We start from the raw sequence: 222,815 nt of genomic DNA on the forward strand, positions 1-222,815 counted from the left end.
CCCGCTGGCGCTCGCGCCCGGCGTCTTCGACCCGTGGATGCCCCTCGTGACCGGCGTCGCGGCCGCGGCGCTCCTCGTCGGCTTCGCTCGGGACTGGGGCTACGTCTCGGGGCGATTCGGGGGTGTCGCCGACGCCGACGCCGACACCCGGGACGGAAGCGGCGGCAACGACGGACGGAGCCGAGGTGACGGGAACGCGTCAGCGCCCGAGTAATCAGTCGAGTTCGGCCAGCACGTCGAGGTTGTGAGCGATGTACGCGAGTTCGTCGCCCGCGAGGGCATCGTGTCGGGCGCGGAGCCACCCGTCGAGCGTCTCGCGGTCGACCGCGTCCGCCTCGCCGACGGACGCCTCGACGAAGCCGAGGATTCGGTCGAGGAAGACTCGCGCCTCCGTGTCGTGCGGCGGGTGGACGACCCAGTCGGAGCCGCCGGCCGCGACGACGGACGCGCCGAGGTCGGGGAGGACGGAAAGCAGGTCGGAGCCGGTGTCCGGGCCCGCGCGGTCGTCGCCGCGCATCGTCTCGTGGTACGCGCCGAGGACGTCGTCGTCGTGGGGGTGGCTCGGGCGGAACGCGGTTCGGCCGTCGAACGTGACGGGCGCGTAAAAGAGGCCGTCGTCGGTCAGCCGCGAGAGGAGCGCGGCGACCGCGCGGCGAAGCGGGAGCACGTCGAGGACCGCGTGGGCGACCACGAGGTCGATGGCCTTCGGGAGGACCGTCATCGCCTCGAAGATGTCGCTCGTCACGTAGGTGAGAGAGACGGAGCGGCCGTGGCGGTCGATGCGGAAGCCGTTCGACGTCGGCTCGGCGGTCCAGCCGGCGGCGCGAGCCCACTCGGCGAACGCCGCGGCCGCGTTGTCCGCCATCCCGCGCGTTCGGTCGACGAGGACGTACTTTATCTCGTCGTGCGCGTCGAAGACGCCCCACGAGAGGAGTCGCCGGCACATCGCGCCCGTTCCAGCCCCGACCGAGACGACGCGAAGCGGCTCTCCCGAACGCGACTCGGCGCGCGCCTCCAGCCGGTCTTCGAGGCTCGCCAGCGTCGGTCGGTGGAGCGCGCGGTCGTCCACGGACTCCTTCGCGCGGAGGTAGTGGACGAACCGGTCGTCGTGGCTGGTCACGACCGACTCGTCTCGGCGGACTCGTATAACCGTTCTCCCGGCCGGGCCGACGGACGCGAGCGAATCTGTCACGACGGACGCGCTGAAGTGTGAACTGAGCTAAACGTTCACTCGGTTCGCCCGGAAAGTATTTGATTCGGTTCCGGTGATGTAACGCCAAATGGATAGCGAGATTATCGACGCGGTGACCGGGTGGGACTCCGCGCCCGCCGAACGAGGCCACGGTGGCCTCCGGTCGCTCGCGGACGACGGCTTCACAGGAGCCGTCGTCGCTGGCATGACGTGGGGATTCATGCTCAACGGCCGTCTCCTCGGGGTTTTCGACGGGACGGTCGATGATTTCGAGGGTGAATCGTTCGAGGCGTATCGCGCACCGGACTCGGCGCTGCCGCTCCTGTACGCGATGCGGGAGACCGGCGGCGACGTCCGCGCGCAGTACTACACGGAGGAGACGCCGCTGCAGGACGCCGACGGAACGCTCTCGGCGGGCGGCTTCACCGGCTACGTCGAACTGTCGGAGAACGTGCTCTCGGGCGACTACTACGTCGTCTACCACGGGGGGAAGTCGATGAGCGCCGCCTTCGTCGGCAACAGCAGGCGACTCATCACCGGCGACGAGGCGTTCGAGCGCGCGAGCGACGAGGTTGGCATCTACAAGGTCTACGACGTGGACATCGACCTCGTCGACATTCCCGGGGGCGACCCCGACGAGGAGGCCGACGAGACGGCGGGAGTCGCCGCGGGCGGCGTCGCTCCGGCGGGTGACGAAGAGGTCGAGGACGACGCCGAGGGCGCAGACGACCCCGCGGCCGCCGACGAACCGGCCGCGTTCGAGACCGCCGACGCTGACGACGACACCGACAAGGGCGAACCAGTCGATGACGGGTCGGCGGACGAAGAGCCGACCCCTGCCGTCTCGGCCGACGCGGCCGCGGACGACGCCGAGCCGTCCGACTCGTCGACTCCCGACGACGGGGAGACCGAGGCGACTCCCGACCCGTCTGCCCCGCCGAGCGGGCCGCAGTCGCCGGCGCAAGCCGAGCCGACCACGCCGCCCGCGAAGCGGCCTGCGCCCGAGGAGTCCGAGTCGCGGTCCCCGACGGCCGAGGGGTCGGTCGTCGTCGACACCCCGCAGAAGAACGGCGAGCAGGCGTCTCCGGAGCCGCCCGCGGGGGACGACGCGACCGGCGACGACGTGTTCTCCGCCGAGGCGCAGTGGCGAAACGCCCGGTCGATTCCCTCGCTCGACCCCCGCGACGCCGAGGGCGAGTCCGTCGACGGCCGCCCCGGGACGCCACGGAGCCACCAGCGGAACACGAAGCAGGCGACGCATCACCGCCCGTCGCGGGGCGGCGCGGGCGGCGGCTCCCGTCCGTCACCGGAAGACCAGCCGACCCAGCAGCAGTCTCAGCCGGCCGAACAGACGCCGGAAGAGCCCGCCGTCGACCCGGCGGAAGCCGAGTCGCTGAAACAGCGAGTCGAGGCGCTGGCGTCCGAGCGCGACCGGCTCGAATCCGAGCGCGACGCCCTCCGCGAGGAGCGGGACGAACACCGCTCGCGCGCCGAGGAGCTGGAAGACCGCGTCGCCGAACTCGAATCCGAGGTCGAGCGGCTTCGGGGACAGCTCGACGAGGCGGGCATCCGGTCGACCGACCGCTCGATGTCGGCCGACGAGGCGCTCCGCGGGACGAACCTGTTCGTCCGCTACGCCCGGAAGGGCGAGGCGACGCTGGAGAAGGCCCACGACGGGCAGGCCTCCCGCGAGGAGGTCGTCGAGAACCTCCGGCTGGAACACCACACCACGTTCGACACGGAGGGGCTCGGCATCGACGGCCAGCCCTACGAGGAGTTCCTCCACGAGACGCCCGAGTACGGCTTCGCCAAGTGGGTCGTCACCGACCTGCTCTACGAAATCGGCGAGACGGGCAATCGGTCGAGCCTCGCCGGCGTCTTCGACTCGATTCCGAAGGCCGACCGAATCGAGCTGTACGGGAGCGTCTCGATACCCCTCGGCGACGGCGAATCCGAGTCGCGGCAGTTCGACATCATCGTCCGCGACCAGATGGGCGAGCCGCTGTTCGTGGCGAACCTGAACGACTCGCGGGACCCGGCGACTCGGCCGATGGTCACCCAGCTCATCAAGGACTCGAAGAGCGTCGCCAACGCGAAAGAGACGCTCGGCTCGGCGTTCGTGGTCACGAAGAGCTTCTTCGAGCCGGGCGCGCTCGAAGCCGCCACCGAGGAGACCGGCGGCGGTCTCCTGAGCCGGTCGAAGCGCAAGAGCTTCGTGAAGCTCTCGCGGAAGCAGGGCTACCACCTCTGTCTGGTGGAGGCCCGCGGCGGCGAGTTCCACCTGAACGTTCCCGACCTCTGAGTCGGCGACCCCCTCGGCGTCGCTGTTCTGTTTTGCGTTCGGTCTTCTGTGACGGCCGCGCGGAGAGCCCCGCGGCTGTCAACGTTACTGAACGATAGTAAGACGACCGCGGTGCCCGAGAGCGATTCGTGCCCGGGGGCGACCGCGGCGAGTGTCCGTGGTGTCGCGTCGGTACAGCCGGCACCGTCCGCGTCGAAGCGTCGCTAACGCGGCCGGTCCGATGTCGTGCCCGGAGAGACTCGTCGGACGAAACAGGATAGAACGACCGCGTGCGCCTGAAGTGTGGTTAGTTCTCGATTTCGGCCGCTTCCTCGATCTTCATCGATTCGAGCTTGCCGACGATTTCGTCGAGCTTGTCGTCGAGTTCGTCGACGAACTCCTGGGTGCGCTCGGTGGTGATTGCGCCCTGGCTGGAGGGTTCGATGAGGTTCTCTTCTTCGAGGACGCGGAGGGAGTAGCGGACCTTGTGGTGCGGGTAGCCCGTCTCGTTGGACATCTTCACGATGCCGATTGGCTCACTCTCGATGACCATCTTCAGGACCTGGAGATGGCGCTCCAACATATCGACTTCCTTCTCAAGTCGGTCTATCATGCCATTTGTTAACTCTTCTTGGGAGGCTTTAAGCCTTGCCCTCTGAGTCGGAGAAAAATCCGGTAACCCGACCTTACTGAGGACACTAATTAACCGTTGTGTTATCCGTCGCCACGTCAATGCGTGTTCATGGCGTATTTTTCGGTGACTGAGATTGAATTATGCACGCCTGTGCATTGCTCGTCGGCCGCGACCGTAATCTGTTTAGTCCGGCGCGGGGAACGGCCGACGTATGACTGTTACCATCGTCGGTTCGCAACTCGGCGACGAGGGCAAAGGCGCGCTCGTCGACCTGTGGGGCGGCGACGCTGACATCGTCGTCCGCTATCAGGGCGGCGACAACGCCGGCCACACCGTCGTCGAAGACGGCGAGGAGTACAAGCTTTCGCTCGTCCCGAGCGGGGCCGTCCGCGACAAGGTCGGCGTCCTCGGAAACGGCTGCGTCATCAACCCGCGGACGCTGTTCTCCGAAATCGACGACCTCCGCGAGCGCGGCCTCGACCCCGACGTGCGCCTCGCCAAGCGCGCGCACGTCATCATGCCGTACCACCGCCGCCTCGACAACATCGAAGAGGAGGCGAAGGCCGACTCGGACCTCACCGTCGGCACGACCGGCCGCGGCATCGGCCCCACCTACGAGGACAAGGCCGGCCGCCGCGGCATCCGCGTCGGCGACCTGCTCGACCCCGACGTGCTCCGCCAGCGACTGGAGTACGTGGTCCCCCAGAAGCAGGCGCTCATCGAGGACGTGTACGGTCTCGAAGCCGGCGAGGAGTGCGACGTGGAAGCGCTCGTCGAGGAGTACACCGAAATCGGCCGCCGCCTCCGCGAGGACGACATGGCCGTCAACTGCGGCGACTTCCTCGCCGAGCGCCGCGAGGCGGGCGACAACGTGATGTTCGAGGGCGCGCAGGGCACGCTCATCGACATCGACCACGGGAGCTACCCGTACGTGACCTCCTCGAACCCGACCGCCGGCGGCGCGGCCACCGGCACCGGCGTCGGCCCGACCGTCGTCGGACAGGGCGAGGTCGTCGGCATCGTCAAATCCTACCTCTCCCGCGTCGGCGAGGGACCGATGCCGACCGAGCTGAAAGACGACGACCGCGACGAAGAGCTCGCGGACTTCATCCGCGAGAAGGGCGGCGAGTTCGGCACCGTCACCGGCCGCCCGCGCCGTATCGGCTGGCTCGACATGCCGATGCTCCGCCACGCCGCCCGCGTCAGCGGCTTCACCGGCATCGCCGTCAACCACCTCGACGTGCTCGCCGGCCTCGACGAGGTCAAGGTCGGCCACGCCTACGAACTGGAGGGCGACGAACGCCTGACGATGCCCGCGACGACCGAGCGCTGGGGCGAGTGCGAACCCGTCCTCAAGGAGTTCGACACGTGGCCGGAAGTGGACTGGGCGGCCGTCGCCGAGGAGGGCTACGACGCCATCCCCGACGCCGCACAGGACTACCTCGAATATCTCTCGGACGAACTCGACGTGCCGATTTACGCCGTCGGCGTCGGCCCCGGCCGCGAGCAGACGGTCCACATCGAGAACCCGTTCGACAACTGAGCGCCGCGCTGTCGCCCGCCTCGTGGCGGCGCGTCTCCGTCCGCCGACCACCGCCGCGACGGCGGCGAACCCGTACGCTTTTACTTCGCGCAATCCACCGTCACGACGATGAAAGAATCCCTGATGGACATCCTCTGTGACCCCCTCGACAAGAGCGAACTCGAGCTGGAAGTCGACGAGCGCGACGGCGACGAAATCATCGAGGGGCGGCTCATCGGCACGGTCACCGGCGAGGTGTACCCCATCGAGGACGGCATCCCGAACCTCCTGCCGCCGGACATGCGCGACGACTGAGGAACGACACCTCATCGGACCTGAACGTTTTTCTATTCTCGTCTCGACGGTGAAGCCGTGTCGAACGCGCCGCTCACCGTCACGCTGAACGACGAGCGCCCTCACGACCTCTCGGTAGCGCCGTCGTTCTCGACGAACGGGCCGTTCTCGGTCGAACTCGCGAACGAGGGGCAGGCGGTGCACGTCTACCTCCACATCGACGACGAACTCTCGCGCGCGGCGAGCCTGTCCGAAGGGAACCACTTCGTCGACGGCGGCCAGACCAAGACCGTCGAGGTGTTCGTCACCTCGCCGCCCGAACCGGTGTCGGGGAAGCTCAAAATCGTCTCCGGCCACGGCTCGGAGACGAGATACGTCGACGTGACCGTCGAACCCGGCTCCGGTGGCAAACCGCCGGTCGACGTGGACGAGACGCTCTCAAAACCCAAGCAACCCGAGCCCGAACCGAGCGTCACCGAAAGCATCGCCGACGTGTTCCCGAGCGTCGACCCGCGTGCGGCCCCGGTGTTCGGCCTCGCGCTCCTCGCGCTCGTCCTCGCGGTGGCCCTCGCCTCGCTGTTCGAGAGCTTCGCGATCACCCTCGGTGCCGGCGTCGTCGTCGGCGTCGTCCTCGCGGCGCTGGTGCTGACGATGCGGTGACGGTATCGCGGCCCCCGAAAACGAACCGCAGAGCGCTCGCGGCGCGGCCTACTCGTCGTCGGGCGCGTCGGTCGGGACGCCGCCGAGGTTCCCCTCGTCGTCGAACAGTTTCGCGCGCAGGAACCGCGCCCGGTAGCGGTTCGCGCCCTCGTACACGTCGGCCTCGCGGATGTCGTCGGTGCGGCCGTCCGCGACGGCGTCGATGATGTCCTCGACCTGTTTTTTCTCCGAGGGCGTGAGTTCGAACTCGTACGTTTGGGTCTCCTCGCCCTCCAGCCGCGTCCACTTTCGGGACGCCGCGATGACGACGGAACACGGCTCACGGCACGGGAACGCGCCGTCGCCGCCGTCGACGTCGAGGTCGGTGCCGTCGTCGTACTGCCACTCGCGGCGCTTGACGCACTGGCTGTCGTCACAGCAGGCCTCCGCGACCCAGTCGACGTGCTCGTGGCCGTCGCCGCGGTTCCACGTCTTCACGACGCTGTACATCCCGGTCTGGCGGCCGACGGCGTCCTCCCAGTGTGCCACGTCGAGTTCGCCCCGGCGCTCGCGGTACCAGTTCGGCACCGACGCGGGGTAGAACGTCTCGACGGTCTCCACGAGGTCGCGGCCGTCGAGGTCGGGGAACACCCAGCCGCCGGCGAGGTTGTTGCCGGACTTCAGCGGGCGGTACCGACCCTTCTCGTCGTAGGTCGCCAACTGCCGGGCCGCGAGCGGTTCGCGGTAGGCGTCGAGGGCGTCGCGGTCGGCGTCGGCCTCGTCGGCGTGGCGGAGTTCGTAGGACCGCTCGCCGCGGTCGTCGACGGTGGCCGTGACGAGCAGTTGGCCCCACTCGCGGCTGACACCGTCTCGGAGGGCGTCGTAGCGCTCGGGGACGGAAGCGGCGTCGGCGTCGGCGTCGGCGTCGTTATCGCCGCCGTCTCCATCGCCGTCGCCGTCGCCGCCCGCATCGACCGGCGCGCCCTCGACCCAGCGGAGGAACGCCCGCCGCTGGGGGCTGGACTCGTCGACCACCTCGGACCAGAAGTACCAGTTCGTCGCGTAGTCGTCGCAGTCGGCGAGGGCCTCGCGGAGACCGCCCTCCGTGAGCCCCGAGAGCGTCGAGTCGGGCGTTTCGAGCCGGTAGCCGTCGTCGCCGTGGGTGACGACGAGACCGTCGAGCGAGACGCCGTCGCCGGTCGCCGCGGCGTCGACGAGGGCGTCGAGGTGGTGTCCCATCAGTTCGCCTCCTGCGGCGTCTTCCGGGTGCGTTCGCGCACGACTTCGAGGCTGTTACCGATGTCGGCACCCGCGTCGGCGGCGCGTTCGAGCACCACGTCGGCCATGAGGCCCTCGGTCCCGACCGCGCCCGCGTACCAGATGCGGTGGCCGTCGACCTCCGCGGGCACGTCGTAGCCCGCGCGGTAGTCGTCGGTGAGGCCCATGTCCTCCGGGATGTCCTCTTGGGTGTGGAAGCCGTCGGCGATGAACAGCGGGACGACCACCACGTCCTCGGAGTCGAAGTAGTCGGTCACGTCGTCCACTTCTGGCTCCTCGTCCATGTAGAGCGCCTGTACCTCGTCGAAGCGGTCCATCTCGCGGATGCGGTCGGCGTGGTACTCGATGGCCTTCGCGGAGTTCTCGTTGCGCTCGGTCCCGTGGCCGACGACGGCGAGGCCGAAGCCGTCGCCGACGTTCGGGTCGCCGGTGACCGTCTCGGCGCGGCGGACTAACACGTCGGTCATCGCCGCGTGCGTCCCGACCGGCCCGCAGTAGTGAATCGTCTTCTCGGGCACGTCGCTCGCGGTGAGGGTGACGTGCGACGCCGACAGACCGTCGGAGTCCCAGTCGGCCACGTCCCACCCGTCGAGGCGGAGTTCCCGCGGGATGACCTGCTCCGTGAAGTAGCCCTCGCTGATGAAAAGCGGGACGACGTACACCTCGTCGGCCTCCACGGTCCGGAGCACCTCGCGGATCGACGGCTCTTCCTTCCAGAAGCCGGTCCGCACCTCGTCGAACGCGCCCACCTCGCGGACCGTGTCCGCGTGGTCGTAGGTGGGGGCGCTCGAATCCGGGTTCAGGTGCGACCCGTGCGCCACGATGACCAGAGCTTGCATGTCCGGGGGTTACGAGGGGAGTGTCTTATGGACTTCGCATCGGAGAAAGGAATCTTCGGGTTCGGACAACTCGCGTTCGCCACTCGTTCAGCCGACGCGTCGCGGTGCGCCGCGGTGCCGGTCCCGTCGGCGACCCGGACGGCGGCCGACGAGCGGCGGTTTTTTGCGCACGCCCGACCACCACGGAGCCATGTCCCTCGCCGCCGACGCGCGCGACGCAGTCCGCGAACGACCGTATCTCCTCGCCGCGCTCCGCGCGGGCGTCGTCAACTACGCCGCCGCCGCGGCCGAACTCGACCTCGGCGACGACGAGGCGGTCGCGGCCGCGCTCCGCCGGTTCGCCGACGACCTCCCGCCCCTCGAAGCCGACCCCCGAGACGCCGCCGTGACGATGCGAAGCGGCGTCGGCCTCGTCGGCGAAGACGTCGAGGAGGCCGACGACGACCCCGTGCTCTCGGTCGCCGGCGTCGACCTCGCGAGCGGCGGCCCGCTCACGGCTATCATCGCCGAGGGCGACGTGGACCCGACCGTCCTCACCGCCGTCCTCTCCCGACTGGACGCCGAGTCCGTCGTCGTCGACGCCGCGGGCGTCGCGGGCGACGCGCTCGCCGTGGTCGTCCCGCGCCGACAGGGTGCCGCCGCCCTCCGCGTCGTCGAGTCCGCCGTCAGCGATTTATACGTCTGATTCGAGGCTATCAACCGTGATATCCGGCGGCCGGCGCTTATTACGTCGGAGTCGCTGAATTCGTCAATGGTTTCGCCCAGCCCACGCGACGACGACGGCAACATCTCGCTTTCATCCACGGAACTCCTCGCCGAGCTCGACCTCGACGCCGACGAGTTGGGCTGGCGGCAGTCGTTCGTCGGCTTCGACGACGAGGACGCCGCGCGCCTCGCCGACCTCCGGGGCGTCGTCGAGGCCCGCGACGAGGCGCTCGTCGACGGATTCGTCGAGCCGATTCTCGCCAACGAGCGGACGGTGGACGTGGTCGACCGCTCGGAGAGCGACCTCGACGGGCTCCGGGCGGTCGTCTCCGGCTACTACCGCTCGTTCACCGACGGGAACTACGACCGGAACCACTACGCGGCGCGCACGCAAATCGGCCTGCTCCACGACAAACTCGACATGCCGCTGCACTACTTCGGCGGGATGTTCGCCAACGTCACCGGCATCTTCGCGGACGAACTCCGCGGGCGCGCCGTCGCCGACGCCACCGAGTCGCTGTCGGGCGAGGACGCCGACCGCGTCGAAGCCGCCGTCGACGAGGCGTTCGCGGACATGATGGCCGTCGTCCGCGGGCTCAACCTCGACCGACAGGTCGTCAACGCGACCTACCTCTACTCGTACTCGCTGGACGTCCGCGAGGAGGTCAGACGGGCCAGAGAGAGCCGCGGGGACCTCGAATCGGTCGCATCCCAGCTCCACGAGGAGACCGCCGGGACGAGCGAGAGCATCGCCGAAATCGAGGAGCTGGCGGCTCGGCAGGCCGACATGACCGAGGAAATCGCCGCCGAGCTGTCGAACCTCAGCGCGACCGTCGAGGAGGTCGCGGCCACCGCCGACGACGTCTCCTCGCGGAGCGACGAGGCCACCACGCGGGCCGAGGAGGGCCGCGCCGAGGCCGGCGAGGCGATCGACGCGATGCGGCAGGTCGGCGACGACCGCGACGAGATAACCGTGAACGTCGAGGCGCTCGTGGCCGCCATCGACGAGATTCAGGACATCGTCGAGGTCATCGACGAGGTGGCCGACCGGACGAACCTGCTCGCGCTCAACGCCTCCATCGAGGCCGCCCGCGCCGGCGAGGCCGGTTCCGGCTTCGCCGTCGTCGCCGACGAGGTGAAGTCGCTCGCCAACGAGTCGAAGTCGCAGGCCGAGCGCATCGGCCAGATGATAGAGGACGTGACAGACCACATCGAGGACACCGCCGAGGCGCTGTCGTCGGCCGACGAGAACATCGACCACGGTATCGAGCGGGTCGAGTCGACCGTCGAGAGCCTCGACGAGATAACGGACTCGGTCGCCGACGTGACCGACGGCATCGACGAGGTGGCGCGGGCGACCGACGAGCAGGCGACGCTCACCTCCGACATCGCCACCTTCGTCGACGACGCGGCGACGCAGGTCGACGAGGTGACCGCCGAGATAGACCGCATCTCCGAGAGCGTCTCCGAGCAGGCCGAACAGGCCGCCGACCTCGACACGGCCGTCGAGGACTTGGACCGCGAGGCCGACCTCGAATCGTTCCGCCGGCGCGCGGAGACGACGACCGACGGCGGCGTCGCCACCAGAGGCGGGCACTACGCGCTCGCGTCGGCGGCGAACGCCGACCGCGCGGGCGGGAGCGAGACAGAATCCGCGACCGCGCCAGCGACCGGCGGCGACCCGGCCGACGGCGACCCGACCGACCGGATTCCGGCGTTCGTCAAGCGACTGCTCTCGGAGGAGACGCTGGCGAAGATTCGCCGCGGCGAGGCCGACCGCCCGGAGTGGACGAAGTAGCCGCCGCGAGGAGGTGACGACGGCGCGGCGGTCGCCTCGTCGGGCCGACCGCGTATCGACGCCGAACCGACCGCGGTTCCGACGGGTTGAAAGTGGTGCCGAGAGTAGCCGAGTGCGATGACCCTGTCCGTGACCAACACCCTGACGGGAGAGCGCGAGGAGTTCGAGTCGCACGGCGACGAAGTGTTGCTCTACGTCTGCGGACTGACGGTCTCGGACGACGCCCACCTCGGCCACGCCCGCCTGTGGATGCACGCCGACCTGATGCACCGCTGGCTGGCCTACGAGGGCTACGACGTGCGCCACGTCGAGAACTTCACCGACGTGAACGAGAAGATAGCCGCCCGCATCGGCGAGGGCGACCTCGGCGACGACGAGGCCAGCGTCGCCGAGCACTTCGTCGGCGACGTGATTCGCGACATGCGCGGGCTGAACCTGAAGCGCGCCGAGGTCTACCCGCGCGTCTCCGAGCACATCCCCGAGATTATCGACCTCATTCGGACGCTCGTCGACCGCGGCCACGCCTACGAGTCCAACGGCTCGGTCTACTTCGACGTCTCCACGTTCGACGACTACGGGAAGCTCTCGAACCAGAAGCTCGAAGAGCTGGAGTCGCGGGCGACGAGAGACGAGCGCTCAGAGAAGCGAAACCCGACCGACTTCGCGCTCTGGAAGGCCGGCGCGGTCGACCCCAAGACGGCCGCCGAACACCGCGACCCGGAACTCGAACCGCTCCACGACCCGTGCGGTCAGACGTGGGAGTCGCCGTGGGGCGAGGGCCGCCCCGGCTGGCACATCGAGTGTTCGGCGATGTCGATGACGCACCTCGGCGACACCCTCGACATCCACGTCGGCGGCCGCGACCTCGTGTTCCCGCACCACGAGAACGAAATCGCCCAGTCGGAGGCGGCGACCGGCCAGCAGTTCGCCCGCTACTGGCTCCACGTCGGCCTGCTCCAGACCGAGGGCGACAAGATGAGTTCGAGCCTCGGCAACTTCTTCACCGTCGGCGACGCCCTCGACGAGTTCGGCGCGGACGTGATTCGGACGTTCTACCTCTCGACGGCCTACAGCTCCGAACAGACGTACTCCGAGGAGACCATCGCCGAGGCCGAAGAGCGCTGGGAGCGCCTCGAACGCGCCTACGAGGCCGCCGTCGACGCCGCCGACAGCCCCGACGCCCGGACGAAAGTCGAGGCCGCGGCCCTCCGCGAGGCGGTGACCGAAACGCGCGAGAACTTCCGCGAGGCGATGAACGACGACTTCAACGTCCGCGAGGCGATGGCCGAACTGCTCGGCCTCGCCGGCGCGGTCAACCGCCACGTCGCCGACGCCGACGAGTACGACTACCGCGCGCTCCGGCGGGCAATCGAGGCGTTCGAGGACCTCGGCGGCGAGGTGTTCGGCCTCTCGTTCGGCGGCGCGGGCGAGGGCGGCGACGTGTCCGTCGCGGAAGACCTCGTCCAACTCGTCTTGGACGTGCGCGAGGCCGAGCGCGAGGCCGGCAACTACGAGCGCGCCGACGACCTGCGCGACGACCTGACGGCGCTCGGCGTCGACGTCGAAGACGGTCCCGACGGCGCGACGTTCCGGTTCGAGTAGTCAGTCGAACCGAAACAGCACGACCGCGAGGTCGTCCCGCGCCGCCTCGTCACCGGCGACGCGACTCCCGCCGTCCTCCGAGATTCCGAGTTCGCGAGCCAACAGGCCGTGCGCCGCGGCGTAGCGGTCGAGCAGGTCCGCGGCGAACTCGCCCGTGACGACCTCGCCGGTCGCCTCGCGCCGCCGGCCGCGGTACCACAGGCGGCACGCCATCGGCCGGCGGAAGTTCTTCCACCAGTTGCTCTCCGCCTCGGGCGTGACGGCGACGATACCGCCGCCCGCGACGGCGTAGGCGACGGGGAACGTGTACCGTCGGCCGCTCTTGGGGCCGACGTAGGAGACGAGCACGAACCAGCGACTGGCGAGTCGATGGAGCGGCGAGCGGAGCACGCGACGCAGAAACGGGTTGGCGAACCGCTGTTCGAGCGTTCGCTGGGCGTCCGAAACGCGAGCGACGGCGGGAGCGACGGCGGCAGTGGCGGCGACGACGGCGGTTGGGGACATCTGTTCGCGTGTCGTACGCGCCCGTCGGAGAAAAATCGGTCACACGGCGAACAGGTGCGACGCCGGTCACATCGTAAACAGGTGCGAGCCGTCGGGCACGTCGAACAGCCCCATCCTGACGCCCGCGTCGAGCCAGCCGTAACCGTATGAAAACGACGCCAGCGCGTTCACCCAGTCGTCTGCCTCCTTGAAGTGGCGGCCGTCGTCGAGGTAGGACTCGGCCATCTCCAGGCAGTCGGCGGCGGCCTCGCCGAGGTGCGTCTCGTCGGGGACGGCCTGCACCGCCTCGTCGAGCGCGTCGGCGAGCATCCCCTCGTAGCGGTTCGTCTTCTCCTGTAGGTCGGCGGCCATGCGGAGTGATGCGTCGGCGACGGATACCGGTCTTTCGCTCCGCGGGCCGCGAGCGCCGTGGCATGCGTTGTCGTGCCGGTGGTGTAGCGCTCCTCGCAATACAGCGAAACCTTAAGACGCCGGTGTAGCGAACTATCGGCTATGACAGAGGACGCCGATTCGTTCGTGGAACACAGGAAACTCATCATCGCCGGCTCGGGCATCTCCGGGCTCTCGTCGGCCATCTACGCGGCCCGCTCCAACAACGAGCCGCTGGTGCTGGAGGGCGACGAGCCGGGCGGACAGCTCACGCTCACGACCGAGGTCGACAACTACCCCGGCTTCCCCGAGGGCATCTCCGGGCCGGAGCTCATCAACAACATGAAAGAGCAGGCCGAGCGCTTCGGCACGGAGATCCGCCACGGCATCATCGAGGACGTGGACGCCTCCGAACGCCCCTTCACGGTCACGCTCAAGAACGGCGACGTGTACACCGCCGACGCCCTCATCGCGGCGTCGGGCGCGTCGGCCCGCACCCTCGGCATCCCCGGCGAGGAGAACCTGATGGGCTACGGCCTGTCGACGTGTGCGACCTGCGACGGCGCGTTCTTCCGCGGCGAGAAGATCATGGTCATCGGCGGGGGGGACGCCGCCGTCGAGGAGGCCAACTTCCTCACCAAGTTCGCCTCGACGGTGTATCTCGTCCACCGCCGCGAGGAGTTCCGCGCCGAGGACTACTGGGTCGACCGCCTGATGGAGAAGGTCGACGAGGGCGAAATCGAACTCATGCTCAACACCGAAGCGACGGAGCTTCACGGCTCGCCCGAGGAGGGCGTCGACCACGTGACGCTCGTCCGCAACCCCGAGGGTCACCCGAGCGACAAGCTCGACGACCCCGAGACCGAGGAGTTCGACTTCGACGTGGGCGCGGTGTTCTACGCCATCGGCCACACGCCGAACGCCGACTACCTCGACGGCACGGGCGTCCAGCGCGACGAGGACGGCTACATCATCGCCAAGGGCGGCTCCGGCGGCGGTCAGACCGCGACCGACGTGCCCGGCATCTTCGCCGCGGGCGACGTGGTCGACTACCACTACCAGCAGGCCGCGACGGCCGGCGGCATGGGCGTGAAGGCCGCCCTCGACGCCGACGACTACCTCGAAGAGCTCGAACGCGAGGAGAAGCGGGCGGCGGCGGGCGCGGCCGAGTAAGCGAGCGTCGGCGGCATCGCGCCCTCGCTGGCGCTCGGCGCTCCGCTCAGGTTTTCTCTCGGATTTTTCTTCGGCTCTCCTTACGTCAGCGACCGCAGCAGCCACGCGAGAACGAAGCTAATCGCCACGAAGATGAGGTAGACGCCCGCCGAGAACCGCACGTCCACGACGCCGGCCGCGTCCGCGACTGCCACGGCGAAGAGGACGAGACCGACGCCGACGAGACCGTTCCCGAGGATGTTCGGAACTCCCCGTTTGGTTTCCATACCCGCGGTTGGTGTCGCCGAAAAATAAGCGTACGGAGCGTTCCCAGCGGGTGAAAGGGTGCGTGGTCGGTCCGTAGTCTCAGTCGGCCGCGCCCGGACTCGCGTCGGCACCCGCACCGCGCTCTTCTGGCGTCAGGTAACACTGCGGGTCGGGACCGAACAGCTCGCCCGTCGCCGCGAGCGACCGAAGCCGAGAGGAGCCGCGACAGACGTCCTGATACTGACAGGTCGCGCACTTGCCGGTGAGGTGGCGTTCGCGCTCGCGGAGCTTGGCGAGAAGCGGGTTCGACTCGTCGTCCCAGATGTCGCCGAACGGGCGGTCCCGGACGTTGCCGAGGCTGTACCCCTGCCAGAACTGCGTGAGGTGGACGTCGCCGCGGTAGTCCACGTCGGCGACGCGCTCGCCGGTCGGGTCGCCGCCGTTGACGCGGAGGTAGCGGTGAATCCGGTCGGCGTGGTCGGCGTCGAGTTCGTCGCGGGCGTACTCGACCACGTAGGCGGAGTCGGCGTAGTTGCCGACCAGAAGCGTCTCTATCTCCTCGCCCTCGGCGTGGTACTCGCGGGTCATGTCGAACAGCCGGCGGACGGCGCGGCGCTGGGCCTCGTCGTCGAGGTCGGCGTCGGCGATGTCGCCGCCGCGGCCGCCGTAGTCGAGGTGGTAGAAACAGAAGCGGTCGACGCCCACGTCGTACAGCAGGTCGACCACGTCCTCCATGTCGGCGGCGTTGTGCTCGGTGATGGTGTACCGGAGGCCGGTCTTGAGGCCCACCGAGAGGCAGTTTTCGATGCCGCGGACGGCGGCGTCGAACGCGCCGTCTTTCCCGCGGAAGCGGTCGTTGCGCTCCTCCAAGCCGTCGACGGAGACGCCGGCGTAGGAGAGCCCGGCGTCGCGGAGCGCGCGCGCTTTCTCCTCGGTGATGAGCGTCCCGTTGGTCGAAAGCACCGCCCGGATGCCGGCGTCGGTGGCGTAGTCGACGAGTTCGACGAGGTCCTCGCGGACGAGCGGTTCGCCGCCCGAGAACAGCAGGACCGGCACGTCGTAGGCCGCGAGGTCGTCGATGAGACCCTTCGCCTCGGCGGTCGAGAGTTCGCCCTGCGCGGGGTCGAGGTCGGCCCCGGCGTAGCAGTGTTCGCAGTAGAGGTTACAGCGCCGCGTCGTGTTCCAGACCACGACCGGGCGCTTCTGTTTCTCCTCGCGTATCTGTTCGATGTCGGCGTCGGGGTCGTCGTAGCGGAGACCGTCGCCCTCGGCTCCCTGTCCGCACAGGAGCTTGCTGATGGAAATCACTCGGCCGACACCCCGTTTTCGGCACCACGGGCGTCTCCCGCGCCGTCGTCGTGCTCCATCCCGCCGTTCGACCCCTCGCCCTTCGCCGCGAGGTCGTTGCCACCGAGTCGGAGGAACTCGTCGGCCGGCGCGAGCCAGAGGTCAGCGTCGCCGTCGCCGAACAGCGTCCGCGCCTGCTCGGTCGCGAGGTCCTCGGCGGGCGCGGTGACGCTCCCGACGTGGCGCATCGGCTCGGTCGGCACGTCGCGGTAGAACACTTCCCACTGGCGGCTGCCGTCGATTCGCGGTCGTCGCCTCGGGTCGTCGTCGTCCATGTCGTCGCCTTCGGGCGGGACGGCCACGCTCGTTTCGCCCGTTTTCAGCGCGTGGGAATCGAAGCTTTCGACTTGTTCGGCCACTCACTAGCGCCAGCTAATGACGAAACGGTTCTCCCGACGGTCGTTCCTCCACGCAACGGCGGCGTCGACAGGTATCGCGCTCCTGGCGGGCTGTTCGAGTTCGTCCGGCGGCGGCTCCGGCGGCGCGGGCGACGGAGACGGCGACTCGTCCGACGAAGAAGACACCCCCGAACACGAGATGCGGGACTTCGGCGGCTGGTTCGACCGGACGGGTAACTACGACGGCGTCCACGACCTGACGGGACAGGACAGCGTCACGGTCGCGGTCGGCGCGGCCGGCAACGGCGGCGGCTACGCGTTCGCTCCCGCCGCGGTGCGGGTCTCGCCGGGGACGACGGTCGTCTGGGAGTGGACCGGAAACGGCGGGACGCACAACGTCGTCAACCGCGAAGACGGCCTGTTCGAGTCGGAGCTCACCGTCTCCGAGGGTCACACCTTCGAGTACACGTTCGAAGAGTCCGGCGAGTACAAATACGTCTGCGTCCCCCACGAGACGCTCGGCATGGTCGGCGTCGTCGTCGTCGAGTAAGCGTGAGCGGTCGCGGCGTCGGCACTATCCTCGCGTCGTTCCGGACGAGCGACCTCTCAGTCCGCGGGCAGGTCGCCCGGCGGCGTCGTCACGCGGACTTCGGGGCGTCGTTCAGCGGCGCGGTACAGAGGACGCAGCCGGTCTCCCGGAGCGTCCGCATCATCGGCTCGTTGACCCGGTAGCGCTCGCCGCACTCGGGACAGGTCACGTCGAACTCGCGCATCGTTGCTCACCGACTAGTGGTACGCCGCGGGGACCCGAGGGGGCGCACCCTGCATTCGCGGGGGACTGATACCCCGTCGATACGTCTCATCTCGTCACTCCTGCAGGATGGCACCCATGAGTTTCTTCTGGGCCATGGCGAGGTGCTCGGAGAACGTCGAGGTCGTGATTCCGAGTTCGGCCGCGACCTCGCCTTTGTTCGCGCGCCGCGGGTGGTCGAAGTAGCCCATCTCGTGGGCCGTCTCCAGCACCTCGCGCTGGCGGTCGGTGAGCTGGCCGCGCTCGACCAACACGAGGTCCCGCGACTCGTCGGTCGACGACTGGAGCAGTCGGCGCACGTCCACCGACCCCGACGACTCCCGGAGGGACGCGACCACGTCGCGGAGCGTCTCCACGTCGGGCGCGTGGAACGTCAGAAACAGCGCGCCGTCGCGCGTCTGTACGTCCACGACCGGACAGTCGAACGCCTCGACGCGCTCGCAGGGACAGCCGATGCCGCCCTCGCGGTCGAACCGGTAGACGCTGCCGTCGCCGTACTCGAACAGCCGTTCCATCTCCTCGGGAACCCCGTCGTCGTCGTCGAAGACGAACTCCTCGACGACCGACCCGCGCTCGTTGGGAGCCATGCTCCGCGAGAGCGCGTAACCCGAGGTGTCCCCCTCGGAGACCGTTGCGACGGGACACCCGTCCGGCCCCGTCACCTTCAACTCCGCTCTGATACCCGCTGCGCTCGTCATAAGAGTACGAAGTCGCCCCAGCCCCTGATATAAACACCCCCGATACACCGGGCCTTTATATCGTGGTCCGTTTCCAGTCGCCGCCCGCCGTTGAGCGGACCGCGGCCGGTCACGGAGCTATAAAGCGCCCCCTATATTCTGGGTGCCCTTCGACGGGCGACGCGGGCGAATCTACGGATGAGCATGCAGACCGGCCTCAGACGCAAGCCGACCGGACCAACGCCCGCCGAACTGGAGGCGGAACAGGTGCTGGAAGCGCTCTCGGACCACGCGTGCCGGCGAATCCTCACCACCCTTCAGGGTGCGGCCGAGCCGATGACCGCGCAGGACCTCTCCGAGGCGTGCGACGTGCCGCTGTCGACGACCTACCGGAAGGTCGAACAGCTCTCGGAGGCGGGCCTGCTCGAAGAGACCCTGCAACTGCGGGCGAACGGGACCCACACGCACCAGTATCGGTCGAGCGTCGAGTCGGTCACGGTGTCGCTGAACGACGACCGGGGGCTCGAAGTCGCCCTCGGAGGAGACCGCTGATGGGGTCGGAGCCGGTGCACCCGCCGGACTCGGGGCGCGAACACCCCGAACGGCCGCGGCTCGCGTCGCGGTTGACCACCCATCCCGACGGGCGCGAGGAGTGTACGATTTACCCGGCTGACGCGACGCCCGAAGACCAACTGACGCAGTGGCTATCGGCGTTCGAGGGGAGCTACGTCGACCTCGACTCGATGGCGTAGGTGTCGGGGCGAGAGCGACGGCGGAGTCACAGTCGGTCGGCGTCGACGCCGTCGTCGCCCCTGCTCCACGGGCGCGGGCTGTCGAGCGCCATGAGGTACTCCTCTAAGAGGGTCGGGAACGCCCGGCCGCGGAGGTTCCGCAGGCCGAAGTCGGCGGCCCAACTGATGATGCCCGTGTCTTCGGTGACGACGCCGGCGTTCAGTTCGCGCGCGAGGATGAGGAGGTCGAAGTCCTCGCGGGAGTCGAGGACGCCCTGTCTGAGCGCGCCGCGGTAGTCCTCGCGGAGGTCGGAGATGACCTTGTCCACGTCGGAGAGCTTCGACCCGCCGTTGGAGCGCCGTTTCGACTCCTCGGCCTTGCGGACGGCCTTCTCGGAGACGCGGAGGCCGCGGTTGACCCGGTCGGACATCTCGTCGATGAAGCGGTAGACGACCTCCGCGGGGATGTACACCTCGTAGCGGTCGGGGTGTTTCTTGATGACCCACGTGTCGAGTTTGCCGAGCACGTCCTCCGAGACGCCGCGGTCGCGCAGGATGTGTTCCAACTCCGCGGCGATAGACGGCGGCATGTAACACGAGATGTTCAGGTCCAGTCGCGCGGCGGCGATGGTGTCGAGGAGCCGTTCGATTCCCTCCTCGAACGTCTCGTCGTCGTCTCGAATCTCCTCGGAGAGAAACAGCGAGGTGTCGAGCACGAAGCGTTGTTTCAGCGGGTACTCGGCCATCGTTCGCCAATTGGTACCGCGTCACTATGACCCTTCCCCGTGGACGAAGGAGAGAGGAACGAAAAAAGCTCAGAACAGCGGTTCGATGCGGTCGTCGCCGGTCGAGATGAGGTCGTCGAGCGACGCCGCGCTCGACTCGCGCTTGGCGAGCATGTCGCGTTGGGTCTCGATGGCGACCGCCTGCAGTTCTTTCACCCGCGGCACGTCGTAGACGCCCGACAGGAGCACGACCGCGGCGACGAAGTTCGACCCCACGGGGTAGTCGCCGCCGCGAATCTCCATCGTCCCGGTCTCGTCTTCGAGCCACGTCCGCGCGCGCTCGATACCGCGGCGCGAGAGCACGTCCGGCGGGCCGGCGACGACGACGAGGCCGCGCTCCGCGCCGGAAATCTCGCACGGCAGCGTGAGTCGGCCGAGCGTGGCGCGGCGCACGAGGCTGGTGATTCGGTTCGTCGAGTCGCCGCCGTCAGCGGCGTCGACGGCGTCGGCCGCCCCACCGGAGAGCCGGGAGAGAAGCCCGCGCTTCGGGCGGTCGAGTTCGACGGAGGCGTAGCCGATAGTCGAGATGCCGCCGCTGGCGAGCGTGTTGATTATCTCGGAGGCGTCCACGACGGACTCCGCCACCGCGCCGGAGCCGTCGCCCTCGCCGGCGCTGAACAGCACGCCGAGGCGGCGGGCGAGTTCGGCGTTGATACTGCCGTAGCCCGCTTCGAGCGACTCACCGGTCTTCCGCCAGGCGTCGTTGTCGAAGACGATGAGGTTGTCGACCTCGCGGACGAACGTCTGGAAGGAGCGCGCGGCGTTGAGCGTGTAGATACCGCCTTCGTCCCGCGCGGGGAGGACGCCGAGCCCGTAGACCGGCTCGGTGTAGATGTGCTTCAGTTCGCGCGCGACGACGGGCGCACCGCCGGAGCCGGTGCCGCCGCCGAGGCCGGCGACGACGAGGAAGGCGTCTATCTCGTGGACCGGGAGGTCGTCGACCATCGAGAGCACCTCGCCGACGTCTTCTGCGGTCACCTCCGCGCCGAGTTCGTTGTCCGCGCCGACGCCGTGGCCCTTGACGCGGGTCAGGCCGACGAGCACCTGCCGCGACTCGGGGATGTTTCGGAGCCCCCGGAGGTCCGAGCGGGCCGTGTTGACGGCGATTGCGTCGACGACGAACCCCGTGTTCGTCCGTCGCTCGTAGTCGACGATGGCGTCGACTACCTTGCCGCCAGCCTGTCCGATACCGATGAGTGCGAGTTTCATGGCCGTGTTCCTCTCAGAAATCGTACTACTAGACGCGCGCTCAGGGCTTGAATATACTGCCCGTAGCACCGCGCAACGACAGCTTAACTGGAAAATAAGTCCGACGCTCGGCCGTCGGTGACAGTGTCGGAGTCGGTCGATTCGCGGTCGGTGGAGTCGGTGGAGTCGGTGGAGTCGGCGCTCGCGGGCGTCTCGCGGTCCTCGGGGCCGGTTGCACCGTCGTCGGAACCGCCTTCACCGTCGTCGGAGTCGGTGGGTCCGCCGTCGCGCTCCCGGAACGAGTCGCAGGCGAGTTCGCCGACGACAGACAGGAGGTCGCCCGGTTCGACGACTCGGCCGCGCTCCCGCAGGCGCTCGTAGACCGCGAAGCCGTCGTCGCCGGCGTAGTTCCGCTCCGAGAACGGTCGCTGTTCGACGAGGACGAGGCGGTCGGCCCCGGCCGCGGCTTCGAGGTTGGCGAGGTTGCCGCCGCCGACCTCCACGTCGGCGACGACGGTCACGTCGGCGGCTTCGACCCGCGACTCGACCGCGGCCCGCGCGGCGTCGTCGACCGGCGAGTACGGCGGCACGGTCACGAGGTCCGCGCCGACCCCGCGGGCGGCCTCGGCGTCTGTGTCGCCCTCGTTGAGCGCGCCGGCGGACAGCGCGTAGCCGGCCGCCGACAGCAGGTGGAGCGCCCGCGCGCCGGTGCCGCCCCCGCCGACGACGTGGACCCGGCCGTTGGCGTCGTCCGAAGGCGGTGGGAGGGCGGTCACGTACACCGAACCGGTGACGGGGTGCCGCGAGACGACCGCCTCGGCGTCGAACGCCTCGCGGAGGTTCTCCTCGGAGAGCACCGCCGCGGGGTCGCCCGCCGAGAGGACGCGCCCGCCCGACAGGAGGACCAGCGCGTCGCAGTAGTGGGCCGCGAGGTTGAGGTCGTGGATGGCGGCGACCGCGGTCGTCCCGTCGGCGACGAGGTCGGAGACGAGTTCGAGCGTGCGGACCTGGTGGTTGATGTCGAGGCTGGCGGTCGGTTCGTCGAGGAGCAGGACGGGCGTCTCCTGTGCCAGCGCGCGGGCGATGAGGACGCGCTGGCGCTCGCCGCCGCTGACTTCCGTGACGGGGCGGTCGGAAAGCGATTCGACGGCGGTCCGGCGCATGGCGGCGTCGACGGCGGCCTCGTCGCGCTCGCGCCAGCCCTCGAAGCGCCCGCGGTGGGGTGTGCGGCCCATCTCGACGACGTCGCGGACGGGGAAGTCGAAGGTGACGCTCGTGGTCTGGGGGACCGTCGCCACCAGCCTGCTCGCCGCCTTCGACGACAGGGCGTGGACGTCCTCGCCGACGACGCGGACCGACCCCTCGTCGGGCGCGAGCCCCCCGTTGAGCGTCCGGAGGAGCGTCGTCTTCCCCGCGCCGTTGGGGCCGATGAGCCCGACGAAGGTCCCTTCGCCCACGTCGACCGAGACGGCGTCGAGGATTCGCTGGCCGCCGAGGGAGACCGACACGTCGTCGAGCCGAATCGCCGGGTCGGCGTCGCCGAAGGGGTCAGGGTCCGGTGAATCCCCGTCGTCGGGGAGCGTGTGGTCGCTCACGGCGAGCGCACCTCACGCGTGCGGAGCAGGTAGAGGAAGAAGGGCGCGCCCACGGCGGCGGTGACGACGCCGACCGGAATCTCCGCGCCGCCGGAGCGCGCGACGGTGTCGGTGGCGACGAGGAACGACGCGCCCGCCAGCGCCGACGCCGGGAGCAACACCCGGTGGTCGGGGCCGACGACGAGCCGGAGCATGTGGGGGACGACGAGGCCGACGAAGCCGATGACGCCGGAGACCGAGACGGCCGCGGCGGTGACGACGCTCGCGGTGGCGAGGAGGAGCTGTTTCGTCCGCTCGACTTCGATGCCGAGGGCGTGGGCGTCCTCCTCGCCGAGGAGCAGGACGTTCAGGTCGCGGGCGTGAACCACGAGAAGGAAGAAGGGAAGCGGCAGGACGAGGGCGAGCATGCCGACCTCGCTCCACGTCGCGCCCGCGAGGTGGCCCATGAGCCAGAAGACGACCTGCCGGAGGCTCTCGCCGCTCTGGAGGAGGAGAAACGAGATGACCGCGCCGAGGAACGTCTGGACGGCGACGCCCGCGAGAAGCAGGGTCGCCACCGGCGTCCGACCGCTCTCGGTGGCGATGAGGTAGACGACGAAGGCGGTGACGACGGCGCTGACGAACGCCGCGCCCTCCAGCCCGAACGGAATCGAAAGCGACAGCACGATGGTCGCAACCGCGCCGACGGCGGCCCCGGAGGAGACGCCGACGATGGAGGGGTCGGCCATCGGGTTGCGGAAGAAGCCCTGCATCACGGTTCCCGCGGTGGCGAGCGCGAAGCCGACGAGCGCCGCGAGGAGGATGCGGGGCAGGCGGACCGAGAGCACGATGATGCGGGCGGGTCTGGGGACGGCGAACTCGAACGGCGAAGCGAACTCCAGCGTCGGCGTCGGAACCGGCCCGACGACGGGGAGGGCCGTCGCGCCGCCGAGAGAGACGCCGACGGGGACGGGCAACGCGTCCGCGAGGATGGCGGCGACGGTCCGCGGCGGGATGGTCACGGCCCCGATTCCGGCGCTCGCGACGACGACCAAAAGCAGGAGCCCGGAGAGACCGAGCGACCACGTGGTCGCCCGCGTTCGAACGCTCATTGAGCACAACCGCGCTTTCAGTAGGTAAATATTTATTGAACAGCCGCTGAGGCCACTACCGTGAACCGACAACTCGTCGTCGCCCTGCTCGCGTTCGCGACCGTGTTCGCCGGGGTTCCGGCACCGGCCGCGGCCGCGGTAGGGCAAGCGGCACCGCACCAGACCGCGACGTGTACGTTCCCGGTGACGGTCACCGACGCCACGGGGACCGACGTCACCATCGCCGAGGACCCCGAGCGGGTCGTCACGACCAACCCGAGCGCCGCCCAGACCATGTGGGAACTCGGCGCGCGCGACGAGGTCGTCGGCGTCTCGCAGTACGCCACGTACCTCGACGGCGCGGCCGAAAAGGGGAACGTCTCCGGCTCCGGCGGGCTCAACGTCGAGGCGGTCATCGGTCTCGAACCCGACCTCGTGTTGGTCCCGAACTCCTCGTACAACGCCGAGCCCGACCGCATCGAACAGCTTCGCTCGGCGGACATCTCGGTCGTCGTCTTCGAGTCCGGGAAGTCGCTCGACGCCGTCGCCGACAAGGTCGAACGCGTCGGCCGCATGACCGGCAACTGCGAGGCCGGCGTCGAGCGCGCGAGCGAGATGCGCGAGTCGATGCAGCACATGGAACAAGCCCTCGACGGCGCGGAGCGCCCGGTCGGCCTCAACTCCTTTTTCGGCTACAGCTCCGGGTTGGGCACGTTCATCTCCGACATCATGACGACCGCCGGCCTGCGCAACGGCGCGGCGGAGGCGAACCTCACCGGCTTCGTCCAGATTAACGAGGAACGCGTCGTCGAGATGAACCCCGAGTACATCGTCGTCCCCGACCACGCGCCCGTCCCGAGCAGTCCGGCGTACAACAGCACGACGGCGATACAGGAGGGTAACGTCATCGTCATCGAGGCGCACAAGCTCCAACAGCCCGCCCCGCGGGCAATCGAGGCGAGCGAGGCGATTCTCGAAGCGGTCCACCCCGACGCCTACGAGCGCTACCGGCAACTCGAAACCGAATCGGCGACGGAGTCCCCGGAATCCGCGACCGAGGACGCAACTGAGACGACCACGGCCGCGGACGCGACTGCAACCGACGCGACCGAAACCGACGCGGCCGAATCGACCGCGACGACCGGGTCGTCTGAATCGACCACCGAGAGCGACGCGCCCGGGTTCGGCGTCGTCGCCGGCCTCGCCGCCGTCGGCGCGGTGGTCCTGCTCGCGCGCCGCCGATAACCGCGCCGAGACCCACGCCGTCTCCGTTTCTCCACCCCGTGCTCCCGGCTCCGTGAGACCACAACCGTATTACCGTCGGGTGGCGGACACACGGGTATGGTCGAGAACGTCATCTACCCCGCCTACCTCGACGCCTCTCTCTCGCGCAGCGAGGGCCGGCGGGTCGCCCAGTCCGCGGCGGTCGAAGAACCGACCGTCGACGAGATTGCGAAGGCCGTCCAGCAGGTCGGCTACGACGCCGTCATCGAACGGGACAAGCGATACTCCCGCGAGTTCGACACCCGCGGGCGCGTCCTCGTGAACAACGCCGACGACGCCACGAAAAACGACATCGTGCAGGCGGTCGCCGCCTACGTCGGAATCCTCCGCGACTGATGCGACGAATCGGCACGGTCTCCCGAACGGCGCAGGGACTCGCCATCGTCCGCCTCGACGACGACGACCACCCGGACATCGGTACGATGGTCCTCGACGAATCGCTGTCGACCGTCGGCCGGGTCGTCGACGTGTTCGGCCCGGTCGACCGACCCTACGTCGCCGTCACCGCGGACGACGGCTCGCCCGCCCGCCTCGTCGGCAGCAAGCTCTACGCTCGCTGACGACGCCAGAGCGCAACCCCCATACCCCTCGGGTGGGAACGCCCCTGCATGTCACGCCGCGCCTATCGGGGGGTCGCCCTCGCCGCCCTCATCTTCCTCGTCGTGCAACTGGGGGCGCTCGCCCTCGTGCCGACGTTCTTCGAACAGGGGTACCAGACGGTCGAAGACCCCTCCGACCCGACGAACAGCCTCCTCTACATCGGCGCGATTATCGTCATGACCGCGTTCATGCTCGCGGCGTTCAAGTACGACCTCGACCAGCTCATCCGCCTCGTCATCGTCTTCACGAGCGGCCTGCTCGCGTGGTACGTCTTCGCCGCGCTCATTCCCAGCGCGCTCGTCGCCGTCGGCCTCTCGGCGGCCGTGGCGCTCGCGCTGCTCGTCTACCCCGAGTGGTACGTCATCGACGCCGCCGGGGTGCTCATGGGCGCGGGCGCGGCCGCCCTGTTCGGCATCAGCTTCGGCCTGTTGCCCGCTATCGTGCTCCTCTCGGTCCTCGCGGTCTACGACGCCATCAGCGTCTACAAGACCAAGCACATGCTCGACCTCGCGGAGGGCGTGATGGACCTCCGCATCCCGGTCGTGCTCGTCATCCCGACGACGCTGTCGTACTCGCTTCTCGACAGCGACTTCGACCGCGACGCCAACGAGGTCGGCGACGGCGAGAACGCGACCGACGGCGGCGAACCGGCAGAGGTGGCCGACGCGGAGACGGCTGACACCACTGCCGACACCGACGCCGAGTCGGATTCCGGCGAACGCGACGCCTTCTTCATCGGCCTCGGCGACGCGGTCATGCCGACCGTGATGGTCGCTTCGGGCGCGTTCTTCTCCGAAGCGCCGTCGCTCGGCGTCGGCGCGCTCCCGGCGCTGAACCTCCCGGCGCTCCTCGCCATGGTCGGGACGTTCGCCGGGTTCTCCGGGCTGATGTGGGCCGTGATGAAGGGGCGGGCGCACGCCGGCCTGCCGCTTCTTAACGGCGGCGCAATCGGCGGCTACCTCGTCGGCTCGGTCGTCGCGGGCGTCCCGCTCGTCTCGGCGCTCGGACTCGCGCCGTACCTCTGAAAACCGGTGCCGTCGAAGTTCTCTGCCGGTGATTGTTTGTTGCGGCTGTGCTGGATAGAGCGCGAATCGGTCATGGTAACTTGCCGGGCTTCGGTCGTCCGAGTCGGCAGATGGAGAGCTATTCTTCAATCGTGAGTGTATAGCTCCACTCAAACGCTTCCCATGTCGTGTCCGCTCTAACTTTCGGCACAAATGATTCGGTAAAGCGGTGTTCCCCTGCGGGAAGACAACCCATATCTTCGGGTCGGTTACTCACCCACTTGTCCATCGTGGCCTCCAATATTTCCCGCTCCGGGTAATGCAGTACAGTGTATTCGGTCTGAATGCACTCTCCCGCATCGAGTGACTGCCATCTAAGCACGTCAGGAAGAACGAAGTGAACAAGATTCGTCTGCCAGCACCCCTCGACCGAGCGGTCCGGGATAATCTTGTTCCGAAGGCGTGTCTCTGTACCTGACGGTCACTCGGAATGAGAACAAGCCATCCTTGGCCTTCACTCCAGATACTGGAGTACGGCTGGATTGCGCCGAAGCCAACCGTTTGCTCTTCGGAGGAACGATTCTCAAATGAACCCCGAATCTGAGCAGGTGCATCGGATGAGAAATCGCGTAGCTTCTCCATACTGAGCTGGAAGGGTTTCTTGCTGGGTTGAGGGCCTTCAGTAACCGTGATACGAGGGTAGCGCCCAGAAGCCATAGAAAATCACGACTCCCCAACCAAGTAACATTATTGAACCGATTTGGGCGAAATCAGTACGCTAAGACGGTAGTTGATACGGACCCCAACTGAACGAGAGGTTTAGAATGTGGTCTGTGGGTAGAGCCTCTTTGTCGTGCTGAACTCACCCTCTACGTCTCGCACCCCATCTCTCCCACCTCTCTAGAATCCCAACAGCGGCGTAACGCCCGAAATCCCCCGACTTCACCTCACTCCTCGTCCGCGCCCTCGCGCACGCGAACCGCCATCCCCGCCTCGAAGTCGAGCATCGCGTCGGCGGAGAGTTCCGCGCGACCGACGCCCAAGAGATCGCCGTCGGGGCCGACGACGCACACCTCGTCGCCCGAGCGAACCGCCGGGTCGGCGTCGGTGACGAACTTGGCGAAGGCGTTCTTGCCGTCGCTGACGAACGGCACCGACTCGTCGCCGACGCGGACGACGTAGGCGTCGGCGTCGAGGGCGTCGTAGAGGCGGCGGCCGCCGGCGACGCCGAGCGTGAACCGGCCGTCGGTGCCGTAGGAGGTGACGCGGTCGCCCTCGACGTACACCTGTCGCGGGCGGCCGCTCCGCGAGCGCGAGAGTTCGATGTCGGCGTCGACCGGGAACAGCGCGTCGCCCGCGCCGGCCCCGAACTGGTAGTCGGCGACGACCCGGAGGTCGTCCAAATCGGTCGCGTGGCCTTCGGTCATACCCCGCCGTTCGCCCCGCCGGCTAAAGTGGGTCGCGGTCCCGTCCGGCCGCGTGCACCGGGTTAGCACGCACGTTCGAGACGGAAAGCCCTAAGTACGGGACAGACCGCCCTCGGAGTATGTCCGTGGACGTTCGACTCGCCGCCGTGGGGACCGCGCTGCTGCTCGCGAGCAGTATGCTTCTCACGCGGACGGCGCTCGACTGGCGGCTCCCGACGGTGCTGGCCGCCATCGCGGCGGTCGGCGCGGTCGCCACCGTCGCTCGGCTGGCGACGCCGACGGCCTGAGCCGTCGCTCGCGCGGGGCCGGGGCCGCCGCGGCTCCGGCCCGTCGCCGGTTCGACCCACCCGTTTTACGTATCGTCGCATCGACAGGTCGAGGTATGGCCGCGATAGAATCCCTCCAGACCGCCCTCCGGGGCATCCGGTCGAACCCGGTGTTGTTCCTCGGCAGTCTCGCCTTGGGCCTCGTCACGCTCCCGCAACTCGCCACGCAGTTGGCGCAGATACCGTTCGTTCCGACCATTCTCATGGCGGCGACGTTCTTCGTCACGCCGTTCATCGCCGCCGGTCTCTACGGCATGGCCGACGAGGCGGTCGACCGCGGTGGCGGTGGCTCGACCTCGCTGTCGACGCTCACGGCCGTCGGCCGCGAGAAGTACGTCTCGGTGCTCCTGGCGAACTTCGTCCAACTCGGCATCGTCCTCGCCTTCGGCATCGTGTTCGTCATCATCGTGGTCGCCGTGGCCGTCTCGCTCGGTCTCGGCGGCCTCGCAGCCAGCGGTGGCGACGTCTCCAATCTCGCCCTCGGCGGCGGCTTCCTGGTCGGCATCGCCGTCCTGGGCCTCCTCGGACTGGTGTACCTCGTCGTCAGCTTCTTCATCCAGTTCTACCCGGTCGCGGTCGTCGTCGGCGACAAGGACCCCATCGAATCGTTCGGCGAGAGCTATCGGCTCGTCCGGCACAACGTCGTCCCCACGCTCGGCTACTCCGTCATCCGGTTCGTTGTCGGCCTCGTCGTCAGCATCCCCGCCACGGGCGTCATCCTCTTTGTGTCGTTCCAGAGCGTCCAGCAGGTCCAGGAGGCGGCGAACCCGGCGGCGGCGCAGGCCGGGGTCGGCTTCGCGCCGATGGAAATCGCCGCTATCGCCGTCCTCTCGATAGTGACACAGACGGTTCTCGCGACGTTCCAGTACGCCTACGCGGTCGCCTTCTTCGAGGCCCACGACGCGGGGACCGACGGGCCGAGCGAGACGGCCGGCCCCGACATCGACGGCGACTCGGCGATTCCGCAGTTCGAATAGCCGGCGACTACAGCAGGAACGTCTCTTTTCGCTCCGAGAGGTCGATGAACGTGTCCGCCGCCGCGACGAGTTCCTCGGCGGTGGACTCCCTGAACGCCATCACCTCGACGCGGACGCCCTCGTGGCGGAGGTGGGTACAGAGCCGCTCGAAGTCGCCGTCGCCCGAACAGAGGACGACCGTGTCCACGTGGTCGGCGAGGCTGACCGCGTCGAGCGCGATGCCGAGGTCCCAGTCGGCCTTCTTCGAGCCGTCGCCGAACGTCTTGATGTCCTTTATCTTCGTCTCGAAACCGATGTCGACGAGTGCATCGAAAAAACTCCCCTCGTCGGGCGAGTCCGCCCGGATGACGTAGGCGATGGCGCGGGTGAGCGCGCGGCCCGCCGTCCCCTTCTGGAGAAGCGACGAGTAGTCGATGTTCCGTGAGTACAGGCTCTGTGCCGTGTGGTAGAGGTTCTGCGCGTCGGCGAGGATGGCGACGCGTTGGTTGGGGTGAATCTCTGTCATTCGTACGACGGTTGGGTGGCGCGGGCTAATAACCATCCGGGGAAACGGGGGTGGCCCGGACGGGCGTCCACCTCGCCGACCGAGAACCGGACGGAAGGCGTCCCGAGACACCTCTCAGTCCGCCCACTCGCTCCGGCAGGACCTGCAGACGGCGCAAGTTATATTACGTTTCCGGCACCTGCATCCGGTGTGAACGACGCGACGCGGCTCTCGCAGGTCACCACACCCTCGACAGCGTCGCGTGCCGCTTTCTTTTCGAAAAAACGTGCGTACTGAATCGCTCGTTGCGGGAGTAGCGACCCCGTCTCGGGCGGCCTTCGGCTGACGCACGTTCCGGTCACACGACCGATATCAACGCTTCCACGACCGTCACCACACCATCCAACCACAATGACATCATTCGACTTCCGCGGCGTCTATCCCGCGATGACCACGCCGTTCCACGAGGACGGCAGTATCGACTTCGAACAGTTCCAAGCCGACGTGCAACGCCTCGAAGCGGCCGGCGTCGACGGCGTCGTCCCCGTCGGCTCGACCGGCGAGTCCGCGACGCTCTCCCACGACGAACACGTCGAGGTCGTCGAGGCGGCCGTCGAGGCCGTCGAGGACGTGCCCGTCATCGCCGGGTCCGGGTCGAACTCGACCCGCGAGGCGCTCGAACTCTCCCGGCGCTCGGCCGACGCCGGAGCCGACGCGCTGCTTCTCATCTCGCCGTACTACAACAAGCCCGAGCAGGCCGGCCTCGTCGAGCACTACCGGACCATCGCCGACGAAATCGACCTGCCGCAAATCGTCTACAACGTCCCCGGCCGCACCGGGAGCAACATCCTCCCCGAGACGGCCGCGACGCTCGCCGAGCACCCGAACATCACCGCCTACAAGGCCGCCAGCGGCGACCTCGGGCAGATTTCGGAGGTCGTCGAGCGGACCCGCGACGAGCAGTTCGCGGTGCTGTCGGGCGACGACGCGCTCACGCTCCCGATTCTCTCGGTCGGCGGCGTCGGGGCCATCTCGGTCACGGCGAACGTCGAACCCGCGCGCGTCGGCGCGATGGTCCACTCGGCCCTGCAGGGCGACTACGAGCGCACCCGCGACATTCACCACGACCTCGCCCCGCTGAACCGCCACCTGTTCTCCGAGACGAACCCCATCCCGGTCAAGGAGGCCATGGAGATTCGGGGCTACGGCCCGGCGCGCCTGCGCCCGCCGCTCACCCGCCTCACCGAGGAGAACACCGAGGAACTGCGCCGCCTGCTGTCCGACCTCGAAGCGGAGCAGGCGATTCCGGACGGGGGTGCCGGCGAGTGACGGTCTCCATCGGCGTCACCGGCGCGACCGGCCGCATGGGCGGGGAAGTCCTCGCCGCGGCCGCCGACCGCGACGACCTCTCCGTCGCCTTCGCGGTCAGCCGCTCGCCCGGCGACGAGGTCGAGGGCGTCGCCGTCGAAGACGCGGCCGACTTCGCCGACCTGCTCGCCTCGAACCAGCCAGACGCCGTGGTTGACTTCACCGGCCCGGCGTCCTGCATCGAGTACGCGTCGGCCTGCGCGGCGGCGGGCGTCGCCTTCGTCACCGGCACGACCGGCCTGAGCGAGGGCGGCTTCGACGCGCTCCGCGAGGCCGCATCGGAAGTCCCGGTGCTGTACGCCTCGAACTTCTCGCGGGGCATCGCGGCGCTCCGCCGGGCCGTCCGCGAGGCGGTCCCGGCCCTCGACGGCTACGACATCGAACTCACGGAGACGCACCACAACGCCAAGCGCGACGCCCCGAGCGGGACGGCGCTGACCCTCCTCGACGACATCGACGAAGCACGTTCGTCGGTCCGTCAGACGCAGTCTGACGACATCGACGAAGTACGCGGCGACTCCGAGCGCGTCCACGGCCGCGAGGGCGAAGCGTCCCGGTCCGAGGGCGAGGTCGGCGTCCACGCTCGCCGGGCGGGGGATATTGCCGGTGAGCACGAGGTATTACTGGCTGGAAATCACGAGTCTCTTTCACTGACGCACCGCGCGGGGTCGCGGGGGGTCTTCGCCGCCGGCGCGCTCGACGCCGCGGCGTGGCTCGCCGACCGCGACGCCGGGTGGTACGACTTCACCGAGGTACTCGAATGAATCTGGAATCCGACGTACGAGACCTGTGGCAGCGATACGACGACGGCGACGTCGACGCCGAATCGGCGACCGTCGACGAGCTCGACACGCTCGACGCGTTCCTCGACGCCCTCGAAGCGGGCGAGGTGCGCGCCGCCGAGAAGACCGGCTCCGACGTGACCTCGTGGGAGGCAAACGAGTGGGTCAAGCGGGGCATCCTGCTCAACTTCGGCCTGCGCGAGACGCTCGCCCGCGAGTACGGCGACGTCCGCTATCACGACGTGCTCCCGCTGCGCGACACCGAGGACCTCGGCGACCGCGGCACGCGCAACACCCCCGACGGCACCGCCATCCGCCGCGGCGCGTACCTCGGCTCCGACTGCATCATGATGAGCCCCTCGTTCGTGAACGTCGGCGCGCACGTCGGCGACGGCACGCTCGTGGACTCCTGTGACACCGTCGGCTCCTGCGCGCAGATCGGCGCGAACGTCAAGCTCGGCGCGAACACGCTCATCGGCGGCGTGCTCGAACCCGTCGAGGACGCCCCGGTCGTCGTCGAAGACGGCGCGGCGCTCGGCGCGGGCTGTCGGGTCACCTCCGGCTTCGTCGTCGGCGAGAACTCCATCGTCGGAGAGAACACGCTTCTCACGCCCCGCATCCCCGTCTACGACCTCGTGGACGAGGAGATTTACTACGGCCACCTGCCCGCGAACCGCCGCGCGTTCACGCGGTTCGTGGAGTCGTCGCTCGGCGACCTCGACCTGTTCGCCGGCGGCGCGTACAAGCCCGCGGTCGTCGCCCTCGACATCGAGGACGACACCCTCGACGCGACCCGTCGGGAGGAGGCGCTGCGCGAATGAGCGGCGGCGGGCCGGCCGTCCGGCGGCTTGCCGACTGGGACCGCGAGCGCCTGCTGTCGCTCGCCGACGAGTTCGGCTCGCCGCTGTACGTGACCGACCTCCGTCGCGTCCGCGAGAACTGCGTCCGACTCCGCGAGGCGTTCCCCGAGGCGCACGTCAGCTACGCCGTCAAGGCCCACGCCGGGCGAGCGGTGCTCGAAGCCGTCCGCGAGGCCGGCGTCGACGCCGAGTGCGCCTCCGCGGGCGAGGTCGAGCGCGCCCTCGACGCGGGCTTCCCCGGCGAGCGCGTCCGCTACACGGCGGTCAACCCGCCGGACGCCGACCTCGACCACGTCGTCTCGCGCTGGGAGTCGAACCCCGAGATGACCGTCACGGTCGGCGCGGCGGACACTATCGACCGCCTGCGCGAGCGCGGCTTCGACGGGCGGCTCTGCCTCCGGGCGAACCCCGGCGTCGGCGCGGGTCACCACGAGAAGGTCACGACCGGCGGGCACGCGAAGTTCGGCATCCCCATCGACCGCGTCCCCGACCTCGCCACCGACGTGCGCGAGGAGTTCGACCTCGTCGGCGTCCACGCCCACGCCGGAAGCGGCATCTCCGGCGACGACCTCTCGGCGCACCGCGAGTTGGTCCGCCGGATGGGCGACCTCGCCCGCGAGGTCGGCGACCTCGAATTCGTCGACGTCGGCGGCGGCTTCGGCGTCCCCTACCGCGAGGACGAACCGCCGCTCGACCTCGCCGCCGTCGCCGACGCGACCCGCGAGGCGCTCGGCGAAGTCGACGCGCGACTCGCAGTCGAACCCGGCCGCTACGTCGTCGCCGACGCGGGCGTCCTCCTCTCGGAAGTCAACACGGTGAAAGAGACCCCCGAGACGACCGTCGTCGGCATCGACGCTGGTATGACGACTCTGCTCCGACCGGCGATGTACGACGCGTACCACGCGATTTCCAATCTCTCTCGGCCCGACGCCGACCCGGTTTCGACCATCGTCGCGGGCCCCGTCTGCGAGACGAGCGACGTGTTCGCCGACGGCCGCGACCTCCCCGAACCCGAGCGCGGCGACTGTCTCGCGCTCGGCAACGCGGGGGCGTACGGCTACGAGATGGTAAGCACCTACAACTCTCGACCGCGCCCCCCGGAAGTCGTCCTCGACGCCGACGGTCCCCGAGTGGCCCGCCGGCGCGAGACCCTCGACGACGTCACCGCACTCGAACGAACCGCACCCGAGCACATCCCCAACTGACCAAGCACCCACACAGAACCATGAGCGTACTCAACACCGTTCCCTTCGAAAAGTTCCACGGTACTGGAAACGACTTCTTCGTCGTCGACGCAGACGACCCCGTCCCGGACCGCCCCGCCTTCGCGCGCACCCACTGCGACCGCGAGGCCGGAATCACCATGAGCGAAAGCGAGCGACGCGGCGCCGACGGCGTCCTGTTTCTCGCGCTCGAATCGCGTTACGACCCGCCGCGGGTCGTCATGACGCTCGTCCAACCCGACGGCTCGGTCGCCGCCATGTGCGGCAACGGCGCTCGCGTCGCGGCCGCGTGGGCCGCCGAGCGAACCGGCACGGACGAAGTCATGATAGACACGCCCGCCGGCACCCGCCGCGCGAACCTCGACGGCACCGACGTGACCGTCGAGATGGGCGCGCCCTCCTTTTCGCCCCGCGACGTGCCGCTTTCGGCCGACGACGAACTCGTCGAGACCGAGGTCGAGGGCCTGACGGTCACGGCCGTCAACACGGGCGTTCCCCACGCCGTCGCGTTCGTCGACGACGTGGACGACGTTGACCTCGAATCGGTCGCACCCGTGGTCCGCCACGCCCCGGTGTTCCCCGAGGGCGCGAACGTCACGCTCGCCTCCCCCGACGGCGAGGGCGGCTTCCGCCAGCGCACCTTCGAGCGCGGCGTCGAGGGCGAGACGCAGTCCTGCGGCACCGGCGCGGTCGCCGTCGTCGCGGCCGCGAAGCGACTCGGGCGCGTCTCCGGCGACGACCCCGTGACCGTCTCCCCGCCGGGCGGCGCGCTCTCCGTGACCGTCCCCGACGAGGGGTCGGCGCTCCTCGGCGGCCCCGCCGTCCACGAGGGCGACGGCGAAGCCGACATCGTCTTCCGCGAGCGATGAGCGGCGACGCCGACGGGTTCGACCCCGTCGCGTTCCTCGAACGGGCCGTCCCCGTCGCGTCGAACGACGACGTGAGCGAGATGCGCGACCTGCTGGTCGAGACGCTCGAAGCCGCAGGCGTCGACCCGACCGTGGACGACGCCGGCAACACCGTCGCCTCGAAGGGAGCGGCGGAGCCGGCGACGCACCTCGTCCTCAACACGCACATCGACACCGTCTCGCCGCACGTCCCGTACGAACGCGACGACGGCGTTATCCGTGGTCGCGGCTCCTGCGACGCGAAGGGACCGCTCGCGGCCCTGCTGTCGGCCTTTTTCGCCGCCGACCCCGGCCCCGACAGCCGAGTCACGCTGGCCATCACGCCCGACGAGGAACTCCTCTCGACGGGCGCGGCCGCCCTCGACCTCGACGGCGACATGTACATCGTCGGCGAGCCGACCGGCCTCGACGTGTGTACGGCCGCGAAGGGCCGGTTCGAGGGGACGGTATCCCTGTCGGGCGTCGCCGCGCACGCCGCGGAACCCCAGTCCGGGAGCAACGCCGTGGACGCGCTCGCGCCGGTGCTCGACGCTCTCCGGTCGTTCGACGACGGCCGCGAGGCCCACCCCGACCTCGGGCCGGCGACGCTGACGCCGACGATGGTCGACGGCGGCGCGAACTCGAATCAGGTGCCAGCCGACTGCCGACTCGTAGTCGACCGCCGGAGCGTCCCGCCGGAGACGGCAGACGGCTTCCGCGAAGAACTCCGGTCGACGCTCCGGGCCGCGGTGTCGGACGGCGTGTCCGACGACGTGGGCGTCGATTTCGCGCTCACGGAACGGCCGACGCCGTTCCTCGAAGCGTTCGCGACCGACCCCGACCACGAACTCGTGACGACGCTCGCCGCGGCCTCCCGAGACGCCGAGGGGCGGGCGGACGTCCGCCCTTTCACCGCCGCGACCGAGGCCTCCTACTTCTCTCCCGCGCCCGTCGTCGTCTTCGGCCCCGGCCACCTCGCCGACGACGAGGGTGCGGTCGCGCACGCCGACAGGGAGTACGTGCGCACCGACGACGTGCGGACCGCGGCCGCCGCGCTCCGAGCCGCGGTCGCCGCGCTCGTCGCCTAAGTGTTGATTAATCAAAACGTACTTGTTGCCCGGACGATACGTTCCGGACGATGCGCCCTCCCCACCTCATCGTCGCCCTCGTCGTCGTGGTCGCGCTGCCGTTGTCCGGCGTCGCCGCGGCCGACGGCACCGCCATCGACCACGCGGGCGACGAACTCACGCTCGACGCGGTCGACGGCGAGCACGTCCACGGGACGACCCCGTACGCGCCCGGGACGCTCATCGGCGTCCGCGTGAAGTCCGTCGGCGACACCCATCCGTTCCTCGTCTCGAAGGCCGTCCGCGTCGACGAAAACGGCAGCTTCGACGTGACGTTCGACCTCTCGGAACTGTCGCGGCTCCGCGGCGGTCCGGTCCAGGTCTCGGTTCGCCGCGACCAACAGACCATCTACGAGGAGAACGCCACGCTCGTGACGTACGACATGCCCGAGAGCTCGACGCTCACGCCCGACGTCGAAGACGCCGACGCGACGGCCGAAACGACGTCCTCGCCGGCCGCGACGACGGCCGATCCGTCGTCAGGAATCGACGTCCCCGGCTTCGGCGCGGGCGTCGGCGTCACCGCGATCCTCGTCGCGTCGCTCGTCGTCTCCCGCGGCATCTGAGCGTACGGTCCAGCGTTCGCCCGTTCGCTCGCCACGCCGCCACGCCGCCCCACCGCCACGCCGCCCCGGAACGCAACGCCCTTTTCCCACCCGTTCCTGAGTCGGCGTATGTACGAGGCGGTCTACGCACACCCCGACGGCGAGAGCACGGTCAGTCGCGTCGCCGTCGCCGCCGGGCGGTACGACTACGACGGCGTCGTCGTCCGCGCGCTCGACGCCCGCCCCGACTACGACCGCCTCCGCGAGGCGCTCGACGCGGATCTCGTCGACGCCGTCGAAATCGACGCCTCGAACCCGGAGCAGGCCAGCGGCGCGGTCGGCAACTACCGGCCACAGCGCGAACTGCTCGTCCTCCGCGGGGGGACGAACGCGCTCAACCGATTCGCCGTCGAACAGCCGCGGGTGGACGTGCTCTCCCGGCCGATGGCGGGCGAGGGCAACTTCAACCACGTCCTCGCCAAGGCCGCCCGCGACAACGGCGTCCGCGTCGAATTCGACTTCGGGCCGGTGCTCCGAAGCGACGGCGGAAGCCGCGTGCAGGCCATCTCGGCGCTCCGAAAACTCCGCGAACTCGTCGAGTACTACGACGCGCCCTACGTGGTCTCCGCGACCCCGTCGTCGCACCTCCAACTGCGGGCTCCCCGCGAGTTGGCCGCGGTGGGCGAGGTCGTCGGCTTCGACCGCGAGCAGGTGCTCGACGGCCTCCGCGAGTGGGGCCGCCTCGCGGCGCGCAACCGCGAGCGCACGTCCGAGTCGTTCATAGCCCCCGGCGTCAAACGGGGACGGTATGAAGAAGACGATTGAGGAACACGCCGCCCGCTTTTCACACATCGCCGCGGAGTACGACGACTCCCAAGACAGCGACGAGTACCGCGCGTGCGTCTCGCTCGTCGTCCACTACGCCGACCCCTCCCCCGAGGACGTGGTGCTCGACCTCGGAACCGGCACGGGCGCTATCGCCCTCGCGCTCGCCCCCGACGCGAAGCGCGTCGTCGGCCGCGACATCAGCGAGGGGATGCTCGAACAGGCCCGAACCAAAGCCGCCGAGGTCGGCATCGAGAACGTCGAGTTCGGCGAAGGTCGGTTCCGGGAACCGAACGCGGGGGACGAACAGGTGGACATCGTGGTCACGAACTTCGCCATGCACCACCTCTCGGACGAGGAGAAACGCGAGGCCATCGGCGTCATCGCCGACCTCGAACCGCGCCGGTTCGTCCTCGGCGACGTGATGTTCTTCGGGACGCCCGACCCCGACGAGCCGTTTTACTCGCCCGAGGTGGACGACCCTGCGACCGTCGGTTTCCTCGCCGACGCGCTCACCGACGCCGGGTTCGTCCTCACGGCCGTCGAATCGGTCCACGAGCAGGTGGGCGTCCTCGTCGCCGAGCGAGCGCCGACCGCCGACGAGTGAGCGACGGATGAAACACCTGCCCAAACACCTCCGGCCGCGGCGGCGCTACCTCGCCGTCGAAGTCGAGACGTGGCCCGACGCCGACCTCGCCCGCGGGCCGTTCCAGCGCGAACTCTGGTACGCCGCCCAGAACCTCTACGGCGACGCCGGGAGCGCCGACGCCGACCTGACCGTCCTCGGGTTCGAGTACGCCGACGGCGTCGCCGAGACCGTCGTCCGCGCCCGGCGCGGGCACGTCGAAGACGCCCGGGCAGCACTCGCCTGTATCGACGCCGTCGGCGGTGACCCGGTCGGGGTGAGAGTGCGAGGCGTCTCGGGGACAGTGCGTGCCTGTTCGGAAAGGTATTTACACGGCCGGGCCGGAATTTCCGAGGAGAGAACCGTCGTGTTCGAGAACGAATCCCGAACCGCCGTCGTCCGCGACTCACTCTTGGACGTCGGCGGTCCGGACGGGTTCACGGGCGCGACGCAACTCGATTTCGAGTGATATTCCATGCAGGGACAAGCGCAACAACAGGCGTACGACCGCGGGATTACGATCTTCTCGCCGGATGGTCGACTCTATCAGGTCGAATACGCTCGTGAGGCCGTCAAGCGCGGCACCGCGAGCATCGGCGTGCGAACGCCCGAGGGCGTCGTCCTCGCGGCGGACAAGCGCTCTCGCTCGCCACTGATGGAACCGACGAGCGTCGAGAAGATTCACAAGGCGGACGACCACATCGGCATCGCGAGCGCCGGCCACGTCGCCGACGCCCGCCAGCTCATCGACTTCGCCCGCCGCCAGTCGCAGGTCAACCGCCTCCGCTACGGCGAACCCATCGGCATCGAGACGCTGACCAAGGAAGTCACCGACCACATCCAGCAGTACACGCAGGTCGGCGGCGCGCGCCCGTTCGGCGTCGCGCTCCTCATCGGCGGCGTCGAAAACGGCACGCCCCGCCTCTACGAGACGGACCCCTCGGGGACCCCCTACGAGTGGAAGGCCGTCTCCATCGGGGCCGACCGCGGCGACCACCAGGAGCACCTCGAAGAGAACTTCCGCGACGACCTGACCCTCGACGAGGGCATCGAACTCGCGCTCGAAGCCATCGCCTCGACCAGCGACGAGGGCACCGCGCCCGACGGCGTCGACGTGGCGACCGTCTCCGCGGAGTCCGAGCGCTTCGTCGAACTGTCGAACGACGAAATCGAGAGCTACCTCGAAGCCAACGACCTGCTGGCGACCGAGGACGACGACGAGCAGTCCGAAGAGTAAGCCGCGTCCCGCGGTTCTCGGTTCTCGGTTCCCGTTCTCGCGCATTCCGCCGCGACTCTCACGCCGCGAGCGACCGCGTCGTCGCCCCGGATTCGACGGGCGAACGAGTCGCGTCGCTCACGGTCGGCGAGGAGTGCGACGACTCGCGGGAACGGGACACGGCTCGGGGGAACGCGACGAAGCCGAGACGAAACGGAAACACGGAAAAAACGGAAACAGAACCGGATAGCGGTCGTCTCTCTGGTTCTCAACCCGACCGCGGGGACTCAGTACTCCTCGTAGGCGAGGTTCATGAGCCACTGCGAGAAGGCGTTGCTGTTGGCGTTGATCTCCTCTTCGCCGATGAGCGGCGAGAGCATGTCGCCCGCCATCAGCATCGAGAAGTCGAGGTCGCGCGCGGCGGGTTCGAGGTAGTAGGTGGTGTGGCCGTTGTAGACGGTCTCGGTCCGCTTGATGAGACCGAGCGACTCCAGCACCTCGGCGATGCGGCTCCCCTTCCGGGAGGAGATGTCGAGTTCTTTCCAGAAGTCGCTCTGGTGGATGCCGCCCGACTCGCGGATGAGTTCCAGTCCCGCGTGCTCGTCGGAAGAAAGGTCTTGCTCGGCTTCGCTCGCGCTCATACCACCTACACGTCGTGCGAGCGGTTTAATCCTGACGTTCGACCGGTTCGAAGGCGGTCTGACACGGCGGGCCGTCGGCGAATTCGTACGCGAATCCCGCCTCGCCGAGCGTGATGACCGACGACGAGCGCGTGCCGAACCGACCCTCCGGGTCGTGGACGCAGACGCCGAAGTCGTGGTCGCCCAGCGCCGCCTTCGCCCGCTCTCGCCACGCCGTCACCGACTCGCTCGGCTCGGGCTGAAGCGCCTCCTCCAGTCGCCGGGCGTTGTCGGCCTGCGTCTCGCCCACCTCGGGCCGTCGCTCGGGGACGAACCACGAGTCGGGCGTGCCGACGTTGACGACGACGCGGACGCCGGGGTCGAAGTTCCGAACCGACAGACTGCCGTCCCACTCGAAGAACAGCGCGGCGTTCTCGTCGGCGACGACGAGATTGAAGCCGTCGTAGACGTGGTCGTCGACCGCGCGCTCGACGAACCGCGCCGCGTCCTCGGCGGTCTCGCGGCGGAGCGCGTCGCGGACGAGGTGACCGCGAGAGCGCTCGCCGCCGCCGTCGACCTCGACCCAGCGGTTGGTGCTGCCGACGAAGACGCCCGCGTCGTTGTAACCGACCCACGTGCCGCCAGCCTCGGCATCTCGCGGAGCGACGACTGCGGGGCCGTCGCCGTTTTCCCACCGCCGGGGCGGTTCGGCGGGCCTGCCGAGGAGTTCGTCGCGGTTGGCGGCGACGACGACCGGCGCGGCTTCGAACACCTGCCACGCGAGGATGAGTGTGCACACGAGGTGGGGGTAGGCACTCGGCGCAGAAAAACATCGGTCTCACCCCGACGTCCGGCGCGTCGGGTCTCAGTCTTCGCGTTCCGCGCTGGCTTCGAACCGGCTCGGGTCCCGCGAGGCGAGCGCGACGTTCACGGCCGCGACGTTCTCCGGCACGTCGTGGACGCGGACGATGTCGGCCCCGCGGTCGGCGGCGATGGCCGTGCCCGCGACGGTCGCCGCGAGGTTGTCGCCCGGCCTCTCGCCGACGAGCGAGAACATCGACTTGTGGGAGTGGCCGACGAGAATCGGACAGCCGAGCGCGGCGAACTCGTCGGTGCGCCCGAGGAGTTCGAAGTTCTCGGCCTTCGACTTCCCGAAGCCGAGGCCGGGGTCGACGATGATGTTCCGCCGCGGGATGCCCGCCTTCTCGGCGAGCAACACCAGTTCGGTCAGTTCGTCGATGACGTCCTCGACCACGTCGTCGTAGTCCACCTCGCGGGTCGGGTCGACCGGCGCGTCGATGCTGTGCATCACGATGACCGGCGCGTCGCGGTCGGCCGCGAGGAAGCGCATCTCGGGGTCTTCGAGGCCGGTCACGTCGTTGAGGATGTCCGCGCCGGCGTCGAGGGCGGCCTCGCCGACGGCCGCCTTTCGGGTGTCCACGGAGACGAGCACGTCGAGGTCGGAAATAGCCTCGATGACCGGCGCGACGCGGCGAATCTCCTCGTCGACGGGGACTTCGTCCGCGCCGGGACGAGTGCTCTCGCCGCCCACGTCGATGATGTCCGCGCCGGCGTCGACCATCGCCCGCGCCTGTTCGACGGCGTCGTCGATGTCGTAGAACTCCCCGCCGTCGTGGAAGCTGTTCGGCGTCACGTTCAGGATGCCCATGACGGCCGTGCCGTCGTCCCACGGGTAGTCGCTGGCTTCGTCGTGGCCGGCGTCGCCAGCGTCGCCCTCGTCGGCGGCGGCGTCAGCCGAACCGAATTCGAGCGTCTCGCGAATCTCCGCTGCGACCCCCGCGAGGGCGTACGGCCTGTCTTCGAGGGCTGCCGTCAATCGCTCGAACTGGTCGAGCGTCCCCGTCAGGACCACGTCGACGAGTTCGCCGCCGAACTCGTGGCCCGAGACGGCGCAGTCGCCCCCGACCGACAGCAGTTCCTCGCGGAGCACCCGGGCCTGTCGGCGCTGGACGCGGGTGTGGACCGTTCGGTTGACCGCCCGCTTCGCGCGGTCGCGTCGCTCTGCGGCGTCGGCGACGTTCGCGCGTTCGAGGGTCCGGCGGGCGTCGTCGAGCGTCCGGTGGGCCTTCGGGACGACCGCCCGCGTCCACGTCGTGCGGGCCTCGGCGACGACGTACAGCGACCCGACGACGAGCACGCAGTCGTCGGGGTCGGCGCGGGCGCGCGCCAGGTCGAGCGCCGAGGCGACCGCGCCGCCGGTCTCGACGTCGGGGCCGTCGAGTCGCTCGAAGACGGACGACAGTATCTCGGGGTCTTCGCCCCGCGAGATGTCCGCCTTGCAGGTGACGACCGACGCGACCTCCGGGAGCGCCCCGACCATCTCGCCGTGGTCCTTGTCGTGCATCGCGCCGTAGACGAGGTGGAGGTCGTCGTAGTCGAACTCGTCGAGAACGGTGGCGACCTGCGCGCAGGCGTCGGGGTTGTGCGCGCCGTCGAGGACGACCGTCGGCTCCGTGCCCATGACCTCGAACCGACCCGGCCAGTGGGCGTTTCGGAGGCCGCGGTGAATCGCCTCCGCGCCGATGTCGGGGCGGACCTGCCGGGCGAGCGACACGGCGATACCGGCGTTTCGCGCCTGATACGCGCCCAAAAGCGGGATGCGAACGTCGAGCGTCTCGGCGTCGGTCTCGACGGTGACGGCGGCCTCCTGATGGTTGACGCGGCCGCCGTAGGTGGCGCGAACGTCGGCGTCTGAGTCGGCGTCGCCGACGGTCAGCACGTCGCCGGCCTCCTCGCGGATGACCGACAGCGCCTCGCCGGTCGCCCCGGTCACGAGCGGCGCGTCGGCGGGCGCGACGGCGGCTTTCGTCTTCGCGATTTCCGCAACCGTGTCGCCGAGGACGGCGGTGTGTTCGAGCGAGACGTTGGTGACGGCGCTGGCGACCGGGTCGACGGCGCTCGTCGCGTCGAGTTCGCCGCCCATGCCGACTTCGAGCACCGCCACGTCGACGCCCGCGCGGTCGAAGTACCACAGCGCGAGGGCGGTCACGGTCTCGAAGAAGGTCAGCGGCTCGCCGTCGGCGGCCCGCTCGACGAGGTACGGCTTGGCTTCGGCCACGAACGCCGACAGCGCGGACTTCGGAACCTTCCGGCCGTCGACGCGGATTCGCTCCCGCACGTCGTCGAAGTGCGGCGAGGTGTAGAGGCCGACGTGCGCGCCCGACTCGCGCAGCATCGCGTCGGCCATCCGGGCGGTGCTTCCTTTGCCGTTCGACCCCGCGACCTGCACGAACGACACGTCTTCGTGGGGGTTGCCGAGGTGAGAGAGCAACCGCCGAATCGACTCGGTCCCCGGCTTGACCTGAAACCGCCGGAGGTCGAAAAGGAAGTTCACCGCCTCGTGGTACTCCATACGCGTGAGAAACCGGACGGTGGGCTTAGGCCTAACGCTCGACGTCACTCCTGCGACACGACGCCGGCCTCCGGCGTGCTTCGACCGCGGCGGGTCGCGACGACGCGCCGCGGGCGCGCCGACGCGTCAAACTCAGTCGATGTGGACGACGAGCACGGGACGCTTGGCGTTCTCGATGACGCGCTCGGTGACGCTCCCGAGCGACGTGAGTTTGTCGCGGCCGGTCCGCCCGTGAGTCCCCATCACGACCACGTCGACGCCGTGTTCGTCGGCGTAGTCGAGGATGACGCGGTGGGGGACGCCGTCTCGAATCGCGGTCTTCGTCGGCGCTTTCCCCTCGCACTTCTCGGCGCATATCTCGACCGCCTCGACCGCGTCGTCGCGGAGCGACTGGATGACCGCGTCCTGTTGGTCGCCGCCGGCGGCGAGGTACACCCGCTGGTCGACGACCGACAGCACGTGAATCGTCGACTCCGCCCCGGCGAGTTCGAGCGCGTGCTCGATGGCCTGCATCGTCCCCTCGCTCCCGTCGGTCGGCACTAGGATGTGTTCGTACATACCTCTGTGTTCGCCTCGCCGACACTTGAAGGGACACCGTCGGTGTTAGGTCGTGGGAACGGGTCGTGAGGCGTCTATAAGTGAGTTGCAGACGCTCAGTCGTGGCGGAAGCACCGTGTCCGTCACTAATCGTGACGGAAACACCGAAGCACTCCCTCCGGTCGTGCTTCGAGCTTTAGGCTCTCTTTCGCTTCGCTCAGTCGTGCCTAAAGCACCGCTGACCGGTGAAGACCATCGCAATCCCGCGCTCGTCGCAGGCCTCGATGACCTCCTCGTCGTTCACCGAGCCGCCGGGCTGGATGACCGCCTCGATGCCCGCGTCGGCCGCCTTCTCCACGCCGTCCGGGAACGGGAAGAACGCGTCGGAGGCCATGACGGCTCCCTGCGCGTTCTTGCCCTCGGCGTGTTCCTCGGCCTTCATCGCCGCGAGTTCGACCGCGTCGACGCGGGAGACCTGCCCCATGCCGACGCCGACCGTCTCGGTGCCCTTGGCGAAGAGGATGCCGTTGGACTTCACGTGCTTCAGGACCTTCCACGCGAACAGCATCGTCTCCAACTGCTCGTCGGTCGGCTCCGTCTCGGTGACGACTTCGAGGTCGTCGAGCGTCGGCGTCCAGAGGTCGCGCTCCTGAACGAGTCGGCCGCCGACGAGCGCCTTCTCGGTGTAGGTCTCGGTCCGGTCGCCGAGTTCGCCAACATCGAGGACGCGCAGATTTTTCTTCTCCGTCAACACGTCGAGCGCGTCGTCGGTGTAGCCGGGCGCGACGACGACTTCCTTGAACGAGTCGATGATGAGTTCCGCCGTCTCGGTGTCGCACTCGCGGTTGAGCGCGACGATGCCGCCGAAGGCGCTCATCGGGTCCGTGGCGAGGGCGTCGGCGTAGGCCTCCGCGAGGGTGTCGGCGGTGGCGCAGCCGGCGGGGTTCGTGTGCTTGATGACCGCCGCGGCGGGCTCGTCGAACTCCTTGATGATGTTCAGCGCGCCGTCAGCGTCGTTGTAGTTGTTGTACGAAAGCCCCTTCGCGCCCTCGTTGAGCTGGGGCGCGCCGACGACCGACGCCTCGTCGCACGTCTCGTCCACGTAGACGGCGGCGTCCTGATGGGGGTTCTCGCCGTAGCGGAGTTCGTCGTAGCGGTCCTCCGAGGTGACGCGGCGCTCGGGGAGGCCGGCGTCCACGTCGCCCTCGACGGTGACCGAATCGTCTTCGACCGTCACGCGGTCCTCGGCGAACCAGCGGACCGCGCGGGGGTAGGCCTTGAACTCGGCGTCGTAGAGGACGCGCGATTTGAGGTCGCCCGCGTCGTCGTCGGTGTACACCGGGACGGCTTCCTGCGTGACGATGGGGCCGGCGTCGACCTCCTCGCTGACGACATGGACCGTACAGCCGGTGGTCTTGACGCCGGCGTCGAGGACCTGCTCGTGGGCGTCCATGCCGGGGAACGCGGGGAGCAGCGACGGGTGGACGTTGAGCGTCGTCGGCGCGGCGTCGAGGAACGTCGAGGTGAGCACGCGCATGTAGCCGTCGAGGCAGACGAGGTCGAAGTCGTAGTCCGCGAGGGCGTCGAGGATGCGCTCCTCGTGGGACTCGCGGGACTCGTCGTCGCCGCGTTCGACGACCTCGCTGGGGATGCCGTGTTCGTCCGCCCAGTCGACGACGGGCGCGTCGGCGCTGTTCGAGACGACGACGCCGAGTTCCGCCCCGCCGGGGGCGCGGTCGGCGATGTTGCGAAGGTTTCGTCCGCGGTTGCTCGCGAGACCGGCGATGGTGTCCATGTGAGGATGGCGACTCGCGGCCCTCAAAGTGGTTGCGGTCCGCGTCGCCGACATATACTCAATTGTGTATATATAGAACCGACCGGGGCCGGAGATGGGCGTTGAGTACGCATACTCGTGCGTAATTCCCGGCATCGCGGCGGCGACGAACCCCCGGCGTTTAACGTCCCCCATCGTGACGACTCAGACATGACCGACGCCGACCGGCACGACCCGCTGTACGCGGTGTCCCCGCTCGACGGGCGATACGCCTCTCGAACCGCACCTCTCGCGCCGCACGTGAGCGAGGCCGCGCTCATGCGCGCCCGCGTGGAAGTCGAAGTAGAGTACCTCCTCGCGCTCGCCGACCTCGACGCGACGCCGCTTTCGTTCTCCGAGGCCGAGCGCGCCGACCTCCGGGCGCTCTACGAGGAGTTCGACGCCGACGACGCCGACCTCGTGAAGCGGCTCGAAGTCGAGGGCGCGGCGGGATTCTCGGCGACGAACCACGACGTGAAGGCCGTCGAGTACTTCATCCGCACCGAGACCGACGAGTCGGTCCACCCGTGGATTCACTTCGGGCTCACCTCCGAGGACGTGAACAACCTCGCCCAGCGCCTCATGGTGAAAGGCGCGGTCGAGGAGGTGCTCGTACCCGAACTCCGCGACACGCGGGACGAACTCGTCTCGCTCGCGCGGGAGTTCCGCGGCGTTCCCATGCTCGCGCGCACCCACGGTCAGCCCGCGACGCCGACGACGTTCGGCAAGGAGATGGCCGTCTACGCCGCCCGCCTCGGCCGGACGCTCGCCCGCGTCGAGGCCGCGACCGACGACCTCGCCGGCAAGCTCGCGGGCGCGTCGGGCGTCTACGCCGCCCACGTCGCCGCCTACCCCGACGTGGACTGGCGGGCGTTCTCCCGGGAGTTCGTCGGGTCGCTCGGCCTCGACCACACCGCGCTCGCCACGCAGGTCAACCCCTGCGACGACCTCGCGGCGCTGTTCGACGCCGTCCGCGGCGTCAACAACGTCCTCGTCGACCTCGACCGCGACGCGTGGCTGTACGTCTCCGACCGCTATCTGGGACAGGAGGCCGTCGAGGGCGAAACCGGCTCGTCGACGATGCCGCACAAGGTCAACCCCATCGACTTCGAGAACTCCGAGGGCAACCTCTCGAAGGCCAACGCCGACCTGACGTTCCTCGCCGACTACGTGACGACCTCGCGCCTCCAGCGGGACCTCTCCGACTCCACGGTCAAGCGAAACATCGGCGCGGCGTTCGCCCACTGCCTCATCGGCTACAAGAAGACCCAGACCGGCCTCGGCAAGGTCGTCCCGAACGAGCAGGTCATGCGCGACGAACTCGACGACACGCCGGCCATCATCGGCGAGGCCGTCCAGACGATTCTCCGCCGCGAGGGCGACACGCAGGCCTACGAGCGGGTGAAGGAGCTCACCCGCGGCCGCGAGGTGACGCTCGACGACTTCCACGACCTGTTTGCGGACCTCGACGTGGACGAGGAGACCCGCGAGGAACTGCTCGCGCTCACGCCCGCGACGTACGTCGGCCTCGCGGACGAACTCGTCGACGACATCGACAACTGAGGGGTCGGCCGGGCCGCCGGGGCGTCCTTCCGCCGAATCCCGCCGAATCGACACGCGCTCTTTTCCGAGTCGGACGAACGCGTCGCTGAGCCGAGCGAACGTCAGGAGAAAACCAAAACCGCCGCAGAGGCCGACAGGCACGGGGTATCGGCCTCAGCACGGTTCGGGCACGGGTTCGGCGAGCGCCGGCACGGATGGGCTGGACAGGCTGGGCCGCGCGGTGCGGTTCGTCATGGGCTGGTGTGACGACGCTGGGCGCTCACCGTGGATGAATTATTTACTCATCATAGAATAAGTCTTTTGGTGGGGTGGTACGTTGGTGGGTGTATGAAAGCAATCGCCGTCGAGCGCGGGGAAGACAAACCGGTCGTCATCGAGAAGCCGCGACCGGAACCCGACGCCGGGGAGGCGCTCGTCCGGACGCTTCGGGTCGGCGTGGACGGGACGGACCACGAGGTCATCGCCGGCGGCCACGGCGGGTTCCCCGAGGGCGAAGACCACCTCGTGCTCGGCCACGAGGCGGTCGGCGTCGTCGTCGACCCGAACGACACCGAACTGGAGGAAGGCGACGTCGTCGTGCCGACGGTCCGCCGCCCGCCGGCCTCGGGGACAAACGAGTACTTCGAGAAAGACCAACCCGACATGGCCCCCGACGGGATGTACGCCGAACGCGGCATCGTCGGCGCGCACGGCTTCATGTCCGAGTACTTCACCAGCCCCTCGAACTACCTCGTTCGCATCCCGCGCTCGCAGGCCGACCTCGGCTTCCTCATCGAACCCATCTCCATCACCGAGAAGGCGCGCGAGCACGCCTACGCGAGTCGGTCCGCGTTCGACTGGAACCCCTCGTCGGCGCTCGTCCTCGGCAACGGGAGCCTCGGGCTCCTGACGCTCGCCATGCTGAAGGCCGACGACAAGGGCTACGAGAGCCTCTACTGCCTCGGTCGGCGCGACCGTCCCGACCCGACTATCGACATCATGGAGAGACTCGGCGCGACGTACGTCGACTCCCGCGAGACCCCGGTCGAGGAGATTCCGAGCGCACACGAGGGCATGGACTTCATCTACGAGGCGACCGGCTTCCCCAAACACGCCATCCAGTCGGTGCAGGCGCTCGCGCCCAACGGCGTGGCCGCGCTCCTCGGCGTCCCGAGCGACTGGGAGTTCGAGGTCGACGCCGGGGCGTTCCACCGCGAGATGGTGCTCCACAACAAGGCGCTCGTCGGCAGCGTCAACTCCCACGTCAAGCACTTCGAGGCCGCGACCGTGACGTTCACCAAGCTCCCGCGGTGGTTCCTCCGCGATTTGGTCACCGGCGTCTACCCGCTTTCGGAGTTCGAAGCAGCATTCGAAGACGACGACACCACTATAAAAACCGCCATCGAATTCGGTACTGTATGAAGAACGTCGACGACCTCATCGCCAGCGCGGCTGAGCTCGCGGACCGCGGCCTCTCGAAAGGCGAGATTGCCGACGAGTTGAACGTCTCCCGCGAGACCGCCAGCTGGCTTGTCGAACGAAGCGGTGCGGCGACCGAACCCGAACCAAAGGCGGAACCCGAAGGCCCCGACGACATCCACGTCGACTGGAACGCCATCGGGAGCGGCGGCAAGCGCCTCACCTACGTCGGGCGCGCGCTCGCCGACCTGCTCATGGAGACGAACGGCGAGGCCGACGTGACCGTCGGCATCGAGAAGGCGGGCGTCCCCCTCGCTACCTCCGTCTCGCGCGAACTCGAAACGACGCTCGGCGCGTACTCGCCCGCGAAACACCAGTGGGACGAAGGCGACCTCGAAGACCTCGGCGGCGGCTTCTCCCGGAACTTCTCGCCCGTCGAGGGCCGCAAGTGCTTCATCGTCGACGACACGGTGACGAGCGGCACGACGCTCCGCGAGACCATCGACGCCATCCGCTCCGAGGGCGGCGAACCGCTCGCGTGCGTGGTCATCGTCGACAAGCAGGGCGTCGAAGAGATAGACGGCGTCCCCGTCCACTCGCTCATCAACGTCGTCCGCGTCGGCGAGCAGTAAGTCGGGGGCTCGGTCGGTACGGGCGGTACCCGTTTGACCGCGACGCAACTCCTTTGTCCGCCCGGCCGTTATCTGGGTGCATGACGTTCCAACCGGAGAGCTTGGACCCGGAGGAAGTACAGACCCGCGTCGACGAGGCGGTCGGGAACAACCACGTCGTTCTGTTCATGAAGGGCAACCGCCTGATGCCGCAGTGCGGCTACTCGGCGAAGGCGGTCGACCTCATCTCCCAGTACGTCGACGAGTTCGAGACCGTCGACGTACTGCCCGCGCTCCCGCACTACCGCGAGGCGCTCAAGGAGAAAAGCGACTGGGAGACCATCCCCCAGACGTTCGTCGACGGCGAGTTCGTCGGCGGCAGCGACATCCTCGAAGAACTCGACGAGCGCGGCGACCTCGAAGCGACCCTGACCGGCGCGAACTAACCGCCCGAAGCGACCCCGACAGACCGCCGGACTGCGGCCCGACGCCGGCCTCTTATCTCTCGCCTACCGCGAAGGGGAGGCCATATAAGCCTCGAACTCGTACACGAACACAGGTATCGCCATCCGGGTGCGCCCGCACCGTGGCTCTCGTCGATACCGAAGCCAACAATGTCAGGCCGCGTATATCGACTCCATTCGACGTTGGAACTGCCACTCGAAGACGTGATGGACTACTTCGAAAACGACCCAGAACTCCCACCTGAGGTCGAGAACGTAGACATCACCCGCCGAAACAACACACTCATCATCAAAGCCGTCTCCGCCGACGACAACCTCAGCAAGTACACGCCGACGGCTCAGTTGAAAGCGAGCGTGACGGAAAACCGCGTCTACGAAGAAGAGCCGCCCCGCGCCGGCGCGCCCAACTGGGGAGATGAAGAAGAAGAGGAGATTCCCTCCGAACTCGTCGAGTTCGCCTGCTTCAAAGGCGACCTCGAAACCGTGCTCCAGAACACGGCGCTCCAGTACCCGATGTTCCTCGTGCTCCGCGAGATTGCGATGCTCTCGGAGAAGGGGACGCTGACCGCCATCACCGAGGAGGGCGACGAACTGCAGGCGACGCGCATCGTCGAGGGCGAGGTGCGTGCCGCCTCAGTCGAAGTCGTCGAGAACCCGCAGCAGAACGGCTCCTCGGACAGCGGAATCAACTGGCGCGACAACAAGTTCATCTCCTAAACGCGTCGTATCTTCCCATCCCGTCACCGCCGACCCACGTGAGCCAGCGGCCCAAATCGTGTTCGGTGGTATCGCGCCCCACACGACTTCTCGGGCAAAAAGCATTTACACGTCCTAATTAGATGTAATTACACACCATGTCGGAAGCCGAAGCCTTCCCGGACTACCTCGACGTCGACTACACCGACGGTGAGGGAGAGACGCCGGAGGACTACCCGAGTATCGAGGACAAAATCGAGAAGGCCATCGAGGTCACGAAGCGGGGGCTCGAACAGTACGAGAACCCCGCCGTGATGTGGACCGGTGGCAAGGACTCGACGCTCACGCTCTACTTCATCAAGGAGGTCGCAGAGCGCTACGACCTCGAAGTCCCGCCGGCGGTCTTCATCGACCACTACCAGCACTTCGACGAGATCATGGACTTCGTCGAGCACTGGGCCGACGAGTGGGACCTCGACGTCATCTGGGCGCGTAACGAGGACGTCGGCGCGTACGTCGACGAGAACGGTCTGGAACCCGGCGACGACATCCCCGTGTCCGAACTCTCCGAGCACAACCAGCACCACGTCCGTGAAATCCTCGAATACGAGGAGGACACGTTCCCCTTCCTGCTCGACACCTACGTCGGCAACCACCTGCTGAAGACCGTCGCGCTCAACGACACCCTCGAAGAACACGACATCGACGGCGTCATCTCCGGCGTCCGCTGGGACGAACAGGAGGCCCGCGCCGACGAGACGTTCTTCAGCCCCCGTCACGACCCCGACATCTACCCCCCGCACGACCGCATTCAACCCATCCTCCAGTTCGAAGAGAGCGCCGTCTGGGACGCCTTCTGGTACTTCGCGGTCCCCGACACCGTCGAGAACTACCCCGAGGACGGCTACGTCCCGACGAGCGACACCGACCTCCCCGAGGGCGTCACGCAGGAGGACGTGCCCGTCTCGCCGAAGTACTTCGCCGGCTTCCGGAGTCTCGGCAGCGAGGTCTCGACCGACAAGTCCGCCGAGGAACCGGCGTGGCTGCAGGACATGGAGAACACGACCGAGCGCGCGGGCCGCGCCCAGGACAAAGAGGACCTGATGGAGCGCCTGCGCGACCTCGGCTACATGTGACGACGGCCGACGCCTGACGCGAACGCCGCGTCGCGGCCACTTTTTCGCGGCCCCGCTTCGAGAGCGACTGCGACCGTCCCACAGCGGAAACAGCGATATTCTCTGCGAGCGATTCCTGTTGTATGGTTCACACGTTCCCCGACTACCTCGACGTCGACTACGACGACGGCCGCGAGGAGACCGCCGCGGACTACCCGACGCTGGCGGACAAACTCGAAAAGGCGGCCGCGGTGACCGCGACCGCCCTCGAACAGTACGAGTGCCCGGCCGTCATGTGGACCGGCGGGAAGGACTCCACGCTCGTCCTCTACGTCGTCCGCGAGGTCGCCGCCGACATGGGCGTCCCCGTGCCGCCCGTCGTCTTCATCGACCACTTCGAGCACTTCGACGAGACCGAGGCGTTCGTCCGCGAGTGGGCCGACCGCTGGGGCCTCGACCTCGTCGTCGCCCGCAACGAGGAGTTCGCGCGCCTCGGCGCGTCGCCCGGCGACGAGATTCCCCTCTCGGCCCTCGGCGACGACACCCGCCGCGAACTCGCCCGCCTCGGCTACGAGGGCGAGACCGTCGTCCTCGACGCCGACTCCTTCGAGGGCAACCACCTGTTGAAGACCGTCGCGCTCAACGACGCCATCGAGAACCGCGGCTTCGACGGCGTCTTCTCCGGCGTCCGCTGGGACGAACAGGAGTCTCGCGCCGACGAGACGTTCTTCAGCCCCCGTCACGACTCCGAGAAGTACCCGCCGCACGACCGCGTCCACTCGATCCTCCAGTTCGAGGAGGCCGACGTGTGGGCGGCGTTCTGGAACTACATCGTCCCCGACTCGGTCGAGGGTTATCCCGCGGGCCACGTCCCCGAGACGTCCGACGACCTCCCCGACGGCGTCGAACCCGGTGACCTCCCCGTCTCGCCGAAGTACTTCGAGGGCTACCGCTCGCTCGGCACCGAGTCCGGCTCCGCGAAGTCCGACGACCGCCCCGCGTGGGTGCAGGACCTCGGCGCGAGCGCGGAACGCGAGGGGCGCGCGCAGGACAAGGAGGACCTGATGGGTCGGCTCCGGGATTTGGGCTACATGTGATGCGAGCCGCGCGAAACGCGCCCGCGACGCCCACACCGTAGCGCCTATCTCCCCCAACGCGCTATCGCCTCTAATGACAGCCGAGTGGGTCAGTCTCTTTTCCGGCGGAAAGGACTCCTCGTGGGCGCTCTATCGCGCGCTCGAAGAGGGGTTGAACGTCACCCGCCTCCTGACCGTCCACCCCAGCGACGACTCGTATATGTACCACGTCCCGGCGACCGACCTCGCCGCGCTCGCCGCCGAGAGCACCGGCATCGAACTCGTGGAGGTCCACCCCGGCGACCTCGAAGCGACCGACGCCGACGACTCCGGCGCGCAGGGCGACGCCGAGCTCGAACCGCTCGAAGCGGCGCTGTCGGAACTCCAGTCCGACATCGACCTCGCGGGCGTCACCGCCGGGGCCATCGAAAGCGAGTTCCAGACCGACCGGATTCAGGCGATGTGCGACCGCCTCGGAATCGACCTGTTCGCCCCGCTGTGGCAGGAAGACCCCCGCGAACTCGGCGACGCCATGCTCTCGGCGGGCTTCGAAATCACGATCATTCAGGTCGCGGCCCACGGCCTCGACGAGTCGTGGCTCGGCCGGACGCTCGACGCCGACGCGCTCGACGAACTGGAGGCGCTCAACGAGCGGTACGGCGTCCACATCCTCGGCGAGGGCGGCGAGTTCGAGACGCTCGTCACCGACGGTCCGCACATGGACCGACCCATCGAACTGGAGTACGAGACGGAGTGGGAGGGGACCCACGGCCGGCTCCGCATCACCGACGCGTACCTCGGCTGAGAAACAAGAACCCGCGTCCGCGGCTCGAACCGCGGGTCGGCGTTACTGCTCGTTCGTCAACCGCGAGTGCGCCCCGATGAGGGCGTTCGAGAGGTCGAGGCTATCGATGTGGGTCTCCTCGTCGACGATGGAGTTCTTGAGCTCCGCGTTTCGGATGACCGCGCCGGGGAAGACCACGGACTCTTCGAGAACGGAGTCCTCGATGACCGCGTCGGCCATGACGTGGACGTTGGTGCCGACCTCCGTGTTCGTGAGCGTCGCCGACTCGTGGATGTAGTTCTCGCCGCCGAGATACCACGCCACGGCGTCGAGGTAGCTCTGGGGCGTGCCGATGTCGAACCACGCCTCGTCGAACGTGTAGGCGAACAGGTCGCCGTTCTGCTGGAGCCACTGCATGAACCAGCCGGGCTCGTCGGGGTTGTTGTCGCCGGAGAGATACTCGTCGAACTTGGGGAGGTCGCCCGCCGGGATGGCGTAGCAGGCGATGGAGACGAGCGTGCTCTTCGGGTCTTCGGGCTTTTCTTGGAAGTTGATGACGCGGTCGCCGTCGAGTTCGACGAGGCCGTAGGCCTTCGCGAGCTCTTTGTCGCCCACGTCGTAGGCGGCGAGACACGGCGCGTTCTTCTCGTAGAAGAAGTCCACGAAGTCGCCCACGTCGAAGCTGATGAGGTTGTCGCCCGCGATGACGACGAGGTCCTCGTCGACCTCCTCGCGGTCGATGAGTTGGGCGAGCGCGCCCACGACGCCGAACTTCTCGTCTTCTTCGCTCGTGTCTTCGACCGACAGCGTCGGCTTTTCGAACGGCGACTCGTCGATGTACTCCTCGAACGCGCCGGCGAAGCGCTCGTTCGTGCTCACGAACACCTCCGAGACCCGGTCGTCGGCCTCCAGGTCTTCAAAGATGGTGTCGATGACCGTCTGGTCACCGACGGGTAAGAACATCTTGGGTCGGTGTTTGGTAATCGGCCACAGACGCGTCGCGTACCCACCGGCAAGGACGACTGCCTTCATATCCCCAAATCCCGCCACGTGGACAAGGCCTTTTTGCATCCTCTCTATCTTGCTGACATTTCTCGGCGGGAGACGGCGCAAGGGATTTTCCCTTCGACTCCCAACCCAGCGATATGACTGCCCGGGAGTCCGACACGACGGCCCGCCAGCGCATCGCCGACGCCCTCCGCGACGACCCCGCGACGGCCTCCGAACTCTCGGCGAGCGTCGGCGTCTCGGTGTCGTCGGTGTACGGCCACCTCCAACACGTCGCCCGAACGGTCCACGGGGAGGACGGCGAGCAGTTCCTCGTCGCGCCGCCGGAGTGCAACCACTGCGGCTTCACCGCCTTCGACGACCCCGTGAACTACCCCTCGCGGTGTCCGGAGTGCCGAAGCGAAAGCATCGAAGAGGCCGTGTTCAAAATCGAGTAGCGAGCGCGGTCAAAACGACGCGATGGTTCGGTTGTGGTAGTCGAGAAACGCGGAACCGAGGTCGTGGTCCTCGCGGACAGAGAGCGAAGCGCCGTCTAACTCGCGCTCGTAGGCGTGAGAGATAGCGCGCGTCTCGGGGTCGACCGCTATCATGCCGTAGTCGAAATCCGCGTGGTGGTCGGGACAGAGGACGAGGAGGTTCGCCTCGACGTCCGGGCCGTCGTGGGGCCGACCGAGCGGTCTGAGGTGATGCGCCTCGGCGTATCCGTCGTGAACACCCCGGCGACGGCGCTCTCCACAGACCTGGCACGTGTGGGAGTACCGCGCCTTCAACTCGGTTGCGAGCGCCGTGTTCCGAATGATTCGGCTCCGCGTCGTCTCGGTGCGTTCCGCGGGCGCGAGGTCCGCGGCGGCTTCCTCGTCGTCGACTCGGTCCCGCGTTTCGTGACGGCGGCGAAGCACGAATCGATAGACGTCCCTGTCGTCGCCTTCGAACGGTCCGCACGCGTAATCGACGACTTCGACTTGACCTTGGTACTCCCAGTCGGCCTCCCCCGATTCCCGATGGAAGAAGAATATCGGTAACGTGTGGCGTTTCGCCCGCGCCAGAAACTTGTTTCCGCCGGTGAGCGTCTGGTCACCGGTCCGTCCCTCTCCGATGTACGTGAACTCGCCGCCGGTCACGTCGTCACCGTACGGTCCGGTGTCGCTCGAAAAGAGACGGAGATACCGCTGGTCGTCGTCGTCGTAACAGATTTCGATGCCTCGTCCCGTCATTCCGGGTTCGAGCGAGAGCGCTGCGAGTTCCACAGCAGTTCCGACGACCGACCGACGAAAAAACGTTCTCCCGCGACGGGTGGTGCCGCCCGGACGGAACCGACTAGTTCGCGTCTAACTCGTCCAACAGCGTCTGGGCCGCCGCGGCCGACGAGCCGGGGCCGCGCGCGGTGATGAGGTCGCCGTCGACGGTGACGCTCGTGTCGCTGTCGAGTTCGGCGTCCCAGACGCCGCCGGCGGCCTTCACCTCGTCTTCGACCCAGTAGGGAAGCTTCCGACCGTCGGGCATCAGGTCGTCGTCGTCGACGATGCCCTCCTCCCACTCGTTGGGGAAGCCGGTGACCTCGCGCCCCTCGACGAGGAACGAGCCGTCGGCCTCGCGGGTGAACCCGAGGATGCCGACGGCGTGGCAGACGACGAGCGCCTTCGAGCCGTCGCCGGCGACAGCCTGCAGGAGCGCCTGCCGGGCGTGTCGGTCCTGATTGACGTCCCACGCGGTCCCGTGGCCGCCGGGGAACACCACGGCGTCGTACTCGTCGGCGTCGACCCGCGCGATCGGCTCCGGGTTCTGGAGTCGCTCGTCGTTCTCGTGGACCTCGACGACGCGCTCGGCGAGTTCCTCGCCGACCTCGTCGGGGTCGACAGAGCGCTCGTCGACGACCGGCACGCCGCCCGTCGGCGTCGCAACGGTCACGTCCACGCCGGCGTCGGTCAAGCTCGTAAGCGGCTCGATGCACTCTTCGCCCCAGTAGCCGTCTTCGCTGACGATGAAAAGCGCCGATGTCATCGCTCCCCGGTACGGCCCGGTCACAAAAAGGCCCCGCGGAGGCGGAAATCCGCGGGCGAACGCGACGCGGCGATGACGCCGCGGCCGCGTCGGTGTCGGGTCAGTCGTCGCCGTGCTCGTCGACGATGACGACTTCGCCGTCTTCGACGGTCACGTTGATGAGCGTCTTGACGTGGTGTTCCGAGTCGTCGAGCTCGTTCGGGCCGGCCTTCTTGATGATGGCGACGGTGTCGACGACGTCCGCGCCGATGTGGTCGAGGGCGTCGAGGACGGCCTTCATCGTGCCGCCGGTCGAGAGCACGTCGTCGAGGACGAGCACGCGGTCGCCCTCGTTGACGTCGTTGATGAACATGTCGCCCTCGGAGTAGCCCGTCTGCTGGTGGAGCGACACCTCGCCGTCGAGGCCGTACTCGCGCTTGCGGATGACGACGAGCGGGATGTCCGTCATCAGCGAGACGGCCGTCGAGATGTGGATGCCCATCGCCGCCGGCGTGACGATTTTGTCGACGTTTTCGAGGTTCGCCTTGCGGATGATCTTGATGACGATCTCGCGGAGGAGCCCCGGCTTCAGCATCGGAACGCCGTCGCTGATGGGATGAACGAAGTACTCGTAGTCTCCTTTTTCGATGATCGGCGCGTCGAGAAGGGACTGCCGCAACTGGTCCATGGCGCTCGTTTCCCCGGTTAGGCATAAAATGTGGCGGTTCGAAGGCTCTCGGACACGCCGACCCACGCCGTACGGTATCTCCTCTCGTGGAGGAGACGCCGACGAGCGCGGCCGCTCTCGGCCCGGCCTGATTCTCGGTCCGGAGCGCGGCGCTCCGGAGAGTCGGTTACATCCCGCCGAGAAGCTGTGACGCGGTCTTCACGAGCGGCTCGACGCTCTCGTCGGGGTCGACGAAAAGCAGCATGCCGCGACCGCCGCAGTAGACCTGCAACACGCCGTAGCCGTCGCGTTCCTCGAAGCGGTACTCGACGCTGTTCTGTACCGGACTCAGCCCGGAAAACAGCCCGCGTTCCATGAACTCGCGCCGAGTCTCCTCGGCGAGCGAACTCAGATGCGCCACGAGTTCCTCGCGGCTTTTGAAGTCCTCACGGACCGTTTCACCGACGTGAAACAGGTCGAACGCCGTCGCACCGTAGACGGCGACCAGCGAGACTGCCCCCTTCGCAGTCCCCCGGAGCGCGTCCATCGCGACCTCGCTGTCGGGTCCCGGTCCGTTGACGGATGCCATCCGTGACGGGTCGATTATCATTCGTTTCCCCCCCTGCCCTGACGCTGCGCGTCTCCCTGCCCGGAGCGCGCGCCTGGACGTATCATGAATCTCAGATTGTCAGTTGTTGCTATAAATGTAGAGGTGTAGTTTCTCTCGCTGAAAAACCGGCCTCAGGACGGGTAGGACGCCGTTTGACACCCGATTCGGAGAACGAGACACGACAGCGAAGCGGGGATCGACGGGCTGCGAAGGACGTGACAGGGACGGGCGCAGACGCCGGCGGACGGTCGGCCGTCAGTCGGCTCCGGGCTCGGTTCGCTCGCTCGATAACGTGGGAGTCAAGCGGACCTCGGCCCGGAACCCCTCGACCGAAAGCGAGACGACCGTCTCGTCGAAGTCGCAGTCGTAGCGGCGGCGGTGCGTGCCGTCGTCGCGGACCTCGGTCGTCGAACTGACGAGACCGCACTCGCACAGCCGGTCGAGCCGTCGGTACACGGTCGGAAGCGAGAGGTCGAGCGTCTCACCGAGCTCCTTGGCGGTGCGGGGCTCGCGGCGGAGCGCCACGAGCAGTGCCCGGGACTCGGTGTCTCCGAGTATATCCAAGAGTTCGTCGCTCGATGCACGTCCGTCCATCTCTGATGAAAGCCTCCGAATGCGCGTATAAAGTAGTTGCGCCCCCGAGACGGTGACCGCTTTCAGGGCGGACCAGCGGGGTGAGAGAGGGCCGAACCGGGGACTCCAGAAACTATGACAAGTATCTCTGATTGGACACCTCGCGTGCGGACGAAGACGGCTGACAGCGCGACCGCCTCCCTCACGGACGACGCGGTGGAGTCGCGTGCGCTCGTCGGTGAGACGGGCGACGCGACGCGTGAGCACAGCGCCGATCGGGCCGCGCGGACGAATCCCGCCGGCGCGACGAATATTCTCGAAGGGGTGACTGTGCTCTAAGACGTACTATCGTCGTCCGAGAATATAAATTTCGCCCTCAGTAGAAAATCATGAAGTTGAGAAATCAGCGAATAAACCGACCGGGCGTCCCGTTTCGATGCCGGACAACCAACGGGTTTGACAACACCTAAGTCGGCGCTTCCCGCAATTTCCCCCGTGCAACCCACACCGGAAGTCGTCCTCGCGGTCGTCTTCTTGCCGTTTCTCGCCGCGGCGTTCACCCCGGTAGTCTACCGGCTCTTGGGTGAGCGCACGGCGTACTTCGCGGCCGCCGTCGCGCTGGTCACGCTCGGCCTCGTGACGGACCAGTATCTCGCGGGGGCGCACGGAACCGTGCCGTTCGACTGGATTCCCTCGCTCGGAATCTCGCTGGCGTTTCACGTAGACGGGTTGGCGCTTCTCATCGCCTTCCTCGCCAGCGGGGTCGGCGTGCTCATCCTCACGTACTCCGGAGGATACATGCACGGCGAGCCGGGCCAGGCGAAATACTACGCGACCCTGTTGGCGTTCATGGGCTCGATGCTCGGCGTCGCCCTCGCGGGCGACCTCGTCGCCCTGTTCGTCTTCTGGGAGCTGACGAGCCTCTCGTCGTTCATCCTCATCGGCCACTACACCGGCGAGGAAGCCTCCCAGTACGCCGCCCGGAAGTCGATGCTCATCACCGTCTCCGGCGGCCTGTTCATGCTGGTCGGCTTCCTGCTTCTCGTCTGGGCGTCCGGCCAGACGACGGCCATCGAGGGGACGACCTACAGCATCCCGCTTTTGGTCGAACACGCGGACGCGATTCGCGAGGTCCTGACGGCCTCCGGTCTGCTCGTCCCCGTGCTCGTCCTCGTCGGCCTCGGCGCGGCGACGAAGTCCGCGCAGGTCCCGTTCCACGTGTGGCTTCCCAACGCGATGGAGGCTCCGACGCCGGTCTCGGCGTTCCTCCACTCCGCGACGATGGTCAAAGCCGGCGTCTACCTCGTCGGCCGATTCCGCCCGCTTTTCCTCCCCGAGGACGCGGCGGTGCTCGGCGAGTGGACGCTCGTCTTCGCCGTGCTCGGCCTGCTGACGATGACCGTCGCGGCCATGCTCGCGGTGAGCGCGACCGACATCAAGGAGCTGCTCGCGTACTCGACGGCCTCGCACCTCGGCCTCATCATCGCCGGCTTCGGCTTCGCCAACAGCTACGGCGCGGAGGCCGGCGCGTTCCACATCCTGAACCACGCGAGCTTCAAGGCCGCGCTGTTCATGGTCGCGGGCATCATCGCCCACGAGGCCGGCACGCGGAACATAGAGCGCCTCGGCGGACTCCGGAAACACCTGCCCGTGACGGCCGTCATTGCAGTCGTCGCGTCGCTGTCGATGGCCGGGTTCCCGCCGTTCAACGGCTTCTACTCGAAGGAACTGCTGTTCGAGTCGACGTACTACGCCGCCGAGCACATGGGCGGCATCGCGTGGGTCTTCCCGGTCGTCGCGGTGTTCGGGAGCGTCTTCACGTTCCTCTACTCCATCAAGTTCGCCTCGCTGTTCTTCGGCGACGAACCCGACGGACTGGGCCACGTCCACCGCCCGCCGGTGGCGATGCTCGTCCCGCCGGCGATTCTCGGCGCGCTCGTCCTCGCCATCTCCGCCCAGCCGAACCTCTTCATCGAGGGGCTCATCGGCGACGTGTACGGGAGCGTCGTCCCCGGCGAGGCGCACTCCTTTTCGGTCCACTTCCCGACCGAACTCACTCCGTACGTGATCATGAGCATCGTCACCATCGTCGTCGGTGCGGCCGCCTTCCCGTTCTACGACCGCATCCACGACGCCATCAACGCGGCGCTGCGCGGCCCCGTCCGCGCGAACTGGTGGTACGACAACTTCGTCGAGGGACTGACGACGACGAGCGTCGCCGTCACGCCGAAGATTCAGACCGGCCTCCTGCGCACCTACGCGACGTGGGGCCTCTTCGGCTTCGTCGCGCTCGCGCTCGGCGGCTACGCGGCCGCGGGCGTCGCCCTGCCCGGGTTCAGCGAACTCAGCGTCTCGATTCCCATCGTGCTCGTGCTCCTCGTCGCGCTCGTCGCCGCCTTTGCGGTCGACGTCGCGCCGTCGCACGTGGCGGGCGTCCTGACGCTGTCTATCGTCGGCTTCATGGTCGCAATCTTCTACATCCTCGCGGACGCGCCCGACCTCGCGTTGACCCAACTGGTCGTCGAGACGCTCGTGTTGGTCATCTTCCTGCTCGTCTTGGACCGCCTGCCGGCGTTCTACGGCGACGCGCCGGACCGACTCGTCTCCGTCCGCGACGGCCTGCTGTCGCTCGCCGTCGGCGGGACGGTGTTCCTCACCGTCCTGCTCTCGACGGACGCCTCCCCAGACCCGCTGCTACAGGAGTTCTTCGTGTCTCGGGCCGGCGTCCCGGCGGAACACGGGCCGTTCTTCGCGGACTACGGCGGCGGGTCGAACATCGTCAACGTCATCCTCGTCGACTTCCGCGGATTCGACACCATGGGCGAGATTTCGGTCGTCGTGATGGCGTCGCTCGCCATCCTGACGCTGATTCGCATGCGGACGCGGGGTGAGGGCCAGTGAACGGCTCGTCCGGTCGGACGACCGTCATCTCGCGGACCGTCGCGCGCATCGTCGTCCCCATCATCCTCGTGACGGCTATCGCGCTGTTGTTCCGCGGGCACAACCTCCCCGGCGGCGGCTTCATCGGGGCCGTCCTCGCGGCGGCCGCGTTCGCGCTCGTCTACATCATCTTCGGGCTGGAGTTCATCCAGCGGGAGGTGCTCGCCATCAAACCCGACGGCTCGGAGCGACACCGACTCGTCGAGACCTACCGCTGGATGGCCTCGCTCGGCCTCGCAATCGCCGTGGCGTCCAGCCTCGCCCCGCTCGCGTTCGGCGCGCCGTTCCTGACGCAGGGCGTGCTCTTCTTGGAGCACCTGCCCATCTACGGCGAACTCGAAGTCGCGAGCGCGTTCGCCTTCGACCTCGGCGTCTTCTTCGCCGTCGTCGGCGGACTGCTCACCATCGTCGCGGAGGTCGGTAACGAATGACCCAGTTCTTCCTCGCCGCCACGCTCGGCGTCCTGTTCAGTATCGGCACGTACCTCGTGCTCCGACGCGACGTGGTTCGCGTCGTCTGGGGTATCAGCATCATCAGCCAATCGGCCAACGTCTACCTCGTCACCATGGGCGGATTCGACGGGCTCGCACCCATCCTCTCGGGACACGGCGCGAGCGGTCCGGCACCCTCGGACCCCATCGTGCAGGCGCTCGTCCTCACCGCCATCGTCATCGGCTTCGGGACGACGGCGCTCGCGCTCGTCTTGACCTACCGGGTGTACGAGGAACACGGAACAATCGACATGTACGAACTCGGAGGGAGCAGATGAGCACGGTCGTCATCGCACCGCTCCTCGTGGCGCTCGTGACGGCGATTCTGACGCTGCTCACGCGCCCGAGCGACATACTCCAACGGACGGTCAGCCTGCTCGGCGGCGTCGCCTACCTCGTCGCCGTCGCCGCCCTGTTCGACGCCGTGGTCCTGCCGCTCGGCGGCGAGTCGACCACGCTCGTCTATCAGGTCTCGAACTGGGCTGCGCCGTTCGGCATCACGCTCGTCGCCGACGCCCTGTCGGTGTTCATGCTGGCGCTCACCGGCTTCGTGTCGCTCCTGGCGCTCGGTTACTCCGTCGCGTCGGTCGGCTCGTTCGGCCAGCGCCTCAGCTACCACACGCTGTTCCACTTCATGGTGGTCGGCGTCACCGGCTCGTTCCTCACCGGCGACGTGTTCAACCTGTTCGTCTGGTTCGAGGTGATGCTCATGTCGAGCTACATCCTCGTGCTGTTTTACTCCGGCCGCGAGCACACCCGCGCGGCGCTCAACTACGTCGTGCTCAACCTCATCGGGAGCGCGGTGATGCTCGTCGCCATCGGCGGTCTCTACAGCACGACCGGGACGCTCAACATGGCCGACATCGCCCGGCGACTGGCCGAACCGGCCGCCTACGACATCGAACTCCTGCCGACGCTCGGCCTGTCGGCGGTGCTGTTCTCGGTGTTCGCGCTAAAGGCCGGCCTCGCGCCCTTCCAGTTCTGGGTGCCCGCGGCCTACCGCGCCGCGCCGTCGCCGGTGACCGCGATGCTCGCCGGCGTCGTGAAGAAGGTCGGCGTCTACGCCATCGTCCGGCTCTACTTCACCGTCTTCGCCGCGGCGTCCATCGACCTCAACTTCCTCGGCATCACCGGGGAGTCGTTCCTCGGCTTCTTCGGCCCGGTCATGTTCGCAATGGCCGCGGTCAGCATCGTCCTCGGCGGCATCGGCGCGGTCGGCCGCGACGACGTGGACGGCATCCTCGCGTACTCCTCTATCAGTCAGGTTGGCTTCATCGTCCTCCCGCTGGCGGTGGCCGCGACCGCGCCGTCCGAGGCGGTTCGGGCGCTCGGCGTGACCGCCGCGCTGGTCTACGCGTTCAACCACGGTATCGCCAAGAGCCTGCTGTTCCTCGCGAGCGGCACGCTCAAGGACGTCGTCGGCAGCGACCGCCTCTCCGACCTCGGCGGTCTCGCCGACAGAGCGCCGGTGCTCGCCGCCGGCTTCCTCCTCGGCGCGCTGACGCTCATCGGCGTCCCGCCGCTGTCGGGCTTCTTCGGGAAGTACCTCGTCTTCCAAGCGGCCGCGGAGGCGTTCGCCGCGGGCGCGGCCAACGCGGGACCGACGGCGGTGACGACGCCCTCGAACGGCTCGAACTCACCGCGCAGGTGACCGTCGTCGTCGCGCTCGCCGTCGCCGCCATCGGCTTCGGTATCGGCTTCGAGGCGCTGTTCGGTGCCGCGGACGCCGCGGCCCACGCCGCCCTCGACACGAACGGCTACGTCGACGCCGTGATGCACGGTCCGGGAGTCGGCTTCGAATCCGGCGGAGGTGGCCACTGATGAGCCGCCGCTGGCCGGTTTCGGGGGTCATCATGGCCGTCCTCTGGCTGTTCGTTCGCGGCGTCGAACTGACGCCCCAGCGCCTGCTGGAGGAGTTCATCATCGGCCTCGGCGTCGGGATGGGCATCGCCTTCTTCTTCCGGCGGTTCTACGGCGACGAAGCGCCCGTCGCGCGGAGCCTCCGCGTCGCGCCCTACGCGGCGCTGTACCTCGCGACGTTCCTCTGGGAACTCCTCACGGCCAACGTCGACGTGGCGGTGCGGACGCTGTCGCCGTCGATGCCCATCGACCCCGCCGTGGTCGAGGTGCCGCTCCGCGTGCGGACGCCGCTCGCCATCACGACTATCGCGAACAGTATCACCCTCACTCCGGGGACGCTGACCATGGATTACGACGACGAAACCAACTCGCTGTACGTGCACAGCATCGACGGGAGCGACCCCGACGGCACCCTCGAACCCATCCGCCGCTGGGAGGACTACGCGCTCGTCATCTTCGACGAGGAACTGAAACCGGGCGACCCCGCGCCGCAGGCCGGGGTTCGCCCCGCGGACGGCGGCGACGCGCCCGCCGCCGCGCCGGGAGGTGAGCAACATGGCTGAGCCCGCGTACCTCGCGTGGATGGACGCCGTCCTCTTCGCCGGCCTCGCGCTCGCCGCGGGGCTGACGCTCCTCGTGAGCTACCGCGTCATCCGCGGGCCGACGGTGCCCGACCGGGTCGTCGCGCTCGACACCATCGGGACGAACGTCGTCGCCATCGCGGCGCTGTACGCCATCTGGAGCCAACAGGGCTACTTCGTCGGCGTGAGCCTCGTGCTCGCCATCATCGGCTTCATCAGCACGATTACCGTGGCTCGGTACGTCACGGAGGGGGACATCATCGAATGACCGCCGCAGAGACCGCGGCCGCCGCGACGGCCGGTCCCGTTCGCGCGGCGCTCGTCATCCTCCTGACGGTCGTGGGGAGCTTCTTCCTCCTCGTCGGGACCATCGGCCTGCTCCGGTTCCCCAACGTCTACAACCGGATGCACGCCACCTCGAAGGCGACCACGCTGGGGGCGGCCTCCATCGCGCTCGCCGCGACGGTGTACTACCTGCCCAACGGCGACGGACTGATGGCGCTCGTCACGGTGTTGTTCCTGTTCCTCACCGCGCCGACGGGCGCGCACATGATTTCGCAGGCCGCCCAGCGCATGGGCGTCCCGTTCCTCGACGGGGTCACGTGGCCCAGACAGGACGCCGCGCCGGGCGACGCCGACGGTGCGGACGCCGCGAACGCCGCGAACGGCGACGACTGACGACCCACCGGGGGCCTATTTTTCGAACTCGTTCGCCAACTCCGCAGCGACGCGAGCGCCGAGTCCGTCTTTCGACCCGACGTACTCGCTCGCCTCGTCGGCGCGGACGACGAGCGCGCGGGTCTCGTCGGCACCCATCACGGAGGCGTCGTTGGCGACGACGAACGCGAGGCCGACGCGGTCCATGATGCGGCGGGCCTCGCCGACCATCGCCTCGTCGTCACCGGTCGTCTCGGCCTTGAAGCCGACGATGGTGAGGTCGGGGTGCGACTCGCGGACGGCGTCGATGAGCTTCGGCGCGGGTTCGAGGTCGAGCGTGCGCGCCTCGCCGGAGCGAATCTTCTCGTCGGCCGCCTCGACGGTGAAATCGGAGATGGCGGCCGCCGAGACGAGCGCGTCGGCGTCGGCGTCGACCGCGGCCTCGACGGCCTCCAGCATCTCGGCGGCCGACTCGACGGCGAGCGCGTCGGCGTAGTGCACGTCGTCGCCGTCGTGGACGAGCGTCACGTCCGCGCGGGCGACGGCGCGGCCCGTGCGGCCGGACGCGCGGTTCGAGAGGGTGCGGATGGGGTCGATGGACTCGGTCGTCGCGCCGGCGGTGACGACGACGGATTTCCCGGCGAGGGTCTGTTCGGTCGTCGCCTTCGCCACGCCGGTGACGATGGCCTCCTCGGTCGCGATTTTCGCCTTCCCCTCCTCGATTCGCGGGTCGACGAACTCGACGCCCCACGACCGCACCCGCTCGATGGCGTCGAGGACGCCGGGGTGGTCGTACATGGGCTCGTGCATCGCGGGCGCGATGACGACCGGGACGCCCGCGCCGAGGGCGGTGGTCGCGGTGGTCGTCACGGGGGAGTCGTCGATGGCGGCGGCTATCTTGCCGACCGTGTTGGCGGTCGCGGGCGCGACGAGGAACACGTCGGCCCAGCCGTCGCGGCCGCAGAGCTCGACGTGTTCGACGCGGCCGGTAATCTCGGTCACCACGTCGTCGTCGGTGGCGAACTCGACCGCCCACGGGTGGATGATTCCAGTCGACGCGTCGGTCATCACCGCGCGGACCGACGCCCCCCGGCGGCGGAGTTCGTGCGCCAACTCGACGACTTTCACGGCCGCGATACTTCCCGTCACCCCGAGCGCGACGTTCACACCTTCGAGCATTCACTCGTCTCTGCGCCCGCTACCCGCTAAAAGGATTCGCGTCCGCGGGCGAACGCGGGACCGGCGGTCGGCCCGCCCGCGGCGTGGCTGGTTCGGTTACTCGTCGAGTCGCCCGAGTTCGTCGTCGACGAGGCTCGGGTGGGTGCGCTGGGGTTCGTCGTGCGGCTCGGCGAAGAACTCGCGCATGACCTCGCGGGACTCGCTCTCGCGGCGGTCGCGCTCGTCGGCGTCTATCTCCTCGCAGGCCGGCGGGACCTCGCGGCCGCGGTCGGTGAAGTAGCCGGTCGGCGCGACCCAGTCGTTGTAGAACGCCGTCCCCGAGTCGTGGACGAGCGTGATGGCCGTCTCCGCGGCGTCGCCGGCGGCGACGACCGCCTGGTGGTAAATCTCGGTCAGTCGCCCCGCGGCGTAGATGCCGGGGACCGCCGTCCGCCCGAGGTCGTCCACGCCGACGTAGGTCTTCGAGCCGGCGGCCCGGAGGTCGACGCCCGTGTCTTCGAGGTACGACGCGTCGGACCACGACGCGGCGACGACCCGCGACGCCTCGACGGTCTCTTCGCCGTCGTCGGTCTCGACCGTCGCGCGGAACAGCGGGTCGTCGTCGTCGCCGAGCACGTCGAGGTCGGTCACGCGGCCCGCCAGTCGGGCCGCACCGCTGCGGTCGGCCTGTTCGGAGAGGAGGTCGGTAAAGAGCCGGCTGTTGACGCCCGCCGGGAAGCCGGGGACGTTTTCGAGGTGGGCGTTCCGGCGAACGATCGGCTCGTCGTCGTTGACGACGAGGGTGTCGAGGTCGGCGCGCGCGAGGAACGTCGCGGCGGTGAGGCCGGCGACGCCGCCGCCGACGACGAGCGCGTCTCGTGGAGCGGTCTCGGTCATGTCGTGCGATAGCTCATCGGTGAGTAAAACCGTACGGATGTCGCCGAAGTCTGCCGAATCTCGCGGCGTGCGGGTGCGGCGGGACGGAGCGGGACGGGACGGGACGGGACGGGGCGGGCTACGCTACCGTTCCAGCGACGCGCCCGTGTCGTTGAGCCAGCGGTTCTCGACCGCCTCGACGCTGACGAGGCCCGCGGAGCCGGGGTCTCGCCCCCCGTCGCCTTTCGGCGACATGCGGAGCCGGAGCCGCCAGCGGCCGTCCGAGAGCGCCTCGCCGTCGAGAAAGCGCACGGCTCGCTCCGGCGTCCGGCGGAGGAGAGCCACGGCGATCGGAAGCGTCGGAATCCGGCCGGTGCGCTCCGCGAGCGCGTAGTCGCCGAAGGTGAGTTCCCACGTCCGAGCGCTGTCGTCCCCGTCGGTCCGGGCGTCCGTTCGGGTGTCGGCCCGAGCGTCGGGTCCGGCGTCGACATCGCGCGCGCCGTCCGCCTCGGCGTCGGGAATCGGCCGCACCGAGTAGCCCTCGACGAAGCCGACGGCTTCGAGGTGTCGAAGCGTCGCGTCCACGGGGTTCGGCGTCGCGGTCGGAGAAAACAGGTCCGCGGCCGCCTCGACGGCCGCCCGCCGCTCGGCCGCCGAGAGGCGAACGTCCAGTTCGCTCATCAGACTCCACACCAGCGTCAGACAGAAGTCGTCGTGGTCGTCGACGACCTCGGCCAGCGTGAGGTACGTCTCCATCGCGGCGGTCTCGGCCTCTCTGTAACCGAGTTCCGACAGCGCCTCGAACAGCGCGCCAGCGGTGTCGTGGCAAAAGGCGCTGTAGCGGGCGTACTCGTCCGCCGACGCCTCGGTGACCGCCCGAGGGAGCCCCTCCGACACCTCGTAGACGAGCGGGTCGTCGTACGGGATGTTCGGGTCGTATCGCCGGAGCGCCGCCCGGTAGTCCCGCGTCAGTTCCGCGGCCTCCCCGGCGGCGCGCCGGTCCGGAAACCGCCGGCCCGTTGCGGCCGCAGGCTCAGACCCCGTGCGGCCGCACACGACTGCGTAGTCGCCGTCGGAACGCGCCAGAGACCGAATCTCGGCTCTGATGTCCCGAAGCGTCCCCCCCACCATTCGGCTCTATGTCGGCCCACCGACCGATTATAGGTTGCGATTGCGATGCCGGGCAGGGGCCACGGGCGGGCCCAACGCGGCCCACAAGGCTTTGGTCCCGCCGACCCCATTCGACGCCCGTGGACGAGATAGCCGTCAGCACCGTCGTCTACCTGCCGCCCGAGGAGATATACGAGTTCCTCGTCGACTTCCCGCGGTACGCCGACTACTCGAAGCACCTGCGGGACGTGCGGCAGTCGGGCGACGGGTCGCCGGGGACGCGGTACGGCCTGTCGTTTTCGTGGTGGAAACTCAGCTACACCGCCGAGTCGAAGGTGACCGACGTCACCCCGCCGACGCGAATCGACTGGACCATCACCAAGGACGTACACGCCGTCGGCCGCTGGCGAGTCGAGGAACTCGACGACCTGCCGGCCGAGGCCCCGTCGGACGCCGACGCCGCCTGCCGCGTCTTCTTCGAGGTCGAGTACGACCCCGACAGCGTCTCCGCCGGCGATATCGACCTGCCGCGGTTCGTCTCGCTGGGGTGGGTCATCGACAAGCTCCGGCCGGTGCTCCAGAAGGAGGCGGAGCGAATCGTCGAGCGCATCGTCGCCGACATCGAGGGGCGACCGCGGCGCGTGGAACTGACGGTACACTCGAAACCGGGGCCGTGAGCGGCGGTGTACGGGCGATTCGTGAAGGGAAATGCACATACGCGCCCGCGGACCAACACAGGGGTATGACAGGGGCTGGTCTCTGGTGCGCGTGATAATCATCGGTGCCGGACAGGTCGGGTCGTCCATCGCGGCCGACCTCGACGAGACCCACGAGGTCGTCGTCATCGACTGCGACCCGGAGCGCGTCGACGAACTGAACTACTCGCTCGACGTGCTCGCGCTCCACGGCGACGGCACGTCCGTGGACACGCTCGAAGAGGCCGACGTGGAGCGCGCCGACATGGTCATCGCCTCGACCGACGACGACGAGACGAACATCGTCGCCTGCGCGACCGCCAAGGCCATCTCGGACGCCTTCACCATCGCCCGCGTCAAGAACACGGAGTACCTCCGGACGTGGCAGCGCTCCGAGAAGGCGTTCGGCATCGACTTCATGGTCTGTACGAACCTGCTCGCCGCGGAGTCCATCGTCCGCGTCGTCGGCCTCCCCGCCGCGCGCGACGTCGACCCCTTCGCGGGCGGGCAGGTCCAGATGGCGGAGTTCGAAGTCGACGAGGAGAGCCCCGTCGCCAACCAGACCGTGAGCGAGGCCGACCGCTTCGACTCGCTGACGTTCGCGGCCATCCTCCGCGACGGCGAGGTGACGATTCCCCGCGGCGACTCCGTCATCGGCCCCGGCGACCGCGTCGTCGTCATCGGCAGCCCCAAGAGCGTCCAGGGGTTCGCAAGCTCCGTCTCGCCGGACGAACCGCCGGGGACCGCGGAGGAGGTCGTCATCGTCGGCGGCAGCGAAATCGGCTACCACGTCGCCCGCCTGCTCGAAGAGCGCGGCTTCAAGCCCAGACTCATCGAGCACGACGCGGAGCGCGCCCGCGACCTCGCGGAGATGCTCCCCGGAACCATCGTCATGGAGAGCGACGCGACCGACGTGGACTTCCTCGAACGCGAGTACATCGGCGACGCCGACCTGCTCGTGTCGGCGCTCGACTCCGACGAGAAGAATCTGCTCGTGTCGCTTCTCGCCGCCCGACTCGGCGTCGAACGCACCGTCGCCGTCATCGACACGACGCCGTACGTGGAGCTGTTCGAGGCCGTCGGCGTCGACGTGGGCGTCAGCCCCCGCGAGGTCGTCGCGGAAGAGATAACCCGCTTCACCCGCGAGGGCGGCGCGGAGAACGTCGCGCTCATCGAATCGAACAAGGCCGAGGTGCTGGAAATCGAGGTCGACGCCGAGAGCGTCCTCGCGGGCAAGCCGATTCGGGAGTCGGTCGCCACGCTCCCCGAGGGCGTCGTCATCGGCGCGATAACCCGCCGCCGGGAGTTCATCACCCCCCGCGGCGACACCGTCATCGAACCCGGCGACCACGTCGTCGTCTTCGTCGATAGCTGCGTCATCGACGACGTGGCCCCGAATCTGTGAGTCGGCCCGTCGCCGGACGGTCGTCCTAACGACCCCGCCGCGGTACGACGCCGCATCCGGTGCGAACCCGAACACGGAAGAACCCGGCGCTCGGTACGTTAGTCCACGGATGAAATTGCGGGTCGATTACAGAGCCAGCCTGCGTCTCGTGGGGACCGTCCTGAAGTATCTCGCGGTCCCTCTTTGTTTCCCGCTCGTGGTCGCGCTGTACTACGGCGAGTCGGTGCTCCCGTTCGTCGTCACGATGGCCGTCACGGTCCTCGTCGGCGCGGGGCTCGAACGGCTCGCCGACGAGCCGGACATCGGTGCCCGCGAGGGGTTCCTGATGGTCGCGGTGACGTGGTTGGCGGTCACGATAGTCGGCGCGATACCGTTTCTCATCGAGGCCCACGGCATCCCCTTCCTCGCGTCGCCCGTTCACCCCGAATCGACCCTCGGTAACCCGGCGAACGCGCTGTTCGAGACGATGAGCGGCTTCACGACGACCGGGGCGACGGTGCTCGGCGACATCTCGTTCGACTCCCACACCCGCGGCATCATGATGTGGCGACAGCTCACCCAGTGGCTCGGCGGGATGGGTATCGTCGTTCTCGCGGTCGCCATCCTCCCAGAACTCTCCGTCGGGGGCGCACAGCTGATGGACGCGGAAGCGCCCGGCCCCGGCATCGAGAAGCTCACCCCGCGCATCGCCGAGACGGCCCGCGCGCTCTGGGGCGCGTACCTCGGTCTCACCGTCCTCGAAATCGTCCTCCTCTACGGACTCAACGTCACCGGCCACGCCCCGAACATGGGCGTGTACAACGCCATCGCCCACGGGCTGACGACGATGCCGACCGGCGGGTTCTCGCCGGAGGCCCGGAGCATCGAGGCGTTTTCGGCGGCCGCGCAGTGGGTCATCGTCCCCTTCATGGTCGCCGCCGGGACCAACTTCGCGCTGTTTTGGCACGTCCTCACTGGCGACCCGAAGCGGCTGTTCCGCGACACCGAGTTCAAGTCCTACCTCGGCGTCATCGGCGTCATCTCTGCCATCCTCGCGGGGGTTCTGTTCCTCGGCGACGGGCTCATGTCCGTCGCGCCCGCGGGCGAGACGTACGACCAACTCTACCTCGAAGGCATCCGAACGGCCATCATCGGCAACGTCGAGCCCGCGGTCCGGCAGTCGGTGTTTCAGGTCGTCTCCATCGTCACGACGACGGGCTACGCCAGCATCGACTTCAACGCGTGGAGCGCGCCGGCGCAGTACGTCCTGCTGTTCGCGATGTTCATCGGCGGCTCCGGCGGGTCGACCGGCGGCGCGGTCAAAATCGTCCGCTGGTACGTCATCGTGAAGTCGCTCCGCCGGGAGCTGTTTACGACGGCCCACCCCGAGGCGGTCCGCCCCGTCAGGCTCGCGGGCCGCGCGGTCGACGAGCGCGCCATCCGCGGCATCTACGCCTTCACGCTCCTGTATCTCGTGCTGTTTTTCGTCTCGACCGGCCTGCTCCACCTCGACGCCGCGCGCATCGGCTTCGACGTGAGCATCCTCGAAACCATGAGCGCCGTCGCCGCGACCCTCGGGAACGTCGGGCCGGGCTTCGGCGTCGCCGGCCCGATGGGGAGCTACCTCGGCTTCTCCAACGGCTCGAAGCTGTACATGGTGCTTCTCATGTGGGTGGGCCGGCTGGAGATACTGCCCGTGTTAGTCATCTTCACGCCGGAGTACTGGCGGCGATAGCGTCGGAAAAACAGGAATCAGTGCCCGCTTTTCATCAGGGGTTCAGCCCGTAGATGACCGAGCGAGCGAACACCAACACCGGGATGATTTCGAGGCGGCCGACCCACATGTTAAACAGGAACATCGCCTCGGCCCACGGGTTCATCCACGGCCCGGTGATGCCCGTCGAGATGCCGACGTTCCCCTGTGCGGACGCGACTTCGAACAGCGCGTCGGCGTAGGTGAACTCCGGCCCGGCGAGGTTCGCGAGGAGGACGCTCGACCCGACGAGGAGGAGCACCCAGAGCATCGAGACGATGGCCGCCTCGGAGAACTCGCGGTCCATCTCGGTCCGCGAGAGCCGGCGGCCGTTCATCTCGATGTTGACGATGGCGCTCTCGGGGAGGAAGACGCGGGAGAACTGCCAGCGGATGCCGCGGGAGATGGTGTAGCCGCGGATGATTTTGATGCCGCCGACGGTCGACCCGGCGGCCCCGCCGAGCGTCATCGCCCCCGACAGGAGGATTTTCCCGCCGTCTGACCACTCGCCGAGCGGCGCGGCCTGAAAGCCGGTGCAGGTGAGCGCGCTCACCCAGTGGAACGCGGCGTCGCGGACGGCGTCCGACCCCGGTCCGCCGAGAACGCCCGAGAGTCCGAAGTAGTCGGCGGTCTCGACGAACGCCGACCCCGCGGTCGCCGGGAGGCTGACGAGGTTCTGGACGGCGAGCGCGACCCCGCCGACCGCGAAGAGAACGAGGAGCCAGCGCGTCTGGAGGTCGCCCCAGAGGCGGTCGATATCGCGGTTTTTCAGAATGGCGTAGTGGACGGGGAAGGCGATTGCGCCCAGCGCCATGACGGGGAGCAGCACCGTCTCGATGAGCGGCGAGTCGTACGTGCCGATAGAGCCGTCGGTGACGGCGAACCCGCCGGTCGAAAGCCCCGTCATCGCGTGGTTGAGCGCCTGCCACGCGACCTCCCACAGCGGGAGCGTCGCCCCGTAGTCGCTGGCGCGGATGGCGAAAAAGAGGACGGCCACCGACAGGAGCGTGTAGCCGACGAAAATCTTCCAGACCGTGCGGACCGTCGAGACGACGCTCGGGTGAATCTTCTCCTCTCTGGCCTCGCCGCGGTACAGGGCGTAGCTCCCGCTCCCGGGTCGCGAGAGGATGGAGACGGTGAGGACGATGACGCCCACGCCGCCGACCCACTGGATGAGCGAGCGCCACCACTGAATCGTCCGCGGGAGCGACGGCTCGTGGACGCCCATCGTCAGCCCGCTTCCGGTCCAGCCGCTCATGCTCTCGAAGAGGGCGTGCAGCGGGTCGCGGAAGTAGACGAGGCTCGACTGGGCGTAGTCGACGCCGGCGGGGACGAGCGCCGAGAAGACGCTCTGCGGGGCGAACTGCGCCGTGAGGAAGAAGGGAAGCGACCCGAACGCGGCGGTGGCGAACCAGCCCGCGGCGGCGATTATCATCCCGTGTTTCATGCGGGGGTTGGGTGCGCCCTCGAAGGCCTTCCGCGCGCCCAGTCCGACGAACGCCGTCGCGCCCCCAGCGGTGAGGAACGCGAGCGCGGCGTACCACTCGCGGAAGCCGACCGCGACGAGGACCGTGGCGGTCATCAGGGCGGCCTCCATGACGAGAAGCGACCCCACGTCGCGTCCGATGACCGCGAGGTCGGCGGGCCACCCCGAGACGGTTCGTCCGCGGCGGGGCATCAGTGGTCCTCGTAGTGGCCGAACACGTCAGTCACCTCTGGCGTCGCTCCCTTCGCGGAGTAGACCGTCAGGAGGTCGCCGGACCCGATAGTGGTGTTCCCGCGGGGCGTCACGGGGTCGTCGTCGCCCTCGCGCTCGACGGCGACGATGAGGGTGTCGCCGTCGAGGAGGTTCTCCTGTGCGGCCTCCTGAATCGTCATTCCCGTAATCGGCGCGCCCTCGTCGACGCGGATTTCGAACACCTCGGCGTGCTCGCCGATGCGCATGTAGTCGACGATAGAGGGGCGTTTGACCGCCCGGTAGAGGTACTCCGCGATGAGTCGCTGGGGGTTCTCCATCGTGTTGACGCCGATTTGACGGTAGAGGTTCATGTGCTCGGGGTTGTGGACGACCGAGACGATGTCGGGGATATCGAGCTCCTTCGCCAACAGACAGACCATGATGTTGGTCGCGTCCTTGTCGGTCGTCGTGATGATGGCGTCGGCGCGGTCCGCGCCGGCCTCGTCGAGCGTCTGTTTGACCGTGGCGTCGTCGTTGAGGACGAGGCAGTCGAACGTCGCGGCGGCCGCCTCGGCTTTCGCCCCGTCGCGTTCGACGACGACGACCTCGTTGCCGCCCTCGGTGGCGATTTCGATGAGCGGCGTGCCGATGTTTCCCGCGCCGACGACGATGATGTACATGACGTTCCGGCGTGCGCGTCGGGTCGTGGAAAAACTATCGGCATGGCGTTCCGTCGCCCGAAAACGGACTGCAGGAGAGATAGCCTACTGCTTCGGAACCAAGCGCCCGAGAAACCCCCGCGACCGACTCAGTTCTCGACCGCGGACGCGGCGCGGACGATGGTCTCCTCGCCGAACTTGGGGCCGATGAGTTGGAGGCCGACCGGGAGGCCGTCGGTCTCGCCGGCCGGAACCGAGATGGCGGGGAGGTTCGCGAGGTTCACCGGCACGGTGTTGGCGTCGGCGAGGTACATCTGCAGCGGGTCGTCGAGGCTCTCGCCGAGTTCGAACGGCGGGACGGGCATCGTCGGCGACGCGACCACGTCCACGTCCTCGAACGCCTCGTCGAAGTCCTGTTTGACCCACGCGCGGGCGTCCTGCGCCTTCGCGTAGTACTTGTCGTGGTAGCCCGCGGAGAGGGCGTACGTGCCGAGGAGGACGCGGCGTTTGACCTCGGAACCGAATCCCTCCTCGCGGGCGCGGGCGAACGCCTCGTTCCAGTTGCCGTCGTAGCCGCCGGACTTGCCGTAGCGGACGCCGTCGAAGCGAGCGAGGTTCGACGACGCCTCGGACATGGCGATGACGTAGTAGGCGGCGACGGCCTTCTCGACGGAGGGCATGCTGACCTCGCGGTACTCCGCGCCCTGCGCTTCGAGTTCGTCGAGCGCGGCCCAGAACGCCGCCTCGACGCCGTCGTCCGCGCCCTCGACGAACTCGGTCGGGACGCCGATGGTGAGGCCCTCGACGTCGCCGTCGGCGGCCGCGGCGTAGTTCGAGTCCGCGCCGGCGTCGCGGGTCGTGCCGTCGCGGTCGTCGGGGCCGGCGATGACGTCGAGGAGCGCGGCGGCGTCCTCGACGGTCGGCGCGATGGGGCCGATCTGTTCGAGGGAGTTCGCGTAGGCGACGAGGCCGTAGCGCGAGACGAGGCCGTAGGTCGGCTTGATGCCGACGACGCCGCAGAACGCGGCGGGACAGCGGATGGAGCCGCCGGTGTCGGTTCCGAGCGCGAGGTCGGCCTCGCCGGCGGCGACGGCGGCCGCGGAACCGCCGGAGGAACCGCCGGGAACGCGGGACTCGTCGACGGGGTTCTTCGTCGGGCCGAACGCCGAGGTCTCGGTCGTCGTCCCCATGCCGAACTCGTCCATGTTGGCCTTGCCGACGATGGTCGCGCCGGCGTCCTTCAGGAGTTCGACGACGGTCGCGTCGTACGGCGGGACGTAGTCTTCGAGCATCGCGGAGCCGCAGGTCGTCCGCAGCCCCTCCGTGGAGATGTTGTCCTTGACGGCGACCGTCTTGCCCGAAAGCGGGCCGTCGTCGGAGCCGTCGAGCGTCTCTTTCGTGATGAAGGCGTTCAGCGACATTACGACACCCGCGGTCCCTTGAAGAAGCCGTCTTCGGTCTCTGCGGCGTTCGACAGCGCCTCCTCCTGGGTGAGTCCGTCGCGGACCTCGTCGGGGCGCATCACGTTCACCAGTTCGTCCTCGCGGTCGACTTCGGGGACCTCGTCGAGGGCGTCGAAGTAGCCGAGGATGTCCGCGAACTGCGCCGCGAACTCCTCGACCTCGTCCTCGTCGAGGTCGACCCGCGCCAACTCGGCGACGTGTCGAACCTCGTCGGCGTCGACGGGCGTATCGCTCATGTATCGGAGGAATGGGAGACCGGGAGTAAGGGTTTCGGTGTGGGTCGTTTCGTCCGGTCACCGGCGCGAGCCCGCCCGGTCGAGACCACCGGCGAGGCGGCCGGGACCGACCGCGCGAACCCGCGTCATTCCGTCCTCCCGTCGCCGTCAGATATAAGTAACGAGGGTCAATACGAATAGACGGAGAACGACCGTTCCCAGTTGCTTCTCTCGCACACAAATGACAGAAAGTGTCCGACGTTTCACGACCGGTAACGCGCGCGTGCGCAAAGAGAATACTAAAGATACCGAGCAGACCGACACCGAGCGGGAGCAGACGCCCACGTGTCCCGAGTGCGGCTCGGAGAGCCTCGTCTCCGACACCGAACACGGCGAGACGGTCTGCGACGACTGTGGCCTCGTCGTAGAGGAAGACGAAATCGACCACGGCCCCGAGTGGCGCGCGTTCAACTCCTCGGAGAAAGACCAGAAGTCCCGCGTCGGCGCGCCCACGACGAACATGATGCACGACAAGGGGCTGTCGACCAACATCGGGTGGCAGAACAAAGACGCCTACGGGCGCTCGCTGTCGTCCCGCCAGCGCGAGAAGATGCAGCGGCTTCGCACGTGGAACGAGCGGTTCCGCACCCGAGACTCGAAAGAGCGCAATCTCAAGCAGGCGCTCGGCGAAATCGACCGCATGGCCTCCGCGCTCGGCCTCCCGGACAACGTCCGCGAGACCGCCTCGGTCATCTATCGCCGCGCGCTCGACGACGACCTGCTTCCGGGTCGTTCCATCGAGGGCGTCGCCACCTCGGCGCTGTACGCCGCCGCCCGGATGGCCGGCACCCCGCGCTCGCTCGACGAAATCACGAGCGTCTCGCGCGTCGAGAAGGACGAAATCGCCCGCACCTATCGGTACGTCGTCCGCGAGCTGAAGCTCGAAATCAAGCCCGCCGACCCCGAGCAGTACGTCCCGCGGTTCGCCAGCGAACTCGGTCTCTCCGACGAGTCCGAGCGGCGCGCCCGACAGCTCTTGAAGAACGCCAAAGAACAGGGCGTCCACTCCGGGAAGTCGCCGGTCGGCCTCGCCGCCGCCGCCGTCTACGCGGCCTCGCTCCTCACCAACGAGAAGGTGACGCAGAACGAGGTCTCCGAGGTCGCCAACATCTCGGAAGTCACCATCCGCAACCGCTACCATGAACTGCTCGAAGCCGAAGAGCAGGTCCAACTGCCCTAACTCGGCCGGTCCGTTCGTTTCGCGCCGTCTCGGCTCGCCTCGTTCCGTCCCGCTTCGTTCCGCAACAGCCATGCCGCTCGCTCCGGAGCCACAACCATGGAGACGACCCGACATTTCACCTCGACCGTGTACATCGTCAACGACGGCGCGGTGGCCCTCCACCGACACGAGCGCCTCGGCATCCGCATCCCGCCGGGCGGTCACGTCGACCGCGACGAACTCCCCCACGAGGCCGGTCTGCGCGAGGTCCGCGAGGAGACGGGTCTCGACCCGGAACTCGTCGATGACACGGCATCCGTCCCCGCACCCGCCGGCCGGGCGCTCCCCCAGCCTCGCCAGCAGATGCTCTACGACATCAACGTCCACGGCGACGGCTCGGTCGGCCACCAGCACATCGACCACGTCTTCTACGCCCGCGTGGACTCCCGCGACATCGACCCCGCGCCGGGCGAGGCGGGGACCGAAGCGTGGGGCTGGTACGACCCCGAAGACCTCCGCGAGAGCGACCTCGACCCCGACACGGTGCAGTTCGCGCTGGAGGCCATCGAAGTCGTCGGCGGCGACGAGCGGGAGAACTGAGCTGAACCGGTCCGACGGACCGACCTACTCCACGAGCGATTCGACGTACCGCTGAACGTGGTTCTCCATCCGACGTTTGAACCCCGCCTGTCGGGCGAGTCTGTCGAGTTCGCGCGAAGCGTAGGTCCCGTACTGGACCGCCTTCTTGTCCGCCTCGGCGACCGACTCGGGGAGCACGCCGCTCGCCGCTTCTCTGAGCGCGACCTTCCGCCGGTCGCCGTCCACGAGTAACGCGCCGGGAAGCGGGAGCGCCGCTTCAACCACGCGGTCGTGGAGGAGCGGCGCGACGGGTTCGACCCCGGCGGCGCGGAGGACGAGCAGGTCGCGTTCGAGCTGGTCAGGGAGCGTGAGAATCATCTCGCGGGCCGCCCCGCGGACGGTCTCGGCCTCGACGCGGGGGTCGTCGGGCGCTTTCTGGACTTTGGCGTAGCCGCCGAACAGTTCGTCAGCGCCCTGGCCGACCGCGAGGCGGTCGCAGCCGTCGGCGGCGACCCGCTCGGCGAGCAAGTAGAGAGGCAGGACGATTTGCACGTCCATCGGATTCGTCCGGCCGAGCGCGGCGACGATTTCGGGGACGGCGCGTTCGAGCGCCTCGTGGGTGAGTTCGACCACGGTCAAGTTGCGGTCCATCGCGGCGGCGGCCTCGCGGGCGGCGGCGACGTCGTGGGAGCCCTCGAAGCCGGCGACGTAACAGGGGGCGTCGGGGACGCCCGACGCGACGACCGCGGAGTCGACGCCGCCGGAGAAGGCCACGGCGAGACCGTCGTCGTCGACCGACCGAACCGACTCGAAGACCGCGTCGCGGACGCGGTCGAGCGCGGCGTCGCGGTCGGTCGCGGCCGGCGGGTCGGGAAGCGACCAGATCGGCTCGTCGTCGCCGGCGTCCCCGCCGGTCGTCTCGCGGGCGTGGCCCGCGGGGACGGCGACCGGGTCGTCGAGGTCGCGGTGGTCGTACGACCACGTCGCGGGGTCCCCGCACTCGGAGAAGAGCGGTTGGCGACCGAGCACGTCGCGGACGAGTCGGCCGTCGAGTTCGCCCGCGAAGCCCGCGGTTCCGGGAAGCGGGTCGCGCTCGGAGACGGCGCGCCGGACGAGGTCTGGGGACGCGCCGCGCATCAAAACAGGTCCGCCAGGGCGTGTTTCAGGCGTCGGGTCGCGCCGCCCGCGGCCTGCCGGAACGAGATGCGCCACGGGGTCTTGTTGCCGACGACGCTGGTTCGCCCGTCGGCGACGGCCGAGAGGATGGCGTCGACACTTCGGGTGTCGGTGCCGACCTCGGTGACGGCCTGCCCGACCATCTCCGCGATGTGGGCGTCGCTCCCGGCGGTCATCGGGAGGTTCCGGCGCTTGGCGAACCGCTCGGCGCGCTGATTGGCGATGCCGGTGAGGAGCCGCGAGTTGTAGATTTCGATGGCGTCGGCGCTGGCGAGTTGCGCGCTGGAGATGTGCGGCGCGACGCCGTGACGCGACTTCTGGAACGGGTGCGGGATGACCGCGATGCCGCCGGCGTCGTGGATGCGGTCGAGCGTCTCGTCGTACGACAGCCCAGCCGGAATCAGTTCCTCGACGCCGAGCGCGAGGACGTGGCCCGCGGCGCAGGTGACCTCCATCCCGGGGATGCCGACCAGCCCGTAGTCGCCCGCGCGCTCCGCGGCTTCGAGGCTGGCGTCTATCTCGTCGTGGTCGGTCACGGCGAGGGCGTCCAAGCCGACCGCGACCGCCTGTTCGAGGAGGTACTCGATTGGGTCTCGCCCGTCGTAGGACAGAGACGAGTGCGAGTGCAACTCGACCGATAACACACCGTCTCCTAACGATGGAGGCTAAAAAAGCGCCCCGGTCCCGGTGTGATTGGCGTGTGGTCCTCACGCACGGTGGTCGGCGGCCCGGCGAATCGGAGCGCCGAGTCGCCGCCGTACACGCCCGCGCGAGTCGGATGGCGGCGACGACGGCGACCGCGACCATATTTTGCGCACGTTCGTGCATATAGAAAGGGTTTACAATGTGCGTTCTGACCATACCAGTGAATGACGCTTTCCGACGCGGACCGCGACCTCGTCGTCGCCGAGCTCGGTCGAGACCCGACGCCGGCCGAGGAGATACTCTTCGAAAACCTCTGGAGCGAACACTGCGCCTATCGGTCGTCTCGCCCGCTTCTGTCGGCGTTCGACTCGGAGGGCGACCAGGTCGTCATCGGCCCCGGTGACGACGCGGCGGTCGTCGCTCTGGACGACGACACCTACATCACGCTCGGTATCGAGAGCCACAACCACCCCTCCTACGTCGACCCCTACGACGGCGCGGCCACGGGCGTCGGCGGCATCGTCCGCGACACCCTCTCGATGGGCGCGTACCCCATCGCGCTCGCCGACTGCCTCTACTTCGGCGACTTCGACCGCGAGCACTCGCGGTACCTCCTCGACGGCGTCGTCGAGGGCATCGCCGACTACGGCAACGCCATCGGCGTCCCCACCGTGACCGGCTCGACCTCGTTCCACGAGAACTACGAGGGCAACCCCCTCGTCAACGTCGCCTGCGTCGGCCTCCTGTCGGCCGACCGCCTCGTCACGGCCGAGGCGCAGGAGGCGGGCAACAAACTCGTCCTCGTCGGCAGTTCGACCGGCCGCGACGGCCTCGGCGGCGCGTCGTTCGCCAGCGAGGACCTCGCGGAGGACGCCGAGACCGAAGACCGGCCCGCGGTGCAGGTCGGCGACCCCTACACGGAGAAACTGCTCATCGAGTGCAACGAGGCGCTCATCGACGAGGACCTCGTCGAGTCCGCCCGCGACCTCGGGGCCGCCGGCCTCGGCGGCGCGTCCTCCGAACTCGTCGCCAAGGGCGGCTTCGGCGCGGAAATCGACCTCGAAAACGTCCACCAGCGCGAGCCGAACATGAACGCCTTCGAGATTCTCCTCTCGGAGTCCCAAGAGCGCATGTGCTACGAGGTGACCCCCGAGAACGTCGAGCGCGTGCGGGAACTCGCCGCGCGCTTCGACCTCGGGAGCGCCGTCATCGGCGAGGTCGCCGAGGGCAACTACGTGTGTACCTTCGACGGCGAACCCGTCGTCGACGTGCCCCCGGAGTTCCTCGCGGAGGGCGCGCCGATGAACGACCTCGACGCGGTCGAACCCGAAGTCGCGGAGCGCGACCTGCCCGCGTTCGACCTCGAAGACGCGTTCGAGGCGGTCGTCGCCGACCCCAACACGGCGTCGAAGCGCTGGGTCTACCGCCAGTACGACCACGAGGTCGGCCTGCGGACGGCCCGCCGTCCCGGCGACGACGCGGCGCTCCTCGACGTGCCCGAGGCCGACGCGAAACTCGCGTTCACCGGCGGCGCGGACCCCAACTGGACGACCGCCGCGCCCTACGACGGGGCGCGCGCAGTCGCCTTCGAGAACGCGACAAACCTCGCCGCGAAGGGCGCGTCGCCCCTCGCGACCGTCGACTGTCTCAACGGCGGCAACCCCGAGAAGCCCGACGTGTACGGCGGCTTCAAGGGCATCGTCGACGGCCTCGCGGACATGTGCCGGGCGCTTTCGGTCCCGGTCGTCGGCGGCAACGTCTCGCTGTACAACGACTCCGTCTCCGGCCCGATTCCGCCGACGCCGACGCTGGCGATGGTGGGTAAGGCCGACGGTTCCTCGCCCGGCCTCTCGCTTTCGGGCGAGGGCGACCTGTTCCTCGTCGGCTTCGACGGCGGGGCGCTCGGCGGCTCGACGGTCCTCGAACACCTCGGCGGCTCCGACGCCTTCCCGGCGCTCCCGGAGGACGCCGACGCCGCGACCGCGGTCGAGACGATTCGGGCCGTCGCGGCCGACGAGTCCACGGTCGCCGTCCACGACGTGAGCCACGGCGGCCTCGCGGTCGCGCTGGCCGAGATGGTCACCGACGACGTCGGCGCGGACGTGTCCGTCTCCGACGCCGTCTCGCTGTTCGAGGAAACGCCCGGTCGCGTCGTCGTCGAGACGACCGACGAGGCCGCACTGCGCGACCTCGCGGGCGACGTGCCCGTCGTCGGACTCGGAACGACGACCGACGACGCGACGCTCTCGCTCGCCGTCGACGGCGACGAGGTCGCCTACGGCGCGGACGACATCGCCGACCTGCGCGACGTGCTCGCCCGCGAACTCGACTGAACAGACTGCACTAAAAAACGCGGTCCCGCGTCACGTCGCTTCCGCTACGGTTCGAGGACGACTTTCCCGCTGCTCTTTCTGGCTTCGATGTACTCGTGGGCCGCCGCGGCGTCTTCGAGGTCGAACGTCTCGCCGACGACCACGTCGAGTTCGCCCGCGGCGAGCAGTTCGGACAGCTCCGGCACCGACCCGAGAATCGACTCGGGGCGCTGCTGCATCGCGCTCCCGAGGTGGAAGCCGATGACGGACTTGTTCTCGAACAGCAGGCGCGTCGGGTCCGCCGCGGCCGCGTCGCCGGAGGCCGCGCCGTAGGTGACGAGTCGGCCGAAGTCGGCGAGGGCGTCGAGACTGCGCTCGAAGGTCTCGCCGCCGACGCCGTCGAGGACGAGGTCGACGCCCGCGCCGTCGGTCTCGTCGGCGACGACCTCGCGGAAGTCCTCCTCGGTGTACTGGATACCGTGGTCGAGTCCGAGGTCGGCCGCGAGGTCGAGTTTCTCCTCGGTGCTGGCCGTGCCGAACGTCTCGACGCCGGCGTGGGAGGCGAGTTGGACCGCCGCGGTGCCGACGCCGCCGGCGGCCGCCTGAATCAGCACGCGCTCGTCGTCGTCGAGGCCGCCCCACTCGTGGAGGCAGTTGTACGCGGTGAGGAACTGGACGGGGAAGCCGGCGGCCTCGGCGAACGACATCGACTCGGGCACGTCGAACAGCGTCGGGGCCGGCGTGGTGACGTACTCGGCGTACGCCCCGCCGCCGGTCATTGCGACGACGCGCTCGCCGACCTCGCGGTCGACGCCCTCGCCCACCGCGTCGATGGTTCCCGCGGCCTCCATACCCGGCGTGTACGTCGGTTCCGGACCGTCTCGGTAGGTCCCGCGCCGCTGCATGATGTCGGCGAAGTTGATGCCGGCGGCCTCGACGGCGATGCGGACCTCGCCCGGCGCCGGCTCCGGCGTCTCGGTCTCCCGCAGTTCGAGGGCGTCGGAACTTCCGTACTCGGTGACGACTATCGATTTCACGGCGGGTCGTAGCCGCGGCGGCCTGAAAAGGGGAGAGAACGCGGAAGTTCGTGCGGATTGCCGGTTCTACGCGGAGGCGCTCGCGTCCGTGTTCAGGCCAGCACCAGCGGGATGCCGAACGTGACGGCGAGGCCGACGACGAAGACGAGGACGCCGGTCGTGACCTGACTCATCGAGAAGTCCTGCATCGGAGAGGTGACGCGCCCTTCTTGTTCGCCTTCGTGGTGGTCGTCGTGTCCGTGGTCGTGGTCGTCGCTCATAGGCGGGGCGACGGGCTCGCAGTACAAAAACGCACCTAACCGTCGCCCGCGAGCCCCACGACTGCATCGCCGGCGGCCGGTCTCGCGGGCGAGCGTCGCTCCGGCGGTTCAGGACCGATACAGGTACAGCGCGACCAGAAACACGAGCGCGAGCGGCAAGAACGGGAGCGCGGCGTCGAGCGGGACCAAAAGCGCCACTATCGCGGCCATCACCACGAACTCGACGACCACGAGCAGACTGAGGAGTTCGGCTGAATCCGTCATCGTTCGAATCGGAACCCACGCCGGGGTTCTCGCCGACGAGTCATCAAACCACCCGCTGGACGAGGGGCCGAAATCGGCATCCTCGTCGCCGGGACTCGCCGAGGTGTTCGGATTTCGGCCAGCACCTGCCGTAGTCGAAACGGTGAAACGGCTCTTTCGCAAACGTTTCGGTAGCGAATGCTCACGAAGCGAATCATCCCCTGTATCGACGTCGACCTCGACGAGGACGGGAACCCGGCCGTCTACACCGGCGTCAACTTCGAGGACCTGAAGTACACGGGCGACCCGGTCGAGATGGCCAAACTGTACAACGAGGCGGGCGCGGACGAGTTCGTCTTCCTCGACATCACCGCCTCCGCCGAGGGCCGGGCGACGATGCTCGACACCGTCTCGAAGGTCGCAGACGAGGTGTTCATCCCCCTGACCGTCGGCGGCGGTATCCGCACCCGCGACGACATCAAAGAGACGCTCCGCGCCGGCGCGGACAAGGTCTCTATCAACACCGCGGCGCTCCAGAACCCCGACCTCATCGAGGAGGGCGCGCGCTCCTTCGGGAGCCAGTGCATCGTCATCTCGGTGGACGCCCGCCGGCGCTTCGACGAGGAGGGCGAGCACTACGCCGAGGTCGACGGCGAGTCCTGCTGGTTCGAGTGCACCGTCAAGGGCGGCCGCGAGGGAACCGGCGTCGACGTGGTCGAGTGGGCCAACGAGGCCGAATCGCGCGGCGCGGGGGAGCTGTTTATCAACTCCATCGACGCCGACGGCACGAAAGACGGCTACGACATCCCGCTGACGAAGGCCGTCTGCGACAGCGTCTCGACGCCCGTCATCGCCTCCTCCGGCTGCGGCGGCCCCGAGGACATGTACGAAGTCTTCACCGAGGCCGGCGCGGACGCCGGTCTCGCCGCCTCCATCTTCCACTTCGACGAGTACACGATTCGAGACGTCAAGGAGTACCTCGACGAGCGCGGCGTGCCGGTTCGCCTGTAAGCACAGCGCTCCACGGCCGCGTTCTGCTCCGTCTCTCTCCGACTCTCTTCGTCTCTCTCCGTCCCGCTTTTCGCCCCCAGTCACCGACCCCGCCGACCGGTCGTGCGCCTCCCGCGCAGTCGGAACCAATCTTAACCCGCCGGCGCGTCGTATCTCGCTCCGAGATGACAGACGACGCGTGGCTCGACGCCCTCCGCACGCACCGCGAACAGAAGGACCGCTATCTCGCCGCGGACCGCAACTCACCGATTCCGCCGGACCAACGGGACTTTTTCGACGGTCTCGACTACTTCGACCCCGACCCCGACCTCCGATTCGAACTCGACCTCCGCGAGTACGACGACCCCGAGCGCATCACCATCGGCACCTCGACGGACGGCGAGCGCGAGTACCTCGCGTGGGGTCGCTTCGAGTTCGAGGTCGACGGCGAGTCGTACGCGCTCGACGCCTACCGCGCCGACCCCGACGAGGACCTCCTGTGGGTGCCGTTCCGCGACGAGACGAACACCGAGGAGACGTACGGCGCGGGCCGCTACCTCGACCTCGAAGCCGCGGACCGGACCGACGACGGACGCTGGGTGGTCGACTTCAACTACGCCTACAACCCGTTTTGCGCCTACTCGCCGCGGTACGAGTGCCCGCTGGTCCCGATGGAGAACTGGCTCGAAGTCCGCATCGAGGCCGGCGAGAAGGACTACGAGGGACCGGGCGGCGCGGACGCGTAACGGAGAGACGCACCGCTCGCGGGGGAGCGAAAACGAGAGAGAACCCGCAGATTACGCGTCGATGCCGGCGCGGTAGGCGTCGGTGAAGTCGTCGGCGGTGCGCTGGACGCCGCGGGCGGCCTCCGCGAGCGCGTCGAGGGGGTCGACGCCGGGCTCCGTCTTGATAGAGAGGACGGGGTCCGTCTGTCCGCCGGACTGCTCGGGGTTCACGTCGTAGGTCGCGGCCGTGACGGTGTCGGTCTGGAGGAGTTCGCCCTTCAGGACGTTCATGAAGGTGTGGTCCTCGCCGCCGATTTCGATGCGGAGTTCCTCGTCGGTCTTGTCGATGACCCGCAGTTCCATGGCTCTCCGTTCCCTCCAGCGGCGTTTTAACGTTTCGTCTCGGGAACCGCGACCAGTTCGTCGAAGTCCGGGTCCGCGTCGAGGAGTTCGTATCGCCCCTCGTCGTCCGGGGGCGCGACGATGCCCTCGGCGACGAGGTGGTCGAGGTGGGCGAACGCCTCGCCGGGACCGTGGAGGATGTGGATGCCCGAGAGGTCGCCGAACAGGTGCGCGCTCACGGTCCACGCGTCCGTGGGGCCGCGTTCGTCGAGGACCGAGACGACGCGCTCGGTGCGCTCGCGGTGGTGCTCCGCGATGACGCGCGCCCGCCCGGCGGGGTCGGAGATGGGGTCGCGGTGGCCGGGCCACGCCCGCTTGAAGTCGAGGTCGGCGAGGCGAGCGAGGCTGTCGAGATAGGTTTCGAGCGGGCGGTCGACCCGGAGGTCCGCGCCGCCGACGTTCGGGGTGTACTTCGGGAGGATGACGTCGCCGACGTACGCCTCGCGGCCCGCCCCGCGCTCGCCGTCGAACGCGAGAGCGCTCAGTCCGGCGGCGTGGCCGGGGAGGTGGACGACTTCGAGTTCGCCGTCGCCGGCGGCGATGCGGTCGCCGTCCTCGACGGGCGTCACGTCGACGCGACCGCCGCGGAGGTCCTCGTGACCGTCGAGGTATTCGGTCACTTCGGCGCGTGGTTCGCCGGGGATGCGCCACTCGTCGAAGCGGCGCTCGCGAATCGAGCGCTCGGCCGAGACCGCGTCGGGGTCGCCCGCGACGATGCCCGCGTCGTCGGCGTGGACGTAGACCGGCGCGCCGCTTTCGGCCTGCAGTTCGGCCGCGAGTCCGGCGTGGTCGGCGTGCCAGTGAGTGAGGACGATGGCTTCGAGGTCGGCGACCTCGTTGCCGGCCGCCGCGAGTCCCTCGCGGAGGTCCCGCCGGACCGAGTCGGTCGCCACGCCGGCGTCGACGAGCGTCGGCCGGTCGCCGGGGAGGAGATAGGCGTTGTTCCGCCCCTCGAAGACGGTGTTCCCGAGCCGTATTCGTTCCATGCGACCACCTGGCCGTCGAGGTGCATGATTATTCCGACTCCACGGGCGGCGGCGTCCCGCGGGGCGGCCGAGGGTCGCCCGACCATCGGCGAGTCGGCGGCCCGCACGCCGGCCTAACGCCCGACACATTCAAAAGCCGGCCGCGCATCGAATCGCACGTCGAATGCCGGTGGACTTCTACGAACTCCTCGGGGTCGAACGCGACGCCGAGACGGCGGAGATAAAACAGGCCTTTCGTCAGCGGGCGCGGGAGTACCATCCCGACGTCAACGACGACGAGCGAGCGACCGCGCAGTTCACCGTCGTCCGGAAGGCCTACGAAGTCCTCACAGACGACGCCGAGCGCGCCGACTACGACCGGATGGGTCACGGCCCGTACGTCGAGAGACGCCTCGACGGCCTGACGAAGTTCAAGTACCCCGGAAAGGCCGGCAAGGACGGCGGACGCGGCGAGTCTGACACCGGCGGTCGGTCGGCTTCGGGGCGGTCGTCGGCCGGGCGGTCGTCGGCCGGGCGGTCGGCTTCGTCGTCGTCCACAACGTCGTCTTCGTCGTCGTCCTCTCGGCGGTCGTCGTCCGCGTCGAGTTCGTCGCGGGCGAGTCGGTCGCGAGCCTCCGGGTCGTCCTCGTCGTCGCGGGCCACGGGCGCATCGCAGTCGTCGGCCGCGGGCGGGTCGTCGCGCGGCCGCACCCGAACCTCGGAGTCCGGTCGCTCTGGTCGGACCGGGACGACCGGCCGGTTCGAACGCGGACGCGACGGTTCCGAGTCGTCGGCCACGACCGCGCCCGCGTCGGGCGCGACGAACCCGCTTTGGTACGGCTGGAGCGTCTCGCTCGTCGCGCTGGTCGCGTATCTCGGCGGCTTCGCGTGGCATCTCGCGGGCGACGGCGCGGGGTTCGCGGCCGCGCTCGCGTCGCTGGACACCGCCGCGCCCGCCGCGGGACTCCTCGCGTCGTCGCCGCTGTCGCTCCCGTCTCTCGCTGCTCTGCAGGCCGCGGCGACGCCGGCGGCGCTCGCCCTCCCGGTCGCGGCGGCGCTCCTCGCCGTCTCGCTCGCGGGGGTCATCGCCCGGTTCGGCCACGCGTGGACCACGTGGGCCTACGCGCTCGCGGCGGCCGTCCCGCTGGTGCTCGTGGCGGCCGGCGCGCTCGGCGTCGGACGACCCGTCGCGGTCGACCTCCTCGGCTTCGTCGTCTGCCCGCTCCTCGGGGCGGGCGGTTTCGTCGTCGACGCCGGGTGGTATCTCTTCACCTCGCGGTAGCCGACGCGACGCGCGCTTCGCCGTCGCCCACGATTTTTGTCGCCCGCGTCCGTCGAACCGGTATGACCATTCCGACCGACTCGGTCCGACGGTTCCGACTCCGCGGCGTGAACGCGTACCTCGTCTCCGACGGCTCGGAGACGGCGCTCGTCGACGCCGGGACGCCGTGGGACCGCGACCGACTCCTCGGCGGTCTCGCCCGCGTGGACCTCGACCCCGGCGCAATCGACCGGGTGCTCGTGACGCATTTCGACCTCGACCACGTCGGGACGCTCGCCTCGCTCAGCCTCCGCGACGACGTGCCGATTCACCTCGCCGAGCCGGACGCCTCGCACCTGACCGGCGCGTCGAAGCCGTCGCTCCGCTCGCTGAAAGGCGCCGCACAGCGCGCGCTCGGGTCGTTCGTCGAGCGGCCGACGAACCCCGTGGAGGTCGTCCGCGACGGCGACGAACTCGGCGGCTTCGTCGCCTACCGAACGCCGGGACACACCCCCGGCCACACCGCGTTCGTCCACGAGGACCACGGGGTCGCGTTCGTCGGTGACCTGGTCCGCGAGTCGAACGGGCGGCTCGGTACGTTGCCGGCGTTCATGGCGACCGACGCCGCGGAGAACAGGCGGAGCGTCCGCGAGTTCGCGGCGCGCTGCCCGCCGGTCGACGTCGTCGCGGTGGGCCACGGCGAACCGGTCACGGAGTACGGATACGGCGCGCTCAAGCGACTCGCCGACAGGCTCTGAGCGGAAGCGACGCCGCTCTCTGTTCGGAGGGACGGGAGGCGAGACACCGAGCTATCGCTCGCGTCTGAGTTAAGAGCGGGGACCGCGGCCGAGCGCAGGTCCCCGGACTGACCAAGCCACTGTGAGGAGCACCAGTCTCACAGCTGCCTGACGCGCCCGGCGGAAGTGAATCGAACCACGCGCGTCAACACCACGTTGGACACTAGTTGTAAAAAGTCCTTTGTTATCGCCAATTAGGACCACGGCCTCCAGAACGACTGGATAAATATGCTCTTATGTGAGTCATTTGGCCGCTTCAACTGTACACATGGTAACCATCATGGTTGTTACTGGACGAACGGCCGGTAGAATCGTGAAGAATCTATCGAATCCGCGGACGACGGTCGAATACGGCCGAAAACGGGTTATCTGACCAGATACGGGTCCGCTCCGGGCATGAAGCGGCCGAGGTCTGACTCGCGGCGGAAGTCGGTCGACTGGAGCTCCAGCAGGCCGGCGACGAGTTCGTCGTGGTCGCCGTCGTCCCACTCGGCGGGGTCCTTGATGGGCAACACGAGGAAGCCGCTCCCGCGGAGTTCTTTCCCGTGGAGCGTCTCCATGTCCACGTCGGTCTTCCAGCCGACGGACGTGTAGTTGTTCAGGACGTGCTTCGTCGCCACCGCGCCGACCGGCAGGAGGACGTGCGCGGCGATAGCGCGGAGCTCCGCGTCGAAAAACCGCTCCATGTCGGTGTAGTCGGCCGCCGACGGCGTCCCGTCCGGCACGCACATGTGGAGATACGAGAGGAACGTGCTGTTGACGGTCGGTTCGTCGCCCGCCTCGGCCAGCAGTTCACCGTCTTCGAGCGCCGGGAACAGCCTCGCGCCCGCCTCCCCCGAAAAGGGGATGCCGGTCTCGACGCCCCCGTGGACGCCGGGGTGGTCGCCGATGACGTGGAAGTCGGCGTTGGCGTCGCCGTAGCCGGGGACGTACCGGTCACACGACGGTCGCATGTCGAACGGGTTTCTCGTGCGGTCGGTTACGTTTCTCACGGTACACTCTGTGGGAGCGGTCGGTAAAGAAGACGTGGTTCCGCCCGATATCGTACACGAACGAGCGTGAGGAACGCGTCGAGAGAGTGAGAGAGCGTCGTCCGCGCCGTCGGCTCGGCGAGCGCCCTCAGAGCTCGACGCCCGAGGGGATGAGACTCTGGCTCCGCAGGAGCGTCCCGTCGCCGTCGTAGACGAGGAACGTCGATTTCTCGAAGGTCTCGAAGTGGTCGCCCTCGATGGCCACGTCGACGCGGTAGCGCCCCTCGTCGTCGCCCGCGACGCGCCCGTACTCGCGGGCCGCGCGGATGAAGTCCAGTACGTCCTCCGCCCGAGCGTTGAGTTCGAGGACGTAGTCGCCGGTGAGTCGGTCCGTCACGCTCACGACGCCGCGGGCGTCGTCGTCGTCGACGGAGTCTTGCAACCGAAAGGAGACGTCCAGTTCCTCCGCGGCGACCACGTCGCCGCCGGTCGAGAGGAACCGAGACCGAAGCTCCTCGGCCGGGCCGTAGAAGTCGATAGATACTGTCGGTTGGCGGGGGTCGCCGTCGTCCTCGTACCAATCGACGTCGCGGACATCGAGTTCGAAGTAGTCACGCCGCATTCCGTACTGTTGGTTGTACTGCGCGGCCTATTAACGTGACGCCCCCCGAACGTGGTTCCGGGGTCGAAACCGGCCGAATGCGCCGGTTCGACACGGGAACGCCGCTCTCGTCGGTTCCGGCCGCCGCCGGAGTCGGGACGCGCCGAGCGAACGCCGGCCGCCCCCGCGTCGGTCACAACCGTTATCGGTCGCCGCCGCGAGCGAACCGCGTATGGAACCCGTCAACCTCGACGAGAGCTTCGCGTCGTTCGACGAGACGTGGGCCCCGAGAATCGCCGCGGAGCTGAACGACTACGCGGTGAAGGTCGCGAAGCTCGACGGCGAGTTCGTCTGGCACGCCCACGACGAGACAGACGAGCTGTTTCTCGTCCGCGACGGGCGGCTCCGAATCGAGTTCCGCGACCGCGACGACGCGGACCTCGGGCCGGGCGACCTCCTCGTGGTCCCCCGCGGCGTCGAACACCGGCCCGTGGCACTCGAACCGACCGAGGTGCTCCTCGTCGAGCCGACCGAGACGCTCAACACCGGCGACGCCGCGGAGAGCGACCTGACTCACGACCCCGAACGACTCTCCTGAGGAGTCGACCGGACCGGGGACCGCCTGCGACCGCGCCGCCCCGCCGACGTGCCCGCGCCGTCGGTAGTTTTTACCTGTCAGACCGTGCGATTGTCCTATGGTCTGGGTCCGCTCCGAACACGCGGGTGCGCTGGCCGTCGTCTCGACGTGGCTCTGCGCGCTCGTCCCGTGGAACGTCACGTACACGCAGAACCTCTCGGGCGTGAGCCTGCTTTATATCCGGTTCCCCTTCGCCGAGATTCAGTTCTCGTGGGGACTCTCCACTCCCGTCGTGGTCAGGTCCCCGCTTGCTTCGCTTTCAGTCCAGTCGGGACAGACCGTCGCCGTCGCCTATCAGGCGTGGGTCGTCGGCGCGGCCGTCCTCGCGCTCGCGGTGCTGTTCTCCCTCGTCTACTACCTGCGCGACGAGCGGGTCGAAGCCGGGCCGGTCGACCCCGTTCGGGTCCTCGGCGGACTCCTCGGCGTCGTCGGCGTCGTCTTCGCCGCGGCGACGTATCTGCTCGCGACGCGCGGGCTCCCGGGGGTTCCGCTCCCGGTCGGCGTCGTCATCGCGCTCGTCCTCGCCGGCGTTCTCCTGACCGTCGACCGGACCTGAACGCGCGCCGCGGGCCGGTCGTTCACCCCGAGTGACAGTCTCCCGCGCGGACCTTTTAAGTGCTGACCCGCCATACCTCCCGACCAACTGACCGGGTGACGATGGCACGAGATACGACGAGCGAGACGACGGTGACGCGCGACCCGCGGGCCGACCGAGGGGTGCTGAGACTCCTCGCCGACGGGGAGTTCGACGCCGCGGCCGCCGAGGCCGAACGGCTCCTGCGCCGAACCGCGGAGATGCTGCGGGGGTCTGACCTCGACGTGCGCCCGCTTTCGCCCGACGACACGCCGCTCGGGACGTACGAGGTCCCCGAGGGCCACGAGGAGGTCGAGCGCTACTGGGTGAACGCCCCCTTCGCCTACGTCGTCGTCACCTACGACGGTGACGCGACCGCCCACCGGTACCACACCGTCGAACCCGACCTCGACGCGTTCGAGGCGTCGCTGCTCGAACGCGTCCGCACCGACGTCCGCGACCCGCTTTTGTACCGCCGCGAGGCGGACCCGCGGACCGAGACGGCGCTCGTCGAGGAACTCCAGTCGATTCTCGAACAGTACGGGCTGGAACTCGACATGAACACCTTCTACACGCTTCTGTACTACCTCCGGCGCGACTTCCACGGCTACGGACCGCTGGACCCGCTGATGAAGGACCCGCACATCGAGGACATCTCGTGTGACGGCTACGACCTGCCGCTTTTCGTCTACCACGACGAGTACACCGACATCGCCACCAACGTCTCGTTCGAGGCCGAGGAGCTCGACAACTACGTCATCCGACTCGCCCAGCGCTCGGGTCAGCACATCAGCGTCGGCGACCCCGTCCTCGGGACGACGCTTCCGAACGGCGCGCGCGCAGAGCTAGCACTCGGCGAGGAGGTCACGCCGCGGGGGTCGGCGTTCACCATCCGCCTGTACGCCGAAGAGCCGTTCACGCCCATCGACCTCGTGCGCTACGGCACGTTCTCCATCGAGCAGATGGCCTACCTGTGGCTCTGTATCGAACACAACAAGAGCCTCATCTTCGCGGGCGGCACCGCCTCGGGCAAGACCACCTCGATGAACGCGGTGTCGATGTTCGTCCCGCCGCGGTCGAAGGTGCTGTCCATCGAGGACACCCGCGAACTCGCGCTCTACCACGACAACTGGCTGTCGTCCGTCACCCGCGAGCGACTCCACGAGGGGACCGACATCTCGATGTACGACCTGCTTCGCTCCGCGCTCCGGCACCGCCCCGAGTACATCATCGTCGGCGAGGTGCGCGGCGACGAGGCCGTGACGCTGTTTCAGGCGATGAACACCGGCCACACGACGTTCTCGACGATGCACGCCGACAGCATCGAGACGGTCATCAACCGCCTCGAAAACGAGCCCATCAACGTCCCCCGCGCGATGGTGCAGTCGCTGGACCTGCTGTGCGTCCAGACGCTCACCCGCCACGACGGCGAGCGCGTCCGCCGCTCGCAGACCATCGGCGAAATCGGCGACATCGACCAGCGGACCGGCGAACTCGACTACTCGTCTGCGTTCGCGTGGGAGCCCGAGACCGACACGTTCAGCCAGAACGACAGCTCGCTTCTCACCGAAATTCAGCGCGAGAACGGCTGGTCGCGGACCGAACTCCGGCGCGAACTCCGGCGACGCGAGACGTTCCTCCGGTACCTCCTCGATAAGGGCGTCACCGACTACCGGCGCTTTACGGCGCTCATCAACGAGTACTACGCGGACTCCGAAGACGTGATGCGGCGCGTCGAGGCCGACGAGAACATCGTCGACGCCGGCTCGGAGGCCTGAGATGCCCGCCGCGCAGTTCCTGTCTCTGCTCCCCCTCGTCCTCGCCGTCCTCCTCGTCCTCCCCGTCGTCCTGTCGCCGGTGAGCCGCGCCGCCGACCTCCTCGTCTCGCGGGTCGCGCTCTCCGTCTTCGGGTTCTACGTCGCCAACGAGAACCCCCGGCGCAGGGGACAGCGAAACCAACTGCGGGCGGCGCACGTGAGCGTCACACACCGGGTGTACGCCTCGCGGACGCTCCTCATGGCGGGCGTCTTCGGCGTCGCCGGGAGCGTCTTCGGCGTCTACCTCGCCGCCGCGGCGCTCGACACCCTCGCCGTCCAGTCCGAGACGATTCGGGAGGTCCTCCCCGCTCCGCTCGGCTTCCTCGGCGGCCTCACGAGCATTCGGGCGCTCTCGCTCCACGACCTGTTTCTCGCGCTTCTGCTTTCGAGCGCGACGCTCGGGACGCTCCTCGCGCTCGGCGTCTACTGGGGCCGGTGGTACGTCCTCACCGAGCGGGCGCGGACCCGCTCGTCGGAAATCGAGGCGACGCTCCCGCGGACGGTCGCGTTCGTCTTCGCGCTGTCGCGGTCGGGGATGCCGTTCCCGAAGGTGCTGGAGACGCTGGCCCGAAACGAGGCCATCTACGGCGAGGCGGCGCGCGAGGTCGGCATCGTCGTCCGCGACATGGACGCCTTCGGCACCGACGTGCTCACCGCCCTCCAGTCGATGGCCACGCGGACGCCGAGTCCGAGCCTCGAAGAGTTCGCCGAGAACCTCGCCAGCGTCCTCGGGAGCGGCCGCAACCTCTCGTCGTTCCTCCAAGAGCAGTACGAGCGGTTTCAGGCGGAGGCGGAGGCCCAACAACAGCAGTACCTCGACCTGCTTTCGACGTTCGCGGAGGTGTACGTCACCGTCCTCGTCGCCGGCCCGCTGTTTTTCATCACCGTCCTCGTCGTCATCGGCCTCGTCCTCGCGGACACGCTGACGCTCATCCGGGTCGTCGGCTACGTCGGCATCCCGCTGGCGAGTTTCGGCTTCGTCGTCTACATCGACAGCATCACCGAGTCGCTCCGGGGCGCGACGGTCGCGGACGACGGCGCGGACACCGCGAGCGACTCGGTTCGCCGTATCGGCACATCCGCCGACGGCGGCGGGCCGCCCGCGACGTCCGAGGCGACCCGTGGGGCGCGAACCGCGAGCGACTCGCCGCCTTCGACCGCTTCCGCGCGGTTCGCGACTGGTTCGAGCGCCCGCTCGACACCCTCGGACGCAAGCCGCTCGCCGCGCTCGCGCTCACCGTCCCGCTGGGGCTGGTCTGGGTCGCGCTCCGGACCACGCTCCCCGCGGACCCGACGATACTCGGCGTCGCCGACGCGGCGGACCAACACGTCGTCGAGGCCGCAATCGGCGCGCTCGTCGTCGTCTCGGCGTTCCACGAGCTTCGGAAGCGTCGAATCCGCGCCATCGAGCGGAGCATGCCCGACTTCCTCGACCGCCTCGCCAGCGTCAACGAGGCCGGCCTGACGGTCGTCCAGAGCCTCCGCCGGGTGTCGGCGTCGGACCTCGGGCCGCTCGGCGACGAGGTCACCCGCGTCGTCCGCGACATCGACTGGGGGGCCGACGCCCAGACCGCCCTCCGGCGGATGGACCGCCGGACGGCGAGTCCGATGGTGTCGCGGTCGGTGACCCTCATCGCCAACGCGATGAGCGCCAGCGGTGACCTCGCGCCCGTGCTCCGCATCGCGGCCAACGAGGCCCAAGACAGCCGCCGCCTCGCCCGCGAGCGGAACCAAGAGATGGTCACCTACCTCCTCGTCATCTACATCTCGTTTCTCGTCTTCCTCGGTATCATCGCCGCGCTGACGGTGTCGTTCATCCCGGCGGTCGAGCAGGCCAGCGCCGGTGCCGTCGGCTCCGGCGAGGTCGCGGGCGTCAGTTCGGGCACGTTCTCGGGCCTGCGCGACGTGAACACGGCCTCGTACACGCTGTTGTTCTTCCACGTCACGGCGATTCAGGGGCTCTGCTCGGGGCTCATCGCCGGACAGCTCGGTGAGGGACAGGTCGCCGACGGCGTCAAACACGCGGCCATCCTGCTCGTCATCACCTACGTGACGTTCATGTTCATCTGACCGCGCGTGGCCCGCCCGCCGACCGCCTGCTCCCGCCGACCGCGACGCGACCCGTGCGGTCTTTGTCCCGCCGCCGCGACCGACCGGCATGGACGGAGACGAACCCCGAGACGGGGTCCGCGAGACGTACGACCGCATCGCGTCGCACTTCGCGTCGACCCGCGAGTACCCGTGGCCCGAAGTCGAGTCGTTCGTCGACGACGCGACCGAGTCGGGGGCGGCCGAACGCGCGCTCGACCTCGGCTGTGGAAACGGTCGGCACGTCGAACTCCTCTCTGCACACGCCGACGAGGTCGTCGGCCTCGACGTGAGCCGCGGCCTGCTCGACGAGGCGGTCGCGCGGGCGGCCGAGCGCGGCTTCGACGCCGGACTCGTGCAGGGCGACGCCTCGCGGCTCCCATTCGCCGCCGACGCCTTCGACCTCGCGGTGTACGTGGCGACGATTCACCACCTCGCGCCGCGGGCGGCGCGCGTGGCGAGCCTGAACGAACTCGCGCGCGTGCTCGACGCCGACGGCCGCGCGGTCGTCAGCGCGTGGAGCACGGCCCACGACACCTTCGACCGCGAGGACGGCTTCGACACGACGGTCGACTGGACGCTCCCCGGCGGCGAGACGGTCCCCCGATTTTACCACATCTACGCGCCCGACGAGTTCGACGCCGACCTCGACGCGAGCGACCTCGCGGTCGTCGAATCGACGGTGTCCAGCGGGAACTGCTACGCCGTCGTCGCCGGGCGCTGAGCGTCGCGGTCGCTGTGAGCGCGGTCGGCTTCGGGCGTCGCGGTTGGCGTGCGGGTTGCTAACTCGTCTCGGGTGGATGCCGGCCGCGCACAGGTGATGTGGGCTTAAGAGCGCCGCGACGAATTCCCGTGTATGACCGAGACCGACGAACCACGGGAGTACGAGGTTGTCGTCGTGGGCGGCGGCCCCGCGGGCCTCCAGACCGCGCTCTACACGACGCGACTGGGCCACGACACCGCGCTCGTGGACCGCGGCGGCGGCCGCGCGGCCATGATGCTCGACACGCACAACGTCATCGGCGTCACCGAGGACGTCTCCGGCAACGAGTTCCTCGAAACCGCGCGCGGGCAACTCGAAGAGTACGGGACCGACATCCACCGCGACTTCGTGACCGACGCGGAGCAGTTGGACGACGGCAGGTTCCGCCTCGTCGCCAACGAGGGCGAGTTCGTCGCCGAGCGCGTCGTCCTCGGCGTCGGCTTCAACGACGAGCGCCCCGACCCGCCGCTTCCCCGCACCGGAAAGGGCCTGCACTACTGCCTGCACTGCGACGCCTACATGTTCGTCGACGAGTCGGTGTACGTGATGGGCCACTCCGACTCGGCGGCCTACGTCGCCATGATTATGCTCAACTTCACCGACGAGGTGGACCTGCTGCTCCGGGGCGACGAGCCGACGTGGTCCGACGAGACGGACGAACTCGTCCGCGCGCACCCCGTCGACATCGTCGAGGAGGAGATTTCGGGCATGACGAAGCGCGACGACGGCTGGCTGGAGAGCTTCGAGTTCGAAGACGGCACCGTCCGCGAGTACAAAGGCGGCTTCGCCATGTACGGCTCGAACTACAACACGACGCTGTTCGAGGCGCTCGACGTGGACCTCGACGACGACGGGACGGTCCCCGTGGACGACCACGGCCGGACCAGCGTCGACGGCGTGTTCGCCGTCGGCGACATCACCCCCGGCCACAACCAGATTCCGGTGGCGATGGGCAAGGGCGCGAAGGCAGGCATCGCCATCCACATGGAACTCCGCGAGTTCCCCAAGAGCCTCGACGAGATTCGCGCCGAGGGCGCGGTGAGCGTCGACGACGTGCCCGGCATCTCGCCCGGCCTGCTCGACAAGGCAAAACGGTTCAACGAGTCGCACGCGGACGACTGAGGCGGTAATTCGGCGAAAATCGGTGAAAACCGAGGTCTACGAACACCCTTCTAAAGTTCCCGCGGCCAGTACGGTCTCCCACGATGAAACGTACTGGACTTGCGACTGTCCTGCTCGCGCTCATGGTCGTACTGGCCGGCTGTGCGGGCGGGGCCGGCACGACGACCGAGACGCAGACTGACGGGAGCGCCGACGCGACGACGACCGCGTCGTCCGACGGCGGCGACGCGGCCCGGACCGGGACCGTGAACTTCTACGTGAGCGACGAGCAGAACGCCATCGCGGACTTCGAACGTCTCAACGTCACCATCGAGCGCGTGACGCTCGTCCGCGCGGACGGTGACGCGGAGGCCGAGAGCGAAACCGAAGCCGAAGCCGACGCCGACGCGGAAAACGAGACCGACACCGAGACTGAGACCGACGCCGACGCGGAGGCGAACGCGAGCGTCGAGGTGGAAATCGAAGCCGACGCGACGGCGAACGCGACGAACACGTCCGCCTCGACCAACGGGTCGGTCGACGCCGACGCCGACGCCGACGCTGATGCCGACGCCGATGCAGACATCGAATCGGCCGACGCGAACGACACCGACGCGGCCGAAGGCGAGTCGAGCGTCACCTACGAGGTCGACAACGCGACCGTCGACCTGACCGAACTGCAGGGCGAGAACGCGAGTCTCGTGGGCGAATACGACGTACCGGAAGGCAACTACACGAAGGTCTTTGTGCACGTGAGCGACGTGAACGGGACGCTGAAGACCGGCGAACAGGTCAACGTGAAGCTCCCCAGTAACAAGCTTCAGCTCAACACGGACTTCGAGGTCGGCAACGGCGAGTCCGTGGACTTCGTCTTCGACATCACCGCGTTCGAGGCGGGGGGCAGCGGGAAGTACATCCTCAAGCCCGTCGTGAGCGAGTCGGGGACGGACGTCCCGATTACGAAGGTCGGCGCGGAGGAGACGGCCGAGGCGGAGGCAGAGGCTGACGCGAACGCCGAGGTCGAAGCGGCCGAAAACGAGACTGACGACGCAGAGCGCGCCGAAACCGACGCCGAGGGCAACCTCAGCGTGAGCTTCGACGGGGACGTCTCCGCCGGTGAGAACGCGACGGTCGTCGTCACGCGGAACGGGACGCCCGTGGAGAACGCGACGGTGACGATAAACGGCGAGACCGCCGGCACGACCGACGCCGACGGCGAGTTAGGCGTCGCCATCCCCGACGAGCGGGACGTGACGGTCGTCGTCGTCGACGGGGAGGCGGAAGCCGAGACGGAGTTCGGGTTCGAAGTGGTCGGGAGCGCCCCCGACAACCCCGCCGAGGGCGGCGAATCGACCTCCCTCGCCGCCTGACCGAAAAGGTAACATCCTTATTGGGGCGTCGAGAATGAAGGGATAGACGCGACGTTCGCGCGCACCGGTGTCTCGGCCGAGCGAAGCGAGGCCGAGGCTCGGTGCGAGCGAGTGAAGCGAGCGAGCACCGGTGTTGAGACGGACGGAGTCCGTCGATGCACGGTGCGAATGAAATGAGCACCGGTGGTCTAATGGTAAGACATTGGCCTTCCAAGCCAATTATCTGGGTTCGATTCCCAGCCGGTGCATCTTCTCCGGACCGCTACTCGCCGCGGAGAGCGCTCAGCGACTCTCGGCCTCGTCGGAATCGGCGGCTATCCTTAACTATTATTCCGTCGATATTCGTGTGAGGTGTATTACAGATGAGTCTGCTCGACGGCCACGTTGCGGTCGTCACCGGCGGTAGCTCGGGAATCGGACGGGGAATCGCGCTGGCCTACGCCGAGGAGGGCGCGGACGTGGTGGTCTGCGACATCCGCGAAGACCCGAAGGAGGGCGGCGCGCCCACCCACGAGAAAATCGAGGCCGACACCGACTCGTCGTCGACGTACGTCGAACTCGACGTGACCGACCCGGCCGCGTTCGAGGCGGCGATGGACGCCGCCGAGGCGTTCGGCGGCGTGGACGTGATGGTGAACAACGCCGGCATCTGGCGGCCCGAGGAGTTCCTCGACGTCACGGAAGACGAGTTCCAAGGGATGATGGACATCAACCTGAAGGGCGTGTACTTCGGGGCGCAGGCGGCCGCAAGGCGGATGGTCGAATCGGGCGGCGGGAGCATTATCAACGTCTCCAGCGTCAACGGCATCTTCGGCAACGGCAACTACCCGTCGTACAGCGCGTCGAAGGGGGCCGTCCGGACGCTCTCGTACTCGCTCGCCCACGGCCTCGGCGGGGACGGCGTACGGGTGAACGCGATTCACCCCGGCGCTATCAAGACCAAAATCGGCCCGGAAGGGGCCGCGGAGACCAGCGAGGAACAGATGGCGCAGTTGACCGCGATGATTCCGCTCGGTCGGCAGGGCGAACCGGACGACGTGGCCGGCGTCGCGGTGTTCCTCGCCAGCGACCTCTCGAAGTACGTCACCGGCGAGTCCATCGTCGTCGACGGCGGCTGGACCAGTTGGCGGTAACCCGGGATGAACCAGTTGGCGATGACGCGAGAGTAACGCGGGGCGGCGCGAGGTGAGAGGTGAGACCGGGCCGACGCGGGTCCGATGCGTCGGCCGCGGCGCTCGTACCGTACTGTGGTGCGTGACCGCCGAGATATCGCAGAAACACGCGGACTGCGGCGAGTTCGGGTCTCAATCCCGGACCGTCTCTCTTATCTTCCTCCCGAACGTAACCGAACGTAATGCTGGATTCCATTCCGCTGTTCCCCGGACTGCCGGGCGGCCCAGAACTGCTCATCGTCCTGCTCATCATCGTCCTCCTGTTCGGCGCGAACAAACTCCCCCAACTGGCCCGGTCGTCGGGGCAGGCGATGGGCGAGTTCCGCCGCGGCCGCGAGGAAATCGAAGAGGAACTGAAGAAGGGCGCAGAGGGCGAGAGCGACGACGATGACGACGAAGCCGAGGCCGAGGCAGACGAGGCCGACGCGACCGAGACGGAACCCGAGAACAAACAGTAAGCGTCTCTCCGGGGAAACAGACCCCTTGTGCGGTATCTCAGGTTCGCCGAGTGCCGACAGTCGGCGCTCGGCAGTCGTGCGGGGCGGAGAACGACCGGCACGCGAGTCCCGAGGCGCGGCGTATGACTCCCGACCGAGAGACCGGCCGGTCGGCGAGTAACTGAATGAGGTATGAATGGGTGGACAGCGAGGTTGCCCGGCGTTCCGACGTGGGGAATCCCGGTTGCCTCCTCCACCCCGCGATCCCTCGAGCGACGCACGTCCGATGGTCCGCTGCTCGCTTCCGCGCCTGGCGGGGTACCACCGATGAACCGCGCGAACCCTTCCCTGCGGAAGGGGTACGCGGAACCGCTGTCCCCGAAGGACGAGGTTTCTACGTTGGCTTCCGGGGCCCGCGCCGGTCTGACCGGACGCGCCCGTGTTCGGTCCCCGCTGAAGACCTATTTCGCGGGTGGAGAGCAGGGCCTAACTGCCCGACCTAGTCCACTCCCTCATTGTCCACCGACTGTTAAGGGCCTTTCGACTCGGAGGCGGGAAAATCGGGGGACACCGTCGGGGTGGTTCGACGCGACGCGCCCGCGAGAAGTCGGCGTTCGTTCCGTGGGTCGGTTTACAACACGCCGCGTGCGTACCACGCGCCGCCGACGAAGGTGACGAACGCGGCGGCCACGACGGACCAACGGTGGTAGGTGAGCCACGAGTACTGCTGGTCGAAGCTAAACAGGAGCGTCGGGTCGATGGAGAACGACCACAGCGCGGCGACGCCGAGCATCGAAAGCGAGAGCACGAAGGCGAGTCCGGCGGCCGTCGCCGGGTCGGTCCGTCCCTGTCTGCCCGAGAGGAAGACGATGGTTTCGAGCAGTGCGAGCATCCCGACGAACGAGATGCCGACCGGGCCCGCGGCGTAGTAGGCGGCCACCTGTCCGTCCCCGGCCTCGACGGTGACGGCGGGAATCGCGATGGCGAGTGCGAGCAGCAGCGCGCCGACGATTCCGACCGTCGGCGCGAGGCGTTCGGCGTCCATGGCCGGTCGTTCGGGCGACCGACTGATAAACGGTTTGAGACGTGCCGGCGAGGGATTGCCCGGTTTTAAATCGCGCTGCGACGACGTGCGCGTATGGACCGCGTAGCGATTATCGGTGCATCGATGACCCAGTTCGGGCAGCGGGACGCGTGGATTCGCGAACTGCTCGCGGAGGCGGGGCAGGCCGCGCTCGCGGACGCCGACGTCTCGCCCGACGAAATCGAGCACCTCTACGTCTCGAACATGGCGAGCGGCGAGTTCGAGGGCCAGACGGGCGTGCCGAACGCCCTCGCCCACGACCTCGCGGCGATGCCCGCCTACACCGCCCGAATCGACCAGACCTCCTCGTCCGGCGGCGCGGGCGTCTACGCCGCGTGGCAGTCGGTCGCCTCCGGCGCGTCCGACATGACGATGCTCGTCGGCGGCGAGAAGATGACCCACCGCTCGACGGCCGAGGCGACCGACGTCATCGCCTCGCTGACCCACCCGGTGGAGTACAAACACGGCGTGACGCTCCCCTCCTTCGCGGGGCTGACCGCCCGCCTCTACCTCGACACCTACGACGCCCCGCGGGAGTCGCTCGGAAAGGTCGCCGTTAAGAACCACAAAAACGGCGTCGACAACCCACACGCCCAGTTCCGCAAGGAGGTCGACCTCGACACCGTCCTCGACTCGCCGGTCGTCGCCGACCCGCTTCGCCTCTACGACTTCTGTCCCATCACCGACGGCTCGGCGGCGCTGGTCTTCTGTCCCGAGTCGGTCGCCCGCGAGTACACCGACGACTACGCCGTCATCTCCGGTATCGGCGGCGCGACCGACACCCACGTCGTCCACGAGCGCGCCGACCCGACGACGATGGGCGGCGTCGTCAACTCCTCGGAGATCGCCTACGAGATGGCCGACCTCGAACCCGACGACGTCGACGTGGCCGAACTCCACGACATGTTCACCATCCTCGAATTCCTCCAGTCGGAGGACCTCGGCTTCTTCGAGAAGGGCGAGGGCTGGAAGGCCGTCGACGAGGGCGTCACCGACCGCGACGGCGACCTCCCAATCAACACGTCCGGCGGCCTGAAATCGAAGGGCCATCCCCTCGGGGCCTCGGGCGTCGCGCAGGTGTACGAGATTTACAAACAGCTCATCGGTGACGCAGGCAAGCGGCAGGTCGACGCCGACGTGGGCCTCGCGTGCAACGTCGGCGGCTTCGGCAACTGCGTGACCACGACCATCATGGAGTCCCGATAATGTCCGACGACGAACCCGCGATGGAGGCGTACCGCTACCCCGACGGGAGCATCACCTACCCCGGCCACCCGGTCGGTCCCGGCGGCGAGGAGCCGGTCGGCACGGTCGACCTCAGCGACTACACGGCGACGGTGCTGACGTGGACGAAATCGACGGCGACGCCGCCGGGCGTCCGCCAGCCCAACACGCTCGCCATCGTCGAGTTCGACGTGGAGGGCGAGCCCGTCCGCGCCGTCGGGCAGGTCACCGGCGAGGACGAAGTCGACATCGGCGACGAGGTGCGACCGGTCTACTGCGAGGAACTCCGCGAACCCGGCGCGGGCATCCGCGAACCCGCGAGTCAGGAGTGGGACGGCTACCGCTTCGAACCGCTCTGAGCGGGCGAGTGTTGATATAACTACACCTTCTATCTCGGGTATGAACCGCACTAGCGGCGTCTCCTTCGCGCGCGACGCGGCGGTCGCCACGGCGGTACTGGCCGGGCTGTACGCTCTCGGCTACGGCGTCCAGTTCCAACCGTTCCAACTCCCGACGTACCTGCTCATCGTCGGCTTCGACGCCCTCGAAGTCGCGTTCGGGTCCGCGGGTGCGGGCTACGACGTGCTGTTCGCCGCCTATCTCGTCGGCCTCGGCGTCGTCGGTGCCGCGATTGCGCGGACCGTCCGCCAGACATCGAGGGCGACCCACCTCGCGTGGTGGCGACTCGGGGCGGCGTCAGCGCTGGCGCTCGTGGGCGTCATCTCCCTTCTGTTCGCGCTGTCGGTCCTCGTCAACGGCGTGCAGTTCACGCCCGTCCTCGTGGCCGGCGGCGCGGGCGTCGCGCTCCTCGCGCTTTCGGCGTGGGTCGGCGACGTGGTCCGCGTGGCCGTGCGACCGACGCGCTGAGTCGAACGCAGAACTCGGGGGGTGCCGCGCTTAGCGGTCGCTCGGTTCGTCGCCCGCGTCCGTGCCGGTCTCGTCGTCTTCGTCGTCGCCTTTCACTTCGCGCTTAATCGACTCCAGTTCGGCGTCGACGTCGACGGTCGGCTCGTCGCTCCCGCCGTCGTCGCCGTCCGGGTCGGCCTCCTCGGTCACGTCGATTCGGACCGGCCCCGTGCCGACCGGTTCGGGGTCGCGGGAGGGCGTTTCGTCGCGGGAGCGCCGGCTCTCGTCGCGCCGTTGCCACTCGGATTCGAACGTGCGCTCGTCCTCGCGCCAGCGGCGCTCGCGGGAGGTCCGCTCGCGTTCGGCCTCGGTGATTCGCGCGTCGAGTTCGTCGGCCAGCGAGCGGGCGCGGTCCATCACGTCCCGAGCCTCGGGGTTCGAGGGCAAGTCGGCCTCCGAGAGCGCGTTTCTGAGTTCGTCGAGGGCGCGGTCGACGCCGGAGACGGCGCTCTTCGGGACGTTTCGCATCCGGGACTCCGTCTCGCCTCGGGCGTCTTCCATCGCGCGGCCGGGGTCGGAAAGCCGCATGAGGCGGCGGAGCAGTTCGAGAGAGGCGATAGTCGCTTCGAGGACGGCGATGACCGTCGGGATGGTGTACGACTCGGTGAACCGCAGGACCTCGCCGAACGTCGGCGGACGCGGGGGCCGAAACCGGTCGTCACCGGTGACGCGTCGGTCGCGGCCGCGGCCCCGATTGCGGTCGCGCTCCTCGCGGAGTTCCGCGCCGAGTTCGTCGAGCGTGTCCCCGAGTTCGTCGAGTAAGTCGAGGATGTCGTCGTCGCGTCGTCGGTCGCTCATGGGCCACGGTTGGGCCGCCGCGGGGATAAGCGTTCGAGGGGCGAAGCGTGGAGGGCGTTTCGAGAGTCGCTCGCTTACCGCCGCGGGACGGCGCGCTGGTACTGCGGCGGCCACTCCGCGTCTGCGTCGAGTTCGTCTGCGGCGTGGAGCCCGAAGTACGGGTCGTAGAGATGCTCGCGGCCGACGATGGCGAGGTCGGCCCGGCCGTTTCGAACGACCTCGTCCGCGTGGCGCGCGGTTCGGATGCCGCCGACCGCGCCGACCATCGCGTCGGTCTCCTCGCGGACGACCTCCGCGAAGGGAATCTGATAGCCGGGGCCGGTGTTCGGAATCCGCTGGTCGGGGTGGATGCCGCCGGAACTCACGTCGACGAGGTCGACGCCGAGGTCGTCGAGGTCGGCCGCGAGGCGGGCCGACTGCTCGACGTCCCACGACTCGCGGTCGTCCAGCCAGTCGGTCGCCGAGATGCGGACGAAGACGGGCTTGTCGTCGGGCCAGACCTCGCGGACCGCTTCCGTGACCTCGCGGACGAGTCGCGTCCGGTTCTCGAACGAGCCGCCGTACTCGTCGTCGCGGCGGTTCGTGACCGGCGAGAGGAACTCGTGGAGGAGGTAGCCGTGGGCCGCGTGAATCTCGGCGATTTCGAAGCCGGCGTCGAGGGCGCGCTCGGCCGCCGCGCGGAAGTCGTCGACGACGCCCGCGATACCGTCGGTCGATAGCTTTCGGGTCGGCGGGGCCTCGCCCTCGTAGGGCCACGGCAGGTCGCTGGGTGCGACGGTGGTCCACCCGCCGTCTTCGGGCGCGACCGGCTCGCTTCCCTCCCACGGCCGCGTCTTGCTCGCCTTCCGGCCCGCGTGGGCGAGTTGGATGGCCGGCGTGCTCCCCATCGACGAGACGAACGAGGTTATCTGCCGGAGCTTCTCGACGTGGTCGTCCGACCAGATTCCGAGGTCGTTCGGCGTGATGCGCCCCTCGGGGGAGACGGCCGTCGCCTCGGACATCACGATGCCCGCGCCGCCGACGGCGCGGCTGCCGAGGTGGACGAGATGCCAGTCGTCGGCGAAGCCGTCGGTCGAGGAGTACTGGCACATCGGCGAGACCATGATTCGGTTTCGGACCTCCGTCTCGCGGAGCGTAAGCGGCGTAAAGAGCGTGTCCGTCATCGCCCTCGATTGGGCGGGGTCGGAAAAACCCCCCTCGGTTCCGGTGATGCAGTCCGGTTTCGGCTACTCGACCGAGCCGACGAACGCGCGCTGTTCGGCGAGCAGGTCGCGGTCGAGCGTCCAGACGAGGTCGCGCTCGCCGCGGTTCAGCGCCGCCGCGACGACGCCGTCGGGCCGAACGACGAGCGAGCGACCCGCGTACTCCGTGCCCGCGGTCCCCGAAATCGACCCGCTTCCCGTCCGGTTCGCGCCGACGAGCCACCGGACCCCGTCGAGGGCGCGGGCGCGACAGAGCAGTCGCCAGTTCGTCGAGTGGGCGGCGGGCCACGCGCCGACGACGAACAGGGCGTCGACTCGCTCGTCGGTCAGCGCGGCGCTGTCGCCGACGAAGTTCAGGTCGTAGCAGGTGAGGAGTCCCGTCCGGCCGGCGGGCGTGTCCGCGACGACGAGTTCGTCGCCCGGCGTGACGACCGCGGACTCGCCGCCCCAGAGGTGTCGCTTGCGGTAGACGGTCGCCGAGCCGTCGGGCCGGACGTAGGCGGCCGCGTTGTAGAGCGTCTCGCCGTCGCGTTCGAGGTAGCCCGCGAGCAGGTCGAACTCGTTTTCCGCGGCGACGGAGGCGAGGAAGTCGGTCGCGCGCTCCCGCGAGATTGCACCGCTGAAGGCGCGGTTGTCGGCGACGAAGCCCGTGAGCGCGTACTCGGAGAACAGCGCGATGTCGACCGACTCGGGGAGGTCAGCGGCGCGGGCGCGCACGTCTGCCTCGTTTCGCGCCGGGTCGAGGTCGAACGCGGCGCGCTGCGGGACGGCGATGGTTGGACCGGTCACGCTCGGAGGGACGGACGGGCCGCGAAAAAGTGACCCGGATGGAATCGACGGTCGGTCCCGGTCCGAGACGCGAAGCGAAGGGAAACGCTCTTTTCACAGTCGAACGGACTTCCGGCATATGAGTGACGGGGACGACGACACGACAGAACTCTCGCCCGAGAGCTTCGACGAGCGCCTGACCGAGGCCGAGGAGGCTCTGGAGGCGGCCGAGACCGAAGCCGACCTCGACGAGGTCGAGGCCACGCTCGACGACATCGAGGCCGACGTGGAGGCCGCGGACCTGCCCGAACCGGACGACGAAGACGAAGAGGACCCCGCCGAGGAAATCGAATCGCGCCTGTCCGACCTGCGCGACGACCTCGAATCCCAGCGCGGTCCCTACGCCGAAGACGCCGTCGAGACGCTCGACGAAGCCAAGTCCACGATTACGGACACCCGGTGGACCGAGCAGGGCGAAGGCGAAATCGTCGCCGCGGTCGAGACGTTCGCCGACGAGTTCAACGGCGTGCTCGACGCGAGCGTCTCGGTCGACGGCGACGGCGAGGAGGCGCTCACCGCCGCCGTCGACGACGCCATCTCGGCTATCGAAGCGGCCGACCTCGACGCCGACGAGGACGCAGAGACCATCGCGGACCTCATCGAGGTCGCCGACGGCCTCGCGGACGGCCTCGACGACGCTCAGGAGTGGGACGACCTCGAAACGCGCGAGCAACTTCAGGTCCAGGGCTTCTACGACGTGCTCGGCCACTACAAGGACTACCCGCCGGAGCTGTCGGCGCTGAAGGAACACGAGAAGCGCGGCAACGTCGAGATGATTGCCCTCGCCTTCGAGAGCTTCCAGTCCGACTTCATGCAGGAGTACTGCATCGAGGCGTTCACGCGGATGAACGACGACCGCGCCTACGAGACCATCGAGGGGCAGGCCAAGCGCCGCGACAAGGGCGTCATCAAGGCCATCGGCAAGATGGCCGCCGAGGAGGGCGTCGAGATGCTCGTCGACTACGTCGACACCGACAGCGACCCCGCGCTCCAGAAGGTCGTGTTCAAGGCGCTCGGCGAAATCGGCTCCGAGGAGGCGACCCAGCCCATCGCGAACAAGCTCGTCACCGAGAACGACAACGTCCGCTCGGCCGCCGCGCGCGCGCTCGGCCTCATCGGCGACACCCGTGCCGTCGAACCGCTCTCGGACGTCGTCGCCGACGACGACGTCGACTCCGTCCGCGCCAGCGCCGCGTGGGCGCTCCGGCAGATCGGCACCGAGGACGCGCTCGAAGCGGCCGCCGGCTACGCAGACGACCGCTCGTTCCTCGTCCAGCGCGAGGCCGAGCTCGCCACCGAGTTCCTCGGCGACGACGTCGAGGCCGAAGCGACCGTCTGAGGCCGCACGACCGACGCGGCACCCCGGCGGTTCTGCGGTCTCCCTTAGTTCTATTTCTCCCGCAGTCACCCGCGCTGAGTCCCCGGTCGCGAACGTTTTTGTAGGCGAACGCGACCATCGCGGGGTGTGTCTCGCCGGCCACTCACCGCCGCGTTCGCCGCCTCGCTCGTCGTCCTGCTCGCGGCCGCGGCCGTCGTCCCCGCGCCGATAGCGGCCGCGCCGGGGTCGGAGAACGCGACCGAATCGGCCACCGCCACCACCGCCGCCACCGCCGCCACCGCCGACCTATCGGCATCGGGCGACCCGCGAATCGTCTCCGCGCTCCCCGACCCGGCGACGCCCGACGACCGCGGCGAGTTCGTCGCCGTCGCCGCGCCCGCGGGAACCGGACTCGCGCTGTCCGACGGCGAAGACACCGTCTCGTTCGTCGCGCCCGGCGGGGCGGTCGCCGTCGCCACCGACCCCGACGCGGCGGCGAACCTGACCGGCCGCCCCGTCGTCGCGCCCGGTCTCGACCTCGCGAACGGCGGCGAGACGGTCACGCTCCGGGTCGTCAGTGGCGACGGCAACGAGGGCGGAAACGGCGTCGTCGCCGACCGCCTCAGCTACGACCGGAGCCGCGAGGGCGCGCTCCTCGAACGACGAGACGGCGGGTGGTCGTGGTGGCCGCGGGCGCTTCCCCGACGGAGCGTCACGACCCACGGCCCCGCGAACGCGACGCTGTTCGTGCTCCCCGACTCGCCGGACCGGCCGATTTCGACGCTCAAGTCAGCCGACGAGCGGGTTCTGCTCGCCGGCTACGTCGTCTCCTCCGCGCGCATCGCGGACGAACTCGTCGCCGCCCGAGAGCGCGGCGTTGCCGTCTCGGTACTGGTCGAAGACAGTCCGGTCGGCGGCTTTCCACGGCGGTCGGCGCGCATCCTCGACCGCCTCGTCGACGCCGGCGTCTCGGTCCGCGTCGTCGGCGACCCCCACTCGTTTCACCACCCGAAGTACGCCGTCGTCGACGACGCGGCGCTCGTGATGACCGAAAACTGGAAGCCCGCGGGGACGGGGGGGCGAAAGAGCCGCGGTTGGGGGGTCGTCGCGCGCTCGCCGGCCGTCGCGTCCGACCTCGCGGCCACGTTCGAAGACGACGCGAGTCTCCCCGAGACCGCCCCGTGGGAGACGTACCGCGTCGGCCGGTCGTTCGTCCGCACCGAATCGGCGAACGGTTCGTATCCCTCGCGCATCGCGCCCGAGTCGGTCCGGGTCGACCGCGTCGCCGTCATCCGCGCGCCCGACAACGCCGAGTCCGCGGTCGTCTCTCGACTCGACGCCGCCGAGAGCCGAATCGACGTGCTACAGCCGACCGTCGAGGCCGACGGCCCGTTCGTCCGCGCACTCAAGCGCGCCGCCGGCCGCGGCGTCCGCGTCCGACTCCTCCTCGGGAGCGCGTGGTACGACGAGGAGGAAAACCGCGCACTCGCCGACCGGCTGAACGAGTGGGCCGACGAGACTGGAAATCCGCTCTCGGTTCGGCTCTCGCGACCCGGCGGGCGGTACGGCGCGATTCACGCGAAGGGCGTCGTCGCCGACGACACCGCGCTCGTCGGCAGTCTCAACTGGAACCGGCACTCGGCCCGCGAGAACCGCGAAGTCGTGCTCGCGCTGTCTGACCCGGCCGCCGCGGCGTACTTCCGCGAGGCGTTCGCGGCGGACTGGCGGGCCAGCGGCCGCGGGGCCGAGTCGAACCCGGGACTCGTCGCCGCGGCCGCCCTCGCGGTCGTCGTCGGACTCGCGGCGCTCAGGCGACTGGAGTTCGAAAAATGAGCGGCCGCAGTCCGTGCGTCGAACGCCGGCTTACGCCGTCGTCGACAGCTCTTCGTCGATGTCGGCTTCGGCCATCTTCTCGACGAGGCTGTCGATGACCTCCCCGCGCATGCCGCTGACGAACTTGATGGAGCCGACGACGAGGTGGCCGCCGCCGGAGACGCCGCCGCCGACGACCTCCTCGTTCAGTTCGGCGACCATCCGCGGGATGTCGAGGCGGACGCCGTCGGAGCGGAGGACGGCGAAGTCGGGACCGTAGCCGATGGTGATGACCGGCTCGCCCGTCTCCTGGACCTTGCGGTCGTGGAGCTTGCCCGTGGTCTTGCCCGGCGCGGGGTAGGTAAAGCGGTGGGCCCACTTGTCGAGGTCGATGCGGTAGAGGTTGGCCCCGCTGTCGAGGCGCTCGTGTTCGAGGTGCGGCTCGGCCGCTTCGAGCTGGCGCTCGACGTCGCGCTCGGCGCGCGTCGAGAGGAACTCGACGAGTTCGCGGTGTCGCTCCTCGTCGTCGCAGCCGACGTTGAGCACGTCGTTGACGATGGACGCGCCGTCGTTGTAGCGAAGCCAGTGGGCGGCGTAGTCGAGCGCCTCGCCCACGTCGAGGAGCTGTTCGCGGTCGTAGCCCTCGTCTTCGGCGAGCGCGATGTAGTTGTCCATGACCTCCGCCTTCGAGCGGTCAGACAGCCCGGCGACGGCGGGGACGTGACGCAGTTCGTCGGTCACGTCGGGGTGGATCATCCGCGCGAGCTCGACGCACATCATGCCGGTCGTGATGCGGTAGTCCTCGTCGTGGAGGTACGGGTTGACGTGCGCGTCGAGGAGGTGGTTGACCGCCTCGGGGTCGGGGTGGTGGTGGTCGACGACCGCGATGGGCACGTCGTAGTGCGCGAGGTTCTCGTAGGCGGGCACGTCCTCCTCGGTCGACCCGTTGTCGAGCATGAGCAGGAAGGGGAGCCGCTGGCCGTGGCGGGCGCGCCCTTCGAGCGCGAAGTTCAGGTCGCGGGTCACGTCCTCCATCTCGTAGAACGGGGCCTTGCTCGGCAGGCGCTTGAACAGGTGTCGCGGCGCGTCGGGGTCGTCGTGGACCTCGGTGATGAGCCGTTCGAGGGCCAGTTGGACCGGGACGGACGCGCACATGCCGTCGCCGTCGGCGTGGTGGCGGACGCGAATCGGGCGGCCTTCGAGGACCGTCCGGCGCAGCAGGCGCGCCACGTCTTCGAGGTCGTCGCGGAGCTTCTCGAACGCCGCCCACTCCACGAGCGGCTCGACCGGCTCCGGCTCGGCGCGCTCGTCGAGCGCGGCGTCGATGCGCTGGCGGGCGTCGGCCGCGGTCTCGTCGTCGAGGACGGTGAGGCCGTCGACTTCGAGCTGACGGGTGCCCTCGTGGTCTTCGACGGTGCCGGCCATGCGGACCACGTCGTCGAGGTCGACTTCGGGGAACGCGCGGACGCCGGCCTCCTCGAAGGCGGCGGCGGCGACGATGCCGGAGTCGTCGGCGATGCGGAAGACGGTCGGTCCGCCGGTCTGCTTGATCTGCGTGACGACGCCCTCGACGGTGACCGACTCGCCGACCGAGAGACTGGAGATGGGCGTGATGGTCGGCTCGTGGTCGACGGTCAGGGTTCGGTAGTCGTCCGGCGTGTCCTCGGCGAACGCGATGTCGCCGTTCTCGCGGACGGATTCGAGGCGGACGACCAGTCGGTCGCCGACCTCGTAGTCGGCCGAGAGGTTGGACTCGTGGATGAGTCCGGAGACGGAGTCGGAGATGTCAACGAAGATGCCGTACTCGACGACGCCGTTGACGACGGCGTGGTAGTAGGCGTCGGTCTCGACGTCGTCGGTGGTACAGTTCGGTGCGAGATCGTAGACGATAGGTCGCGCGTCCGAATTCGGACGCGAGTCGTCGCCGGAATCCCCGGCGTGCTCGTCGCTCATAGTCCCGCTAGGTCAGGGGGTAGTGTTAAGCTTTACAAAAGCATCTCGCGTGCGCGGCCGGTTCGCACGACCCGTGGTGACCCGAAACCTTGGGGGCTCGGGGCGTCAGTAGCCCAGTTCGTCCAGCGCGGCTTCGACCGGCGGGACGTAGTCGGCCCCGAAGACGCGGACGTGTTCGAGGAGCGGGAACAGCGCGTAGACGGGCGACCGCGCCCCGAAGAAGCCGTCGGCGATGGGTCGGCGCTCGTCGTAGGCGTCGAAGAAGGCGTCGCCCGCGGCGTCGAACCAGTCGATGTAGGCCAGTTCGACCTCGGGGTGGCCGTAGTAACACGCCGGGTCGAGGAAGGCGACGACGCGGTCGTCGCGGACGCGGAGGTTCGCGCCCCACACGTCGCCGTGGACGAGTCGCGGGGCCGCCGGCTCGACGAGGAGGCTGTCGAGGTCGGCCGCGACCGACTCGATTCGCTCGGCGGTCGCGGCCGGTAAGCCGGCGTCGCGCGCCGCGTCGGCCCACGGCAGGAGGCGCTGGTCGCGGAAGAACGCGACCCACGAGTCGGTCCACGGGTTCGGCTGTCGGTACGGTCCCGAGAGCGTGTCGTAGGGGAAGCCGAACGCCGGCGCGGTCGTCTCGTGGAGCGCGGCGAGGCGGGCGGCGAGGTCGCGCTCGGCGGCGGGGGTCAGGTCGGACGTGCCTTCGACGTAGTCGAGGACGAGCAGGTCGGCGTCGGCGTGGTGGACCGCGGGGACCGGAAGGCCGGCCGCGGCGAGCGAGTCGAGCATCGCCGCCTCCACGTCGAGCGGCGTGTCGCCCACCTTGGCGACGACGGGGTCGCGCCCGTCGAAATCGAGGCGGTAGACGCGGCCGACGTGCCCGCCGTCGAGTTCGGTCGTCGCGGTCGGCGGCGCGTCGGCGGCGAGCGCGTCCGTCACGCGGGCGACGAGGTCGGAATCGAGCGTCACACCCGAGTTCGGGCGACCGCCGACCTCAGTATGACGGTTCCGTTCCGGCGACCGACTCGGCGTTCCGGAACCCTTAGATGGAGCGCCCGCGGACGGTTCGGTATGCGACTCTTCCGGTCGCGGGAGGTCGTCGGCATCGCCGCCGACGCCCTCGACGTCGCGCTCGAAGCCTCTGCGGAGACGCATCCGAACGAGTACATGGGCCTCCTCCGCGGCGAGGAGGCCCGCCGGGTCGGCGTCGACCGCGACGGCTACGTCGTGACGGACGTGCTCATCATCCCGGGGACCGTGTCGGACCCCGTCAGCGCGACCGTCAGGAACGACCTCGTGCCGAACGACTTCCGCGCCGTCGGGTCGATTCACTCGCACCCCAACGGCGTCCTCCGCCCGAGCGACGCCGACCTCGACACCTTCGGAAGCGGCCGGGTCCACATCATCATCGGCAAGCCCTACGGCCCCGACGACTGGGAGGCGTTCGACCAGTCCGGCGAGGTCCGCGACCTCGACGTGCTCGACGTCGACCTCCCCGACCCCGAATCGTTCTTCGACTTCACGCAGGACGACATCGACGCGGAGTTGGACCGATGAGGCGGGTCATCGCGCAGGGAACCTTCGACATCCTCCACCCGGGCCACGTCCACTACCTCTCGGACGCCGCGTCGCTCCGCGACGAACTCCACGTCATCATCGCCCGCGGCGAGAACGTGACGCACAAGCCGAAGCCGATTCTCGACGACCGCCAGCGCCGCGACATGGTCGCCGCGCTCGACGTGGTCGACGAGGCGCATCTCGGCCACCCGGAGGACATCTTCGTCCCCATCGAGAACATCGACCCCGACGTCATCGTCCTCGGCTACGACCAACACCACGACGAGGAGGGAATCAAAGCCGCTCTCGACGCCCGCGGCATCGACTGCGAGGTCACGCGCGCGACGCCGCGAGAGCAACGTCACGACGACGAACTGCTCTCGACGGGTCGCATCATCGACCGCATCGTCGAGCGGCGCTGCTGAGCGCTCGCCCCGGAAGACGACTCGGACCGCCGACTGGTTTGATTTTCCGACGGCCGACCGCGACGAGCGCGAGCGTCGTCACTCGGCGGCGAGCGTCGAAAGAGAAGGGATGCGTTACTGCGTGGAATTCGTCGCGGTGGAATTCGTTGCAGTGGAGTTCGTCGTGGTGGAGTTCGTTGCAGTGGAATTCGTCGCGGTGGAATTCGTCGCGGTGGAATTCGTTGCAGTGGAGTTCGTCGTGGTGGAGTTCGCCGCGGTGGAATTCGTCGCAGTGGAGTTCGCCGCGGTGGAGTTCGTCGCGGTAGAATTCGTCGCGGTCGAGTTCGAGGACGAAGACGACGACTCGCTGTTGGCCGACTGCTGTTCGTCGAGCCAGTTCTGGTACTCTTCCTGCGAGACGACTTCGACGGTGAAGTACATCTGGGAGTGAGCGACGCCGCAGTACTCAGTACAGTAGCCCTGGTAGGTGCCTTCCTCGTAGGCGACGGTCTTGATGGTGTTCGTCGAACCCGGCATCGCGTCCTGCTTGAGCGCGAGTTCGGGGACGTGGAATCCATGTATCACGTCCGCTGAGGTGACCTGGAAGTAGACGGGGCGGTCCGCGGGGATGACGATCTCGTTGCCCGACGAGAAGTTACCTTCCTCGGGGTAGTACATGTTCCAGCCCCACTGGTAGGCCTCCGCCGTGACGACGACCGGGTCGTCGTCCATGGCGATATCGTTGCCCTGGTGCGTGACGTTCTCGTCGGCCAGCACGCCGTAGGAGGCGACGCCGACGAAAAGCAGGATAATCGCTGTCGCGATGGTCCACGTGATTTCGAGCCGGCGGTTCTCCTTGGTCGGCAGTGCGCGCTCGCTGTTGCGGAACTTGATGACGGTGTAGAGGAGGATGACCTCCACCAGCACGGTGATCGGGATAGCGACGTACAGCAGCTCCCCGTTCAGCTGGTTGATGAGTTCCGACGTGGCAGACGCCTGCGCGGCGGCGGGGGTGGCAACGAGCGCCATCACGGCCGTCGCGAGCAGGGACGCGAGCGCGAAACGCGTCTTTCTCATGCTGAGCGAGAGTTAGGAACAACCGCATAAATGCGTACCGACTCTCGGCCCGCCGTTTATCAACCCCTCCCCGCCATATCGCGGGGAGCGGCGCTCGAACGCGGGGCCGAAAAGCGCGGGTCCTAAATACGGGACGGTCCAACACGTCCGTAGGTGAACTTCGTGGCCACGACGCGCGATTCGAACACGTTCCACGGCCTGCTCGCCGCGACCGCGATGGGCGTCTATCTCCTGCTCATCGTCGGCGCGACGACCGCGCTCACGGACGCGACCGCCGCGTGCAGCGCGTGGCCCGCGTGCGGCGACGGCCTTTCGCTCCCCGCGACGCTCGACGGCTGGGTCGCCCTCGGCCACCGCGTCGCGGCCGTGCTCGTCGGCCTCCTCACGGCCGCCACGCTCGTCTCGGCGTGGCGGACTGACACGTCTCGCCGGGTGAGAGCGACCGTCACCGCGTCGGCGGTGCTCTATCCCGCACAGGCCGGTCTCGGCGCGGTCGTCGCCACCGTCGGCGTCGGAGCCGTGCTGTCGACGCTCCACTTGGTCCTCGGAATGGTCATCTTCGGCGGCCTCGTCGTCGCGCTCGCGTGGACGCTCGAAGCGGCCACCGGCGACCCCGACGACGCGCCGGTCGGCACCCCGTCGATGAGCCCCCCGGCCGACGACGGCGAACGACCGCCCGTCCCGACCGAGCCGGTCGCCCGCGCGAAAGCGACGGTCAACGCGTACTTCCGGCTCATGAAGCCGCGGCTGATGTGGCTCCTCTGTCTCGTCGCGTCGGCGGCGATGGCGCTCGCCGGCACCGTCTCGCCCGGCCTCACCCCAGAGGTCATCGCGGCGACCCTCGGCGGCGGCGTCCTCTCTATCGGCGCGTCCGGCACGTTCAATCACGTCCTCGAACGCGACGTGGACCGCCGGATGCAACGGACGAGCGACCGGCCGCTCGCGGTCGACCTCGTCCCCGTCCGAAACGCAATCGCGTTCGGCCTGCTCCTGACGGTCGCGTCGGTGGCGCTGTTCGCGTCCGTCAACTGGCTCGCGGCCGTTCTCGGCGTCGTCGCCATCGCCTTCTACAGCGTGGTCTACACGCTCATCCTGAAGCCCAACACGGTCCAGAACACCGTCATCGGCGGCGCGGCCGGCGCGCTCCCGGCGCTCATCGGCTGGGTCGCCGTCACCGGCGACGTCGGCCTCGGCGGTGTCGTCCTCGCCGTGGTCATCTTCCTGTGGACGCCCGCGCACTTCTACAACCTCGCGCTGGCCTACAAGGACGACTACGCCCGCGGCGGCTTCCCGATGATGCCCGTCGTCCGCGGCGAGACCGAGACGCGAAAGCACATCCTCTGGTGGCTCGGCGCGACGCTCGTCGCCGCCGCCGGCCTCGCGGTCATGGACGCCCTCGGGGTCGTCTACCTCGTGACGAGCATCCTCTTCGGCGGGGCGTTCCTCTACTTCGTCGTGCGCCTGCACTACGAGCGCGACGACACCGCCGCGTTCCGGGCGTTCCACGCCTCGAACGCCTATCTCGGGATGCTGCTCCTCGCCATCGTCGTCGACACGCTCGCCATCTGAGAACCGACTGCGACACCACCCAAACACATGGCAACCGCATCCGCACTCCCCCGCCCCTCGCGGGCCAGTCTGCTCCGCGCCGCCTTCGCCGTGAACACGACGCTGATTCTGGCGTTCGTCTACCTACTTTTCACCGACGCGAGCGTCGGCGCGCCGCGCTACGCCGTTTACGGCGTCGCGTGGGTCATCGTCGGCCTCTGGGTCATGTTCGACACCGACGTCGCGCCCGCCTCGCCCGCGACGAAGCGCAAGGCGGCCGCCGTCGCGGTCGGCTACTTCGCGCTCCTCGCGGTCGCCGGCGGGCTCGTCACCTCGCCCGTGCCGGGGGGCACGAGCGGCGTCCGCGTCGCCTTCCTCCCGCCGGGGTGGGGGCCGGCGCTCGTCTACGGCGGCGACCTGTTCAACCTCGTCCTCATGCCGGCGCGCGTGGTCGGCTACGCGGCGCTCGCGTTCCTCGTCTACGACACGGTCGTCGAGGCGGCGGGCGCGGCCGTCTCCGGCGTCGTCGGCCTCTTTTCCTGCGTCTCGTGTTCGTGGCCCGTCCTCGCGTCGGTCGCCACGACCGTCTTCGGCGGCGGAACCGCGGTCGCGGCGACCGTGACGACGCTCTCGTACGACCTCTCGACGCTGGTGTTCCTCGTCACCGTCGTCCTGCTCCGGTGGCGGCCCGGCTTCGGGAAGTAATCACGGTTTGCTCCCGCGGGCGCGTTCACCACCCTCCCTCTCGCTTTTACCCGCTCGGCGTGAACGTCCGACCATGACCGAGGTCGAAATCGAGTACTGCGTCCCCTGCGGCTTCCTCGACCGCGCCGAACAGCTCCAGCACGCGCTCCTCGAACAGTTCGGCGAGCGACTCGACCGCGTGGCGCTCGTCACGGGCGACCACGGCGTCCTCACCGTCACCGTCGACGGCGAGCGCGTCTGGGACAAGTCGGAAGACGAGTTCGACCCGGACCTCGTGCTCCGGCGGGTCCGCCCGCACGTCGACTGACCGAGGCGAGCCGTGAAGTCACTCGAACACGCCGTCGTCGGCGCGGTCGCTGGGACAGTCGCCGCGCTCGCGCTAGAGCCACCGGGGAGTCTGCCGCTTCTCGTCGCCGGCGCGGTCCTCGTGAGCGTCTTCGTCGACCTCGACCACTTCGTCATCGCCCGCGTCCAGCGCGGCGACTGGGCGAACCTGCGGCTCGCGGTGACGAATCCGCGGGTCGGCCTCCTCGACCAAGAGCGAGTGTTCGAGGAGTTCGACACCGAGTTCGACCGCAAGCGACTCCTGAGCCACCACCTCGTCGGCGGCGTCGCGGTCGGCGCGCTCGCGCTCTCGGGACTCGGGTCGCTCGCGGCGTTCCTCGCGGTCGTGCTCTACGTCCACGTCGTCTGCGACTTCCTGCGAGACCTCGGCATCGCGTGAAAAAGGCCGGAATCGTCCGGGTCGGCGGTTGCGCGCGTTTCTGACGGCCGTTCAGTGGCCCCAGCGCTTGCCGTCTTCGTCGTACCGGGCGTTCGTGATGCGCTCCCACTGGTCGGTCGAGATGTCCACGTCGGCCGCGCCGACGTTCTCGTCGAGTTGGTCGGTCGTCCGCGCGCCGACGATGGGGACGACCGTCGCCTCGGGGTAGTCCATCAGCCAGCGGAGCGCGACCTGCGCGGGGCTGGCGTCGACCTCGTCGGCGACGGCGCGAATCTCGTCGAGCACCTTCCAGCCGCGCTCGGAGACGTAGAACCGGTCGAAGCGCTCGTCGAACGACCCGCGCGCGCCGTCGGGCGCGACGTACTCGGTGGGGTCGTCGGGGTCGGCGCGCTCGTACTTGCCCGTGAGGAAGCCGCCCGCGAGCGGCGAGTACGGACAAATCGCGATGTCCTGGTCGCCGCAGACGTCGAGGTAGTCCTTCACGTCCTCGTAGTAGCCCGCGTGGAACAGCGGCTGGGTCACGTCGAAGCGGGCGTAGTCGTTGACGTCGGACTTCCACAGCGCCTTCGTGAGTTGCCACGACGCCATCGTGGACGCGCCGAGGTAGTTGACCTTCCCCTCCTCGACGAGGCCGTTGAGCGCCTGCAGCGTCTCCTCGATGGGCGTCTCCTCGTCCCAGCGGTGGATGTAGTAGAGGTCGAGATAGTCGGTGTCGAGGCGGTCGAGCGTGCCCTCGATCTGGTTGCGGATGTGGGTCCGCGAGAGCCCGCGCCCGTTGGGGTTGTCCTCGTCGAACGGGAAGTACACCTTCGAGGCGAGCACGTAGTCCTCGCGGTCGCGCTCGGCCAGCCAGTTGCCGATGTACTCCTCCGAGGTCCCGTTCGGATTCCCGTAGACGTTGGCGGTGTCGATGAAGTTCCCGCCGCGCGCTTCGAACGCGTCGAGGAGTTCGTGGGCCTCCTCCTCGTCGGTCTCCAGGACGCCGCTGCTCTTCCGACCGAATCGCCACGTACCGAAGCACAGTTCCGAGACGCGGGTGCCGGTCGACCCGAGTCGTCGATAGTCGAGACTCATGGTCGAAGCCACGACGGCCGGCGACTAAAGGGTGCGAGTAGCGGCGAGGGATTCAGCTTTGTTCGTCGGCGTCGGGCGATTCGGCGGGGGCCGTGTCCGCCTCGAACAGGTCGCGCGCGACCGGCCCGCCGCCGAGCGCGAGCGCGAGGAGGAGCACCGCGAACCCAACAGTGACGAACCCCTGCGACGGATTCTCGGCGAGCGACGTGGCGTGGAGCGCCGCACCAACTAACGCGAGTACGACGGCGAACCGCTGGAGGACTGCGTCGTCCATGGCCGACTCACGCCTGCATCCCGGTAATTCCTTGCGACTCGCCCGCACGCTTTTGCGGCTTCCGCGCGACTGATACGGCATGTTCAGAGTCGCAGGTATCGGCCTCGGAAGCCTCGGCGCGCTGGAGTGCCGCCTCCTCAACGAACTTGAGGGGGTCCGCGTCATCGCCGGCGTCGACCCCGCCGACGAGGTGCGCGAGCGGTTCGCAGACGAGTTCGACGTTCCGACCTACGAGACGACCGAGGAACTGCTGGACGCCGAGTTCCTCGACGCGGTGACCATCGCCTCGCCGCACACGAAGCACTTCGACCAGGCGCTCGCGGCGCTCAACGCCGACCTCCACGTCCACCTCGAAAAGCCGATGGTGACGGACCTCGGTGGCGCGCGGGCGCTCATCGACCGCGCCGAGGAGCGCGGGCTCACCCTCGCGGTCGGCTACCAGCGCCACTTCGACCCGCGGTTTCACGAACTGCGGCGCGTCGTCGACAGCGGCCGCATCGGCGACCCGCACATGGTGGTCTGCCACCTCGAACAGGAGTGGATTCGCTGGACGAAAGACGAGTGGCGCGGCGACCCCGCGCTTTCGGGCGGCGGCCAACTGTACGACTCGGGGTCGCACCTCCTCGACGCGATGCTCTGGGTGACGCGCTCGAAGCCGGTGACGGTCGCCGCGGCGGTCGACCACCGCGGTCACGACGTGGACGTGAACTCGGCGCTCGCGGTCGTCCTCGACCGCGACGGCGACCGCCTCACCGCGAGCGTCGGCGTCTCCGGCGACGGACAGAGCGTCCCGGACCCCGGCGAGTCGCTCCGGGTCATCGGCACCGAGGGGATGGTCGCCTTCGACGGCGAGACCATCGAAGTGACGGAGGGCGGGACGACCTACACGGCCACGCCGTCGACCCCCGACTTCGAGGACCTAACCCGGAAGAAGCTCCGGAACTTCGTGGACGCCGCCCGCGACGAGGCCGACCTCGCCATCCCGGCCGAGGACGCCCTCCGAGTGACCGCGCTGACCGAGGCGGCCTACGAGTCGGCGACGACGGGCAGGCGGGTCAACGTCGACGGCGACGCCTGACGCCCCGGTTCCGAGTGAAGCGCGGGGCGACGCTCACACCGGGGTCAGCCGGTTCAGCGCGCCCGACGAGCCGGTCACAACCCCCCGGTCGCTGGTGCAGACGTACAGTTCACCGTCGGGGGCGCGGCCGAACGCGAGGACGTTCGTCCCGCCGTCGTCGCGGTCAGCCACGGGGATCTCCGCGATGTCCCACGGCCGCGACTCGCTCGGGCGGGCGGCGAACAGCCGACCGCCGGACTGCCAGTCGGCGAAGACGTACGCGCCCGACAGCGCCGGAATCGCCTCGCCGCGGTAGACGTGGCCGCCGATGACGGCCACCCCGGACGGCCCGTCCCCGCTGTGGGGGTACTCCAGCACGGGGTCGATGAGCGGCGCGCCGTCGGGCGTCTCGGTCGGGCAGTCGCCCGCGCGGAAGCAGTGTGCGCCCTCGCGGACGTTCCAGCCGTAGTTGCCGCCGCGCTCCAAGAGGTTCACCTCCTCCCACGCGCCCTGCCCCACGTCGGCGACGTAGCAGTCCTCGCCGTCGAACGAGAGCCGCCACGGATTTCTGAGCCCCCACGCGTACTGCTCGTCGCGGCCGTCGGAGCCGACGAGCGGGTTGTCCTCCGGAACCCCGTAGGGCCGGTCGTCGTCGCCCGAGACGCCGCCGGTCGAGTCCACGTCGATGCGGAGGACGCTCCCGAGGAGGTTCTCGGTCACGTCCTGCCCGTTGCCGCCCGAAACGGCGTCGTACCAGTCGTCGACGTGGCCGCGGCCCTCGTCGTTCGCGCCGCCCCCGTCGCCCGTGGCGACGTAGAGATAGCCGTCCGGGCCGAACGCGACGGCTCCGGCGTTGTGGTTCGACTGGGGTTCGGGGAGTTCGAGCAGCGTCCGCTCGGAGTCGGCCGAGACCGTCGTCGCCCCGGGGTCGACCGTCAGTTCGCTCAGGACGAACGTGTGGCTGTAGTTCGAGGGCGTCCCCGACCGTTTCGGAGCGCTGTACCGGAGGTAGAGCCGCCCGTTGTCGGCGAACTCGGAGTGGAAGGCGACGCCGAGGAAGCCGCGCTCGTCGTAGCCGCCGACGTCGACGACACGGTCGGTGATGTCGAGATAGGGTTCGTTTCGCAGTCCCGCGTCGTCGTGGAGCCACATCCGACCGGGCTGGTCGACGACGAACCGTCGGCTCCCGCCGAACGCCTCGGGGATGGCCACGTCGACCGGCGAGGCGAATCCGGTCGCCACCGTCTCGTAGGCGACTTCGAGGCCCGCGAGCGAGCCGTCGCCCCCGGTGTCCGCGGTCACAGTCGAGCCGTCGGTCTCGTCGGTCGTCGCGTCGCCAGTCGTTCCGCCGGCGTCGTCGTCGGTCGGGGTGCTCGCACAACCCGCGAGGCCGCCGAGGAGGGCCGCGCCGGTCGCGGCGAGAAAGTCGCGTCGGGAACCGTTCATGTCAACCAAGTGCGGCGCAAGCGGAGTAAGGCTTGCTACGGTTGAGCGGGCTATGCGTTCTCGCGCTCCCGCCCGCTCCGCGACTCGAACCGAGCGGCGATTCCGAATCCCTTACCACCCGATAGTGACGACGGGTACGACATGGACGAGGTACTCGCCGCCGACGGCCTCAGGAAGTCCTACGGCGACGTGGAGGCGCTCTCGGGCGTCTCCCTGTCGGTCGCCGAGGGGGAGGTCTTCGGCCTCATCGGTCCGAACGGCGCGGGGAAGACGACGCTGGTTCGCGCCCTCACGGGCACGACCGCGGTGGACTCGGGGTCGGCGGCCATCCTCGGGCGCGACCCGACCGAGGTGGACCGCCAGCGCCTCGGCGTCCTCCCGCAGGAGTTCCGGCCCGCGGGTCGGCTCACCGCCCGCGAGCTCGTGGCCTACTACGCCGGGCTCTACGACGACGCCCGCGACCCCGGCGCGGTGCTCGACGAGGTCGGTCTCGCCGACGCCGCCGACACGTGGTACGAGAACCTCTCGGGCGGCCAACAGCGCCGGGCCTGCATCGCGCTGACGCTCGTCAACGACCCCGACGTGCTGTTCCTGGACGAACCGACCACCGGCATCGACCCGGCCGGCCGCCGGTCGCTGTGGGGGCTCGTCGAGGACCTCGCGGCCGGCGGGACGACGGTGTTTCTCACCAGCCACTCGATGGAAGAGATAGAGCGCCTCGCCGACCGCGTGGGACTGCTCAACGCGGGCGAACTCGTCACGGTCGGCCGGCCGGACGACCTCGTGTCCGAGTACGGCGGCGACAGTCGTCTCGTCGTCCGGACCGACGGCGACGTCGACGCCGAGGCGACCCTCCGGTCGGTGTCGCTGCCGCCCGCGCTCGACGCGACGGTGACGGGTGACGGCATCGCGGTCCACGGCGTCGGCCCGCGCGACATCGGCGACGTGGTCGCCGCCTTCGACGACGCGGGCGTCGTCTACGAGTCGCTCGTCTGGAAGCAGCCCGGTCTCGAAGAGGTCTACCTCTCTCTGACCGGCGAGCAGTTCGAGGCCGCACGCCCCGCCGCGGCCGCCGCGGTCGGAGGTGACAGATGAGCCTCGCCGCCCGCGTCCGCTCGGAGTTCGTCGCCTCGTGGCACTCGTTCCTCCGGCGGCGGACGGCGGTCTTCTTCACCTTCTTCTTCCCCGCCATCATCGTCGTCATCTTCGGGGCGCTCGTGCAGACCCAGCCGACCGGCGGCGGCCTGTTCGCCGAGCCGAAGGAGTACTACATCGCCGGCTATCTCGCGGTCGTCGTGCTGTTCACGCCGCTGTCGCGGGTCGGGAGCACCATCGCCCGCCACCGCGAGGGAAGCCGCTTCGAGAAGCTGGCGACGACGCCGCTGTCGCGCGCCGAGTGGCTCCTCGCGCACTCGCTCGTCAACGTCGTCGTCATCGGCCTCGCGGCGCTGTTGCTCCTCGCGCTGTCGGCGCTCGTGACCGGCGCGTCGGTTCCGCTGACGCCCGCGACGCTCGCCATCGTCCCCTTCGTCGCGCTCGGCGTGACGCTCTTCTGCGGCCTCGGGGCCGTCATCGGGAGCGTCGCCGATTCGCAGGACGGCGTCATCGCCGCGAGCAACGCCATCGCGCTCCCCCTGTTGTTCCTCTCGGAGACGTTCGTGACGCCCGACCTGCTTCCCGCGTGGTTCGTCCCGGCGCTGAACCTCTCGCCGCTCACGTACTTCGCCCGCGGCGTCCGGGCGCTCACCTACGGCGGCGGCGACTGGCTCACGAACCTCGCGGTGCTCGCGGCGCTCGCGGTCGCCTTCTTCGCGGCCGGAACGCTGGCGATTCCGCGGACCGACTGAGGGGACGCACCGCTCCCGCCCGCGACGTTCGAGGCGTCCCGAGGGCCCCCGACGCGCCCGCAAACTCAAGCCTTAACCCGCGGCCGACCCCACGTGGTGGCATGGTCGAAACTGAGACGTACACCATCGAGGGACCGGACGGAGACACCGAAGCGCTGGAACTCCCCGCGGGCCTCGTCGACATCTTCTCGGAGCAGGGCGAAGAGCCGACCGACGTCGTCGCCGACGTCGTCGTACAGGCGTTCGCACAGCAGGCCCACGTCGTCGCCCACCACAGCGAAGGCGGCGCGCCGGCCGACATCGCCGAAATCAACGAGAAGATGGAGGAACTGTTCGAAGAGCGCTTCGGCGTCCCGCTGTCGGACGCGCTCGGCCACTCGCACTAAGCGGCAGTCGCACCCGAATTTTCTCGAATTACGACAGGTAGCCGCGCCTGTCGAGGGAGAGCCCAGCCACGACGACGACGAGCACGATGCCCAGCGCCACGGGCATGAAGTACGGACTAGATATCGTCCCTCGCGTGAGTTGCCACGAGCAGAGAACCCCGAGAACTCCGCCGAGCGTGACGAGCGCCCAGAGGAACCCTAACTCGGAGAGAACCCGCGTCAGCACGGACATCGTTCGCTCACCGGGACGCGTGGCGGTTCACTCGGTCCCGACATCACGACGAGCGCGGGGAAACGCCGTTCGAATCCGGTCATCACGGCTGTTCTGACAACCCGCAGAACCATATGTGTCTCAGCGGGCGCGCTCAGATGAACGCCAGCGGCACCATGATGGCGAAGCCGGCGACGAGGCCGGCGACGAGTTCGACCCGGCCGCCGCGCGGGAGGCGCTCGCCGAGTTCGAGCGCCTCGGGGATGAACTCCGTGAGGACGAGAAAGACCATCGCGCCGGCGGCGAAGCCGAAGCCAAAGGGGAGGAACTCCCGGGCGATGCGGACGAAATAGAAGGCGATGACCGCGCCGATGGGCTGGGGCAGACTGGAGAAGATGGCCCACCAGACGAGCTTCCAGTTCGAGACCTCCATCGACCGGAGCGGGATGGAGATTGCCAGCCCCTCGGGGACGTTGTGAATCGAGATGGCGATAGTCATGAACACCGCGAGCAGCGGGACGACGAAGCCGAACAGCTGGAAGCCGCCGTCGAGGCCGAGGTCGGCGAAGGAGACGCCGACGGCGACGCCCTCGGGGAAGCTGTGGACGGTGAGGATGCCGAGAATCAAAAGCAGTTTGCGGAAGTCGGCCTCCTCGTACTGCTTCGGGTCGACGTCCGCGCCCTCGATGACGTAGTGGGCGACGAGGACGAGCGCGACGCCCGCGAGCATCCCGATACCGAGTTGCAGCGGCGTCCCGTTGGCGAGCCCCTCGAAGACGAGTCCGAACAGCGACGCCGACACCATGATGCCCGAGGCGATACCCCACAGCGCCACGTTCCAGCGGTCGCTCACGTCCGAGACGAAGAAGAACGGAATCGCGCCGAGACCCGTCGCGATGGCCGTGACGAGCCCGGCGAGAAAGACGAACGTGAGAGCGGCAAACTGGTCCATACCGAGGGTAGTCACTCGGTGCCGATAAGTATTATCATATCCCAGATAATTTTGGCAAGCCTAAAGTATTGTGTGGGAGATAGAGGCGACCTACCAGTTTAGACGGGCCGAAAAGTCGAACTGAACCGTATACTATGTATTCTGATAATTCTCCTCGTGAAAGCGGTCACTCGCCGAGGATAGTCGGTGAAGAAAGGGACCCGGTTTCGCGGTGTGCGCACCCGGAACGGAGCGGTCTCAGTCGTCGGCCGCCGACGCGCCCTCGGGTGAGTCGCCGTCGCCGCCCATCGGGGAGACGGGGGTGGCCGCGACGGAGCGGGCCGACCCCATCCAGCGCTCGACGTTGGCCGAGACGTAGTCGCGCGCGCCGAAGGCGACCGCGCCGCCGACGCCGATGGCGAGGGCCGCGGCGATGCCCCACGCGAACGCCTGGGCGATGGTGAACAGGATGGCCACGTCGATGCCCATCGTGCTCAGGCCGATGACGACCGCGGTGAAGTAGAGGAACATCCGGGTGCCGACCGCGAAGACGCTCGTGTACGGCGTCTCGGTCGCCGCGCGGGTCCGGGTGATTGCGTCACCGATGAAGTCGGCGACGACGAACCCGAGGACGATGACGAGCAGGCCGGCCACGAACGACGGTGCGTACGACGCCGCGGTCGAGACCCATTCGGAGAACAGGTCGACCGCGAGCACGTCGGCGGCCGCCAGTACGGCGATGGCGTAGACGAACCACTTGCCGAGCGTCCCGAACGCGCCCGAGACAGCCCGTTCGGTCCCGCCGAGAATCTTCCCGACGGGCGTCGCCAACACCGCCTTGTCGACCTCGACGCGGTCGGCGAGTCGCGTGATGAGGCGAGCCGTGATACTCCCGATGAACCAGCCGACGATGAGAATCAACAGCGCGCCCGCGAGCCGCGGGACGAACGCGAGCACGGCGTTGGTCAACTCTGCGACGGACTCGGTCAACGTGACTTGTAACGGATACATTGTTCCGAGTCGAACATGGCGCTCCCGACAGTTAGTTAATAGTAGGAGAACCGTTGCTGAAATTATCTCGTAATCGGTACCCTCAGATTTCGCCGATACTCGGCGAGAACGGACGAACAGTCGGTTCTCGCTGCGAATCTTCGGATTCTTTCCCTGCCGGCCCGCGGGCGGGACCGTCTCGGATTCGGGCGCGTCGGCCGCGATTTAATCCCGGCTTGATTCGTCGCCGCGGTCGTTGGAGCCGGCGCGCTCGTCGGCGAGACGGCCGAGCTGTGTCGCGATTTCCTCCACGGCGACGACGAGTCTGGCGGCGTACCAGAGGACGACGGCGATGACGAGGAGGAACACCCACGCGAGGAGTTGCCGGGCGATGAGGAGTGCGTAGACGAGCGTCAGCGCGAGAAACACCGTGACGGCGACTTTCACGCCCGCGGTCCGGTGGAGGGGCGTGCCGTCTGCTGATGGGGACATAACCCGTCGTTTTCGGGGGATGGCATTATGTGTTTGGCCGCCGAAGGCCGGCGGCGACCTCATCCCAACTGACGAGCGAAATCCGCCCAATTCCGCGGTATAAATCGCGAACAATCCCGATTAATTGCGCTACTGTAGCGTGCCACCAAAGGCCGTGAGACGGCCCACACCACCGAGTTTATCAGTCAATGACCGGAATCAACAGGTAATGGGAGAGCTATCCGAATTGTTCGCGCCGAACCGAATCGCGGTGGTCGGTGCGACCGAGCGCGAAGGAGCAGTCGGGCGGGCAATCATGGACAACCTCATCGACGAGTTCGACGGTGAGGTCGTTCCGGTCAACCCCAAGTACGACGAACTGTTCGGCCTGCGGTGCTACGGCGACGTCGGCGAGACGGACGCCGACCTCGCGGTCATCGTCGTCCCGCCGAAGGTCGTCCTGCCGGCGATGAAGTCCGCCGGGGAGGCGGGTATCCAGAACGTGGTCGTCATCACCGCCGGCTTCGGCGAGACGGGCAGCGAGGGGGCCGCCCGCGAGCAGGAGCTCCGCGACATCGCCGAGGAGTACGACCTCAACGTCGTCGGCCCGAACAGTCTGGGCATCATGAACACGGACGTCGGCATGAACGCGACGTTCGGCCCCGACATGGCCCTCGACGGCAACATGTCGTTTATGAGCCAGTCGGGCGCGTTCATCACGGCCGTCATCGACTGGGCCAACGACGAGGACATCGGCTTCAAGGACATCGTCTCGTTGGGTAACAAGGCCGTCCTCGACGAGGCCGACTTCATCGAGACGTGGAACGACGACCCCGACACCGAGGTCATCATCGGCTACCTCGAAGGCATCTCGGCGGGCCGCGAGTTCATCGACTCCGCCCGCGAGGTGACGAAGGACACGCCCATCGTCCTCGTCAAGTCCGGCAAGACCGACGCCGGCGCGCAGGCCGCCTCCTCGCACACCGGCACCATCGCCGGCTCCGACGCCGCCTACGAGGCCGGCCTCGAACAGGCGGGCGTCATCCGCGCGGAGTCCGTCCAGCACCTGTTCGACACCGCCCGCGTGCTGGGCGACCAGCCGGTCCCCGAGAACAAGGACGTGGCCGTCATCACGAACGCCGGCGGCCCCGGCGTCATGACGACCGACGCCATCGGCGAGTCGGAGCTGAAGATGGCGGACTTCACCGACGAGACGCTCGAAACCTTCTCCGAGTCGCTGCCCGCCGAGGGGAACATCTACAACCCGGTCGACATCGTCGGCGACGCCGACAACGCCCGGTTCAAGGAGGCCCTCGACGTGGCGCTCGCCGACGACAACGTCGGCATGGCGCTCGTCCTGACCTGTCCGACGGCCGTCCTCGACTACAACCAGCTCGCCGCCGACACCGTCGAACTGCAGGGGAAACACGACAAGCCCATCGCCGCCTGTTTCATGGGCGGCGAGCGCGTCGACGCCGCGTCCGACGTGATGAAAGACGCCGGCATCCCGAACTACTTCGACCCCTCGCGCGCCGTCGACGGCCTCGAAGCGCTCTCGAAGTACGCCGACATCCGCCAGCGCGAGTACGACGCGCCCACCGAGTTCGACGTGGACCGCGAGCGCGCCCGCGAAATCCTCGAAACCGTCGAGGACCGCGACGAGACCCGACTCGGCGTCGAGGCGATGGAACTGCTCGACGCCTACGGCATCGAGACGCCGACCGGCGACATCGTCGACGACCCCGCCGACGCGCTCGAAGTCGCAGAGCGCATCGACGGCGACGTGGTGATGAAAATCGTCAGCCCGGACATCCTCCACAAGTCCGACATCGGCGGCGTCAAGGTCGGGGTCGCAAACGAGGACGTCTACGACGCCTACGAGGACCTCGTCACCCGCGCGAAGAACTACCAGCCCGACGCCAACATCCTCGGCGTGCAGGTCCAGGAGATGGTGAACCTCGACGACGGCGTCGAGACCATCGTCGGCATGAACCGCGACCCGCAGTTCGGCCCGCTCATGATGTTCGGCCTCGGCGGCATTTTCGTGGAAATCCTCGAAGACACGACGTTCCGCGTCGCGCCCGTCTCCGAGACGGAGGCCGAGGACATGACGAAGGAGATCGACGCCGCGCCGATGCTCCGCGGTGCCCGCGGTAACGACCCGGTCGACATCGGCGGCATCACGGAGACCATCCAGCGGCTCTCCCAGCTCGTCACCGACTTCCCGGCCATCCTCGAACTCGACATCAACCCGCTCGTCGCCCTGCCGGACGGCGTGAAGGCCGTCGACGTTCGACTCACCGTCGACCCGGACGAACTTTAAACACTTCACCACCCTATCACTCAACAATGAACACGGTACTCGTCACCTCGACCGGAGAAAGCACCGGGAAGACCGCAATCACGCTCGCACTCGGCGTCCTCGCCAAGGAGCGCGGACTGGACGTGGGCTACATGAAGCCCAAGGGCACCCGCCTGCAGTCCAGCACCGGCAAGACCCTCGACGAGGACCCGATGCTCGCCCGCGAACTGCTCGACATCGACGCGGAGATGCACCAACTGGAACCCGTCGTCTACTCCCCGACGTTCATCCAGGGAGCCGTCCGCGGCAAGGAGAACGCCGAGGAGCTCTCGGAGGTCATCTCCCACCACTTCGAGGACATCTCGGCCGGCAAGGACCTGATGCTCGTCGAGGGCGGCGGCTCCTACCGCACCGGCGGCATCGTCGACCTCACCGACGGCGACGTGGCGGACCTCCTCGACGCCGAGGTCGTCCTCGTCGCCGACTACCAGCACCCGAGCGACCTCGACGACGTGGTCGCGGCGGTCGAAGACATCGGCCCCGACCGCCTCGCCGGCGTCGTGTTCAACCGCGTGAGCGACGCCGCCTACGACGAACTCGAAACCGAGGTCGCGCCGTTCCTCGAAGCCCGCGGCGTCCCCGTCCTCGGCGTCGTCCCGACCGAGAAGGACCTCGCGGGCGTCACCGTCGAGGAACTCGCGAACGAACTCGGCGCGAACTTCGCCACCGACGCGCCGACCGACGCCTTCGTCGAGCGCTTCCTCGTCGGCGCGATGGGCGGCGACGCGGCGCTCCGCTACTTCCGCCGCACGAAGAACGCCGCGGTCATCACCGGCGGCGACCGCGCGAACATCCAGCGCGCCGCGCTCGAAGCCCCGGGCGTCAAATGTATCATCCTCACCGGCGGCCACCGACCCGTCGGAGCCGTCATCGGCAAGGCCGAAGAGAAGGGCGTCCCGGTGCTCCTCGTCAACGGCGACACGCTCTCGGTGACCGACCGCGCCGAGGACATCGTCAGCACGGGCCGCACCCGCGACGAGCGCACGGTCAACCGGATGCGCGACCTGCTGTACGAACACGCCGACATCGACGCAATCATCGGCGACATCGAACCGTCCGGTGACGACGCTGTCGACGGCGACGACGAGTAACGGCCGACGCGTCGGCATCGACCGCTTTTTTCGGGATTCGGACTCAGACCCCGTTCTGTCCACCCTCGCGGCTATCGAGGTAGTCGTTGAGGAGCGACGGCGCACCGACGCCGACCGCGAGGAGCGCGAAAAACGAGAGGACGAACTGTCCGGTGACTAGCTCCACGAGATAGGCGGTGGGGAGGGCGGCGAGGACGAATCCGGTGACGACGAGTGTCTGTCGGGAGACCATACGCCCGCTACGAACGTCAGTGGGTTAAACGGTTCCCGGTCAGCAGCGCCAGCCGCGGTCGGTGTCGTTCAGGAGTTCCGCGCCGTCGTCGGTGACGACGACGAGGTCCTCGATTCTGACGCCGAACTCGTCGGGGAGGTAGATTCCCGGTTCGACGCTGAAGACGTTCCCGACTTCGAGTTCGCGGTCGCTCCCGGCGACGATGTAGGGTTCCTCGTGCACGTCGAGGCCGACGCCGTGGCCGGTCCGGTGGATGAAGCGGTCGCCGTAGCCCGCCTCCTCGATGACCTCGCGGGCCGCGCGGTCGACGTCGCCGGCGGCGACGCCCGGTTCGACGGTCTCGACGGCGGCGGTCCGGGCGGCCTGTACGACGCCGTGGACCTCGGCGAACTCGGCGGGCGGCTCGCCGGCGAAGACGACGGTCCGGGTCTGGTCGCTCGGGTAGTGGTCGACGACGGTCCCGAAGTCGAGGACGACCGGGTCGCCAGACTCGATGACGCGGTCGCCGTGGCCGTGGTGCGGCATCGCCCCGTTCGGGCCGGAACCGACGAGCGGGCCGAAGGGAATCCCCTCGCCGCCCTCGTCGGCGAGGAGGCGCTCGATTTCCGCCGCGAGCTCGTTCTCGGTCATGCCGACGGCGTCAGCGCCCATGTCGCGGACGCGCTCGACCGCGCGGTCGACGGTCGCGCCGGCGCGGCGGAGCGCGTCGAGTTCGGCGTCGTCCTTCCGCGCGCGGAGCGGGGCGACGACCTCGCTGGCGAGGCCGAAGTCGGCGGCGGGGAGCGCCGCCCAGAGGTCCTGCGAGAAGCGCGCCCACATCGTGTCGTCGACGAGAATGCGCCCGCCGGCGAGGTCGAGGTCCGAGACGACGTCCGCGAGGGCGTCCCGCGGGTCGTCGTCGTCGCTCCACGTGCGCACGTCGGCGACCCACGACTCGGCGCGGACCTGCGTCTCGTAGAGGTCGGGGACGAGGAACACCGGGTCGCCCTCGCGGGGGACGAAAAGCAGCAGGTGGCGCTCAGCGGGTTCCTCGTCGAAGCCCGAGAGGTACAGCAGGTTTCGGCTGGGGAACAGCGCGGTCGCGTCGGCGTCCGCGTCGGCCAGTCGGTCCTGACACGCGCGGGTCCGTCGTTCGAAGGGCGTCATGCGAGTCGATACGGGCGGCGGGGGAAAAGCGTGGGCGGTCCGCGAGCGCGTCGGGTCGCCACCCGCGAGCGTCCTACGCCCCGAGGTCGAGCGGGTCGTAGAGCTGGCCGGTGATTGACTCGAAGGCGTCGGAGGCGGTCACGAGGCCGACCACGGAGCCGCTTTCGGGGTCGCGGACCATCGCGAGTTCCTGATTCTCCTCCTGGAAGCGGTCGATGAGGTCGCTGACCGAGAGGTCCGCGGGGACCGAAAGCGGGGGTGCGGCGATGTCGTCGAGGCGGCGGTCGCCCGACTGGAGGCGGTCGATGTTCGAGAGGACCGTCGGCGCGTAGACGACGCCGCGCACGTCGTCGAGCGAGTCGCCGACGAGCGGGAACCGCGAGTGCTGGGGGTTCGACCGGACGCGTTCGAGGCTCTCGTCCGTGGTCGCGTCGGCCGAGAGCGCGACGACGTGGTCCGCGGGGACCATCACGTCGCGGACGGGTAGCTCGCCGATTCGCAGCGCGTTGAGCACCTCCTCGCGGCGGTCCTCGGGCAGCGACCCCTGTGCGAGGATATTACCCATCTGGCTGCGAACCTCGCCGCGACTGAGTCGGGTGCCACCGCTCCCGGAGCCGTCGCCGTCCTCGTCGTCGAGTTCGGCCTCCTGCCACGACCGGGTTATCTCGACGCCGCCGAGCGACAGCAGGCGCTTCGCCAGCCAGTCGGCGACGACGATGACCGGGTACATCAGCTTCGTCCAGCCGTACAGGACGGGCGCGGTGTACTTCGCCACCGCGCGGGAGCGCTCGACGCCGAGGTACGTCGGCACCTGCTCGCCGAGGACGACGTGCGAGAGGTTGATGACGACGAGCGCCAGCCCGACCGACAGCGACGTGTGGGAACCCGCCGCCCCGCCGCCGCCGAGAATCGCGTCGAAGGTGGCCGCGACGGCCGGTTCGGCGACGACGCCGAGGCCGACGCTGGCGATGGTAATCCCGACCTGACAGCCCGAGAGGTACACCTCCAGTCGCTCGGTCATCTCCCACGCGAGTTCGAGGCCGCGAGAGCCCTCGAAGGCGGATTCCTCGAACTGGGGGACGCGCGTCATCGCGAACTCCGAGACGACGAAGAAGGCGTTCGCGAGCAACAACACGAGGCCGCCGCCGAGACGAAGCGCGGTTTCGACACCTACCATGTGAGCCGAGCGTTCGAACCGGACTCCCCTGAGCGTGTCGGCTCCGGTACGACGTTGTGGTTTTTCGAAGTGTTATTTTAAATCTCTAAATGTGCCGTAACAACTATGTCTCCGACGCCCGGGTCGTTTGGTATGCGTCAGCAACACAGGCGAGCCTTCCTGAAGCTGAGCGGTTCCCTCCTCGGCGGCGTCGCCGCCGGGTCGACCGTCGTCGCCGCCGAGCGGACGGACCGATTCATCGTAGACCTCGGCGGGAAAGACGCGTCGGCGCGGGTGAACGCCGACCTAGAGTTCGTCTACGACCTCTCGCCGGCCGGGGTGGTCGTCGTCGAGGGGAGCGAATCGACCGTCGCCGCGCTGGACGTGACCTACGCGCCCGACGTGGAGATTGCAATCGACGCGCCGGCGGTCAACGACGCCGCACCGACGAGCGCCGTCGACGAGCCGGGATACGGCGCGCAGTGGGACAAACAGAGCCAGCGGATTCCCGCCGTCCACGACGTGACCCGCGGCGAGGGCGCGCGCGTCGCCGTCATCGACACCGGGGTCGCCGCCGACCACCCCGACCTCGAACACGCGGTCAACACGTCGCTCTCGCGGAATTTCACCGGCGACGGGTTCGGCGCGGGCGTCCCCGCCGGCGGCGACCACGGCACCCACGTCGCGGGCATCGTCGCCGCGAACGACAGAAACGAGACGGGCGTCGTCGGCTCCGCGCCGGGGGCCGAACTCGTCGACTGCCGCGTCTTCTCGCCGAACTCGCTCGCCTCGTTCGCCGACATCCTCGCGGCCGTCGTCTACAGCGCCGAAATCGACTGCGACGCCGCGAACCTCAGCCTCGGTGCCTACCCGGTCCCTCGGCAGGGTGAAGGAGGCTTCTACGGGAAGGTGCTGAACAAGACGCTGACCCACGCCAACCGCTCGGGGACCGTCGTCGTCGTCGCCGCCGGCAACGACAGCGCCGACCTCCAACACGACGGCGACCTCATCAGCCTCCCCAACGAGGGGGCGCAGGCGCTCAGCGTCGGCGCGACCGGACCGAAGGGCACTGCCTTCGACGCGGGCGACGCCGAGGAGGGGCCGAAGACGCCGGCGTTCTACACGAACTACGGGACCAACGCCGTCGGCGTGGCCGCGCCCGGCGGCGACGCCCTCCTCTCCGCACAGGAGAGCCATCCGGACACGTGGTTCTACGACCTCGTCTACAACACCGTCTCGACGCCCGCCTACGACGACGACGGGAACTACGTCGGCTCGGCGAACGGCTACGGCTGGAAGGCCGGCACCTCGATGGCCGCGCCGCAGGTCGCCGCCGCCGCGGCACTCGTCCGGTCGGTCGAACCGGGATTGACCGCGGATCAGGTCGCCTCGAAACTCGGACGCACCGCGGCCGTCCCAGCGGACGCGGACCGGGCGTACTACGGGTCGGGCTACCTCGACCCGCTGGCCGCCGTCACGGAGTAACGGCCTCCGCGCCCCCGAGAAAGTCCACCGAGCGAACTGATACCTTAGATCTCGAACATCTTTATCCCGCGAGGCGTCGCATTGTTAGCCATGAGTTGGAAAGCAATCGACGCCCTCGACGACGCTCGTGACGCCACGACGTCGCTCCTCCTCCCGTTCGACGCGGGTCGGTGGGCGCGCCTCGCACTCATCGCCCTCTTCGTCGGCGGCCTCGGCGGTGGCGGTGGCACCGGTGGCAACGCCGGAACAACCGCGCCCGGCAGCGGCGGGTCGACCGACATCCCGGTCGACTCGCTGCCCGGTTTCGTAACCCCCGAGAACGTCCTCGCAGCGGTTATCGCGCTCGCGGCGGTCGCTATCGCCCTCGGCATCGTCTGGTCGTTCGTCGGCTCCGTGATGCAGTTCGTCCTCGTGGACGCCGTCGTCACGAAAGACGTGCGCATCCGCGAACCGTTCCGCGAGCGCTTCTGGCTCGGCGTCAGGCTGTTCGGGTTCCAAGTCGGCCTGCTCGTCGCCGTCCTCGCGGTCATCGGACTCCCGATAGCGGCGGTGTTCTTCGGCATGGTCGCGTTCACGCCCGCGGTGGCCCTCCTCGCCATCCCGCTCGTACTGCTCGGGTTCTTGCTGCTGTTCGTGGTCGCGGTCGTCATGCAGTTGACGACCGACTTCGTCGTCCCGACGATGATAGCCGAGGACCGCGCCCTCCTGTCGTCGTGGGGGCGGGTCGCTCCGGTGTTCCGCGCCGAACTCTCCGAGTTCGGACTGTACGTCATCGTCCGGTTCATCCTCGGCATCCTCGCGAGCATCGGTATCGGTATCGCGGCCCTCCTCGCCCTGCTCGTCGTCGCCATCCCCTTCGCCATCGTCGGCGGCGCGGCGTTCCTCGCGCTCAACGCCGCGAACGTCGCGTTGACCTCGACGGCCGGGCTGGTCGTCTTCGGCGCGCTCGGGGTCCTGTTCGTCCTCGCGGCCATCGCGGTCGGCGCGGTCGTCCAGATGCCCGTCGTGACGTACTTCCGGTACTACTCGCTGTTCTTGCTCGGCAGCGCCGACGACTCGCTCGACCTCGTCTCGCAGTTCCGGTCCGACGACGACTCGTCGGCTCCCGAGGGACCGACGCCCGCCTGAACACCGGCGACTCGCTCGCCCCGACTCGCGCTCCAATCTCGGGGGGCGCGCCGCCGTCACACCCTAAAACCCCCGTCGCACTTCGTTTTTCGCGCCGTCGCCGACGCGACCGACTCGGGTGGTAAGCGGTGATTAATTAATACGTTGACAATCCTACGCTTCGGTATGTCCTTCGAATGGGTCTCGTACTTCACGTGCGAGGAGTGCGGGCTAGAGCGCCCGTCGCCGGAGGTCCCTTACGACCGCCTCGGGTACGCGATCTGTCCGAACTGCGGCGCGGAGACGCGCCCGGCCGCCCCGGTGACGGCCGACGCCTCGACGCTGGCGGATGGGTAGACACTTCGGCCTCCGCCGTCATTGCCCGGTATGAGTTGGACGGAGGTCCGCCGGGACGACCGCATCGCGGAGTGGGAGCGAAGCGACGGCCACGCGACCATTCGGCTCCGACGCGGGCCGAACGCGTGGCACGTCAGGGTCGACCGACTCTACCAGTCCGCCGAGGGCCGCGGCTACGAGGGCGAGCGCTTCGAGTCGGAGGCCGAGGCCCGCGAGGCCGTCGACGCGTGGAAGGCCGAGTACGACGTGGAGAACTGAGCTACTGTAACCGGCGGGTCGTCTCGACCAGCGGGTGTCGGGCGTAGTCGACGATGTCGATGTCCGAGATGGACTTGAGACCCTCCTTTTCGGCGGTCCGCTGCATCCCGAGTTCGACCGGGTCGTCGACGACGATGACGTAGGCGTCCATCTCCTCGATGCCGATGCGGTCGGCCGCGAGGACGCGGTGGTGGCCGTCCGCGAGGAGCAACGTCCCGTTGTTGTCGATGACGACGAGGGGTTCGGCGAGGCCGCGTTCGAGCTCGTAGCGGCGGCCGTCGAGTTCGTCGGCGTAGACGCGGGCCTGCGTCGGAATGAGGTTCGAAAGCGAGACGGTCCGTCGCTCCTGGTGGACCGTGATGCCGTGAATCTGTTCGAGCGTCCGCATGAGTTTACCCACCTTCTCGGGCGTCGCGCGCTCGATTTGGCTTCGGATGACGTCCGTGTTCGAGATGATGCCGACGAGATTGCCCGCGTCGTCGACGACCGGGAGCTTCTGGATGCCCGACCGGAGGATGACGCGGGCGGCGTCGTTCACGTCCATCTCGGGGTGGGCGACGACGAGGTCCGTCGCCATCACCGTCTCGATGGACTCCTCGTCGTCCGCGAGGAGGATATCTCGGGCCGTGACGAACCCCTCCGCTTTGCGACCGTCGCAGACGGGAAACCCGTTGTGCCCGTCGCTCTCTGCGATGCGTCGGGCGACGTCCGCGACCGTGTCGGACGGAGAGACGGTCTGGACCTCGCGCGTCATGTACTCCTTGACGGTCGCTTTGGTACTCATCTCCCATCCCATAGGGCCACCGTCGGCAAAAACGTGTGGGCGCTCACTCATCGAGCGGGTACTCGAAGGCGACGTCGGTGTCCAGACTCGGCGTCGGCGTCGCGTGTTCGAGCGTCTCGAATAGCCGCCCAGCGACGATGTCCGTGACGATGGTCGCCAGCGATTCCCGAGAGTCGTCGCCCACGTCGTCGAGGATGCCTAACGGAATCTGTGCGCCCGCCATGTCGGCGTGGCCGCCGGCGCTCCCGATGGAGCCGAGGGCGTCACGAAACGCCTCGCCGAGGTCGACCCGCGCACCGCGGGCGCGGCCGGAGACGTAGACCGTCCCGTCCATCAGGCCGTAGACGACCGTCACCTCGACGCCCTCCATCCCGAGGAGGTGGTCGGCGGCCTGCGCGAGGGCGTCCCGCTCGCGGATATCGCCGACGTTCGACGCGAGGGCGTTCCCCCGGACGTCGCGGTTCGAGATGGCGCGCGCGAGCGTCTCCATCGTCTCGGAGGTGAGGCTCGGCGTCTCGACCCGTTCGAGCAGGTCAACGTCGACGTGGGGGATGAGGAAGGCGGCGGCCTCGAAGTCGGCCGTCGAGACCTCCCGCGTGAAGTCGTTGGTGTCGACCTGAATCCCGAACAACAGCGCCGTCGCGACCGTCGTGTCGGGGACGATTCCGAGCCGTTCGAGGTACTCCGCGAGGAGCGTGCTCGTCGCACCGACGCCGCGCCTGAGGTCCACGTACGCCGCCTCGACCGGCGCGCGCGGCGGGTGGTGGTCGATGACGATGTCGATCGTCGTCTCCGGCGGGAGGCGGTCGTTGACGCCCGGCCGGGAGTGGTCGACGAGCGCGAAGCCGGCGTACTCGTCGTCCGCGGGTACCTCGTCGAGGACGCGGAGGTCCAGTTCGAGGAGGTTGACGAGCGCGCGGTTCTCCTGATGAGAGATGTCGCCGAAGTAACACGCTTCGGCGTCGATACCCGCCCGCTCGGCGATGGCTTGTAGCGCCAGCGCCGCGGCGATAGCGTCGGGGTCCGGGTTGTCGTGCATCACGACCGCGAGCTTGCCGTCGACGTTTCGGAGGACCCGCATCAGGCGGTTCAGCCGCTCCGTGTGCGACGTGCCGACCGCGTCGAGGATGCGGTCTGTGACCACTCGCCGCGGGTCGATGACCTCGTCGGCGAGGTCGTACACCTCGTCGCGGACCGACGGGTCGGCGTCGTCACCGAGGTAGACGACCAGCGGCGCGTCCGGACAGTGTTCGCTGGCCGCGCGCGCCGCGTCGAGGTTCGACCGCGGAGACTGTCCGCCGACGACGACGAGGTCGACCACGTCTGGGTAGGTCGACGGGTCGGCGGGGTCGCCCTCTCTCGCGTCGATACCGTCCGAGCGGAGGTCCTCGGCGCGCCCCTTTCGGTCGGTGACGACCGTCACCGTCCCGCCGCGACCGGTGAGTTGCTCGACGAGACCCCCACCGAGCGACCCACAGCCGAGAACCAGGCGACGTACCATACAGGAACGGTCGAACTCCGGCCGCAAAACCCTACCGTCCTCCCATCCGGCGATGATATTATGTCATGCCACGCCATGACACACATACGATGGAACTCGAGACGCAACTGCTCCCCGAATCGCGAGCCGAGTCGTTCGTCCGAACCTGTCGAACCGTCGTCGGCGACGACCTCAGGAGCGTGACGTACTTCACCCACGACCGCTGTGACCAGATTTACCTCCGGAGCGACCTCGAAGCCGACGCCGACCTCACCGGATTCGTCGAACACGAGACCGATGGGTTTCAGGCCCGGACCGCCTATCGCGGCTCCGAACTCGGTGACTACCGCTACACCGTCCGCGCGTTTGACCACGGCTACCTGACGCGGGTGACCGCCGACGACAAAGGCGTGTTCGTCACGACCGACGGCCTGACGCTCAGGCGCTCCGAGGAGCTGGCATCGGCGCTCGGCGAGTTACTGCGCGAATAAAAGAAACCGAAACGGAACCGGGCCGAATCGCCGGAACGCTCAGAAGAGCGCCGCGGCGACGGTCTGGGCCGTCTCGATGACGGGTTGGAAGCCGGGCAGGAGCAGCAACGTCCCGACCGCGGCGAAGATAATCGCCACGTAGAGACCGACCGGCTGACTGCCGATTTCGAGGGGCTCAGACGGCTCCTCGATCCACATCGCTTTCACGACGCGACTGTAGTAGAACAGCGACAGCGCGCTGTTGACCGCGCCGACCGCGGCGAGCCACCAGAAGCCGGAGCCGATGGCCGACTCGAACAGGGCGTACTTCGAGAAGAAGCCGCCGAACGGCGGGAGCCCCGCGAGCGAGAACATGAAGACGGTCATCGCCGTCGCGGCGACGGGCGCCTTCGACGCGATGCCGTTGTAGTCCTCGAACGTGCGGCCGAGACCCCACTTTTCGACCATGGCGATGAACAGGAACGCGCCCGTGTTCATGAAGCCGTAGACGAGCAGGTGGGCCATGCTCGCGCCGAGCACGTCGCCGTTCGCGGCACCGCCGTCGACGGTGATGGCCGCGAGACCGATGAGCGCGTAGCCGGCGTGCCCGATAGAGGAGTACGCCAGCATGCGCTTTACGTTCTCTTGGGTCGCCGCCGCGAAGTTACCGAGCGTCATCGTGACGACGGCGAGCAGCGCGAACAGCAGCGACCAGTCGACGCTCCCGCCGCCGATTGCGGTGACGGTTTCGAGGGGGAACGCGACGGTGAACACGCGGAAGGCGACGGCGAAGCCGGCCGCCTTCGACGCCGACGAGAGGAACGCGCTCACGGGAGCGGGCGCGCCCTCGTAGGCCTCCGGCGCCCAGAAGTGGAACGGGACGGAGGCGGTCTTGAACGCGAAGCCGCCGGCGATCATCAGCACGCCGAGGCCGAGGACGCCGACGAGTTCGGTTCCCTCGGCGAGCGTCGCGGCGATTTCCGGGAGCACCAGCGAGCCGGTGACGGCGAACACGAGGCTGATACCGAACGCGAACACCGCCGACGACAGCGCGCCGATGAGGAAGTACTTCAGGCCGGCTTCGATGCTTCCGCGGTCCTTCTTGAGGAACGCGACGAGCGCGTACGACGGCAGGGACGCGAGTTCGAGGCTGACGAAGACGGTCGCCAGCGAGTTCGACATCCCCATGAGCGTCATGCCGGTCGCGGCGAACAGCACGAGGGCGTAGAACTCGCCTTGGTACTGCTGGTCCGCGAGGTAGTCGTACGAGGCGACAGAGACCATCGCGGCGACGCTGGTGAAGATGAGCGTGAAAAACAGGCTCATCCCGTCGACGACGAGCGCGTCGCCGTACAGCGTGATTGCGCCACCGGTGGACTCCATGCCGGTTCCACCGATGAGGAACCAGCCGGCGATACCGCCGGCGGCGAGCGCGCCGAGCGTCGCCGTGCCGGCCAAGAGGCCGTTGTTCGTGGAGTCAGGGTCGATGGTGTCGATGAGCAGCAGCGCGAGGCCCGTCAGCGCGAGCACGATGGCTGGAGCCGTCGCCGCCCACTCGGGGAGCGTCTGGAGGGGCGTCATCTAGAACGCACCTCCCAGTTCGAGAATCGGAGTAACCGCGTCCTGAATCATCGTGAAGAAGATGTCCGGAGAGACACCGAGCACGATGGTGAGAAGCAGCAGCACCGCGAGCGGTGCCACGTCGTGGAACGGTGCCTCGGTGATCTCGTAGTCGCCGTCGAACCGGAACGGTCCGAACAGGGTCCGCTGCATCGCGAACAGCAGGTAGCCCGCGACGATGACGATACCGAACATAGCCGCGCCGGTAAACAGCGGCATCGCCTCCATCACCGTGGACTCGAACGCGCCCTTGAAGATGAAGAACTCTGCCGCGAAACCGGCCATGAGCGGGAGGCCCATGTAGCCGAACGCGCCGGCGACGAAGATGCCGGCGGTGACGGGCATCCGGTCGGCCAGTCCGGAGAAGTCAGTCACCATACGCGTGTGGGTCGTGTTGTAGATGACGCCGACGGCCATGAACATCAGACCGGAGATGAGGCCGTGGGCGACCATCTGGAAGGTCGCACCGCCGACGCCGTAGGTGGTGTAGGCGATGAGACCGAGGATGACGTACCCCATCGACGAGACGGAGGAGTACGCGACGATGCGCTTGAGGTCCTGCTGTGCCAGCGCGAGGAGCGCGCCGTAGATGACGCTCGCGACGGCGAGCAGGGCGATGGGCAGCGCGAAGGCGCGCGCCGTCTCCGGGAGCATCGTGAAGTTGAACCGGAGCAGGGCGTACGTACCCATCTTCAGGAGGACCCCGGCCAGCATGACCGACACCGGCGTGGGGGCCTCGACGTGGGCGTCCGGCAGCCACGTGTGAAGCGGGGCGACCGGAACCTTGACCGCGAACCCGAGGAACATCGCGACGAACGCGACCGACGCGAGCGCGCCGGGCGACAGCCCCGCGAAGCTCCCGAGCTCTCCGGCCTGCAACGCCTGCGCGATTTCGGGCAGGCGGAACGACGAGACCGAGTCGCCGAGACCGAACACGAGCGAGATGAACCCGATGAACATCACGAGCGACGCGATGTTCGTGTAGACGAAGAACTTGATCGCCGCGTACTTGCGGCGGGGACCGCCCCAGACGCCGATGAGGAAGTACATCGGCAGGAGCACGGCCTCCCAGAAGATGAACCAGACGAAGAAGTCGAGCGCCGTGAAGACGCCCAGCAGGTTCGCCTCCATCAGGAGCATCAGACCGAAGAACTGGGACTGACGCTCCGAGATGGGCGTCCACGCGCTGACGATAGCGAGCGTGGTGAGGATGGTCGTGAGGACGACGAGCGGCATGCTGATGCCGTCGACGCCGACCATCCAGTGAATGTCGTACTGGCCGAGTTGCAACCAGGCGACGTCTGTCTCGAACGCGATGTTCCCGCCGAGAAGGGCGTTCCCGCTCGCGTCGTACTGTTGCCACATGTAGAGGCTCCCGACGACGGGAGCCAGACTCAGCGCGAAGGCCGCCTTGCCGGCGTACCGGTCCGGCAGGACGAAGGTGACCAGCGCGGCGAGGAACGTGACTGCGATGAGCGCTTCGATTATCATGCGAACCAACCTCCGAGCAGACCGAGACCGAGAAGGAGCGCGGTCAGACCGAGCGTGAGGAGCGCCGCGTAGTTGCTCACAACGCCGGTCTGAATGCGCTTGACGCGACCGCCGGCGAACAGGCTCACGCTGGAGACGCCGTTGACGACGCCGTCGACGATACCCTGATCGAACTTATCGAGGGCGCGCGAGACGGGCTGGACGACGCCGGTCGCGATCCAGACCTGGTACTCGTCTTGGTAGTAGTTGTTGTACAGGACGGTCTTGATGCTCCCGAGCTTGTCCGTGTGTTCGACGGGCTCGGGGACGTTGTACAGGCGGTAGGCGAGCCCAGCGCCCGCGAGGGCGAGGGCGAGCGAAACTAGCCCGGGCGCGATGGAGCCGATGCCGGCCGGGTGGAGTCCCGCGCCGACGCCGCTTTCGAGCACTTCGAGGTAGTGGTGCGAGGTCAGCGAGGTGATGCCGCCGTCGAGCCAGTCGTGGAGGAACGTGAGGTGAATCCCCGTGAGGTCCTCCACCGGGGCCATGTTGACGAGGCCGGTGACGGCCGCGAGCACGCCGAGGACGGCCAGCGGGAACTTGACGTTCCAGCCGAAGCCGTGCGGGTCGCGCGCGGTCTCGCTGCGCGGTTCGCCGTGGAAGGTGAGGAACACCATCCGGAAGGTGTAGAAGCCGGTGAAGAACACGGCGAGGAGCCCCATCGCGTACGCGAGGAGGAAGATGGTCCCGAGGCCGCCCTCGGTTCCGAGGCCGTGGTTGAGCGCCTCGTAGAGAATCTCGTCTTTCGACCAGAAGCCGGCGAACGGGACGATGCCGGCGAGGGCGAGCGAGCCCGAGAGGAACGCGTAGTACGTCACGGGCATCTTGTCTTTGAGTCCGCCCATGTCCCACATGTTCTCGTTGTGGTGCATCGCGATGATGACCGCACCGGCACCGAGGAACAAGAGCGCCTTGAAGAAGGCGTGGGTGAGCAGGTGGAACGTCGCGGCGACGTAGCCGCCGACGCCGAGCCCGAGCATCATGTAGCCGTACTGGCTGATGGTCGAGTACGCGAGCACCTGCTTGATCTCCTTCTTGACGACGCCCATCGTCGCGGCGAAGAGGGCCGTGAAGCCGCCCACGAGCGCGATGATGGCGAGCGTCGTCGGGGTCAGCGCGTAGAAGCCGTACATCCGGGCGACGAGGTAGACGCCGGCCGCGACCATCGTCGCCGCGTGAATGAGCGCGGAGACGGGGGTCGGACCTTCCATCGCGTCCGGAAGCCACGTGTGCAGGGGGAACTGCGCGGACTTACCGATGACGCCTCCGAGAACGAGGAGGCCGACGACGGTGAACCACGCCTGTTCGCCCATGCCGAGGAACGTGTTGACCGCGTGCTCGCCGTGGAGCGCCTCCTCGGCGAGGACCGGGAACGCCTCGGGGCCGGCGAACGCCGCCGAGCCGAACGTCGCGAACACCGCGACGACGCCGATGAGGAAGAAGTAGTCACCGAAGCGGGTGACGAGGAACGCCTTCTTCGCGGCGCTCGGCGGACCGTCCTGGCGGAACCAGAAGCCGATGAGCAGGTAGGAACACAGCCCCACCAGCTCGAAGAACATGAACGCCATGAGGAGGTTGCTGGACACGACGAACGCCAGCATCGACGCGGTGAACAGGCCGAGCCCGGCGTAGTAGCGCGGGAGGCCCGTCTCGCCCTCGTCGTTCATGTAGCCGAGGCTGAAGACGTGGACGAGGAACGCGACGAGCGTCACGATGACGAGCATCATCGACGAAAGCGGGTCGATGAGCAGGCCGAAGTCGAGCGAGACCGCGTCGCCGGCGCCGGTCGCCCACGTGTAGATGTGTTGGTTGTAGGTCTGTCCGCCGCTGACGGCGAAGAACGTCGCGATGGACAGGACGAACGAGCCCGCCGTCGCGCCGATTCCCGCCAGCGCCCCTCCCTTCGGCATGTACCGTCCCGCCCCGAGCGCGATCAGGAACGAGAGGAACGGGAGGAGGACGATGGCCGGAGCGAAGTCTAAGATACCTGCCATAATGTTACCACCTCATCGTGGTCGCGTTAGTCACGTCCACGCCGTCGAAGTTGCGGTACAGTACGAGGATGATGCCGATACCGACCGCCACCTCGGCGGCGGCGAGCGCCATCGTGAACAGCCCGAACGTCTGGCCCGTCACGTTGCCCCAGTAGTAGGAGAACGCGACGAGGTTGATGTTCGCGGCGTTCAGCATCAGTTCGACCGACATCAGGAACAACAGCGCGTTCCGTCGGGTCAAGAGGCCGAAGATGCCGATGCAGAACACGGCGGCCGACAGGACGAGGTAATACTGCGCGGGGACCATCAGTTGTCACCCTCCTCGTCGTCGAACAGCGTCTGCTTGAGTTCCCGACCGCCGTCGGTCAGGATGGTTCGCATCTGCCCCGCGGTGTCCTCGCGGCGAGCGAGGAGCACCGCGCCGGCGAGCGCGGCGACGAGCACGAGGTCGATGATTTCGAACGCGGCCAGCATGCTCTCGCCGTCGACGCTTCCGAACCCGAGGTTGAACATCGAATAGCCGATGCTCGCGGTGATGTTTGCTCCCTCTGCGAACCCCTGTGGGTCCGGGAACGACGCGCCGAGGAACACGACCGCCATCACGACGAACAGCGCGACGGCAGCGAGTCCGGGCACGAGGTGCGAACCGAGTTTCAGCTGCGGTTTGGTTGTCATGTACTACTCACCTCCGGATTGATACGCGTCAGCATCACGGCGAACGTAATGAGAATCAGGACCCCGCCGACGTAGACGAGGACCTGCATGGCGGCGAGGAACTCCGCCTGCAACATCACGTAATGCACCGCGACGCTCAAGAGCGCGCCCCCGAGCAGGAGTGCGGAATGCCAGATGTCCCGCACGAGGACGACGCCCAGGCTGCAGCCCACGGTGACGAGGGCGAACAGCGCGAACGCGATGGTTTCATAAACCATTGTGTGTGTCTCCTTGAGATATCCCTTTGAACATTTCGAGAACGTCCTCAGCGTCCGGTAACGGACGCGGGCTGACGGGACTCGAACGATTCACTCGCGGTCATGTTACTGGTAGTCGACCTCTCCTTCGCCCTCGCCGACCCACGCGTTGCGGTCGGGGTTGCGGGAGTTGAGCGGGTCGATATCCTTGTACCACGGGACGTTCTTGAGCTGTTCTTTGTTGTAGACGAAGTCGTTTTTCGTGTCCGCCGTGAACTCGAAGTTCTGCGTGAGCAGGATGGCGTCGACGGGGCAGACCTCCTCGCACAGCCGGCAGTAGATACACTGGCCGATGTGGAGGTTGTACTGCTCGCCGTTGCGCTGGTCGTCCTGAACGATCTGAATCGTGTCGTTCGGACAGACGTTCTCACACTGGCGACACCAGATACACCGCTCTTGGCTGAACTTGTGGACGCCGCGGAAACGCGGGCTCACTTCGGGCGCGGTCTCGGGGTACTCGACCGTGAACGTCTGCCCGTCGAGCGCGTGCTTCAGCGTCACTGCCATGCCTTTCAGGATTCCGATCATGCAATCACCCCCACGATGATGGCCGTGAGAACCAGGTTGGCGAAGGAGAGCACGAGCATCCCCTTCCAACCGATTTCGAGGAACTGATCGACGCGAAGGCGCGGCACCGCGGAGCGCGCCCACTGGGTGAACAGGAAGAACGCCCAGATTTTGATGGTGAACCAGACGAACCCGGGCAGGACCGGGCCCGCCGGACCGCCGAGGAACAGGGTCGCCGCGATAGCGCCGCCGAGGAAGATGTGGATGAACTCACCGAGATAGATGAGCACGAAGTAGACCGAGGAGTACTCGGTCTGGTACCCGGCGACGATTTCGGTCGGCGCTTCGGGGATGTCGAACGGGTTGCGGCCGACCTCCGCGAGGTTCGCGATGACGAACAGCGCGAACGCGAAGGGGTTGACGAACGCGAACCACGTCGGAATCGTCACGCCGGCGACCGAAAGCAGCGGTTCGGCCTGCACGGCGACGATTTCGCTCATGCGGAGCGTCCCGGCGAAGATGACGACCGAGGCCGCCGTGACGACGAGCGGAATCTCGTAGGCGATGTTGGCCGCGACGGCGCGGAGCGCGCCGATGAGCGAGAACTTGTTGTTCGATGCGTAGCCGGTCATGACGATGCCCAGCGAGGCGATGGACGCCGCGGCGAAGGCGAACGCGAGACCGGTCTCGGGGTCAGCGAGCTGGATGCCGTTCCCCATCGGGATGACGGCGAATCCGAGCAGCGCGGAGAAGGGGATGACCATCGGCGCGAGGTCCCACGCGGGACGGTCGACGCCCTCGGGAACGATGAGTTCCTTCGACAGCAGTCGGACGGCGTCCGTGACGATGGTCAGAAGCCCGAACGGACCGATTCGGTTGACCGCGATGCGGTCACCGAAGGCGGCCGTGATCTTCCGCTTGGCCCACGGCCCGGCGAACGCCGTCATGATGAGCATGATGTTGGCGACGAGGAACGCGCCGACGAGTCCGCCGACGACGTCACCGAGGACGCCTTCGAGGCCGAGGAGGCCGCTGACCGTGTCCGGAAGGACTGCCTGCAGACTCATTACCGGTCCACCTCTCCGAGGACGATGTCGAGACTGCCGAGCGAGGCAATCATGTCCGGGATGTACTCACCCTCGGACATCTCGGGGAGCGTCTGCAGGTTCGAGAAACACGGGCTGCGAATCTTGAAGCGGGCCGGCTTGTCGGTGCCGTCGGCGCGGATGTAGATGCCGAGTTCGCCCTTCGCACCCTCGACGGCGCGGTAGATTTCCGTGTCCTCTTCGGGTTTGAGCGTGCGCGGAACGTTGGCCTGGATGTTCCGCTCGTCTTCGGGCCAGTCTTCGAGCAGGTCGACGCACTGCTGGATGATCTTGGCCGACTCCTCGACTTCGCGCATGCGCACGAGCAGGCGCGAGAAGTTGTCGCAGCCGTCCTCGACGACGACGTCCCAGTCGAGTTCGTCGTAGTAGCCGTAGGAGTCGTCGCGGCGGAGGTCGTAGTCGATTCCGGAGCCGCGGGCGACCGGGCCGGTCGCGCCGTAGCTCTTTGCGACTTCCGGCGGCAGGACGCCCGTGCCGACCGTACGGGCCTGCAAAATCTCGTTCGAGGTGATCATGTCGTGGTACTCCTCAAGCGCCTGCGGAAGCCCGTCGAGGAAGTCGCGAACCTTCTCGAAGAACTCCTCGCGGGGTTCGGGGAGGTCCCAGACGACGCCGCCGAGCCGGAAGTAGTTGAACATCATGCGCTGACCGGTGAGGTCTTCGAGGATGTTCTGGACGATTTCGCGGTCCCGCATGGCGTACATGAAGATGGCCGTGAAGTCGCCGTACACGTCCAGCGCGAACGTGCCGAGCGCGATCATGTGCGACGCGATGCGGCACAGTTCCGCGCCCATCGTTCGGATGATCTGGGCGTACTCGGGAACCTCGATGTCCGCGAGGTCCTCCGCGGTGCGGGCGTAGGCCCACTCGTTGAGGAGGCCGGCCGAGATGTAGTCCCAGCGGTCGGGGTACGGCATAATCTGGTGCCGGTAGGTCCCCTGCTGACACATCTGCTCCTCGCAGCGGTGGAGGTAGCCGATGTCGGCGTCGAGGTCGACGACCTGCTCGCCGTCGACGACCGTCTCGACGTGCAACACGCCGTGGGTCGCCGGGTGGTGGGGACCGATGTTGATGTACATCGTGTTGCTGTCCCCGGCGCGGTGGTCCTCTTCGAGCGGGTTCGCGTGCTCGCGGAGGGTCGCTATCTGCGGGCGGTCCTGGTCGTAGTCCAGCCCGAGCGGGTGGCCCTGCCACGTGTCCGGAAGCAGGATGCGACGCAGGTCCGGGTGGTCTTCGTACTGGATGCCGACGAGGTCGTACGCCTCCCGCTCGTGCCAGTCGGCCGTCCGGTAGACCGGTTCGGCGGTCTGGCTGACCGGGTTGTCCTTCGACGTGGGCACGACGACCGAGACCTCGTCGGTCCGGTCGTCGAACTTCGTCAGGTGGTAGATGGACTCGTAGCGGTCCTCGTACTCCTGTGCGGTCACACACGAGAGGTGGTCGAAACCGGCCTCGTCGCGGAGCTTGAACAGCGCGTCTTGGACCTCGTCGGGTCGGATGACGAGGCCGGGCGCGTTCATGTGCTCTTCGCGGCCGACGACGAGGTCGCCGAGCAGGTCGGCGAGTTCGTCGCCGCGACTGACGCCCGATTCGAGTTCCGCGGGCTCGTCGGACTGCTGCTCTTCGAGACTCATGGCGAATCAGCCCAGTTGTACCGCATGACGAGGTCGTCTTCGTCGATCTGCGCGGCGAGTTTGTCGACGATTTCGTCGCGTTCGAGGTCGCCGAACTGCTCCAGTTCGTACGGCTTGACCGTCACCGGACTGGACTCGCCGTTCGCGATGCGCTCTTGGAGCTTGGCGATCCCGTAGATGAGCGCCTCCGGGCGCGGCGGGCAGCCGGGGATGTGGATGTCCACCGGGATGACCTCCTCTGCGCCCTTGATGACGTTGTAGCCCTCCTGGAACGGGCCGCCGGAAATCGTACACGACCCCATCCCGACGACGAACTTCGGTTCGGGCATCTGGTCGTAGACGCGCTTCATGCGCGGGGCGAACTTCGAGACAATCGTCCCCGGCACGATAATCACGTCGGCCTGTCGCGGCGACGCGCGCGGCACACCCGCCGCGAACCGGTCCAGGTCGTGTTTGATCGCGTAGGTGTGCATCATCTCGATGCTGCAGCAGGCGATACCGAACTGCAGCATGAACATCGAGGACCCGCGGACCCAATTCATAAAGCTGTCGAACTTCGTGAGGATGAACGGTGACGAGCCGAACGCCTCCCGAAGCTTCGAGTTGAACCGGTCGTCCGCCCCCGCCATACGGGCGTCGCGAGTCTCGGTCTGTACCTGTGTATCGTCCGTGACGAATGGCTTCTGTTCGCTACTCATGCATCTTGCCTCTCTGTCTTACGACGACTGGCCTGCGGGCTTTTGACCCACTTGACAGCGCCGTTGCGCCACGCCCAGACGAGGCCGACGACGAGGACACCGATGAAAACGAGCATCGGCGTCAGAATCGTCGCCAGCGACGCGCCCTGTTCGAGGGCCGAGCGGTAAATGACCGTCCACGGGAAAATCAGGACGGTCTCGATGTCGAACACGAGGAACAGCAGCGCGACCATGTAGTACTGAATGTTAAACTGGACGCGCGCCGTGCCTGTCGGCACCTCACCACTCTCGTACGTGGCACTCTTTCCTTGTTCCGGTACGCTTGGGCGAAGCAGCGCCGACACCGCCATCATCGCGAGCGGTATGCCGACACCGACCAGGCCCATCGCACCGATTGCAATCCAATCACTCATGCCGTGTCTCCCTGACGTGCGGCGGTTAGAAGCGCTCCCCTATAAACATTGATTTGTGTGTTTCGGGCGCGAGAGGGCTTCTATTTGGAAAATACGCGAGAGACGCCCGGAACCCCGCACGGGCGGGGTTTCGACGCCGATAGCGACCCCACAGACGCGGAAACGGCCGGGTGGCGACCGGCAGCGAAACGCGGCCCGCTACCGCGACTCGCGGAAGCCGGCGACCCCGAGGTCGTGGAGCGCGGCCGAGGTCTCGGCCACGTCGGAAACGAGTTCCTCGTGGTACTCGACGAGCCGGTCTTCGAGTTCGGGGTGACCGCGGGACAGGGCCTGTACCGCCGACAGCGCCGCGTTGAACGACTTGCCGGCGTCGACCGCGACGATGGGCGCGCCCGTCGGCATCCCGATGACCGAGTCGACCGACTTCTCCTGGACGGGGACGCCGACGACCGGAATCGGGTACGCGATGGAGGCGGTCATGTTCGGCAGGTCCGCGGACTTGCCGCCCGCGCCGGCGATGATGACCTCGACGCCGCGGTCGCGCGCGGTGTCGCCGTAGGCGTACATCAGGTCGGGCGTCCGGTGCGCGGAGACGACGTACGTCTCGTAGGTGAACCGCTCCTCGGGCGGCGCGTCGAAGTCCGTCTGCTCGCCGAACCCGAGCGTGTCCAGCGCCTCGTGCGCGCCGGACATCACGTCGAGGTCGGAGTCAGACCCCATGATGATGCCCACGTCGGGCGTCGTCTCGGGGTCGCGGTCGGCGTCGGCCTGTGCGTGCAGTTCGTCGATGAGGTCCCGTTCTGTCGTCATAGGTCCAGTAGTGTCGTGGTCGGTCGTCGGTCAGTCGAAGTGCAGTCCGTCGCGGAGCTCGCGTGCGCGTGAGAGAAGCGTTTCGAGGTTGTCGTCGTCGCCGACGGCGGTGAGGTGGCCCATCTTTCGCAGGGGCCGAACCTCGTCTTTGCCGTACCAGTGTAGCGAGACGCCGGACTCGGCGAGGGCGTCATCGAGACCGCCGAGCCGCGCCGGCTGGCTCTCGTCGACCGTGCCGAGGACGTTCGCCATCACGGTGGGCGACCGGCGGGTCGTCGCGCCGAGGGGCCACCCGAGGACCGCGCGGACGTGCTGTTCGAACTGCGAGGAGAGCGCGCCCTCGATGGTCCAGTGGCCGGAGTTGTGCGGGCGCGGCGCGACCTCGTTGACGAGCACGTCGCCCGCGGCGGTCTCGAACAGTTCGATGCCGAAGACGCCGCGACCGGGGAGATGCGAAAGCACCTCGCGGGCGACGCGGTCGGCCTCCTCGCGCACCTCGTCGGTCGTCCGCGCCGGGACGACCGTCTCGCGGAGAATCTCCTCCTCGTGGACGTTCTCGCCCACGGGGAACGTCCGAATCTCGTCTTCGCCGCGGACGCCGATGACCGACAGTTCGCGCTCGAAGTCGACGAACGCCTCGGCCATCGCCGGGCCGCCGACCTCCTCGATTGCGGCCTCGGCGTCCTCGGGGTCGGTGACGGGGACGTTCCCGCGGCCGTCGTAGCCGCCGGTTCGGGCTTTCAGCATGACCGAGCCGAACTCGTCGAGCGCGTCGCGGAGGTCGGCCGCGTCGTCGACGCGGTGGAACGGCGGAATCGGGATGCCCGCCTCGCCGAAGGTGTCCTTCTGGACCAGTTTGTCCTCGATGGTCCGCAGCGCGTCGGGCGAGGGGTGGACCGCGATTCCCTCCTCGGCGGCCAACTCGTCGAGCAGGTCGGGGTCGGCGAGTTCGATTTCGAACGTCAGCGCGTCGGCCCGCGCGGCGAGTTCCGCCATCGCCTCGGGGTCGTCGAAGTCGCCGACGATCTGGTCGGCGACGGCCGACGCCGGGCAGTCTGGTGTCGGGTCGAGCACGACGATATTGACGCCGAGCGGTGCGGCGGCCTCGCCGAGCATGCGCCCGAGCTGGCCCCCACCGACGACGCCGAGCGTGGGTCCGGGTACGGTGACGGTCACAGTCGCGGGTTCAGTACGTCGGTGCATAAACGTTGCCACATTCGGTGTCCAGATATGCATGAGCGTGGATAGAATGGGGCAGGACCGACGCCGAACGCGCCGGGCGCTCGCGGCGCTCACCCCCGTCGAACGCGAGGGAAAATCGGGGCGGTCGAACGCCGCTGTCCGGCGTCAGCCCCGCGTCTCGTTCGCGGCGTCGAGGGCGTCCTCGTCGATGAACACGACCACGTCCTCGCTCCAGAGTTTGAAGGCGTGCTGGCGCGCGACGTAGCCGTCGAGTTCGGGTTCGAGTTCGGCGCGGTCCCACTCGTAGGCGACGACGACCGGCGGCGCGTCGGCGGTCACCTCGGAGACGTTCGCGTCGGGCGCGCTACTGGTGCGCTCGACGTCCGCGCCCTCGAAGTACCACGGGAGCGGGAGGCGACTGTGCCACGACGGCCCGCCGAGGGGGTCCGACTCGTTTGTGACGTAGAAGTGCGTCTCGTCGCTGTCCGGCGGGTGCGTGCCGTAGAGGAGCACGTCCGTCCCGGAGTTGGCGGCCGACACGCGCTCGACGTCGTCGAGCGTGGCCTGTAAGTCGTTCGCGGGTTGCGCCCACTGGAGCACCTCGCTGTCCTCGTCGGTCGAGGCGTTCCAGTAGTCGACGTTCGCGGCCGCGACGCCGCCGACCGAGGCGACGAGGACGAGCGCCGCGAGGCCGACGCCGACCGCGTCTTTGCTATCGAGCGCCCGCACGCCGGAGCGGAAGACGAACGCCGCGCCGACCGCGGCGGGGACCGCGAGCGGGACGACCGCGTGGACGACGACCCACGGCGCTTGGATGTCGGTCGCCAGCGGGTAGCCGAAGATGCTCACGACGCCCCAGTAGGTGGCGAAGGCGACGAGCCACCGGATTCGACCGGCGACGACGCCGTAGCGGTCCACGACGACGCCGACGAGCGCGAAGACGATGAGCACCGGCGCGCCGTAGACGAACGTTTCGAGGAAGTCCTTCAGATACGGGAGGTACTCGTGAGACTGGTGGCTCCCGCCGAGCCAACTGCCAACCATCTCGGAGGCCGCGCCGACGGTCCCGGCTTCGAGAACCGGGAGGACCGCGGTGGAGCCGCCGAGCGCGTTCCAGAGGTCGGGCCGCGGCGCGTAGAAGAAGACGAAGACGACGAGGAACGCGAGCAGGCCGCCGAGGACGCCCGCGGCGTATCGAACCGCGCCGTAGCCGAGACTGCCGGCCCCGCGTGCGCGGAGTCGGTCGCGGAGGCTCGCCGGCAACTCCGAAAAGAGGATGTCGCGGGCTGACTCGCCGGCCGAGGTGCGGGCGAGCAGTCGGTGGTCGAAGACGAGGAACGCCGCCCCGAGGAAACACGCGAGGTAGACGACGTAGTTCTCCTTCGTCGCCGACCCGGTCGCAAAGGAGACGCCCGCGGGGATGAGGTACGCGAGGCGGCCGGTGTCGTACGCGCGGACGACGAAGCCGAGCGCGACGAACGAGAAGGCGGCCACGAGCACGTCGTTGCGCATGAACCGCGAGTAGTAGACCAAAATCGGGTTCGCCGCGAGGAAGACCGCGAGCGCGACCATCTCGTCGCGGCGGAGGTGCTCGCGGAACAGCCAGACCGAAAGCGGGAGCAGGCCGCCGACGACGGCGACCGGGAGCCGAGCCGTGAAGTCCGTCGCCGGCAGGACCGCAAAGAGGTAGTCGTTGACGACGGGGAGAAACGGGCCGTGGATGATGGGCCGGTAGGAGAACTCGCCGGTCTCGTGATAGCGCAGAATCCAGTAGCCGACGCGGCCTTCGTCCCAGTGGAAGATGCGGCCGCCGAGGTCGACGAGGCGGACGAGGAGGGCGAGGACCGCCACGCCGAAAACCGCCAGGAGGGCACGGGACCGAGCGACCGTCTCGGTCCCACTGTCAGTACTCATGCCCACCCATCGCCACGCCGTCAATACAACTTTTGTGCTTGGCCGTCGCCGGGGCCAAATTCGGTCGGTGTCGGTAGTTCTTTTATCCGAGACGGGAAGGGTCGGCCATGGTCTCTCTCGGACTCGTCGTGGCCCGATTCAACTCGTCGGTCACGGAGCAGATGGAGGAGGCGGCCCGCGACGCGGCCGCCGAGCGCGACGCGGAGGTCGTCGAAACGATTCAGGTCCCCGGCGCGTACGACTCGCCGCTCGCGGCCGACCGACTCGCCCGCCGCGACGACGTCGACGCCGTCGCGGTCATCGGCGCAATCGTCACCGGCGACACCGACCACGACCGCGTCATCGCCGACGCGACCGCGAAGTCGCTGACAGAGGTCTCGTTGGACCGCGACAAACCCGTCGCGTTCGGCGTCTCCGGCCCCGGGATGAGCGGGGCTGAGGCCCGCGAGCGCGTCAGCAAAGGTGCGGAAGCGGTTTACGCCGCGACCGATATGGTGGAGGCGTTGGCATGAACTTCGATTTCAGCGACCGAGTCGGCCGCGTCGAACCGAGCGCGACGCTCGCCATCTCGAACCTCGCGAGCGAACTGGAAGCGCAGGGCGAAGACGTGGTCGACCTCTCGGTCGGCGCGCCGGACTTCCCCACCCCGGACAACATCACGCAGGCGGCGAAGGACGCGCTCGACGCGGGACACACGAGCTACACCTCGTCGAACGGGATTCCGGAACTCAAGGAAGCAATCGCGGCGAAGCTCCGCGGGAACGGCGTCGACGCCGAGGCCGACGAGGTCATCGTCACGCCCGGCGGCAAGCAGGCGCTGTTCGAGACGTTCCAGACGCTCGTCGACGACGGCGACGAGGTCGTTCTCCTCGACCCCGCGTGGGTCTCCTACGAGGCGATGGTCAAGCTCGCCGGCGGCACGCTCAGCCGCGTCGACCTCGCGCAGCACGACTTCAGGCTCGAACCCGCGCTCGACGAACTCGCCGAGACGGTCTCCGACGAGACGAAGCTCCTCGTCGTCAACTCCCCGTCGAACCCGACGGGCGGCGTGTTCTCCGACGCGGCGCTCGAAGGCGTCCGCGACCTCGCGGTCGAACACGACTTCGCCGTCATCTCCGACGAGATTTACGAGCGCATCGTCTACGACGGCTTCGAGCACACCTCGCTCGGCTCCCTCGACGGGATGGAAGACCGCACCATCACCATCAACGGCTTCTCGAAGGCGTTCTCGATGACCGGCTGGCGGCTCGGCTACCTCCACGCCCCGTCGGACCTCATCGCGCAGGCCGGCAAGCTCCACTCGCATTCGGTCTCCTGCGCCGTGAACTTCGTCCAGCACGCCGGCGTCGAGGCGCTCTCGGAGCGCACCGACGACGACGTCGAGGAGATGCGCCAGGCGTTCGAGAACCGCCGCGACATGCTCGTGGACCTCTTGGCCGAACACGGCGTTGACGTGGCCGTCCCGAAGGGCGCGTTCTACATGATGCTCCCCGTCGACGACGACGACCAGGCGTGGTGCGAGGGCGCGATTCAGGACGCGAAGGTCGCGACCGTCCCCGGCAGCGCGTTCAACGCGCCGGGCTACGCCCGCATCTCCTACGCCGCGAGCGAAGAGCGACTCCGCGAGGCCGTCGAGCGCCTCGCCGAACACGACTACATCTGAGCCCCCCGCGGCGACTGATTTTTCGGGGCGACGCACCGAAGTCGCCTGCTTTCGTGATTCTTGACTGAACAGTGTGCTAGAGCTGAACGTGATTTTTGTTGTTGTTTACTAGGTTAGATTTATGTTCCCGACGGCCAATGTAGTAACCATACATACCGCTTTCCGGGTGGGACTTCCGCGGATAAACCGCGTATGTATACGACATACAAACCATGAAACTCAAACAACTATTCGCAGACGACGACGCGGTGTCGCCGGTCATCGGTGTGATTCTGATGGTCGCGATTACCGTCATCCTCGCGGCCGTCATCGGGACGTTCGTGTTGGGACTGGGCGAGCAGACCGCGACCGCTCCGCAGGCGAGCTTCAGTTTCGACTACAACCAGAGTAGCGCAGATTACCTCAACATCACCCACGAGAGCGGTGGCGCAATCGACTCGGACCAGCTGAACATCACGACGGGCGTCAGCATCTACGGCACTGCCGAAGCGGATGCCACTAATGCATCAGAGAGCCGAACTTGGACCGGGCTGAACGGAGACACGCAAACCGACGTGACGGCGGGAACCACGGTCACAATCTTGCCCTCCGGCGCCAGCGAAACACTCTCCGACCAGACCGTCCGCATCGTCTGGACCGACGAAGCGGGGTCGAGTTCCGCGACCCTCCAGCGGTGGTCCGGTCCCGACGCGTAACGAACCACGAGCCGATTCCGCGATAATCGGCCACCACGCGGCCGATGACGACCTCGATTTTTCATCACCGCATCGCCCCGAGAGTTCCGACTCTCGTATCACGTCCATCGGCCGTCGTCGGTCGCCTTCACGCCGGGTTCTCGCCGCCCGAACGCCGGGCCGACCGGTGGCCGATGAACTCCCGTCGGCGAAGATACTTATGTGAGTCCGTCACGAGAACTGTCACAGATGCGCGTGCGCGACCTCCCGCTGTCGGCGGCCCTCGTCTCCCACTACGAGTCGAACGGTATCGAGGAGCTGTATCCGCCGCAGGCCGCCGCCGTCGAGGCCGGCGTCGCGGCGGGCGGCCGCGTCGTCGCCGCCATTCCGACCGCCAGCGGCAAGACGTTCATCGCGGAACTCGCCATGCTCACCGCCGACGGGCCGGCGCTGTACATCGTCCCGCTCCGCGCGCTCGCCCGCGAGAAGTACGAGACGTTCGACCAACTCCCCGGCGTGAGCGTCGGTATCTCAACCGGCGACTTCGACGCGGCCGAAGAGGAGCTCGGCGACCACGACATCGTCGTCGCCACGAGCGAGAAAGTCGACTCCGCGATTCGAAACGGCGCGCCGTGGGTCGAACGCCTCGCGTGCGTCGTCGTCGACGAGGTCCACCTCCTCGGCGCGCCGGGGCGCGGGCCGACGCTCGAAGTCACGCTTTCGACGCTCCAGCGCCGCGTCCCCGACCTCCAACTGGTCGCCCTCTCGGCGACCGTGGACAACCCCGAGGCCATCGCCGACTGGCTCGACGCGGAACTCGTCGAGAGCGCGTGGCGACCCGTCTCGCTCCGCACCGGCGTCTACGCCGACGAGTCCGTCGAGTTCGACGACGGCACCGACCTCGACGTGGTCGTTCCCCCGACCGGCCCGAACGACGACGAGGCGACCGAGGCGACCGTCGCGCTCGTCGAAGACGCGGTCGAGACCGGCGGACAGTGCCTCGCGTTCGTCCGGTCGCGCCGCGAGGCCGAGGCGCTCGCCGACCGCCTCGCCGACGAGGACCTCTCGCCCGCGCCCGCCCTCGGCGACGAACTCGACGAACTCGGGGGGACCGCGACCGGCCGACAGCTCTCGGAGTGCGCCCGAACCGGCGTCGGCTTCCACCACGCCGGCCTGCGGAGCGCCCACCGCGTCGCCGTCGAGAACGCGTTTCGGGACCGCCGGCTCGCGGTCATCTGCGCGACGCCGACGCTCGCCGCCGGGGTGAACGTCCCCGCTCGCCGGGTCGTCATCCGCGACCAGAAGCGCTACACCGGCGACGCGATGGAATGGATTCCAGTCCTCGACGTGCACCAGATGTGCGGCCGCGCCGGTCGCCCGCACCTCGACCCGTTCGGCGAGGCCGTCCTCGTCGGCGACGCGGACACGAAGGCGGAACTGTTCGACCGCTACGTCACCGCCGACGCGGAGGCCGTCGACTCGCAGTTCGCCGACCCCGAGGCGCTCCGGACGCACGTCCTCTCGGTCGTCGCCTCCGGGTTCGCCGACAGCCTCGACGGCGTCGCCGACGTGTTTTCGGCGACCTACTACGCCCACCAGAACCCGAACGTGGACCTCGCGGAACTCGTCGCCGAGGTGGTCTCGGACCTCGAAGCGATGGAGCTCCTCGACGTGACGGGGGAGACGCTGTCGGCGACGACGCTGGGCGCGCAGACCTCCAGGCAGTACGTCTCGCCGACGACCGGGGCGCGCATCGTCTCGGGCATCCGAACCATCGAGACGATGGCCGACGACCGCGTCACCGCCCGGACCGCCCTCGAAGTCGTCTGCGACACGCCCGACATGCACGACACCTACCTCGGCAACCAAGAGCGGGCGCAGATGTATCAGTACGCCCGGAGTCACGCCGCGGAGTTCACCACCGCGATGCACGACGCCGACCCCTTCGAGGAGTGGCTGACGGCGGTCAAGACCGCCCGCATCCTCCACGAGTGGACCGAGGGCTCGGACATCGAGGAACTCGTCGAGCGCTACCGAATCGGCCCGGGCGACGTGGAGTCCCGCGTGGAGCGCGCCGAGTGGTTGCTGGGCGCGGCCGACGCGCTCTGTGCCGCCCTCGACGCCGACGTGCCCGAGTTCCGCGAGGTCCGGGCGCTGCTGTCGCCCTGAAGCGGAGGTCCGGCCGGTGTCGCTCCCGTGATGACGTCGCCCCGCACCGAACCGTTTCCCTTCGCGTCGAGGGGCCAAAGTCGCTTCGGGATGCCGTTTTAAGCTTCGCGGGAGCGTAGGCGAGGCTATGGGTATCACGTACGAAGACTTCCTCGACCTCGACTACGAACCGACCGACGAGGACCTCGTCTGCACCTTCCGCATCGACCCCGCGACGGGGATGTCGACGGAGGCGGCGGCGAGTCGCGTGGCCTCTGAGTCCTCCAACGGCACGTGGGCGGCCCTCCAGACCGGCGCGGATTTCACCGACATGGGCGCGACGACGTTCGACATCGACGGCGACCTCATCAGAGTCGCCTACCCCGCCGGGCTGTTCGAACCCGGCAACATGCCGCAGGTGCTGTCGTGCATCGCCGGCAACATCATGGGCATGAAGGCGGTCGACACGATTCGCCTCCTCGACTGCGAGTGGCCCGAGTCGGTCGTCTCGGCGTACCCCGGCCCGCTGTACGGGTCGTCGGTCCGCGAGGAGATATTCGGCGTCACCGACCGCCCCATCACGGCGACGGTTCCCAAGCCGAAAGTCGGCCTCTCGACGGCCGCGCACGCGCAGGTCGGCTACGACGCGTGGGTCGGCGGCGTCGACCTCCTGAAGGACGACGAGAACCTGACCGACCAGGCGTTCAACCCCTTCTCCGACCGCCTGACCGAGTCGCTGTCGCTCCGCGACGACGCCGAAGACGAGACGGGCGAGACGAAGTCCTACCTCATCAACGTCACCGCCGACACCCGGACGATGCTCGACCGAGTGGACGAGGTGGCCGCGCAGGGCGGCGAGTACGTCATGGTCGACATCATCACCGCGGGCTGGGCGGGCCTCCAGACCGTCCGCGAGCGCACCGAGAAACACGGCCTCGCCATCCACGCCCACCGCGCGATGCACGCCGCCTTCGACCGCCTGCCGGCCCACGGCGTCTCGATGCGGGTGCTCGCGCAGATAAGCCGCCTCTGCGGCGTCGACCAGCTCCACACCGGCACCGCCGGCCTCGGCAAGCTCGCCAACGAGGACACCGTCGGCATCAACGGGTGGCTCGCGGGCGACCTCTACGGGACGACCGACGTGCTACCGGTCGCCTCGGGCGGCCTCCACCCCGGCCTGCTTCCCGACCTGCTCGACGCCACGGGGACGAACGTCTGCGTTCAACTCGGCGGCGGCATCCACGGCCATCCCGACGGCACCCGCTCGGGCGCGGTGGCCCTTCGGTCGGCCATCGACGCCTACGTCGAGGGGCGCTCTATCACCGAGGCCGCCGAGGAGACGCCCGAACTCGCGGTCGCCCTCGATAAGTGGGGGACCGAGACGCCGCGGTAGAGTCAGCGGTGGCGGCGCGGGGTTCCCCGTGTTCGCAACGTTTGCTATTTCGTGACAACCGTTCGAAATTTATTGAGCGATTACTGCAATACCGAGTGAGCATCGACCCGTTAGTCTGCGTCGTCCCGAATCGGTTCGGCGTTCGAATATCGAAGATAATAATTGGCGCGTGAGTTTTATACGGTCGTTCAGGCAGAGCTAGATTCAGAGCGATTCGGCTACTTCCGGGGTGTTTGGCGCGTATTGGGGGACACCGTGGACTGCCGACATCATCCAAATCATGAAGATACGAACGAAACTTATCGCACTCTGTCTCGCCATCTCGTTGATTCCCGTGGCGATCGTCGGGGTCGCAGGCGTTCAGGGAATGAATAGCATTGGGAACTATGCACAAGACCAAAGCGAGGCGACGCTCGAATCGCAGATCACCGGCGACCTGAACCACACCGTCGCCGCCCGGCAAGAGGAGATCCAGAACCTGCTCGACGCCCGCCGAATCGACGCCCTCGCGCTGGCGAACTCGGCACCGGTGCAGAACTACGAGGCCGCCCGCGCCGGCGAGATGGAACTCGTCCAAGAACAGAGTCAAGCGCAGTTGGGGTACATGGCGCTCCAGATGCGGGCCACCGTCGAGACCACGAAACAGACGGTGCTCGCGAACCAGTACGGCGGACAGGACTGGGAGGACCTCACGCCGGCGCAGCAACAACAGGTGAAAGACCGAGTCGAGGCGCGAATCGCCGGCACGGCGGGAAGCGGCGTTCAACAGGGCGGGACGCTCTCCGACGCGTTCCGACCGGGCTACGTCGGGTCGACCGGCTACGCGTTCGTCCTGAACGGCGACCTCGACTTCGTCGTCCACCACAGCCTCGACGACGGGGTCAACGCCGTCGACGACGCCGAGATAGCGGCGTTCAATCAGGTCCCATCCGAAATCGAGTCCAACCCCGCCGTCCGCGACGGCGAGGAGTGGGGCATCGTCGAGTACGAGTGGGAAGACACCACTCAGGAGGGCAACCCCGTCGAGGAGAAGTTCGTCGCGTACGCCTACCACGAGGACTTCGACTGGGTGCTCGCGCCGAGCGTCTACTACTACGAGTTGCAGACGGCCGCCGTCGTCGACGCCCGCGGCCAGATTAACGACTCGTTCCGGAGCTACCTCGAAACCCGCGCCGTGACCATCGACGGCGAGGAGCGCCCCGCCTACGACGAGGTGCTTTTCACCGACGAGAACGGACAGGGAATCGTCCAAGCGACGCGCACAGACGACGGCATCGCCACCGAGTCGGTGGCCGACACCTCGTTCGCGGACGAGGCGTGGTTCGAGAGCGCGGCCAGGCTTCAGGAAGGCGAAATCCAAGTCAGTGAGGTGGTACCGACCGACGACGGGACCACGGTCTACGTCACCGCGCCGGTCTACCACGGGAACGAGCTCACGGGGACCATCACGCTCCAGTTCAACTTCGACCTCCTCAACGTGCTCATCGACGACATCACGGTCGGCGAAACCGGCCACATGAGCATCGTGAGCGAAGGGGGTGCGCTTCTGACTGACCCGAAGGAGTCGCTCGGAACCGTCGAAGGCGAAGTCGCCGAGAACCTCTCTGCCGGTCTCGTCCAGCGCGGCCTCACCACCTACGAGACGGCCGGCGAAAGCGGTGACTCGGCCCGGTACTTCGTCGGGTACGCACCGCTCCACTTCGGCAACGGGCAGTACAAACTCGTTGCGACCGTCCCCGAGTCCGACGTGACGGGGCCGGTCGAACAGCTCGGACAGGCGATGAACGACCGCGCAGACACCTCTCGGAACATCATCCTGCTGTTGATGGTCGGCATCATCGTGGTCGTCGTCGGCGTCGGCTACGTCGCCGCGCGGTACTTCTCGGAGCCGATCGAGGCGCTCCGTGACCGCGCCCAGTCGCTCGCCCGCGGGCGGTTCGACGACAGCGAGGATATCGACGCCAACGACGACGAACTCGGCGAACTCGTCGAAGCGTTCGACGACATGCAGGAGAACCTCCAACGGCAGGTCTCGGCGCTCCGAACCGCGGGGACGGAACTCGGCGACGGCAACCTCGACCAAGACCTGCGGACCGACCTCCCCGGCGAGTTCGGCGCCATCATGTCCGACCTCGACACCGGGATTCAGAAGCTCCAGGACGGCTTCGTCGAGGTGCAGTCCGTCGCCGACGAGTTCGCGGCGGTGAGCAACGAGACGGTGTCGAGCGCGAAGGAAATCGAGTCCGCGAGTCAGGAGACCGCGCGGTCGGTCGAGGAGATCGCCCACGGCGCGGAACAGCAGACCGAGCGGCTCCAGACGGTCGCCGACGAGATGAACGACCTCTCTGCGACCATCGAGGAGGTCGCCGCCTCCGCCGACGGCGTCGTCCAGTCCGCCAACGAGGCCGTGTCGCTCGCCGACGAGGGGCGCGAGCACGCCGCGGAGGCGACAGACGAGATATCGACCATCGAGACCGAGGCCGACGAGGCCGTCGAGCGGGTCGAAGCCCTCGGCGAGCAGGTGGGCGAAATCAACGAAATCGTCCAGCTCATCAACGACATCGCGGAGCAGACGGACCTGCTCGCGCTCAACGCCTCCATCGAGGCCGCCCGCGCGGGCGAGGCCGGCGAGGGCTTCGCCGTCGTCGCCAACGAAATCAAGGCGCTCGCCAAGGAGGCCAGTCAGGCCACAGACGAGGTCGAGTCCCGAATCGACGAGGTGCGCGAGAGCGCCGACGGCACGGTCGACGCCATGCAGTCCATGCAGGACAGCGTCGAGAGCGGCTCCGAGACCATCGGCGACGCCATCGAGATGTTCGACCACATCTCCGGGGCGATTCGGGAGGCCGAACACGGCGTCGAGGAGATTTCGCAGGCGACCGAGAATCAGGCCGTCTCGACCGAGGAGGTCGTCTCGATGGTCGACGACGTGTCGAGCGTGAGCGAGGAGACCACCTCGGAGACGGCGACGGTCTCCGCGGCGACCGAAGAGCAGACCGCCGCGATAAACGAGGTCACGCGGAACATCCAGCAGGTGTCGGAGTCCGCCCAGTCGCTCAACGATCTCGTCGGCCGGTTCGACGTCGGGCAGGGCGAACGCGGCGGCGGAGCCGACGCCGCGTCGGGCGAGACGAGTCCCGCCGCGTCGTCGCAGTCTGGCTCACAGGCCGTCGCCGACGGCTCGGGTGAGGGGACCGGTCCCTCGCCGTCGGACGACTGAGTCAGCGACCGCGACTGCGTCGCCGACTGCGACGCGACGCGACCCGTCGGCCCGCGCCGACTACCGGTCTACTTCTCCCATTATCGTGTCGAGACTTCCGAGCGCCGCGATGAGGTCCGGGATGTACTCGCCTTCGGCCATCTCGGGGAGCGCCTGGAGGTTCGAAAACGAGGGGCCGCGAATCTTGAACCGCGCGGGGGTGTCGGTGCCGTCGGCGCGGATGTAGATACCGAGTTCTCCCTTCGCGGCCTCGACGGCGCGGTACACCTCGGTGTCGTCGTCGGGTTTGATGGTGCGCGGGACGTTCGACTGGATGGTCCGTTCGTCCTCGGGCCAGCCTTCGAGCAGGTCGACGCACTGGGCGACGATGTTGGCCGACTCCTCGACCTCGCGGAGGCGGACGAGCAGGCGCGCGAAGTTGTCGCAGTCCTCTTCGACGGCGACCGCCCAGTCGAGTTCGTCGTAGTAGCCGTAGGGGTCGTCGCGGCGGAGGTCGTAGTCGATGCCGGAGCCGCGGGCGACCGGCCCCGTCACGCCGTAGTCCTTCGCCACCTCCGGCGGGAGGATGCCGGTGTCGACCGTGCGGGCCTGCAGAATCTCGTTCGCCGTCAGGAGGTCGCGGTACTCGCGTAACTTCTCGGGGAGGCCGTCGACGAACGCCCGGACCTTCTCGAAGAACTCCTCGCGGGGTTCGGGGAGGTCCCAGACGACCCCGCCGAGCCGGAAGTAGTTGAACATCAGCCGCTGGCCCGTGAGGTCTTCGAGGACGTTCTGGACGAGTTCGCGGTCGCGGAGCGCGTACTGAAACGTCGCCGTGAAGTCGCCGATGACGTCGAGGGCGTACGCGCCGACCGCGAGCATGTGCGAGAGGATGCGGCTCAGTTCGGCCGCCAGCGTCCGGAGCACCTGCGCGTACTCTGGTACGTCGATGTCCGCCAGCGCCTCGGCGGTGCGGGCGTAGGCCCACTCGTTGAGGAGGCCGCCGCCGCCCCAGTCCCAGCGGTCGGGGTACGGCATAATCTGGTGTCGGTAGGTTCCCCGCTGGCACATCTGCTCCTCGCAGCGGTGGATGTAGCCGATGTCGGGCTCGACGTCGGCGACCTGCTCGCCGTCCAGCGCGACCTGCAGGTGCATCACGCCGTGGGTCGCCGGGTGGTGCGGCCCGATGTTGAGAAGCATCGTGTTCGTGTCCGCGCGGCCGTCTTCGGCGAGCGGGTTCGCGTTCTCGTCGTACCGGACGACTTGGGGGCGCGTCTGGTCGTAGTCCAGCCCGAGCGGGTGGCCCTGCCACGTCTCCGGCAGGAGGATGCGGCGCAGGTCCGGGTGGTCCTCGTACCGGATGCCGACGAGGTCGTACGCCTCCCGCTCGTGCCACTCGGCAGTCCGAAACGCCGGCGCGGCGGACTCGCTCACCGGGTCCGAGCGGGGCGTCGGGACGACGACGCTCGCCTCTCGGGTCGGGTCGTCGTAGGACTTCAGGTGGTAGACGGACTCGTAGCGGTCCTCGTACTCCTGTGCGGTCACACACGACAGGTGGTCGAGGCCGAGACCGTCGCGGAGGGCCGAAAGCGACGACTGCACCGCGTCGGGGCGAATCTGCACCGCGGGCGCGTGGACGTGTTCCTCGGTGGCGAGGGCGGCGTCGCCCAGCGCCCGCCGGAGCGCGTCGGCGTCGAGGGGACCGGCGTCGTCGGCGGCGGGCGCGGCGGGGTCGTCGTCGGACTCGGGGGGCTGCTGCGGGCGTTCGAGTGACATGGCGGCTGACACCCGCTCGTTCGCCCGGGCGTCGGTTCGGCGTTCTGCCTCACCAGTGCGGCCAGTTTTTATGTCGCGGTCGAATCAACCCGCTGGCATGAAATCCGTCAGGCTTCGCTTCGCGCCCGACGACGAGCAGATGCACCCGATGCACGAGTTCGTCGCCGACCACGAGGCGTTCGAGCGGACCGAGCTCCACCACTGGAACCCGACGGTGACAGACAGGAACACCATCGTCTTCGAGGTGTTCGGCTCCGCCATCGAGGCCTACGAGGCGGCGCTCGCGGAGACAGAGCGCATCCGGTCGTACGAGGTCTCACAGCTCCCCGGCGACTCGTTTTTCATCGTGGTGAACGAGCGGCTCGACCCGGCGGGCGCGAGGCAGACGGCGGCCGTCACGCGGGGCGACCTCATCGTCGTCCCGCCGGTCGTCTTCGGCGGCGACGGCACGGTGTCGGTGACGCTCGTCGGCACCGACGACGCCCTCCAGTCGGCGGTCGAGGAGATGCCCGAGGGCCGCGGTCTGGAAATCGTGCGGGTCCGGGAGTACACGGGGCCGGGGAGCGTCTCGGCCGGGTCGCTGTCGCCCCGCCAGCGCGAGGCCGTCGAGGCCGCCGTCGACTGCGGCTACTACCGCGAGCCGCGGACCGGGTCGGTCGCCGACGTGGCCGCCCGGCTCGACTGCTCGACGAGCACCGCGGCGGAGCACCTGCGAAAGGCGGAGATGAAAGTCATGGGCGACCTCGTCGGCGGGCCGTGACTGCGTGTCGGCCCGCGACGACGGTTCGGGGCCTGCCTAGGGTTCGGCTCGCGCCTCCGGTTCCGCCCACGGCTCCGAGGTGCCCTCGCCGAACAGCTCCCGCATCAGGATGACGATGCTCTCGGGCGGGAACTGCCCGCGCTCGGTGACGATGGCGTCGACGTAGCGCGGCGGCGTCACGTCGAACGCGGGGTTCTTGACGGTCGGGTTGCCGAGCTCCGCGAGCGTCTCGTCGTCGACGACCTCCGCGGTGTCGCGCATCTCGATATCGACGGTGTGGCCGGTCATCGTCCCCGGGTGGAGCTTGAGCGTCTGCGCGGCGACCATGATGGGCGTCCCCCGGTCGCGGGCGTTGACCGCGAGGCCGCTCGTCCCGATTTTGTTGACGACGCTCCCGTCGGCCGCGACGGCGTCCGCGCCGACGAGCACGTGGTCCACGTCGTTGAGGTAGCGCCGCGCCGCCGAGTCGACGATGAGCGTGACGGGCACGCCCAGTTCGTCGAGTCGCCTCGCGGTGATGTGCCCCTGATTTCTGGGTCGCGTCTCCTTGACGACGGCCTCGATGTGTTTCCCCTGCTCGACCGCCGCCTCGACGCACGCCAGCGCGTCCGTCGAGTGGCAGTGGGTCATGATGGTGTCGCCGTCGCGGAGGCGGTTCGCGCCGACCTCGCCGAGGTCGGCCTGCGCCCGTTCGAGGCGGGCGCAGAACTCGTCTGCCGACTCGACGACGTTCTGTCGGAGTCCCTCGACGGTCGTACTCGACATGCCGCGGAGGACGTACCGGAGGGCGTTGGGGAGGCTCACGGCCGTCGGCCGCGTCTCGTAGAGCGCTCGCGCGGCCGCACGGAGTTCGGCCCGGAACGCCTCGGCGTCGGCGGCGTCGCTCTCCGTGGCCTGCGTCCGGAGCGCCCGCGCGGCCGAGTCGGCGATGGTCGCCGCGCCGCGAGTCTCCATCGTGTCGATTTCCGTCGCGGTGCGCCGGACCTCGGGATGTACGCGGTCGTCCATGCGGGAACTACGGGCGTCGGACGCAAAAAGGTCGCCGCGGGGACGGCGTTCAGACCCGGTCGACCAGCGCCTCGTCGGGGTGTCGGACCCGGACGGTCTCGACGCGCTCGGTGAGCGCCTTCGCGTCGGCGAGCTTGTCCTCGGACTCGGCGTGGACGGTGAACAGCGTCTCGCCGCTGGCGGCCATCTCGCCGACGCGGCGGTGGAGTTCGAGGCCCGCGCCGGGGTCTCGCGGCGCGCCGGCCCGGCGGGCGACTTCGTTGACGAGGCGGTTGTTGATGTGCGTGACCACGCCGTCGCGGGCGGCGCGGACCGCGACGGTGTGCCGCCCCGGCGAGAGGTCGGCGGCCTCCACGTCGGGGTCGCCGTTCTGCGCGGCGAGTATCTCGCGGAACGTCTCCTCGGCCTGACCCGAGTCCAGAATCTCGGCGGCGTCGGCGTCGACGCCGGTGGACTCGAAAAGCAGGTCGGCGAGGCGAATCGCCTTCATCCGCAGGTCGTTCGGGCCGCCGCCGGCGAGCGTGGCGAGGACCTCGCGGGCTTCGAGCACGGGGCCGACGCCGCGGCCGACCGGGGCGGCCCCGTTCGTGATGGCGCACTCGACGGCCATCCCGAGGTGGTCGCCGACGCGGTTGAAATCCTCCGCGAGTTCGCGCGCCTCGGCGAGGCTCTCGACTTTCGCGCCCTCGCCGTAGGGGATGTCGACGACGACGTTGGTCGAGCCGGCGCTCTTTTTCTTCGAGAGGACGGAGGCGATGAGTTGGCCCTTCGGGTCGATGGAAAGCGGCGTCTCGGCGCGGATGATGCGGTCGTCGACCGGCGAGAGATTCACCGCGCCGCCCCAGACGAGACAGCCGCCGGTCTCCCCGACGATGTCGCGTATCTCCGGGACGGAGAACTCCACGTCGCAGAGGACCTCCATCGTGTCGGCGGTGCCCGCCGCGGAGGTGACCGCCCGCGAGGAGGTCTTCGGAATCTTCAGCCCCGCCGCGGCGACGATGGGAACGAGAATCGGCGTGACGCGGTTGCCCGCGACGCCCCCGATGGAGTGTTTGTCGGCGATGACCGGCTCCTCCCACGCGATGGTCTCGCCCGCGTCGGCCATCGACTCCGTGAGGTGCATCGTCTCTTCGAGGGACAGCCCGTTCGTGTAGGTCGCGGAGACGTACGCCCCGAGTTCCACGTCGGCGAGGCGCTCTTCGTAGATGTCGCGGACGATTCGCGAGAGTTCGTCGGCTTCGAGTTCGATGTCGTCGAGCTTCTTGCGGATGTAGTACACCGAGTCGGGCTGCGGCGCGACCGACACCTCGACCGCGCCTTCGAGGTGGTCGAGGCGGCGCGTCACGCCGAGGGTCCCCTCGGAGACGAGTTCGTCCGTCAGCTCGACGATGCCGATGGTCGTCCGGCCGCCCCGACGCAGTTGGACGCGTTCGAGCGCGTGGACCCCGAGTTCGGCCGCGTCGCTCTCGTTCAGGAGGACCGTCGGCGACCGGGTGCCGATGTCGATGTGCTCGGCGACGAGTTGCATACCCGAAGGTCGGACGAGAGCGTCAATAAATCGACCCCGAGTCTCGGGGACGGAGAACGCTTACGCGAGGTGGGATTCGACGAGGTTCTTCAGGTCGTCGTAGCCGCGGACGCCGACGAGCTGTTCGACCGCCTCGCCGTCGGCGAAAAGCACCATCGTCGGGACGCCCCGGACCTGGTACTGGGCGGCGAGCTCCTGGTTCGCGTCCACGTCGACCTTGGCGACCGCGGCGTCGGTGTTCTCCGCGAGCTTCTTCACGGTGGGTTCGAGCATCTTGCACGGGCCGCACCAATCCGCGTAGAAGTCGACGAGCACCACGTCGTACGACGACACGGCGTCTTCCAGCTCTGACGCGCCGTCGACGTGGATGGGCTCTGCCGGCCCAGCCGCGGTTTCTTTCGCCGCGCTCCCGCCGTCACCGCGGAGCTTGGATTCGAGTTGTTCGCGTTTCTGCTTCCGAATATCGGTCAGTTCGTCGTCGGACATACCTACCGATACCGGCCGCACCCTAATAACAGTTTTGTACAATTCGAACAATAACGGCCATCGATCGACCGACGGTAGCGCGCGACACGGGTCGGGGCGGAGTGGCGACTCGTGGCCGGACGACGAGGAGAAACGGCGGGGAGCGCGACCGCGAGTCGCGGGTTGATTCGAAGGCGGTTCGGCGGGTCCGGAGACAGTCCCCCGGTCCGAGCGTCAGTCGACGTACAGCGAGTAGGTGATGACCGCGAAGCCGACGAGCGTCAGCACCGAGTCGAAGAGCAGTCCGGTGGCGAGGTCGACGTTGAGAATCACGTCGAGCGCACCGCCGAGCATCGCGCCGAGCGTGACGACGCCGAACCCGAGCGCGAGCGCGCGGAGCGACGCCGCACCGGTGTTCCGGTACGCCTTGTAGCTGAAGTAGGTGATGAGCCCGCCGAGGACGAGGATGCCCGTCTTGACGACGATTATCATCGTCGCAATCGTCGGCGAGGCGCTGAGGTGCCCCATCAGGTCTCCCTCCGGACCCGCGACCAGATGTCCGCGAGGCGTTCGTCGGGCGTCTGCTCGGGGCGGCCGACCGCGACGTCGAAGTCGCGGTCCTCGTTGAGCGCGATTCGCACCTCGTCGAAGGCGACCTCGTAGGTCGTCGCGTGGTGGCCGTCCGCGCGAATCTGGGTCCCCTCGGCGAGGAGCGCCGCGTCCGTGAGCAGGTCCAGCTTCCTGTACGTCGTCGAAAGCGGGATGTCACACGTGTCTGAGATTTCGCTTGCCGTCATGGGTTCTTCGAGTCCTCTGATGATGGCTCGGGCGTCCGCGTCGTCGAGCGCGTCGAGCACCGCCGTCAGTTCGGCCGACTCCATCGCGGACCGGTCGCGCGCCATTACCCAGACTCACCGACGAGAGCCTTATTAACTCTCCGGGTCGGGCTCGTCGCTATCCGCCGATTCGGGGGCTGTGTCGTACGCGCCCTCCATTCTGAGGGCCCCCGCGCGGGCCAACACCGCGGGCGTTCGACAGACGCCCGGCGCGCCCGTCGCCTGCGGCACCGCGCAGTTGTTGCAGTTCTCGCAGACGACCCGCGTGTCGGCCGCCACGTCGCGGCCGAGCAGTCGCGCCGGGAGCTCCGGTTCGGCGTAGAACGGCCGGGCCATCCCGACGGCGTCGCAGGCGTCGCCGAGCAGTCGGTCGATGTGGCCGCGCTCGCGGATGCCGCCCTCGCAGAGCACGGGCACCGAGACGGCGTCGCGGACGCGGCGGCACAGGTCGGCGTTCCACGCCGGGTCGAAGTCGTACCACGCCGCTTCGATTCGGTTGCCGAGTTCGACGAGTCGCGCCCGGAGCGGGCCGCCGAAGGCCGCGGCGTAGCCGTCGCGGTAGCGGTCGTCGCGCCACGCGCGAGCCGGGAACGACCCCCGGACGATGCTCGCGTCCCAGAACACCGACCCCGAGACGGGGACGAGCGCGTCGTAGCCGGCGTCGTCGAGGCGGCGGCAGATGTCGACCGCGTCGGCCTCGGTCAGGCGTCGGCGGACGCCGGGCGGCGCGGCCGTCTCGGCCGGCACTTTCGTCATGAGCGGCACGTCGCCCGCCCGCCCGCGGACCTCGTCGGCGACGACCTCCAGAAACCGGACGCCGTCGCCGAACTCGTCGTCCCGGCGGTTGTAGAACGGCGAGAGGAACTGGTGGACGACGCCCATGTTCGCGCCGGCGACGTGGACAACGTCGTAGCCGGCGTCGACGGCCATCGCCGCGGAGCGGCCGAAGTCCGCCGCGAGGTCGTACACCTCCTCGGTCGTCATGACGTGGGCGTCGTAGTCGAGAAAGCCGAGGCCGTCGAGCAGTCTGAGGAGCCGCGGCGGCCGGGAGACGGCGAGCTGTCGCAGGTCGGGGTGGTCCCGTCGGTACGCGGCGTGCCACGTCTCCATGCTCCGCAGGCCGCCGTACTCCAACTGGACCGCGACGGCCGCGCCGTGGTCGTGGAGTCGCTCCGTCACCGCCGACAGCGACGCCGCGAACTCGGGGTCCGCGATGCGGGTCATCCCCGGCGCGGCACAGCCGCCCGTCTCGCGGACGATGGTCGCGCCCTGACAGACGAGGCCCGCGCCGGCCCGCGCCGCGGGTTCGAGTTCCGCCGCGAGGCGCTCGGGCGCGTCGGGTCCGGTGCCCGCGCATTCGAGGACCGGCGCGCGGTAGAGCCGGTTTCGGAGCGTGAGCCCGCCGATGTCGAGCGGGTCGTCGAGCCGAGGAGTCGCCATGAGAGAAACGTGGCGCGCGAGCGACGTAAATCGACGCGGCGGTCGGTCGCCACCGGTCAACCTTCTTACCCGTCGCCGCCGATGACCGTCTCATGAACCCCGAACCGTTCAGGTACGACTCGGAGGTGCCGCCGGGCGAGGTGCGACACCTCAGATACGAAATCAGCGAGACGTACCTCGGCGACCCCGTCGAGATACCCGTCACGGTCATCAACGGCGAGCAGGGCGGGCCGTCGGTCTTCATGACCGCGGCGCTCCACGGCGACGAGCTCAACGGCGTGAAGGTGATGCAGGAGGTCGCGAGCCGGTACAACCCCGCGGACATCCACGGCACCATCGTCTGCATCCACGTGGCGAACGTCCCCGGCTACCTCGCCCAACAGCGCTACATCCCCATCTACGACCTCGACCTGAACCGGTCGTTCCCCGGCCGCGACGGCGCGAACACGGCCGAGCGCATGGCGAACCAAATCTACCGCCGGTTCGTCGAGCCCTGCGACCTCGGCATCGACTTCCACACCTCGACGCGCAACCGGACGACGATGTACCACGTCCGCGCCGACATGAACCGCCCCGAGGTCGCACGCCTCGCGCGGTCGTTCGGCGCGAACCTCATCCTCTCGGGCGAGGCCGAGGCGAGTTCGCTCCGCACCGTCGCCACCAACGACGGGATTCCGACCATCACCGTCGAGATGGGCCGCGCCCACCGCTTCCAGCCGGCGATGGTCGACCGCGCGCTCGACGGCGTCGAGAGCGTCCTCGCCGAGTACGGCGTCCTCCCGGACGAGGCGGTCAGCTGGCCGGGCTGGTCGCGCGTCATCGACTCCGCGACCGACAAGACGTGGCTCCGCGCCGACGTGGGCGGCCTCGTCGAGATGCAGTACGGCGACGTGCCCCTCGTCCACGAGGGCGACACCATCTGCACCATCTCGGACCACTTCAAGACGAGAGAAAAGCGCGTCTCTGCGCCCTTTACCGGCCTCGTCGCCGGCGTCCTCCAGAACCCCGTCGCCGCGCCCGGCCACCCGCTCTGTCACCTCGTCAGCGTCGACGACGCGACGCTCCGCGAGATAGAGCGCGAAATCGAGGCCGGCGAGTTCACGGAACGCCCGTGGAGTTAGGCGGGGCGCGTCGAATCAGACGCGCTCGTGTCGCCGCCGCCCCGCTCGGTCAGTCGTCCGCGCCGACCTGCTCGTGGGTGTGGTGGAAAAACCGGACGTGCGGCCGCCCGTCGCGTTCGACCGGCTCGAAGCAGACGCGCCGGTAGCGCTCGTTGTCGAGGAGATTGACGAGCAGGCCGCGGTCGTGGAGCGAGACCGAGTCGTAGGGCGTCGAACAGACCGGACACAGCTCCGGGTCGGTCGCGTCGCTCACCGTCATTTTCCGGTCCCCGACCCGACCGCGTCGGCGACCCGCGAAACCGTCTCGAACTCGTCGTCCGCGTAGGCGATGAACCGAACGTCGCGGAGCGAACTCGGCTCGAACGCCGCGAGTTCCTCGCAGATGAGTCGCGCGCCGTCGGCGAGGTCGAACCCGGCGACGCCACAGCCGAGCGCCGGAATCACGAGCGACTCACAGCCGCGGTCGTCCGCGGCCCGCAGGGCGTTTCGCGTGGCGTCGCGGATGCTCTCGGCGGTCGCCCGCCCGTCGCCGTAGTGGGGCATCGCCGCGGCGTGAATCACGACCTCGGCGTCGAGGTCGAAGGCGTCGGTGACGGCGGCCGCGCCGAGGGCTATCGGCCCCTTCGCCATCGCCGCGTCGTTCAGTTCGGGACCGCCGCCGCGACGGAGCGCGCCCGCGACGCCGGAGCCCATCCGGAGGCTCGTCCCCGCGGCGTTCACCAGCGCGTCGGCCGACTGGGCGGCGATGTCGCCCTGTACGACGGTGTACTCCACGTCAGGCCAGTCGGTCCATGTCCTCGTCGTCGAGGTCGATGTGCGAGGCCGCCACGTTGTCGCGGAGGTGCGAGACGCTGGACGTGCCGGGGATGGGAAGCATCACGTCGGAGCGGTACAGGAGCCACGCGAGGGCGATCTGCTGGGGCGTCGCGTCGTGTTTCGCCGCGACCGCGGAGACGGCGTCGGCCCGGTCGCCGAGGTCGCCCGCGCCCAGCGGGTACCACGGGATGAAGCCGATGCCGTACTCCTCGCAGGCGTCGAGGCTCGCCTCGAACTCGCGGTCGCCGATGTTGAAGCGGTTCTGGACCGTGGCGATGTCGACGATGTCGCGCGCCTCGTCGAGCTGTTCGACCGAGACGTTCGAGAGGCCGACGTGCCGAATCAGTCCCTCGTCTTTCATCTCGGCGAGCGCGTGGACCGAGTCCTCGAAGGAGACGTGCGGGTCGGGGCGGTGAAGCTGATAGAGGTCGATGGTGTCCACGCGGAGGCGGTCGAGGCTTCCGAGGACGGCGTTCCGGAGGTAGTCGGGGTCGCCGTTGGGCTTCCAGTCGCCGTCGGTGTTGCGGAGCAGACCGCCCTTCGTGGCGACCACGAGGTCGTCCGGGTAGGGCGCGAGCGCCTCGCCGATGAGGCGCTCGGAGACGGCGGGGCCGTAGGAGTCCGCCGTGTCGATGAGGTCGACGCCGTGGACGAGCGACTCGTGGAGGACCTTCTTCGCGTTCTCCACGTCGTCCGGCTCGCCGATGATGTCGTCGCCGGTGATGCGCATCGCGCCGAAGCCGAGTCGGTGAACCGTGAGGTCGCCGCCGATGTCGAACGTGCCGCTGGCGTTTTCGAGTCCCATAGATGACAGTTCGTCGCCAGACACCTGTGCGTTTCGCTGGGGGAAATCGACCGCAGAGGGCGGTGCCCGCGACCGCCGAAACCCACACCCGTCGGCGGTCCTAACGGTCGCTATGGACCTCCTGTCGATGCGCTGGCGGCACACGCTGTTCGCCCACTGGCCGGTCGCTCCCGAACTCGTGGAGCCGCGACTTCCCGACCGGCTCACGGTGGCGACCCGCGACGGGCGGGCGTGGCTCGGCGTCGTCTCGTTCGACATGACGGACATCCGCCCGCGCGGGTCGCCAATCGGGTTGGGGTTCCCCGAGGTGAACCTCCGGACCTACGTCGAACCCGCCGACGGCGGCCCCCGCGGCGTCTACTTCTTCACCCTCGACGCCGCCGACCGCCTCGGCGTGACGATGGCCCGACTGGGCTACCGGCTCCCGTACCACTACGCGACCATCTCGGTCGAGGAGCGAGACGGCGCGGTCGACTACGAGAGCTACCGGCCGGCGACCGCCGAGACGCCGGAAGCGCGGTTCGAGGCGACCTACCGACCGACCGGCGAGGTCCGAACCCTCGACCCCGGGTCGCTCGACGCGTTCCTCGTCGAGAACTACCGCTTTTACACGGACGAGTGGCCCGTCGTCATCGGCGACATCGACCACGACCCGTGGCCGATACAGGGCGTCGAAGCCGAGATTCGCGCGAACACGATGTTCGAGGCCTGCGGCTTCGACCACCCCGGCGGCGACCCGGTACTCCACTACGCGGCCGACCTCGACGTGACGGCGAAGCCGCCCGCGGTGCTTCGGTGAGGCCGCCGACGCCCGCGCCTCTCAGTCGCCGCCGTCCGTATCGTCCGCCGTGTCGTCTGTCTCGACCGCCGGGTCGTGACGCTCGTACCAGTCGAGAATCTGCTCCAGTCGGTGGGTCGCCCGCTCGGGCGTCGAAATCGAGTGCTGTTCCTCCGGGTAGACGACGAGTTTGGCGTCGACGCCCTGTGCCTTCGCGGAGACGTAGAGCTGTTCTGACTGACTCGGCGGACACCGCCAGTCCTGCCCGCCCGCCATCACCAGAAGCGGCGTGTCGATGTCGCCGGCGTCGGTGATGGCCGACGAGGTGTCGAGCGCCTCCGGGTTCTCCCACGGGAGGCCGAACTCGTATCTCGTCCACAGGTGGTTGTCGTCGGTGCCGTACGACGACCGGAGGTCGTAGATGCCGTGTTCGGGGGCGGCCGCCGTCAGGAGGTCGGTCTGGGTCACGAGGTAGCCCTGCGCGATGCCGCCGTAGGAGATGCCGTAGCCGAAGACGCGCTCCGGGTCGGTCCAACCGCGGTCGACGAGGTCCTCGACGCCCGCGACGATGTCGTCTACCTCGACCGAGCCCCACTGCCCTCGGAGCTGTTCCGCGAAGCCGCGCCCGTAAGAGGTGCTCCCGCGGTAGTTCACGCGCACGACGAGATAGCCGCGGGAGGTGAACACCGGGTGGTCGAACCGGAACGCCGGTTCGTCGTAGGCGATGGGGCCGCCGTGGATGGCGACGACCGTCGGGCGCGGGTCGGGGTCGTCGAAGTCGAAGTCGGCGGGCGCGTAGACGACGCCCTCGACTTCCCAGCCGTCGCTCTCGAAGGCGACCCGTCGGACCTTCGGCATCTCGTACTCGTCGGTGACGGTCTCGTTGAGCGCCGACAGTCGGGTGAACGACTCGGCGTGGGCCGCGTCGACCGCGTCGATGTCGGCCAGAGAGACGGCGTAGGCGTCCCACCCGTCGGCCGGGTCGGAGACGAGCAGGCCGGCCGTGTCGCCGGCGACGTGCAGTCCCTGTATCGCTCTGAACTCGCCCTGTGCGTCGAACACGCGCTCGGGGGCGTCGGTATCGGGGTCGAGTCGCGCGATGCGCGACTTCCCCTCGTCGGCGACGAGCGCGTAGAGTTCGTCGTCGCCCGCCCACGACGGCGAGGCCCCCAACGCGAGCGTCCGGTCGAGCGACGTGGAGACGGACCGGACCTCGTCGGAATCGAGGTCGGCGACGCGGATTTCGCGCGGGACGTACCAGTTCTCGTGGTCACCCGCCTGAAACGCGATTCGGGAGCCGTCGGGGCTCCAGCGCGGCGTCCCGGTCGCGTAGCCGCCGCTCGTCAGCTTCCGGTCGTTCGAGCCGTCGGCGTCGATGACGAACAGGTCCTGTTCGAGCGTGTCGTCCGGGCGGTCGGCGTCGCAGGAGACGTAGGCGATTCGGTCGTCGGGGCTCCACGTGGGCTGGAGACCGCCGGCGTCGGCGAACGCGCCCGCGGCGGTTGCGTCGTCGAGGCGCTCCGTCTCGCCCGTGTCGAGGTTCACGACGAACAGGTAGGTCGTCACCGTGTCGGTCCAGCCGACGCCGTTGATTTTGTGTTGGAGCCGCTCGGTCACGACCGGCCCGCCGTCCTTCCGCTCGTCGAGATACTCGCGCTCCTCGTCGGTCGGGTCGCGCGCGGAGACGACGAGGCGGTCGCCGTCCGGCGACCAGTCGAACTCCGAGACGCCCTCGTCGAGGTCGGTGAGCTGGGTCGCGTCGCCGCCGAGTTCGAGGTCGAAACACCAGACCTGCGGCTTGGGACCGCTCTCGCCGCCGGTTGGCGGTTCGTCGTCGGAGTCGTCGCCATCGTCGGTATCCTCGGTGTCGGCGTCATCAGCATCGTCGGCCTCGCCTTCGGTTTCGTCGTCCGCGCGGCCGACCCGCCGAGAGAGGTCCTCGTCGCGGGCGGCGACGAACGCGAGTCGGCTTCCGTCGGGCGACCACGTCGGGGACGACGCGCCGGGGTGACGAGTGAGTCGGTGCGGCTCGCGGGAGCCGTCAGCGGGGACCACGAACAGGGAGGCGACGCGTTCGTCTTCGTCGGGGTCGCACTCGGTCGCGGTGAAGGCGACCGTCGACCCGTCCGGCGAGACGGCGACCTCGCCGGTGACCGAGAGGTCGCTGAACGCTTCGGGAGGGAGTTCTCCTGACATGGCTCGAAACGTTCGACCGAGTGACAAATAAATTTGTGTCGGCGAACCCGGCGACCGCGTGCGGTCGGTCCACCGCCCCGCCCGCCCGAAGGTGAAACCTTCAAGCATCGCTGAACTAACCCGACGGACATGGCACTCATCGACACCGTGATGGCAACGCTCCACCTCGTCGTCGGCGGTCTCTGGACGGGGAGCGTCCTCTTTTTCGCGCTCGCCGTGCTGCCGACCGCCCGCGCCGGGAACATCCGCGCCGCCGCGTTCGAATCGGTCGTCTCGCGGCTGACGATGTGGTCCCGCGGGGCCTCGCTCGTGATGTTCGCCACCGGCGGCCACCTCGCCGGCACGCGCTACACCGCCGAGAGCCTGTTCGGCTCCGGCCGCGGCCACCTCGTCCTCGGGATGCTCGCGCTCTGGTTCGTCCTGACCGGCCTCGTCGAAGTCGGTCGGGCCCGCGCGAAAGACGGCCTCGCCGAAAAGAAGGTCCGCACGCCGGCCGAGAAGGCCGCGCCGTTCTACCTCGGTGCCGCGCTCGTCGCCGTCTTGCTCCTCGTCGACGCCGGCCTGCTCCTCAACTGACGCCGGCACCGACTCCCGAGGGCTCCGTAGAGTATCTATATCTACGTTAGAAAATATATATTCTGTACGATATGTTTATGGGCTCGGTCCGGGTGAGTCCACGTGTATGCACGGGGACGAGACGCGCGCCACCGAGTCGCCGCTTCGAATCGAGCTGTGTCCCGAGACCGGGCGGATACGCGTCCACCGGGAGACCGCGCTGGGGACGTTCACGCGGACCATCGACCGATGAGCCCGGACGCCCCGCTGACCATCGGGGAGACGCCGGTCGGGAGGTCGGCCGAGCGCGGTCCCGGTCCGGTGCTCGCGCGCCTCGCACGACCGGTCTCGGAGACGCCGACCCGGCTCGCGGTCGTCGCCGACCCGCACGTCACGCCGACGGGTTCCGGCACGTGGAAAGTCTACCACCGGAGCGAGACGCGGCTTCGGACCGCCGTCTCGACCATCGCCGACCTCGACGTCGACGCGACGGTCCTGCTCGGCGACCTGACCCGCGACGGCCGCCCCGAGGAGTACGACGTGGTCGACGAACTCCTCCGCGACCTGCCGGGGCCGCGGGTCGCGGTTCCCGGCAACCACGACGTGCCGAAGCGCTGGGACGACTACGACGCCCCGACGCCGGCCGAGTTCGCGGCGCGCTACGCTGACGACGCCCTCCCGTTCGTCCGCCGGGTCGGCGGCGTCGACATCGTCGGCCTCGACTCCGCCGGCGGCGGCCCGAACCTCTCGCTCACCGACACCCACGAGGGGGCCGTTCCCGACTCCCAACTCCGCTGGCTCGACACGATCCTCGCTGACGCGACGACCCCGGTCGTCGTCCTCCACCACAACGTCTTCCACCCCCGCCGCCACACCGGCCAGTTCCCCGACGCCGACTTCTACCAGCTCCGCAACGCCGACGAACTCGCCGCGGTGCTCGCGCGCCACGACGCGCCGCTCGTGCTCTCCGGACATATCCACTGGCCCGCGACGGCGGTGCGAGCCGGCGTCCGCGAACTCATCGCCCCGGCGACCTGCTCGTTCCCGCAGGCGTTCATCCTCGTCGACGTCGACCGCCGCGGGACGACCGTCCGACTCGTCCCGCTCGCGGGACCGAAGGGCATGGCCGAGGCGTACACGCTCGCCGCCGCCGGGGCCGCCCACGGGCAGGGTATCGCCGCGCACGCCGAGCGCGGGCAGCTGTCTGCGCTCCCGCTCGTCGACGAGCGGACGCCGCCGAGACGGGTCGTCGGCTCGGACGTTCCGGGGGCGGTTCGATGGCGGTGAGCCTCGACCGCCTCGACGACGCCCGCGAGGCACTCCGCGCCGAGCGCCGCCGCTGCGTGGACGAACGCGAGGCGTTCCGGGCGTTCCGCCGCGAGGTCGTCGCGTCGCGGGCGACGGCGTCGACTCCGAATCAGGCCCCCGCGGCCGCGACGCTCGTGGGCCAGCGGGGCGGGCGAGACAGGACCGACGCCGCGCTCTCCGGCCTGCGCCGGAGCTACGAGCGGACCGTGATGTCCGTCCCGCACTACGACGAGGAGTACGGCGACGACTTCGAGGAGAGCCTCGCCGCCGAGTTCGGCCCGGACGTGGCGACCGCGTTCCGGTCGGCGAGCGTCCTGTCGCCGCCGCTCCGGCGCACGGTCGCCGCGGCGGCCGCGTCGTCGCTGGACGAGCGCGAGCGGTTCGTCGAGGTCGTCGACGAGGAGGCCGAGTCGGTGGCGTCGATGCGCGACGATATCGAAGCCCTCCTCGGCCGGCTCGGCGACCTCGATCGGACGCCGCTTTCCGAACGCGGCTTCGACGCGCTGTTGGCGCTCTACGAGGAGCTATCGGCGCTCCGCGAGCGACTCGAAGAACTCGTCGCGGCGCGACAGGAGACGATTTCACACCACCGACGGGCGCTCTCCGCGCTGGTGCCGGACGTGACGGAGTTCCTCTACGCCGACCTGTCGGTCCGGTACCCGGTGCTTGCGACGCTCGCGGCGGTCGGCTCGACGCTCGACACCGCGACCCGACGGGTCGAACGCCGGCTCGCCGCCACCCCGTAAGCCGATTCGGTCGCGGCCACAGTTATTTATCCGTTCGAGGAGACGCCGGAGTATACGATGTTCACGCGCTCGGAGGGATTCCCGTGAATCGCCTCCACCCCCGTATCCGTCTTCTGTGGGTCGCCCGAGCGGTCGTGTTCGCCCTCGTCGTCGGCGGCGTGGCGACCGCGGTGACGATGTTCGGCCCCGTCTCGATACCCGCGTACGTCCCCGTCGCGGTCGGCGTCATCGTCCTCGTCGTCGGCGTCGCCGTCGCCCTGCTCCGGTATCGGGCGTGGGGCTACGAGGTCCGCGACGACTCGCTGTACCTCCAGCGCGGCGTCCTCACCAAGGTCAACACCGTCGTCCCGTTCGTCCGGGTCCAGCACGTCGACTCGACCCGCGGCCCGCTCGAACGGCTCGTCGGCCTCGCGTCGACCGTCGTCTACACCGCCGGCTCCCGCGGTGCCGACGTGTCGATTCCGGGGCTGACCCCCGAGGGCGCGGAGGACCTTCAAGACCGACTGAAGCGCCTCGCAATCGCGTCCGAGGGCGACGACGCGGTATGACCCGGCTGTCGCCGCTCTCGGTGCCCTATCGGGCGGTCCAGCGCAGCGCCAGCATCGTGTTCGCGCTCGCGTTCTTCGCGTTCACCGGCGGGACCGCCTTCGGCGGCTTCCTCGGCGGCCTCGGGGCCGTCGCGCTCGTCGGCGTCGCCGTGCTGGGCATCGCCGGCTACGAACTCGCCTACTTCCGCCGGTTCGAGTACGAACTCACGCCGGACACCCTGGACATCCGGTCGGGCGTGTTCTCCCGGCGCAACCGCGAGATTCCCTACCGGCGCATCCAGAACGTCGACATCTCCCGCAACGTCGCCCAGCGGCTGGTCGGCATCGCCGCCGTGAACCTCGAAACCGCGGGCGGCGGCGAGACCGAAGGCAGCCTCCGCTTCGTCAGCTACGAGGAGGCCCGCCGCATCCAGTCGGAGGTCGCCCGCCTGAAGCGCGGGGGCACCGACGGCGACGCGCCCGAACCCGAACAGGAACTGCTGTTCGAACTGACGCCGCGGGAGTTGGCCATCGTCGGCGCGCTGTCGTTCGACCTCCGACTCCCCGGCCTCGTCTTCGTGTTCGGGTCGACCGCCTTCCCCATCGTCGCCTCCTACGTGGACGTACCGGTCCCCGCCGGGAGCGCCGCGGCCGCGGGCGTCGGCATCGTCGCGCTGGTGCTCCTCGTCGCGCTCGTGTCGTGGGCCGCCGGCTTCGCCTCCGCGGTGGTGAACTACTACGGCTTCCGGCTGACCCGCGTCGGCGACGAACTCCAGTACGAACGCGGCCTCCTCCAGCGCTACAACGGGTCGATTCCGCTCGACAAGCTCCAGACGCTCACCGTCGAGGACAACCCCCTGAAGCGCCGGTTCGGCTACGCGACGCTCCTCGTGGAGACGGCGGGCTACGCCCCCGGTTCGGACGGGTCCAACGGGTCGGGTAGCGGCGGTCGCGGCTCCGAGGCGGCCATCCCGCTCGCGACCCGCGACCGCGTGCTCGGCCTCGTCGCCGACCTCGAAGGCGTCGAGGTGCCGACGTTCGAGGGGCCGCCGACGCGCATCCGCCGGCGCTACGCCGTCCGGTACTCGCTGGTCCTCGGCGCGGCGACGCTCGCGCTCTACGGCGCGAACCGGTTTCTCCCGCAGGAGATTCCGTGGTTCGTGCCGCTGGCGCTCGTCCCGGTGGCCGTCGTCGCCGGCGCGCTCCAGTGGCGGCACCGCGGCTACGCGCTCACCGAGGACCACTTCGTCACCCGCAACGGCTTCTGGAAGCGCGAGACGCGGTTCGTCCCCTACTACCGCGTGCAGACGGTCATCGAGCGCCGGACGATTTTCCAGCGCCGCTGGCGCGTCTCGACGGTCACGGCCGACACCGCGGGGAGCATCTCCCTCGTCGGCGGCGACGCGACCGCGGTCGACATCGAAGTCGCCGACGCGGCGGAGCTTCGGGAGACGCTGAACGACCGTCTCCGCGAGGCGCTTTCGGCGCGACGCGAGGCGCGACGGCAGTCCCGACAGGCCGCCCTCGGCATCCGCGCCGCGGAACCGGACCGCGACGCCGACGCGTCGGATTCGGAGGCGGTCGCCGACGACGAGGCCGACGTGAGTGAGACGCCCGAGTTCGTCGAGGAGGCCGAGCCGACGACCACCGAGGACGAAAACGAGGGCGAAGACGGGGAGACGGAGGCGGAGACAGAGACGGGGGTCGAACGAGAGCCGGACGACCCCTTCATCTGGGGCGAGTCTGTCGAGGCGGGCGACGACGACACCGAGGCGAGCGACGAGTCGGCCGATGACAGTCGATAGCCGAGAGGACCCACCGACGGCGGTGAACATCGCGACGAGCGGGGAGCTATATCGACGTGCGGGTGCAACGTAATCCAATGACGCGAACAGTGCTGGAGTCGCTGTTGGCCGGGAACGCGCGACACGTCGAGAGCCTCGCCGCCGACCACTTCGAGGGCGTCCGCGAGGCGCAGTCGCCGGCGGTCGTCTCGGTGAGCTGTTCGGACTCTCGGGTCCCCGCCGACGCGGTCTGGAGCGCCGACAGGGCCGGCGAGCTGTTCACGTCGGTCAACGTCGGCAATCAGGTGTGGACCGAAATCGACGGGCGGCTCGTCGTCAACGACGCCGTCGGCTACGCGGTGTCGGCGCTCAAGTCGACAGATATCGTCGTCCTCGGGCACACGGGCTGTGGCGCGGTGACGGCCGCCTACGAGACGGTCACCGACGGGAGCGTCGGGGACCTGCCCCCGGCGGTCGAAGCCGCCGTCTCGCGGCTCGTCCCGCTCGCCGAGGAGGCCCGCGAACTCGGCGTGTTCGACGCGGACACGCCGGGCGGCGAGGCGGTCAACCGACTCGTCGAGTACGCGGTCGTCCGGCAGGTGGAGTACCTCACCGAGAGCGACGAGATTCCCGAGGCGACCGACTGCTGGGGCTTCGTCTACGACTTCCAGCGCGTCTACGGCGACGCCGACGGCGCGGCCTACCTCGTCGCGGCCAACGGCGAGTCGGACCCCGACGCGCTCGCCGACGTGGTTCCCGATGGGTTCGAAGAACGCGTGCGGTCGATTCGGTAAGAAGCGATTGGCGGGCGGTTCGAGGGGATTTGATCCGTTGGAACCCGTGATTTCTGAGCTGAATTGCGTGCAGAATAGAGAGTGTATACAGCACGCCTTGTCCCTTTATTCGACTCAATCCATATTGAACAATTGTTAGGATGAGACTGTGGGTCTACCGCACCCCTTGTATCAGTAACCCCGCCACGACAAGTATCACACACCTACTCAGCGGTTGTTTCAGAGAGGAAGGTATTGAACGGAGATAATAACAACAAATCAATATTAATCAAGACCAATTCTTAGAGTTAATACGTGGGAACCAATGGATATTATAAACATTACAGATCTGAAACACATATTGGATTTCCAACTGTTTAGAAATGAATATGGTTTTTGATTGTCAGAGTCTAGTTGGATGTCTGATAAGAACATAGAACAACCGAATCGACGAACTGTTCTACAAGCTATGGGTGCAGCTGCTGGAGTTGGTTTGGTCCCAACAATCAGTTCCGGGAAAGAAGACAGCGTGGTGAAATTTGACAAAGCCATGAAGAAGCGGGATAAAAAAGATTGGAGCCTTGATAAATGGTTCAAATACATCGATGATAAAGATATAGAATACGGGAATGAACAAAAAACAACAAAAGTAGACCTGAAAACGGGTTCAAGTACAGATGGCCCGTCAACACAGATCATTTCGGGATTTGAGGAAAAAGACCTTACTCTAACAATGACTTACTACAGCCTTGGTAGTTATGACGCAGTAGAGTTACACTGGTCATTCGATAACAGTGGTATAGATGATGCATATACTGGAAAGCCAAAAGATATAGCTAAGATTGGCTATAACCCAGACCACTACAGTAAACCCCCGGAGAGAGATGGGGAGAGTTGGTATAGCTTTGGATCTGACATGGTTGAGCTTGGCAAAAAGCAAACACCAGAAGGGGGAGCTATTGCACGGTATAATGGCCTATACTTCAAAGGTCAGAATCCACTAATTGGAGATGGTGAAGTCGGAGGTGACTTAGATCTACAAGATTACATGACGCTTTATATTGATCCAGACACATCTGTTCCCCTAAATGAACGAGAGATATATTTCTCCTATTCAATGCTGTATGATTCGGCAAGTCTAGGAGATACCAATATATCCGATGATGGAATCAGTTTTGGTATTACTAACGAGGAGGATTCCTGGACCGTATCTCCGGCCTACGAACAAGAAGACCTCAGAAACGGGAAACAATATACCCCAAACTAAAATTAAGAAACCAGCTCTAAGCAGATCGATGGGTACTCAGGAGCCGAAATCATAAATCCGGCATGGTTATTTTCTCACAGGGGAGTGATTAACGCAAATGGAAGGAAACGAACTCAGCCCAAGCGGAGATAGTCAGTCGTATAACCTGAAGGGGTATGATAAGATTAGTTTATTTATTGCTGTATTTTTATATTTTGGTTCAGAACTAAACATAATTCCATTCCAAACGGCCGTCCTTTCGTTCCTTTTTGTCATTATATTATATCTCGTCTTGGATAGCTAAATACATATTATATATTCTATTATTTAAATTAGGACGACCACCCGCTCTCCCTCAGTCGTCTCGCGCGTCGTCGATGACGTTCGAGAACTCGCGGGCCGTCTCGGTGATGACCTCGAAGTCGCCGTTTTCGATTGCCTCGTCGTCCATGAGCGCGCCGCCCGCGCCGTCGACGACCGCGCCGGCCTCGATGTAGTCCGCGGCGTTGTCGAGGCCGACGCCGCCGGTCGGCATCATCGGAATCTGCGGGAGCGGCCCCTTCATGCTCTTGAGGTGGCCGGGGCCGAGCGAGGACGCGGGGAACACCTTCACGAGGTCCGCGCCCGCGGAGTACGCGTCGGTCGCCTCGGTCGGGGTCATGATGCCCGGCGCGACGAGCGTCCCGTAGCGGTTGCAGGTCTCGACGACGCCCTCGTCGAAGTTCGGCCCGACGACGAACTCCGCGCCGGCCTGGATGGCCGCGTTCGCGGTCGGCGCGTCGAGAACGGTCCCTGCCCCGACGATTGCCTCGCGGTCCGAGAAGGACGCCGACACCTCGCGGATGAGGTCCATCGCGTCGGGGTTGTCGGCCGTGATTTCGTAGGCGGTGACGCCGCCCTCGTGGAGCGCGTCGGCCACGTCGATGATGGTGTCCGCGTCCGCGCCGCGCATCACCGCGACGACGCCGCTGTCGGCGAGTCGTTGCATGTCCTCGTGTACGTCGAGTGCGACCATTGCTGTCTCGTCGTTTACTACAGATAGTATTAAATTGGGGGCCTCGCGGCATCGCTTCGGTGGCAACCCACGGCCGCCGCCTCCGTCCGGGTTCCGCGGGTGACAGTCGTGTCCGTTGTCACCACGCGACACGCTCAAATCCACTGGGCACTAACCCGAGGTAAGCGACGCCCGAGCGGTATGTGCCGCCCCGTCGCACCACCATGCCAACGCATCCCGATTTCGAAGCGCTGTACCGCGACGTCATCCCCTCGGTCGTCTCCGTCTACGTCGGCGGCCGCCGCCGGCTCGGTGGGGCGGGCAGCGCCTTCGTCTACGACGACCGGCATCTCGTCACCAACGAGCACGTCTCGCGGCTCGCCGACGCCGGCGACGCCGGCCGGGTCGAACTCCGATTTGCCGACGGGTCGTGGCGCGTCGGCGAGGTCGTGGGCGCGGACGCCTACACCGACCTCGCCGTCGTCGCCGTCGACGACCTGCCCGACGACGCCGCGGCGCTCCCACTGGCGGCCGACAACCCCGCGCCGGGGCGGTCGGTCGCCGCGCTCGGCAACCCGCTGGGCCTCGACGGCTCCATCTCCGCGGGCATCGTCTCCGGGGCGAACCGGTCGCTTCCCACCTCGAACGGCTTCGCCATCCCGGACGTGGTCCAGACGGACGCCCCCATCAACCCCGGCAACTCGGGCGGGCCGCTCGTGGGATTCGCCGCCGGGGAATCTGACGGCGACGCCGACGCCGACGACGCCGGGGCCGCCTACGAGGTCGTCGGCGTCAACCGCGCCAAGCAGGGCGATAACATCGGCTTCGCCGTCTCGCCGGTCATCGCCAATCGCATCCTCCCGGCGCTCGTCGCCGACGGACGCTACCGCCACTCGTACCTCCGGGCGCGCACCCTCGACGTGACGCCGACGGTTGCCGACGCGAACGACCTCGACGCGCCGCACGGCGTCCTCGTCGTCGACGCCGCGGGTTCCGACGGGGACGAGGGCTTCCTCCACGGCTGTCGCGGGACGGCCGACTACCGCGGCACGGAAATCCCCGTCGGCGGCGACGTGCTCGTCGCCATCGAGGGCAACCCGGTCCGCACCCACGAGGAGTTGATGCGCTATCTCATCACCGAGACGCGCCCCGGCGAACCCGTCGCCGTCGGCATCGTCCGCGAGGGCGACCCGCTGACGCTCGTCGTCGAACTCGACGAGCGCCCCGCCGTCGACCGCGACGACCGGAGCGACCGCGGCGGCGGCGGCAGTCGTATCCCCGTGGAGTAGGCGGACCGCGGCCGCACGAGAGAATAGAATTTTGACAGTTCCGGACGAACGTGCGACTGTGCCTCCGACATCTACGACACCGGCCGACGGCGGTTCGAACGTCGTTCCGCCGGACAAGTCGCTGTTCGCCGAAATCGCCCCGTTCCGTCTGGCGGTCGGCGTCGTCTTTTGTGCCTTCGCCGTCGGCGCGGTCGCCTTCGGCTGGCTCCCGCCGATGAGCGCCGACGTGGTCGGCATCGCGCTCCTCTGTGTGGTCTTCCTCGCCGGCGGCTTCGTCCCGTTCAACGAAACCCTCGCGTTCTACGTCGCGCAGGCCGCGGCGTTCCTCGTCTGGGGCGCGCTCCGACTGGCGGTCGACGGCTTCGACGTGATTCCCCTCCTGTTGGGCGCGGCCGGAGCCGTCGGCCTCGCGGTCTACGGCCGACGGGCGCTCCGTGACGGACTCAGGGCGCTGGTCTGAGTCTGATCGAGCGGCTCCGGCTCCGAGCGAGCGAGTCTGCGCTCACTCTCTGACGGTCAACACCGGCACCTCGGCGAGCCTGACGACCCGTTCGGTCGTGCTCCCGAGAATCGCGTGTTCGAGGCCGGTCCGCCCGTGGGTCGCCATCACCACGAGGTCCGTGTCGGCCTCGGCGACCGCGTCGAGAATCTCCCGGTACGGCACGCCGATGCGGACTTCGGTCTCGCAGTCGACGCCCGCGTCACCGGCGAGCGATGCAATCTCCTCGACGGCCATCTCGGCGGCGTCCCGGAGGCTCGCGCGCACTCGCTCGACCGGCACGTCAGCGGCAGTCCACAGTCCGAGGTCGCCGGCGTCGACGACCGCGAGGACGTGAATCGCCGCGCCGTAGGCGCTCGCGAGGTCGATTGCCCGGCGGGCCGCCGCGCGGGAGCGGGCGCTGCCGTCGGTGGGGACGAGGACGGTGTGGTACATGTCATTCTATTGGTGTTCGAGCGATATCGCTTTTCGCCTCGGCGGCGCGGCGGGCGTCGATGCGAGAGGAATAGTCACCGTCGGCCCGGTGCGGCCGCTCGGCGGGACGGGTCGCGGAGAACGGAAGTCAGCGGAGCCGTGGTCGGTCGGTGACGACGCTCTCAGACGCGGGTGCGCGGCTTGGGCGCGACCCGACGGACGCTCGCGGCGGCCGCGACGAGCAGACCGCCGAAGAGGACGGACACGAGGAGTTCGGGGGCGACGGTCAGGCCTTCGATGCCGCCGAGGGTCGTAAACAGCGCGTAGCCGGCGACCGCCGTGAGGGCGATGCCGATGACGACCGCGAGGCCGATGCCGGCTTTCATCAGGTCGAGGTTGCTCATGGTCGCTTAGACGTAGGCGAGACTACGGAATATAAACGGAGACTGCTTCTCAACGACCGGGAAACTGGCCGAGCGTCTCCCCCGATATCGCGGGGGATTTATGTCGGTACGCGGGTCGTCGCGCGACGGTACCGCGGCGACGAACCGGAAAATCAGGGGGTCGAAACTGCGAGTCGAGCCGTCGGTTACGCCGCCGACTCCGACCCCTCGCCGTAGAGCCCGTACAGCACGAACAGCAGGGCTAAAAAGAGGAACTCGATGACCGCCACGGCGATGAGCGGGAGCTCCACGTTGAAGAAGCCCGCGACCGTGCGGAGTTCGATGGCGACGGGGACGCTGAACGCGATGAGGATGAGCGCCCGCGCCTTCGTGAGCCTCACGCGACCACCCCCCAGAGGGTGTTGAACGCGCTCGTGACCGTCGTGGCCGCGAGGTCGAAGCCGGCCGAGACGGTCGCCGGGGCGGGGAGGCCCCCGCCGAACAGCCCGCCGCCGTTCTGGATGATGCCGGCCAGCGGGAGCGTGTACGCGAGCACGACGAGCACCGCCGCGATACCGGTCCACATCGCGAGGTTGTCGAGGACGCGCGGGCTTCCCTCGGGCCCCGAAAGCGGCTCGGGCAGGTGGGAGTCGACCGGCCGGTCGGACTCCTCGCCGAGCGAGGTCAGGAGGATGTTGAACAGGAACAGCACCACGGACAGGAACAGGAGCGTCCCGCCGAGGGCGATCTGCACCCGAAGCTCGAAGATGCTCCCGATGGGCGTCACGAAGTCGAAGTTCTGGTACTGCGGTTCGGCGGTGCGCCGCGGGATGCCGGCGAGGCCGGCGCGGTGCATCGCGTTCGACATGAACACCATGCCGACGAACCACATGATGACCTGCAGGAGGCCGATGGGCCGGCTGTAGAGCTTCGTGCCCGTGACCTGCGGGACGAGCCAGTACGACCCGGCCATCATCGTCAGCGCGACGGCCGTGCCGACGGTGAGGTGGAAGTGCCCCGGCACCCACAGCGTGTTGTGGATGAGGTAGTTGATGTTCATCCCGGCGTTTATCATGCCGGAGAAGCCGCCGGCGGCGAACATCGCGCCCGCGAGCGCCATCCCGGTGAACGCGGGGTCGCGCCACGGGAGCGCGCCGAGCCAGCGGAGGTAGCCCTCACCGCCGCGCTGACGCGCGCCGTGTTCGATGCTCGCGACGACCGTGAAGGCCGTGAGCAACGACGGGAGCAGCAGGAACATCGTGTTCGTCATGGCGATGAACTTGAAGCCCTCCGCGATGCCCGGGTCGAGGTACTGGTGGTGAATCCCGACCGGCGTCGAAAGCAGGAGGAACAACACGAACACCACGCGCGCGAGGGGGTCGCTGAACAGCCGCCCGCCCGCGAGCTTGGGGAGCACGGTGTACCAAAGCAGGTACGCCGGCATCAGCCAGAAGTAGACGATGGGGTGGCCGAAGTACCAAAAGAGCGTCCGCGTCAGAAGCGGGTTGACGCTCTCGATGAGGCCGAGCGACCACGGGATGAGGAAGAACACCACCGAGACGGCGACGCCGAGGGTGGAGACGTACCACATGATCATGGTCGTGAGGACCATGAACGTCTGTAGCGGGATGCGCTCGTCCTCGTGGTCCCGCCGCCACGCGCGGTACGAGAGGAACCAGTCAGCGCCGGCGAGCCACGTGCCGACGATGAACATCGCGAGGCCGATGTAGAATATCGGGTGCGCCTGCAGCGGCGCGTAGAACGTGAACAGCACGTCCGCGCTCATGCCGAGGTTCGGGACGAGGCCGCCGAGGATGGCGACCGTGGCCAGAACCGTGCCGGTCGTCATCAGGCCGACCCACGCCCACGAAAACAGCGCGCTTTCGGCGGGTCGGTCGAGGCTTCTGGCGACCGCCCAGTGGAACACCCCACAGAGGAAGAAGATGGTGAAGACGATGGCGAGAAGCACGCCGTGGCCCGTCAGCACCGTGTAGTAGTCCGCCGAGTCGATGACGCGGAGGACGTTCGTGCGGTGAAGCGCCTGAATGAGGCCGAAGAACGCGCCGATTCCGAGCGAGACGAACGCGATGAGGAAACTCGCCTTGACGATGGCCGCCTCGTCTGGGAACTTATCGACGAACTCGCCGCCGCCGGATGCGGTCGCCATCAGTTCTCAGCCTCCCCGTCCGCCTGTTGCTGTTCGTACCAGCTGTCGAATTTCTCTTGTTCCATAACCACAATCTGCCCTTCCATCACGTGGTGGCCGGAGCCACAGTACTCGTTACACAGCAACCCGTACTCGCCGGGCTCGCCGAACTCGACGGTGAACTCCGAGACCTGCCCGGGAATCGCCATCGTGTTCGCGTTCGTGCCGACGACTTCGAAGCCGTGGATGACGTCGGCGGCGGTCACGTGGAACGTGACCGTGCTCCCGGCGGGGACGCGGAGCGGCTGCGTCGTGCCGGGTTCGAAGACGAACTGGCGGGCGACGACGTACACGTCGTAGCTGTTCTCGCCGGTCCGCTCGATACCGGGGTCGCCGAACTTCGGATGCTGGTCGAGCGTCGCCGGGTCGACCGTGCCGCCCTTGTCGTCTATCATGTCGATGCCCGCGCCGGCGGCCCCGTACGTAATCGTCCCGATGAACCCGACGATGAGGACGAGCGCCAGCGCCAACCAGAGTTTCTCGTAGGCGTGTATCTCCATCTATCCAACCACCGTGAGGCCCCGTCCGAGGAACTCGACGAAGTACATGAACACCCACATGCCGATGAGAATCGCCATGTAGATGAGCACGAGCACGAGCGTCCCGACCGGGTCGAAGTCGTCGTGTCCGAGTTCGCGAACGATGCCGTCGTCGGCCGTCCCGACGATAGAATCCACCGGGGGCTCGGCCTGCCCGGAATCTCCTTGGGAATCCGCGTTTGCTGGCACGCCTCCGTCGGTGGAAGTGCGCGCGGCAGAGGACGCGGCTCCCTCTGCTGTCGAATCAACGGCCATACCCGGTCATGAGGAATAACGGGACTTTAACGCAACACCCCATTCCAACGCGGTGGGAATAGGCGAAATCAGAAACACCGTGGTCGCGAATGGACCGATATGGAACTCACGCCACGGCGCGCCGGAACCGTCGCACTGCTCGCGCTCCTGCCAGCGGTCATCTTCGGCGTGACGAAGAACCCCCTCGCGGGCGTCGTCACGGCCGTCAACGTGCTTCTCATCTCCACGGTCATCTACTTCCTCATGAGTCCGACCGAGGGCGGACACGGCCACGACGGCGACGCCGACCACGAGACCGACGCCGAACACGCCGCCTGAGATGGACGGCGGCATCTCGCTCGGACTGCCCGCCGCGACGCCCGAGGCAATCGCGTTCCTCCTCGTCGGCCTCTTCGGCGGGGCACATTGCCTCGGGATGTGCGGCCCGCTCGTCAGCGTCTACGCCGACCGCCTCGCCGACCGCGAGGGCGTCGACAGCCGGTCGCTCACGCTCCGGCAGGTCCGCCAACACGCCCTGTTCAACGTCGGGCGGGCGCTGAGCTACGCGGCCATCGGGGCCGTCTTCGCCCTCGTCGGCGGCCTGTTTTTCGACGCGTTCGACTCGGTGGTCGCCGTCGGCAGCGGCGTCCGCGGGGCGACCGGTCTGCTCGTCGGGGCCGCCATCATCCTCACCGGCGTCGGCTACCTCGTCGGGCGGTCGACCGCCATCGACCGGTTCACGCCGGCCGCGGTCACCCGCCTGTTCGGCCGCGTCAGCGGGTGGGCGACCGCCCGCGTCGACAGCCTCGTCGGCGGCCCTCGAATCCTCGGCCTCGGGGCGATTCACGGCCTGCTCCCGTGTCCCATCATCTACCCGGCGTACCTGTACGCCTTCTCGACGGGCGAGCCGCTCCGGGCCGCCGCCCTCCTCGGCCTGCTCGGTCTCGGGACGATTCCGACGCTGTTCCTCTACGGGACGCTTCTGGGCCGCGTCTCGGCGCGCCGGCGGGCGACGCTCCACCGGGCGCTCGGGGCGGCGTTCCTCGTCCTCGGCTACATCCCGCTGTCCCACGGGCTGATGCTTCTGGGCGTGTCGGTCCCGCACCTTCACGTGCCCTTCTACCAACCGTTGTGACGATGTCGACCACGACGCGGTCCCGCGGGTCGGCCGGCGGCGGGAGCGACGGCGACGACGCCGAGGGCTGTGACCTCTGCGGACTGCTGACGCCGACGCCGCCGGTCACCGGCGACGAGGTAGACGGCGAGTTCTGCTGTCGCGGCTGTCTCGAAATCACCCGCGCGCTCGGCGACGCCGCGAGCGCCGACCCCGAGACGGTCGAGCGCGAACTCGCGGGCGAGGCCGACGCGGTGCCCGACGACGCCGAGCGGACCTACATGGCCGTCGACGGGATGCACTGCGCCACCTGCGAGGCGTTCGTCTCGGGCACCGCGCGGACCTGCGAGGGCGTCTACGCCGCGGAAGCCAGCTACGCCAACGACATGGTCCGCGTCACCTACGACCCCGAAACCGCCGACTTGGACGGGCTGTCGGGGACGCTCGCGCGCTACGGCTACGGCACGCGCGACCCAGAGGAACGCGAGGCCGCCGAGCGCTCCGACAACCAGGTCGCCCGCTTCGTCATCGGCGGCGGCGTCTTCGGCATGATGGTGATGCTGTGGTACGTCCTGTTTCTGTACCCGACCTACGTCGGCTTCCAGCCGGTCGTCGAACTCGGCGTGTTCGACGGCATCTACATCCTCGGCAACATCTGGGTGATGACCTCCATCGTCCTGTTTTACACCGGCTTTCCCATCCTCCGCGGGGCGCTCGTCAGCCTCCGCGCCGGCCAGCCGAACATGGACCTGCTCGTCTCGCTGGCGGCGACGAGCGCCTACGTCTACTCGACGGCCGCCGTCCTCGTCGGCGAGACCCACGTCTACTTCGACGTGACCGTCGCCATCATCCTCGTCGTCACGCTCGGCAACTACTACGAGGACCGCATCAAGCGGAAGGCCGCCGGGATGCTCTCGGACCTCGCGGCCTCGCGCGTCTCGGAGGCCCGCCGGCGAGTCGCGGGCGGGGCGGACAGCCCCGGCGACGCCGCCGTCGAGACGGTCGCGCTCGACGCGCTCGAATCGGGGGACCTCGTGGAGGTTCGGCCGGGCGAGCGCGTGCCGGTCGATGGGACGGTTCGCGAGGGGACCGCCGCGGTCGACGAGGCGCTCGTCACCGGCGAGTCGATGCCGCGGACGAAGCGCCCCGGCGACGACGTGCTCGGCGGCACTGTCGTCACCGACCGCCCGCTCGTCGTCGCGGTCGGCGAGGACGCGACGAGCACGCTCGACCGGTTGGTCGAACTGCTCTGGGACATCCAGAGCGCCCGCTCGGGCGTCCAGCGCCTCGCCGACAAACTGGCGACCATCTTCGTGCCGACGGTGCTCGTCCTCGCCGCCGTCGCCTTCGGCTGGACGCTCGTCCGCGGCGGCACGCCGACCGAGGCGCTCCTCGTCGGCCTCACTGTCCTCATCGTCTCGTGTCCCTGCGCGCTCGGCCTCGCCACGCCCTTGGCGGTCGCCTCCGGCATCAAGGAGGCCGCGAGCCGGGGCATCGTCGTCGCCTCCGAGGCCGTCTTCGAGGCCGTCCCCGACGTGGACGTGGTCGTGTTCGACAAGACCGGGACGCTCACCGACGGCGACATGGCGGTCCTCCGCGTCGTCGGTGACGGCGAGACCGAGGGCGGGAGCGACGTTGGCGAGCAGGGAGACGGGAGCGACGACCGCGACGACGAACCCGCCGCGCTCGCCGCGGCCGCCGCACTCGAACGCTTTTCGGCGCACCCGCTCGCGACCGCTGTCGTCGAGGCGGCCGAAGACCGAATCGAGGAGGGGGACGCGAACGCGACGATTCCCGACGTTTCGGTCGACGACGTGACCGTCCACGACCGCGGCGTCTCCGGCGAACTCGACGGCGAGCGCGTCGTCGTCGGCCACCCCGACCTCCTCCGCGATGAGGGCGTGACGCTCGCGCCGGCCCACGAGACCGCCGTCGAGGCCGCCCGCGACGAGGGCGCGGTTCCCGTCGTCGTCGGCTGGGACGGGCGCTCTCGGGCGGTGCTCGTCGTCGGCGACGAACCGCGCGAGGCGTGGGACGACGTGGTCGCCGCCGTCGCCGCGGGGGGACGCCGCGAGGTCGTCGTTCTCACGGGCGACTCCGAGCGCGCCGCGCGACGGTTCCGCGACCACCCGGACGTGACGGACGTGTTCGCGGGCGTCCCGCCGGAGGCGAAAGCCGAGACGGTCGAGCGCCTCCGCGCCCGGGGGACCGTGGCGATGGTCGGCGACGGGAGCAACGACGCGCCCGCGCTCGCCGCCGCCGACATCGGCATCGCGCTCGGCACGGGGACGGACATCGCGGGCGACGCCGCCGACGCGGTGCTCGTCGGCCGCGACATCGACGCGATTCCCGAGGTGTTCTCGCTTTCGACCGGGGTGAACCGCCGCATCCGCGGCAACCTCGCGTGGGCGTTCGGCTACAACGCGGTCGCCATCCCGCTGGCCGCCCTCGGCGTGCTCAACCCGCTTTTCGCCGCCGTCGCCATGGGCACGTCGAGCCTGCTCGTCGTCGCCAACTCGGCGCGGTCGCTCGACTGAGTCGCCTTTCCGAGACGATCGCCGAAAGCGGACCAATCAAGTCGCTCCGTCCCGTCGGGAACGATGATGACAGACGACCCCTTCTCGCTCGCCGTTCCGGAGGGGTGGACCGTCGAGACCGACGTGGACACCGACGAGGCGAGCGCCAAGACCGTCTACGAGTCGCCCGACTCGGACCGGCGCGTCACCATCACCGAGTTCGCGCGGGGGCTGACGCTCTACTGGTGGGTCGATATCTTCGCGTTCGCCGACGGCGAGTGGCACCGCCGCGAGGTGGGCCTCGGCGACTCCTACCGCGACGCCGACGACGTGAGCGACGCCGCACAGGAGGCGCTCGACCGACTCGCGTCGTCCGGCGAGCGAATCGAGTCGGTGGCCGACGACTGATTTATCACGGTCGCAGAACGACCGGAACGCATGTACCTCGTCGCCTACGACGGCTCTCGGCTGGCGAACGCCGCGCTCGATAGGGCCGCGCAGTTCGCGTCGGCCACCGGCCACGACGTGCTCGCGGTCGCCGTCGTCCCCGACGATTCGGCGTACGCCGTCGAGGCGGGGTGGGTCCCGTCGCGGGAGGTGTTCGACCGGCAGACGGTCGTCGGAGAACTCCACAAAACCGCGGTCGACATCGCGCCGTCGGCGTCGTTTCGGGCCGTTTCAGTCGGTCGAGACCCCGCACCGGGGAACATCGTCTCGAAGCTCAGAGCGGTCGCGTCCGAGGCGGACGCGGCCGTTGTCTTCGTCGGCAGCGAGAACGCGGGTCGCGTCGTCGTCCCGCTGGTCAGCGTCGGCGGCAACGTCGCGAGCGACGACACACACGACGTGCACATCGTCCGCCACGCGCCCCCGGAGGTTCGCAAGCGGTTCCCCAAGTCGCAGTTCTATCTCCCCTGAGGTTCGACCCGACGCCCGCGAACCCGCCTTCGGCGCACCACCGTTTCATGTGACGAGAGCGCGAACGACACGTATGCGAGATATCAGATACGTTTACACCGTCGGGACCGACCCCGAAACGGTCGCCGAACGCCTCGCGGACGCCTCGTCGGGCGTGCTGTCGCTGGCCGACGGCGGCCGCTCCTACGCGATTCCAGCGCACGTCTTCTACGACGCCGACGGCGACCGGCTCCTGTTCCGTCTGACCGACGACGGCGGAAGCGAGAAGCTCGCGTTCATCGAGGAGACCGAGGAGGCGACGTTCGTCTGCTACGAGGACGCGGGCGAGGACTCGTGGAGCGTCATGGCCCGCGGGGCGATTCGGGTCCTCCCGGACGACGAGCGCCCCGACGCGGCGACCATCAACGAACTGTTCGGCGGCGTCCGCGTGTTCGACGAGGAGGTCGACGACCTCGACTTCCACCTCGTGGAGCTCGAACTCGACGAGCTGACGGGCCGCGAGACCGCCAGATAGTCGCCTCGCGGGTGTCGGCCTCGCGGGGTGTCAGTAGAACCCGACGACCGGGTCGTCGTCGGCCAGCGACGTCGCCACCACCCGTTCGACCCGGGGATGCTCGCAGAGCCACCCGGCGATTTCGTCGGCCGTCTCGGCCAGCCGCTCGTCGTCCACCATGTCGAGGACCGGGACGACCCGCGCCGTCTCTGGCACATCTTTCATCCCGCCGCGGTCGTTCGCCAGCACGGCGGCCACGTCCCACTCGGATATCGCGTCGCCGACGGCCGTCCCCGACACGTCGGAGACGAGTTCCGGTCGGTGGACGCGCTCGTCGGTGAGCGGTTCGCCCACCACCCGGACGCTGGCGACCGGGCAGACGAGGTCGGCCGTGTCGGGGAGTTGCGGTTCGTCCTCGCCGGGCGCTTTCAGCCAGCGCGAGCGCGCGCCGTCGGCTTTGACGAGCACCACGTCGTCGGTGGCGCGCGCGACTCGATCGACCGTCGCCGGGTCGTAGCCGCGGTAGCGGTCGGGGCGCTCGCGCTCCGCGACGACGCCGAGCGGGCGGGTCGGCGTCTCCACCACGGCGGTCTCGGGGGTGTCGGTGACGACCACCTCGGCCACCTCGTCGTCGAAGACGGAGATGCGGACGGTGCTCGTGAGCACGCCGTCGAGGTCGCGGGCGAGGTGGGAGAGAAGCGACTGTTTGCCGCCCGCGCCGACGGCGCCGACAGCGCAGACGAGGTCGTCCGGGCCGATGCCGAGGGCGTCGGCGAGCGTCGGGAGCGACGCGGGGGGCGCAGACGGGCCCTCAGTCATCGGCCGCCCTCCACCGGCGCGACCGTCACGCGGACGGCGCTGTGTTTGTACTCGGGAATCTTCGCCACCGGGTCGAGCGCGTCGCCGGTCAGTCGGTTCACGAGCGGGTCGGCGTAGTGGAACGTGGCGAAGACGGTCCCGCGGCGGACGGCGGGCGTCACCTCGGCCGCCACCGTGACCTCCCCGCGGTCGTTTTCGACGCGGACGGTCGCCCCCTCTTCGATGCCGCGAGCGGCGGCGTCGTCGGGGTGTATCTGCAGGCTGTCCTCGCCGCGCATCCGCATCAGCACGCCCGAGCGTCGGGTGAGCGCGCCGCTGTTGAAGTGCTGGAGCACCCGCCCCGTCACGAGGACGAGTTCGCCGTCGGCGACGGGGTCCGCCGGGTCCACGTGTTCGACCGCCCGGAACGGGGCGGTCTTCGACCCCGATTCGAACGCGTCGGCGTGGAGGACTGCGGTCCCCTCGGTCGCGCCCTCGGGGAACGGCCAGCGCTGGCTCCCCGCGCCGATGCCGTCGTAGGACATCCCGGCGTAGATGGGCGTCACCCGCCGGAGTTCCTCGAAGACGCCCTCGGGGGTCGCGGGCGCGTCGAGGCCGGCCACGCGGGCGGCGAGCTCCCGGAGGATATCGAGGTCCGCGCGGGCGTCGCCCGGCGGCGCGACGTTCCGGTTCATCCGGATGACCTGCCGGTCGGTGTTCGTCACCGTCCCCGACTTCTCGGCCCAGACGCTTCCCGGGAGCACCACGTCCGCGAATTCGGTCGTCTCGGTCGGGAACACGTCGTGGACGACGCAGAAGTCGAGGGATTCGAACGCTTCGCGGACGCGGTTCGCGTTCGGCTCGGTCACGGCGGGGTTCTCGCCGAAGACGTAGGCCGCCCGCACCTCGTCGCCGAAGCGGTGGGTCGCTTCGACCTCCGTGAGCCCCGGCAGGGCGGGGGGTTCGAACCCCCACGCGTCGGCGACGGCGGCGCGGGCGTCGTCGTCGGTGACGGGGCGATACCCCGGCAGGACGTTCGGGAGCGCGCCCACGTCGCCCGCGCCCTGCACGTTGTTCTGCCCGCGGAGCGGGTTGACGCCGGTCCCCGCCTTGCCGACGTTGCCGGTCAGGAGCGGGAGGTTGATGAGCGCCTGCACGTTGTCGGTGCCGCAGTGGTGCTGGCTCATCCCCATCCCGGTGAAGACGGCCGCGCGGCCGGCCTCGCCGTAGGCTCTCGCGGCGGCTCGGAGGTCGTCGGGGTCGACGCCGGCGCGCTCGGCTTCCGCGTCGATATCGAGCCCCGAGAGGTGCTCGCGGAGCGCCTCGAACCCCGTGGTGCGCTCGGCGACGAACGCCTCGTCGACCAGCCCCTCTTCGATGATGACGGCGGCCATCGCGTTGAGAAGCGGGATGTCGAACCCCGACTCGACCGGGAGGTGGATGTCGGCGGCCTTCGTCGTCTGGTTCTCGCGGGGGTCGACGTGAATCATCGTCGTCCCCGACTTGAGCGCCGGAAGCAGGTACGACCGGAAGATGACCGGGTGCTGTTCGGCGGGGTTCGCGCCGGTCACGAGGAACACGTCGGCCTCGCCGAGGTCCGAAAGCGAGTTCGTCATCGCCCCCGCGCCGAAGCGGTCGCCCATCGCCGCCACCGTCGAGGCGTGACAGAGCCGCGCGCAGTTGTCGACGTTGTTCGTCCCGAGCGCCCGCGCCGTCTTCTGCAGCAGGTAGTTCTCCTCGTTCGTGCAGTTCGACGACGCGAAGAAGAACGCCGAGTCGGGGCCGTGGTCGGCGACGACGCGGGAGAACTCGCGTTCGATGCGGTCGAACGCCTCGTCCCACGTCGCCTCGACGAGCCGGCCGTTCACTCGCACCAGCGGGGTGGTCAGGCGCTCGTCGTGTTCGACCACGTCCCACGCCGCGGCCCCCTTCGGACAGAGCTCACCCCGCGTGTTGACGGGGCCGTCCCACCCGACTGCGCTCCCGCGGTCGGCGTCGTAGCGGATGCCGCAGCCGACGCCGCAGTACGGACAGACGCTCTCGCTCGATGCCGCCACCCGATTAGACACGCTGACACACCACACACATGGTCGAACGTGCGGCCCGAACGGTATTCATCGTACCGCCGACTGCGGCGGGGTGAAAATCGCCGGTGGACATACGTCGATTCGTGTCGTTCGGTCGAACCGTGCACGAGCAGGTACCCGCGCGTCGGGAGGACGAGGAAGCGAGCGGACGCGAGGGCGTCCCGTGGCACGCGCTCGAAGGCGGGGCGGCGCTGGAGCGACTCGGGTCGAGCCGCGACGGCCTCGACCCCGACGACGCGGCCCGCCGACTCGACGAGGAGGGACCGAACGAACTCGCCGACGAGGAGGGCGTCTCGCCGCTTTCGCTTCTCGTCTCGCAGTTCACCGGGCCGCTCATCCTCCTGCTTTTCGTCGCCGCGGGCCTCTCGCTCGCCGTCGGCCTCCTGCCCGGCCGCGACCCGGGCTACACCGACGCGGCGCTCATCCTGCTCATCCTCCTCGGAAACGGTCTGTTCGGGTTCGTACAGGACTACCGCGCCGAGCAGGCGCTCGCGTCGCTCCGGGAGATGGCGACGCCGGAGGCGACGGTCCGACGCGGCGGCTCGATTCGGGCGGTCCCCGCGACCGAGGTCGTGCCGGGCGACGTGGTCGTCCTCGAAGCGGGCGACGCCGTCCCCGCCGACGCCCGTATTCTCACGGCGGCCGACTGCCGCGCTGACGAGTCGACGCTGAGCGGCGAGAGCGTCCCGGTCGACAAGGCGGCCGAGGCGGTCGACGCCGACGCGGCGCTGGCCGACCGGGGGAGCGTCCTCCACGCCGGGACCACCGTGGTCAGGGGCCGCGCGGAGGCCGTCGTCGTCGCCACCGCGATGGACACCGAACTCGGGGGCATCGCCGACCAACTCGGGCAGGCCCGCCAGCGCGAGACGCCGTTCGAAATCGAGGTCGACCGCCTCGGCCGCCGCATCGGCGTCGGCATCGTCGCGCTCATCCTGCTCATCGCGGCGGTCCAGCTGTTCCTCACCGCCACCGACCCGGTGGTCGTCCTCCTCGTCGCCGTCACGCTCGCCGTCGCGGCCGTCCCCGAGGGCCTCCCGGCTGTCGTCACCCTCACCCTCGCGCTGGGGTCGCGGACGCTCATGGAGCGCAACGCGCTCGTCCGCAACCTCGCGGTCGTCGAGAGCCTCGGCGCGGTCGACTACATCGTCACCGACAAGACGGGGACGCTGACCGAAAACCGCATGACCGTCACCCGCGCGTGGCTCCCCGACGACCGGACGGTCCAGCTGGACGGTGACTCGGCGTCGACCGTCGCCGCGTCCGCGTCCGAAAACGGCGGCGCATCGGCCGCGACCGACGCGGCAGCCGCGGCAGACTCGGCGTCCGCGACCGCCTCGGACCCGGGTCCCGGCCCGGACCCGGCGCTCGCGGCGCTCCTGTCCTGCGGTGCCCGCTGTAACGACACCAAAGAGCTCGACGGCGGCGACCACCGCGGCGACCCCACCGAAGTCGCGCTCGTGACCGCCGCCTTCGACGCGGGCCTCGACGGCTCGCGCGACCCCGACGGCAGGCTCCGCGAGGTCCCTTTCACCTCCGAGCGAAAGCGGATGTCGGTCGTCGTGGACGACTTCGACGCGCCCGGCGACGGTCCCGTCGCGCTCGTGAAGGGCGCGCCCGAGGAAATCGTCGCGCGGTGCGACCGCGTCCTCGTCGACGGCGGAATCGAGCCGCTCACCGACGAGCGCCGCGAGCGCGTCGAAGCGACCGTGACCGCCTTCGCCGACGACGCGCTCCGCGTGCTCGGGTTCGCCTACGCGCCCGGCGTCGACCCCGACGCCGACGACGAGACGCTCGAATCGGGACTCGTCTTCCTCGGGCTCCAGGGCATGACCGACCCGGCGCGCGAGGGCGTCGCCGAGGCGGTCGCCGACTGCCTCGACGCCGGGATTCGGGTGACGATGGCGACCGGCGACACCCCGCGGACGGCCCGCGCCATCGCCCGCGAGGTCGGCATCGACGCCGACTCGGTCGTCACGGGGACCGAGGTGGCCGGGATGGACGACGCGGAACTCGGCCGGGTCGTCGAGGAGACGAACGTGTTCGCCCGCGTCGCGCCCGAGCACAAGGTCCGCATCCTCCGGGCGCTCCAGGACGCGGGCTACACGGTGGCGATGACCGGCGACGGCGTCAACGACGCGCCGGCGCTCGGCAACGCCGACGTGGGCATCGCCATGGGCGACCGCGGGACGCAGGTCGCACAGGGCGCGTCGGACGTGGTGCTCCGCGACGACAACTTCGTCACCATCCGCGACGCCATCGCGGAGGGCCGCGGCATCTTCGACAACATCCGCAAGTTCGTCAACTACCTGCTGTCGGCGAACGCCGGCGAGGTGCTCGTCGTCTTCCTCGGGACGCTCCTCGGCGCGGCGCTGTTCCCCGAGGTGTTCGCGGCCGAGTCGGCGCTCGTCATCACGCCCGTCGCGCTCCTGTGGCTCAACCTCGTCACCGACGGCTTCCCTGCGCTCGCGCTCGGCGCGGACCCCAAGTCGAACGACGTGATGCGCAGACCACCACGCCCCCGCGACGAGGGCGTCCTCGACCGCCGGACCATGGCCTCGATTCTCGGCATCGGCGTCGCGCTCACCGCGACCGGACTCGGCGTGTTCTTCTACGCGCTCGACCAGTCCGGCGACCTCGTCGTCGCCCAGACGGTGCTGTTCACGTTCCTCGTCACCGCCGAGTTGGTCCGCACGCAGTCGGTGCGGCTCCGATACCGGCTGTCGCCGCGTTCGAACCCGTGGCTCCTCGGCGCGGTCGGCCTGTCGCTCGCGCTCCACCTCGTCCTCCTGTACACGCCGGTCGCCGACCTCTTCGGCGTCGTCCCGCTCGGGCTCACGGAGTGGGGCTGGGTCGCGGGCGCGTTCGTCCCGTTCCTCGCCGCGAACCTGTGTCTGGTGTGGCTCAACGACCGGCTTTTCACCCAGTGAGCGACCCAAGCGCGCCCATGAGCCGGTCGCGGTAGAGGTAGCCGAGGACCGACGCCGCGAGCAACGCGCCGACGAAAATCGCGGTGAGTTCGGCGTTGCCGTCGGCGGCGGCCGCGCCCGCGAGGTTCACGAGTAGGAAACCGGGGAGCCGACCCACGGCCGCGACGAGGACGACCCTCCGAACCGGGACGTCGGTGAGGCCGGCGGCGAAGCAGACGGCGTCGTCGGGGAGGCCGGGAACGAGGAAGACGAGAAAGAGGACGGCCAGCCCGTGAGTCTCCATCGCGTCGTCGAACACGGCGAGCGCCTCGGGCGTGACGACGCGCTCGACGTACGGACGGCCGAGCGCCCGCGCGAGGCCGACCGCCAGCGCCGTCCCGAGAACGATGCCGACCATGCTGTAGACCGTCCCCCAGAGCGCGCCGAACAGGTAGCCGCTGGCGAACCCGAGGGCCTGTCCGGGGATGGGTGCGACGAGGACCTGCGCGATTTGCACGCCGACGAACGCGAGGGGCGCGAGCGCCCCGAATCCGAGGAGCCACGTCCGCAACGCCGTCGGGTCGGCGAGGAACGGAAAGCGGTCGACGAGCGTCGTTCCGACGACGGCGACGACGGCGACGACGACGGCGGCGAGCGCGAGGGTCCGCCACCGGTCCCGCCGCGATTCAAAGAGGTCGGGGACGGATAACACGGGTGGCTACTCGCACGCCGCGGGGAAAAGCCCGGCGCGCCCCGCGACCCCGCCGAGCAGCCGTCGGAGCCGACGCCATCACCCGCCGCTCCCGCGAGTGCTTTTGTGCCAAGAAAGCGTAGCAATAATCGTTATGGAAACGATTCTCGTCGCCGTCGACGGCTCCCCGCTGTCGAAGCGCGCGTTCGAACAGGCCCTCGCGCACGCCGACTCGACGGTCCTCGCCCTGCACGTCATCAACCCGACCGACCCGGGCTACAGCGCCCCGTTCGACGCGGACATCAGCACGGAACCGCTCCACGGCTCCGAGGAGTGGTACGAGCGGGCGCAGGAGCTCGCGGACGGAATCTTCGAGGAACTCGCGGCGCTGGCCGACGGGAGCGGGGTCGAACTCGGGACCGAGACGCTCCGCGGCGACCCCGCGCGGACCATCGTCGATTACGCGCGCCGGAAGGGCGTCGACGCGGTCTACCTCGGCGGCCACGGCCGCGCCGGCGAGACGGACCTGCTTTTCGGGAGCGTCGCCGAGTTGGTCGCCGGGCGCGCGCCGATGAGCGTGATGGTCGTTCGCTGACGTCCGCGCTCGCGGCCCGTCGGTCGTTCCGCAGTCGGCCGGTCGCCCGCCGTTCCTGCCGAATCACTCGCCGTCCGTCACCGGCGGCACGCACAGCACCGGGACGTCCGAGAGCCTGACGACCCGCTCGGCGACGCTCCCGAGCAGGTATCGCTCCAGCCCGCTCGTCCCGTGGGTCCCCATCACCACGAGGTCGATGCCGCGCTCCTCGCCGTAGTCGATGATGGTCTCGTGCGGCAGGCCGACGCGAATCTCCGTCTCGACGGGCACGTCGCGGTCGGCGGCGCGGGCGGCGACGTCGCCGACCGCCGTCTCCCCGCGCGTCCGCGAATCGTCGTCGACGGGGGCGTCCGCGTGGCCGGTTCGAACGTCGACGACGTAGAGGACGTGCAGGGCGGCCCCGTAAGTCGCCGCGAGGTCGACGGCGTACTCGGCCGCGCGGGTCGCGTGGGCGCTACCGTCGGTGGGGACGAGGATGTGGTCGAACATGTCGTCACAGACGCGCTCCGGGCGAATAAAACCGAACTCGGCTCCGCCCGAACCCGGCCCCGCGTCGTTCACCTTCCGGCACACGCCCGCCGCGCCGCGCTCGCTCGCGTTCCCGATTCCCGGCGGGTGGGAAGAATGAGTTCGGCTTATTCTCGGTCCGACCGTACCCTCTAGCGGGTGGTGAGGAGCATGCAGACCGACGGCGAACGGAGGGTGGAACTGTGGATACGGCCGATTCGGGACGGCCTCGGCGAGGAACACCAAGCGCTGATCGTCCGGCTCGAACGTCTCGCCGACGGGGGGGTCGTCGACGACGTGTGCGTCCGCACGTGGGGGCGGAACGTGGACGTCGAGTCCGACGTCGCACCGACGAAGCGAGACGCCGTCGTCCGCGAGCGACTCGCCGAGTGTCGGCACTGGGCGCGAACGGAAGGGGTCGCGCTCCCGACGCTCGACGAGCGGGCGACGGTCGGCTCCGGTCGGATGGGACCCGAACACGACGCGGTCGTCCTCCCGCGGACGCTGGGGATCGTCTTCCGGGGCGACGACATCGAGGCCGTCTTCCCCCACGAGCGAGACGAGGGGGCTCGAACGTTCGCCGACTGGGTCGAGACCGCGGAATCGTTCCTCGGCATCGACCACGAACACGTCGAGGTGTGACTCGGGGGCGGGTCGCCACCCGGAACACACGGTGAATCGGGGGGGCGAACAAGGGGCGAATCGGAGGGCGAGCCGAGGAACCCGAATTTTTCGAACGCCGAGCGCCGAGCGCCGCGAGCGGCGCGCCCGCCGGAAGGGGTTCCTCGCGGCGTCCGCGGGGGCCTGCGGCGAAGCGTCACCCTTACTCGGGACCGCGCAGTGGTGGAGATATGAACGTCCCCTGCGTCCGCGTGCCCCGCGAGTCGGGCGAGGCGGCGCGCCGACGCCTCGCCGACGCCGGCCTGCTCGACCACGACCACGAGATTACCGTCTCCGAGGGGACGCTCTACATCCCCGTCGTCGACGCCGACGCCGTCCCCGAGGACTTGGCGGTCGTCGACTACGAACCGCCCGCCCGCGAGACCCAGACCACGCCCGCCGACCTGCTCGGCTTCGAACCCTCCTACGAGCGCCTCGGCGACATCGTCATCCTCGACGAGGACGACCCCGACCGCGCCCGCGACATCGCCGACGCCATCGTCGCCTCCGACCTCAAGGCCGAGACGGTCGTCAACCGCGCCTCGAAAGTCAAAGGCGAACTCCGCGTCCGCGACTGGGACGTGCTCGTCGGCGACTCGACCGAGACGGTCCACCGCGAGTACGGCCACGAGTTCCGCCTCGACATCGACACCGTCTATTTCTCGCCCCGACTGGCGACCGAGCGCCACCGCGTCGTCGAGGCGGTCCGCGAGGGCGAGCGCGTCTTCGACATGTTCGCCGGCGTCGGTCCGTTCGCCGTCCCGGCCGCCGCCGCGGGCGCGGAGGTCGTCGCCTGCGACCTCAACGAGGCGGCCGTCGCGTTCCTCCGCGAGAACGCCGAGCGGAACGACGTGGCCGACCGGCTCACCGCGATTCACGGCGACGTGCGCGAGGTCGCCGCCGACTACGAGGGCTGGGCCGACCGGCTCATCATGAACCTCCCGCACAGCGCCGGCGACTTCCTCGACACCGCCGTCCGCCTCGCGAGCGACGACTGCGTGATTCACCTCTACGACATCCAACACGAGGACGACCCCTTCGGCCCGGGACTCGCCGCCGTCCGCGCCGCCGCCGAACCGACCTACGAAGTCGAGGTCGTGACCGAGCACGTCGTCCGGTCGTACGCCCCCCACGAGTACAACGTCTGTCTCGACGTTCGCCTGACGAAGCGGGCGTGAGCGGGCTGGTGCCGAACGGCAGACACCGGGCTGATTCGCAAGTCTTAATTACGTAACCGGGGTACGGAAGAATGCGTTCGAAAGCCCACCGCGCCGGTGTAGCTCAGCTGGCAGAGCGATTCCTTCGTAAGGAATAGGCCGAGGGTTCAAATCCCTCCACCGGCTCTTTCTGTCGAACGAAGTGAGACGAAGAGCCCTGTGTGGAGGGATTTGAAGCGGGGAGCAAATCGAAGATTTGCGACCGAGGTTCACAATCCCTCCACCGGCTTACTTTTTCAGCGAACTAACTCGTCGAGCACCTCGTGTACCTCGCGCTACGTCCGTTTGGTTCGGATTACAAACTGGGGTCCTTCGACTCGGGCGCTCCGACGCCGTCGCTCGGGAATACAAGGAGCACCCTCGGGAGTTACCCGATGAGTGGCTGTACGGCTCGGCCGCACCGTCATAGCGGTTCCGACGACGGCGTCGACCCCGAGGTCGGGGACATCACCTACTACGCGCCGTGGGGGAACCTCGCGGTATTCTATCGGGAGTTCGGCTACGCGTCCGGACTCGTCAAACTCGGCCACATCGAGTCGGGAACCGAGCGGCTCGAAGACCTGGACGGGGAGACCACCGTCAGCATCGAACTCGCGGATGGGCCACCGTCCTGACGCCGGTCTCTCCGACCGAACCCGACGCCGCGGCCCCGCCGACCCAAACGCCGTGGCGTCGGCTAGAACGTCAGGCGTTCGAGCAGTCGCTGTGCGAATCCCGGTCGGCGCGAGCCGTGCGGGTAGACGGTTATCGTCGTACACCGCGGGCTCGGAGCGGTCGGTCGGTCGGCGAAGCGGACGTTCCGAAGTCCACGGTCGGGACCGCGACGGACCACCACGTCAGGCTCCTGCGGTCGCCCTCCGTCGGCCCGTAGCGGCTCCGAGCGGACCGAGACGGAGAGCAACTGCGAAAGCTCGGCCTGATACTCGCCGACCGTTCGCTCGTACTGTTCTGTCATCTTCGGATTCGCGGGCTGTCGGAGCACCACGTCGCCCCCGCTCGCGGCGGCGACGGCCGCCGCGACGCTGACCGCTCGCGGCGGATACGGCCCGCCGTCTCCGGAGAGCACGACCCGTTCCGGACTGTCGTAGCCGAGGTTATCGACCAAGAGCACGTCGCAGGGCGCGTGGCGGACGACCCAGTCGATTGGGTCGCCGAACAGCCGCGAGCGGAGCCGAAGCGGCTCGTGTTCGGCCACGACGGCGTCGACCCCGCGGCCGCGCGCGAAGTTGACCACCGCGTGTTTCGTGTCGTGGCTCACTATCTCGTCGGCCTCGATGTCGACGCCCAGTTCCGCCGCGAGCGCCTCGATTCGCGCCTCGTACGAGCGGTCCGCGGGCGACTGCGCCGCGGCGTCTTCGGTGAGCGGGACCTGGTCGGGCACCTCCTCGAATCGGACGACGACGACGCGGCCGTCGTCGGGGCGAACGAGGTCGGCGGCGACGGCGACGAGCGAGCGCTCGCGACCGTCGTCGAGGTCCTTCGTGAGCGCGACGAGCACCTCGCGAGGGGTCTCGTTCATCGCCGATTCCGTCCGGGTGAGCGCGCTCTGTCCGACTTGTCGGCGAACGGCGTCCGTGACGACACCTTCGCGGCGCACCCGCGACCGGGCGTACAGCACGTACCAGACGACGCTCCCGAGCGTGATGACGACGGCCCCGAGCAGGGCGGTCGAGCCCATCTGCGTCAGCAGGAGCGCCGCGGTGACGACGCCGAACACCTGCACCCACGGGTAGAGCGGCGAGGTGAACTCGGGGTCGTACTCCGCGTTCCCCTCGCGGAAGGCGACGACGGCCACGTTGATGAGGCCGAACACCAGAATCTGGAAGGCGCTGGCGAGCTTGGCGATGTCGAGAATCGGGACGAACGCGATGAGCACCAACAGCACCGCGCCGGTGAGCGTAATCGAGGCGACGGGCGTCCCGAACCGGTCGCTCACCGCCGAGAACGACGGCGGCGCGAGCTTGTCCCGACTCATGGCGAAGGGGTACCGCGACGAGGAGAGCACGCCCGCGTTGGCCGTCGAGACGAGCGCGAGGATGGCCGCGAGGATGACCACGACCACGCCGGCTTGGCCGAGCGTCGCCTCGGCGGCCACCGCCATCGGCGTGAGCGATCCGGCGACGCTCCCGGGGTCCGTCACGCCGACCAAGACCGCCACGATGGCGACGTACAGGACCGTCGTGAACGCGAGCGAGCCGAGGATGCCGAGCGGGATGTTCCGGCCGGGGTTCTCGACCTCCTCGGCGATGCTCGCGACCTTCGTCACGCCCGCGTAGGAGACGAACACCAGGCCGGTCGCGGCGAGGAGACCGCCGAGACCCGCGTCGAAGAAGCCGGCGTAGTTGGCCTGCTGGACGCTGGGGGCGCTCCCCGCGGCGAACCAGCCGAGGGCGGCCAGCATGACGACGACGATGGCGACCTGCAGGCGACCCGTCTGCTTCGCGCCGACGACGTTGACGAGTATCAACACGGCCGCGAGTCCCAACGCGACGGGCTGGAGCGGGAGGTCGAACAGGAGAAGCAGGTACGGGACGCCGCCGACGAGCGCGAGCGCGCCCTTGAACGACAGGGAGAACCACGTGCCGACGCCGGCGACGGTCCCGAGCAACGGACCCATCCCCCGTTCGATGTAGATGTACGTCCCGCCGGCTTTCGGCATGGCGGTCGCCATCTCGGACTTCGACAGGGCGGCCGGCACGACGAGCAGGCCCGCGAGGGCATACGCGACTATCACCGCCGGTCCCGCGACTTCGAGCGCCAGCGCGGGCAGGATGAAGATACCGCTGCCGATCATCGCACCGATGCTTATCGCGAAGACCGACGGCAGTCCGAGGTCGCGTTCCAACTCCTTCATACGGCCCCCGCGAGCGTGCCCGACAGGACGGACGTCGCACAGACCGGCTGGTGGCCGGCGTCGGCGAACATCTCGAAGCGGTCCGGCGTGTTGACCAACACGACGACGTGCTCGACGTCGAAGCGGGCGCGAACGAGCTGTGCGATAAGCAGGTTCCGGCTGTCCGACGCCGTGGCCACGACGACCGTCGACGCGGACGCGACGTCGGCTTCCGTCAGAGTTCGGACGTCCGCCGGGTCGCCGCGAACCCCGTCGGTCTCCGACCGATCGTGAAGCTCGTCGACCACGCGGACGGCGCGGCCGTCCGCTCGCAGGTGCCGGGCGACGGCGGAACCGAGGTGTCCGCCGCCCAAGACGTGGTACGTACGCTGTTCACAGTCCGTGAGTCGCTCGTCTGCGACGGAGTGATTCGACGTCATGTGTGCTGAGTGTGGTGGGCCGGATTTGGCTCCGGCCGTGTGTACACCCCCTCCGTGACGGAAGTGCTTAAACTAGCGCATTATTTTGACGGGTCGTCAAATAAATCTCCTACAGAAATCGATACGTCATTATATTCTGGACGACCAGTCAGCGCGTCGGGGACCGCTGCCGGACACGGACACGACGCATGGAACAGACTCATAGTCGCACCGTGTCCAGCATAGGCCACGCATGAAAGACGGCGAGTTAGACTCGGTAGACAGGCGCATCCTCTACTATCTCCAGCAGGACGCCCGAGGAACGTCGTCCAGCGACATCGCGGAGAAGCTCGGTCTCTCGTCGAGCACCGTCAGAACGCGGCTCAACAGGCTCGAAGACACCGGCATCGTTCGCGGCTACCACGTCGACATCGACTACGACCTCGCGGGCTACCCGCTGTACACGAAGATAATCTGTACCGCGCCCGTCCCGGAGCGCTCCGCGTTGGCGAACTGGGCGCGCGACGTCCACGGCGTGACCGCGGTTCGAGAGATAATGACCGGCGAGCGGAACGTGTACGTCAACGCCATCGGGAGGGACCACGACGACCTCAATCGCATCAGCGAGGAACTGGACGGGCTCGGGCTCGACATCGTCGACGAACAGCTCATCCGCGACGAGTTCGTCTGCCCGTATCACGGGTTTCTCGACGAGGACGGCGCTGACCAGTAGGCGACCAGTACACCGCCGTTGGCGACGGCGCAGCGGCGACGGGGACCGTCGAAGGGGCGCTCAAAACCCGATGTGCGACGTCGAACTCGGGATGTCGTCGTCGTCCTCGTCGTCTTCGTCCTCTCGCGCCGCGCCCGCGGAGAGGTAGGTGTAGTCGTCGTCGGTCAGGAAGACGCCGCCGTCGGCGACCGCGATATCCACGTCTGGGAGGCTGGTGCCCGCCGCCTCGCCGTTTTCGCACGCGCCGGAACAGGCGTCGAACATCGACCCGTGTTTCGGACAGATAATCTCGCCGTCGCGCATCGCCGCGCCGGTCCCGCGGTCGAACCGCTGGTTCTCGTGGGTGCAGGTGTTCGGCCACGCTTCGATGCCCGGCTCGTCGTCGCACCGAACGAGAATGAGCTCCTTCGTCCGCGAATACGCGTCCTCCGCGGTGAACAGATACGACCCGTTTTCGGGGACCTCGTCCACGGCCGCGACTCGGGTTCCGTCGACCATCGGGCGGAGCTATCGAGCGAGCGAAAAAGTAGCTACCGGGTCTATCGCGGCATCCGCTGGGAGAGCGACCGAATCGAGTCCGCCGATTACACCGACGTGAACCGATTCCACACTGCGCGACAGTCGCTACAGAGGAGTCCCGTGAACTCGTCTATCGCGTGCCTCCGGACCGTCGTATCTCGTCCGCACCGTTCACACCACATACCCTCTCGTTCGAGGGAATGTCGTATTGTTATGAAGCTCATATCCGCCGACTCGACCCCCGAGGCGGCCCGACGGTCGGCACACGCTCAGCGGTCTCCATCGACGTTCACGCCGCAGACGCCCGCCTCGTCGCCCATCCGCTCCACACCGGGCGGGAACCGACCCAGCTCCCAGTCGGGGTCGTGTCCCGTCTCCGCGCGGTGTTCTTCGATTCGGAGGCGCGCGTCCGCGAGCTTCGAAAAGCGCTCTTCGAGTCCGCACGTCGGGCAAGAAACCGTCGCACGAGGAGTCGACATCAGTCGGATGAACCACGGCAGTCGAGATAGTTCCGTCGGGTCCGTCCGCGGAGGACGGTGAAAAAGCGGTCGCCGGTGCGGGGAGTCAGCCCATGACGAGGCTCATCCACCGATTGCGCCGCACGAACTCCATGTTCTCCAGGTAGGCGTCGACGCCGAGGATGCGGCCCGCGCCGAACGCGCCGAGACCGAACAGCAGCACCGCGTAGACGATGTGGTCGTCGACGACCCAGCCGTGGGCCAGCGGCAGTCCCGCGAGGATGCCGCCTTCGAGCGCCGCCGCCCAGTAGAACAGCATCATAACCGCGCCCCAAAAGGCGCTGAAGCGGACGAACGCGCCGAGGATAATCGCCAACCCGGCCAGCGTCAACCCCCACATGTTTAACATGTCGATGAGCGGACTTCCCGCCATCGAACTCCACAGTCCCATCAGAGGGTTCCCCTCGGGTATCGCGTTAGCGAGGTAGCCCGCCGCGGTCCAGTTGTTCGAGGGGTCCGCATCCAGATAGGTTACGAGCTTCGTGATGCCGCCTTGGAACAGCGTCCACCCCATCACCACTCTGAGCAGGAACAGCGAGTAGCCGACCCAGCGCTCCGAGTAGTCGAACCGTACCGGCCGCCCGAACAGCTCCGTCTCTAGCGTACGACTATCGGTTGACATACAGAGGTAACATTTTCCGTCAAACTACAATAGTGTGTTGGGTAATCTCACACAATGGGGTCGGCCGTCTCACCGGAGGTCACGCCGCTTATCACCGCCCGCGACAGAACACGGACATGCTCACGTTCATCGGACTCGGCCTGTACGACGAGCGCTCCGTCACCGTCGAGGGGCGGGAGGCGCTCGCGGACGCCGACCGCGCGTTCGCGGAGTTCTACACGAGTCACCTCGTCGGCGCGACCGTCGAGGAGCTCGAAGCCTACCACGACATCGACATCGAGGTCCGCGACCGCGCCGGCGTCGAACAGGACCCCGGGCCGATACTCGACGCCGCGGAAGACGAACACGTCGCGTTCCTCACCGCCGGCGACACGATGATTTCGACCACCCACGTCGACCTCCGACTCCGCGCGGAAGACCGCGGCATCGAGACGCACCTCATTCACGGCGTGACCGCCCAATCGGCCGCCAGCGGCCTGACGGGGCTTCAGAACTACCGCTTCGGGAAGGCCGTCACGCTCCCGTTTCCGTACGTCCACGGCGGCGACCCGGTGCCGAAGAGCGTCGTCGACTCCCTCGAAGCGAACCGCGACCTCGGCTTACACACGCTCGTCTACCTCGACATCAAGGTCGACTGGGAGGGTCGCCGCGGCGTCGAGGTCGACGGCGACCAGTACATGACCGCCGACTACGCGGCGGAACTATTCGCCGAACACTGGGACGGCGACGCACTCGGCGTGGCGGTCTGCCGGGCGGGGAGTCCGGAGCCCGTCGTCGCCGCCGACCGGCTGTCGGCGCTCGCGGAGCGCGAGTTCGGCGACCCGCTCCACATGCTCGTCATCCCCGGCGAGGTCCACCACGTCGAAGCCGACGCGCTCTCGGCGCTCGGCGGCGCGCCCGAGGAACTGTTCGACGAGAGCTGAGCGGAAGAGGGGTCCGACGACGACTGACCGGGAGACGACGGGAGAAAAGCGAGCCGGTTACGCCCGCCCGTCGAGCCCTAACTCGCTTTTGAGGTCGTACTCCTCGCCGGTCACCATGTAGAGCACGTCCTCGATGACGGTGAGCAGTTCCGGCACTTCGTGGACGACGAGGTAGGTGATGCCGACGAGCGCGACGACCGCGAGCGCCTGGCTGATGATGCGGTCGGAGATGAAAAACGACACCATGTACGGGTCCGACGAGCCGAAGAGAAACAGGATTTCGTCGACGAACAGCTGGAAGTACTGGTTGCCGACCGAGATGGAGATGAACGTCGTCCGAAGCAGATTCAGCGCGTAGATGATGGGGACGGCGATGGCGAGGCCGCGAAGCTTCCGTCGCATCGGGGCCTCGACGGCGGCGATGAGGCCGACGAAGATGGCGATGCTCCCGAGTCCGGTGCAGGCGAGGACGACGGAGATTTCGATTCGGTGAGAGCCCTGCATCCACAGGAACGTGTTCAGATACCCCTGATCACCGAGAATCATCTGCGGCGAGTAGCCGAGCAACTCGGTGAGGAAGCGCGTCTGTGCCGCGACGGTCTCCATGAGGACGCCGCGAGGCGCGGGGACGGTCGCCCCGAAGAGCGTAAACGCGGGAATCGTCTCGAACGGGAGGTAGACCACGCCCATGGCGGCGACGGCGCGAGAGAGGACGAACAGCGTGTCGCGGCCGTTGTAGAGGAGCCAGCCGGTGTACAGCGACGCCGGGACGGCCGCGATGGTCAATAAGCCCTCGATGTAGCTCTTGTGGACGAGCGTGAAATGCGGGATGAGCTGGAGCCAGAAGAGAGCGAACAGCACCCACGCGGCAGTCATCACCCGTCGCCCGAGTTCGCGGTCCCGCCCGTTTGCGACCGCGCCGGCGACGAAGGTTCCGATGGCCACCCACGCGAGGACGTCGGAGAGGAGACCGGGCATACGTATTGGATGCGGTGGACCGATTAAATCCCTTGTCGTTCCGTGCGCCGACTTCCGGGGCGGCCGGCGGCCCGAACTCACGGCACCGCCGCTGTGCGGACAGTCGGCAGCGGCGAAAAATCGGGACGCCGGGGGCCGGGACGTCAGGACCGAGGCGGCTTATTCCGGCGACTCGAAGTCGGCCGGGATGACTTCGATTTCGTGGCCGTCGGGGTCCTTCGTGAACGCGAACATGTCGTCGCACGACTCGGGGTCGCGGTAGTCGTCGGCCTCGCGCTCCATGAGCGTCTCCCAGTAGTCGTGGAGGTCGTCGGCGCTGACGGCGAGGTGGCCCCACGCGTCGCCCATCTCGTAGCTCCGGCCGTCGTAGTTGTAGGTGAGTTCGACGGCCATCGCCTCTTCGGCCGCGCCCTCGGGCTTCATGAAGTAGTTCGCGAAGGTGTCGGATTCCCAGCGGCCGGTGTGCTCGTAGCCGAACTTGCGGGTCCAGAAGCCGAGCGCCTCGTCGGCGTCCTCGACGCGAATCATGGTGTGGTCGAGGCTCCACTTCGCGCCGTGGTCTCGCTTGACGATTTCGACCTCGTGGCCGTCGGGGTCCTTGACGAACGCGTAGCGGCCGCCGCAGGACTCGGGGTCGCGGTAGTCCTCGACGCCCTCGTCCATGAGCTGCTGGTAGGAGGATTCGAGTTCGTCCTCGGGGACGCGGACCGCGATGTGACCCCACGCGTCGCCCATCTCGTAGGTGTTGTCGCCGTGGTTGTAGGTGAGTTCGAGGACCGCGCCCTCCTCGTGGAGGTCCTCGGGGCCGAGGTAGACGTTGGTGAACGTGTCGGCCTCCCAGCGACCCTTCTCCTCGTAGCCGAGGTGAGTCGTGTACCAGTCGAGCGACTCCTCGAGGTCTTCGACGCGAATCATCACGTGGTCGAGGGTTCCGGACATATCCGACAGATGTGTCGCGCCGGCGAAAAACGTACCGAACGCGGAACCCACCGTCGATGGTTGTCACACGCCGTCTACCGGAACTTTCCGACCGTTGCGTGGTGCATAAGTACTACCCGGAGGTACGGTTCAGCAGTGTTCCCGGTCCCCAACCCCGTTCGACTCCTCATCCTCGGCATCGGGCTGGCGCTCGCCCGAGTCGGTCTCCTCGACCGCGAGCGCGCCGTCCGCATCGCCGACCTCTCGTGGCCACGCATCGTCACCGGCATCGCCCGGATGTCGAAGAACGCCGTCGACGTGGCGATGGTGGGTATCGCCTCGGGGACCGTCGCCATCACCGGCGTCGGGTTCGCCGGGCCGTACTGGGGACTGGCCTTCGCGCTCGGCGGCGGCATCGCGGGCGGGACCATCGCACTCGTCTCCCAGCGCTTCGGCGCGGACGCGATGGACGAATTGGGGCTCGCGGTCCGGTCGAGCGCGCTGTTGACCGTCGTCGCCACGCTCCCCGTCACGGCCGTCTTCTGGCTGTTTCCCACCGAGCTCATCTCCGTCCTGAGCAGCGACCAAGGAGCCATCGAACTCGGCGCGGCGTACCTCCGAATCGTCGGGCTCGGCGTCCCCTTCGCCGGCCTGAACCTCATCGGGAGCCGCGTCCTCGTCGGCACCGACGACGCGTACACCGCGATGATTCTCCGCGCGAGCGGGGCGGTCATCAACATCGCACTCAACGCGGTGCTCATCTTCGGCCTCGACCTCGGCGTCGAGGGCGCGGCGCTCGGGACCGTCCTCTCGAACGTCGTCGTCACCGGCGCGTTCGCGCTCGGCCTCTCGCGGGGGTCGCTCCCCGGCGTCGGCGCGTTCCCCGTCGTCGTCGACCCGTTCGGCCCCTTCCTCGACACCGAGACGATACGCGACCTCGTCAAAATCGGCGTCCCGGTCATGGGTCGAAGCCTCGTCTGGACCGCCGCCGAGTTCCCGATGCTCGCCATCCTCGACAGCTTCGGCCCGGACGTGGTCGCCGCGTTCGTCATCGTCCGCCGCATCTGGGGGCTCATGAACACCCCCGGCTGGGGCTTCGGGCTGGCGTCGTCGAGCCTCGTCGGGCAGGCGTTGGGCAAGGACGACGAACGGACCGCCGAGGCCTACGGCAACGAGGTCATCCGATACGCCGTCGCCACGTACCTCATCTCCGCGGCGCTCGTGGCGGTGTTCGCCCGGCCCATCGTCCTCGGGTTCGTGGACGACCCGGCCGCCCCGGCGGTCCCCATCGCTATCGACCTCGTCTACGTCGCCTGCCTCGCCGTCATCTTACAGGGCGTCTCCGGCGGCTCAGCGGGCCCGCTCGACGCCAGCGGCGACACGCGCTGGACGTTCGGCAGCCAGTTCGTCGGGATGTTCCTCGGGTCGATTCCGCTCATCTACATCGGCTCTGTCACCTCGCTCGGGCTCACCGGGCTCTATCTGGCGTTCCTCGCCGAGACGACGATTCCGGCGGTGCTGAACTACTACCGGTTCAAAACCGGGACGTGGAAGGCGGTGAGTCGGAGCTACCGACCGAAGACGGCGGCTGACGACTGAGCGAGGCGACGGGCGCGTCGTTCGGTTCTGTGATGTCGCTCAGCGCGAGGAGCCGCCGGCGTCGCGCTCGCCCGCGCGTGACCAATACAGGAACCCCGCCACGGCCCACAAGAGGACGGTCCCGACCGGCCACGCGGTTCGACCGGGTTGGACCGAAAAGCCGCGGGCGACCTCCAACTGGGTCACGCCGGCGAGGATGAGTCCGGCCGCGGTGAGTCGAACGTCCTCGCGGCCGAACAGAACGCCCGAGAGCGCGCTCGCCAGCGCGACGACGTAACAGGCGACCCCGACCGGCCACGCGAGGATGTAGTCCGGCAGCCCCATCGTAAACCGCAGGAAGAAGTCGGTGATGGTGGTCACGCTTCCGGTCGCGGAACCGACGAGGCCCCACGGGAACAGGAGCGTGGCGCTCCCGGCGGTGAACGTCTGGACGGACCACGGAACGAGACCGAGGACGGAGACGAGGAGTAACTGGAGACGGCGGCGCGCGGGCGACCGCGAGGCCGACCGGGCCGCCGGGTCGGTCGTCACCGCTGGGCGATGATGCGGAGCACGTCCTCGTCTTCGAGGACGTGGTCGCGGCCGACCTGCTGGTCGTCGTGTTTCGCGCTCGGGCCGGAGACGCGGGCGAACCGGAACCGCTCGTCGAGCTTGGCGCCGAGTTCGTGGATGGCGTCGTCGATGGTGTCGCCCTCGCGGAGGACGAGCGGCTCGTCGTAGTCGACGCCGCGGCCGGGTTTGTCCATGTAGATGCGGATGAGCCCGAGGGCGTCCCAGATCTCCTCTTTGAGCGCGTCGAGGCCCTTCTCGGCCTCGGCGCTGATGAACGTCACCTCGTCGGGGTCGAGGCCGACCTCGCGGAGGTTCTCCTCGACCGTCGGGAGGTAGTCCTTGTCGATGAGGTCGGCCTTGTTGACGGCGACGATGGACGGCAGGTACACCCGGTTTTTCATGATGCCGTCGACGAGTTCGTCGATGGTCGTCTCGCCGCGGAGCGTCACCTCGGCGTTGACGAAGCCGTGCTCGCGGAGGATGCCCTTGATGGTCTCCTCTTCGAGGTCGACGCTGTCGCTTTTTGTCACGTTGATGCCGCCTTTGCCCTTCTTGTTGATAGAGAGGTTCGGCGGCGACGTGTCGAGCCGAATCTTGTTGTTGTAGAGCTCCCGTTGCAGTCGCTCGTAGCGCTCGATTTCGAACACCGAGAGCATGAATACGACGAGGTCGGCGGTGCGGACGACCGAGAGGACCTCCTTGCCGCCGCCGCGACCGCCCGCGGCCCCCTCGATGAGGCCGGGCACGTCGAGTATCTGGATGTTCGCGCCCCTGTACTTCAGCATCCCCGGGTTCACGTTGAGCGTGGTGAACTCGTACTCGCCGGTCTCGCTGTCGGCGTTGGTGAGCGCGTTGATGAGCGTCGATTTGCCGACGCTGGGGAAGCCGACGAGCGCGACCGTGGCGTCGCCGGTCTTCTCGACGGCGTACCCTTGGCCGCCGCCGGCCGAACTCTGGTTTTCGAGTTTCTCTTTCAGTTCCGCGAGTTTCGCCTTCAGCCGACCGATGTGCGCCTCGGTCGACTTGTTGTACGGCGTGTTAGATATCTCCTCGCGGATATCTTCGATCTCCTCCTCCAGTCCCATCGTCAACAGTTCCGCCGCGTCCGTCGAAAAACCCTTTCCTTCCGCGCGGCGGGTCCGCCGCGTCGACGCGTCGGGTGTCGAGGTAGTCTCGCGTGTGTGAAGAGGCGAGTTTCGGCACGGTTATACACGACCCCTTCGACCGCCCGATGAACACCGATGCCCGACCCCCGAACGCTCCGCGACAGCACGCAGATCGTGCTCCCCTGCGACCTCTTGGAGAGCGTGCGCGACGACCTCGAATCGGAGTTCGTCGTCTCGGTCCACCGAGCGAACGGCGAGACGTGCCGAATCATCGGCAGTCCGGTCGAGATTCGCGCGGTCAGCGACTTCCTCGCTCGGCAGGGCATCTCCCTCCGCTAGTCTCGGTTCCGAAGGGCTTGTTACCACACAGTCCAACGGACGCGTATGGACGAAGCGCCGGGACTCTCCGACCAGTACCGCACGGCCAGTCCGTGGCCCGTGTTCATCGCGCTCGGGATTCCCATCTCCGAGTTGGGCCTGTTGTTCGACCTGTTTCCCCTCGCCGTCGGCGGGCTGCTCCTGTTCGGCGGGAGCGTCGTCGGCATCCTCAAGGAGTCCGGCTACGTCACCTCGACGATCCGCTCGGTCTCCGCGCTCGCCGCCGTCCTGTTCGCGTTCGGCGCGGGGCTCGCGTTCACCGACATCGCCCTCGTGACCCGCGGCTACGCGGTCATCGCCGCCGCGATTCTGCTGGTGGTCGGCGGCGTCGTCTTCGAACTGTTCGTCCGCGAACAGCGACAGACCTTCTGACCGCCGCGGACGACCCCGCGGCGCTCCGACTCGCCTCGACCGGACGCGAAACCAACAATCTATTTGAACGGCGTCCCCGAGTGTCTCGATATGGCAACCAAGACGTTCGACAAGGAGACCATCCTCGACCTCACGGTCAACATGGTTCCGCTGGCCATCATCCTGTTTTTCGTGGTGGCGTTCACCTTCGTCAATCCGTTTGGGTTCGAATCGCTCACGTCGGGGCTGCAGTACGCGCTCCTCATCGCGCCGTTCGTACTGCTCGCCGCGCTCACCTACCTCTCTGGGAAGGCCATCGCGGGCTCCGAGAAGGAAGGCACCGTCTACGCGCCGGGGCAGGCGACGGTTCCGGGCGCGAAGCCGCTTCACGAACAAGAGAGCGAGGAGGCGGCCGAACTCGAAGAATCGCCGGATGACGACGCCGTCGAAGCCGCGGACGAGACGGCTTAAAGCACCTCGAATCGCAGGGCGGTCCCGAATCTTTCATTACCCTGCACTACTCAGGCACTTCCATGGAGGTTAACGGACAGTTAGCACTGACGGTGCTCATGGGGGTCTTCCTCATCGCCGTCGCCGCGTGGCTCGCGCGGGTCGAAGACTGGCGGTCGTACACCCCGCTCGCGGGCGGAGGCACGGTCGGCGGTACCGCAGAGCAGTACGTCTCGGAGGAGAAACCATCCGGGGTCATCCGTTGGTTGACGACGGTCGACCACAAGGACATCGGGATGCTCTACGGCGCGTACGCGCTCGTCGCGTTCGCCGTGGGGGGTCTCATGGTCGTCCTGATGCGGATTGAACTGGCGGACCCGTCGATGACGCTTATCTCGAACACGTTCTACAACTCGTTGCTCACAAGCCACGGGATTACGATGCTGTTCCTGTTCGGGACGCCCATCATCGCCGCGTTCTCGAACTACTTTATCCCGCTTCTCATCGGCGCGGACGACATGGCGTTCCCGCGTATCAACGCCATCGCCTTCTGGCTCCTACCGCCGGCGGCGCTGCTCATCTGGGCCGGGTTCTTCCCCATCCCGGACGTCATCCCGGCGCAGACGGCCTGGACGATGTACACGCCGCTTTCGGCCGGTGTCGGGTCCGGCAACCAGGTGAACGCCGGCGTCGACCTGATGCTCCTCGGCCTGCACCTCTCGGGTGTCTCGGCCACGATGGGCGCGATCAACTTCATCGCGACCATCTTCACGGAGCGCAACGAGAAGGTCTCGTGGGCGAACCTCGACATCTTCTCGTGGACGATTCTGACCCAGTCCGGTCTCATCCTCTTCGCGTTCCCGCTTCTCGGTAGCGCGATTATGATGCTGCTTTTCGACCGGAACTTCGGCACGATGTTCTTCGATGTCGACGGCGGGGCGATTCTGTGGCAACACCTGTTTTGGTTCTTCGGCCACCCCGAAGTGTACATCCTCGTGTTGCCCCCGATGGGTATCGTGAGCCTCGTGCTCCCCCGCTTCGCGGGTCGTCGGCTCTTCGGGTTCAAGTTCGTCGTCTACTCCACGCTCGCCATCGGCGTCCTCTCGTTCGGCGTCTGGGCGCACCACATGTTCGCCACGGGCATCGACCCCCGGCTCCGCGCCTCGTTCATGGCCGTCTCGCTGGCCATCGCGATACCGAGCGCGGTCAAGACGTTCAACTGGATCACGACGATGTGGAACGGGAAGATTCGCCTCACGACGCCGATGCTGTTCTGTATCGGCTTCGTCTCGAACTTCATCATCGGCGGCGTGACGGGCGTCTTCCTCGCGTCGATTCCGGTGGACCTCGTGCTCCACGACACCTACTACGTCGTCGGGCACTTCCACTACATCGTCATGGGAGCCATCGCCTTCGCCGGCTTCGCCGGGCTCTACTACTGGTACCCCATCTACACCGGCCGGATGTATCAGGTCACGCTCGGTAAGTGGCACTTCTGGCTCTCGATGGTCGGGACGAACCTGACGTTCTTCGCGATGATTCTGCTCGGCTACGGCGGGATGCCGCGTCGCTACGCGACCTACCTGCCGCAGTTCGCGACGCTGCATCAGGTCGCCACGGTCGGCGCGCTCATCCTGCTCGCCGGCCAGATCATCTTCGTCTGGAACTTCGTCCAGTCGTGGCTCGAAGGCCGCGAAATCGAAGACGGCGACCCGTGGGACCTCGCCGACGACGACCTCGTCACCGCCGAGTGGACCTGGTTCGAACGCAAACTGGAGACGGCCGTCACCGACGGCGGCGAAGACGAGACCGACCTCGCCACCGACGGCGGGCGGACGGTCGACGACGCGGAGGCGGACTCCGCGGACGACGCGTAACCGACGCCGCTCGACGGCGATTCGGTCGCGGTTCATTTTTCGGACGCTGGTTTCGAGAGCGAACGCGCCCGACGACGCCGGCAGTCCGTGCTCGCCGCCGGTGTCGGTCGCTCGCGTGCGTCACGGAGTCCGTCCCGTCAAAGCCGCCGCTCACGAGCGACGGTGACCGCGGCGGAGAGAAGCGACCGCTCTCGGTGGCGGCGACGCAGAAAACCGGAGAGAACTCAGACGACGAGGAGGATGCCCGTCGCGAACATCAGTACCGCGATGGCCCCGAGCACGAGTCCGAGGATATCCGTATCCGACATACCTCACTGTTTGCGCGTGCGGCCAAAGGTGCATCGGTACGCGGACGGGGACGCCGACACCGACCCCCACTGCGACGAGGCGAACGGAAACCCCTAACAGCGTCCGTCCCCGAACGTGAGCCGTGAGTTCGAACGTCGGCGGTCACCGCTTCGTCCTCGGATTGTACGCCGCCCTCGTCGCCGTCGCCGGGGCCGCGGGCTACCTCACCGGAACGTTCGTCTCGGGACTCAGCGCGCCGCGGTTCCTCTTTCTGGTGCCGTTTCCCCCCACGCCCGTCGGCTTCGCGGCCTACGGCGCGCTGACCATCGCGCTCGTCCTCGGCGCTCCGCTCGCGCTCGTCGTCTACGTCTCGGCGGGACTCGACGACGCCTAATTCAGCATTATCGTTCAACACAAATACTAATATCCACTACCGGGACGTGGTAGTATGTACCACGTTGTAATCGGTATCGACGACGACGCGGACCACGCGCTCGCGTGCGTCGAAGAGGTCGCGAAACTCCCCGGCGACCCCGGCGAGAAGGAGGTCACACTCATCCACAGTTTCACCGACAACCCGAGCGGGGCGTCGGCGACGCAGATTCACTCGGTCAGAAAGGCGGGCGAGTTCCTCGAAGACCGCGGTATCGAGTACGACGTCAACGAGTCGTCGGGCGACCCCGCGGAGGTCATCATCGAGTTCGCCGACGAGGAGGACGCGGACCTCATCGTCACCGCCGGGCGGAAGCGCTCGCCCGCGGGGAAGGCGCTTTTCGGGAGCGTCACCCAGACGGTGATTCTGAACTCCGACCGGCCCGTCATGGTGACGGGCTCGACGAAGCGGAAAAGCTAGTAGACCCGGTCGAGGACGGCCGCGACCTCGTCGGGGGTCCGGCGGCCGGACGCTCGTTCTCGCAGTTCGCCGTCCCGAACACACAGGAGCGTCGGTGCTGACTCGACATCGAAGGACCGGCAGAACTCGTCGGCCGCTTCGCCGTCGACGCCGGCAGTCGCGACCCCGCCGGGGACGCGGTCGAGAATCGCGTCGAGGTCCTCCTTCATCGCGTCGCAGGGCTCGCAGAAGCGCCGCCACACGAGGACGACGGCGTCCGGGTGTGCGTCGAGGTACGATTCGAAGGAACCGTCGTCGAGTTCGTCGAGCGCGCTCGGCACCGGCGACGACGGGGTCATCTCGACGAGCAGCCCCGCCATGACGAAAAGCAGGTCCCGCTCGACGGGCGCGTCGAGAAACGACTTCGCCGCGAGGTACGCGACCACGTCGGCTCTGGTGACGCCGAACTCGTCGAGTCGCGCCTCGACGTTCTCGGGGGCGACGCCGAAGAGGTCCGAGACGGTCTGGTGGAACTCCTCGGTCGAAACCGCCCCGTAGATGTCGTGGTAGACGGCGAGCGTCTTCTCGAACTCCGCCGTGGTCGACAGCGTCCCGTCCGGCGCTTCGTCGACCGCGCCGGCCTCGATGAGCGTTTCGAGCGCCGTCTCGGGGTCGGCGTCGGCGTCGGTCGCGGCCATCGTCAGACCCCCAGATACCGCTCGCGCGTCTCGTCGTCCTCGCGGAGTTCCTCGGCGCTCCCGTCGAAGACGATGCCGCCCTGGTCGATGACGTACGCGCGGTCGGCGAGTTTGATGGCCGCCGCGGCGTTCTGCTCGACGAGCAGGATGGTCGTGCCCGCGTCGCTGATGCGCTCGACCGCGTCCTCCACGTCCTCGATGATCTTCGGCGCGAGCCCCTCGTAGGGCTCGTCGAGGAGCAACAGGTCCGTGTTCTGCTTCAGGGCGCGCGCGATGGCGAGCATCTGCTGTTCGCCGCCGGAGAGCGTCCCCGCGCGCTGGTCTTTCCGCTCGTCTAACCGCGGGAACTGGTCGTAGACCTCCTCGGTCGACATTCCCTTGTGGCCGAACGACAGCGACCGCCCCCACGTGTTCGACTTGTTGTCGACGACCTCCGCGAGGTGGAGGTTCTCGGCGACAGAGAGGTTCGGGAAGATGCGCCGCTCCTCGGGCACCAGCGAGATGCCCCGGACGGAGACGTCCTCGGCGGGGACGCCCGTGATGTCGTCGCCCTTGAACCGGATGTGGCCCTCCCGCACGTCGGGCGGCGTCGCCCCGGCGATACACCGGAGCGTGGTGGTCTTCCCCGCGCCGTTGCGGCCGAGGAGCGCGCATATCTCGCCCTCCTCGACGCTCATCGAGAGGTCGCGGATGATGTGGCTCTCGCCGTAGTAGGCGTCGATGGCGTCGATTTCGAGGAGGCTCACAGCTCGACACCTCCGAGGTACGCCTCTTGGACGGCTTCGTTGCCCCGAATCTCGTCGGGGGTGCCCTCGGCGATGATGCCGCCGCGGCTGAGGACGACGATGCGGTCGGAGATGCTGAAGACGATTTCCATGTCGTGTTCGACGAGGACGAACGTGAGCCCGAGGTCGCGTTTGACCTGCTCGATGAGGTCGACCGTCGACTTCGTCTCCTCGGGAGACATGCCGGCGGTCGGTTCGTCCATGAGGAGCAGGTCGGGGTCGCTCGCGAGCGCGATGCCGATTTCGAGGCGACGCTTGTCGCCGTACGGCAGGTCGGTCGCGACGGTGTCCGCGCGGTCCAACAGGCCGACCGAGTCCAGCGTGTCGCGGGCGACGTCGTGGACGTCGGTGAGGCTGTCGCGGTGTTTCAGGAACTCGAACCCGAACGCGCCGCGCTCGGACGCCAGCGCCGCGATTTCCGCGTTCTCCCGGACGGTCAGGTCGGGGAAGATGGAGGCGGTCTGGAACGACTTGGAGACGCCGCGTTGGACCACCTGATGCGGTTCGAGGCCGACGATAGACTCGCCTTTGAACCGGATGTCGCCGCTGGTCGGGTCGAGCCGTCGCGTGATGAGGTTGATGAGCGTCGACTTCCCCGCGCCGTTCGGCCCGATGATGGAGACGCGCTCGTCCTCCTCGACGGTGAGGTTCACGTCGTCGGTGGCGACGAGGCCGCCGAACTCCTTGACGAGGTTCTGGGTTTCGAGGAGCGTCATCGACCGTCACCTCCGTTGCCGGAGAGCGCGCGGACGCGGTTCGCCGCCTTCGAACCGAGGTCGACCGCGAGCTCGCGGAGCCAGTTCAGGATGCCCCACAGGCCGTCGGGGACGACCCAGACGACCACGACGAAGACGAGTCCCAAAAGCAGGTGCCAGTAGAACCCGAAGTCCCGAATCAGCACGATGTCCGTGAAGGGAATCGTCAGCGCTTGGATGGTCTGGACGATGTTCTCGATGTAGAGGTACAGTCCGACGCCGAGGACCGGCCCGAACATCGAGCCCGCGCCGCCGAGAACGGTCATGACGACGATGTCGCCGGACTCCGTCCAGAACAGCGACTGGAGCGGGACGTACGCCCCGTGGATGGTAAAGAGGCTCCCGGCGACGCCCGCGAACGCGCCCGAGATGATGAACGCCATCAGCTTGTAGCGCCAGACGTTGAGGCCGACGAACTCGGCGCGCTGTTCGTTCTCGCGGATGGCGCGGAACACCATCCCGTACGGCGAGTTGAGGATGCGGTAGGCGACCGCGACCGCGCCGACGAAGAAGACGCCGACGAAGGCGTAGAACCACGTCCCGAGGAGCATCCCGCCGACGGACGGAACGTCCGCTTCGAGGTGGATAACGCCGAGGAAACTGCCGACCTCGACGCCGGTCAGGCCGTTTTCGCCGTTGGTCAGAAACGCCAGCGGCGACGCGGCCATGTAGTAGAACATCTGGGCGAACGCCAGCGTGAGGATGGAGAAGTAGATGCCGCCCCGGCGGAGCGACAGAAAGCCCAGCACCCACGCGAGCAGCACCGCGAAGAGCGTCCCCGAGACGACCATCACGATGGGGTCGCCGCTGACGTTCTTGGCGACGATGCCCGCGGCGTACGCCGCGCCGCCCCAGAAGGCCGCGTGGCCGAACGAGAGCAGGCCGGTGTAGCCGAGAAGCAGGTCGAAGCCGATGGCGAAGATGCCCCAGATGAGGATGAGCGTCGCCAGGCTCTGGTAGCCCTGCAAGATGCCCGAGACGACGGGCGCGCGGGCGAAGAGGTACGGGAACACCGCGACGAGGACGGCCGTGATGCCGACGACCGTCCCCTCGCGGCCGCGGAGTTTCTCCCAGCGACCGAACAGGCTGCCGCCGACCAGCGCGTCCTTCGCGCTCGGGTTGGCGTCCTTCTCGCTCATGGCGTCACCTCCTCGTCGCCGAGCAGGCCCTGCGGCCGCGTCAGGAGGACGATGGCCGCGATGGCGTAGAGGCCGACCTGCGACCACGCGGGCGCGAAGGCGACGAGCGCGGCGGTCGTGAGGCCGAAGACGATACCGCCGACGACCGCGCCGGCGATGCTTCCGCCCCCGCCGATGACGACGGTCAGGAACGCCGGGACGAGGATGTTCGTCCCGATGGTCGGGTTGACGACGTTCAGCGGGCCGCCGACGACGCCCGCCACCCCGGCGAGCGCCGCGCCGATGCCGAAGACCACGATGTACGGCCGGGTGATTTTGATGCCGAGGAGTCGGACCATCTCGGCGTCGCGGGTCCCGGCGCGAACGACGAGCCCGAAGTCGGTGTACTCGACGAGCAGGTACACGAGCGCCACGAGGACGGCCGTGATGCCGATGACCCAGAGCCGCCACTGCGGGAAGTTACCGACGATGGGCAGCGCGATCGGGCCGGAGACGGGGATACCGGCGAACGAGCCGACAGAGAGGATTCGCTCGGGCTGTTCGAACGGCAGGCTGTTGCTCCCGAACAGGACGCGGAACAGCTCCTGGACGACGATTGCGAGGCCGAACGTGACGAGAATCTGGTCGGTGTCGGGGCGGTCGTAGAACGCCCGCGCGAGGTACCGCTCCATCAGCAGGCCGACCGCGAAGACGAAAAGCGGTACGAAAAGCAGGGCGGCCAAAAAGCCGATGTCGAGCCCGAAGCTCGAAAAGCCCCACTCGGCCAGTTTCCCGTTCGACAGCGGGACGTTCAGCGCGACGAACAGCCCCGTGTAGGTGCCGACGAGGTACAGCGCGCCGTGCGCGAAGTTGACGAACTTGAGCGTGCCGAGGATGATCGAGAGACCGACCGCCAAGAGGACGTAGATAGCCCCCTGCTGCAGTCCGTTGAGCAGGATGACGAGCACGTCCGACAGAAGGCTCATCGACCGCCACCCCCGCGCCAACGGTTCGAGGCGTGTACTACCATGGGTATGCTAATCTTACTCATTTACGTGTGCGTGGTTGTCTGCGATTAACTTTCATTAAGATAACGGTGGGGCGAGTG

General features: G+C 68.3%; 235 protein-coding genes, 2 tRNA genes, 1 other RNA gene and 5 pseudogenes. 129 read left to right on the top strand and 114 right to left on the bottom strand.

Annotated elements, in window-relative coordinates:
* A pseudogene (locus BN996_RS20515) lies at positions 1-214 on the top strand (hypothetical protein); the annotation flags it as partial.
* Here BN996_RS20515 and BN996_RS09145 read toward each other — a convergent pair.
* Entirely contained in the window at positions 215-1,120 is a 906-nt protein-coding gene (locus BN996_RS09145; RefSeq protein ID WP_089779897.1) for a class I SAM-dependent methyltransferase, read from the bottom strand.
* Between the two features lie 160 nt (positions 1,121-1,280).
* Between BN996_RS09145 and BN996_RS09150 the strand changes: the two genes are divergently transcribed.
* On the top strand, positions 1,281-3,494 hold the full coding sequence (locus tag BN996_RS09150) for a DUF7527 domain-containing protein (protein WP_089778417.1): 2,214 nt from the start codon (positions 1,281-1,283) through the stop codon (positions 3,492-3,494).
* A 286-nt stretch (positions 3,495-3,780) separates the two neighbouring features.
* Here the strand turns inward: BN996_RS09150 and BN996_RS09155 are convergent, their stop codons facing one another.
* A complete protein-coding gene (locus tag BN996_RS09155) occupies positions 3,781-4,086 on the bottom strand; it encodes a hypothetical protein (RefSeq protein WP_004043804.1) in 306 nt (101 codons plus the stop codon).
* Positions 4,087-4,318: 232 nt separating this feature from the next.
* Here BN996_RS09155 and BN996_RS09160 point away from each other — a divergent pair, with 232 nt between their 5' ends.
* The 3 genes from BN996_RS09160 (at position 4,319) to BN996_RS09170 (ending at position 6,583) form a co-directional block, all read left to right on the top strand.
* Positions 4,319-5,650 carry an adenylosuccinate synthase gene (locus BN996_RS09160; RefSeq protein WP_089778418.1) on the top strand — a complete coding sequence of 444 codons (1,332 nt, stop codon included), beginning with the start codon at positions 4,319-4,321 and terminating at the stop codon, positions 5,648-5,650.
* Between the two features lie 108 nt (positions 5,651-5,758).
* Entirely contained in the window at positions 5,759-5,944 is a 186-nt protein-coding gene (locus tag BN996_RS09165) for a methytransferase partner Trm112 (protein WP_013035425.1), read from the top strand.
* Between the two features lie 57 nt (positions 5,945-6,001).
* On the top strand, positions 6,002-6,583 hold the full coding sequence (locus BN996_RS09170; RefSeq protein ID WP_089778421.1) for a DUF7524 family protein: 582 nt from the start codon (positions 6,002-6,004) through the stop codon (positions 6,581-6,583).
* A gap of 48 nt (positions 6,584-6,631) precedes the next feature.
* Here BN996_RS09170 and BN996_RS09175 read toward each other — a convergent pair whose 3' ends face one another.
* Both BN996_RS09175 and BN996_RS09180 read right to left on the bottom strand, forming a co-directional pair.
* The gene (locus tag BN996_RS09175; RefSeq protein ID WP_089778423.1) at positions 6,632-7,801 is read right to left on the bottom strand and encodes a DR2241 family protein; all 1,170 of its coding nucleotides are present in this window, start codon (positions 7,799-7,801) and stop codon (positions 6,632-6,634) included.
* Complete coding sequence (locus BN996_RS09180; RefSeq protein WP_089778425.1) at positions 7,801-8,679, bottom strand: CbiX/SirB N-terminal domain-containing protein; 879 nt, start codon at positions 8,677-8,679, stop codon at positions 7,801-7,803. The genes BN996_RS09175 and BN996_RS09180 overlap by 1 nt, the downstream gene beginning before the upstream one ends.
* 190 nt (positions 8,680-8,869) lie before the next feature.
* Between BN996_RS09180 and BN996_RS09185 the strand changes: the two genes are divergently transcribed.
* From BN996_RS09185 to cysS, 3 genes are all read left to right on the top strand, one after another.
* Positions 8,870-9,364, top strand: a complete 495-nt coding sequence (locus BN996_RS09185; protein WP_089778428.1) for a DUF7523 family protein — start codon at positions 8,870-8,872, stop codon at positions 9,362-9,364.
* 66 nt (positions 9,365-9,430) lie between these two features.
* Positions 9,431-11,182 carry a globin-coupled sensor protein gene (locus BN996_RS09190; protein ID WP_089778430.1) on the top strand — a complete coding sequence of 584 codons (1,752 nt, stop codon included), beginning with the start codon at positions 9,431-9,433 and terminating at the stop codon, positions 11,180-11,182.
* Positions 11,183-11,299: 117 nt separating this feature from the next.
* Entirely contained in the window at positions 11,300-12,784 is a 1,485-nt protein-coding gene (cysS, locus tag BN996_RS09195) for a cysteine--tRNA ligase (RefSeq protein ID WP_089778431.1), read from the top strand.
* On the opposite strand, the gene BN996_RS09200 is transcribed toward cysS, so the two are convergent.
* Entirely contained in the window at positions 12,785-13,288 is a 504-nt protein-coding gene (locus tag BN996_RS09200; RefSeq protein WP_089778433.1) for a hypothetical protein, read from the bottom strand.
* Positions 13,289-13,354: 66 nt separating this feature from the next.
* The gene (locus BN996_RS09205; protein ID WP_089778435.1) at positions 13,355-13,639 is read right to left on the bottom strand and encodes a DUF357 domain-containing protein; all 285 of its coding nucleotides are present in this window, start codon (positions 13,637-13,639) and stop codon (positions 13,355-13,357) included.
* Between the two features lie 141 nt (positions 13,640-13,780).
* On the opposite strand from BN996_RS09205, the gene BN996_RS09210 reads away from it, so the two are divergent.
* Positions 13,781-14,830, top strand: a complete 1,050-nt coding sequence (locus tag BN996_RS09210; protein WP_089778437.1) for an NAD(P)/FAD-dependent oxidoreductase — start codon at positions 13,781-13,783, stop codon at positions 14,828-14,830.
* Positions 14,831-14,910: 80 nt separating this feature from the next.
* Here the strand turns inward: BN996_RS09210 and BN996_RS09215 are convergent, their stop codons facing one another.
* The 3 genes from BN996_RS09215 to BN996_RS09225 form a co-directional block, all read right to left on the bottom strand.
* A complete protein-coding gene (locus BN996_RS09215) occupies positions 14,911-15,096 on the bottom strand; it encodes a hypothetical protein (protein WP_089778438.1) in 186 nt (61 codons plus the stop codon).
* A 79-nt stretch (positions 15,097-15,175) separates the two neighbouring features.
* Positions 15,176-16,384 (bottom strand): TIGR04347 family pseudo-SAM/SPASM protein, encoded by a 1,209-nt coding sequence (locus BN996_RS09220; protein ID WP_089778440.1) that lies wholly within the window; start codon positions 16,382-16,384, stop codon positions 15,176-15,178.
* Entirely contained in the window at positions 16,381-16,725 is a 345-nt protein-coding gene (locus tag BN996_RS09225) for an Htur_1727 family rSAM-partnered candidate RiPP (protein ID WP_193310933.1), read from the bottom strand. The genes BN996_RS09220 and BN996_RS09225 overlap by 4 nt, the downstream gene beginning before the upstream one ends.
* Positions 16,726-16,798: 73 nt before the next feature.
* On the opposite strand from BN996_RS09225, the gene BN996_RS09230 reads away from it, so the two are divergent.
* Positions 16,799-17,311, top strand: coding sequence for a halocyanin domain-containing protein (locus BN996_RS09230; RefSeq protein ID WP_089778442.1), 513 nt, complete (start codon positions 16,799-16,801; stop codon positions 17,309-17,311).
* Positions 17,312-17,399: 88 nt separating this feature from the next.
* On the opposite strand, the gene BN996_RS20670 is transcribed toward BN996_RS09230, so the two are convergent.
* Complete coding sequence (locus BN996_RS20670; RefSeq protein ID WP_004970899.1) at positions 17,400-17,534, bottom strand: DUF7560 family zinc ribbon protein; 135 nt, start codon at positions 17,532-17,534, stop codon at positions 17,400-17,402.
* Positions 17,535-17,628: 94 nt separating this feature from the next.
* Positions 17,629-18,270, bottom strand: coding sequence for a helix-turn-helix domain-containing protein (locus BN996_RS09235; RefSeq protein WP_089778444.1), 642 nt, complete (start codon positions 18,268-18,270; stop codon positions 17,629-17,631).
* A gap of 183 nt (positions 18,271-18,453) precedes the next feature.
* Here BN996_RS09235 and BN996_RS09240 point away from each other — a divergent pair, with 183 nt between their 5' ends.
* On the top strand, positions 18,454-18,801 hold the full coding sequence (locus BN996_RS09240) for a winged helix-turn-helix domain-containing protein (RefSeq protein WP_089779902.1): 348 nt from the start codon (positions 18,454-18,456) through the stop codon (positions 18,799-18,801).
* The gene (locus BN996_RS09245; RefSeq protein WP_089778446.1) at positions 18,801-19,001 is read left to right on the top strand and encodes a DUF7511 domain-containing protein; all 201 of its coding nucleotides are present in this window, start codon (positions 18,801-18,803) and stop codon (positions 18,999-19,001) included. Before BN996_RS09240 ends, BN996_RS09245 begins: the two co-directional genes overlap by 1 nt.
* Before the next feature lie 26 nt (positions 19,002-19,027).
* Here the strand turns inward: BN996_RS09245 and BN996_RS09250 are convergent, their stop codons facing one another.
* From BN996_RS09250 to btuC, 4 genes are all read right to left on the bottom strand, one after another.
* The gene (locus BN996_RS09250) at positions 19,028-19,726 is read right to left on the bottom strand and encodes an RNA ligase partner protein (RefSeq protein ID WP_089778448.1); all 699 of its coding nucleotides are present in this window, start codon (positions 19,724-19,726) and stop codon (positions 19,028-19,030) included.
* 69 nt (positions 19,727-19,795) lie between these two features.
* Positions 19,796-20,974 (bottom strand): tubulin/FtsZ family protein, encoded by a 1,179-nt coding sequence (locus BN996_RS09255; protein ID WP_089778451.1) that lies wholly within the window; start codon positions 20,972-20,974, stop codon positions 19,796-19,798.
* A gap of 83 nt (positions 20,975-21,057) precedes the next feature.
* Positions 21,058-22,548: a heme ABC transporter ATP-binding protein gene (locus tag BN996_RS09260; RefSeq protein WP_089778454.1), complete on the bottom strand. Its 1,491-nt coding sequence runs from the start codon at positions 22,546-22,548 to the stop codon at positions 21,058-21,060.
* Positions 22,545-23,639, bottom strand: a complete 1,095-nt coding sequence (gene btuC, locus BN996_RS09265) for a vitamin B12 ABC transporter permease BtuC (protein WP_089778456.1) — start codon at positions 23,637-23,639, stop codon at positions 22,545-22,547. Before btuC ends, BN996_RS09260 begins: the two co-directional genes overlap by 4 nt.
* Positions 23,640-23,699: 60 nt before the next feature.
* On the opposite strand from btuC, the gene BN996_RS09270 reads away from it, so the two are divergent.
* The 4 genes from BN996_RS09270 to BN996_RS09285 all read left to right on the top strand — a co-directional run bounded on the left by BN996_RS09270 (position 23,700) and on the right by BN996_RS09285 (position 26,527).
* Positions 23,700-24,863, top strand: a complete 1,164-nt coding sequence (locus tag BN996_RS09270) for a PGF-CTERM-anchored ABC transporter substrate-binding protein (protein WP_089778458.1) — start codon at positions 23,700-23,702, stop codon at positions 24,861-24,863.
* Between the two features lie 96 nt (positions 24,864-24,959).
* Positions 24,960-25,238 (top strand): signal recognition particle subunit SRP19, encoded by a 279-nt coding sequence (gene srp19 / locus BN996_RS09275; RefSeq protein WP_089778460.1) that lies wholly within the window; start codon positions 24,960-24,962, stop codon positions 25,236-25,238.
* Positions 25,238-25,462, top strand: a complete 225-nt coding sequence (locus BN996_RS09280; RefSeq protein ID WP_089778462.1) for an H/ACA ribonucleoprotein complex subunit GAR1 — start codon at positions 25,238-25,240, stop codon at positions 25,460-25,462. The genes srp19 and BN996_RS09280 overlap by 1 nt, the downstream gene beginning before the upstream one ends.
* Before the next feature lie 48 nt (positions 25,463-25,510).
* A complete protein-coding gene (locus tag BN996_RS09285; protein WP_089778464.1) occupies positions 25,511-26,527 on the top strand; it encodes a presenilin family intramembrane aspartyl protease PSH in 1,017 nt (338 codons plus the stop codon).
* Positions 26,528-27,453: 926 nt separating this feature from the next.
* Here the strand turns inward: BN996_RS09285 and BN996_RS09295 are convergent.
* Positions 27,454-27,933, bottom strand: coding sequence for a PUA domain-containing protein (locus BN996_RS09295; RefSeq protein WP_089778466.1), 480 nt, complete (start codon positions 27,931-27,933; stop codon positions 27,454-27,456).
* A 119-nt stretch (positions 27,934-28,052) separates the two neighbouring features.
* Between BN996_RS09295 and BN996_RS20100 the strand changes: the two genes are divergently transcribed.
* Together BN996_RS20100 and BN996_RS09300 are read left to right on the top strand one after the other, a co-directional pair.
* On the top strand, positions 28,053-28,220 hold the full coding sequence (locus BN996_RS20100) for a hypothetical protein (RefSeq protein ID WP_167344101.1): 168 nt from the start codon (positions 28,053-28,055) through the stop codon (positions 28,218-28,220).
* Positions 28,221-28,315: 95 nt separating this feature from the next.
* On the top strand, positions 28,316-29,236 hold the full coding sequence (locus tag BN996_RS09300; protein ID WP_089778468.1) for a DUF7847 domain-containing protein: 921 nt from the start codon (positions 28,316-28,318) through the stop codon (positions 29,234-29,236).
* Positions 29,237-29,243: 7 nt separating this feature from the next.
* Here the strand turns inward: BN996_RS09300 and BN996_RS09305 are convergent, their stop codons facing one another.
* On the bottom strand, positions 29,244-29,741 hold the full coding sequence (locus tag BN996_RS09305) for a LabA-like NYN domain-containing protein (RefSeq protein ID WP_089778470.1): 498 nt from the start codon (positions 29,739-29,741) through the stop codon (positions 29,244-29,246).
* Positions 29,742-30,131: 390 nt separating this feature from the next.
* Here BN996_RS09305 and dapA point away from each other — a divergent pair, with 390 nt between their 5' ends.
* From dapA to psmA, 11 genes are all read left to right on the top strand, one after another.
* Complete coding sequence (gene dapA, locus BN996_RS09310) at positions 30,132-31,049, top strand: 4-hydroxy-tetrahydrodipicolinate synthase (protein ID WP_089778471.1); 918 nt, start codon at positions 30,132-30,134, stop codon at positions 31,047-31,049.
* Entirely contained in the window at positions 31,046-31,852 is an 807-nt protein-coding gene (dapB, locus tag BN996_RS09315; protein WP_089778473.1) for a 4-hydroxy-tetrahydrodipicolinate reductase, read from the top strand. Before dapA ends, dapB begins: the two co-directional genes overlap by 4 nt.
* Positions 31,849-32,691, top strand: a complete 843-nt coding sequence (locus BN996_RS09320) for a 2,3,4,5-tetrahydropyridine-2,6-dicarboxylate N-succinyltransferase (protein ID WP_089778475.1) — start codon at positions 31,849-31,851, stop codon at positions 32,689-32,691. Before dapB ends, BN996_RS09320 begins: the two co-directional genes overlap by 4 nt.
* A complete protein-coding gene (lysA, locus tag BN996_RS09325; protein WP_089778477.1) occupies positions 32,688-33,935 on the top strand; it encodes a diaminopimelate decarboxylase in 1,248 nt (415 codons plus the stop codon). The genes BN996_RS09320 and lysA overlap by 4 nt, the downstream gene beginning before the upstream one ends.
* Before the next feature lie 20 nt (positions 33,936-33,955).
* Complete coding sequence (dapF, locus tag BN996_RS09330) at positions 33,956-34,822, top strand: diaminopimelate epimerase (protein ID WP_089778478.1); 867 nt, start codon at positions 33,956-33,958, stop codon at positions 34,820-34,822.
* Positions 34,819-35,928 carry a M20 family metallopeptidase gene (locus BN996_RS09335; RefSeq protein WP_089778480.1) on the top strand — a complete coding sequence of 370 codons (1,110 nt, stop codon included), beginning with the start codon at positions 34,819-34,821 and terminating at the stop codon, positions 35,926-35,928. The genes dapF and BN996_RS09335 overlap by 4 nt, the downstream gene beginning before the upstream one ends.
* 50 nt (positions 35,929-35,978) lie before the next feature.
* Entirely contained in the window at positions 35,979-36,533 is a 555-nt protein-coding gene (locus tag BN996_RS09340) for a BGTF surface domain-containing protein (protein ID WP_089778482.1), read from the top strand.
* A 108-nt stretch (positions 36,534-36,641) separates the two neighbouring features.
* A complete protein-coding gene (locus BN996_RS09345) occupies positions 36,642-37,337 on the top strand; it encodes an RNase P subunit p30 family protein (protein ID WP_089778484.1) in 696 nt (231 codons plus the stop codon).
* Positions 37,321-37,944 carry a class I SAM-dependent methyltransferase gene (locus BN996_RS09350; RefSeq protein WP_089778485.1) on the top strand — a complete coding sequence of 208 codons (624 nt, stop codon included), beginning with the start codon at positions 37,321-37,323 and terminating at the stop codon, positions 37,942-37,944. Before BN996_RS09345 ends, BN996_RS09350 begins: the two co-directional genes overlap by 17 nt.
* A gap of 7 nt (positions 37,945-37,951) precedes the next feature.
* Positions 37,952-38,431 carry an Rpp14/Pop5 family protein gene (locus BN996_RS09355; RefSeq protein WP_089778487.1) on the top strand — a complete coding sequence of 160 codons (480 nt, stop codon included), beginning with the start codon at positions 37,952-37,954 and terminating at the stop codon, positions 38,429-38,431.
* Positions 38,432-38,437: 6 nt separating this feature from the next.
* The gene (gene psmA, locus BN996_RS09360) at positions 38,438-39,199 is read left to right on the top strand and encodes an archaeal proteasome endopeptidase complex subunit alpha (RefSeq protein ID WP_089778489.1); all 762 of its coding nucleotides are present in this window, start codon (positions 38,438-38,440) and stop codon (positions 39,197-39,199) included.
* 266 nt (positions 39,200-39,465) lie between these two features.
* Here psmA and BN996_RS09365 read toward each other — a convergent pair whose 3' ends face one another.
* The 5 genes from BN996_RS09365 to purH form a co-directional block, all read right to left on the bottom strand.
* Positions 39,466-39,819, bottom strand: coding sequence for a helix-turn-helix transcriptional regulator (locus tag BN996_RS09365; protein WP_058567171.1), 354 nt, complete (start codon positions 39,817-39,819; stop codon positions 39,466-39,468).
* Positions 39,820-39,844: 25 nt separating this feature from the next.
* Entirely contained in the window at positions 39,845-40,597 is a 753-nt protein-coding gene (locus BN996_RS09370) for an NRDE family protein (RefSeq protein WP_089778491.1), read from the bottom strand.
* 66 nt (positions 40,598-40,663) lie between these two features.
* Positions 40,664-43,171, bottom strand: a complete 2,508-nt coding sequence (folP, locus tag BN996_RS09375; protein ID WP_089778493.1) for a dihydropteroate synthase — start codon at positions 43,169-43,171, stop codon at positions 40,664-40,666.
* Between the two features lie 132 nt (positions 43,172-43,303).
* Positions 43,304-43,729, bottom strand: a complete 426-nt coding sequence (locus BN996_RS09380) for a universal stress protein (protein WP_089778495.1) — start codon at positions 43,727-43,729, stop codon at positions 43,304-43,306.
* Positions 43,730-43,925: 196 nt separating this feature from the next.
* Positions 43,926-45,503 carry a bifunctional phosphoribosylaminoimidazolecarboxamide formyltransferase/IMP cyclohydrolase gene (gene purH, locus BN996_RS09385; protein ID WP_089778497.1) on the bottom strand — a complete coding sequence of 526 codons (1,578 nt, stop codon included), beginning with the start codon at positions 45,501-45,503 and terminating at the stop codon, positions 43,926-43,928.
* Between the two features lie 189 nt (positions 45,504-45,692).
* Here purH and purB point away from each other — a divergent pair, with 189 nt between their 5' ends.
* The 8 genes from purB (at position 45,693) to BN996_RS09425 (ending at position 53,249) form a co-directional block, all read left to right on the top strand.
* Positions 45,693-47,084, top strand: coding sequence for an adenylosuccinate lyase (gene purB / locus BN996_RS09390; protein WP_089778500.1), 1,392 nt, complete (start codon positions 45,693-45,695; stop codon positions 47,082-47,084).
* Positions 47,085-47,411: 327 nt separating this feature from the next.
* Positions 47,412-48,485, top strand: coding sequence for a glucose 1-dehydrogenase (locus BN996_RS09395; protein WP_089778501.1), 1,074 nt, complete (start codon positions 47,412-47,414; stop codon positions 48,483-48,485).
* Positions 48,482-49,114 (top strand): transcriptional regulator GfcR, encoded by a 633-nt coding sequence (gfcR, locus tag BN996_RS09400; RefSeq protein WP_042662191.1) that lies wholly within the window; start codon positions 48,482-48,484, stop codon positions 49,112-49,114. Before BN996_RS09395 ends, gfcR begins: the two co-directional genes overlap by 4 nt.
* Positions 49,115-49,194: 80 nt before the next feature.
* On the top strand, positions 49,195-49,539 hold the full coding sequence (locus BN996_RS09405) for a glutaredoxin family protein (RefSeq protein ID WP_089778503.1): 345 nt from the start codon (positions 49,195-49,197) through the stop codon (positions 49,537-49,539).
* Positions 49,540-49,707: 168 nt separating this feature from the next.
* Positions 49,708-50,274 carry a DUF7110 family protein gene (locus BN996_RS09410; protein WP_089778506.1) on the top strand — a complete coding sequence of 189 codons (567 nt, stop codon included), beginning with the start codon at positions 49,708-49,710 and terminating at the stop codon, positions 50,272-50,274.
* 137 nt (positions 50,275-50,411) lie between these two features.
* Positions 50,412-51,389, top strand: a complete 978-nt coding sequence (locus BN996_RS09415) for a phosphoadenosine phosphosulfate reductase family protein (protein WP_089778509.1) — start codon at positions 50,412-50,414, stop codon at positions 51,387-51,389.
* Between the two features lie 122 nt (positions 51,390-51,511).
* Positions 51,512-52,465, top strand: a complete 954-nt coding sequence (locus BN996_RS09420; protein WP_089778510.1) for a phosphoadenosine phosphosulfate reductase family protein — start codon at positions 51,512-51,514, stop codon at positions 52,463-52,465.
* Positions 52,466-52,538: 73 nt separating this feature from the next.
* Entirely contained in the window at positions 52,539-53,249 is a 711-nt protein-coding gene (locus tag BN996_RS09425; protein ID WP_089778512.1) for a diphthine--ammonia ligase, read from the top strand.
* Between the two features lie 42 nt (positions 53,250-53,291).
* Here BN996_RS09425 and BN996_RS09430 read toward each other — a convergent pair whose 3' ends face one another.
* Positions 53,292-54,260, bottom strand: a complete 969-nt coding sequence (locus BN996_RS09430) for a nucleotidyltransferase family protein (protein WP_089778514.1) — start codon at positions 54,258-54,260, stop codon at positions 53,292-53,294.
* Between the two features lie 113 nt (positions 54,261-54,373).
* Here BN996_RS09430 and BN996_RS09435 point away from each other — a divergent pair, with 113 nt between their 5' ends.
* Positions 54,374-54,673 (top strand): transcriptional regulator, encoded by a 300-nt coding sequence (locus BN996_RS09435; protein WP_042662199.1) that lies wholly within the window; start codon positions 54,374-54,376, stop codon positions 54,671-54,673.
* A gap of 9 nt (positions 54,674-54,682) precedes the next feature.
* Here BN996_RS09435 and BN996_RS09440 read toward each other — a convergent pair whose 3' ends face one another.
* The 5 genes from BN996_RS09440 to BN996_RS09460 all read right to left on the bottom strand — a co-directional run bounded on the left by BN996_RS09440 (position 54,683) and on the right by BN996_RS09460 (position 58,087).
* The gene (locus tag BN996_RS09440) at positions 54,683-55,483 is read right to left on the bottom strand and encodes an HNH endonuclease (RefSeq protein WP_226908729.1); all 801 of its coding nucleotides are present in this window, start codon (positions 55,481-55,483) and stop codon (positions 54,683-54,685) included.
* Between the two features lie 70 nt (positions 55,484-55,553).
* A complete protein-coding gene (locus BN996_RS09445; protein WP_042662201.1) occupies positions 55,554-56,237 on the bottom strand; it encodes a type 1 glutamine amidotransferase domain-containing protein in 684 nt (227 codons plus the stop codon).
* Positions 56,238-56,337: 100 nt separating this feature from the next.
* Complete coding sequence (gene hpt / locus BN996_RS09450; RefSeq protein WP_004970945.1) at positions 56,338-56,904, bottom strand: hypoxanthine/guanine phosphoribosyltransferase; 567 nt, start codon at positions 56,902-56,904, stop codon at positions 56,338-56,340.
* A 166-nt stretch (positions 56,905-57,070) separates the two neighbouring features.
* On the bottom strand, positions 57,071-57,472 hold the full coding sequence (locus BN996_RS09455; protein WP_042662202.1) for a hypothetical protein: 402 nt from the start codon (positions 57,470-57,472) through the stop codon (positions 57,071-57,073).
* 276 nt (positions 57,473-57,748) lie between these two features.
* Positions 57,749-58,087 carry an ArsR/SmtB family transcription factor gene (locus BN996_RS09460; protein ID WP_042662203.1) on the bottom strand — a complete coding sequence of 113 codons (339 nt, stop codon included), beginning with the start codon at positions 58,085-58,087 and terminating at the stop codon, positions 57,749-57,751.
* 144 nt (positions 58,088-58,231) lie between these two features.
* Here BN996_RS09460 and BN996_RS20105 point away from each other — a divergent pair, with 144 nt between their 5' ends.
* The 8 genes and pseudogenes from BN996_RS20105 to mnhG all read left to right on the top strand — a co-directional run bounded on the left by BN996_RS20105 (position 58,232) and on the right by mnhG (position 64,616).
* Positions 58,232-58,405 (top strand): hypothetical protein, encoded by a 174-nt coding sequence (locus BN996_RS20105; protein ID WP_167344102.1) that lies wholly within the window; start codon positions 58,232-58,234, stop codon positions 58,403-58,405.
* A gap of 156 nt (positions 58,406-58,561) precedes the next feature.
* Entirely contained in the window at positions 58,562-60,967 is a 2,406-nt protein-coding gene (mbhE, locus tag BN996_RS09465; RefSeq protein ID WP_042662204.1) for a hydrogen gas-evolving membrane-bound hydrogenase subunit E, read from the top strand.
* Positions 60,964-61,437, top strand: a complete 474-nt coding sequence (locus BN996_RS09470; protein WP_089778516.1) for an MnhB domain-containing protein — start codon at positions 60,964-60,966, stop codon at positions 61,435-61,437. The genes mbhE and BN996_RS09470 overlap by 4 nt, the downstream gene beginning before the upstream one ends.
* Entirely contained in the window at positions 61,434-61,775 is a 342-nt protein-coding gene (locus BN996_RS09475; protein WP_004043872.1) for a sodium:proton antiporter, read from the top strand. The genes BN996_RS09470 and BN996_RS09475 overlap by 4 nt, the downstream gene beginning before the upstream one ends.
* Positions 61,772-63,318, top strand: a pseudogene (locus BN996_RS09480) (complex I subunit 5 family protein). The gene BN996_RS09475 and the pseudogene BN996_RS09480 overlap by 4 nt, the downstream one beginning before the upstream one ends.
* The gene (locus tag BN996_RS09485) at positions 63,318-63,920 is read left to right on the top strand and encodes a Na+/H+ antiporter subunit E (RefSeq protein ID WP_089778518.1); all 603 of its coding nucleotides are present in this window, start codon (positions 63,318-63,320) and stop codon (positions 63,918-63,920) included. Before BN996_RS09480 ends, BN996_RS09485 begins: the two are co-directional and overlap by 1 nt.
* Positions 63,913-64,206 (top strand): MrpF/PhaF family protein, encoded by a 294-nt coding sequence (locus tag BN996_RS09490; protein ID WP_089778520.1) that lies wholly within the window; start codon positions 63,913-63,915, stop codon positions 64,204-64,206. Before BN996_RS09485 ends, BN996_RS09490 begins: the two co-directional genes overlap by 8 nt.
* On the top strand, positions 64,203-64,616 hold the full coding sequence (mnhG, locus tag BN996_RS09495) for a monovalent cation/H(+) antiporter subunit G (protein ID WP_089778522.1): 414 nt from the start codon (positions 64,203-64,205) through the stop codon (positions 64,614-64,616). Before BN996_RS09490 ends, mnhG begins: the two co-directional genes overlap by 4 nt.
* Before the next feature lie 15 nt (positions 64,617-64,631).
* On the opposite strand, the gene coaBC is transcribed toward mnhG, so the two are convergent.
* The 3 genes from coaBC to BN996_RS09510 all read right to left on the bottom strand — a co-directional run bounded on the left by coaBC (position 64,632) and on the right by BN996_RS09510 (position 67,760).
* Positions 64,632-65,774: a bifunctional phosphopantothenoylcysteine decarboxylase/phosphopantothenate--cysteine ligase CoaBC gene (gene coaBC / locus BN996_RS09500; protein ID WP_089778524.1), complete on the bottom strand. Its 1,143-nt coding sequence runs from the start codon at positions 65,772-65,774 to the stop codon at positions 64,632-64,634.
* Positions 65,775-65,870: 96 nt separating this feature from the next.
* Positions 65,871-66,650 carry an FAD-dependent oxidoreductase gene (locus BN996_RS09505; RefSeq protein ID WP_089778526.1) on the bottom strand — a complete coding sequence of 260 codons (780 nt, stop codon included), beginning with the start codon at positions 66,648-66,650 and terminating at the stop codon, positions 65,871-65,873.
* Positions 66,651-66,773: 123 nt separating this feature from the next.
* Positions 66,774-67,760 carry a DUF7551 domain-containing protein gene (locus tag BN996_RS09510; protein WP_089778528.1) on the bottom strand — a complete coding sequence of 329 codons (987 nt, stop codon included), beginning with the start codon at positions 67,758-67,760 and terminating at the stop codon, positions 66,774-66,776.
* Positions 67,761-67,879: 119 nt separating this feature from the next.
* On the opposite strand from BN996_RS09510, the gene BN996_RS09515 reads away from it, so the two are divergent.
* The 3 genes from BN996_RS09515 to BN996_RS09525 all read left to right on the top strand — a co-directional run bounded on the left by BN996_RS09515 (position 67,880) and on the right by BN996_RS09525 (position 71,553).
* Entirely contained in the window at positions 67,880-68,416 is a 537-nt protein-coding gene (locus BN996_RS09515; RefSeq protein WP_089778531.1) for a type II toxin-antitoxin system RatA family toxin, read from the top strand.
* 85 nt (positions 68,417-68,501) lie between these two features.
* Positions 68,502-69,839 (top strand): Trk system potassium transporter TrkA, encoded by a 1,338-nt coding sequence (gene trkA / locus BN996_RS09520; RefSeq protein ID WP_089778533.1) that lies wholly within the window; start codon positions 68,502-68,504, stop codon positions 69,837-69,839.
* Between the two features lie 109 nt (positions 69,840-69,948).
* Positions 69,949-71,553, top strand: a complete 1,605-nt coding sequence (locus BN996_RS09525; protein WP_089778535.1) for a TrkH family potassium uptake protein — start codon at positions 69,949-69,951, stop codon at positions 71,551-71,553.
* 34 nt (positions 71,554-71,587) lie between these two features.
* Here BN996_RS09525 and BN996_RS09530 read toward each other — a convergent pair whose 3' ends face one another.
* From BN996_RS09530 to gatC, 4 genes are all read right to left on the bottom strand, one after another.
* Entirely contained in the window at positions 71,588-73,249 is a 1,662-nt protein-coding gene (locus BN996_RS09530; protein WP_089778537.1) for a TrkH family potassium uptake protein, read from the bottom strand.
* The gene (locus tag BN996_RS09535) at positions 73,249-73,929 is read right to left on the bottom strand and encodes a potassium channel family protein (RefSeq protein ID WP_089778539.1); all 681 of its coding nucleotides are present in this window, start codon (positions 73,927-73,929) and stop codon (positions 73,249-73,251) included. The genes BN996_RS09530 and BN996_RS09535 overlap by 1 nt, the downstream gene beginning before the upstream one ends.
* Before the next feature lie 128 nt (positions 73,930-74,057).
* On the bottom strand, positions 74,058-75,329 hold the full coding sequence (gatA, locus tag BN996_RS09540) for an Asp-tRNA(Asn)/Glu-tRNA(Gln) amidotransferase subunit GatA (protein WP_089778541.1): 1,272 nt from the start codon (positions 75,327-75,329) through the stop codon (positions 74,058-74,060).
* Positions 75,329-75,607, bottom strand: a complete 279-nt coding sequence (gene gatC, locus BN996_RS09545; protein ID WP_004064004.1) for an Asp-tRNA(Asn)/Glu-tRNA(Gln) amidotransferase subunit GatC — start codon at positions 75,605-75,607, stop codon at positions 75,329-75,331. The genes gatA and gatC overlap by 1 nt, the downstream gene beginning before the upstream one ends.
* Positions 75,608-75,869: 262 nt before the next feature.
* Between gatC and BN996_RS09550 the strand changes: the two genes are divergently transcribed.
* The gene (locus tag BN996_RS09550) at positions 75,870-76,826 is read left to right on the top strand and encodes a transcription initiation factor IIB (RefSeq protein WP_193310934.1); all 957 of its coding nucleotides are present in this window, start codon (positions 75,870-75,872) and stop codon (positions 76,824-76,826) included.
* 96 nt (positions 76,827-76,922) lie between these two features.
* Positions 76,923-77,405 (top strand): NUDIX hydrolase, encoded by a 483-nt coding sequence (locus BN996_RS09555; protein ID WP_089778546.1) that lies wholly within the window; start codon positions 76,923-76,925, stop codon positions 77,403-77,405.
* Positions 77,406-77,429: 24 nt separating this feature from the next.
* On the opposite strand, the gene BN996_RS09560 is transcribed toward BN996_RS09555, so the two are convergent.
* Positions 77,430-78,521: an asparagine synthase C-terminal domain-containing protein gene (locus BN996_RS09560; RefSeq protein ID WP_089778548.1), complete on the bottom strand. Its 1,092-nt coding sequence runs from the start codon at positions 78,519-78,521 to the stop codon at positions 77,430-77,432.
* Entirely contained in the window at positions 78,521-79,204 is a 684-nt protein-coding gene (locus BN996_RS09565; protein WP_089778550.1) for a PHP domain-containing protein, read from the bottom strand. The genes BN996_RS09560 and BN996_RS09565 overlap by 1 nt, the downstream gene beginning before the upstream one ends.
* Before the next feature lie 225 nt (positions 79,205-79,429).
* Between BN996_RS09565 and purL the strand changes: the two genes are divergently transcribed.
* Positions 79,430-81,538: a phosphoribosylformylglycinamidine synthase subunit PurL gene (purL, locus tag BN996_RS09570; protein WP_089778552.1), complete on the top strand. Its 2,109-nt coding sequence runs from the start codon at positions 79,430-79,432 to the stop codon at positions 81,536-81,538.
* A gap of 44 nt (positions 81,539-81,582) precedes the next feature.
* Here purL and BN996_RS09575 read toward each other — a convergent pair whose 3' ends face one another.
* The 3 genes from BN996_RS09575 to BN996_RS20115 form a co-directional block, all read right to left on the bottom strand.
* Complete coding sequence (locus BN996_RS09575; protein ID WP_089778554.1) at positions 81,583-82,554, bottom strand: quinone oxidoreductase family protein; 972 nt, start codon at positions 82,552-82,554, stop codon at positions 81,583-81,585.
* A gap of 92 nt (positions 82,555-82,646) precedes the next feature.
* A complete protein-coding gene (locus BN996_RS20110; protein ID WP_167344121.1) occupies positions 82,647-82,814 on the bottom strand; it encodes a DUF7550 family protein in 168 nt (55 codons plus the stop codon).
* 108 nt (positions 82,815-82,922) lie between these two features.
* A complete protein-coding gene (locus BN996_RS20115) occupies positions 82,923-83,078 on the bottom strand; it encodes a hypothetical protein (protein ID WP_167344122.1) in 156 nt (51 codons plus the stop codon).
* A 177-nt stretch (positions 83,079-83,255) separates the two neighbouring features.
* Between BN996_RS20115 and hisF the strand changes: the two genes are divergently transcribed.
* The gene (hisF, locus tag BN996_RS09580; protein ID WP_089778556.1) at positions 83,256-84,068 is read left to right on the top strand and encodes an imidazole glycerol phosphate synthase subunit HisF; all 813 of its coding nucleotides are present in this window, start codon (positions 83,256-83,258) and stop codon (positions 84,066-84,068) included.
* 164 nt (positions 84,069-84,232) lie between these two features.
* Positions 84,233-84,793 (top strand): DUF1684 domain-containing protein, encoded by a 561-nt coding sequence (locus BN996_RS09585; protein ID WP_089778558.1) that lies wholly within the window; start codon positions 84,233-84,235, stop codon positions 84,791-84,793.
* A 51-nt stretch (positions 84,794-84,844) separates the two neighbouring features.
* Here the strand turns inward: BN996_RS09585 and BN996_RS09590 are convergent, their stop codons facing one another.
* A complete protein-coding gene (locus BN996_RS09590; RefSeq protein WP_004970976.1) occupies positions 84,845-85,135 on the bottom strand; it encodes a DNA-directed RNA polymerase subunit L in 291 nt (96 codons plus the stop codon).
* Between the two features lie 26 nt (positions 85,136-85,161).
* Positions 85,162-86,160, bottom strand: a complete 999-nt coding sequence (locus BN996_RS09595) for an MBL fold metallo-hydrolase (RefSeq protein ID WP_089778560.1) — start codon at positions 86,158-86,160, stop codon at positions 85,162-85,164.
* A 163-nt stretch (positions 86,161-86,323) separates the two neighbouring features.
* Between BN996_RS09595 and BN996_RS09600 the strand changes: the two genes are divergently transcribed.
* Positions 86,324-87,421, top strand: a complete 1,098-nt coding sequence (locus tag BN996_RS09600; RefSeq protein WP_089778562.1) for a J domain-containing protein — start codon at positions 86,324-86,326, stop codon at positions 87,419-87,421.
* Between the two features lie 62 nt (positions 87,422-87,483).
* Positions 87,484-88,158 carry an MBL fold metallo-hydrolase gene (locus BN996_RS09605; RefSeq protein ID WP_089778564.1) on the top strand — a complete coding sequence of 225 codons (675 nt, stop codon included), beginning with the start codon at positions 87,484-87,486 and terminating at the stop codon, positions 88,156-88,158.
* Positions 88,159-88,562: 404 nt separating this feature from the next.
* Here BN996_RS09605 and BN996_RS09610 read toward each other — a convergent pair whose 3' ends face one another.
* The gene (locus tag BN996_RS09610) at positions 88,563-89,189 is read right to left on the bottom strand and encodes a uracil-DNA glycosylase family protein (protein ID WP_089778566.1); all 627 of its coding nucleotides are present in this window, start codon (positions 89,187-89,189) and stop codon (positions 88,563-88,565) included.
* A 127-nt stretch (positions 89,190-89,316) separates the two neighbouring features.
* Positions 89,317-89,790, bottom strand: a complete 474-nt coding sequence (locus BN996_RS09615; protein ID WP_089778568.1) for a DUF5793 family protein — start codon at positions 89,788-89,790, stop codon at positions 89,317-89,319.
* Positions 89,791-90,001: 211 nt separating this feature from the next.
* Here BN996_RS09615 and BN996_RS09620 point away from each other — a divergent pair, with 211 nt between their 5' ends.
* The 10 genes and pseudogenes from BN996_RS09620 (at position 90,002) to tatA (ending at position 99,749) form a co-directional block, all read left to right on the top strand.
* Positions 90,002-90,367, top strand: a complete 366-nt coding sequence (locus tag BN996_RS09620; RefSeq protein WP_089778570.1) for a cupin domain-containing protein — start codon at positions 90,002-90,004, stop codon at positions 90,365-90,367.
* A gap of 97 nt (positions 90,368-90,464) precedes the next feature.
* Positions 90,465-90,962 (top strand): DUF7549 family protein, encoded by a 498-nt coding sequence (locus BN996_RS09625; RefSeq protein WP_089778572.1) that lies wholly within the window; start codon positions 90,465-90,467, stop codon positions 90,960-90,962.
* Between the two features lie 101 nt (positions 90,963-91,063).
* Positions 91,064-92,758: a type II/IV secretion system ATPase subunit gene (locus BN996_RS09630; protein ID WP_089778574.1), complete on the top strand. Its 1,695-nt coding sequence runs from the start codon at positions 91,064-91,066 to the stop codon at positions 92,756-92,758.
* Position 92,759: 1 nt separating this feature from the next.
* Positions 92,760-94,867, top strand: a pseudogene (locus BN996_RS09635) (type II secretion system F family protein).
* A gap of 88 nt (positions 94,868-94,955) precedes the next feature.
* Positions 94,956-95,609: a class I SAM-dependent methyltransferase gene (locus tag BN996_RS09640; RefSeq protein ID WP_089778576.1), complete on the top strand. Its 654-nt coding sequence runs from the start codon at positions 94,956-94,958 to the stop codon at positions 95,607-95,609.
* A 132-nt stretch (positions 95,610-95,741) separates the two neighbouring features.
* Positions 95,742-96,770 carry an NAD(P)/FAD-dependent oxidoreductase gene (locus BN996_RS09645; RefSeq protein WP_089778577.1) on the top strand — a complete coding sequence of 343 codons (1,029 nt, stop codon included), beginning with the start codon at positions 95,742-95,744 and terminating at the stop codon, positions 96,768-96,770.
* A 122-nt stretch (positions 96,771-96,892) separates the two neighbouring features.
* The gene (locus tag BN996_RS09650; protein WP_089778579.1) at positions 96,893-98,119 is read left to right on the top strand and encodes a DUF4382 domain-containing protein; all 1,227 of its coding nucleotides are present in this window, start codon (positions 96,893-96,895) and stop codon (positions 98,117-98,119) included.
* 177 nt (positions 98,120-98,296) lie between these two features.
* Positions 98,297-98,367: transfer RNA gene (locus tag BN996_RS09655), tRNA-Gly, on the top strand.
* A gap of 114 nt (positions 98,368-98,481) precedes the next feature.
* The gene (locus BN996_RS09660; protein ID WP_089778581.1) at positions 98,482-99,252 is read left to right on the top strand and encodes an SDR family oxidoreductase; all 771 of its coding nucleotides are present in this window, start codon (positions 98,482-98,484) and stop codon (positions 99,250-99,252) included.
* 221 nt (positions 99,253-99,473) lie between these two features.
* Positions 99,474-99,749, top strand: a complete 276-nt coding sequence (gene tatA / locus BN996_RS09665) for a twin-arginine translocase TatA/TatE family subunit (protein ID WP_089778583.1) — start codon at positions 99,474-99,476, stop codon at positions 99,747-99,749.
* Positions 99,750-99,926: 177 nt separating this feature from the next.
* Here the strand turns inward: tatA and ffs are convergent.
* An RNA gene (gene ffs, locus BN996_RS09670) (signal recognition particle sRNA) lies at positions 99,927-100,238 on the bottom strand.
* Between the two features lie 121 nt (positions 100,239-100,359).
* Positions 100,360-100,773, bottom strand: coding sequence for a DUF7548 family protein (locus tag BN996_RS09675; RefSeq protein ID WP_042665380.1), 414 nt, complete (start codon positions 100,771-100,773; stop codon positions 100,360-100,362).
* A gap of 93 nt (positions 100,774-100,866) precedes the next feature.
* Between BN996_RS09675 and BN996_RS09680 the strand changes: the two genes are divergently transcribed.
* From BN996_RS09680 to BN996_RS09690, 3 genes are read left to right on the top strand one after another with little or no spacing between them, the layout of a single operon-like run.
* Complete coding sequence (locus tag BN996_RS09680; protein ID WP_089778585.1) at positions 100,867-102,018, top strand: thiolase family protein; 1,152 nt, start codon at positions 100,867-100,869, stop codon at positions 102,016-102,018.
* Positions 102,018-102,395, top strand: a complete 378-nt coding sequence (locus BN996_RS09685; protein ID WP_089778587.1) for an OB-fold domain-containing protein — start codon at positions 102,018-102,020, stop codon at positions 102,393-102,395. Before BN996_RS09680 ends, BN996_RS09685 begins: the two co-directional genes overlap by 1 nt.
* Before the next feature lie 40 nt (positions 102,396-102,435).
* Positions 102,436-102,903, top strand: coding sequence for a hypothetical protein (locus tag BN996_RS09690; RefSeq protein WP_089778589.1), 468 nt, complete (start codon positions 102,436-102,438; stop codon positions 102,901-102,903).
* Between the two features lie 30 nt (positions 102,904-102,933).
* Here BN996_RS09690 and BN996_RS09695 read toward each other — a convergent pair whose 3' ends face one another.
* The 3 genes from BN996_RS09695 to BN996_RS09705 all read right to left on the bottom strand — a co-directional run bounded on the left by BN996_RS09695 (position 102,934) and on the right by BN996_RS09705 (position 105,731).
* Positions 102,934-103,740, bottom strand: a complete 807-nt coding sequence (locus tag BN996_RS09695; RefSeq protein ID WP_089778591.1) for a DUF7547 family protein — start codon at positions 103,738-103,740, stop codon at positions 102,934-102,936.
* 74 nt (positions 103,741-103,814) lie between these two features.
* Positions 103,815-104,903: an NADH:flavin oxidoreductase/NADH oxidase gene (locus tag BN996_RS09700; protein WP_089778593.1), complete on the bottom strand. Its 1,089-nt coding sequence runs from the start codon at positions 104,901-104,903 to the stop codon at positions 103,815-103,817.
* A 63-nt stretch (positions 104,904-104,966) separates the two neighbouring features.
* Positions 104,967-105,731 carry a carbon-nitrogen hydrolase family protein gene (locus BN996_RS09705; RefSeq protein WP_089778595.1) on the bottom strand — a complete coding sequence of 255 codons (765 nt, stop codon included), beginning with the start codon at positions 105,729-105,731 and terminating at the stop codon, positions 104,967-104,969.
* A 118-nt stretch (positions 105,732-105,849) separates the two neighbouring features.
* Here BN996_RS09705 and BN996_RS09710 point away from each other — a divergent pair, with 118 nt between their 5' ends.
* Positions 105,850-107,109 carry a HEAT repeat domain-containing protein gene (locus tag BN996_RS09710; RefSeq protein WP_089778597.1) on the top strand — a complete coding sequence of 420 codons (1,260 nt, stop codon included), beginning with the start codon at positions 105,850-105,852 and terminating at the stop codon, positions 107,107-107,109.
* Between the two features lie 126 nt (positions 107,110-107,235).
* Positions 107,236-108,921 carry a phospholipase D-like domain-containing protein gene (locus tag BN996_RS09715; RefSeq protein ID WP_089778599.1) on the top strand — a complete coding sequence of 562 codons (1,686 nt, stop codon included), beginning with the start codon at positions 107,236-107,238 and terminating at the stop codon, positions 108,919-108,921.
* Positions 108,922-108,951: 30 nt separating this feature from the next.
* On the opposite strand, the gene BN996_RS09720 is transcribed toward BN996_RS09715, so the two are convergent.
* Together BN996_RS09720 and BN996_RS09725 are read right to left on the bottom strand one after the other, a co-directional pair.
* The gene (locus BN996_RS09720; RefSeq protein ID WP_089778601.1) at positions 108,952-110,853 is read right to left on the bottom strand and encodes an exonuclease RecJ3; all 1,902 of its coding nucleotides are present in this window, start codon (positions 110,851-110,853) and stop codon (positions 108,952-108,954) included.
* Positions 110,854-110,958: 105 nt separating this feature from the next.
* Entirely contained in the window at positions 110,959-111,813 is an 855-nt protein-coding gene (locus BN996_RS09725) for a fructosamine kinase family protein (protein WP_089778603.1), read from the bottom strand.
* 102 nt (positions 111,814-111,915) lie between these two features.
* Here BN996_RS09725 and BN996_RS09730 point away from each other — a divergent pair, with 102 nt between their 5' ends.
* Positions 111,916-112,401 carry a Mov34/MPN/PAD-1 family protein gene (locus BN996_RS09730; protein WP_089778605.1) on the top strand — a complete coding sequence of 162 codons (486 nt, stop codon included), beginning with the start codon at positions 111,916-111,918 and terminating at the stop codon, positions 112,399-112,401.
* Positions 112,398-112,826 carry an FAD synthase family protein gene (locus BN996_RS09735; RefSeq protein WP_089778607.1) on the top strand — a complete coding sequence of 143 codons (429 nt, stop codon included), beginning with the start codon at positions 112,398-112,400 and terminating at the stop codon, positions 112,824-112,826. Before BN996_RS09730 ends, BN996_RS09735 begins: the two co-directional genes overlap by 4 nt.
* 300 nt (positions 112,827-113,126) lie before the next feature.
* On the opposite strand, the pseudogene coxB reads toward BN996_RS09735, so the two are convergent.
* Positions 113,127-113,882: pseudogene (gene coxB, locus BN996_RS09740) on the bottom strand (cytochrome c oxidase subunit II); the annotation flags it as partial.
* 162 nt (positions 113,883-114,044) lie between these two features.
* Here coxB and BN996_RS09745 point away from each other — a divergent pair.
* The 4 genes from BN996_RS09745 (at position 114,045) to BN996_RS09760 (ending at position 116,859) form a co-directional block, all read left to right on the top strand.
* The gene (locus tag BN996_RS09745) at positions 114,045-115,451 is read left to right on the top strand and encodes a heme o synthase (protein WP_089779904.1); all 1,407 of its coding nucleotides are present in this window, start codon (positions 114,045-114,047) and stop codon (positions 115,449-115,451) included.
* A gap of 27 nt (positions 115,452-115,478) precedes the next feature.
* Positions 115,479-116,135: a DUF7546 family protein gene (locus BN996_RS09750; RefSeq protein ID WP_089778609.1), complete on the top strand. Its 657-nt coding sequence runs from the start codon at positions 115,479-115,481 to the stop codon at positions 116,133-116,135.
* A gap of 73 nt (positions 116,136-116,208) precedes the next feature.
* Positions 116,209-116,442, top strand: a complete 234-nt coding sequence (locus tag BN996_RS09755; RefSeq protein WP_089778611.1) for an Rdx family protein — start codon at positions 116,209-116,211, stop codon at positions 116,440-116,442.
* Positions 116,443-116,454: 12 nt separating this feature from the next.
* A complete protein-coding gene (locus BN996_RS09760) occupies positions 116,455-116,859 on the top strand; it encodes a metal-dependent hydrolase (protein ID WP_042666490.1) in 405 nt (134 codons plus the stop codon).
* A gap of 51 nt (positions 116,860-116,910) precedes the next feature.
* Here BN996_RS09760 and BN996_RS09765 read toward each other — a convergent pair whose 3' ends face one another.
* Together BN996_RS09765 and BN996_RS09770 are read right to left on the bottom strand one after the other, a co-directional pair.
* The gene (locus BN996_RS09765; RefSeq protein WP_089778613.1) at positions 116,911-117,933 is read right to left on the bottom strand and encodes an aldo/keto reductase; all 1,023 of its coding nucleotides are present in this window, start codon (positions 117,931-117,933) and stop codon (positions 116,911-116,913) included.
* Positions 117,934-117,985: 52 nt separating this feature from the next.
* Positions 117,986-118,207, bottom strand: coding sequence for a hypothetical protein (locus BN996_RS09770; RefSeq protein WP_089778615.1), 222 nt, complete (start codon positions 118,205-118,207; stop codon positions 117,986-117,988).
* A 79-nt stretch (positions 118,208-118,286) separates the two neighbouring features.
* Here BN996_RS09770 and BN996_RS09775 point away from each other — a divergent pair, with 79 nt between their 5' ends.
* Positions 118,287-119,285, top strand: coding sequence for a Gfo/Idh/MocA family protein (locus BN996_RS09775; protein WP_089778617.1), 999 nt, complete (start codon positions 118,287-118,289; stop codon positions 119,283-119,285).
* Between the two features lie 33 nt (positions 119,286-119,318).
* Here BN996_RS09775 and BN996_RS09780 read toward each other — a convergent pair whose 3' ends face one another.
* Positions 119,319-120,710, bottom strand: coding sequence for a PQQ-dependent sugar dehydrogenase (locus BN996_RS09780; protein ID WP_089778619.1), 1,392 nt, complete (start codon positions 120,708-120,710; stop codon positions 119,319-119,321).
* 141 nt (positions 120,711-120,851) lie between these two features.
* Here BN996_RS09780 and BN996_RS09785 point away from each other — a divergent pair, with 141 nt between their 5' ends.
* The 3 genes from BN996_RS09785 to BN996_RS09795 all read left to right on the top strand — a co-directional run bounded on the left by BN996_RS09785 (position 120,852) and on the right by BN996_RS09795 (position 122,943).
* Positions 120,852-121,805, top strand: coding sequence for an ABC transporter ATP-binding protein (locus BN996_RS09785; RefSeq protein WP_089778621.1), 954 nt, complete (start codon positions 120,852-120,854; stop codon positions 121,803-121,805).
* Positions 121,802-122,557, top strand: coding sequence for an ABC transporter permease (locus BN996_RS09790; protein WP_089778623.1), 756 nt, complete (start codon positions 121,802-121,804; stop codon positions 122,555-122,557). Before BN996_RS09785 ends, BN996_RS09790 begins: the two co-directional genes overlap by 4 nt.
* Positions 122,558-122,658: 101 nt before the next feature.
* A complete protein-coding gene (locus tag BN996_RS09795; RefSeq protein WP_007274735.1) occupies positions 122,659-122,943 on the top strand; it encodes a DUF7545 family protein in 285 nt (94 codons plus the stop codon).
* 28 nt (positions 122,944-122,971) lie between these two features.
* On the opposite strand, the gene BN996_RS09800 is transcribed toward BN996_RS09795, so the two are convergent.
* The 4 genes from BN996_RS09800 to BN996_RS09815 form a co-directional block, all read right to left on the bottom strand.
* The gene (locus BN996_RS09800) at positions 122,972-123,175 is read right to left on the bottom strand and encodes a hypothetical protein (RefSeq protein ID WP_007274736.1); all 204 of its coding nucleotides are present in this window, start codon (positions 123,173-123,175) and stop codon (positions 122,972-122,974) included.
* Positions 123,176-123,308: 133 nt separating this feature from the next.
* Positions 123,309-124,106: a ZIP family metal transporter gene (locus BN996_RS09805; RefSeq protein WP_089778625.1), complete on the bottom strand. Its 798-nt coding sequence runs from the start codon at positions 124,104-124,106 to the stop codon at positions 123,309-123,311.
* A gap of 237 nt (positions 124,107-124,343) precedes the next feature.
* Entirely contained in the window at positions 124,344-125,096 is a 753-nt protein-coding gene (locus BN996_RS09810) for a mechanosensitive ion channel family protein (protein ID WP_089778627.1), read from the bottom strand.
* A gap of 204 nt (positions 125,097-125,300) precedes the next feature.
* On the bottom strand, positions 125,301-125,567 hold the full coding sequence (locus BN996_RS09815; RefSeq protein ID WP_089778629.1) for a DUF8066 domain-containing protein: 267 nt from the start codon (positions 125,565-125,567) through the stop codon (positions 125,301-125,303).
* Positions 125,568-125,775: 208 nt separating this feature from the next.
* Here BN996_RS09815 and acs point away from each other — a divergent pair, with 208 nt between their 5' ends.
* Together acs and BN996_RS09825 are read left to right on the top strand one after the other, a co-directional pair.
* The gene (gene acs / locus BN996_RS09820; RefSeq protein ID WP_089778631.1) at positions 125,776-127,869 is read left to right on the top strand and encodes an acetate--CoA ligase alpha subunit; all 2,094 of its coding nucleotides are present in this window, start codon (positions 125,776-125,778) and stop codon (positions 127,867-127,869) included.
* 26 nt (positions 127,870-127,895) lie between these two features.
* Complete coding sequence (locus BN996_RS09825) at positions 127,896-128,999, top strand: phosphotransacetylase family protein (protein ID WP_089778634.1); 1,104 nt, start codon at positions 127,896-127,898, stop codon at positions 128,997-128,999.
* A 43-nt stretch (positions 129,000-129,042) separates the two neighbouring features.
* Here the strand turns inward: BN996_RS09825 and BN996_RS09830 are convergent, their stop codons facing one another.
* The 3 genes from BN996_RS09830 to BN996_RS09840 form a co-directional block, all read right to left on the bottom strand.
* Positions 129,043-129,231: a DUF7987 family protein gene (locus BN996_RS09830; protein ID WP_089778636.1), complete on the bottom strand. Its 189-nt coding sequence runs from the start codon at positions 129,229-129,231 to the stop codon at positions 129,043-129,045.
* Positions 129,232-129,270: 39 nt separating this feature from the next.
* The gene (locus tag BN996_RS09835) at positions 129,271-130,377 is read right to left on the bottom strand and encodes a M24 family metallopeptidase (RefSeq protein WP_089778638.1); all 1,107 of its coding nucleotides are present in this window, start codon (positions 130,375-130,377) and stop codon (positions 129,271-129,273) included.
* Between the two features lie 73 nt (positions 130,378-130,450).
* Positions 130,451-131,554, bottom strand: coding sequence for a CNNM domain-containing protein (locus BN996_RS09840; RefSeq protein WP_089778640.1), 1,104 nt, complete (start codon positions 131,552-131,554; stop codon positions 130,451-130,453).
* A gap of 132 nt (positions 131,555-131,686) precedes the next feature.
* On the opposite strand from BN996_RS09840, the gene BN996_RS09845 reads away from it, so the two are divergent.
* The 4 genes from BN996_RS09845 to BN996_RS09855 all read left to right on the top strand — a co-directional run bounded on the left by BN996_RS09845 (position 131,687) and on the right by BN996_RS09855 (position 134,740).
* Positions 131,687-133,018, top strand: a complete 1,332-nt coding sequence (locus BN996_RS09845) for a S8 family peptidase (protein WP_089778641.1) — start codon at positions 131,687-131,689, stop codon at positions 133,016-133,018.
* A 90-nt stretch (positions 133,019-133,108) separates the two neighbouring features.
* Positions 133,109-134,146, top strand: a complete 1,038-nt coding sequence (locus tag BN996_RS09850) for a DUF7544 domain-containing protein (protein WP_089778643.1) — start codon at positions 133,109-133,111, stop codon at positions 134,144-134,146.
* Positions 134,147-134,311: 165 nt separating this feature from the next.
* Positions 134,312-134,482 (top strand): hypothetical protein, encoded by a 171-nt coding sequence (locus BN996_RS20120; protein WP_167344123.1) that lies wholly within the window; start codon positions 134,312-134,314, stop codon positions 134,480-134,482.
* Between the two features lie 30 nt (positions 134,483-134,512).
* The gene (locus BN996_RS09855) at positions 134,513-134,740 is read left to right on the top strand and encodes a DUF7543 family protein (RefSeq protein WP_089778645.1); all 228 of its coding nucleotides are present in this window, start codon (positions 134,513-134,515) and stop codon (positions 134,738-134,740) included.
* A gap of 1 nt (position 134,741) precedes the next feature.
* Here BN996_RS09855 and BN996_RS09860 read toward each other — a convergent pair whose 3' ends face one another.
* Positions 134,742-135,524, bottom strand: coding sequence for a CBS domain-containing protein (locus BN996_RS09860; RefSeq protein WP_042666512.1), 783 nt, complete (start codon positions 135,522-135,524; stop codon positions 134,742-134,744).
* Positions 135,525-135,567: 43 nt separating this feature from the next.
* A complete protein-coding gene (locus tag BN996_RS09865) occupies positions 135,568-137,025 on the bottom strand; it encodes a DHH family phosphoesterase (protein WP_089778647.1) in 1,458 nt (485 codons plus the stop codon).
* An 89-nt stretch (positions 137,026-137,114) separates the two neighbouring features.
* On the opposite strand from BN996_RS09865, the gene BN996_RS09870 reads away from it, so the two are divergent.
* Positions 137,115-137,495 carry a DUF7522 family protein gene (locus BN996_RS09870; protein WP_089778649.1) on the top strand — a complete coding sequence of 127 codons (381 nt, stop codon included), beginning with the start codon at positions 137,115-137,117 and terminating at the stop codon, positions 137,493-137,495.
* Positions 137,496-137,534: 39 nt separating this feature from the next.
* On the opposite strand, the gene BN996_RS09875 is transcribed toward BN996_RS09870, so the two are convergent.
* The 14 genes from BN996_RS09875 to BN996_RS09940 all read right to left on the bottom strand — a co-directional run bounded on the left by BN996_RS09875 (position 137,535) and on the right by BN996_RS09940 (position 151,853).
* Positions 137,535-139,055 carry an NADH-quinone oxidoreductase subunit N gene (locus BN996_RS09875; protein WP_042666518.1) on the bottom strand — a complete coding sequence of 507 codons (1,521 nt, stop codon included), beginning with the start codon at positions 139,053-139,055 and terminating at the stop codon, positions 137,535-137,537.
* Positions 139,056-140,585 carry a complex I subunit 4 family protein gene (locus BN996_RS09880; RefSeq protein WP_042666520.1) on the bottom strand — a complete coding sequence of 510 codons (1,530 nt, stop codon included), beginning with the start codon at positions 140,583-140,585 and terminating at the stop codon, positions 139,056-139,058.
* On the bottom strand, positions 140,582-142,618 hold the full coding sequence (gene nuoL / locus BN996_RS09885; RefSeq protein ID WP_089778650.1) for an NADH-quinone oxidoreductase subunit L: 2,037 nt from the start codon (positions 142,616-142,618) through the stop codon (positions 140,582-140,584). Before nuoL ends, BN996_RS09880 begins: the two co-directional genes overlap by 4 nt.
* A gap of 4 nt (positions 142,619-142,622) precedes the next feature.
* The gene (nuoK, locus tag BN996_RS09890; RefSeq protein WP_004043958.1) at positions 142,623-142,925 is read right to left on the bottom strand and encodes an NADH-quinone oxidoreductase subunit NuoK; all 303 of its coding nucleotides are present in this window, start codon (positions 142,923-142,925) and stop codon (positions 142,623-142,625) included.
* Positions 142,925-143,293 (bottom strand): proton-conducting membrane transporter, encoded by a 369-nt coding sequence (locus BN996_RS09895; RefSeq protein ID WP_089778652.1) that lies wholly within the window; start codon positions 143,291-143,293, stop codon positions 142,925-142,927. The genes nuoK and BN996_RS09895 overlap by 1 nt, the downstream gene beginning before the upstream one ends.
* Entirely contained in the window at positions 143,290-143,550 is a 261-nt protein-coding gene (locus BN996_RS09900; protein ID WP_004043960.1) for an NADH-quinone oxidoreductase subunit J, read from the bottom strand. The genes BN996_RS09895 and BN996_RS09900 overlap by 4 nt, the downstream gene beginning before the upstream one ends.
* A gap of 105 nt (positions 143,551-143,655) precedes the next feature.
* Positions 143,656-144,117, bottom strand: coding sequence for a NuoI/complex I 23 kDa subunit family protein (locus BN996_RS09905; protein ID WP_004043961.1), 462 nt, complete (start codon positions 144,115-144,117; stop codon positions 143,656-143,658).
* On the bottom strand, positions 144,114-145,163 hold the full coding sequence (locus BN996_RS09910) for a complex I subunit 1/NuoH family protein (RefSeq protein WP_089778654.1): 1,050 nt from the start codon (positions 145,161-145,163) through the stop codon (positions 144,114-144,116). The genes BN996_RS09905 and BN996_RS09910 overlap by 4 nt, the downstream gene beginning before the upstream one ends.
* Entirely contained in the window at positions 145,163-146,836 is a 1,674-nt protein-coding gene (locus BN996_RS09915; protein ID WP_089778656.1) for an NADH-quinone oxidoreductase subunit D, read from the bottom strand. The genes BN996_RS09910 and BN996_RS09915 overlap by 1 nt, the downstream gene beginning before the upstream one ends.
* On the bottom strand, positions 146,833-147,534 hold the full coding sequence (locus BN996_RS09920) for an NADH-quinone oxidoreductase subunit B (protein ID WP_089778658.1): 702 nt from the start codon (positions 147,532-147,534) through the stop codon (positions 146,833-146,835). Before BN996_RS09920 ends, BN996_RS09915 begins: the two co-directional genes overlap by 4 nt.
* Complete coding sequence (locus BN996_RS09925) at positions 147,531-147,947, bottom strand: NADH-quinone oxidoreductase subunit A (protein WP_007274756.1); 417 nt, start codon at positions 147,945-147,947, stop codon at positions 147,531-147,533. The genes BN996_RS09920 and BN996_RS09925 overlap by 4 nt, the downstream gene beginning before the upstream one ends.
* A gap of 198 nt (positions 147,948-148,145) precedes the next feature.
* Complete coding sequence (gene purE, locus BN996_RS09930; protein WP_089778660.1) at positions 148,146-148,757, bottom strand: 5-(carboxyamino)imidazole ribonucleotide mutase; 612 nt, start codon at positions 148,755-148,757, stop codon at positions 148,146-148,148.
* Positions 148,758-148,787: 30 nt separating this feature from the next.
* Entirely contained in the window at positions 148,788-149,933 is a 1,146-nt protein-coding gene (locus tag BN996_RS09935; protein WP_089778662.1) for a 5-(carboxyamino)imidazole ribonucleotide synthase, read from the bottom strand.
* Between the two features lie 171 nt (positions 149,934-150,104).
* Entirely contained in the window at positions 150,105-151,853 is a 1,749-nt protein-coding gene (locus tag BN996_RS09940) for a flippase activity-associated protein Agl23 (protein ID WP_089778663.1), read from the bottom strand.
* Between the two features lie 107 nt (positions 151,854-151,960).
* Between BN996_RS09940 and ribH the strand changes: the two genes are divergently transcribed.
* The 7 genes and pseudogenes from ribH to BN996_RS20815 all read left to right on the top strand — a co-directional run bounded on the left by ribH (position 151,961) and on the right by BN996_RS20815 (position 160,951).
* Positions 151,961-152,365, top strand: coding sequence for a 6,7-dimethyl-8-ribityllumazine synthase (gene ribH, locus BN996_RS09945; RefSeq protein WP_089778665.1), 405 nt, complete (start codon positions 151,961-151,963; stop codon positions 152,363-152,365).
* A complete protein-coding gene (locus BN996_RS09950; RefSeq protein WP_089778667.1) occupies positions 152,362-153,516 on the top strand; it encodes a pyridoxal phosphate-dependent aminotransferase in 1,155 nt (384 codons plus the stop codon). Before ribH ends, BN996_RS09950 begins: the two co-directional genes overlap by 4 nt.
* Before the next feature lie 212 nt (positions 153,517-153,728).
* The gene (locus tag BN996_RS09955; RefSeq protein ID WP_089778669.1) at positions 153,729-154,211 is read left to right on the top strand and encodes a type IV pilin domain-containing protein; all 483 of its coding nucleotides are present in this window, start codon (positions 153,729-153,731) and stop codon (positions 154,209-154,211) included.
* 228 nt (positions 154,212-154,439) lie between these two features.
* Positions 154,440-156,359 (top strand): DEAD/DEAH box helicase, encoded by a 1,920-nt coding sequence (locus BN996_RS09960; RefSeq protein ID WP_089778671.1) that lies wholly within the window; start codon positions 154,440-154,442, stop codon positions 156,357-156,359.
* A 127-nt stretch (positions 156,360-156,486) separates the two neighbouring features.
* Positions 156,487-157,731, top strand: a complete 1,245-nt coding sequence (gene rbcL / locus BN996_RS09965; RefSeq protein WP_089778673.1) for a type III ribulose-bisphosphate carboxylase — start codon at positions 156,487-156,489, stop codon at positions 157,729-157,731.
* 616 nt (positions 157,732-158,347) lie between these two features.
* Positions 158,348-159,742, top strand: a pseudogene (locus BN996_RS20810) (cache domain-containing protein); the annotation flags it as partial.
* 111 nt (positions 159,743-159,853) lie between these two features.
* Positions 159,854-160,951: a methyl-accepting chemotaxis protein gene (locus BN996_RS20815; RefSeq protein ID WP_394326169.1), complete on the top strand. Its 1,098-nt coding sequence runs from the start codon at positions 159,854-159,856 to the stop codon at positions 160,949-160,951.
* Between the two features lie 60 nt (positions 160,952-161,011).
* On the opposite strand, the gene BN996_RS09975 is transcribed toward BN996_RS20815, so the two are convergent.
* The gene (locus BN996_RS09975) at positions 161,012-162,706 is read right to left on the bottom strand and encodes an NADH-quinone oxidoreductase subunit D (RefSeq protein ID WP_089778677.1); all 1,695 of its coding nucleotides are present in this window, start codon (positions 162,704-162,706) and stop codon (positions 161,012-161,014) included.
* A 97-nt stretch (positions 162,707-162,803) separates the two neighbouring features.
* Between BN996_RS09975 and BN996_RS09980 the strand changes: the two genes are divergently transcribed.
* The gene (locus BN996_RS09980; protein ID WP_089778679.1) at positions 162,804-163,466 is read left to right on the top strand and encodes a helix-turn-helix domain-containing protein; all 663 of its coding nucleotides are present in this window, start codon (positions 162,804-162,806) and stop codon (positions 163,464-163,466) included.
* Positions 163,467-163,502: 36 nt separating this feature from the next.
* On the opposite strand, the gene BN996_RS09985 is transcribed toward BN996_RS09980, so the two are convergent.
* The 6 genes from BN996_RS09985 to BN996_RS10010 form a co-directional block, all read right to left on the bottom strand.
* Complete coding sequence (locus tag BN996_RS09985) at positions 163,503-164,474, bottom strand: ribose 1,5-bisphosphate isomerase (protein ID WP_089778681.1); 972 nt, start codon at positions 164,472-164,474, stop codon at positions 163,503-163,505.
* A gap of 49 nt (positions 164,475-164,523) precedes the next feature.
* Positions 164,524-166,002 (bottom strand): AMP phosphorylase, encoded by a 1,479-nt coding sequence (locus tag BN996_RS09990; RefSeq protein WP_089778683.1) that lies wholly within the window; start codon positions 166,000-166,002, stop codon positions 164,524-164,526.
* Positions 166,003-166,062: 60 nt separating this feature from the next.
* Positions 166,063-166,488, bottom strand: coding sequence for a thioredoxin (gene trxA, locus BN996_RS09995; protein WP_089778685.1), 426 nt, complete (start codon positions 166,486-166,488; stop codon positions 166,063-166,065).
* Between the two features lie 213 nt (positions 166,489-166,701).
* A complete protein-coding gene (locus tag BN996_RS10000; protein ID WP_049920513.1) occupies positions 166,702-166,995 on the bottom strand; it encodes a DUF7521 family protein in 294 nt (97 codons plus the stop codon).
* The gene (locus BN996_RS10005) at positions 166,995-167,369 is read right to left on the bottom strand and encodes a helix-turn-helix domain-containing protein (protein ID WP_004971053.1); all 375 of its coding nucleotides are present in this window, start codon (positions 167,367-167,369) and stop codon (positions 166,995-166,997) included. Before BN996_RS10005 ends, BN996_RS10000 begins: the two co-directional genes overlap by 1 nt.
* A gap of 27 nt (positions 167,370-167,396) precedes the next feature.
* Positions 167,397-168,743, bottom strand: coding sequence for an oxidoreductase (locus BN996_RS10010; protein WP_089778687.1), 1,347 nt, complete (start codon positions 168,741-168,743; stop codon positions 167,397-167,399).
* Between the two features lie 92 nt (positions 168,744-168,835).
* On the opposite strand from BN996_RS10010, the gene BN996_RS10015 reads away from it, so the two are divergent.
* Complete coding sequence (locus BN996_RS10015; protein WP_007274773.1) at positions 168,836-169,864, top strand: succinylglutamate desuccinylase/aspartoacylase family protein; 1,029 nt, start codon at positions 168,836-168,838, stop codon at positions 169,862-169,864.
* Between the two features lie 49 nt (positions 169,865-169,913).
* On the opposite strand, the gene BN996_RS10020 is transcribed toward BN996_RS10015, so the two are convergent.
* Genes BN996_RS10020 through BN996_RS10030 form a run of 3 tightly spaced genes read right to left on the bottom strand, consistent with a single transcriptional unit; the run spans position 169,914 to position 171,485 of the window.
* Entirely contained in the window at positions 169,914-170,123 is a 210-nt protein-coding gene (locus BN996_RS10020; RefSeq protein WP_007274774.1) for a DUF8145 family protein, read from the bottom strand.
* Positions 170,120-170,638: a macro domain-containing protein gene (locus BN996_RS10025; protein WP_007274775.1), complete on the bottom strand. Its 519-nt coding sequence runs from the start codon at positions 170,636-170,638 to the stop codon at positions 170,120-170,122. Before BN996_RS10025 ends, BN996_RS10020 begins: the two co-directional genes overlap by 4 nt.
* Before the next feature lies 1 nt (position 170,639).
* Positions 170,640-171,485: an aldo/keto reductase gene (locus tag BN996_RS10030; protein ID WP_007274776.1), complete on the bottom strand. Its 846-nt coding sequence runs from the start codon at positions 171,483-171,485 to the stop codon at positions 170,640-170,642.
* Positions 171,486-171,597: 112 nt separating this feature from the next.
* Between BN996_RS10030 and BN996_RS10035 the strand changes: the two genes are divergently transcribed.
* The gene (locus BN996_RS10035) at positions 171,598-172,284 is read left to right on the top strand and encodes a YqjF family protein (RefSeq protein ID WP_089778689.1); all 687 of its coding nucleotides are present in this window, start codon (positions 171,598-171,600) and stop codon (positions 172,282-172,284) included.
* Between the two features lie 21 nt (positions 172,285-172,305).
* Here the strand turns inward: BN996_RS10035 and BN996_RS10040 are convergent, their stop codons facing one another.
* Positions 172,306-174,459: a S9 family peptidase gene (locus tag BN996_RS10040; RefSeq protein WP_089778691.1), complete on the bottom strand. Its 2,154-nt coding sequence runs from the start codon at positions 174,457-174,459 to the stop codon at positions 172,306-172,308.
* Between the two features lie 129 nt (positions 174,460-174,588).
* Between BN996_RS10040 and BN996_RS10045 the strand changes: the two genes are divergently transcribed.
* The 8 genes from BN996_RS10045 to BN996_RS19770 all read left to right on the top strand — a co-directional run bounded on the left by BN996_RS10045 (position 174,589) and on the right by BN996_RS19770 (position 181,419).
* Complete coding sequence (locus BN996_RS10045) at positions 174,589-175,035, top strand: hypothetical protein (RefSeq protein WP_008573466.1); 447 nt, start codon at positions 174,589-174,591, stop codon at positions 175,033-175,035.
* A gap of 106 nt (positions 175,036-175,141) precedes the next feature.
* The gene (locus BN996_RS20675) at positions 175,142-175,267 is read left to right on the top strand and encodes a hypothetical protein (RefSeq protein ID WP_264371807.1); all 126 of its coding nucleotides are present in this window, start codon (positions 175,142-175,144) and stop codon (positions 175,265-175,267) included.
* Positions 175,264-176,301 (top strand): metallophosphoesterase family protein, encoded by a 1,038-nt coding sequence (locus BN996_RS10050; protein WP_089778693.1) that lies wholly within the window; start codon positions 175,264-175,266, stop codon positions 176,299-176,301. The genes BN996_RS20675 and BN996_RS10050 overlap by 4 nt, the downstream gene beginning before the upstream one ends.
* A complete protein-coding gene (locus BN996_RS10055; protein ID WP_089778695.1) occupies positions 176,292-177,068 on the top strand; it encodes a DUF7260 family protein in 777 nt (258 codons plus the stop codon). The genes BN996_RS10050 and BN996_RS10055 overlap by 10 nt, the downstream gene beginning before the upstream one ends.
* A 134-nt stretch (positions 177,069-177,202) precedes the next feature.
* The gene (locus BN996_RS10060) at positions 177,203-177,616 is read left to right on the top strand and encodes a PH domain-containing protein (protein WP_193310953.1); all 414 of its coding nucleotides are present in this window, start codon (positions 177,203-177,205) and stop codon (positions 177,614-177,616) included.
* On the top strand, positions 177,613-179,400 hold the full coding sequence (locus BN996_RS10065) for a PH domain-containing protein (protein WP_089778699.1): 1,788 nt from the start codon (positions 177,613-177,615) through the stop codon (positions 179,398-179,400). The genes BN996_RS10060 and BN996_RS10065 overlap by 4 nt, the downstream gene beginning before the upstream one ends.
* 77 nt (positions 179,401-179,477) lie before the next feature.
* Complete coding sequence (locus tag BN996_RS10070; RefSeq protein ID WP_089778701.1) at positions 179,478-180,173, top strand: carbonic anhydrase; 696 nt, start codon at positions 179,478-179,480, stop codon at positions 180,171-180,173.
* A 448-nt stretch (positions 180,174-180,621) separates the two neighbouring features.
* On the top strand, positions 180,622-181,419 hold the full coding sequence (locus BN996_RS19770; RefSeq protein WP_139043116.1) for a hypothetical protein: 798 nt from the start codon (positions 180,622-180,624) through the stop codon (positions 181,417-181,419).
* 334 nt (positions 181,420-181,753) lie between these two features.
* On the opposite strand, the gene BN996_RS10075 is transcribed toward BN996_RS19770, so the two are convergent.
* On the bottom strand, positions 181,754-182,413 hold the full coding sequence (locus BN996_RS10075) for a bifunctional 4-hydroxy-2-oxoglutarate aldolase/2-dehydro-3-deoxy-phosphogluconate aldolase (RefSeq protein WP_089778703.1): 660 nt from the start codon (positions 182,411-182,413) through the stop codon (positions 181,754-181,756).
* A 203-nt stretch (positions 182,414-182,616) separates the two neighbouring features.
* On the opposite strand from BN996_RS10075, the gene BN996_RS10080 reads away from it, so the two are divergent.
* Both BN996_RS10080 and BN996_RS10085 read left to right on the top strand, forming a co-directional pair.
* On the top strand, positions 182,617-183,681 hold the full coding sequence (locus BN996_RS10080) for a S1C family serine protease (protein WP_089778705.1): 1,065 nt from the start codon (positions 182,617-182,619) through the stop codon (positions 183,679-183,681).
* A 58-nt stretch (positions 183,682-183,739) separates the two neighbouring features.
* On the top strand, positions 183,740-184,141 hold the full coding sequence (locus tag BN996_RS10085) for a hypothetical protein (protein WP_089778707.1): 402 nt from the start codon (positions 183,740-183,742) through the stop codon (positions 184,139-184,141).
* Positions 184,142-184,183: 42 nt separating this feature from the next.
* Here the strand turns inward: BN996_RS10085 and BN996_RS10090 are convergent, their stop codons facing one another.
* The 6 genes from BN996_RS10090 to BN996_RS10115 form a co-directional block, all read right to left on the bottom strand.
* A complete protein-coding gene (locus BN996_RS10090; RefSeq protein WP_089778709.1) occupies positions 184,184-184,615 on the bottom strand; it encodes a universal stress protein in 432 nt (143 codons plus the stop codon).
* A gap of 161 nt (positions 184,616-184,776) precedes the next feature.
* Complete coding sequence (locus BN996_RS10095; protein WP_089778713.1) at positions 184,777-184,998, bottom strand: hypothetical protein; 222 nt, start codon at positions 184,996-184,998, stop codon at positions 184,777-184,779.
* Between the two features lie 185 nt (positions 184,999-185,183).
* Entirely contained in the window at positions 185,184-185,378 is a 195-nt protein-coding gene (locus BN996_RS10100) for a CbaC protein (RefSeq protein WP_089778714.1), read from the bottom strand.
* Entirely contained in the window at positions 185,375-187,144 is a 1,770-nt protein-coding gene (locus tag BN996_RS10105; protein ID WP_089778716.1) for a b(o/a)3-type cytochrome-c oxidase subunit 1, read from the bottom strand. Before BN996_RS10105 ends, BN996_RS10100 begins: the two co-directional genes overlap by 4 nt.
* Positions 187,144-187,683, bottom strand: a complete 540-nt coding sequence (locus BN996_RS10110) for a cytochrome c oxidase subunit II (protein WP_089778717.1) — start codon at positions 187,681-187,683, stop codon at positions 187,144-187,146. The genes BN996_RS10105 and BN996_RS10110 overlap by 1 nt, the downstream gene beginning before the upstream one ends.
* Positions 187,684-187,911, bottom strand: a complete 228-nt coding sequence (locus BN996_RS10115; RefSeq protein WP_089778719.1) for a hypothetical protein — start codon at positions 187,909-187,911, stop codon at positions 187,684-187,686.
* Between the two features lie 165 nt (positions 187,912-188,076).
* Between BN996_RS10115 and BN996_RS10120 the strand changes: the two genes are divergently transcribed.
* The 6 genes from BN996_RS10120 to BN996_RS10145 all read left to right on the top strand — a co-directional run bounded on the left by BN996_RS10120 (position 188,077) and on the right by BN996_RS10145 (position 193,015).
* Complete coding sequence (locus BN996_RS10120; RefSeq protein WP_089778721.1) at positions 188,077-188,295, top strand: DUF8131 family protein; 219 nt, start codon at positions 188,077-188,079, stop codon at positions 188,293-188,295.
* A gap of 1 nt (position 188,296) precedes the next feature.
* On the top strand, positions 188,297-189,091 hold the full coding sequence (locus BN996_RS10125) for a sulfite exporter TauE/SafE family protein (RefSeq protein WP_089778722.1): 795 nt from the start codon (positions 188,297-188,299) through the stop codon (positions 189,089-189,091).
* Positions 189,092-189,093: 2 nt separating this feature from the next.
* On the top strand, positions 189,094-191,607 hold the full coding sequence (locus BN996_RS10130) for a heavy metal translocating P-type ATPase (RefSeq protein WP_089778723.1): 2,514 nt from the start codon (positions 189,094-189,096) through the stop codon (positions 191,605-191,607).
* 66 nt (positions 191,608-191,673) lie between these two features.
* The gene (locus BN996_RS10135; protein ID WP_089779906.1) at positions 191,674-191,994 is read left to right on the top strand and encodes a hypothetical protein; all 321 of its coding nucleotides are present in this window, start codon (positions 191,674-191,676) and stop codon (positions 191,992-191,994) included.
* A 30-nt stretch (positions 191,995-192,024) separates the two neighbouring features.
* Positions 192,025-192,501, top strand: a complete 477-nt coding sequence (locus tag BN996_RS10140; RefSeq protein WP_089778726.1) for a universal stress protein — start codon at positions 192,025-192,027, stop codon at positions 192,499-192,501.
* A gap of 73 nt (positions 192,502-192,574) precedes the next feature.
* On the top strand, positions 192,575-193,015 hold the full coding sequence (locus BN996_RS10145; protein WP_089778728.1) for a pyridoxamine 5'-phosphate oxidase family protein: 441 nt from the start codon (positions 192,575-192,577) through the stop codon (positions 193,013-193,015).
* Between the two features lie 30 nt (positions 193,016-193,045).
* On the opposite strand, the gene yqeC is transcribed toward BN996_RS10145, so the two are convergent.
* Both yqeC and fdhF read right to left on the bottom strand, forming a co-directional pair.
* Entirely contained in the window at positions 193,046-193,813 is a 768-nt protein-coding gene (yqeC, locus tag BN996_RS10150) for a selenium cofactor biosynthesis protein YqeC (RefSeq protein ID WP_089778730.1), read from the bottom strand.
* Entirely contained in the window at positions 193,810-195,849 is a 2,040-nt protein-coding gene (gene fdhF / locus BN996_RS10155) for a formate dehydrogenase subunit alpha (RefSeq protein ID WP_089778732.1), read from the bottom strand. Before fdhF ends, yqeC begins: the two co-directional genes overlap by 4 nt.
* Positions 195,850-195,944: 95 nt before the next feature.
* Between fdhF and BN996_RS10160 the strand changes: the two genes are divergently transcribed.
* Positions 195,945-198,806, top strand: a complete 2,862-nt coding sequence (locus BN996_RS10160; RefSeq protein ID WP_089778735.1) for a cation-translocating P-type ATPase — start codon at positions 195,945-195,947, stop codon at positions 198,804-198,806.
* Here BN996_RS10160 and BN996_RS10165 read toward each other — a convergent pair.
* Positions 198,796-199,497, bottom strand: coding sequence for a TVP38/TMEM64 family protein (locus BN996_RS10165; protein ID WP_089778737.1), 702 nt, complete (start codon positions 199,495-199,497; stop codon positions 198,796-198,798). The two genes, BN996_RS10160 and BN996_RS10165, sit on opposite strands and share 11 nt — an antisense overlap.
* Before the next feature lie 133 nt (positions 199,498-199,630).
* On the opposite strand from BN996_RS10165, the gene BN996_RS10170 reads away from it, so the two are divergent.
* Entirely contained in the window at positions 199,631-200,071 is a 441-nt protein-coding gene (locus BN996_RS10170) for a universal stress protein (protein ID WP_089778739.1), read from the top strand.
* A gap of 63 nt (positions 200,072-200,134) precedes the next feature.
* On the opposite strand, the gene BN996_RS10175 is transcribed toward BN996_RS10170, so the two are convergent.
* Entirely contained in the window at positions 200,135-200,560 is a 426-nt protein-coding gene (locus tag BN996_RS10175; RefSeq protein ID WP_089778741.1) for a universal stress protein, read from the bottom strand.
* A gap of 189 nt (positions 200,561-200,749) precedes the next feature.
* On the opposite strand from BN996_RS10175, the gene BN996_RS10180 reads away from it, so the two are divergent.
* From BN996_RS10180 to BN996_RS10195, 4 genes are all read left to right on the top strand, one after another.
* On the top strand, positions 200,750-201,220 hold the full coding sequence (locus BN996_RS10180; protein ID WP_089779908.1) for an HTH domain-containing protein: 471 nt from the start codon (positions 200,750-200,752) through the stop codon (positions 201,218-201,220).
* Between the two features lie 209 nt (positions 201,221-201,429).
* The gene (locus tag BN996_RS10185; RefSeq protein WP_089778743.1) at positions 201,430-202,416 is read left to right on the top strand and encodes a class I SAM-dependent methyltransferase; all 987 of its coding nucleotides are present in this window, start codon (positions 201,430-201,432) and stop codon (positions 202,414-202,416) included.
* Between the two features lie 92 nt (positions 202,417-202,508).
* Positions 202,509-202,581 (top strand) — tRNA-Thr (locus tag BN996_RS10190).
* A 248-nt stretch (positions 202,582-202,829) separates the two neighbouring features.
* Complete coding sequence (locus BN996_RS10195) at positions 202,830-203,069, top strand: cyclophilin-like fold protein (protein WP_167344124.1); 240 nt, start codon at positions 202,830-202,832, stop codon at positions 203,067-203,069.
* A 62-nt stretch (positions 203,070-203,131) separates the two neighbouring features.
* Here the strand turns inward: BN996_RS10195 and BN996_RS10200 are convergent, their stop codons facing one another.
* Both BN996_RS10200 and BN996_RS10205 read right to left on the bottom strand, forming a co-directional pair.
* On the bottom strand, positions 203,132-205,309 hold the full coding sequence (locus BN996_RS10200) for an amino acid permease (RefSeq protein ID WP_089778745.1): 2,178 nt from the start codon (positions 205,307-205,309) through the stop codon (positions 203,132-203,134).
* Entirely contained in the window at positions 205,306-205,728 is a 423-nt protein-coding gene (locus BN996_RS10205) for an NAD-binding protein (RefSeq protein ID WP_089778747.1), read from the bottom strand. The genes BN996_RS10200 and BN996_RS10205 overlap by 4 nt, the downstream gene beginning before the upstream one ends.
* Before the next feature lie 232 nt (positions 205,729-205,960).
* On the opposite strand from BN996_RS10205, the gene BN996_RS10210 reads away from it, so the two are divergent.
* Positions 205,961-206,440 carry an Lrp/AsnC family transcriptional regulator gene (locus BN996_RS10210; RefSeq protein WP_089778749.1) on the top strand — a complete coding sequence of 160 codons (480 nt, stop codon included), beginning with the start codon at positions 205,961-205,963 and terminating at the stop codon, positions 206,438-206,440.
* A gap of 60 nt (positions 206,441-206,500) precedes the next feature.
* Here the strand turns inward: BN996_RS10210 and BN996_RS10215 are convergent, their stop codons facing one another.
* The 3 genes from BN996_RS10215 to BN996_RS10225 form a co-directional block, all read right to left on the bottom strand.
* The gene (locus tag BN996_RS10215) at positions 206,501-206,938 is read right to left on the bottom strand and encodes a Rieske (2Fe-2S) protein (protein ID WP_089778750.1); all 438 of its coding nucleotides are present in this window, start codon (positions 206,936-206,938) and stop codon (positions 206,501-206,503) included.
* Positions 206,939-207,228: 290 nt separating this feature from the next.
* Positions 207,229-207,438 carry a DUF7542 family protein gene (locus tag BN996_RS10220; RefSeq protein WP_089778752.1) on the bottom strand — a complete coding sequence of 70 codons (210 nt, stop codon included), beginning with the start codon at positions 207,436-207,438 and terminating at the stop codon, positions 207,229-207,231.
* A gap of 85 nt (positions 207,439-207,523) precedes the next feature.
* Entirely contained in the window at positions 207,524-208,099 is a 576-nt protein-coding gene (locus tag BN996_RS10225) for a DoxX family protein (RefSeq protein WP_089778754.1), read from the bottom strand.
* A 116-nt stretch (positions 208,100-208,215) separates the two neighbouring features.
* On the opposite strand from BN996_RS10225, the gene dph5 reads away from it, so the two are divergent.
* The gene (dph5, locus tag BN996_RS10230; RefSeq protein ID WP_089778756.1) at positions 208,216-209,022 is read left to right on the top strand and encodes a diphthine synthase; all 807 of its coding nucleotides are present in this window, start codon (positions 208,216-208,218) and stop codon (positions 209,020-209,022) included.
* A 57-nt stretch (positions 209,023-209,079) separates the two neighbouring features.
* On the opposite strand, the gene artA is transcribed toward dph5, so the two are convergent.
* Together artA and BN996_RS10240 are read right to left on the bottom strand one after the other, a co-directional pair.
* Positions 209,080-210,000 carry an archaeosortase A gene (gene artA, locus BN996_RS10235; RefSeq protein ID WP_089778758.1) on the bottom strand — a complete coding sequence of 307 codons (921 nt, stop codon included), beginning with the start codon at positions 209,998-210,000 and terminating at the stop codon, positions 209,080-209,082.
* Between the two features lie 159 nt (positions 210,001-210,159).
* A complete protein-coding gene (locus tag BN996_RS10240) occupies positions 210,160-210,939 on the bottom strand; it encodes a VOC family protein (protein WP_042662690.1) in 780 nt (259 codons plus the stop codon).
* A 135-nt stretch (positions 210,940-211,074) separates the two neighbouring features.
* Between BN996_RS10240 and BN996_RS10245 the strand changes: the two genes are divergently transcribed.
* The gene (locus BN996_RS10245; protein ID WP_089778760.1) at positions 211,075-212,517 is read left to right on the top strand and encodes an MATE family efflux transporter; all 1,443 of its coding nucleotides are present in this window, start codon (positions 211,075-211,077) and stop codon (positions 212,515-212,517) included.
* 39 nt (positions 212,518-212,556) lie between these two features.
* Here BN996_RS10245 and BN996_RS10250 read toward each other — a convergent pair whose 3' ends face one another.
* On the bottom strand, positions 212,557-213,048 hold the full coding sequence (locus tag BN996_RS10250) for a TIGR04206 family protein (RefSeq protein ID WP_089778762.1): 492 nt from the start codon (positions 213,046-213,048) through the stop codon (positions 212,557-212,559).
* Entirely contained in the window at positions 213,045-214,154 is a 1,110-nt protein-coding gene (locus BN996_RS10255; protein ID WP_089778765.1) for an OBG GTPase family GTP-binding protein, read from the bottom strand. The genes BN996_RS10250 and BN996_RS10255 overlap by 4 nt, the downstream gene beginning before the upstream one ends.
* Positions 214,155-214,310: 156 nt before the next feature.
* Between BN996_RS10255 and BN996_RS10260 the strand changes: the two genes are divergently transcribed.
* The 6 genes from BN996_RS10260 to BN996_RS10285 all read left to right on the top strand — a co-directional run bounded on the left by BN996_RS10260 (position 214,311) and on the right by BN996_RS10285 (position 218,372).
* Entirely contained in the window at positions 214,311-214,514 is a 204-nt protein-coding gene (locus tag BN996_RS10260) for a VNG_1110C family protein (RefSeq protein WP_007275040.1), read from the top strand.
* Positions 214,515-214,559: 45 nt separating this feature from the next.
* Entirely contained in the window at positions 214,560-214,925 is a 366-nt protein-coding gene (locus BN996_RS10265) for a DUF7541 family protein (protein ID WP_089778769.1), read from the top strand.
* A 90-nt stretch (positions 214,926-215,015) separates the two neighbouring features.
* Entirely contained in the window at positions 215,016-215,375 is a 360-nt protein-coding gene (locus BN996_RS10270) for a DUF6684 family protein (protein ID WP_042662693.1), read from the top strand.
* Positions 215,376-215,473: 98 nt separating this feature from the next.
* Complete coding sequence (locus BN996_RS10275; RefSeq protein ID WP_089778771.1) at positions 215,474-217,231, top strand: cbb3-type cytochrome c oxidase subunit I; 1,758 nt, start codon at positions 215,474-215,476, stop codon at positions 217,229-217,231.
* A 430-nt stretch (positions 217,232-217,661) separates the two neighbouring features.
* A complete protein-coding gene (locus tag BN996_RS10280; protein WP_042662686.1) occupies positions 217,662-217,913 on the top strand; it encodes a DUF7520 family protein in 252 nt (83 codons plus the stop codon).
* Positions 217,914-217,967: 54 nt separating this feature from the next.
* Positions 217,968-218,372, top strand: a complete 405-nt coding sequence (locus BN996_RS10285; protein WP_042662685.1) for a universal stress protein — start codon at positions 217,968-217,970, stop codon at positions 218,370-218,372.
* On the opposite strand, the gene BN996_RS10290 is transcribed toward BN996_RS10285, so the two are convergent.
* The 5 genes from BN996_RS10290 to BN996_RS10310 are packed head-to-tail and all read right to left on the bottom strand — an operon-like array spanning position 218,369 to position 222,693.
* On the bottom strand, positions 218,369-219,049 hold the full coding sequence (locus tag BN996_RS10290; protein ID WP_089778773.1) for a thioredoxin family protein: 681 nt from the start codon (positions 219,047-219,049) through the stop codon (positions 218,369-218,371). The genes BN996_RS10285 and BN996_RS10290 overlap by 4 nt on opposite strands.
* A gap of 2 nt (positions 219,050-219,051) precedes the next feature.
* Positions 219,052-219,795: an ABC transporter ATP-binding protein gene (locus tag BN996_RS10295; RefSeq protein WP_089778775.1), complete on the bottom strand. Its 744-nt coding sequence runs from the start codon at positions 219,793-219,795 to the stop codon at positions 219,052-219,054.
* Positions 219,792-220,550, bottom strand: coding sequence for an ABC transporter ATP-binding protein (locus BN996_RS10300; protein WP_042662682.1), 759 nt, complete (start codon positions 220,548-220,550; stop codon positions 219,792-219,794). The genes BN996_RS10295 and BN996_RS10300 overlap by 4 nt, the downstream gene beginning before the upstream one ends.
* Positions 220,547-221,728, bottom strand: coding sequence for a branched-chain amino acid ABC transporter permease (locus tag BN996_RS10305; protein WP_042662681.1), 1,182 nt, complete (start codon positions 221,726-221,728; stop codon positions 220,547-220,549). The genes BN996_RS10300 and BN996_RS10305 overlap by 4 nt, the downstream gene beginning before the upstream one ends.
* Positions 221,725-222,693 (bottom strand): branched-chain amino acid ABC transporter permease, encoded by a 969-nt coding sequence (locus tag BN996_RS10310; RefSeq protein ID WP_089778777.1) that lies wholly within the window; start codon positions 222,691-222,693, stop codon positions 221,725-221,727. Before BN996_RS10310 ends, BN996_RS10305 begins: the two co-directional genes overlap by 4 nt.
* Positions 222,694-222,815 lie beyond the last annotated feature (122 nt).

The sequence above is a fragment of the Haloferax massiliensis genome, from assembly GCF_001368915.1.
Lineage (GTDB): Archaea > Halobacteriota > Halobacteria > Halobacteriales > Haloferacaceae > Haloferax > Haloferax massiliensis.

Coding starts and splice junctions, on each gene's coding strand:
- BN996_RS09150 (WP_089778417.1), top strand. CDS start 1,281: ATGGATAGCGAGATTATCGACGCGGTGACCGGGTGGGACTCCGCGCCC.
- BN996_RS09155 (WP_004043804.1), bottom strand. CDS start 4,086: ATGATAGACCGACTTGAGAAGGAAGTCGATATGTTGGAGCGCCATCTC.
- BN996_RS09160 (WP_089778418.1), top strand. CDS start 4,319: ATGACTGTTACCATCGTCGGTTCGCAACTCGGCGACGAGGGCAAAGGC.
- BN996_RS09165 (WP_013035425.1), top strand. CDS start 5,759: ATGAAAGAATCCCTGATGGACATCCTCTGTGACCCCCTCGACAAGAGC.
- BN996_RS09175 (WP_089778423.1), bottom strand. CDS start 7,801: ATGGGACACCACCTCGACGCCCTCGTCGACGCCGCGGCGACCGGCGAC.
- BN996_RS09180 (WP_089778425.1), bottom strand. CDS start 8,679: ATGCAAGCTCTGGTCATCGTGGCGCACGGGTCGCACCTGAACCCGGAT.
- BN996_RS09185 (WP_089778428.1), top strand. CDS start 8,870: ATGTCCCTCGCCGCCGACGCGCGCGACGCAGTCCGCGAACGACCGTAT.
- BN996_RS09190 (WP_089778430.1), top strand. CDS start 9,431: ATGGTTTCGCCCAGCCCACGCGACGACGACGGCAACATCTCGCTTTCA.
- cysS (WP_089778431.1), top strand. CDS start 11,300: ATGACCCTGTCCGTGACCAACACCCTGACGGGAGAGCGCGAGGAGTTC.
- BN996_RS09200 (WP_089778433.1), bottom strand. CDS start 13,288: ATGTCCCCAACCGCCGTCGTCGCCGCCACTGCCGCCGTCGCTCCCGCC.
- BN996_RS09205 (WP_089778435.1), bottom strand. CDS start 13,639: ATGGCCGCCGACCTACAGGAGAAGACGAACCGCTACGAGGGGATGCTC.
- BN996_RS09210 (WP_089778437.1), top strand. CDS start 13,781: ATGACAGAGGACGCCGATTCGTTCGTGGAACACAGGAAACTCATCATC.
- BN996_RS09215 (WP_089778438.1), bottom strand. CDS start 15,096: ATGGAAACCAAACGGGGAGTTCCGAACATCCTCGGGAACGGTCTCGTC.
- BN996_RS09230 (WP_089778442.1), top strand. CDS start 16,799: ATGACGAAACGGTTCTCCCGACGGTCGTTCCTCCACGCAACGGCGGCG.
- BN996_RS20670 (WP_004970899.1), bottom strand. CDS start 17,534: ATGCGCGAGTTCGACGTGACCTGTCCCGAGTGCGGCGAGCGCTACCGG.
- BN996_RS09235 (WP_089778444.1), bottom strand. CDS start 18,270: ATGACGAGCGCAGCGGGTATCAGAGCGGAGTTGAAGGTGACGGGGCCG.
- BN996_RS09240 (WP_089779902.1), top strand. CDS start 18,454: ATGCAGACCGGCCTCAGACGCAAGCCGACCGGACCAACGCCCGCCGAA.
- BN996_RS09245 (WP_089778446.1), top strand. CDS start 18,801: ATGGGGTCGGAGCCGGTGCACCCGCCGGACTCGGGGCGCGAACACCCC.
- BN996_RS09250 (WP_089778448.1), bottom strand. CDS start 19,726: ATGGCCGAGTACCCGCTGAAACAACGCTTCGTGCTCGACACCTCGCTG.
- BN996_RS09255 (WP_089778451.1), bottom strand. CDS start 20,974: ATGAAACTCGCACTCATCGGTATCGGACAGGCTGGCGGCAAGGTAGTC.
- btuC (WP_089778456.1), bottom strand. CDS start 23,639: ATGAGCGTTCGAACGCGGGCGACCACGTGGTCGCTCGGTCTCTCCGGG.
- srp19 (WP_089778460.1), top strand. CDS start 24,960: ATGGTCGAGAACGTCATCTACCCCGCCTACCTCGACGCCTCTCTCTCG.
- BN996_RS09280 (WP_089778462.1), top strand. CDS start 25,238: ATGCGACGAATCGGCACGGTCTCCCGAACGGCGCAGGGACTCGCCATC.
- BN996_RS09285 (WP_089778464.1), top strand. CDS start 25,511: ATGTCACGCCGCGCCTATCGGGGGGTCGCCCTCGCCGCCCTCATCTTC.
- BN996_RS09295 (WP_089778466.1), bottom strand. CDS start 27,933: ATGACCGAAGGCCACGCGACCGATTTGGACGACCTCCGGGTCGTCGCC.
- BN996_RS20100 (WP_167344101.1), top strand. CDS start 28,053: ATGTCCGTGGACGTTCGACTCGCCGCCGTGGGGACCGCGCTGCTGCTC.
- BN996_RS09300 (WP_089778468.1), top strand. CDS start 28,316: ATGGCCGCGATAGAATCCCTCCAGACCGCCCTCCGGGGCATCCGGTCG.
- BN996_RS09305 (WP_089778470.1), bottom strand. CDS start 29,741: ATGACAGAGATTCACCCCAACCAACGCGTCGCCATCCTCGCCGACGCG.
- dapA (WP_089778471.1), top strand. CDS start 30,132: ATGACATCATTCGACTTCCGCGGCGTCTATCCCGCGATGACCACGCCG.
- BN996_RS09320 (WP_089778475.1), top strand. CDS start 31,849: ATGAATCTGGAATCCGACGTACGAGACCTGTGGCAGCGATACGACGAC.
- lysA (WP_089778477.1), top strand. CDS start 32,688: ATGAGCGGCGGCGGGCCGGCCGTCCGGCGGCTTGCCGACTGGGACCGC.
- dapF (WP_089778478.1), top strand. CDS start 33,956: ATGAGCGTACTCAACACCGTTCCCTTCGAAAAGTTCCACGGTACTGGA.
- BN996_RS09335 (WP_089778480.1), top strand. CDS start 34,819: ATGAGCGGCGACGCCGACGGGTTCGACCCCGTCGCGTTCCTCGAACGG.
- BN996_RS09340 (WP_089778482.1), top strand. CDS start 35,979: ATGCGCCCTCCCCACCTCATCGTCGCCCTCGTCGTCGTGGTCGCGCTG.
- BN996_RS09345 (WP_089778484.1), top strand. CDS start 36,642: ATGTACGAGGCGGTCTACGCACACCCCGACGGCGAGAGCACGGTCAGT.
- BN996_RS09350 (WP_089778485.1), top strand. CDS start 37,321: ATGAAGAAGACGATTGAGGAACACGCCGCCCGCTTTTCACACATCGCC.
- BN996_RS09355 (WP_089778487.1), top strand. CDS start 37,952: ATGAAACACCTGCCCAAACACCTCCGGCCGCGGCGGCGCTACCTCGCC.
- psmA (WP_089778489.1), top strand. CDS start 38,438: ATGCAGGGACAAGCGCAACAACAGGCGTACGACCGCGGGATTACGATC.
- BN996_RS09365 (WP_058567171.1), bottom strand. CDS start 39,819: ATGAGCGCGAGCGAAGCCGAGCAAGACCTTTCTTCCGACGAGCACGCG.
- folP (WP_089778493.1), bottom strand. CDS start 43,171: ATGGAGTACCACGAGGCGGTGAACTTCCTTTTCGACCTCCGGCGGTTT.
- BN996_RS09380 (WP_089778495.1), bottom strand. CDS start 43,729: ATGTACGAACACATCCTAGTGCCGACCGACGGGAGCGAGGGGACGATG.
- purH (WP_089778497.1), bottom strand. CDS start 45,503: ATGGACACCATCGCCGGTCTCGCGAGCAACCGCGGACGAAACCTTCGC.
- purB (WP_089778500.1), top strand. CDS start 45,693: ATGACCGACGCCGACCGGCACGACCCGCTGTACGCGGTGTCCCCGCTC.
- BN996_RS09395 (WP_089778501.1), top strand. CDS start 47,412: ATGAAAGCAATCGCCGTCGAGCGCGGGGAAGACAAACCGGTCGTCATC.
- gfcR (WP_042662191.1), top strand. CDS start 48,482: ATGAAGAACGTCGACGACCTCATCGCCAGCGCGGCTGAGCTCGCGGAC.
- BN996_RS09405 (WP_089778503.1), top strand. CDS start 49,195: ATGACGTTCCAACCGGAGAGCTTGGACCCGGAGGAAGTACAGACCCGC.
- BN996_RS09410 (WP_089778506.1), top strand. CDS start 49,708: ATGTCAGGCCGCGTATATCGACTCCATTCGACGTTGGAACTGCCACTC.
- BN996_RS09415 (WP_089778509.1), top strand. CDS start 50,412: ATGTCGGAAGCCGAAGCCTTCCCGGACTACCTCGACGTCGACTACACC.
- BN996_RS09420 (WP_089778510.1), top strand. CDS start 51,512: ATGGTTCACACGTTCCCCGACTACCTCGACGTCGACTACGACGACGGC.
- BN996_RS09425 (WP_089778512.1), top strand. CDS start 52,539: ATGACAGCCGAGTGGGTCAGTCTCTTTTCCGGCGGAAAGGACTCCTCG.
- BN996_RS09430 (WP_089778514.1), bottom strand. CDS start 54,260: ATGAAGGCAGTCGTCCTTGCCGGTGGGTACGCGACGCGTCTGTGGCCG.
- BN996_RS09435 (WP_042662199.1), top strand. CDS start 54,374: ATGACTGCCCGGGAGTCCGACACGACGGCCCGCCAGCGCATCGCCGAC.
- BN996_RS09445 (WP_042662201.1), bottom strand. CDS start 56,237: ATGACATCGGCGCTTTTCATCGTCAGCGAAGACGGCTACTGGGGCGAA.
- hpt (WP_004970945.1), bottom strand. CDS start 56,904: ATGGACCAGTTGCGGCAGTCCCTTCTCGACGCGCCGATCATCGAAAAA.
- BN996_RS09455 (WP_042662202.1), bottom strand. CDS start 57,472: ATGGCATCCGTCAACGGACCGGGACCCGACAGCGAGGTCGCGATGGAC.
- BN996_RS09460 (WP_042662203.1), bottom strand. CDS start 58,087: ATGGACGGACGTGCATCGAGCGACGAACTCTTGGATATACTCGGAGAC.
- BN996_RS09475 (WP_004043872.1), top strand. CDS start 61,434: ATGACCCAGTTCTTCCTCGCCGCCACGCTCGGCGTCCTGTTCAGTATC.
- BN996_RS09485 (WP_089778518.1), top strand. CDS start 63,318: ATGAGCCGCCGCTGGCCGGTTTCGGGGGTCATCATGGCCGTCCTCTGG.
- BN996_RS09490 (WP_089778520.1), top strand. CDS start 63,913: ATGGCTGAGCCCGCGTACCTCGCGTGGATGGACGCCGTCCTCTTCGCC.
- mnhG (WP_089778522.1), top strand. CDS start 64,203: ATGACCGCCGCAGAGACCGCGGCCGCCGCGACGGCCGGTCCCGTTCGC.
- coaBC (WP_089778524.1), bottom strand. CDS start 65,774: ATGCTCGAAGGTGTGAACGTCGCGCTCGGGGTGACGGGAAGTATCGCG.
- BN996_RS09505 (WP_089778526.1), bottom strand. CDS start 66,650: ATGACCGAGACCGCTCCACGAGACGCGCTCGTCGTCGGCGGCGGCGTC.
- BN996_RS09510 (WP_089778528.1), bottom strand. CDS start 67,760: ATGGTGGGGGGGACGCTTCGGGACATCAGAGCCGAGATTCGGTCTCTG.
- BN996_RS09525 (WP_089778535.1), top strand. CDS start 69,949: ATGAAATTGCGGGTCGATTACAGAGCCAGCCTGCGTCTCGTGGGGACC.
- BN996_RS09530 (WP_089778537.1), bottom strand. CDS start 73,249: ATGCCCCGCCGCGGACGAACCGTCTCGGGGTGGCCCGCCGACCTCGCG.
- BN996_RS09535 (WP_089778539.1), bottom strand. CDS start 73,929: ATGTACATCATCGTCGTCGGCGCGGGAAACATCGGCACGCCGCTCATC.
- gatA (WP_089778541.1), bottom strand. CDS start 75,329: ATGTCGCTGAACGCCTTCATCACGAAAGAGACGCTCGACGGCTCCGAC.
- gatC (WP_004064004.1), bottom strand. CDS start 75,607: ATGAGCGATACGCCCGTCGACGCCGACGAGGTTCGACACGTCGCCGAG.
- BN996_RS09555 (WP_089778546.1), top strand. CDS start 76,923: ATGGAGACGACCCGACATTTCACCTCGACCGTGTACATCGTCAACGAC.
- BN996_RS09560 (WP_089778548.1), bottom strand. CDS start 78,521: ATGCGCGGCGCGTCCCCAGACCTCGTCCGGCGCGCCGTCTCCGAGCGC.
- purL (WP_089778552.1), top strand. CDS start 79,430: ATGACGCTTTCCGACGCGGACCGCGACCTCGTCGTCGCCGAGCTCGGT.
- BN996_RS20110 (WP_167344121.1), bottom strand. CDS start 82,814: ATGAGCGACGACCACGACCACGGACACGACGACCACCACGAAGGCGAA.
- BN996_RS20115 (WP_167344122.1), bottom strand. CDS start 83,078: ATGACGGATTCAGCCGAACTCCTCAGTCTGCTCGTGGTCGTCGAGTTC.
- hisF (WP_089778556.1), top strand. CDS start 83,256: ATGCTCACGAAGCGAATCATCCCCTGTATCGACGTCGACCTCGACGAG.
- BN996_RS09585 (WP_089778558.1), top strand. CDS start 84,233: ATGACAGACGACGCGTGGCTCGACGCCCTCCGCACGCACCGCGAACAG.
- BN996_RS09590 (WP_004970976.1), bottom strand. CDS start 85,135: ATGGAACTGCGGGTCATCGACAAGACCGACGAGGAACTCCGCATCGAA.
- BN996_RS09595 (WP_089778560.1), bottom strand. CDS start 86,160: ATGGAACGAATACGGCTCGGGAACACCGTCTTCGAGGGGCGGAACAAC.
- BN996_RS09600 (WP_089778562.1), top strand. CDS start 86,324: ATGCCGGTGGACTTCTACGAACTCCTCGGGGTCGAACGCGACGCCGAG.
- BN996_RS09605 (WP_089778564.1), top strand. CDS start 87,484: ATGACCATTCCGACCGACTCGGTCCGACGGTTCCGACTCCGCGGCGTG.
- BN996_RS09615 (WP_089778568.1), bottom strand. CDS start 89,790: ATGCGGCGTGACTACTTCGAACTCGATGTCCGCGACGTCGATTGGTAC.
- BN996_RS09620 (WP_089778570.1), top strand. CDS start 90,002: ATGGAACCCGTCAACCTCGACGAGAGCTTCGCGTCGTTCGACGAGACG.
- BN996_RS09625 (WP_089778572.1), top strand. CDS start 90,465: ATGGTCTGGGTCCGCTCCGAACACGCGGGTGCGCTGGCCGTCGTCTCG.
- BN996_RS09630 (WP_089778574.1), top strand. CDS start 91,064: ATGGCACGAGATACGACGAGCGAGACGACGGTGACGCGCGACCCGCGG.
- BN996_RS09640 (WP_089778576.1), top strand. CDS start 94,956: ATGGACGGAGACGAACCCCGAGACGGGGTCCGCGAGACGTACGACCGC.
- BN996_RS09645 (WP_089778577.1), top strand. CDS start 95,742: ATGACCGAGACCGACGAACCACGGGAGTACGAGGTTGTCGTCGTGGGC.
- BN996_RS09650 (WP_089778579.1), top strand. CDS start 96,893: ATGGTCGTACTGGCCGGCTGTGCGGGCGGGGCCGGCACGACGACCGAG.
- BN996_RS09660 (WP_089778581.1), top strand. CDS start 98,482: ATGAGTCTGCTCGACGGCCACGTTGCGGTCGTCACCGGCGGTAGCTCG.
- tatA (WP_089778583.1), top strand. CDS start 99,474: ATGCTGGATTCCATTCCGCTGTTCCCCGGACTGCCGGGCGGCCCAGAA.
- BN996_RS09675 (WP_042665380.1), bottom strand. CDS start 100,773: ATGGACGCCGAACGCCTCGCGCCGACGGTCGGAATCGTCGGCGCGCTG.
- BN996_RS09680 (WP_089778585.1), top strand. CDS start 100,867: ATGGACCGCGTAGCGATTATCGGTGCATCGATGACCCAGTTCGGGCAG.
- BN996_RS09685 (WP_089778587.1), top strand. CDS start 102,018: ATGTCCGACGACGAACCCGCGATGGAGGCGTACCGCTACCCCGACGGG.
- BN996_RS09690 (WP_089778589.1), top strand. CDS start 102,436: ATGAACCGCACTAGCGGCGTCTCCTTCGCGCGCGACGCGGCGGTCGCC.
- BN996_RS09695 (WP_089778591.1), bottom strand. CDS start 103,740: ATGAGCGACCGACGACGCGACGACGACATCCTCGACTTACTCGACGAA.
- BN996_RS09700 (WP_089778593.1), bottom strand. CDS start 104,903: ATGACGGACACGCTCTTTACGCCGCTTACGCTCCGCGAGACGGAGGTC.
- BN996_RS09710 (WP_089778597.1), top strand. CDS start 105,850: ATGAGTGACGGGGACGACGACACGACAGAACTCTCGCCCGAGAGCTTC.
- BN996_RS09720 (WP_089778601.1), bottom strand. CDS start 110,853: ATGAGCGACGAGCACGCCGGGGATTCCGGCGACGACTCGCGTCCGAAT.
- BN996_RS09730 (WP_089778605.1), top strand. CDS start 111,916: ATGCGACTCTTCCGGTCGCGGGAGGTCGTCGGCATCGCCGCCGACGCC.
- BN996_RS09735 (WP_089778607.1), top strand. CDS start 112,398: ATGAGGCGGGTCATCGCGCAGGGAACCTTCGACATCCTCCACCCGGGC.
- BN996_RS09750 (WP_089778609.1), top strand. CDS start 115,479: ATGGCAACCGCATCCGCACTCCCCCGCCCCTCGCGGGCCAGTCTGCTC.
- BN996_RS09755 (WP_089778611.1), top strand. CDS start 116,209: ATGACCGAGGTCGAAATCGAGTACTGCGTCCCCTGCGGCTTCCTCGAC.
- BN996_RS09765 (WP_089778613.1), bottom strand. CDS start 117,933: ATGAGTCTCGACTATCGACGACTCGGGTCGACCGGCACCCGCGTCTCG.
- BN996_RS09770 (WP_089778615.1), bottom strand. CDS start 118,207: ATGGACGACGCAGTCCTCCAGCGGTTCGCCGTCGTACTCGCGTTAGTT.
- BN996_RS09775 (WP_089778617.1), top strand. CDS start 118,287: ATGTTCAGAGTCGCAGGTATCGGCCTCGGAAGCCTCGGCGCGCTGGAG.
- BN996_RS09780 (WP_089778619.1), bottom strand. CDS start 120,710: ATGAACGGTTCCCGACGCGACTTTCTCGCCGCGACCGGCGCGGCCCTC.
- BN996_RS09785 (WP_089778621.1), top strand. CDS start 120,852: ATGGACGAGGTACTCGCCGCCGACGGCCTCAGGAAGTCCTACGGCGAC.
- BN996_RS09790 (WP_089778623.1), top strand. CDS start 121,802: ATGAGCCTCGCCGCCCGCGTCCGCTCGGAGTTCGTCGCCTCGTGGCAC.
- BN996_RS09795 (WP_007274735.1), top strand. CDS start 122,659: ATGGTCGAAACTGAGACGTACACCATCGAGGGACCGGACGGAGACACC.
- BN996_RS09800 (WP_007274736.1), bottom strand. CDS start 123,175: ATGTCCGTGCTGACGCGGGTTCTCTCCGAGTTAGGGTTCCTCTGGGCG.
- BN996_RS09805 (WP_089778625.1), bottom strand. CDS start 124,106: ATGGACCAGTTTGCCGCTCTCACGTTCGTCTTTCTCGCCGGGCTCGTC.
- BN996_RS09810 (WP_089778627.1), bottom strand. CDS start 125,096: ATGTATCCGTTACAAGTCACGTTGACCGAGTCCGTCGCAGAGTTGACC.
- BN996_RS09815 (WP_089778629.1), bottom strand. CDS start 125,567: ATGTCCCCATCAGCAGACGGCACGCCCCTCCACCGGACCGCGGGCGTG.
- acs (WP_089778631.1), top strand. CDS start 125,776: ATGGGAGAGCTATCCGAATTGTTCGCGCCGAACCGAATCGCGGTGGTC.
- BN996_RS09825 (WP_089778634.1), top strand. CDS start 127,896: ATGAACACGGTACTCGTCACCTCGACCGGAGAAAGCACCGGGAAGACC.
- BN996_RS09830 (WP_089778636.1), bottom strand. CDS start 129,231: ATGGTCTCCCGACAGACACTCGTCGTCACCGGATTCGTCCTCGCCGCC.
- BN996_RS09835 (WP_089778638.1), bottom strand. CDS start 130,377: ATGACGCCCTTCGAACGACGGACCCGCGCGTGTCAGGACCGACTGGCC.
- BN996_RS09840 (WP_089778640.1), bottom strand. CDS start 131,554: ATGGTAGGTGTCGAAACCGCGCTTCGTCTCGGCGGCGGCCTCGTGTTG.
- BN996_RS09845 (WP_089778641.1), top strand. CDS start 131,687: ATGCGTCAGCAACACAGGCGAGCCTTCCTGAAGCTGAGCGGTTCCCTC.
- BN996_RS09850 (WP_089778643.1), top strand. CDS start 133,109: ATGAGTTGGAAAGCAATCGACGCCCTCGACGACGCTCGTGACGCCACG.
- BN996_RS20120 (WP_167344123.1), top strand. CDS start 134,312: ATGTCCTTCGAATGGGTCTCGTACTTCACGTGCGAGGAGTGCGGGCTA.
- BN996_RS09855 (WP_089778645.1), top strand. CDS start 134,513: ATGAGTTGGACGGAGGTCCGCCGGGACGACCGCATCGCGGAGTGGGAG.
- BN996_RS09860 (WP_042666512.1), bottom strand. CDS start 135,524: ATGAGTACCAAAGCGACCGTCAAGGAGTACATGACGCGCGAGGTCCAG.
- BN996_RS09865 (WP_089778647.1), bottom strand. CDS start 137,025: ATGGTACGTCGCCTGGTTCTCGGCTGTGGGTCGCTCGGTGGGGGTCTC.
- BN996_RS09870 (WP_089778649.1), top strand. CDS start 137,115: ATGGAACTCGAGACGCAACTGCTCCCCGAATCGCGAGCCGAGTCGTTC.
- BN996_RS09875 (WP_042666518.1), bottom strand. CDS start 139,055: ATGACGCCCCTCCAGACGCTCCCCGAGTGGGCGGCGACGGCTCCAGCC.
- BN996_RS09880 (WP_042666520.1), bottom strand. CDS start 140,585: ATGATAATCGAAGCGCTCATCGCAGTCACGTTCCTCGCCGCGCTGGTC.
- nuoL (WP_089778650.1), bottom strand. CDS start 142,618: ATGGCAGGTATCTTAGACTTCGCTCCGGCCATCGTCCTCCTCCCGTTC.
- nuoK (WP_004043958.1), bottom strand. CDS start 142,925: ATGGTCCCCGCGCAGTATTACCTCGTCCTGTCGGCCGCCGTGTTCTGC.
- BN996_RS09895 (WP_089778652.1), bottom strand. CDS start 143,293: ATGACAACCAAACCGCAGCTGAAACTCGGTTCGCACCTCGTGCCCGGA.
- BN996_RS09900 (WP_004043960.1), bottom strand. CDS start 143,550: ATGGTTTATGAAACCATCGCGTTCGCGCTGTTCGCCCTCGTCACCGTG.
- BN996_RS09905 (WP_004043961.1), bottom strand. CDS start 144,117: ATGATCGGAATCCTGAAAGGCATGGCAGTGACGCTGAAGCACGCGCTC.
- BN996_RS09910 (WP_089778654.1), bottom strand. CDS start 145,163: ATGAGTCTGCAGGCAGTCCTTCCGGACACGGTCAGCGGCCTCCTCGGC.
- BN996_RS09915 (WP_089778656.1), bottom strand. CDS start 146,836: ATGAGTCTCGAAGAGCAGCAGTCCGACGAGCCCGCGGAACTCGAATCG.
- BN996_RS09920 (WP_089778658.1), bottom strand. CDS start 147,534: ATGAGTAGCGAACAGAAGCCATTCGTCACGGACGATACACAGGTACAG.
- BN996_RS09925 (WP_007274756.1), bottom strand. CDS start 147,947: ATGAGTGATTGGATTGCAATCGGTGCGATGGGCCTGGTCGGTGTCGGC.
- purE (WP_089778660.1), bottom strand. CDS start 148,757: ATGACGACAGAACGGGACCTCATCGACGAACTGCACGCACAGGCCGAC.
- BN996_RS09940 (WP_089778663.1), bottom strand. CDS start 151,853: ATGAGTACTGACAGTGGGACCGAGACGGTCGCTCGGTCCCGTGCCCTC.
- ribH (WP_089778665.1), top strand. CDS start 151,961: ATGGTCTCTCTCGGACTCGTCGTGGCCCGATTCAACTCGTCGGTCACG.
- BN996_RS09950 (WP_089778667.1), top strand. CDS start 152,362: ATGAACTTCGATTTCAGCGACCGAGTCGGCCGCGTCGAACCGAGCGCG.
- BN996_RS09955 (WP_089778669.1), top strand. CDS start 153,729: ATGAAACTCAAACAACTATTCGCAGACGACGACGCGGTGTCGCCGGTC.
- BN996_RS09960 (WP_089778671.1), top strand. CDS start 154,440: ATGCGCGTGCGCGACCTCCCGCTGTCGGCGGCCCTCGTCTCCCACTAC.
- rbcL (WP_089778673.1), top strand. CDS start 156,487: ATGGGTATCACGTACGAAGACTTCCTCGACCTCGACTACGAACCGACC.
- BN996_RS20815 (WP_394326169.1), top strand. CDS start 159,854: ATGTCCGACCTCGACACCGGGATTCAGAAGCTCCAGGACGGCTTCGTC.
- BN996_RS09975 (WP_089778677.1), bottom strand. CDS start 162,706: ATGTCACTCGAACGCCCGCAGCAGCCCCCCGAGTCCGACGACGACCCC.
- BN996_RS09980 (WP_089778679.1), top strand. CDS start 162,804: ATGAAATCCGTCAGGCTTCGCTTCGCGCCCGACGACGAGCAGATGCAC.
- BN996_RS09985 (WP_089778681.1), bottom strand. CDS start 164,474: ATGGACGACCGCGTACATCCCGAGGTCCGGCGCACCGCGACGGAAATC.
- BN996_RS09990 (WP_089778683.1), bottom strand. CDS start 166,002: ATGCAACTCGTCGCCGAGCACATCGACATCGGCACCCGGTCGCCGACG.
- trxA (WP_089778685.1), bottom strand. CDS start 166,488: ATGTCCGACGACGAACTGACCGATATTCGGAAGCAGAAACGCGAACAA.
- BN996_RS10000 (WP_049920513.1), bottom strand. CDS start 166,995: ATGGGGCACCTCAGCGCCTCGCCGACGATTGCGACGATGATAATCGTC.
- BN996_RS10005 (WP_004971053.1), bottom strand. CDS start 167,369: ATGGCGCGCGACCGGTCCGCGATGGAGTCGGCCGAACTGACGGCGGTG.
- BN996_RS10010 (WP_089778687.1), bottom strand. CDS start 168,743: ATGGCGACTCCTCGGCTCGACGACCCGCTCGACATCGGCGGGCTCACG.
- BN996_RS10015 (WP_007274773.1), top strand. CDS start 168,836: ATGAACCCCGAACCGTTCAGGTACGACTCGGAGGTGCCGCCGGGCGAG.
- BN996_RS10020 (WP_007274774.1), bottom strand. CDS start 170,123: ATGACGGTGAGCGACGCGACCGACCCGGAGCTGTGTCCGGTCTGTTCG.
- BN996_RS10030 (WP_007274776.1), bottom strand. CDS start 171,485: ATGGGACTCGAAAACGCCAGCGGCACGTTCGACATCGGCGGCGACCTC.
- BN996_RS10035 (WP_089778689.1), top strand. CDS start 171,598: ATGGACCTCCTGTCGATGCGCTGGCGGCACACGCTGTTCGCCCACTGG.
- BN996_RS10040 (WP_089778691.1), bottom strand. CDS start 174,459: ATGTCAGGAGAACTCCCTCCCGAAGCGTTCAGCGACCTCTCGGTCACC.
- BN996_RS10045 (WP_008573466.1), top strand. CDS start 174,589: ATGGCACTCATCGACACCGTGATGGCAACGCTCCACCTCGTCGTCGGC.
- BN996_RS20675 (WP_264371807.1), top strand. CDS start 175,142: ATGCACGGGGACGAGACGCGCGCCACCGAGTCGCCGCTTCGAATCGAG.
- BN996_RS10050 (WP_089778693.1), top strand. CDS start 175,264: ATGAGCCCGGACGCCCCGCTGACCATCGGGGAGACGCCGGTCGGGAGG.
- BN996_RS10055 (WP_089778695.1), top strand. CDS start 176,292: ATGGCGGTGAGCCTCGACCGCCTCGACGACGCCCGCGAGGCACTCCGC.
- BN996_RS10065 (WP_089778699.1), top strand. CDS start 177,613: ATGACCCGGCTGTCGCCGCTCTCGGTGCCCTATCGGGCGGTCCAGCGC.
- BN996_RS10070 (WP_089778701.1), top strand. CDS start 179,478: ATGACGCGAACAGTGCTGGAGTCGCTGTTGGCCGGGAACGCGCGACAC.
- BN996_RS19770 (WP_139043116.1), top strand. CDS start 180,622: ATGGGTGCAGCTGCTGGAGTTGGTTTGGTCCCAACAATCAGTTCCGGG.
- BN996_RS10075 (WP_089778703.1), bottom strand. CDS start 182,413: ATGGTCGCACTCGACGTACACGAGGACATGCAACGACTCGCCGACAGC.
- BN996_RS10080 (WP_089778705.1), top strand. CDS start 182,617: ATGCCAACGCATCCCGATTTCGAAGCGCTGTACCGCGACGTCATCCCC.
- BN996_RS10090 (WP_089778709.1), bottom strand. CDS start 184,615: ATGTACCACACCGTCCTCGTCCCCACCGACGGCAGCGCCCGCTCCCGC.
- BN996_RS10095 (WP_089778713.1), bottom strand. CDS start 184,998: ATGAGCAACCTCGACCTGATGAAAGCCGGCATCGGCCTCGCGGTCGTC.
- BN996_RS10105 (WP_089778716.1), bottom strand. CDS start 187,144: ATGGCGACCGCATCCGGCGGCGGCGAGTTCGTCGATAAGTTCCCAGAC.
- BN996_RS10110 (WP_089778717.1), bottom strand. CDS start 187,683: ATGGAGATACACGCCTACGAGAAACTCTGGTTGGCGCTGGCGCTCGTC.
- BN996_RS10120 (WP_089778721.1), top strand. CDS start 188,077: ATGGAACTCACGCCACGGCGCGCCGGAACCGTCGCACTGCTCGCGCTC.
- BN996_RS10125 (WP_089778722.1), top strand. CDS start 188,297: ATGGACGGCGGCATCTCGCTCGGACTGCCCGCCGCGACGCCCGAGGCA.
- BN996_RS10130 (WP_089778723.1), top strand. CDS start 189,094: ATGTCGACCACGACGCGGTCCCGCGGGTCGGCCGGCGGCGGGAGCGAC.
- BN996_RS10135 (WP_089779906.1), top strand. CDS start 191,674: ATGACAGACGACCCCTTCTCGCTCGCCGTTCCGGAGGGGTGGACCGTC.
- BN996_RS10140 (WP_089778726.1), top strand. CDS start 192,025: ATGTACCTCGTCGCCTACGACGGCTCTCGGCTGGCGAACGCCGCGCTC.
- BN996_RS10145 (WP_089778728.1), top strand. CDS start 192,575: ATGCGAGATATCAGATACGTTTACACCGTCGGGACCGACCCCGAAACG.
- yqeC (WP_089778730.1), bottom strand. CDS start 193,813: ATGACTGAGGGCCCGTCTGCGCCCCCCGCGTCGCTCCCGACGCTCGCC.
- BN996_RS10170 (WP_089778739.1), top strand. CDS start 199,631: ATGGAAACGATTCTCGTCGCCGTCGACGGCTCCCCGCTGTCGAAGCGC.
- BN996_RS10175 (WP_089778741.1), bottom strand. CDS start 200,560: ATGTTCGACCACATCCTCGTCCCCACCGACGGTAGCGCCCACGCGACC.
- BN996_RS10180 (WP_089779908.1), top strand. CDS start 200,750: ATGCAGACCGACGGCGAACGGAGGGTGGAACTGTGGATACGGCCGATT.
- BN996_RS10185 (WP_089778743.1), top strand. CDS start 201,430: ATGAACGTCCCCTGCGTCCGCGTGCCCCGCGAGTCGGGCGAGGCGGCG.
- BN996_RS10195 (WP_167344124.1), top strand. CDS start 202,830: ATGAGTGGCTGTACGGCTCGGCCGCACCGTCATAGCGGTTCCGACGAC.
- BN996_RS10200 (WP_089778745.1), bottom strand. CDS start 205,309: ATGAAGGAGTTGGAACGCGACCTCGGACTGCCGTCGGTCTTCGCGATA.
- BN996_RS10205 (WP_089778747.1), bottom strand. CDS start 205,728: ATGACGTCGAATCACTCCGTCGCAGACGAGCGACTCACGGACTGTGAA.
- BN996_RS10210 (WP_089778749.1), top strand. CDS start 205,961: ATGAAAGACGGCGAGTTAGACTCGGTAGACAGGCGCATCCTCTACTAT.
- BN996_RS10215 (WP_089778750.1), bottom strand. CDS start 206,938: ATGGTCGACGGAACCCGAGTCGCGGCCGTGGACGAGGTCCCCGAAAAC.
- BN996_RS10220 (WP_089778752.1), bottom strand. CDS start 207,438: ATGTCGACTCCTCGTGCGACGGTTTCTTGCCCGACGTGCGGACTCGAA.
- BN996_RS10225 (WP_089778754.1), bottom strand. CDS start 208,099: ATGTCAACCGATAGTCGTACGCTAGAGACGGAGCTGTTCGGGCGGCCG.
- dph5 (WP_089778756.1), top strand. CDS start 208,216: ATGCTCACGTTCATCGGACTCGGCCTGTACGACGAGCGCTCCGTCACC.
- artA (WP_089778758.1), bottom strand. CDS start 210,000: ATGCCCGGTCTCCTCTCCGACGTCCTCGCGTGGGTGGCCATCGGAACC.
- BN996_RS10240 (WP_042662690.1), bottom strand. CDS start 210,939: ATGTCCGGAACCCTCGACCACGTGATGATTCGCGTCGAAGACCTCGAG.
- BN996_RS10255 (WP_089778765.1), bottom strand. CDS start 214,154: ATGGGACTGGAGGAGGAGATCGAAGATATCCGCGAGGAGATATCTAAC.
- BN996_RS10260 (WP_007275040.1), top strand. CDS start 214,311: ATGCCCGACCCCCGAACGCTCCGCGACAGCACGCAGATCGTGCTCCCC.
- BN996_RS10265 (WP_089778769.1), top strand. CDS start 214,560: ATGGACGAAGCGCCGGGACTCTCCGACCAGTACCGCACGGCCAGTCCG.
- BN996_RS10270 (WP_042662693.1), top strand. CDS start 215,016: ATGGCAACCAAGACGTTCGACAAGGAGACCATCCTCGACCTCACGGTC.
- BN996_RS10275 (WP_089778771.1), top strand. CDS start 215,474: ATGGGGGTCTTCCTCATCGCCGTCGCCGCGTGGCTCGCGCGGGTCGAA.
- BN996_RS10285 (WP_042662685.1), top strand. CDS start 217,968: ATGTACCACGTTGTAATCGGTATCGACGACGACGCGGACCACGCGCTC.
- BN996_RS10290 (WP_089778773.1), bottom strand. CDS start 219,049: ATGGCCGCGACCGACGCCGACGCCGACCCCGAGACGGCGCTCGAAACG.
- BN996_RS10300 (WP_042662682.1), bottom strand. CDS start 220,550: ATGACGCTCCTCGAAACCCAGAACCTCGTCAAGGAGTTCGGCGGCCTC.
- BN996_RS10305 (WP_042662681.1), bottom strand. CDS start 221,728: ATGAGCGAGAAGGACGCCAACCCGAGCGCGAAGGACGCGCTGGTCGGC.
- BN996_RS10310 (WP_089778777.1), bottom strand. CDS start 222,693: ATGAGCCTTCTGTCGGACGTGCTCGTCATCCTGCTCAACGGACTGCAG.